Consider the following 230,686-nt stretch of genomic DNA (forward strand, 5'->3'; position numbering starts at 1 on the left):
GCCTTTTTGTCGCTGGCCTCTATTTTGCTTTGGCTCAATTAGGTTTGAAGACACGCTCTAACCCAAAAACGATAAATCTTTTATAAACCAAGCATCCGTAGCATTATGCTCTGAACCATTTAGTGGTCTTTCAAGTTGTTGGAAACCTAATTTGATGTAAAGGAAATTTGCTGCTTGAAGTTTCTTTAGCGTTTCTAAGTAACAGTGTGAATAGTGTTCCTTGGCGAAGTCGAGTGCTACTTTCATAAGATCCTTCGACAAACCCATACCTTGAGCTTCGGGTGTAATGTATAGCTTTTGCAACTCGCAAATTCCCGGTTCCTGCCCAAATGGTGCAATCCCCACACCGCCCACCACTTCATCTTGTTCATTCACTGCAACCCAATACTTTGCATTTGATTGTTCCTTGTAATATTGTGCCAGACTGCTCAGTTGAGGGTCAAAATATGCTGTTCCCGGAATGTTTAGGTTAAATGATTCCAATGAGCGTTTAATAATTCGCTCTATTGTTTGATTGTCCTTTTCTTCAATTTCACGAATTTGCATTGTATCACTCCCCCATTTTTTAATAATTATAATTTATCAACTCTAATAATCTAATACTATTGACCAAATAATTCAACCTGTTCAAGTATCCCGCCAGTTAGCTTAATGAAGCAATGAAGCATCGTCAGTCTAAATCATTATTTTCTTCAGACAGGATCCAGATGCGACGCTCTCGGCCGGCTCCCCTTCAGCTGCTGCTACTCGATCGATCTCAGGGTGCCTGGCAACGCGCGACATGTCCCCTCCTGCGCCCCAGACACAGAACGTTTGACCTGCGGAACAGGATGGCCGCGCTCTCGGGGGACAAAAGAAATTTCAAAGTTTTAATATCATTGGAGCACCATCTAATAATATAATTTTAGTATCCGAATCTCGTCGGAAAATATCGACATTGGAGGAAATACCATGAAAAAGTTGCGACGTAGGGTTGCTTTATTATCTATGCTTGGGTTGCTCGCCTTCTCGCCATTGACCGCTTTGGCAGCAGAACCGATTATTAGGCCGATTCTCCCGTCTATCCCGTCTGTACCGATCATATTGATCGATCCCGATGACGATTTCCCTTCGGGGTCCTTGGCGAATGCCGCGTTGATCGAGCGCCGTTGGGGGTATTCCCAGCTCAAGGGAGCGTATTATGCTCCGAGCCTGGCGGCGGACGGCACCTTATACGTCGGAAGCTGGAACAAATACTCCGACGGTGACGGGCTGGCCGCCATTGCGCCTAACGGTAAGCCGTTGTGGAGCATCCTCTCCGACAACGGCTACTACGACACGACTATCGGACCGGATGGCACTTTGTACGCTGCAAGAGGGGGAGGCGGGCTGCAGCAAATATTCAAAGACGGACGGACCGGATGGACATACTCAGGTTCTATCACAGGGAAAATTTCCTTTTTGCCGGACGGAACGATTGTGCTCGCAGACTCTGATAAAATCGTATTTATCGCCCCCAATGATGGTTCGATTATCCGGTCGGTCGATGCGCCTTCGGTGCTCGCGCATTCGCTCAGCGTCGCCGCCGACGGCACAGTGTACGCCGTATCCGGCAAGTCGAGTCTCTATTCGATCAAGCCGGACGGCAGCTTGAAATGGTCGCGCGACATGAGCGGCGGCAGCGGCTCCGCCAATTTCTTCGGCACCGCGCTCGGCTCCGACGGCACCGTGTACGCCGTTGCCAACAAAAACACCGTTGCAGCCTACAAGCCGGACGGGAGCGTCAAAGGTAAATATACGGCAACCGCGGACATTTCGACGACACCGGTCGTTGACAAATCCGGCGAGTTGTACGTCGGACTCGTCAATGGCAAGCTGATCGGATTGAACAATGCCATGGGCGTGAAATGGATCACCAAATTTACCAATTCCATCACGCGAATCGTCACCGGTCCGGGAGAGCTTGTATACGTCTACAGCAGCGATGGTCAATATTTGTACGCGATTGCCGCCGTCAACGGCAATGCCAAGTGGAAAGCCGAAGTACCTCATAACAGCGGCGGCGGCCACGGGAATATCGTTTTCTCCTCCGACGGCACTCTGTTTGCCAGCGGCTTCGGGCTGTTCGCACTCGGAACGCCGCCAGTTGCCAGCGTAACGCTGGATAAGTCGACGATCGAACTGCAAGCCGGACAGAGCGCCGCGCTAACTGCCACCGTCGCACCGTCCGAAGCGGTCAATCGCAAAGTCAATTGGAAGAGCGATAATCCGAATGTCGCCAAGGTCGACGGCGCGGGCATCGTAACGGCCGTGTCGGCGGGCAAAACCAAGTTGATCGCAACGACGGACGAGGGCGGCTACATGGCGATTAGCGAGGTGAACGTCAGCGCCTCGCCGTCCCCCCGCATCGTGTTGACGGATATCGACGGCCATTGGGCCAAACCCGAGATTGCGAAAGCGGTGGAACTGGAAATCGTCTTCGGATACGAAGACGGGACGTTTATGCCGGCAAAGAGTGTGACAAGGGCGGAGTTCGCGGTGATGCTTATGCGGGCTTTGAAGCCGGATGTCGAAGGCATCGCTCTGCCGTTCACGGACCAAAACGATATACCTTCATGGGCGGCCAAAGCCGTCGCTCAAGCAGCTCAGCTCAATATTGTGAGGGGCAATTCCGACGGAACGTTTCTTCCGTCGAACAACATCACGCACGAGGAAATGCTGGCGATGGTCGTGCGCGCCTCGGGCAAAACGGTTCCGGATCCCGCGCCGAACAGCGGTTACGCCGACGACGCCGATCTTTCGGACTGGTCCAGGGGGTCGGCATACGTCGCTAATCGGCATTCGCTTCTCGGCGGCATGAACGATAACAAGGTTCGGCCGAAAGCCTCGACCACTCGCGCGGAATCGGCCGCCGCCATCGTCCGCATGCTGGACATATAGTCAACTTGGAAGTAAGATGGGATGTCTTTTTGATTATTATCGGCATCATCGTTGACGACGGCATACACATAGTGACGCTGTGGCGAGACGATCTGCCGACCAAAGGGAATTTTACAAAAAGCGACGAGCTTCGCTTGGAGGCGGGCTCGTCTTTTTTGGCGCGTTATTTCCATATTTTTTTCTTCTGATTTTCATTAAAATGAAAGAAATGTGTTGAGAACATTGCAGCGATTGGCATCTGACTTATCGAGGGCAGGCGGAGACACGGAGGGCGGGCATGTGAGCAGTCGTGAAATTAGCAGCAGCGTCAGCGCTGTAACCGATCGCGGGGAAGCGGCTGAAGCCGACCGCAGCCAAATGTTAGCGGAAAGAGCGCAACTAGGTGATACGGAAGCGTTCGGTGAACTGATCGGGCAGCATCGAAGCAAGGCGAAAATGTGGGCTGAACGGATGACCGGGGATCCGCACATGGCCGACGACATCGTTCAGGACGCGCTCATTCGCGCGTTTCTGCAAATCGGTTCCCTGCACGATACGAGCCGTTTTCTGCCTTGGCTGCACAAAATCGTGCGCAATCAAGCGAACATGCGCCTACGGCGGGGCGGTCCATACAAGCGGGAGAAACCGTTCGCGGCGTTCGGTTTGCCGGAAAGCGAAGCGGGCTCGGTGGAATGGGACGACTTGGACAGCGTGCTTTTCCATTTGACGCGCACGGCCGCTAACGAGGCGAACAACGTCCATAATCCTGAAGAGTCTCTTATGCGCAAAGAGCTGTACGAGACGATTCATTCGGTGTTGCATTGCTTGAACCGCAAAGAGCGCGATATTTTCGAGGCGTGTTTTTTCAAGCAGCTGAGTCCGGACGAAATCGCAGCCATGTACCAAATGACAACCGGCTCCATCTACACCTATATCCACCGCTCTCGCCAGAAGCTCCGACAAGAGCACATTCGCGTCTCTCTTGGCCTACTACCCGACAAGGGAGGAAAGACTTTGGTCAAGAGCAAGCTGCTCCAATTGCCAGAATGGCCGGCTTCGGATGCCGTCATGCTGTCCTTCGTCGATCGGATCGGACATCTGCTCGCCGCAATCGGCGACAGGCGGGAATCCGCTGAACTGTTGGGCTTATCGGGCTTCGCTTTCCGCATGCTCATTTCTGATAAAACGACGTTTGCGGATTGCATTTACATGTTCGATTGGCGGCAAAAGCTGAGAACGTTCATGAAAGAGCTCGGATATGAAGTCTCCCTACTATGCGGGCAACTAGCGGATTCGCCGGTACCGTTGCTGGGCGCCGTCGAGAGGTTTCCCGTCGTGCTGCCGATCGAGGAAGCCGTTATCCCTTTTATCCGAAAAGCGATCGATGCAGGCAAGCCCGTGTTCTATTTCGACACGACGGCTTCTAGGCCATACGTGCACGAATGGTCGTTGATTTACGGCTACGACGATGAAAAGCAATCCGTACGACTGACCGACGTCATGAAGCCGGACGGCAAAACGTTGGCTTATGAGGATATCGCCAACAACCCGGTTCGTTTTTTGGCGTCGATCAACCGGATTGAAGAGCATGAGAAGCCACCTGCTTCTCGATCTGCAAGAGATGCAGCGAGGCGGCATATGGCGGAGGGCAGCATTCGCCAGGCCATCGAACATGCGAAAAACCCGCGTGCCTATCGCCCGATGACTGTATACTTATTGTATACATCAGGCTTGTCCGCTTACGAACGTTGGATTCGACATATGCGCAGCGATCCCGCCATTCCGCCGAACCGATACGGGGCCGGCCAACTGGCAGCCTCCTATGCGCAGGCAAGAACTTATGCCGCCCGGTATCTGAGGAACGTTCCCTTTCAAGGCGAAGCGATGCGGTTTGCGCTGCTCGCTTCGGAAGCGTACGAGCAAGCCGGCGAAGCTTTAGGCGAGTTTAGCGCGGCGGTGCCGTTCATGCGATCGGCAGAGGTGCTATCGCCCGAGCAATGCGAGAAATGCGCGGTTTGGCTGGAGCAAGCCAAAGCTTTCGAAGCAGCCGCGATCGGTTACCTGGAAAAAGCAGTCGACCAACTGGAGAAGGAGAAATCACTTTGAGCGAAAAGACAATGATTCGATTTATGACCGATTTTCACCACTTGCACAACCTCATGGACGCGAAAGCTTCCTTCGAGCGCGATCATCCCGAAGTACAAATCGTCCTGGAGCAGGCGACCGACCATTATGAATTAATGCAAGCCTATAAATCGGACGAAGCTCCGGATATTATCGAATCCGGTGGTTGGGCTCTATTCAACTACAAAGGCATGTTCGTCGATCTGCTCTCTTACGTAGAAGAGGTGCCGGGATTAATGGAGGATTTAAACCCGGGACTCATGCGCGTAGCTTGCAAAGACGGTCATTTGCCCGGGTTGCCCGTGGATGTAGCGCTTCCGCTTATCCTCTATCGGAAGGATATGTTCGATTCCGCGGACCTCCCCTATCCGACGGACGATTGGACATGGGACGAGATGATCGCATTGGCGGAAAAGCTAACGATCCGGGGCGACAACGGGGTGGCACGCCAATTCGGCTTCGGCTTTGGCGTCGATATCGAGGAGTTCGAGCCCTTCGTTATGCGGAACGGAGGCCGATATTTGTCCGCAGACGGCACTACCGCGCGAGGTTACGTGGATCAGCCCGCCGTTATTGAATCGTTCCGGAAGCTAATGGACGCTTACCGCGTGCATCGTGTCATCCGCAATCCAGGTGAGCCTTCGGAAGCGGGCGAGCTGCACCAAGGCTTTGCGATGATTTTCGGCTTTACCTGGTTCGCAGGCGGTATCGTCATCAACGGGCTATCCGACCAATTTGGCGTCGTCGGCTTGCCGAATATGCCGGGTGGCGAGCAGTCCAACATGATTTATATGGGTGCCGCAGGTATAACGTCGAAGTCGCAACATCCGCGACTCGCTTGGGAGTTTCTGCGACACTACGTGCTGGACCGCCACGAGCCTTTCCGCTCGAAGTCGGCGCGCACGCTCCCCGTCACTAGCTCTCTGGCGGAGCAAAGCGGCATGAAGCAGCATCCGATTTGGTCGCGTTACGTTCAGGAGCTGGATCGCGTGCAAGCGAGCGGTTTTTACATCAGCGAAAAATGGAACTCCTCCCGCCAATTGATCAACGAAGACATTCACCGGATGATCGCGGAAGGCGCCGACGTCGCTCAAGTGTTGAAATCTTGGACTCGATTTGCATGATTTGCGTAGCCCCTTTGGGAAGGACGAAATAGCGGTAGTCTAAGGCTGCCGCTATTTCATGGAGCTAACTAATCTCTTCGCCATCCACAAAGCTTGCTTGATACCGATTTCAATTTGATAATCGTTGTTGGGGTCACATGTGTTGCATCGTTCATCCGCAAAACTATACAGATAGTTCATTCAGAATAGGCGCACATATGTCGGCTACGGCACCGACAGAAAACGGATTCACTAATCTTCCAGCAGCCAAAAGATTCAGATAGTTTGTACTCCCTCCCTTGCTGCAAAATGCGAAGTAGTCTTTCCAGGTTTCTTGATAGTTGAGTTTTGACCTTCCATGAAATTCAAATGCACTTATTTGCGCTAAGTTATAGTCCATATAAGAAAAAGGATAGTTGAAGAGATGCGGTTGATTGTGCCAGGAAGTTCCGCGCTTAACAGACTCATGACTACTCCTGGCACGCCAGGGCATATATTTCTGTTCAATTTCTCGCCACAATTCACAACGCTTCCATTTGTTATATGCGGCATAAAACTACTAAATTGTTGGGTCATCCTTTTCATAACCGAAAAACGTCATTTTGCCATTTTTGTTTTTAGCCATACTGTACGGATGGATCTGGTCAGAATATCTCCGAGCGAATCTCCCTTCGCCTACGGGGTAGATCTCAATATGAAGATTTCCTGAAAATCTCGTAAAGTATAATTTCCCATTAATAAATTCTACTTGGATCTTATCTTTCAAATAGGTTCCGCAATACTCTTTAAGCTTGTTTTCGTTGATTGGAATCTCTTCATGTTTTAACGGATAATCCACATCAACTTGATGCAAAATATCTGAAATTGCATTGCCCAGTCTGTACTGATGGATTGATTCGTTATTTGAAAGTATGATTACACAAATATCTTCATCGAAATAATCCTGCATATAGGTGCTTACCCCAAGATGATCTCCCCCATGGGAATATCTAGCAGTGCCGTAAATATGGTGATGTTCCAGACCATAGCAGTAATTGTTTTTGTTCTCTTTGAAAAATCTAATGTACGTTTTTGGAGATAGGAGTTTACGATCCCGCAAACAGGTGTACCATTTGAACAAATCATCGCAGTTTGAAATGATGGCACCTGCACCGATGCTAAATTTCTCATTATAATATGGACTTCTGATGATGGAGTCAAAATCTTTTGAATAATTACTTGACCTGTTTTTTATTGGTTTACATCCGTCATCGACATCGCTGTTCATCATATTCAAAGGTAGAAAGATATTGTTTCGAATATAATCTTCATATTTCTCTCCTGAAACATTTTCAATAATCCAAGCGAGTAAATTATAGTTTGAGTTATTGTAATCATATTTCATACCTGGCGGATTTGTAGGTTTTTTATTGATACACTGCCGGAAGAATTCATTTCGTGAATAGTTCATTCTGTTGTACCCAGCAAAAAAATCATTATCAAAATTATGGAAATTATATAATCCAGAAGTATGCGATAGTAAATGATGAATAGTGATCGACTCGTCAATCTTCATATCGGCAGAGAGATACAATTGTGCGGATTTATCAATATCCAACATGTTCTTGTCATAAAGAAGCATGATCGCAAAGGCAGTAAACTGTTTTGAAATGGAAGCGATGGAGAAGCATGAATTGGTATTGTTTTTAATTCCGAACTCGATACTTGCAATGCCGTATGCGTTTTCAAAAAGAACTTCACCTTTACGGGTAACTTGAATAACGCCGTAAAAGTCCCACAAGTCCAAGTATTTGTTAATATATGTTTCTAGCTTCAATCGTATGGATTGCATCAAGTCCAACTCCTCTCAAACAATTCGCAACCGTAGTGACGGCTCCTGTACCATATCGATTTTTCCATTTTACTATGCTGCCCAGTTAGTGGAACGGTGCCTGTAGCAATGAAAGTCAGCGATGGATCGGTTCCATCGCTGCGCTAACATCTTCCGATAGGTGAGTCCCTAATGAATTCAGAGTGGCAAGACGGTGATTAGCTCGTCTCCTAAGATTTCGCCGTTGTCACGGAATCCGCAGCTTTCATAAAGCTTTTTGGCGGGCAAGTTATCTGCCTTATAAGAAATCCAGCAATAATGTGCAGGCCCGGCCGGAAAGGTACGGATAAATTCCAAGACTTTTTTCATAGTTTCCCGACCGTAGCCCCGGTTCTGGTGATGCTTGTCAATCATCAGTCGCAAGATGCAATAGCTGTCGTGTGCAATTGACGGGAGGTCGTATCCGGTAATTCCATAAGTCAACATAACAAAACCGACCGGCTGCCCATCCGAATAAATGGCAAACGGAAGTGGATGTCCCCCATTGGTTGCAAGGACATAGCACGAAGCCACGCTTGACAGATTTGACGCAACGAAGCGCCGTTGTTCTTCTGTTACTTCCAAGTTAAATATGGCGCGTCGGTTTTCCAGCGTTATTTTTCTGAGCGTAATCATGCAGGTCTTCCCCCTTCATCCCTTATTGTTGTGCGCCGCGGTCGCATAAATAACATTACAGTTTTCACCAAAAAATGAATAGACTTATGTTGAATTTTTTTATATACTATTATGTATCCATGACTTTTTTAGGTGTACCCTTTTTGGCATATTGGCAATTGGTCAACCGGCACAATGATGTGTCGGTTTTATTTTTTTGTTAACGTAATCTGCCCGTTGCTTCAATGAGGCCAGCTAACAGATTCAGCGAGGTCTGATGAAATAAAAAAAGACCAGCATGACGGCTAGTCCCTTCCTTATGTCCAACCCCAGAAAAAACCGTCCCGATCCCAAGCGACTTTTCCACTGTGGAGCTTTTTGAAAACTTTCTTTACATTCTTATCAATAGACGCATTCCCGTTCTCATTCACGTAAATAAACTGCTCTCCGAAATTTGTACGAATGTAGTTCACGGCCTCCTCTTGGTACAGAATTCCCGCGAACCTCACCTTCTCCAGCATCCATTCGGCCACCTGCTCGGCTGTTGCTTCCATGGTCATCTCATCAACCTACCCATCGAAAAAGTTGGTCTATCTTGATCTGCTTCATCTTTAATTATATCAACAAATACTACCAAAGCCATAACGGCAGTCTCTCACTGTTTCACTATAACAATATCCGATAGAGTGTGATGAAAGTTTACAGTTGGTATATTGATATTTACGCCATACTTTCGACCAACAGGGGTAGCTTCAAAAATATAATAATCTGGTGTTCTGTCATAATAATTCTTTGAGACGGTCGCTGGATATAAACCAACGTACAACAAACGTCCACCAGGCTTTAATACGCGAAACCAATTCTTAAACCCCATCTCTATGTCTTGATACCAACCAATATATGTAGCATAAACAATATCATATTCATTATCATTTATTGGTTCTAGTGTCCGAGCATCTGCCACTTGAAAGTTTACATTTAATCCAATTTTTTTCGCATTATCTTTGGCTATGTTAATTGCCACAGGGCTAATATCACATGCCGTTACATTTGCCCCTAAATTCGTCCAAGAAAATGCTTGCCTAGCGTCACATGCACAGCATGTATCTAGAAGTTTTAATCCTTGTATATCCCCTAATAATTCAAACTCAAAGTCAGTTTCGACTCCTCCATCCGCAAAAAAACCGTGAAAATCTGGACGATCCCTTAGTATACATTCCATGTAAATTGGATGATATTTGTCCCATGTTTCTATAACCATTTCAATGTCTTTATTATTCGACATAATAAAACATCCCCTTCCATTATCAGTACATCCCCTACAACATAAGAGTATAATTGGTGACCAGCCAAAGAAAGATTAATAATAATTAAACTTCAATTATCCTGCCCGTTACTTTCATGAACGAAGAGGAGCTTGCCGCGCGGCAAGCTCCCCACTATCGTCAGTCTCCGTTAGTTCCTATATGCGCTCCTATTGGTCAGCAAGAAGGTATTGATCTGACGGAACAACTACTGATTTCGGCATACTTAAGGCCTCATCACCTTATCCCTCTTATCCCGAGGGTCGATCTCTAACGTGAAATCAAGACAGGCAGATTTATTGGAATCGACCTGCTTAGGAATGTGAACATCCGCCTTCACATCCCTCTCCGGATCCAGATTGACCAAGTAGTACAGGGATGCTCCCTTCAGATCATTTTGCTGCACAGCAGCAGGGTTACCCCCACTGCTTCGTCTTTACTCGATTACTGCACTCTTCGGATATTTGACTGACTTCGGACCGTTCGCCCAAGGCGGGGGACCCGGCTCGGTAGAACGATTGCTTGGTACGACTAATGTCATCAGCCTTGAGGTTTCCGAATGCGGCTGAAATCGTTGCGGTTCCAGGATGCCCCGCCGTAACAATCCGTTAGAATCTACCTCGGCCTCCTCAGGGTTGGAGGATGTCAGGCTCAGACTTCCGGAAACAACCCTTTCCAAACCATCGCTGTACATGGCTGTAACTGTGATCCTTCGTTGTTTGTGGGGCTGCATCTCGGACGGTACACCGTTGAATTGAAGCGATATCGGCACGGGCACCACTTCTACCGTTACTCGGTTGCTTTCCTTCGTTACACCCGCTATCGTCATGACCGCTTTGATTTCCGCCGTACCGGGTGAGCGGGCAATGACCCGGCCGTATACGGCTGTTCCCACCGTAGGCCCATATACAAATTCGGCAACGGAAGGACTACTGCTAACATAGGTGATTTGTGCTCCGCTCAAATCGGCAGGCCGGTCATATTCAAGCATCCCGGAGATCTGCAGCATGGTTTCCGAATACTGAGGTAACGCCTGCTCCGGTGACTCCAGCAGGGCTGTGCTCAGTTGCAGCGGTTCAAAAGCTACCGCGTCCGTCCTCAGTGCGGTCGCCGTCTGGCTCGTTAGGCGGGACAACCGGACATACTCGCTTGTTCCGCCGGAAAATTCGTAAACACCTAAATCGGTCCATCCGGATGCTCCGGCTGTGTAATCAACGGTACGTATTTTGGATCCGCCTTGATGTACGATCTCGATTTGGCTGTTCGGATCACTGTTCGAATGGACGACGCGATATAGAAGCACGCGATAATGGCCTGACTGCAGCGCAGGCGTCCATCGAGCGGCAGCATTCGCCGAGAAGCTGTAACGCGTAGCTCCCCCGTTGTATCCCTTTAGACCGCTTAAATCCCATGTCCCTGCTTCCTCGGTATAACCGGAGCTTGTTGTGTTAATGACGACCGCTTGCGGTGTCAATACGATGCTGGATTGATCCAGTACCGAAGGCACTCCGGGATTCAGCATGGCGTTCACTTGACCCGCACTGTTATGCGAAGAGGTCCCTGCGATCCGGATACCTGCCGTAAGCTCCGGCCTCGGATCTACGATGGTCGTCTGATTGACGTTGATGTAGCGGCTGCTTTCGATGGTCATACCTGTCATGACCCCGGTGTATACCGGATCGCTTCCTGTGGCTTCGATCTGATTGCCTATCAACGTCGCGTCCTTCACTCCGCCAATATAAATCCCGTGACGCGGCGGATGGAGGATTCGATTGTTTTCGACCGAGATATTGCCGATATTAGGTTCATTGGAAAGCGCGCTGCCGAGCTTTTGCGAGCGAATCAGTATGGCTGCATTATAAGCGTTATTATTGTGCATCTTCAGGTAAGCAACACGGTCGGCTTCATTATCCGCAATGCGGATGTTGCCGGGAATCGGTCCCTCCGGATAGTCGGGATCGTTGTTTATGGCAATTGCCGAACCGCCCAAATCATAAAACCGGTTGCCTTCTATAACGCCGTCTCCAGACTTAATAAACGCTCCGTAACGGCGCGAATCGCGAAAGATGTTGTTCTTGATCGCAAAACCCGAGCCTGAATTATTTAAATTATATAAAGTGTCCGCCGTCTTATGATCCGTCCCTGCTTTCAAATTCGGTACGGGCCGGTCCCATACGATCGTGGCGCGGTTTGCCAATCCGGATACCGGCTGGACGGACAGGATGGCTGCGGTGCCTTTGATCACGCCGTTGACGGGATCGAAAGCCTGCATAAGATCGCCTGTCCTCGGCAATCTACCAACGGTTACCTCCACCTCCGTGTCGGAAATGACCCTACTGATGACGATCGGCAAGCTGTAAATGTTAATCGCATCGTCGAGCATGCCTTCGAATACGGAGTTTTCAATAACGGGGCCTGTTCGTGACGCTTGGACATGAATCCCGTCCGCGTTCGTTGTTATCATTCGGTCGCTGCCGGGCTTACGTATCACCTGCAGTTGGTTGATGGCAATTTCGTCGGAATAATAAGCGAGCACTGTGGTCCCGGGGGAGGTGTAAACCGTGCTATCCTGTACGGCAAAGTCTTGGGAGTCCTCCACTCGGAAAATGTTATTTCCATGGTCCCTTGTAATCAGAACGAACGTATCTCCAGCTTCCAGCTCACCGGGACCAAGACGGGAGATCATGTTGGAAGGAACAGTGAGTCGATAGGTTTGAGGATCCAACCGGTTCCAGGACTGCACCACCGTATAATCCCGAGCGGTAGGTTTCATCCAATAGGGATTGTCCGGATCACGGACAGTACCCCATAGTCTCGGCACATGGACAAAGCGCGGGTCGTCCAGCAGCGAATATCCCGAATCGGGCACGTAATCGAACGTACCATTGACCCGATCGATTGCAGTGACCTTTCCTTGTACGAACGGAGCTTGAAGATAGTCGAAGGTAATTCCGGTGAAGCTGATATCGTTACACTTCCTGCAGCGGAACACTCCGCCGATCGGATCCGTGGAGAGCAGCGTGGTTCCATTACCGACCACATCTACACCGCTTAGATTGTCGAACAGCAAGCTGTAATAATACATGAGCCGGTCCTTCGGCGTTGCCGCTTGCAATTGAATGCGCTCAAGCATAAAGTCACCCGGTGCACTGCCTTCTCCCAGTTGAAACCGGAGCTGCCGGATGACGCCTTTCCAGGAACCATTGTCACCTGTGTCAAGCAGATAATCCGTAAAGTGCGCGTCCCCCGGTGTCATGGTAAAAGATATGCTCTTCGTATTGTCCCACACGGGATCGGCATCGGTAATCCAATACAGCTTTCCTGCCGTTGCCGCTGTAAGGTTTTGCATTCGAATGACGGCCTTCTTGTACTTACCTGCGTCAAGTCCGAGATGTTGAAGTGAATCGATATGCACCGCCTGCTGGCCTGCGGTTAGCTGTCGTACCTCTCCACTGACGGCGTCGGCCACGGCACCGGAGGCTGGCCACGCCGACAAATCGGCCTCTTCCTCGAAGGTCCAGACATCATCGGGAGGAGAGATCTCATAAGTCCCTGGAGAGAAGAGCACCCGCGCTCCGCCGGGAATTGCGGATGCATTCAGCATCGCTTCGCGTATTGCCCTAGTATCATCTATCCCATCATCCGGCACTGCTCCGAAATCCTCAACCCGCAAGTCCTGAGCGTACGTTCGAGTGTGGCCCATGACCTCTGCCATCCCATTTACCCAGCCCTCTCCAGCAGCTTCTGCTTCATAACCGCTCCAGGCCACTATGAGCAACAGCAACACAGCTATATGGATAAAACGTGCTCTCATATTCGGCACCCTTTCTACAGCAATATACTTTTTATCATCATTGATCGATGATATCATTAAGAAAAAATGAAGATCTTTTCTAATCGCATATACATAATATTACAAAAAAAGCGAGGGAACGCCCTTGTCGAGCCTATCCACTTATGTCCCGCATGATATGTATTATATGTATTGGGAACGAAAGGAAAAATTTTTGCTGTATGAAGATATCGATGAGAACTGGACGATGTATGCTGTGGAGAACGGGTCGTTTTACTATGAAATCGGGGAAGAGCAGGGAACGGCTTCTTTGGGCGACATTGTGATTTGTCCTCCCCGAACCCCTTTTAAACGTGTCGTGATTTCCCCTCTGTCCTTTCATAATATAAAAGTCGAATTGCGTCGTCCCGATCAGGAGACACAGCTGGAACAGCACGAAGATCCATTGTTTCCGGGACGGAAAGTCAGCATCGTCGATTTGGAACGTCTGCGGTTCAATTTTGACCGTTTGAAATTTCCCAAGTTAAGAGCGACACCATCCGGCCGCCGAAAAATAAGTCACCATATTCTGGATATCTGGTACTTGATCTGTGACGAATGGGACGATGCAAATCAGACATTAGCGCATGCAATGCCACATACAGCGGATGATCCCGATATGACCTGGGCAGCGCAAGAATTGAAACGGCAGGCTTTCGAAGAACTGCAAATCAAACATCTTGCCACAGCGCTTGGATTGACGCACACCCAATTTACAATTCGATTCAAAAAGGTCTACTGTACCACACCCCATAAATACATGACGTCATTAAGGGTGGAGAAAGCCTGCACCCTGCTGCTGGAAACACAGATGAATTTGAATCAGATATCAGAGTGCTGCGGCTACCAGAACGGGTATTATCTGAATCGGGTGTTCACCAAAGAAATGGGTATGACTCCAGGAAAATACAGGAAAATGCATCAGATTTGATTCTGGAAAGGAGAACCACTTCTAACCTAAAGTGTGGTGAAAACTCCGCAGCAGGAGCAGAAGGGGCCACCAATCGCTGTTGTTCTCGAAAATCCGGGAACAAAGGCGAACGCTGAAGCGGCCCCCTCCCTCTGCCATCGTTGTTCACCGCGCATTTTGTATATCCGCGGTTACGTATTGTCCCTATGTTTCTTGCTCCGTCCATTCGAGAGCATGACTACCTGCGGGACAAAGCCGTCCTCTGACGATCGCTTCGCAGCCTTCGGGCACAACTAGCTCCAAGCTGATCCGCTCCTCCTTCCTGCGCACATCGATATGAAATTCCCCGGCAGGAGTGGCGACCGTTCCCTTGGCATGCGCCATGCCGAATAACCGGGGAGCTACATGCACCCGCTTGAAGCCCGGGGCCGCAGGACTTACTCCAAGAATCTGCTCCGCCATAAATACGATCGGCATTGCTGCCCAAGCGTGGCTCGCGCTTTGATACCGCACGTCCCCTTGTGCAGTTCGGTAAAATACTTCCCAGTTTTCCCATGTCGTCGTAGCCCCTGCCTCCACCATGGCGCCGTACCTTTCGCGAATCATCTGCAGGACGAGACCAGATTGCCCATGCATGGAAAGCGCCTGATATACGCTCAGCATAAAGTAGGGACTGGCTTTAAGAACCGGATAGCCGCCTTCCCGGAAAAATACGTTCCGGACGATGCAGTCCGCCCGTCCCTCTCCCGGGCGGTGCAGATGAAGCAACGCGAGACTGTTCGTAATCTCACTGACCTTTTCGCTCTTTTTGCCGTTCACGACGCAATCGGCGTAACCTCCAGCAGCTTCATTCCATAAAAGCCGTTTGATGCCGTTTTCCATCCGATCAGCCAAACCTCCGAAGACGGCAGCAGCTTCCGCATCGTTTTCTTGATCGGCGAAATGGACGGCGACACGCAATGCTTCCAAATATTGCAGGTTGAGCGCACCGATTATACCGCCCCTCGCTACATCTGGGGCCGATCCCGCTGGCAGTTCCCCCCAATCGATAAACGACCAGTATGGAACATCCTCAAGCACGCCTTCCTCGTTTATATACGCAGTAAACCAGCGCAGCGCCAGGACGATGTTCGGCCACCATTCTGCGATCGGGCTGTTGTCGGCCGTGTAGAACTCGTAGTCGCTGAATGAACAAATCCACTGCAGGCAAAAAGACGGGATCGGGGGAAAGTTATGATGGCCGTCCGGATATCGAGATTTCGTCATCCCTGACTCATCCTGAGATTGTCCGACCTGCATGAGCAGCTTCGCGTGCAACCGGCTGTCACCAGTAAAGTAATAGTTGTAAATAGACTGTACGCGTCCATCCCCCATCCACTGCTGTTGTTCGCGACTGGACGAGTCCAGAAAACCGTCCTGCATGCAGCAGCGCAGCGTATGGGCCGATATCGTCCATATGCGCTCCAGCTCGCGATCCGGACACGCAAAACCCGAGGTTCGGGATACGGGGTAATACTTCGTCCGGATACCGACACGATGGAACGTGAGCGGCCCCTTATGGTTCCGCACGCGAATCTGCACGTAACGGAACGCCTTCCAGCCAAAGGCAATCTCCAATTCGTTGCGTCCACTGGCTAGAACGAACCGGTCGAAGGAGCGGTTGTTGTTCACATTCAGCAGTGCTTTACCTTCCCATAATTCTTCGGCATAGACCACATCGAGAATATCCCCTTCCGTTCCGGTCACGTCCAACTGCAGGAAGCCAACTTCCATACGGCCGAAATCAAAGGTGACAACGGATGCCTTTCCATGCTCTGTTCGCTGTACGGTATCATCGGCCGTCCTTACACGGTCCAAAGGAGAAACGGTCAGGCCGGCCTCCTCTTCAATAATCTGCTTATGCAGCCGTACCACAGCCTCCAGCCGTTCGACCAGCTCGCCGATCCCCACGATACGGCAAGCTGTAACCTCTCCTTCTTCAAGCAGCGGAATGTCCCGCGGGACGAGGTTCCAGAACGGCGATAATTGGCGGTTCCGCGCTTTGGCCTGCACCCAATCCCCATCGTCGTATCCAGGCTTCTGCCACTGCCCATCCTCGAGCCGAGCATCGTAAACTTCCACCGGTCCTTGACAGCCGTTAATACGCGGTGCATTCCTTTCATAGGCGGGATGCAGGCTGCATTTCCAGCTTGCGTCGCTTGCGATCCGCATACAGCCCCCGTCCCCGTTATCGACAGTACATTCCACCAACAGCGCCGGAATCCGGTGAACGGATTGTCCCGTGCCATAACCGTAGTGGAGAGCGAGAACGGCAATCGTATTTCGACCCGGTATAAGCAAGGCGCTGATCTCCCATACGTCGTAATATTGCCATCGCGGATCACTCCGGCACGGCCCCCTGCCCACGTAATGGCCGTTGATGTACAGCATGTACCGGGAGTCCGCAAAAATCCGAAGCTCGCTTCGTTTGGCGGACTCGGGCAGTTCGAATTCGTGGCGGAACCGACAAAACGAATTTCTAGGCTGCTCGTAATGCGTCTCGACCTCGGACGGATGCCAGATGATCGACGTCCGACGATCCCACAGGATTTTTTCATGTACCGGACGCTTACGGAAAAAACGATGCATCCGACTTCCCGCGGCATGACCCTCCTTAGCGGGTTGCAATTCTTCGACAATCATCGAATAAACCATCCTTTCACTTGTTATCGGGCTGATTGTTCTTGCACTTCGTTATATTTTTTCTGAATCGCTTCCTGTGCATTGCGATTCGCGGTATTGATGTCCAGTTGATTGGTGTTCATTCCCTTGATCTGGGCGGCAAACACGGCGTCCCCTTGCTCTGTAATTTTGTCTGCGACGTAAATCGATGCCTTGCGGTTCTTAACCGCATCCACATGCTTGCCGAGCTTCTCTCCTTTCTCGAAGATAGCCACCGTATCCTCTTGCAGTTCTCCGCTGAGCAAATAAGAGAGCACCTCAAACGCCGCTTCCTTCTTCTTGCTGGTCGATGTGAGAACGAATACGCCTCCTTCAGGCGGCACTATACCCGGAGCATCTTGAAATGAAGGAAAGGTCACAATATCCCAGCGAAATTCCTTGTCGTATTTCTCTGCGTTCAAGAACAGCTCCCGCACCGATCCCGCCCACATGGCAAAATTTTTGTCGTTCGTGAACGTCGCGATTCCGTTCGGCGGCGCCACTCTGTTTTGTTCGTCATAGAGCCGTTTATTTACGCGAAATAGTTCCACCCATTTCTGCCCGGATAAATCGACCTTTCCCTGCTGGTTGACGTAATTGAGTCCCTGCTGCCAAGTCAGGACGCTAGACGGATTGTTCACATGCAGCCCGTAATAGGATTGGCCTCCATCCATCCGCGTCAGTTTTTTGCCAAGATCGATCGCTTCATCCCATGTCATCCCGTCCTTCGGGTACGATGCACCGAATTTATCGAATAGATCTTTATTGTAGGCGAGCGCATAGGTCGAGTATGTTTTGTTCGTGGAATCGGGCATAGCAATCAGTTGTCCGTTGCCGCTGTAGCGTCGGATCGATTCCAAGTTTTCTGGGCGAAACGTATTCAGATTGAATTGGTTTGCCGAGACCATCGGACTTAAGTCGGTGCCCAGCTTCAACTCCTGCACTTCGGGAAGCTTTCTGTACACCACATTAATCAAATCCGGCATATCGTTGGAAGACAGCAGCTTCTCCAGTCCCACGTTCACGCTTCTGTATTCGAACGTGACATACGGGAATTTCGCTTTCACCTGCGGATTTTCCGATATTTTCAGCTTAAACTGCTCTTCCGTTCCCGTCATTCCGAAAACGAGCGTGACAGGCTCATTGCTTTTCGGTTTTGCCTCACCCGGAACAGGTGCTCCTGTTGCTGACGGATCACTTGGCTTGCCGCATGCGGCCAACGAAAACACAGCGAAAGCGCTTACTAAAGAAAACTTCCAGATTCTCTTCATCTTTTCCATCGACTCCCTCTTCTTCGCAACTTTTTGGACAGCATCATAGCTGCAAAGCCATTCGCAACATTCGCTATCATTTTCTTTTGAGCAAATTCCGCGTTTCACTATCCATCGTCCGCATCCACGAAAAATCGGCATTTAGGGGCGCCTCCTCAAACCTATTCTTCATTTGCATTATAGAATTAAACAATACCAATAAAAATGCATTTTCTATTTTGAAATCATATACAAACTGTCGACGGCAATTCGGGGAGGGGATAAAGTTCTTGTCATGAAGAAGAACTTACGCAAAGCTTTGGCGGGGAGGATACGGCCGCTCCGGATCGCCATTCACGTCAACCAGCTTCATCATCTGCTCGGTTTTCAAGCGCTGCCTCGGAAAAATATCCTCGCCGTCCATATTGGCCGAAGGAATGGCAAATTGTACTAGCAATCTATCGGGTTAGCACTGGCAAGAGTCTGTGCTGCGGCCGCTCTTTCTTCTTAAAAACGGTGTGAGCTTTATCCCTATTTTACTTAATATAGGAACTTTCGGTTTCAGGCTGCGTCCATTAAAGTATGGAACTCTAGAGTAAGGGAGCTGTCAACCGATGAAATTACGCCGACAAACCGATTACCTCTTACAACATTGACGGACAGACCGCCATTTTGCTGAAAGATTTGCAGGATCAAGGCAGCGTCACGTGGGACGAACAAGCCAGGAAGGTCACCTTTACCGCCGCAGACAATCCATCGCCCGGTACTCCGGCTGTGGAGAACGTCCCGCTCGTCATCCATACAGGTCAAGAAATCGAGCTGAAAGACATCGCCATCGGCAGCGAAACAATCACCTATAGCGGGCAAACGATCGGAACGATCGCTAACGGCCGGCCGATGATCTCGCTCGCTTTTATGGCGCAAGCGCTCGTGTACCGGTCCGTGACGGTGCAGCCAAGAGCGATTTGTTTCGAGAATGGTTCTTACGGCGTGGAGCTTTTCCCCTACCAGGCCAGTGCAGAAATGCGGGTAGCCCTCCGATGGATCGGCGGCGGAATTGGGTACGTGGAAGTGAACGCGGCTCCTGCCGATTCGGCCGACGATGTGCTCATCGACGAACTGGACCTGAAACAGATGTTCGGCTATGAATCAGAGTGGAATCCCGAGACGGGCAAGCTCCAAATCCGCTATATCGACTATATCGTCGACGACTACGGCTTGTCGGACGAGTACCGCAACTATTATTACGACCTCGGCGCGGTCGGCTATTTGCCACCTCAAGTCCGTGAGATGCCGAAGCTATTCTTGAGAAACAGTGGAAATTACAGCGCCGCTACAACGTCCGCAAGCTTGGAAGGGCAGTCGGGCACTTATGAAGACGGCGGGCGAAGCGGGTTGTCCAAAATATCGGTTTCGGACTGGCCTCGAGCCTTTGCCGCTCACCTTTTACGATGTTTATCTGAAAGTGGGCGAACGAATCTTGTACAAGGGGCCACTGGAGTTTCGCTGGTCGATACAAACGGTAGAACCGGTCATCAACTATCCGGAACCGTTCAGCTCCGGGAAATTGAGCCGCCTCCACTTCGAAGAACCGGTACAAGGATACATCGAAACGAACGAGTCGGAAGTCCAATTCAGCGGAAAAGCAAGCGTTCGCGTCGGCTCATCGCTGACCGTCATCGTCGAGAAGCAAATATACGGTGGCGGCTATGAAACGGTAGAAAACCGCGAGGTTCCTTTCGATGGCGATCGCTTCGCCTTCCAGGTTGCCCCTCTGGACGACCCGAGGTATTTGACACGCATTACCATCAGGAGCGTCCTCTCCAACCCGAGAGGCCAGTCCTTGATCGACGCGGCCCGGTTTTATATCAAGAAACCGTTCAAGCCGATAACTAGTCCGTTATAGGCTTTCGGTAACATGAAGATACATCTGTTTGCAGTCCATATTTCGTTTTAATGTTTCTATCGTTATGGGACTGGGACGGGTGTAGATTACGGGATAATCCACTTCGTCGTGTGGTTCACTCTCACCTTCTTTCATTTGACGCCCCCCGAATCGCCGCTTATAATCGATATGTCAGAAATGGAAGCATGTTTGGGGGATACTTGATGACCTTTAAGAAAACGATTCAATTGACATTGGCCGCGTTCTTGTTGATCGGGGTGTTAGGCGCATGTTCGGACGAGGAACAAGAGGCGGCAGCTCCCCTTCAGGAAGCGAGCGCCCTGGAAGAATCGGCAGACAACACAACTCAGCGCAAAGAAGCGGAAGAGGCGTTCAAACGGACGGTCCATACCAATTGGGATTGGAACGACCTGCGCATGGTTCGAACGGATTACGGCGAATACATAGCATGTCCGAGCGCTATCGGACCGATGATCGTTTACGATGCAGACGAGCGCAAAGTATACGCGCTGAACGGACAGGCCCGCGGCCGGCTGAAGCTGGATATTCGGGACAATTTTAATTTGATCGATGCGGACTACATTAAAGTATGTACTCGAATCGTGGAAAAACAAGAAGCCGCCCCGGCTGCGGCGAAAGACCGTGCGGCGCTTATCGCGGCGATAGAAAGCGGCAATCCGGCGAGGGTCCGGCAAACGCTCGACAAAGCTTACATCAATGAAATGGACAAGGCCGGCAAAACGCCGCTCCACCGGGCTCTAGTCATTCCGCCGTATAAACGTCACGAGATTGTCGACATGCTGCTAGCTACAGGGGCAGACACGAACATGAATGGGCCGGAAACGACTCCGGCCATTTCCCTAGCCGCTATGAAGCAAGATTTCGTAATGTTTCGAAAGCTGATGGACGCCGGCGCCGATATCCGCAAGGGCGATTGGGAGGATGCGCGGCCCTTCATCTATGCCGCGGCCAACGATGCCCGCGACATTATCGATTTCTTGCTCCAGCAAGGAGAAGACGTAAATCGGCCCGATTCCGTCGGACTATATCCGGTCGATCACGCACTTGTCACCGGCCAAGAGAACATGGCGAATTACTTGAGAAGCCTGGGCGGCAAGAGCATGCTGGATCTTGCCAAAACCAAAGCTGACGCACAAAAGCTTTTGAAGCAGGCCAAGATTGAAGAGACGCAAAATTTCCTGGAGCTGCAGGTCTTACTCCATAATAATATTTTTGTCACCAAAATGATGTTAAAAGCCGGCTATCCGGTAAACAAAGTAATGAACGAAGCGCTCCCGAACATCGCCGGTCTCGGACGTTATGAAATGGTCGAAGCTTTATTGGAAGGAGGCGCCGACCCGACAATCAAGGTTGACGGAAAAACCGCTTTGGTGGAAGCGAGGACGGCTGGGCACGAGGAAATAGTCAAGCTTCTGCAAAGCTTCGGTGCCGATCCGAACGTCAAAGCGACAAGAAAACCCGGAATGTGGCTAACCGCAACGCGATCCGTTCCCGGCTCGCCGGTCGCAGCCGCTGAAACTGCCGCACCACCGGCCAAAGCGCAGGAAACGGCGGGAACAGCCCGGCAAGCAGATAAACCGCCGCAACCGAACTCGCCTGTGCCGACCGTGAAACCGGGAGATCCGGTGGCCGAACAATCCACGGCGCCAGATGAACTGCCAGACGGAGTTCTGAAGCCCGGTACAAAAGGTCCCGGAGTCAAGGCGGTGCAGGAAACGCTTCTCAAGCTCGGCGAATCGATGTCTAGCGGGGCGGACGGCAGCTACGGAAAGGAAACGACGGAGGCGCTGAAGTCATTTCAAAAGAAAAATGAGCTTACCGCAGATGGCATCTATGGGCCGTCGACCAAAAAAGTAATGCTGGAACAACTCAAACAAAGCCGATCCGGTTCCCCGTAAATAGGTACGCAAACTAAAAGGTCATCAATCGATGACCTCTTGTTCGGCTATGAAGCTGGTGAGAAGCTTGTTCAACTTGGAGATCGTATCGAGCAGCTCGTTGACTTCTTCCGGCAAAAAGCGTAAGGTTTTGTGTTAATCAGTGTCCCGCTCCTTTCGCCTCAGGCGAGGGGAGCTTTTCTTTTATGTATGAATTGACAAGTGCAGGCGAGGGCGTATTCCTGTTCGTTAATGGTTATCCTATAAGCGAAGTCTTCCCGACGGAAGGAGGAAGCAGAGGGGCTATGGACGATACGAAAGCGTACTTGAACAAGCTTCACGAGACGCAAGCGAAGGATGAGAAAAACCGGAGAACGCACGGCAAGGGCGATCCCGACCGGAAGCTGCCCGGCAAGCAGAAGGAACGATAAGCTTAGACCTCACTTTGTGGGGTTATTATATCGGGAGGTGGCAGGAGATGCCCCGTCATCGGCGCAAAGCGTTCAAGGAGCAGCAAAATATGTCCAGCATGAAGGAAGAAGCGCGCACGCTGCACCCGGAAAAGGCGAAAGCTTTTCCACCTTCGGCCAACAACATCGGCAAGCAAAGCTGAGTCTTTCGGTTTGATATAAAACGAAACCCCGTTCGAAATGAGCCGAATCGACGTCATTTTGAATTGGGGTTTCGTTTTTTTACTCGAGAGGCCGGGGTTATCCTTGATCGTGACGATCGGACAATTCCTTGAGATCGCGCTTCTTACCAGCATAAGAAAACATCCTATTTCTATTTTGAAAATCAATCAAGTACCTCTTGAAAGCTCCAAATTGGATCTTCATTAGGTCTAAATAAGCCACCTGTCATTTCAATAACTCGATTTCTTGCAATTTTCCTTTTTTCTTCATTTAACCAAGTAAAATCATCGTCTAACTCTGCAAACTCTGCTTCCAGTATATACTTTAATGTTTTATCCACATGCTCCCTTATTAATTCATCAAGATAAGCAAAACTTATAAATCCACATCATGAACCCTATTTACTGTCGTCAGACAACTGCTTCGGTAATAGCCATATTGAGTAGTTACGTACGCCATTCTTGGCTGAAATAAGCCGGTCTCTCGCGATAATTTCATCGCACGGACTGCTGACGAACAAAAAGCCGGCGATCGCAAACGCCGGGCGGATTGCCCGTGCTGGTTGCGTTTCGCCGGCTAAGCGGATTCGGAATAACTAATCTGTCCGGTAGTTCAGCGTCGCCATGTCGAATGTGAGTTCATACTCTCCCGCCTCTCCTTTTTGAAAAGGATAATAAAAAATAGACGGCCTGGTAAAAAGTTGGCGGTCTATTTTCCCTTTCTATATTCTATTCCCTTTTAATCAAGGACACGTGGACTCATTGCCAGAGCGAAGGAACAGCGGCGAGGTGATCCATTTGAAGAGATTTGCCATCCTGCCGCACCTAATTTTGCGCGAAGGAATAATGTAACACTGGGCAATTCATTTACCGGGGAGTGGGCGCTATGAGATGGGCAGACTGTGTCGGCCGCTACAAGAGCTATATAAGTTTGGGTTCCACCTGCCAAGTGGCCTATCAGTTGAACAGGCTGGGTCTGCGTCAATCTGCGGGTCCGCTCGACTGGTTCGTGTCTGAATCTGTGCCCGGAGTTGTGAATCTGCTGCATCGTCAATTCCGAGGGTTGATGGATTTCAACAATCTCGAACTGCTCGATAGAACCCGGGAATGTTTTGTCGTCCGAGATAAAATGTACGATATTATTTCTTTCCATGATTTTCCAGTACATGCGGCCCGTTGGTGGGATTCCTACCCTTCCTTTAAGGAGAAGCTTGACCGACGCATCGACCGATTCTGGTACACGACTCAGAACAAGCCTATCCTTTTCATTCGAACCAACACGAGCGAACAGGAAGCCCGGTTATTAAAAGCAGCCCTGGATAAGCTGCTGCACGGGAACTTCGGACTGCTGATCGTAAATTTCGACACGTCCCCGATCCCCAGAGTACTGGAAGAAAACTGGCGGCTTGAAGGCGTTTGCTGTGTAACCATTCCACCGGGATATGATTGGAGAGGAGCCAACGATGCCTGGAACCATATCATGAGCGGCTTCACGCTGCAGGTCTAATCAGCCTTCCAGCGTACGACACCCATATGGTACCGGTGGTGGGGGGGCGCTTTATGGCAGAGTAAGCCGTGACAATCGTTCAATCTTCCAACTGGGCAACTCGTTATTTTTCCCAAATCTCGACCAGCCGACCTTCAGGATCTTCAATCCAAATAAACTTTCCAAATTCACTCTTCACTGTACCATTTTTTTACAAACTCCTGTCCGTCATCAAATTTTTAACTATCCGATTACATTAGTTATTCGAGATTTAAATATAATTTCCTTTTTCAACTATCCTGCTGACAGGGGGCGGGAGACAGGCGTACGGAATCTTCGCCGCCAATGCTGTATCCTTGCTTCCGGCAGCGCCTGTTGCAGTCGAAAGCGTATATGACCCTTATCGAACGCTGCCGCTTGCTCTGGTCGCACCCTATCGGGAACCAGAGGTTCACGAATCGGTTATTACCCTGGTGACGGAGCAGGTTTCGGCTCAGTCCGGCGGAGAGATTCAACTGACGGAAAAGCCCGGTGCCCAGCCCGCGGGAAGTCTTAACTCGTTCAGTCATTGGGATGCCGTCGGGCATACGCTGTCCTGGTACCTGTCGCTGGAAGCGCCGGGGCAATACGCGGTTATGTTTCGTTATGCGGCAGCACTGGATCAATCCCGGCGAACGTTTCGAATGGACGGATTGGAAGCCGTGAAAGTCGTGTTTCCCAAAACGGACGGCTGGAACGAATGGAAGGAAGGCTGGATTCGGCTGGTCCGTGTAGGAGCACAGTAGCCTAGCTGCGGCCTAAACCGTTTAGGCTAGTAAAAAAGCCTCTTGGTCGGCCTAAAAAGGGCCGCCAGGAGGCTTTTCCGTACTGTTATGTAAGTTGAACGAAATCACTTCCTGGAAACGGCCAAGTGAAATGGAGAAAGGGATCTGCCTTGCAGCGAGTTTTGGCTTTCAACCCCATTCCGCTGCGTCTTTTTTTCAATCCAGGAGTTGAAAACAACATGTCTGAGCAGCAAGGCAGTCCTTTTCGGAAATGGGCTTCCCAAACATTCGTTCAACTTATATCATACTCATGATCTAAAGCCACCAACCAAAACGGGCTCCCTGCCGCCTTACCGTAGAACTCCTAAAACTGAATCCTTGAACTTTCTTTTACATCCGCAAACCAACATAGAAGACTATTGTGATGCTCGATAATGTTCTCAGCGCTTAACTCGCCCCTCTTCCAAGTGCTATGAGCGTCTTTTGCGAGAACCACATCATACCCTAGACTACGAGCTCGACGACAAGTCGTATCTATACAAAGTTCGGTTTGGATCCCTGTCAGAATGAGTTTTTTTATTCCTCTATTTAATAGTTCGCTTTGTAAATGGGTTTCATGAAAAGAGTCTGGAGTTGTTTTTTGAATAACTGCATCCCCCTCATTGGGACGAATTGCAGGATGGAATTCCCATTCTGGAGCTCCTGGTTCGAGAAGTTCTCCAGGTCCATCGTTATGCTGAACATAGATAATCGGGGTTCCAGCGAAACGCGACTTTTCAATTAGTGTTTTTATATTTTCTATCAAACCATCAGCGTTATGTACGGGATCACTTTCAGGAAACATCCCAACTTGTACATCAATCACCAATAGAGCCACGTTATTATCCATACTAGCCTCCCATTTAGCATTTGCGCCTCATTTGATTGTAACTGGAACTTGCAGATCACAAACTCACGACCCGGATCGTACTCCTATTATATCTTATCTCTTAACCAAGCGGTCGCGGAATAAATGCAAAGGCTTCCTGCGGGACATCGAGTCCGTGACTTCTTACTTGCTGCGCTCTTGTAAGAACGGCCGCACCTTCCAGTAAATTGAGTGCAATTTGCACGACCGTTCGCCTGTCGGGAGGCTCCAAGAAGTCCCTTTGACCCAGGCGTTAAATGCCCCCATAGCCGGACCGCACCAAATCTGATAATCGAGTCTGCGATGCTCGGTCCCCTCGATCGCCCAGCGGCTGGCCTTGCCGAGATACCAGCGAAAAATTAGCGCCATCTTATGCTTGGGATCCTTCAAGGCCTTGGCAAGTTGTCCGGGGTCACGATTTTGGAAAAACTGCTGCGTATCCTGCCAAATATGTTCCAGCTTTTCTTGGAACACTTCCTTTTCCAACTTCAGGATTTCTTCACGCGGTATGTCTTCGAGCGAGCGGTAAGCTCGGTACAATTCCTGCAATTTGAAGCCTCTGGAACTGAATAACGTTCCCCGCTTAAGAACCTGTACCTTCACTCCCTGCTCGAACATATCTCCTGCGGGAGCCATGATGACATCGGCCAAATCCGCTGCCGCCAGCATCTTCTTTCCTTCCGCTGACAATCCGGACTCGATCGCCGATTGATTGACAGAACCCGTCATCATGTACGCAGCTCCGAGGGCAAAGGCGGCGGCGGCTGCAGTAGGAGTTCCGATACCTCCGGAAGCACCGACCCGGATCGGCCTCGTGTAGGCAAAGCTGCGCATCAATTCATTCCGAAGCCCCAAGATCGTCGGAAACAAAGCCGCCAATGGACGATTATCGGTATGCCCGCCGGAATCGGACTCGACCGTAATATCCTCCGCAAGCGGCAGATGGGCGGCAAGTCTGACTTCTTCCTCGCTGAGCAGCCCTTTGGCCAGCAGCGCCTCCAGCATGCGAGCAGGCGGCGGCGACATGAAATGCTTCGCTACCTCCGGGCGGGACACTTTGGCAAACAAATAATGCTTGCGGCGAATGGTTCCGGCGGCATCCAGATGAAGCCCGCTGCAGGCGTATCGGACGACTGCGGGTGTTAAACCCATAAAAGCGGAAGCCGACACTCTGACAACGCCCCGTCGGAGAAAGAGATCCACGGTCTTCTCTTCCATCAGCGGTTCGTTCGGACTGTGGATCAGATTGATCCCCCAAGACAGCCCTTCCGGATCCAGGGCAGATTGGATTTCGATTATCGCTTGTTCGATACGTGCAGGAGAAAGCCCGCCCGCCCCGAAGAAACCTAGCATTCCGCTTCTGGCCATAGCAATGACCATTTGCGTTGTCGCAATTCCATTCGCCATCTCCCCGGCAATGTAAGCAAACCGAACGCGATGAACGTTTAGAAAGGAGCGATCGCCCAGCCACTCGGGATACATAGCCGGAAGTACCGCTACCGTCGGATATACGCTTACGCTAACCGAGGCAGAGGACGAATTCAGGCTTCCCCCGACGCCAAGTCCTAGAGCTCCGTCCTCTCCCACCCATATAAACGATACAAGTAAAAATCATTAACATCGTCAGGTGTTAGAAATAATCCAGACGCTTTATTGTAGTAGTGTAAATAAGATGAAGTGGCATCAAGAACTGTATTGTCTAAATCTACACCAATATGCATACTTACAACTCCCTAACCTAGCTAATTTTCAAAGCAAGTGAACCCCTTAATATATTCTTTCTAAACAATTGCCACTCCGTCATTATCTTTACATCACTATACCATATGTTGGAATAAGAAAATTGCCATAAAAAGAAGCATCCAGACTAATCCCTGAATGCTTCTTCATGCCTAACACTTCGCTTTTTTGTTCACCACAGCCTCAGCCTGGAAGCATTGACAGTAAGAAAGGTTTCTTCATTCCCCACCGACGACTTGCAGCGCATCAAAATTAATGTTGGAACTGGAGGAAGCCGGATTTTTCTCGCCGATTCGCTCATAACGAATCATATGCACGCCTTTCGTTAGCACGCCGGTATAGTAAATCTCCTGCTGGGCCTTCCAGGCCGAACTATAATTGTCCACCGTCGTTTGGTACACGCCATCTACATAAATTTTTGCTTTTCCTTGAGCGTTCGAGCGTACCCCAAGGATTTTAGCCCCTGTACCATAGAACGGAATGTCCACATAGGAACCATCGGCCGTTGCGGTTCGGGAACTCCCTCCGATTTGTCTTTCATCATTCCCCAAATACCATGTTCCCGAATACGATACGACCGAACTCAAGCTATCGATCCACTCATCCTCCGGACGGAGAATGGTAATAGTCTCGGAACCTTTTGAAATATTATTGTATGCGTCTATCGTATACACTTTATAGTTGCCCGTCACGAAACCCGTCGTATCCAACAGGCCGTATACCCCTTCCGTAACCGTCGCCGTAGTGCCATTTATAGCCGCTCCCGCCGCTTTGACAGCCACTTGTGTCGCTGCCGTTGCACTTGGCACCAGATATAACATACCGCTTTTGGAGCTTGTCGCCGCGATCGGCGTCCCCGCAACCAATAGACCGGCGGTCACATGGGAGAGTTCCGGTTGGATCTGATCTTCACCGATGACTTGCAGCGCATCAAAATTAATGTTGGAACTAGAAGAAGCCGGGTTTTTCTCACCGATTCGCTCATAACGAATCATATGCACGCCTTTCGGTAGCACGCCGGTATAGTAAATCTCCTGCTGGGCCTTCCAGGCCGCACTGTAATTGTCCACGGTCGTTTGGTACACGCCATCTACGTAAATTTTTGCTTTTCCTTGAGCATTGGAGCGTACCCCAAGAAGTTTAGCCCCTATACCATAAAACGGAATGTCCACATAAGAACCATCGGCCGTTGCGGTTCGGGAACTCCCTCCGATTTGTCTTTCATCATTTCCCAAATACCATGTTCCCGAATAACTCACGAAAGGATGTGTACTATCTACCAACGTCAGATCGACAGGCATAATCTGAACAGCCGAGCCGCTCGAAATTCTCTTATCCATGTCCACCGCGTACAGCATATACTTTCCTGCAGCCAGGCCATAAGTAGCGAGTGTAACCGATACTCCCTCCGCAGCTTGCACCCTAATGCCGTAGACCGTATCTCCAACCGTCATCACAGCAGTTTCCAGCGCCGGCAAAAAGGGAGGCGTCGTACTTGGAACAAGGTATAGGAAGGCGTCTTTGGAACTAGTTGCCCGCACGGGTAACCCTGTCCCAACACCGATCGGTGTCACATCGGTTAATACCGGCGGTTGCAGATCCGCCATCGTAAAAGTAACACTAGCGGTTTGGTTTGTGGATATATAGACAGCATCGGATACGGCCATCCCATACCCCGACTTGACGCCGGTTACTCTCTGCCAACCAATCGGTACAAGCGGTAGCGTAAACTCGCCAGCAACGTCGGTTGTTGCGGTGATCGTGCTGTATCCGGTCAAATGAACGGCCGCGCCTTCGAGCGGAATACCATCCGAATCATAGATGGTGCCCCTTATCGTACCTGTTGCCGTTTCGTTAGACGGCCATGAGCCTTCTGCCGCTTCCACATTGGCGATGCGGAAGTGGTGCGTACCGCTCCAGCTCGTCATCGGATAGTACTTCAACTCCGAACGGCCATCCTCGTAAACAGTAAAGCCCGGATCCTGATGGTCCAGGACAAGCAAGGTTTTCCCCTGATCGGCCCGAACCTCCATAATCTTATAGCCTGTCGTCGATTGGTCCGGATGAGTCACGACCACATAACCGCCCGCCGCCGCTTGGGGAACTTCCGCCGCAGTCACAAGAGCATCGTAAGGATCGCCATTTACCTTACGTTGTGTGCCAATGATCGAACCGGTGGCGGCGCTATTCCCAGTCAAGATCTTGTCGCCCTTCTGCAGCAGCGCGCCATCCGCCAGGCGCATCTCCGTAATCTCTCCGTTGACCAAGCGGATAAAACCCCTTTTGCCCTCCATACGGAGATCCCCGACGATCAAGGCCTGATCCGTGTAGTTCGGCGCACTGAGTACGATATCCCGGGTATTCCCATAGGTAATCGATACCGCTACTTCGCCGGTGGTTAGGTCGGATTTCAACATATCCACCACCTCGATTTGAGGTGCTGCTGCCGCGTCCAACGGCTCCATCACCGTGACAAAGTTACTTTTCAGATCGGTGCCTTCTCTGCGCAGCACCAGCTTCGGCATGGTATACTTCTCTGCATCTACATTATTGTCAAAGCTCAGTCCTCCGGTCCGTGCTGCCCGCAGAGAAGGCGACTCGCCGATAAACAATTCATTATCGCCCGCATCGACAAATCCTGTAATCCTTAGCCCCGCATTTTCACCGGTTTCACCCTGGGTCTTCAGGGTTACTTCATACTTGCCGTCCGGCACAGGTGCAGAACGAACATCTCGCACGTACATATACCCATAATATTGGTTATCGCTTATCGTACCCGTATCCGTCTGGCTCACAGGCGGAGTAACCACTGGATTTCCGGAGAGCAAATAGGGGCCGTAATCCGTTAAGGGCAAATCGGTTTCAAACGTTGCCGTTCGATTCGCATCCCCTCCTAATGTATACTCATGTCTGGCTCCGCCGGCTACGCGGAATAAATCGACCACATACCCCTCACTGCCTGATGCTCCGTTAAACCCGATAAACCACGGTTCTCGGCCATACGCCGTCGTTTCGGGATATGCATTTTCCTGATGCGCACTCACGACTTGAACCCCATCGGACATTGCAGTAAATGCTTCAAGATTTCCCCCGCTCTTCCCGCCAAGTCCCGTTAACGCATCCTTGCCATTCACAACTACCGTATTATGCGCCAATGTAGAAGCCGTCCATTGTCTATAATTCGTATGCGTGTACCCGATATCCGGCAGCAGCTCTTGTTCTTTCGCAAATAGGCTCATATTTAACGGATCTTTATGGTCATGACCGTTGTAGGGAGAGAACTTCATGTATAACTGATTCTGACTTAACCCGGTACCGCGGGTTAACTTGGCGATCCCAGCCGCAGGTTTAAGCAGAGAAGGCGTGCTGAGCGAGACCGTCGCCTTCTCAAAAGCCCATGTATCATTAACCGGGAAAAAACCGCGGTTCGGATACGCCAGTATGTTCCGAATGTTTACCATTTCGTCGATCTGCGGCAAGTACTCCCCTGGATTTAACTGGACATACCGTTCACCGGAACGCGGCGATTCATACTGTTCCGGATCCGTCCAACCCGCTGCCAGGGCGGCCCCCTTCTGGATGCCCAACACGGAATCCTTATGATAGCCAATCGATACTTCCTTCCAGAATCCGTCGAGCATGTACTGACTACTGGCATACTGCGCCATTAGTTCAACGGCTTCATGCATATATTTGGGCTCATTCAATGCCCGGGCGAGGCTCATTAAGCCATTCCAGTTGGAATACTCGATATTGCTCTTGATGACTGGATATGTATGGAAGAATGCAATGGAAGGCAAGAACATATCGTTAACGATCGTCTGATCGACATCATCGCCGATTTCCAGACTTAACAGTTGCAGCGCATTTGTCTTTTTGATTTCGGCATAGGCATCCGCAAGCGGAGCTAACGCGTTCAGTTCAGTCTGGCTCCACCTGGACCACATCCCGCCGTAGTAATTATATGGAGGACCATTAACCGTGGAAATAGGATACTGCGCCCCTCCGTCAATATCATTCACCGGTACCCATCCCTGATAGACTTGGGCAAAGCGATAAAGCAATCTGGCCGCTCCCAAAGGGTCGGTAGTCGAAAGTTCTTTCGTCCGTTTGATTAAATATTCCCGTTGTAAATGCCAGAGGTGCGCGGACAAAAAGTAACGACGGCCTTGCGAATCTTCATAGTACGGGTAGTCTACGGTCTCCCCTTTCCTATTGACCACCGTTAAGTGGTTATCCTCGGGATAAAGCGGGTTCGGATATTCGATTTTCTCGCTGTCGGTGGAAACGATTTTCCACGGATTGGCAGGGCTCCAGCTAAAGTTAACCGATCGTTCCGATAACTCGGGTTTGTGTGGAACCCAGACAAAGTTGAAACCCACCCTTTCCGGAACCAAAGCAAGCAGATTGGCGACTTCGGCAGAAGCGGGCTGCGCCGTAATCGCTCTCGGCGTTCCTTCGGCCTGCTGCGTCGGGTACAATTGATCCCCGGCTTCGATAAGGCTATATCTGTCAAAAGAAAGATGCAGGTCTTTGATCACCGAATGGCCTGGTTCATCGATACGAATCTGCAGTTGATACCACCCATTTTCTTTCGGTGCCGGATGAGTAAAAGAAAGCAACCGTTTGTCTCCAGCCTCTGCAATCGTTGCATCATTCAAAACGGTCTTTTCCCCGTAAGGTGAGGTCCAGATAAGCTGAACGGTTGAATCCCCGCTTAGTTCTGCGGCATCCAGCTCCAATATCTTTTCCGTATAATGCCGATAAAGCAACCGGGCATTCTCAGGCGTCCATTCGACAGTCGGCTTCCCGATACCCGGCATTTCCGGGATTTGGTTAAAAAAGAGACTTCCCAACCGCCCTTCATTGCTTACATAGGCATCAAGAATAGCGCGTCTGTTTTCCCTTCCGTTGTAGTCCCCATCAATCACTTCAGAAACACGGATCGGAACCCATGAATTAAGCAACAGGGGGGAATCCGGACCGAAATAACGCAATACATTCATATGCCACTCATCGCCAGACTGAACAGAAGTCACGCCAAGAGCAGCGAAGGGGATCGCCATTTCAGCTGTCCAGCTGCCGTCCGGCCGCTTGGTTATCACAGGGGAAACGGCTTTGTTCGCGATCAGATCAATAATGTCTTGTTTATTATCGCGGATATCCCCGTTAGTGAAGTTTTTATAACGGATTCCAATCGGATAAGGACCTTGGGTCACAATAAGCGGAATTTGGTAAAATTTGTGATTGGTATTATCCGTACTGAGGAGAATGAACAAGCGTTCGGCTTCTGCTGGACTGCCTCCATCGGAATCGCCCTGTACGGAAATATACAAGTGATTCTGATCATAAAGCGTTTTCACGGTTGTGTCCGGCGATGCTGGCTGGTTATGAAAAACGGTCTGGAAATGAGCTAACCCGTAGACCTCGCTCCAGACGCTTTCGGAGAGCACCCCGTCTACCACAATAGGTTCGTTTGCCTGAGAAATCACACCCCTGCGGTTCGCTAGAGAGGTGACTTCCGGATAAGCATCATTTATTTGATTCACTTCCATATTTGCCTTTTTCACTCCCAGCATAGTGTTGTATCCCTGATCGGGCTGCAGGAATACGGATTCCCCGGATGCGACATCGAATAGCGTACCAAAGGTTAGCAGTATAATAAGCGAATGAACCAAACCCGCTTTTAAACACTTTTTCATGACTAAACCTCCTCATTTCATCGCTATTTTTGTTAAAAAAATAAGGAGATCTATCATCTCCTCATTTTGTTTCATTACTTGTTTTTTACATTTTCGATTTCCTTACCGATCTTTTCCTGCGCAGTGCTTAAGACCGTATTGATATCGCTCTTCCCTGTTGCTACATCAATAAAGGCATCGGAAATTATTTTTTGTGTCACCCCAGCTTCAATGGGAATCAGTCCCTCTTTTCGCGCAGGCATTGCTTCGGTATTTTTGTGATAAAAAATCGCCGAAATATTTTTTGTCTTCAGAACCTCGCTATTCTGTCCGAAAGCTTGTTGAACCTCAGGGTCGATTAATGAAGTCCCTCTTCCTTCTTTCGAATGCTCCAGCTGCACCTCCTTAGATAGTAAATATTGAATGACTTCAAACGCCGCTTCCTTGTGCTTGCTTTGTTGAGTAATCGAGAAATAAGCCGGAGGCGGTATCGAACCCGCGTTAGGTTTTTCCTTAAACACGAGAAGGGAAACCATATCCCAGTTCAAATCGGCCGGAAACGAACGGACACTTGTATTTAACTGTGCCAGCAGCATGCTAGCGGTGCGTTCCTTAATAAACTTACTTTGGTCGGCAGCGGAGTTTGCGCCTATAGGATTGCCGACCGTTGGATAGAAGCGCAGTAAATTGTCGAACAGAGGCTTCCATTTTTCGGTGTCATTCATCTTATTGGCACCGGGATCCAGGGCAGGAACAGCAAGCTGATTATCGCGCAAATACTCCGTATAAACCGCGCTGAAACCCTGATAATTCACACCGCCCTCAACCCGGTTCAGCTTATTGGCGATTTCATACGTTTCATCCCACGTCATGCCATTCTTCGGAAAAGGAATCCCGAATCGATTAAATAAGTCTTTGTTGTAGTAAAGGACATAAGGACTTATGAGATTGATCGGTAAACCGTACACCTCACCCTTAGTCGCTCCGGCATTATTAGCCAGTTGTTTAAAATATAACGGATTGAAAATGCTGGTATCGTACTTATTCTTTTTAATAAGCTCATTTAAATCATAGCCGAGCCCCAGATCCAGATACTCTGATTGAATCAACGTACCCGCTACGCGGACGATATCCAAAATTGATTGACCTCTTCATCCGTCAGATTGGTGTACAAAACCAGCGTAACCGGTTCGGCGGGCTTGCTTGTCGCCGTTGAAGGCTCGTTGGGCGGAAGTGTCACCTCCTTACTGCTGCAGGCTGTCATCGTGTAAAGCATAGTCATTGAAACCATAAAACAGGCTGTCTTTTTCGTTTGCTTGCCCCCATTTATTTGTACAAGACTATAGAAACCGCTTACATAACGCAAAGCACTTTATCCATAAAATCGATTCCTTCTAGATCAACCCTGTACCAGCATAATAAAATAAGCGATTTGAAACCATTTCAATGAGGCGTAGTTATAGATACAAGCGTTTTATGTAGTCGTATTCGCGCCTTCATTCACAATTCAACATCACATCTACACGATATCTTATTGCCATTATATATGGATTGAAAGAAAAGTGTCAATGAATTTAAATTTTTAAGAACTTTGTTCCAGGAGTTTGGGCTGACGGAACCCTACCTTGTATAGCTCAGCCAAAACGCGAAAAAATCGGACAATAGCAAAGAGGCCGGAAGACGGTCCCGACCTTTACTCCGAACGATCCAAAGACTATAACCACGCTTTAAGCTTCTCGCGAACTTCTTCTTCACCGGCAATTCCGGAGGAAAAAAGCTGCAGTAACTGGTGAATCGCTTCGATTGCCTTGATGCTTAATTGGCTTTCCGAAATCGTACGATACGTAGGGATAATCTCCCGGTAAAGCTGGTAACGTGATGGCGCATTCAAACCGGCTCCAAGAGGTAGATCAGCCACTGTACCCGATCCTGGAATGCTTAATGTATTTCGCTGAATAATTTCCTGTCCTTTGTGCGATGAGAGAAAGTCAACAAAGACTTGTGCGGCCTCAGGCACGCTTGTCTTGCTATAAATGGCCACCCCCTGCCAAATCAACAGGGTGCGGGGGTCGGTAAAATGAGGAAGCGGGGCAATATCATAAGGAATAGAAGCCTCTTTAAACTCATTCAAAAGAAAGTAAGTAGACATAAACATCGATATTTTTCCTTCGGCAAAAAGGGTTAGAGCCGTTCCCGAACTCAATAACCCGGGCATGACGCTGGCTGTTTCCAGCAAAGTGCGGCTAAATTTCAAAACTTCCATCACATCATCTGCCGACAGTCGATCTTTTCTCTCCTTCCCCTTCTCCTTATGCAAAATTTTCTGCAAAAGAATAATAGGCCATCTATTGAATGAATTTTGAAAATCAAAATAAAAGCCGTACCGTTCGGCTCCTTTAGAGAGTACATCGCTATGGTGCAGTAAGTCCTTCCACGTCCAACCGCTATGGGGTTCAAGTAACCCGGCCTCTTGAAAATGCTCCTTGTTGTAACAAAGGATTACCGGAGAATAAGCAAGAAGTCTGACATAGCTGGTTCCGTCCTCCAATAGCTTGTCTTGTATGGATGGATAAACTCCACTCTGAAGTGGAAGCGGCTGCAGCATATCTAGCCGATCATTCTCTCGCATGTTCTGGTAGTAAATTTGATTCATCAGGATCATATCGAAGCGACCGGTTGACAACAAATCATCCGTCATATTGGATGCTCGATAGTCATCCGTAATTGCAATCGGATTTATTTGGATGTGCGGATAATCCTTATGAAATTCAGACAAAAGCGTTGCGAGATCGAGATCCCGATTCATTTTGGTATGAACACCGAAATGCACCGTTTCCTTCTTGATGACCTTACTGCCAACCCGGCGCGTTTTGACGATAAGCCCTTCTTCGGCAAGAATATCAAGCGCTTTCGATACTGAATTCGTCCCCACGTCAAACCGGTCAGCCAGTACTTTTTCAGCTGGCAAAAACGTATCCGGCGCATATTTACCCGAGAAGATTTCTTCGCGAAGGGAATGTACCATTTTCTGCATCCGATCTCTATGTGTTCGTCGGCTTGGCTTTTGCATCCTATCAAACTCCTTATTACCTATAATTCCTCTCCCCCATAATAACAATACCAAGATTTGATTGCAAGCCTTCACCACAACTACACGATATCCAAAACATCCCTTTTCTGTACAATATTTTCTGAAACCAGTTATAAAAAAGCTGAGACTCTCCACCGCGGCGAACCCACTTTTCGAGAAACTGGATCTTAAAACGATCTATACGCCGGCCGGAGATCCGACCGGCATCGTTTTATTTCACGACGTGAACGATCAGCTTCTCACTGGATATCGCCCCCGTCGCTTTCACCAGCTCCGCCCGGTATTCGTACGCGCCTGGCGGCTTGCCTTGCATCGTCGTTACGGCCCGCTGCGCTCGAGGCGTCCGGACGGCCAGCGTCTGCGTATCGATCAAAGCTCCGTTCTCGTATAGGAGGTACGTCGAACCGTTCGTCACCGTCTCGCGAGTCGGGACCCTGCTGCTGTAGGCGATCGTTGCCGTCGGAGGTGATTTGTCAATTCCGATCAGAAGCTGCTTCGCCGTCTCCACATTGCCCGCCCGGTCCACGGAGCGGTAATCCAGCGCATAGACGCCGTCCGTCTGCAAATAGACCGAACCGGTTACCGTCGTCCAGGCTCCCCCGTTCAACCGGTACTCCGTCCGGTCGACGCCGGAGAGCAGGTCATACACGTCGAACGTAACGGTTACGGCGTGGTTGTTGAACGTCCCCGGCCCGGTCACGCCCCCAACGGTCGCCTTCGTAACCGGCGGCACGAGGTCGACAGCCCCCATGAAAGTCAACGTGTAGGTGCCCGTAGGCCCGGTAAAGTACAGAACGCCCCCGGCCTCGCTTACTTCTCCATAGGACTCCCCGCTAACGCCGGAGATTTTCCACGTGCCGGTCGCAAGGTCCGTCACGACATATTGCCGCTCTCCTCCCCCGTACACGGAGAAGGACACGGTCCCTTGCTCGCGTACGCCAGCCTTGCTGAACAATACGGCGTAATCGGCGATCGCAGCGCCGACCATCTTCTCCGAGTCGATCACTCCTGCCTGCAGCGGAGCCGTGCCGTCATTGTCCATCACCTGCAGCACGTTCAGGAAACGGTCCGTCTCGCTTGCCGCCGCCGGCGACACTTGTACCCGCCAAGCTCCCGCCTCAACCGTATGTTTGCCCGGCGCGCTCCGCGTTGCCTGCGGATAATTCATGCCGAATACGTCGAACTCGTGTCCCGGCCCTCCGACTTTCTCAATCACAGCGCCCCCCGGACCTGGCAGCAGCGTCTCGTTGACCAGTTTTCCTTCGTAGCCGTCCCCGCTGCGCATGATCGTCGTCGTGTTGCCGTCCACCTGCGGCTCTTCCATACTGTGCAGGAGCCAGTATTTTTTGAAATTCGGGTCGGACGCCTTCACTTTATCGTAGACGAGCATCGCGGCAGGGTGATCGGCATCCTTCAGGTTCAGGAATACGAAGGAACGCTCGTACTGCTGCACTTTGTCGGTATAGGCGGCAGTCAGATCCCCTTTGATGTAGCTGAAATTCGGCGAATGCAAGTCCGGGCCGAACTGGTGTCCGACGACCGGACTGACGTAATTATTTTTGCCGAGCAAATCCTCGATCCCGGTCGCTCCGGGGGTATAGCGCTGCCCGCCGTCGTTCGCCCAGTCGCCAAACTGCGGTTCGGCCGGGTCGTAGACGAGCATCGCATTATGCGCGATCGTCCGTTTGTAGTAGTGCCTGTCGTGCTCGCTGCCATACTGACCGTTCGTTCCCCCGTACATGCCGGAGTCGATCGCCAGGCCACCCTTGTAATAGAGCTGGAAGCTGCCCGAATCGAGATGCTGGTGGTTGCCGAACTGGTAGCTGCCGATCTTCATCTCGGCGACGACGTCGGAAGAACGTCCTTCCGTACCGTCGGCGTCCCAGCCGGTTCGCGCGATCATCGTGCCGTAAGGGAAACCGAAGTAACGGGTAAGCGGCAGCTCGCCGATCGGCTTCGCCGGCAGATCCGGCTCGACGAACAAAATTTCCGACAGCAGATCCGAACCCGGCGTATACTGCCTCTTAAATTCATCCAGCAAGTAAGGATCTTTATAATACGAAGCCGCGAGCATAAGAGCCGGCATATATTTCCAATATACCCCAGGAGCGTTGTTGTGCCCAGTCCCCGTATCGCCGTCTATGAGCATTTGTCCGTCCGGACGGCGAGAATAGATGCCGCGCAAGATGACGTCTCCCTGTTCGGGAACGAAGACGCTGCCGTGCCCCATCCGGTCGAACAGCCACTGCGCCCACAATTCCGGGGTGTAACGGACGCCGAAGCCGTAAGCCATGCCTTGATGGTGCATACCGGACAAATACCAGAAGTTGCGAGCCGGCACGTATTCTTCGAAAAACCGTTTGGCGGACAAATCGTACATTTCCGGGTCCTCGTCATAGATCGCCGCGCCTGAGATCAGAAGATCCTTCATCAGCTGATTTTCCGAATAATGCCCGCTTATCGCGCCGTACCGGATATTCGGATACCCGATCGACATTTGACCAGCCAGACGTTTCAAGCCCGCTATTATTGCCGTCTTTTCGTCTTCCTCCAGAAGCGGATAACACCAGTCGTAGACGAGCGCCGCCGCGAACATCGTATCGCCGATCGGCCGGAACGTATCCGGTCCGCCGTAGACGACGGTATCCATGAAGTTTTGGATCGCTTCGATGGCAAGACGTCCGCTTGCAGCATCTCCTAGCAGCAAATATTTCATCGCATTAAATTCGATCGCCTGCTTCGTGCTGGCGGAGTAGTTGATTCCCCCGGGCGGCGGCGGATCGAGCCAACCCGGCGGCTTGCCCAAGCCGATATTAATGAGCTTCCAGTTTTGTCCGTCTGCAGAGACATAGATATCGAAATACGAAAAGCGCGTATTGCCGCTGTGCCAGGCGATATCCACCTCGTTGACCGATTGGACGGAGCCGAGATCGTAGACGATCCATTCCTCGGGTCCTTCCGCCGACCAGCGGGACTCGGCGTCCAGGTTGCCGTCGATCGTATTGTTGCCGTCATACTGACGGTCCTGGCTGCTCCAGGTCACGCTCTGTACCGGAAGCTTCACTTTCCCGCCGGCCGTGTCTTGCGAATAAATCTCCGTCTCGGTGATCGAGTTCCATTGGTTGACCGAGTTGCCTCTGCCGAACAGCTTCACATAACGGGCCTGCTCGGCGGACGGGAACGGATACGGCTCGAATCCGAGCGTTGCGCCGCTGCTTTTCCCGGTATATACCGGTATGTAGCTGCCTTGGAGAAGCTTCGTCCAGATCGGCTGGAAGTGCGGCGTCGCGATTTTGTCCTGCAGCTGCGTCACCAGCTCCGGCGTTACGTACAGCCTCGGGTGTGCCGCCGGCGGCTTCGGCATGCTTTCCGTCGTGACATTGTCCTTCACGGGCATTTGCAGGTCGACCGAGGCGTAATTGCCGCCGTTCACCGCTACAGGAAACGTCGTCGTGTAGTAGCCCGGCTTCACGGCACGAGCCAGATACCGTCCGTTCACGACCTGTCGGTCGAGCGTAAAGGTGCCGTTCGCCGCCGATACCGCTGCGCCGAGCGAAGCCGTGAAGCCGGCGTCGTTGTCGTCGTACAGCGATACCGACGCTCCGGCCAACGGCGTCGACGTTCCGGGCACGCGAACTGTGCCGCCCACCGTGTAGCGCTGTGCGGCGGTGTCTTTCGCGATCGCCAGATCGGCGCTCACCGGGCTTGTGCCAACCTGCGCGCCGACCGTGCCAGCCAAGTATCCGTCCTTGGACACTCTCACGACATAGCTGCCGTCCTGGACTCCTTTGCCGAACGTATACTTGCCTGCGGCGTTAGTTACCGCTTTATCGATCGGCTCCAGAAAGCCCGAATCCGTCGCCTTATACAGATACGCGTTCGCCCAAGGAATGTGAGCTGCATAGGTCGCATCCGTCACCGTGCCCTGAAGCATCGTCTTGTCCGTTAAGCTGACATCATCGAAATACATAACCCCGACGTTGGCCCCGGAGGAATATAAGATAATGCTCGCTTTCGCGGCGCCCGGCGGCGCGACCATCGAGACGGTCACCGTCTGCCACAACCCTTGGGTGACGCCCTGCCCTTTGCTCACCTGATCGAGCTGAACGCCCGCCGCATTGTAGAAACGCAAATAAAGAGCTGCTGAGCCGCTGTCCACCCTCACCCGCGCCTCAGTTGTGTAGCTTTTGCCGGGAACAACGGGGAACTTGTCGCTCTCCATGCCCAGCGAGCTCTGGGTGCTATTGTCGTCGAGCTTCAGGCTGTAGGAGCCGGAAAATTTCGGATCGGTCACAACCGTCATCCGCTGAGCGCTGCCAAAGGCGGCGTTCCAATTTTGAAGTCCCGACTCGAAACCTCCGTTCGCGATCAGGCTGACGGCGCTAAGGCTGACCGTGTCGAAATAAACCCGGCCGACGTTCGCCATACCGGTAGCCAACACGACGGCGACCTCCGTCGCCCCTGCTGGAGGCTCCGCGGATATCATCACGTCGGTCCAGGAACCCAGTGGAGACGACTTCACCGCCGACACGCTTTTGATCACCGTTCCGGCCGCATCGTAGAAATATAAATAGATCATGCCATGTCCGCTGATCATATTCATTTTGGCGGACGCCATATACTGCTTGCCCGGCACGACCGGATGACGGCCGCTGCTGATGGCGTACCCGGAGGTGCTCTCCTTGTCATCGATGCGCAGACTGAAGCCTCCGGAATGGTAATGCTCGCTCGTGACGACTATATTGGCGGCATTGCCGAACAGACGGCTCCAGCCTACAAGTCCGGACTCGAATCCCCCGTTCGTTAAAGCAAGCGCTTCGGCCTTCACTTGCGCCGAAAACGGCGGGAGCATTCCGAGGCACAGCAGCAGCACAAGCAGCCATATCGTAGCTTTCTTTTTCAACACTCGATCCCCTCTCGATCTCGATTAGAACAAGGCGGGCCAACACCTCGCTTGCTCTCGCGCACCTTTCCCGTTGTGGAGCACGAAAACAGCATCGGTCATAACGGCGTAAGCAAAGGAACTGTACCAGTCCCTCGCCTGCGCCAATGCCGTATCGTGCTGTCATCGTCGTATCCGTTCCCGGCGTTACGGCTACTTCTGGCTTTTGAGCTTCGCAAGCTCCGCTTTCAGCCGCTCGTCGAGCTCGCGCAGCGCCGTATTCATATCAGCCCCGCTGCCCGCCACTTTCACGAACGTCTCGGCCATCCAATCTTGCTGCGTAATCCCTGGTATGTCGATCAGATCGGCTTTCCGTTTCGGCGTAAACGTTACCGGAGGATACAAGTTGATTGCATTCATATTTTTCTTGCTGTAGACCGGATGCCCTTTGCCGAGCTCATCCATAACTTCCTTCTTGGTTAGCGTCGTCGGCAACCCTTTCCTAGAGTCCGACATCTGCATCTCGTCCGACAGCATCGCCGTAATAATCTCGAACGCTTCGTCCTTATGCTGGCTCGTATTCGTAATCGACCAATAGGCCGAGCCGCGCTGCGGCATCAGCTTCGGCGCCCCCGTCTGCAGCGGGTAGGATACGATATCCCAGTTCACTTCCGGCGGGATCGTCAAGTAGACGCTGTGCTGGTTGACCATCATCGCCACCTTGCCTTTGCTGAACGCCGTATTTTCCGCCGCGGCCGTCTTCTCGATCGCATTGTTCGGAATCTCATAGAACCGCTTGAAATTCGTAAACAGCGTCTTCCACTTCTCCATATCCGAGAGCTGATCGGCATTCGGATCGAGAATCGGGTGGGAGAACGGATTGTCCCTCAGCATCGCGGTCGTATTGGCGCTGAATCCCCGGTATACAGTGCTTCCCTCGGTCCGCGACAACTTTTTGGCGAGCTCGTACACTTCATCCCAAGTCATGCCGTCCTTCGGATAAGGCACGCCAAACTTGTCGAACAGATCCTTGTTGTAATAAAGCACTTGCGGAAAATAAGGCGGAACCGGCAATCCGTATATCGCTCCCGTACGGCCGACCGTCACGATCTCGTCCATAAACACTTTATTGAACCGGTTCAAATCGTACTTGTTCTTCTTGATCAATTCGCTCAGATCGTATCCGATCTTGTAATCGAGATAACCGTTGTACAACGTGGGAATGTCGGTCCGGATAATATCCGGTATTTTGTTCTGGGCGACCAGATCAACGATGGTCGAGCCTTTCGCGGCTTGGATATATTCGATCGTGACGTGAGGGAATTTCTCCTGCAGCATCCCCCGGAACCGGTCGTCGAACTCGGCGGCCGTCACACCGTTTGTGAATATCGTTAACGTGATCGGCTTTTTCGGTTTTACTTCGGCCGGCTCCCCGGCTTTGCCGTCCGTCCCCGTACCGCTCCCCTGATTGCTGCACGCCGAGACCAGCACAGCCCCGATCAGCGCAAGCGCGACCCCTGCATTTTTTATGTTCTTCTTCATGTTCGCGTCGTACCTCCATCGTTTTTCATTCATTAAATTTCCGAATATTCAGATAATATTTGCCATAGATACTCCTGTTTACCTCAATAAACGGGCTCTCATCCCAGAGTCGAACACGATTGCCAGAAAGATAGCGCTTTCATTATGACGCGATTCAGCATCTCTCCCGCTTCGTCCTGATCCCCCGTGCCGGAGGAGGAGGCATGCCATCGGCTCAGCTCTCCTCATACTCGCTTAAATTACCTCGTCCGCTTACACCCACTGTTCCTCAAGACGGGAGCAAAACTGCTCCTCTTCATCAAAACCGGCCATATGCATCCGTACTTCCCAGACGAGCTTCCTCATCTCCGCCTCACTGATCCGCAAGTCCGAGCAAGTACGTATCGTCGGTAAAATTTCCCGGAACATCGAGAAACGGGATGGTCTCCGCAGCGTTTCCTCTCCGACCCATTCCGCGGCTGGCTTCAAAGCAGGCAGCGAATAGGTATGGCGGCGAATCGCAAGCTGGGTGTCGTAGGACGTCAGAAACTCGACCAGCGTTCGTGCAGCTTCGCGCACCTCCGTTTTCCGGTTGATGCAGAGACCGATATTTACGAGCAGCGTCTTCGGATCTCCCGCATGCGGAATTGGGGATAGATCGAACGAAACCTCCGAATCCTTAAACGCATTGAGCCGAAAATAAGTGGTCAGGATCATGGAAGACTTATTGTTCATAAACAGCTGATCCGCCTCGTTATCGGACGTGACGCTGCCGTCGAACAGAATCGGGAACTTCTCCTTCATCGTTCGTGCGAGCCGCAACACCTCGCTCATTTTGCTTCTGTCGATGCGAGGCTTTCCGTCTTTCCCTTTGGCAAATGTGATGCCGTGCTGCAAAAACAACAACGGAAAACGATTGACCGAATAAAACAAGTACGCCAGACTAACCCGCTCCTTCGGCACATCCAGATCGCCCGCATGCTCGATCAGCTTCCGCCAAGTCCACATGCTGTCTGGCTCCAGAACCTTCTTCTCCATAAAATGATCGCGGTTGTAACACAGAACGACCGGAGAGAATAGAAAAGGCTGCACGAGCAGTTCGCCGTCGACTTGGAACGCTTCGGTCAAGAACGGATACATCTCCGGGTTCGGCTCCAGCCGCTGCAGACGGTCCAGATTGCCCGTTTCCCCGAGTTCGCGAAATAGAGTTTGGTTAATCGTCACTATATCGAGCATCCCGTTATCCATATATTGCGTTATGTTGTCCACCGTATTGGCCGGAAGCACCACCTCCTGCACGTTGATATGCGGATAGAGCGTCCGGAATCTCGTCAGCAGCTCCGGGAGGCCGGTCTCGCCGGGAATCGTGTTCTGGTAGCACAGCTTCACCGTCACGTTCTCGGTGAGTGCAGGGGCGGTCACTTTATTACCGACCCGCGGTATTTTCTCGATCAAGCCTTCGGTTACTAGAACCTCCAAACCTTTGCGCACCGACTGGTTGCTTAGCCGGTATTGGGCGGCCATATCTTTCTCGGGGGGCAAGAACTCCCCGTCGGCTCTTTTGCCGCTTCGGATCTCACTTCGTAAAATGCCGACCATTTCATCCAACCGCGATTGAAACGTTAATCGGCTGGGACGTTTCCTCATGTATTTCCCCACCATTCCGACTAGCCGGCTGTCGTCCCTCCATACAGGCATTCGGACGCAGCTCGACCTATTACCTAGATCGTAATGTACGCGTAATTTGCTGTCAATCAGCAGTCGGACGGTCGGCTTGCTTCGTTGCTGCTGTTCTCCTGGTACAGTGCCGATTTTACGTGATCGTAAGCTTTAATCTGGGACGATAGGTTCTGTGAGATTTATGATCTTGATGTAGAAGGAGCCGGAGTACGCTTGTTAGGTGCTGGGCGGGCTGAAGACCGAGGTGTCGCTATACAAACCAGATATTCATCATGTAATGTGTTATAAGAACCTTCTAATCCAGAAAATCCTCGCCGCACACCAATTGTAATTTATAAGAGGTTTGTTAATTCGAATCATACAGCCAATTTCACGACCAGTCAATATGTTTTTAACGAAATTTACCTGCCTTTTATTTAAAAGCTTGGTTTCACTCCTTTACTATCTAAAACATACAAATCACATAAACATCAATTTATTGGAAACGTAGATTTCAAAACTAAATAAATGGCTACTTACAAATCACAACAAATCCACTCGGGCATCTGAAAGCAGGAACCTGTGGACTTGCAATCAAAAACGTGTATACGTATCTTTTGGAAGGCATTACAGGAACGGACGGCAGGCGATCTGGAGACACGGCATCGACCGCAAGCTCGTCGAGCAGCCAAGCTCTGGGCGGGGAGCAGCAGGCGGCGAGGGTTAAGGAGACGCTCCAAGCGGAGCTGTCCGATCGGGAAGCGATCGAGTATTACGAGTGTTATCTGCGGCCAATTTCACTTTACAGAAGGGACAAAACGCTAAGCATTTTGGCTGTCTTCCGTAATTTTCTCCAATACTACATTCACTCTTTCACCCCCAACATTTTCGCACCTGTTTATCATGATCCATTTACAGGAGAATAAAACAAAGTACAAGGTCAGCCGCTGTTCTATTTTGGCAATCGTTCTGTTTCATTGATACTAGCACAACCACGACATTTTTCGACCATATCGAGACCGTATTGTTATATTCTTTTCCTGATAGGTTTGATATGATTAAATAACAATTATTCTTGCGGAGAGCGGGCGACAACATGAGTCGAATTTTAATAGTCGATGATGAGTCTGACATTCGCTCGCTGATTCGCCTTCACCTGGAGCGTGCGGGCTTGGAAATCATCGAAGCCGAGTCGGGACGACAAGCGATTGAGCGGATTCAGGAGCATCCTATTGAATTAATGATTTTGGACTTAATGATGGACGAGGGGAATGGCTTTGAGGTACTTCACTATTTGCGAGAAACCAGTTCAAAAATACTCGTTATCGCGCTTAGCGCCAGACGAGAGGTGCAGGATAAGGTGGACACGCTCGACTTGGGGGCAGACGATTATATCACGAAGCCATTTAGCCCTATAGAGTTGATTGCCCGTGTTCAAGCTCAATTAAGGAGGCATACTTCTCATACGTCGCATCAGTCCGTGATTATCAGATTGAACAACCTAGTTCTCGATATAGATAATTTAATTCTGCACAATGGCGGGATACGGCACCCATTAACCGAGATTGAGTGTCAGCTTCTACACTTATTTATGACAAATCCCGATCGCATCCTGACCAGGAGAGACATCTACCAGCATATCTGGAAGCATGAGAATTATGACAAAAATAACTTGAGTGTTTTTATCAACCGACTCCGCACGATACTCGAAGACACTGCCAATTCCCCGCTTCACCTTCATACCGTGCGTGGTATTGGATATCGTTTTTCGGGAGATAGACGATGAACAATCGCACAAAGCTATGGCTCGTCATGCTGATCAGTGCCGTAAGCAGTTTGATTCTATTTATTTTGCTTTCTATATTTGTAGGTACGATTTGGGTCAAGGGTTACAATTTGGAGAAGTTGAACTCCATTTCGCATGAGACACTGAATTTAATTGAGCAACAAAGCGCATTCGACGAGGATAACCTTCAGTTGCTGTTGGATTCGGTTCATAGCCAGAATCCGGATCTGCGCTTGGAATGGATCGCTCCTGACGGAACAGTAATCTATGATACTTCAGGAGAAACGGGACATTACGACTTCAAGCAATTAGTGGATCGTATGGTGAATATGCCGAACAACCTATGGGGCACCAACGAACCGATAACCCTCGTTTATTCCCTTAACCATAATGAGCAGTCCTATTATTTGCTTTTAAGTTTGCCCAGTGAAGCGATGCAAGCAGGGCAGTACTTCTTCTATACGCGTACGAACGAGGTCGTTTATACGCTAATCTTGCCCATCCTATTATCTGCCTTGGTGCCGTATTTTCTATCTCTATGGTTTTTCTCCTCTATCAATCGGCGCATCGACAAGCTGAATAAGGCACTCAATCAAGTCAATTTCCGAAGTGATATTATCGTGCTAGGGGACAAGTCGAAGGATGAGATCGGCCAGCTTACCCGGCATTACAATGAGATGGTTTATAGAATACAAAGTCAGGCTAGTCAAATCGAGCAATTCGAAAACCGGCGCAAGCTACTGCTGTCCAACATTTCCCATGATTTGCGAACACCACTAACCATGATTTTGGGCTATGCCGAAACGATTCGCACAGGTGCCTACAAAGATGAGGACGAGCTTCAGGCCGGTGCGAAAATCATACTACAGCGATCCCGCTACATGGACAATCTACTGGATCAACTGCTGGACATCTCGCGGCAAAATGAGGATTTACTCGAACTCCATTTTGCTCCGCATAACTTGTCCGAAATGTTGCGGAAGATCATAGTGGATTACCTGTTGATTTTAGATGGTCAGGGATTCACAATCGAAGTAGTCATACCCGAGAGTGACGTGGTAATTGATATCAATGAATCTCTTATCGAAAGAGCCTTTCGCAACTTGCTGGATAATGCCATTCAATACGGGAAAGATGGGTATTTCCTCGGAATCGAATTAACGGAAGAAGATGAGGAAGTGTACGTTACCGTCAAAGATCGAGGCAAAGGAATCTCGCCTGAGGATCGCGAGCAGATCTTTGAACGGTTCTATCGGGCTAACGGAGGAAGAAGAAGCCTTGGCCTTGGACTCGGCTTAGGCTTGTCAATCGTCCATGATGTTATAGAATCCCATCAAGGAAGTGTACGTTTGAGCAGCACTCCTTATTCGGAAACCTTGTTCCAAGTAAGGCTTCCGAAAAGGCAGCTGGGCTACCGGAATGATGATTAAAATGGCAGGGATTCAGATTAAATAATCGATTCAAATGTAATAGGGCACCCTTTGGGTGCCCTATTATCAGTTATTCATATATAAATCTCCAAAGACGCTTGTGCTTCTTTTCAATGTCTTCCCTTAAAACTGGAGTCATGTTTCTGATAACGGTGATCGCTTGCTTTAACCCTGCTTACTCTTTTGAGCGATCATCTTCAACAGAATCGTGACTGCCTCCGCTCTAGTTGCCTTATCATGAGGAGCGAATTTGTTCGAACCTTTGCCTGATATAAGGCCAAGATTCTTCAACACTGCTACCTGCGCCTTCGCCCAGCTTGGAATGTCTGCGTCATCCACGAAGTCGGTTACTGTATTCGTTTCCACCTTCAGTACTAGCGCTTTAGCGATCATCACAGCCATCTCTGTGCGTGTAATTTCTGCATCTGGATGGAAACTGCCATCCGAGTAGCCGTTAACGATGCCCGCTTGAACAGCTTGCTCTATCGATTTCTGCGCCCATGTTCCAATCTTCACCGAATCGGTGAACGCAACCTTCGCAGCTTCCTCTTGCGACTTCAACACCTTCATCAGCATCACCACAAATTCAGCCCGAGTGACGATGTTATTTGGCTTAAACGTGCCATCCCCATACCCGTTCACAATTCCGCTCTGTACTGCCTTATTAATGTCGGATACTGCCCAGTGCCCGGCTATGTCACTAAAGTTAACTTCCTTCGACTCGTCTATCGAGGGTGCTCCAATGGGCAACCCCGACGCCCGATCTACCACCAGCACAGCAAATTTCATGAAGTTGTCCACCTCTACGCTGATGCGATTGCCTTCGATTTTGCCGTTCTCGATTTTCACCCATGTTTTCGTAGCTTCATTATAGTAGAAAATCGCTACCGTTTGGTTGCTATTCACTTGGATTTGGTTAAATACCATAGCCAACGTAGCTGGCTTGTTGAGATTTTCAGGCGTATTCTTCTGGACGTCGAACACCGGGCTTACCGAAATTTCATGATGTGCAAAAAGATTTTGCGTATTCAATACCTTCTCAATGTTAATTTCCAACGGTTTGCTGGTAGCATTAGCCGGAATACGAATGAAGATCGCTTGATCCAAGCTCACTTCACCGGCGCTTCCTAACGGAAGCGTTAGTTTCCCATTCGTTGAGTAAATGGGGCTGCTGATTGAACCATGGTTACTGCTTGAACTTCCGCTTGAACTGTTTCTTGGCGAAACGGGGTTGGATGGGGAGGAAGCTGGACTTGATCCCACGCCATTCGTTGCAACCACCGTGAACGTGTATTCTGTTCCGTTCGTCAATCCCGTAACCGTAACCGGACTCGCGGTTGTGCTCGTTCCTGTGAATCCTCCTGGACTAGACGTAACCGTATAGCCCGTGATCGCACTTCCCCCATTGCTCGCTGGGGCGTCGAAGCTGACCGTCGCTTGTCCATTGCCTGCTGTAGCTGTCACATTCCTTGGTTCGCTCGGCACACCGATTGGTGCGACAGGCGTCACACTCCTTGATGCCACGGATGCTGCGGAGTTACCTGCGCTATTCTTGGCAACTACTGTGAACGTATACGCTGTTCCGTACGTCAATCCCGTGACCGTGACCGGACTCGCGGTTGTGCTCGTTCCTGTGATTCCTCCTGGACTGGACGTAACCGTATACAGTGTGATCGCACTTCCCCCATCACTCGCTGGGGCGTCGAAGCTAACCGTCACCGTTCCGTTGCCTGCGATCGCCGTTACATTCGTCGGTGCGCTCGGCACACCGATCAGTGCGACGGGCGTCACACTCCCTGATGCCGCGGATGCCGCGGAGTTGCCTGCACTATTCTTGGCAACTACTGTGAACGTATACGCCGTTCCGTTCGTCAATCCCGTGACCGTGACCGGACTCGGGGTTGTGCTCGTTCCTGTGATTCCTCCTGGACTGGATGTAACTGTATAGCCCGTGATCGCACTTCCCCCATTGCTCGCTGGGGCGTCGAAGCTGACCGTGACTTGTCCATTGCCTGCGGTCGCCGTTACATTCGTCGGTGCGCTCGGCACACCGATCGGTGCGACGGGCGTCACACTCCCTGATGTCGCGGATGCCGCGGAGTTGCCTGCGCTATTCTTGGCAACTACTGTGAACGTATACGCCGTTCCGTTCGTCAATCCCGTGACCGTGACCGGACTCGGGGTTGTGCTCGTTCCTGTGAATCCTCCTGGACTAGACGTAACCGTATAGCCCGTGATCGCACTTCCCCCATTGCTCGCTGGGGCGTCGAAGCTGACCGTGACTTGTCCATTGCCTGCTGTAGCTGTCACATTCCTTGGTTCGCTCGCCACACCGATTGGTGCGACGGACGTCACACTCCCTGATGGCACGGATGCTGTGGAATTGCCTACGCTATTCTTGGCAACTACTGTGAACGTATACGCTGTTCCGTTCGTCAATCCCGTGACCGTGACCGGACTCGCGGTTGTGCTCGTTCCCATGATTCCTCCTGGACTGGACGTAACCGTATACAGCGTGATCGCACTTCCCCCATCACTCGCTGGGGCGTCGAAGCTAACCGTTGCCGTTCCGTTACCTGCGGTCGCCGTTACATTCGTCGGTGCGCTCGGCACACTGATCGGTGCGACGGGCGTCACACTCCCTGATGCCGCGGATGCCGCGGAATTGCCTGCGCTATTCTTGGCAACTACTGTGAACGTATACGCCGTTCCGTTCGTCAATCCCGTAACCGTGACCGGACTCGCGGTTGTGCTCGTTCCTGTGATTCCTCCTGGACTGGATGTAACTGTATAGCCCGTGATCGCACTTCCCCCATCACTCGCTGGGGCGTCGAAGCTAACCGTCGCCGTTCCGTTACCTGCTGTCGCCTTGACATTTGTCGGAGAGCTCGGCTCACTGATCGGCGTCACACTCCCTGATGTCACTGATGCCTCAGAGTTGCCTACGCTATTCTTTGCAACTACTGTGAACGTATACGCCGTTCCGTACGTCAATCCCGTGACCGTGACCGGACTCGCGGTTGTGCTCGTTCCTGTGATTCCTCCTGGACTGGACGTAACCGTATACAGCGTGATCGCACTTCCCCCATCACTCGCTGGGGCGTCGAAGCTAACCGTCGCTTGTCTATTGCCTGCGGTCGCCGTCACATTCGTCGGTGCGCCCGGTACAGCAACAACTTTAAACGCATTTGAATAAGAATATCCTGCTACATGACTTACATTCAGATCGTCGTCAACACGAACGTGCAAATACCACGTACCTGCAGCAGGAGGCGTAGAAATGGAATCTTCGCTCGTGAACTCTGCCCACTCCACGTTCGGCCAATCGGGTGCCGTTTCCCCTGTTGACCATTGGTAATACGTTTTGGCTGATCCTATAAAATTAGGAACATCTACCGTTACCTTTGTTGAATTAGCTTGCTTTCCTACTGGTTCACCGTTTGGAGAATAGCTGACTTCCGCAGACAAAATATTGAGGAACTTGTGCCCATTCGTAGAAGCATAAGTCTTCGCTGGAGAAGGATCAAAAGCTGCCATCGAAAAACTCGGATTTCCAGAAAACGCACTAGCTCCAATTGTAGTTAAATCCCCTTCAACAATAACACTCGTTAATTGGTTATTAGCAAATGCAAATCCCCCTATGCTCGTTACACTGTTCGGGATCGTCACACTCGTTAATTGGTTATTAGAAAATGCACTTTCCCCTATGCTCGTTACACTGTTCGGGATCGTCACACTCGTTAATTGGTTATCAAAAAATGCACCATCCCCTATGCTCGTTACACTGTTCGGGATCGTCACACTCGTTATTTGGTTTTTAGAAAATGCCTCTCCCCCTATGTTCGTTACACTGTTCGGGATCGTCACACTCGTTAATTGGTTAAGATAAAATGCACTTGCCCCTATGCTCGTTACACTGTCCGGGATCGTTACAGTCGTTATTTGGTTCCAACTAAATGCACCATTGCCTATGCTCTTTACACCGTTCTGGATCATCACACTCGTTAATTGATTTCCATAAAATGCCAACTCCCCTATGCTCGTTACACTGTTCGGGATCGTTACACTCGTTAATTGGTTTTGCCTAAATGCACTATCCTGTATGCTCGTTACACTGTTCGGGATCGTCACACTCGTTAAGTTCTTAGAAATAAATGCAGCAGTCCTTATGCTAGTTACAGGATTTCCATCTATTGTAGCAGGAATATCAACCTCTTTGTTCGTTCCAGTATATCCCGTAATGGTTACTTCTAAGTTACTTGTAAAGTATAGAAAATCTCCTGCTGCCTTCGCCTCCTGAATACTACCTCCTGTCCATGAGCCTAGCGTAATCACAGCCAGCGTGAGTAGACAAATCATCAACTTCCTTATTTCCAACAAACTCCATCTCATCATGTGACTGTTGCACCCTCTTCTATTATTATTCGATTGAACCACTCCGTATTTTACTAGAGAAATCTTGCTTGAATCTTAATGGAATCTTAATAGGTAATGTAAATTAATGGAAATAAACAAACGCGATATAGACAAGTTCCTGATGAAGTATTAACTCAGTTGTTGGAAGAAGCATCTGGATGAACTGGTTACAATAAACCCAGCATATTTTCTTGGGCTATCCTAGCAATTATGCTTTAATCCTCGTATTCACTCATATTCGCCGCGCAGTGAATGGTTTCTTGGTATGGGAGTACAAAGGTATACCTGCCCTAATAAGGTGCGTTTTAAAGCAAATCAGGCAAAAATTTCGCCGTCATTTGTGGTAAGGTTCACCGCACATGATCTTAAACTATCCTACACTTTAGTTCAATGAAAAAGCAGTCGGTCTATGGCCGGCTGCCATCATTTCTTTATTATGCTATCTTACTCTGTTGAATGATATTGTTCATTTGTATTTAGATAACTCCCGAAGTCAATGACCACCTGATTGGTCTGAAAACAATTCTGCTCGTTTTGTTTTTCCCATTGGATAAAATTGATTTTTTGAAACTGGTTGAAATCTAATTTTTGTTTGAGATTCTCCAGTCAGTTTATCAAGTGTTTTTTGCAATAAGTGAAGAGTACCTGTGATATAACCACTCAGTTGAAAAACGATTTGGACAACTTGGTGGGAGAACGCCGCTTGGGGGCCATCGTCTTTGCGCAAACCCTAGCAACAGAAAACCAAACTCCCTAATTTCTTATTATGGTTAATGGCATTAAGCAGTTTGCTCTTTGATGCTACCGTAAGTCCCAACGATTCCAGTCGTTTGATTGAGCTTTTGATGATGTTGATTAGTTTTGGGGATTGCTTTAGGATCGCCGATTGAGTTCGGCAATGGATAATCTCATCTTCAGTCGGGAATATCACAATGTTCTTGGCATCGCGCGATGACAAGAACATTGTGACATAACAAATAAAAGCCGTGATTTACACGACTGTGAATGTAATTATGATTGTGACACCCGACAGCTTGTTAGTTGCCTGACATATTTATTTATATAGGCAGCAAGTTCTTTATTGGACTGTGATGGATCTTCGAATACTTTCATTGCTACCTCAATACTTATTTTGCGCTTTTCCTGCCATAGCTGCGGGCGTAACGCATCATCCGGTCGTATGCTGCTCGGTCTAACTTTTTGAACGGATGGAAATGAGGATGGTTGCTGTTCACTTCCAGCACCCAAAGCCGCCCGCTTCGGTCGTAGGCGAAATCGACGCCCATCTCGCGCATGCCCGATCGTTTGGCGCTTAGCGTCCGTACGACGTCCAGCGCTTTGCGGGTTAAATGGCGGATTCGCGCCTTGCCTTGTTCTTCCGGCAATCCTTTTCGATTATGCAGCGACTCCATCAAAATTAGTTCTCCGCCCTGATAATAATTGGTTACAATCTTACCCTCCCGTCCGACTTTGGCCGCCATCCCGGTACATGTCCAGCTTCCTCCCGGCTTGCGCTGCACCATAACGCGAATGTCGTACGGTCTTTCGCCCGCCAGGTCAAGTCGCACCGTCTTCTGAATAATCATTCGCCCCTGGCGTTTCGCCAGTATATGCCGGTAAATGGAAGACGCTGAATTGAACCGGTTGCTCCGTTTGCCCCGCTGTGAGGATTGCAGCTTGAACCCGCTTCGCGTCCGCGTCAGCTTGAAGATGCCGATTCCGAGCGAACCGATATCCGGCTTGATATAAAGCGAGGAATGGCTAGCCGTCATCTTTTTCATATTGGGGAGCGTGAACAGCCTTGTATGGGGGATGTTTTTTTTCAGCGAATGATTCGCGGACAAATATCGGCAGACCCGCAGCTTGCCTCTGATAGTGCCGCTGCGGTAGTTCTTTTTGAACACAACGAATCACCTCCCCGATACTATATGACCGGCTTGGCTGAAGTTAGTGTGCACTTGTTCAAATTCAGCGAATGCCCCCCTACGTCGGCACGGGGAACGGGAAAACTGCATTAATTAATTGCGGCTTATACTATGATGCGAAGAGGATGAAGGCCTGCTAAACGATCAAGATGCTCCCGATCCAAACGGCGATTAAGATCCAAATCAAAATGAATAATGCAGCATGTCACCCAATATTTCGGCTTTCCCTGCTTTCTTATCTCCTCCGCTCCACGATAACAGGTTGAGGAGTCATTTTAAGTGCGAGCGTAATTCCTAATGGCACGATAATCAAATAATCGAGATAACCTAATATGGGGATAAAATCTGGTATAGCTTCCAGCGGCCGAATTTTTCGGCGCTTTGCGTCCGAGCACGACGTGATTACTATTTCTGCCTTCTTCGGGAATGTCACAATGTTCTTGTCATCCCCCAATGTCAAGAACATTGTGACACTAAACAAAAAAGTCGCGATTTACGCGACTTATAATGTGAAGGTATTTTTTGCCCTTTACATCGCGAGGCTGCGGATTCATACCAGCAGCCTCGTTCAACATGAATATTAAGCTATCCTACCCGTCAAGAGCAATGAATTACAACTCGTTATTTCTCCCAAAGCTCGATCAGTCGACCTTCAGGATCTTCAATCCAAATAAACTTTCCAAATTCACTAATCTCTTTTTTCTTTGCAAGAGGTACACCAATGTGTTCAAGATGCTGAATAGTCTCGTCTAGATCATGTACTTGGAAATTTAACATCACTTGTTGTTCTGTTGGAAAATAACTGTCATTCTCGGTAAAGAAAGAAAAGATAGTCTCATTTCCTAATTGGGGTTTTATCACAGTCCCATTCCAATTTTCTATTTCAATCTTCAATACTTCGCTGTACCATTTTTTTATAGCTTCAAGATTCTTAGTTCTCCAAAATATTCCTCCAAAACCTTTTATCATCGTATCTAACTCCTGTCTGTCATCAAATTTTTAGCTATAAGAATACATTAGATATTCGAGATTTAAATTTAAGTTCCTTTTCAACTATACTGCCCGTTCAACAAAGACGTTTATTCCTCACGATCAAAGATTTGAACCAAAAATACATTCCCATGGCGAATAATGTCCCCAGGCCTCCGATTAACTGAAACAATGAAATGGTTTCCCCTAAAAATAAGAAAGCAAGGATAATAGCGAGAACAGGTTCTCCGATAATGCCAACCGAGACGGTAGTCGCCCCCATCGATTTCAATAAAAGATTAAAAATATATTGCCCAAAGATAGTAGGGATGATTGCAAGCAACAAAAAATAAGTCCAATCGGAGGAGTCATATTCCGTTAAAGAGTAACGATTCAACAAATTATAGATGAGCATAACGGTGCCGCCGATAAAAAAAACAATGATGCTGTATACATTTGCATCGATTTTGCGGCTGACTCTCTGCCCTGCCAGCAGGTAGGCTGAAATGAAGAGTGTGCCTATTAACGATAAGCCATCTCCAAGTAGCGCTTCTTTCGAAATTCCAATGTCTCCCCATGCAATCAGAAGCGAACAAAGAAAAGCAGTTATCAGACAAGAAAAACTCAGCAAATGAGCCTTCTCCTTAAACAAAAAGTAGGACCCGATCATCACGAATAAGGGCTGCAACGACAAGATGACCATGGAGCTAGCCACCGAAGTATAGACCAAGGATTCCATCCAGAATAAAAAGTGCAGCCCCAGTAAAAGACCGGCAATCACAACGATGCCCCAGTCTTTTTTGTTCATTTCTATGGTGCGAAACGTACTCCAAGGGACAAATACGAGCATAATGGCAACGGAAATAAACAATCTATACATCCCTGCCACGGAAGTGGGCGTATCGGATAGCTTGATCAGGATCGAAGAGATAGATATAGACAAGATGCTGATAAACAACAATATAAACGGGTGATGAAGCATAGAAGCTTTATTTAACTTAACCACGGTTCCTCCCAGTTGTTCGACGGTTACCTGTGCACAGATTTGTAATGAGATGTCGAAGCTGGATATAATAATATCATCACCGTAGCTTAAATTGTGTAACTATATCTCTTTTTAATATCGAAATATCGTCAAATAAAGGGGTGGCCTTCTTGAAAAAACAACTGCATGAAGCTATCCAGTATCCTGACGAGGCCTTCCCATCCATCATGTACATTCATACGAATCGGGGTTCCATTCCGAAAGGCAGGGGAGTTAACGATCTCCATTGGCATGAAGAATTGCAAATGACCTTAGTGACCAAAGGGAATCTTACGATACGAATCAACGGTGTAGATTACGGTTTAGGAACGGGTCAAGCCATTTTTATCAATAAGAGCGTTCTGCACACGGTTACGCAACTAAGTCCTGACGGTGAATATGTGAGCTTTAATTTTCCGGAAAAGCTGCTTGCCTTTTATTCGGATAGCGTGATGGAAAGGAACCACGTCCTCCCTTACACCAATTCCTACTTGCTATCATTGGTAATCAAAGGAGACGCGGAGTGGCAAGAGCAAATCCTGCAAATTCTATGGGAGATGAAGAAGAAATTTGAACGGAAAGAATCATGGGGATGGCAGTATGAGATTTCCATCCATACGGTTCAGCTATGGCTAATTCTAATCTCCAACATTTCGTTATCTTCGGAGCAATCCTCTAAACACAGTAGACTCCAACAAGAGAGATTGCAATTGATGCTTAGCTTTATCCACCAAAACTATATGAACCCTATTACCTTAAAGGAAATTGCTGACGTAGCCCATTTGAGCGTTTCGGAATGCGCTCGCAGCTTCAAAAAAAGCATCCGTATGACTCCTTACGATTACTTGGTTAAGTATCGGATTAAAAAGAGCTGCGAGTTGTTGGAAACGACGGAGTATACCGTAACCGAAATAGCCCGAATCGTGGGTTTCAATCATGTCAATCACTTTATCCAGTCCTTTAAAAAGCAGCGCGATATTACACCAAAGGAGTACCGAAAAATTCGGAATGAACAGACACCTTCATAAAACACAGACTTAACCGCTTTGCTACACTAGACTTTCCCGATCCGCTTCTTTCTTAGTCGGGTTAGCTCTCTAAGCTCTTCAAGCCGCAATTGCACATCAAGAACCCGGCTCGGCATCCAAGACGCTGATTTGCAGCGCTTTTGTTTGCGGAGGATCGGACAGAAAGACGATCTCGCCGTCGTACCATACCCGAATGCGCTCGCCCGCTCGCAGCGCTTCGAGAGATAGCGGCGATCCGTCCGCGGCCCGCCTTATGATTCCATCCTTGTTCATCGACAGCCAGACGGATTCGTCATAGCGCCCATTAGGCAGCCGGGTATCCGGGTCGGCGACTAAAATGCGCCCCGCCTCCTCGTCCTTCTTAATAATCACGCCAGTAATATCCGCTTTCCTCGAAAAAGGAAACGGCTCGAGCTTCAAAGGAACGGGAAGCGTCTTCTTCAGTCCCGCCGCCTTCTCGATCGTCCTGCGCAGCGACTCCAATTCCTCCGCGCTTAGTCCACGCTCGAAATCGTCCCGCTTGCGGAACGTCACCACCAGCTCGTTGTCCCTCACGTTCTCGCCCATCCAGCGGATGCCGTGCTCGGTCTCGATCGCCTCGCGCGCGGCAACCAGCCGGCTGCGGATCGTCTCCAGTTGTTCGTGGCCGATATCGTACACCGTATTTCCTGTTTTTCCGGCATAGGCCATATAATACCGGTCTACTTTCCCTTCCTTCCAGGTGACGAGCAGCTGCCAGGCGATCAGACCGTCGCGGAGCCCGTCAGGATCGGCCCACGTCTCGATAAGCTGGCGAACGGCGGACACCTTGTACGAGTCGTTCACGCCGAAATCATACCGCCAGGCTGGCTCCTGCCCCATATCGGGAGTGCGTATCTCCTGATAGCGGTCGCCGAGCCATGCCATAACCTCGGCTTTCGTCTGGCCGACCGCGATATGCCCGGACATCTCTCCAGGACTGATCACGTAGACTGTCCGCTTGTCTTCATCGTAGGCGACCGCTCCGCCCATGCGATCGGCCATGAAACGCAGCGGCACATAAGCCTGCCCGTCCACGTTAAGCAGCGCATAACCGTTTTCCGGCTGCTGCGCCTTTCCATTAATGACCAAGGCGGCCGGGAACACATAAGCTTGGATCGCATCGGCGGCATATACGACGGCGCTTCCAGCCAAGGCCGCACCGAACACCGCGCCAAGCAGAAACTTTTTCAACGTCAAGACCTCCCCACTTCATCCTTATTACACCAGCGTTAAATCTGCTATTCATGACTATAAACGCATCCAATAGGAAGAAGTTGTATATTTATGGAAATAAAATGGCCTGGGACTATGAAAATTAGAACTCCCCCGCTGTCAGCAAAGCCTATACAATAAGAAAAACGTCAAAAGCGATAGAGCAAGGAAAAGGAGAGGAGCACGGGAGGAGTTCATACATGAGTAAAACAAGAAGGAGATGGCCGAAGTTCGCTTACGCGGCGGCTGCGTTCGCTGCAGCCGGCTTGCTTTTTATGGGGATGACGGTTTCGCGTTACCCGCTGCATGTCTATATCGTTCCGGAGGGGTTCGTCGGGGAAGTCGTCGTTACCTTCGATCAGCCGGACTCGCCACCGCTCCCCTACCGCAAACGGACGTACACGTACAACATTCCCGCAACCGGCGAGCTAGGAACGTCCAGTCCGATGAAGAGCGGGACGGTTGAGCTTTATTCCAGAGACGCTACCGGCAATCTCACGCGGGTCGGGGTATACGAGCCGATGCTTCATGGCATGGTCACCTCCAGCTCGGAAAGCGTCGCTTCGGACGGAAGCCGTGTCGTATCGCCGACCGTCGTCCGTTTTTTCGCGGGCACGGCTGAGCAGTATGAGCAGTTTTTGACCGAAAAAGAGGCCGGAAAATCATCGCATTTTTCTGCAATTTCATTTTGTAAATTTAAGCGTAAAAAATAAGCAGACCGCGCGTCACTTCGCACGGTCTGCTTATTCATGTTGTTCAAACGGATAAGCCTACGATTTCTTATGCCTGAACAGCAAATACATAAAGAACGGAGCGCCGACTCCGGCCGTAAATACGCCCGCCGGGATATCGAGCGGCTGGAACAGCATTCTTCCCGCCAGATCGGCCAGCACCAGTACGATCGCGCCCAGAACGGCGGAAACCGGGATCAGAATGCGATACGAGTTACCCACGAGCTTACGCGCCATATGCGGCGCCAGCAAGCCGATAAACGACAACGTGCCCGCAATCCCGACCGCAGCGCCGGCCAGCGCCACGCTGCAGAACAGCACGACCACCCGGCTCATCTGCAGCCTGCTGCCAAGCCCGACTGCAGCCGCTTCGCCTAACGACTGCACATTCAATTCTTTGGCGTACAGCAGGGAAAAAGGAATAAAGATCAGGACCCAAGGCCATAAAGCCGCGACATGCTTCCAGTTCGTCCCGTAAACGCTGCCCGTCATCCAATTCAATACTTGAGCGGCCAAATAGGAAGGTCCGCTTATCAGCAAAAACATCGTCAGCGCGCTCATCGCCGTCGAGATGCCGATGCCGATCAGGACGAGCCGGAACGGCGACACCCCTCTTTTCCAGGCAAGCAGGTAATTGATCATAGCCGCCAGAAAAGCGCCGACGATGGCAATGACCGGCACCCAGTGTATGCTGAATTTGTTGGCAGTCAGCGTCATAAAGCCGACGACCGCCACCGACGCTCCCCCCGTTACCCCGAGCAGATCCGGCGAAGCAAGCGGGTTGCGGATCACGCCTTGCAGCAGCGCCCCGGATACCGCCAGCGCCGCTCCGACCAATAAAGCGGCTGTTATCCGCGGCAGCCGCAGCTGCATGACGATCAAGTCACTGCTCTCCGTATTGCGGCCAACGAGAGAAAGCAGCACCTCCTGTACCGGAATGCGCACACTTCCGATCGACAGGCACAGGACCGCCAGCGCCACCATGCACAAGACGAGCACGACAAAAACAGATATGGATTTTCCCGTTCGACCTCTAGACATGTTTGCTCCTTCTCGCCACATGAATCAGAAACGGAACGCCGATAAGCGCCGTGGCGACACCGACAGGGATTTCCTTCGGCATGAGAATGAACCGCGAGGCGATGTCCGCCGTCACTAGCAGCATAGCGCCCAGCAGAGCGCAATAAGGCAGCAGCCAGCGGTGATCGTGGCCTACTATGTAACGACACAGATGCGGAACGATCAGGCCGATGAACGCGATCGGCCCCGCTACCGAAACGGCGCCGCCTGCCAGCAGTACAACCGCGATCGCAGACAGGACGCGGATGAGCATGATCCGCTGCCCGAGCCCCTTCGTCACATCTTCCCCAAGCGCCATCACGTTAAGCGAACCCGACAGCAGCATGGCCAGAACAAGACCCGCGATCATATAAGGCAGCACGATCATCAGATGATCCAGCTGCCTGCCCGCCACGGAACCTACCATCCAGAACAGGGCCGAATCTAGCGACTGCTTGTTGATCAGCAAAATGCCGGACGTAACGGAGGAAGCAAATGCGGCGACCGCTGCTCCCGCCAGCGTCAGCTTGATCGGCTCGAAGCCGCCTCTTCCCTGCAAACCTAACGTATAGACGAGCAGCGTGGACACCGCGGCTCCGGCAAATGCGATCCAGATCATGCTGCTCATCGTCAAGGACGAGCCAAACGCTGCCAGCCCGATCACGATGAACAGCACCGCGCCCGAATTAATGCCGAAAACCGACGGCGAAGCGAGCGGGTTTTTGGTCAACACTTGCATGACTGCTCCCGCAACCGCCAGGGCGGCCCCTACCAGGGCTGCTATGAAAGCCCGCGGCACGCGCGTGTTTTTAAGAATCAGATGTTCGTTGGAGCCGTCGAACTGGCTGTATGCGAGCCATAAATCGTGAATAGTGAATTGATGAATGCCGTATAAAATGCTGGCGAGCATACACAGAAGCAGCGCTATCGCGCCGGCTGCCAGAACGACCAGCTTTCCTGTGCGGCTTCGCATCCATAGGGTCATATCCGCCCGTTCCCCTTTCAATCGCGATTGACCGAATCGCCCCCCTAATTGTATGAGCGAGCCTTTCTTTTGTCAATGAATATGATTCTCATTCCTATTTAATGATTGACACGATATCGGACTATAGAATATTATTCTTATTGATAATGATTCCCATTATCGAATATTTGATTGGAAGATTATAAACTAAGGGGAGAGAACCGTTCATGTCGTCTTTATTCAAATTTTCCCGTACTCCGCTGCTGCTTCTGCTGACAGCGATCGTTATGGCCGTGGTCTCGGCTTGTGGAAGCGCCAAAACGGAAACCACACCTTCCGCTGCCCAGCCGCCGGCGGCCAAAGAAGAGCCGAAAACCGAAGCGCCGCGCGTCATCAAGCACGCGATGGGCGAGGAAACGCTCACCGGTACGCCGAAGCGCGTCGTCATATTGACCAACGAAGGAACCGAAGCGCTGCTTGCGGTCGGCATCAAGCCGGTAGGCGCGGTTCAGTCCTGGATCGGCGATCCATGGTACGATCATATTAAAGCGGACATGAAAGACGTGACCGTCGTCGGCGATGAATTGCAGCCGAACATCGAGCTGATTGCCAGTCTGAAGCCGGATCTGATTATCGGTAATAAAGTCAGACAAGAGAAAATTTACGAGCAGCTGAAGAAAATCGCGCCTACCGTGTTCGCCGCCGATCTGGGCGGGGACTGGAAGATTAACTTCCAGCTGTATACGGAGGCCGTCAATAAGAAAGAAGAAGGCCAGAAAGCGATGGCCGCATTCGATAAGCGCGTCGCCGACGTGAAAGCAAAGCTCGGCAGCAAGGCGGCTACGAAGGTTTCGATCGTGCGCTTCTCCGCTTCGCAAGTGCGGATTTACCAAAAACAGACGTTCGCCGGCGTTCTTCTGAGCCAGCTCGGAATCGCCCGTCCTGAATCGCAGGACAAAGATTCGTTCATTGAAGTGATGACGAAGGAAAAAATTCCGAGCATGGACGGCGACGTCATGTTCTACTTCGTATCGGAGACCGCAGGCAAGACGGATGGCGCGAAAGCATCGGAGGAATGGCTGAAGGACCCTCTGTTCCAAAATTTGAACGTAGCGAAAACGAACAAGGTGTTCAAGGTGGACGAAGGAATCTGGAATTCCGCAGGCGGATACAAAGCCGCCAACCTGCTTCTGGACGAACTGGCCAAATATTTCGAAGTGAAGTAACGCACCATAAAATGCGTAGCAATCAAAGCTGAAGCGGGCAAATCGCCCGCTTTCAGCTTTTTTTTGTTCCGGTATCCTCTATAATAGAAATAACATTTTCCAGCCGGACCCGATTCCAGCTGGACCAAAGGGGACATGACCATGGACGATCACGTGGAACGGATGCTTCGCGTCGTTATATCGAATTGGAATGCGATGGCGATGGCGGACGGAGAGGAATCGGAGCCGGCGGCGGACGCCTTTCAGGCCTCCTTTTACCGGTTCATCGATGCGGTTCGCGACTGGTTCGACGCAATTGAGCCGCGCCCGCCGAACTTTGAGGCGATGATGGCGTTGCCTGCCATGCTTTCGATTGCCGAGCGGCTTCCCGCCCCCCTTCTGCTCAATTTCGAGACCGAGGCCGAGCTTATTTTCGAGCGGAAGGAACGGATCGAAGACGACAAATACGATTGAGCTGCCGCTTGCTTCATCCCGTCCGGCCCTTACGCTTCCGCCGCCTCCCGACAAGCTCGCGCATGTCCATTAACCGTTTCTATGGATGTTCCTTCCAATACAAAAGCCGGGAGACAGCTCCCGGCTTTCGGTGTTCAAGTTCCAACGCTTGTTCTTCCTTATTAGGCCGCGCCTAGCGTTTTCGCTTCCATCGCTTCCTTCGGTACGACAATTTCTTTAATTCCGTTGTAGTTGCTGTACGTGCCGTCCATTTGCTGGGACATGCGCACTTTTTGCCCCTGAACGTCCATTTCCAAATCCATGTTCATAAGGATCGCTTTCGGATTGTACGTTTTCTTATCTACGGTAAACGTATATTCCATCTTGGTCACCTTCATACCCGCCATACTGTCGCCCACGGCGCCGCCGAGCGCTCCCTGGTCGCCCAGACCTTTCAGCTCACTCTTGATGAAATCGTTGAACTTGTCTCCATTAGCCAACAAGGTCACTTTGTAGTCGCCGCCGCTTTCGGTCATCGTGAAATCGTTCGCGAACTGCTTCAGCTTTTCCATCTGCTTCGCCGGGTCGAGCTGCTCTTCGGACATTTGGCTCAACACCAGATCCATCTGCTCCTTGGGCAATTTCATCCATTGACCGGAGGTTGGGTCTTTCATGACGAAACCGTCTTTGGTGAAATACGATTCCATCTTCATATCCTGACCCGCCGAATTCATCGACATCACTTGCTTGAACGACATTTGCGGTTTCATGACGATGTCCATATCGATTTTGGACACAATGTCCATTTTGGTGCCGTTCTGATCGATATTTTGTTTCGAATTCATGCTGACCGCATAGCTTTCCAGCTTGGCGCTCGCTTCGAGCGTCTTCGCGAATACGTCCGACGCCCCGGTTGTTTTCGGCGCTTCGGGCTTACTCGTCGAGGTTTCGGTCTTGGCCCCCGCTTCCTTCTCATTCGCCGTGACTGGCGGCGCCGCCGAAGTAGGCTCCTCCGGCTTCTGTCCACAGGCTCCGAGCAAGGCGATGCTTGCTGCGAGCAAGGTCGTGGTGGCCGTTTTGGTCCACTTTTTGTACATTTTTTTCATTTTTTTCTCTCCTCCCTATCCGCAGTGGATTTTACCATATGATGACAATGAAGCATAAGGTACTATTGACCTAAAGTGGTAAAACTCTGGTAAAGCTCTTCTCGCCCCCGATTACACATCCCCCATGAATACCCGTTTTTCCCCTCCTTGAAACAAAACGGACCGCCGCCCTTTTCCCATGAAGGAGGGCTGCGGTCCAACATTTATACGGAATCCAAATAAAAATGTCGAATCATGTCATTCTTGGCCAATGACGGGCATCCGGACGATCGCCGGATCGGTAAACACATCGAGCTCATCCCGGCTCGTGCTGGAAAATTCGGACACCACGGCGCCGTCCGGACCGCCTTGAAACCAGTGCAGCGTATCCGGAGCGATCGTATATTGCTCGCCGGGCAAAAGCACGATTTCGTGAAACACAGTGTACGCGGCTTCGCTTCCGTCGGGGAGCCGGGCTTGAATCGCGGCGGCAGGCTCGCCCTCCACGTAAAGAAACACTTTGCCCCAGCGGCAGCGAAACGTCTCCATCTTGCCGGCTTCGCCCCCAACAGGCGGGTGCTTGTGCTCCGGACAAGTCTGCTGCGGGAACAGGGCCAGCTCCTTGGCGCAGTACCGTTCGGTATTCACATAGGTAACCAGCTCCAACCCCTGTCTCTCCAGCTGGCCGAGCCCGAAGTCGGCCACCTCGATCTGCTCCGCCTCTTCCGGAATCAGCACGATCCCGGCTTTTTGAAATAAAACGGCAGCACGATCTTGAGCAAGCTTCTCGGCTTGTTTAGTGAGCAAGCGTATTCCCCTCTCCCTCTTGCATGTATAAAATGTTAAAAACGAACATTATTATGTTCATTTCAATCAAATCCATCATATATCAGCTTGTGGCCGGATTGCAACGGTTTTGTGCCGCGATAGTCTGCCGACCTGCTGCTGCCTGCCGCCACGTTCACGGCTGTGACGCCGTATACCGCATCCCCGCGCTGCCTACACTAGGGAAAGTACCCCGCTGTAAACGGCGCGGGAGCCCTCTTTGCCGCCTTCCGAATTTCGCCGGGCCAACTTTTTTGCGTCCCGCGCATTGTTTTGATAAAGCCAAACAGTGTTAGCGTCCGCTTATTTTTCGGGGGCTCTACAACACTGTTTCTCTAGACCCACACGGTGTTGGTCGGGTATGATAGCCTTCGTAACGAAACGCGAGCGGGAGGACTTATGGATAACGCCTATCACAACATCAAGCAAGGGGAAAAAGGAGCTTGGCTCAGCATATCCGCCTACTTGTTTTTATCCGCGCTAAAGCTTTTCATGGGATACCGATCCGGCTCGGAGGCGCTGCTCGCCGACGGCCTGAATAATTTTACCGACATTCTGGCTTCCCTTGCCGTATTGATCGGACTGAAAATATCCCGCAAGCCGCCGGACGCCGACCATCGCTATGGTCATTACCGTGCCGAAACGGTAGCCGCGATGATCGCCTCGTTCATTATGTTCGCGGTCGGACTGCAGGTGCTGTTTCAAGCGTTTATGAAATTCCGCGCTCCGGTTCTCGAGTCGCCGGACATGCTTGCCGCGTGGACCGCACTCTTCTGCGCAGCCGTCGTCTACGCCGTCTACTCCTACAACATTCGCCTTGCCAGGAAAATCAACAGTCACGCCATAATGGCCGCCGCCCAAGATAATCGCTCCGACGCCATCGTCAGCATCGGTGCTTTTATAGGCATCATCGGCTCGCAATTCGGCTGGCCTTGGCTGGACCCGCTGACCGCCGTCGCCGTAGGCGCGATCATATGCCGGACGGCCTGGACGATCTTCCGCGACTGCTCCCATTCGCTTACGGACGGCTTCGACGGCGACGAGCTGCAAGCGATCGAGCAGAACATCCGCGAGACTCCGGGCGTCGAATCGATCATCGACATCAAAGCGCGTATTCACGGCAACATCAAGCTTGTCGATGTCACGATCGGGGTGGACCAGTCGCTTAACGTGGCGGAGAGCCACGACATTACCGAGCATATCGAGAAGCGGATGCTCGAGCTGCATCAAATCTCCCATGTGCACATTCATATCGAGCCTTTCGAGGAAGAACGGACGCCCACGTGATGCTGCGGGGATAGCTTCGGTTATCCCTTTGTCCCGGACCTACGACAAAGAGGAGCTCCTGAGAGCTCCCCGAATTTGACTATTCATCGCGGCCGGAACTTACTTGGACAAGCTTGCCGTGAGGTCATCCATCACCTTTGACCCGGCGATCAAGCCGTTGTACAGCCAGCTGCCGTCCCGGTCGAACTCGTAAATGCGCCCCGTCTTGACGGCCGGAATATTTCTCCACAACGGTTCTTCCAGATTGCCCGCCTGACCCTTATCGCTGTTGACCAGAAAAATAAAGTCGGCATCCAGAACGGCCAGCTTCTCCAGCGAGATCGGCACCCAGTTCGCCTTTGCTTCCGGCAGAACGGCCAAAATGTTCGGCGCCTTCATGCCCAGATCGCCGTACAGTACGGCCCCGCTCGCCACCTTGCCGTTGACGACGTAAAAGTTTTTCTTGGTCAGCCACAAAATAGCTGCCGACTTGTCGCCAATCGTGCCCTTGATCTTCTCCCGGGTCGCCTTCGCTTTTTCTTCGTAATCGGCCAGTGCCTTCTCCGCTACATCGGTTTTATTCAGCAGCTCGGCTATTTTCCGCAACGTTTGACGCCAGTCGTTCGTGATTTCGCTTCCAAGCACGTAGGTCGGCGCTATTTTGGAATACTGCTCGTACAGCCCTTTCTCCACCGACGATTCGTTGCTGATCAGCAGCAGATCGGGATTGAAGCCGAGTACCGTTTCCGGCGGCAGCGTCGATGGAATGGGGGGAACCCCGCTGAGCTCCTTCTCCAAATATTTTTGCGTTCCGTTCGGCACCATCCACTGGGCGACCGGCTTCTCTCCCAGCACCAGCAGCGGATCTTCCAAATACGAGGCGATAATTCGCTTGGGCTGAGCCGGAATGGTCACTTCGTGACCCATGGCGTCCTTGACCGTTTTGGGTGCCGCCGGCTTCGTCCCCGATGCCGGACTTGGCGAAGCGGAATTCGCGGGAGCGCCTCCCTCGGGCTTGTTGCTTTCCTTCGCTCCGCATGCCGACACAGCCACGGCCATAGCGATGACCGCCGTTAACAGCGTCATTCGTTTGCTTGTCTTGCTTTCTTTCATGATTCATTTCCTCCGTCTGATGGGTTGACCTGTACAGCTCACTTTATTCATGATATTGAAAATCATTATCATAGTCAAGACGAAAAAGCCCCCGCCGGAATCCGTGCGGGAGCAACTAGCGTTTCTATCGCGAATGATGCGGCTTTTCTGGTTGCTGGGCGATGCGTCGTGTACCGGCTGCTTCTCCTAAGTCCTCGCCCAGTCCGTTGCGGCAGCCGGGGGTATGCCGCTCGCCGCTTCTGCCTCACCGGCCATGCCAAGCCAAGCGCGAGGTTAACCGTTTTTGCGGGCTTACATGTGCGCCTGGCTCACGCGAAGAATACGGGTCCGTCTGTTTTTCTTGCGTCGGGGGATAGCGCTTCCCCGGACCGCTCGTTCAGCCGCTTTGCGCGAGTACGCTCTACTTGCCGGCTTCGGCCGCAACCGCCTTATTGATTTCCTCGTCCGCCTGGGCAAGAGCTGTATTGACATCAATGGCGCCCGTTACATATTCGCTGAATTTCGTCCGTACGATTAATTCGGCTTTACCCCGGTATTGGGACGCAATCGGATATTTGACCGGCTTGCTCTTGAATATGCTCTGCACGCTTTTCCCCCGAAACACCTCTTTGTTCATGCCGAACGCTTGCTTGATCTCGGCCTTCTGGAGCGGCGAAACCCTCCCCGACTTCGAGTTTTCGAGCTGCACCTCGTCCGATATGGCCGCCTCCACGACCTGCATCGCCCGTTCCTTGTGCTTGCTTGCCTTCGTAATCATAATTACGCTGACGCTGGCGTTGCCGTATACGTTCGGTTTTTCCGGATAGCTCGGGTATTGCACGACATCCCAATCGAGTCCGGACTTGGAGGCGACTTCCAGATCGCTGGCGATACTGAGATCGGCGTACATCGCCAAGGTTTTCTCCTTTAAAAAATCGTCCTTCGCTTTGCCCGTCATCGTATTTCCCGGAATCGTGTAGAACGCTTTCATAAGTTCGAAGACCCGCTTCCATTCATCCGTGCGCATCGTCGCTTTATCGGTGCTGTAATCGATCGCCGCGATGCCGAGCGGCTGCGAAGCCCACACCATATTGCCGATATCGAAGCCGCGGTATTGCGTTCCGCTCTCATTGCGGGTCAGTTTTCGGGCAAGCTCCAGCGTTTGTTCCCAAGTCATGCCATCCTTCGGATAAGGAACGCCGAATTTGTCGAACAAGCTTTTGTTGTAGTAGAGCGCATGATAGGCAAGACTGACCGGGAGTCCGAATAGTTCGTTCTTCGTGGAAGCGATTTTCACATCGTCTATGTAACCCGGTTCGAATCTGCCCAGATCCACATGGCGCGACCCGATAAGCGGTGTCATGTCGTACAGCAAATCTTTGTCCCGATACGAAGCCAGTTTGCCGTTGAAGGAAAGGATCAGATCCGGCGTCTCGCCTGCCAAAATCAGCTCGTCCAGCGTAGAGCCTTTCTCGCTTTTATAGATTTTCAGCTCGATGCTCGGATGCTTTTTCTTGACCTCCGCGACCACTTGATCGACATATTCCTGCTCGGTGCCGGAATCGTTTAACAGAACGAGACTTACGGGCTGCTCATTCACCTGAGAAGCGTCCGCTTCTTTCGGACCGCCGGACGTTTTGCCGCACCCGGAAGCGGCTACGGAGATAAGGAGCATGGGGATTACCCATTTTAAGTGGATTTTGTTCATAACATGTCCCTCGCTTGTTAGTTTGATGAATATTTATACGTATAGATATTGCGCGTGAATCACCCTTCTGCGGATGATTCACGAGGACTTGCGTTCCACGAGCGTAGCCTGCAAAATACGGTCGGCTGCGGGGCGCTTTTGCATTTTGGCCAGCATCACTTCCATCGCAATCTCCCCGACCTTCTCCCGCGGATAATGAATGACCGTCATTGGCGGAGCCGTCTGGGAAGACATCAATATATCTTCCGAGCCCGCTACGGCAAGCTCGTTCGGAATATGGACGGCCCGATCGCGGCACGCCGCAACGATCCCTGCAGCCATCAGATCGTTCGCGCTGACAATGGCCGTATACCGGTCCGGCGAAGAAAGCGAAGGCTTGATCTTATCGTATGCCGACTGCAAGCCTCCCTCATCCGCGTAAAAGACGTCGTTCTCCTCCAGCTGCAGACGCTCGGTTTCCATAGCTCGCCGGAACGCCCCGAGCCGGTGCTGCAGCGGATGCTCGGGATCGCGGATCGCCATGAAGGCTATTCTCTTGTGTCCTTTCGCCTTAAGCAGACGTATAAGACGCGCGTATTCGAACGTCCAATCCAAATCGATGCATGTCACGTCCTCGGTACGTGTCACCGGCGTCGTAACCGAGACGATCGGTATGTTCTGTTTGCGGAAATGGTGCAGCGTATCCTCCTGCAGAGACTGGCCGAGCAGGAATATTCCGTCCACTCTGCCGTTCAGCAAAGCTTTCAGCTTGCTTTCCTTCTCCTTCTGGAACGTTTGGAAAAACAGCATGTAATTATGCTTGGCCGCATGCTCCTCGATGCGCAGCAGCAAACCGGCCTCATGCGGGTTCCCCATATGATTGATCAGGACGGCAAGCTGCTCCGTCTTGCGCATCTTGAGCGCGCGTGCCGCCATATTCGTCTCGTACCCCAGCTCCTCGATAGCCTGAAGCACTTTGCGGCGCGTCTCCTCTTTCACGTAATTGCTGTCATTGAGAACGTACGACACGACCGCTATCGATACGCCCGCCCGATCCGCGACCTCTTTCCGTGTAGTCATAAATTCCTCCGCCGTTGCAGTCCGATAGGACTCGGATCTTCTTTACCGACAAACCCCTTGCACACTGTTCATTCCATCGAAACTTTTTCACAGGATGATGATAGCGCTTTCTCGCAGTAAAGCACTCTTCTCCAGCCTGTCAAGGAAAACGCTTATCCGTCCAACCTTGGATAAAAACGAAAGCACCTCCCTATCGCATATTTACACGTATAGATAGTGATGGCATTAAAGAACGTTCTCTACACGTAACCCTATTGTATGTCTTGAATTTCCAGCAGTCAATACCCAATTAAAAAAGAACTGCCGTCCAGGACTGCCGCTTCGCGCCGGCAGTCTCGGACGGTTCCTAGATCGCTTTACGCGCGCTCGAAGCGCGTCAACGGGATGCGAAGTGCCGCCCCTGCTTCAATATCGTACAAATACCCTTTGGCGAAATCGCGTTCGTCGGCAAAGGCGCGAATCAACGTCGAATCGCCGATATCGAGCCGGAAGCGGCCGTCTCCAAGCGCCGCCGCGCCGACGATCCGGTAAACGGCATTGCGTTGGCCGTCATTCTCCACAAATACCGTCTTGCCGGTCAACTCCGCCGGATCGAAGCTCTCTCCAGCCGTTTGAACGAGCAGCTCGTTATGCGACGTCAGCGTTCTGGTGAAATCTACAACGGTACCTTCGACCGCCCCGGCGGCTTCATGCGGGACAGAGTCGGTAAGCGGAGCAAACAGACGGCCGTCGTGCACGTAGACGAAATCCCGTGTCCCCTCCCGCTCCGCATAGACGCCGAAACAGCCCTGGAAATGCAGTCTGTCGTCCACCGTATACGCAATATCCGGGTCGAGCGCGGAGACGACATAGTCCGTCCGGCCGCTTTTCAGCGTAACTTTGACCGCCGCGGCCTCGCTGCCGGTTACAAGCACCCCGTCTCTCCGTACCGCGGCAGCCGTTATGGAGGTCACGAACCGGCTGCCCTTGTACGGCTCGATTACGGAAGCGAATAAGCTGTCAAGCCCTTCCCCGTGCCGATGGACGATCAGGTAGCGCAGCTTCTGCGGATTGCCGGGTTTGTTTTGCGGCGGGATGCCGTCGGCCAAGGCCGCTTCGGCCGCATCCGTCAGCATCGTCAGCCGGACATGGACATCCGTCTCCACCGCCGCTCCACCGCCGAATACGTTCCATGTATCGCAAGCCTGCCAATCGACGCTAAAGCCGCTAGGCGGGCTGCCGTCCCGCTCCACGCGGGTCAAGTAATGAAAACCGCTCCCGTTGTAATCCGAACCGTCCTTGTCGTCCGCCCGCTGTCCGTAGGCCACGTCCGCCCCCGCATAAGTGCCGGACGGCTGCGCGGAGAGACTCAGTCCTTCCGTCGTTGCCGGGCCTTCCGGACCGTGGAAGCTGAAATGATGGTCGCGGCCGCCTTTTACGCGAAAAAAGTCGACAGCGTACGAGTTGTCGCCGTCCGCCCGAATCATCGCAGTCGTCCGCCGGTACAGCTCCGTCTGCGGATATACCTTCGGCGCTTCCACATCGATCAGCTGCACTTGACCGGTCGGGTCGAAATGGCGGGGCTCCGCGACCCACTGTCCCTGCTGCTTGCTTTTGTCCACCACGACGGCATTATGACTGATCGTGTTAATGACCCATTGAGCCCGGTGCATATCGAAAAAATCGGCGAATTCGGGATAGCCGAGATCCGGAGTTAAATCCAGTCCGAAGGCGTGAACGCCGATATTGAGCGTGTCCCGGTGGCCGTGCCCGGTATTGCGGCCGTAATAGAGCCACAAATTTCGGAGCGTACGGCGCGAAGCGTCGCCGTCGCGAAGGGCGGTAAAGCCGTAGCCGCTCAAATGGGTGCTCTCCAGCTGCAACGGACCAAGTTCCCCGATGACTTGTCCGACTCGCTCGGCAATGTGCTCCGGGTTCGCCGTAAAGACGTCGAGGTGCAGTCCTTCCGTGCGATTGCCGTTCAGCCTATAGGCGACCTGCGCAAATAGCGGGTCCCCGAACCGGTCGAACGCCTTGAGCATATCGTCCAGCCTTACCTGGATATACGGATTTCCGGTTGCGGCCGTGTCTCCGGCGTTCAGCGTGTACCGCTCGCCGAGCAGGAGCGGAGGGAAAGCGGAAAACATTTTGCGCAGCTTGGCGTTCTTGTACAAATCGGCCTCCGGGTACAAGTCGTAGCCGTCCAAAATATCCGCCGTCAGCTGATGCATCGCAAGCCATAAGCCGTTATAGCCGGGAGAAGCCTCATTGCCGTGGCCGTCCCGATCCACATTGGAGATCAGCGAATTCAGAATGTTGCCTCCGGTCACCTGATACGGATCGTAGGCCAGGCCGCCCGTCCGGAAGGTGAAGTCGAGCCACTCCTTCGTCTCCGGCAGCGTATCGTATACGACGGCCGCCAGCGCCAGCGCGCTTTGGTGCATGCCGTCGTTGCCGCATATTTGCGCCGCCTTCACGGCCGGATAAATCTGAAGCAGGATGCCCTCCTCCACATTCCGCCGTATATCGGCTCCGCTGCTTTTCGGGTTGCTCAATCCGCATTGGCGGGCCTTTGCCGATAAATACGCCACAACCTCCGCATCGTCCATAACGGGAAAGAAGGCGTCGTATGCCTGGATAAATATTTTGACAAGGAAGGTTTCCCAGATCGAGCCGATCGCTTTCCCTTTGTTTTTGCGTCCGTCCGAATTCAGGAAGATGGCGCGGTCATAAGCCGCAATGTCCAGCTCCGGGTATACGTCGGCCACCCGGTCCAGCAAGACGATTCCCGCCCTGGCGTAGCGCAAGTCCCCGGTGTAGAGGAAGGCGTCGCGGCAGGCGGTCAACGCCCCTTCGATCAGACTGTCGCGGCCGTGCCAAACGAACCAGTGCGCGTAATAGGCGACAAACGTATAGACGTTTCCGCTGTCGTCGATCCAGCCGAGCCCGTCGTCCACTCCCCAGCCGGGACCTTTGTCGGGATAGAGCGAATTGACGAGCAGGCTCCGGTCGGCACGCTCCCGCCTGAACATGCCGCCTTCGTCCAGCCCGCTCCGGTAAAAGGCGTCGAAGTCGTTGCTCGGGAACTTTAGTCCGCTGCTCGGATCGAGAATCTTCCACGGCTCCTGAATAATATCCGCCATGTACGGGTAATTGCCGAACTTGTCGATCTCCCGTCCGGTTATCGGACTGCCCAGCACTTGGTTGACCCCGTAGCTGCGCGGGACGGTTTGCGGCGGCACCGCTTCCCACAAAAAGTCCAGCCCCAAGGCGACGAAGGCTTCCGCCTTGCTTACCGCCGCGTCGCGCAGCGCGGCCGCCCATGCGTAATTCCGCACATTGTCCCGGGCGGCGGAAACCTTCCCCGGCGTGTAGTAGGTCGCTCTTGTTTTCCGATTCGTCATCGTCAACGCTCCTCATGGCAGAAGCCGCTATTCCTATCGGACAGGCCTTCTCCGCCAGCTTTCCTCTTCTCTTAATTATATAGAATACATTTCCAGCGAATACAACGATATTTGATTTATAGACAACATATAGACCAAAAATATACTTGTTGTATACTTGTAAATTTTTACCGGTTACCTATAATTAAATCAATACGTCATCGCTTCCTGCATCCCATTTCGGACACCTGCGACCATCTCGGGATTCGAACAAGCCGATATATCCGCAAAGGTGGTGAATAATCAGTCAAAAGAATGTAAGCGCTTTTAATCAAACTTCTTGATACTGGCTATATACCCCTATCCTATTCACTAAGCGCATGGGGATGCATACCGGCCTTGTTCGGCAGGGCTGCCTGTTCCGAGGCAAGGCGTTTGACCCGAGAAAATGATAGCGATTGCAACACCCCATGAACCGAAGGAGGCATGTATGTGAAACTGCACAAAAAATACGGCCGGATTTTTACCCTCACGGCCCTCGCCGCCGTCGTCGTTTCGGCTTGCGGCACGAGTCCCGCAGGGACTCCCTCTACCGTCGACGGCAAACCGGGCGATGAAGCTCAGCAGAAAAAAACGCAGGAGCCCGTCGAACTGCATCTGTACAGCCTGAGCGGACAAAACATCGACTGGTTCGACAATACGTACGGCAAATATTTGTACCCGAAGTTCCCTCATATTACGTTCAAGCTGCATTTCCCTGCCGAATCCAGCATTACCGACTACATCGGCAGCAAAGGCCCCCTCGATATCGCCTTCGGGGCCTATACCGCCTTCCATACTTCGATGCTGAACCTGAACCTGCAGAACGACATTACGGATCTGATCAAAAAAGACAAGTTCGATCTCAATCGGATCGAGCCAACCGTCGTGGAATTGCAGCGCCAGCTGGCGAACGGCGGCATTTACGGCCTGCCTGCTTTCGTCGGCACGTCCGGCCTGTACTACAACAAGGACCTGTTCGACAAGTTCGCCGTACCGTACCCGAAGGACGGCATCACTTGGGACGAAGTGTACGATTTGGCGACCAGGCTCACCCGCAGCGACGGCGGTGTCCAATATTACGGCTTCGCCAACGATAATTTAAGCTATTTGCAAGTCAACCAGTATTCCCTCGATCTCGTCGATCCGAAAACGTTCAAAGCCAGCTTCGAAACCGATCCGTGGAAAAAAATCGTTCAAACGATGACCAAGTTTATGACCATTCCGAACGTCGATGTCGCCCAGGCGACGGTGGCCAACTTCAACACCAAAGGAACGGTGGCGATGGCCACAAACTATACCGGCTGCTGCGGGTTTACCCCGGGCGAGGGCGTCAAAAACTGGGGTGTGGTGCGCATCCCCGATTTCCCGGATATTCCGAACGTCGGACCGCAAGTATTTCCGAACTATTGGTACATGAGCTCGACGAGCAAGCATCGCGATGCTGCCTTCGAGGTGATGAAGTTTATTATTTCCGACGAGTTCCAGACTTCGCTCAACTCAAGAGGCTTGGCAACCGCGCTGAACGATCCGAAGATGTACTTGAACTACGGCAAAGATTTCCCGAAATACAACGGTCAAAATGTGACCGCGCTGTTCCCGAAGCATGCCAAAATGTCCAACATTACCGAATTCCAGGTCGTAGCCGCCCAACAATTGAACGCCGCGCTGACGAACATCGCCACGAAGGGCGTCGATCTCAATACCGCCCTGCGCGAAGCGGCAGAGGCCACGAACAAGAAAATCGAGGAAACGAAAGGCTTGAAGAAGTAATGCAGCATAGCCGTAGGAGCACGCTTCTCGGCAGTCAAAAATCAACCTCCAGCAGCCATCGGATGGCGCTGGAGGTTTTGTATTACCCGACGAAGGGAATCCGTCGAACGCTTCGTCGGCCCTTATGGAGCGTCTGTCAGCGGCTGATGTGCCGCGCGAGCGGAATGCGGAATGTCGCACCCTGGGCAATATCGTACATGTAGCCTTGACCGAAATTATTCGGATTGACGAACGAGCGGATCAGCGTACTGTCTCCGATATCCAGCTTGTATAGTCCACTGCCGAGGTCGAGCGCCCCGGCGATCCGGTACGCTGCGTTGCGCACCCCGTCGTTCTCTACGTAAATCGTACTGCCGATCCAATCCTCCGCGCTTGTTCCGGACGTATCCATAGCGACCACAATCTCATTGTGCACGGAAGGCTCATACGTAAAGCTTACGACCGTTCCTTGCAGCGCACCGGCCGCATCGGCAACCGTTTCCGCGATCGGGGCGATATACGAGCCGTCGTTCACATAGCGATACACTTCCTCGCCGTTCAGCTCGGAAAACACGCCCAGAAATCCTTTGAATTGCAGCTTGTCGTCAATCGTATACGCGATATTCCGCTGCAGCGCATTTACGATATAGTCGATTCTTCCGTTGGCAAGCGTAACCTTCACGGCCTTCGCTTCATTGCCGGTGACGGCAACGCCGCCGAGCTTCACCGTTGCCGGTACGATGGACGCAATCGTCGGATTGTCCCGGTAAGGCTCGATGACCGAGGTAAACACGCTGTCCAGATCGGTGCCGTTGCGGTGCGCCACGAAGTAACGCAGCGTCCCCGGATTGCCCGGCTTGTTCTGTGGGGGCACACCGTCGGCGAGCGCCACGTCGTCCACCTGACCTAGCATCGTCAGCCTCAGGTGGATGTTCGCCGGCGTTGGCAGCACCTTCCACGTATCGACCGCTTTCCAGTCAATGCTGAATTGGGCGGGCGGGCTGCTGTCCCGCGATACGTTCTTCAGATAATGAAAACCGCTTCCCATATAGCCGGACCCTGCCACATCGTCTACGCGCTGGCCGTATGCGACGTCGGGCCCTGCATAGGTCCCCGTCGGCTGCGCCACCATATTGAGACCGGTCGCCGTGGCCGTTCCTTCGGCGCCGTGAAAGCTGAAATGGTGATCGCTTCCGCCCTTGACGCGGAAGAAATCGACGGCGTAGGAGTTGGCCTCATCGATTTTGACCATGGCGGTCGTCCGTTTGTACAGCTCGGTTTGCGGGTATACCTTGGGCGCCTCCACGTCGATTAGCTTCACCATGCCGCTGTCGTCGAAATGCTTCGGATCGGCGACCCATTGGGCGCCCTGCTTCTTTTTATCCACCACGACGGTATTATGGCTGATCGTATTGACGACCCATTGCGCCCGGTGCATATCCACGCTGTCGGCAAATTCCGGATAGCCGAGGTCCGGCGACAGATCGAGACCGAACGCGTGGATGCCCAGATTCAGCGTATCGCGATGGCCGTGCCCCGTATTGCGCCCGTAATACATCCACATGTCGCGCAGCGTATTGCCCTGCGGTCCCGCTTCGTCCCGCGCCTGCCTCGCCTGTGCATCGAGCAGATTCAAGCTGCGCACGCCCATCTTGTAGTTGCTGGATGCGGCGTTTTTGCCGATACCCTCGAAGCTGATCTGGTGCGTGCCCGCCGTGAGCACCTTCTGTCCGAGCACCTCGAACGTATTCGAATTGGAGCCGCCGTAGAAGTCCAGCACCGCGATCGGCTGTCCGTCGATCGAAATGCGGTAAATGCCGTACGAAGGCGCGATAAACGGCAGCAGATCGATTTCATAGTCGTCGGTCTCGGCAACATGGAAATCGAAGGTTACCGCTGAGCCCGGAGCGCCGGCCTCCAGCTGCATCGTCCCCGACGCCTCGAACAGCTTCACGTCGGTATTGTTGGAAGAAATGCTCATCCCCGGAAACCCGTACGACAAGCCAAAGCTATTGAACACGTTGGCCCCGTCGCGCAGAGCGGTAAAGCCGTACCCGGTCAAATTGCTGCTGTCCAAATGTAACGGACCGTGCGTAGCGACGGCGCTGCGGATGCGTTCCGCGATATCGCCCGGATTCGCCGTAAAGATGTCCGAATGAATGCCGTCTGCGCGGTTGTTGTTCAAGAAATACGCCAGCTGCGCATAGACCGGATCGCCGAATTTATCGAACGCCTTGACCATATCCGCGATTTTGAGCACCGATATGCCCGGATTGCCTGTCGAGCCCGTATCCCCGATGTTCGCCGTATATTTCTCGCTCAACAGCAGCGGGTAGAATGCGGAAAACATTTTGCGGAACTTGACGTTGTCGTACAAATCCGCGTTCGGATATAAATCGTAGCCTTCCAAAATATCGGCCGTCAGCTGGTCGGAAGAAAGCCACAGCGCATTGTAGCCCGGCGACGCCTCGTTGCCGTTACCGTCGCGGTCGACCACGCTGATCAGCGTATTCAAAATATTGCCGCCCGTCACCCCGGGCGGGTTCGAGGTATTGCCCCCCGTTTGGAACGTAAAATCCAGCCATTGCTTCGTCTCGGGAAGCGTATCGTAGACGACAGCCGCCATCGCCAGGGCGCTCTGATGCATCCCGTCGTTGCCGCGGATACGCGCCGCCTTGACGGCCGGAAACACTTGCCGGATGATGCCGTCCTCGATATTGCGGCGGATTGCCCCCGCCGTTCCTTTGCCGTAGATCAGTCGGTATTCCGACGCCTTTCCGTCCAGAAATGAGATCAGCTGCGCATCGTCCATCGCCGGGTAGAAAGCGTCGTAAGCCGAAATAAAATCTTTCACGAGCCCCGTCTCCCAGATCGATCCGACCGCTTTCCCCAAGCCGGTGCCGCCGTGCGAGTTCAAATAAACGGTCTTGTCGTGCAGCATCGTGTCCATATCCGGATACACGTCGGCCACCCGGTCGAGCAGCGCCGCCCCCGCGCGGGCATACTTCACGTCTCCGGTATACAGGTACGCGTCGCGGAACGCTTGCAGCGCATCCTGAATCATACCTGTTCCGTACCAAAGGAACCAGTGCGTGTAATAAGCGATGAACGTGTACCGGTTGCCGTTATCGTCCACCCAGCCGAAGCCGTCGTCTACGCCCCATGTTGGACCTTTCTCCGGATAGAGCGTGTTGACAAGCAAGCTGCGGTCCGCAAGCGCAGGTTGGAATAGGCCGTGATCGTCCAGACCGCTTCGGTAGTAAGCGCCGAAATCGTTCGTCGGAAATTTGTAGCCGCTGCTCGGGTCGACGATTTTCCACGGATCGTTCAGCGCATCGGCCTTGTACGGATAATTGCCGTAGACATCGATACCCCTTCCGGTAATCGGACTGCCAAGCACCTGGTTGACGCCGTAGCTGCGCGGCAAGTTCGGTCCGGGTACCGAATCCCACAAGAAATCCAGTCCTTTGGCCAAATATTTGTTCGCCCGCACGAGCACGCCGTCGCGGACGCTTTGGGCCCAGCTGTACTGCCCCACGTTATCTCTGGCCGCCGCCACCTTCGCCGGCGTGTAGTAGGTCGCGCGCGTCTTATTGCCCGTCGTCGCGCTTGTCCGCTGGAGCCGTACATCATCGAAGTACGCCGCCCCCGGGCGAGCCGGGTCCATGGCCAGCTTTACCGTAGCGGTAGCCGTACCGGCAGGCGCACTGCCGCTCGCAACCAGTTGCTGCCATACGCCGTACACGCTGCCTGTCACCCCGGCTGCCGAGTCGATCAGCACGCCGTCGCTATCGCGAAATTCCAGCCGCAAGGCGGGAATGCCGTCTGGCGCATACGTCTGGGCGTACACGGAAGCGTAAACCGACGCCACATAACGATCCCCCGCACTGACAGTTACCGGCTGGCTGCGCAAGCCGGGCGACGCTCCCGTTCCGGAATAAGCGATTTTAACGCTGTTCGCCCCGTCCACTGCTTGCGCTTGCGTCAATTGGGCGGCTCCGTCCGTCTCGCTCCAGCCGAACGGCTTGCCTTGCTTGAGCCATTCGAAGCTTCCGTTCGTCAGACTGGAAGAAGGCGCGGGCGGAGCCTCGCGAAAGGTGGCGGCATCAAAGTAGGCGGTGCCTACATTGGCAGCATGCAAATAAAACCTTACCGTGGCATACGCCGAATTTTCCGGCGCCACGCCTTGAATGCGCATTTGCCGCCATACGTTCAACGCATCGTTCGTAGCCGTCAGGATCGTCGTGTAGTTGTTGTTTGCATCCCAAAACTCCACGTACAGCTGCGAGACTCCTTGCAAATTGTACGACCAGACGGATGCGTCGTATTTCTGGCCCGGCGTAACCGCGATCTGGTTACTGCGCACCGTCACGCCCGCCGTGCTGCTCGGGTCGTCGATCTTTACGCTGTACGAGCCGGAGTACACCTGCTCGGTCGTCGTCTGGGTGGTAGCGGCCATATTCCAGTATTTCGGGCGGCCGTTCTCCAATTCCTCCAAATCGCCGTTTAGTAAAGCAGGTTGGGGACCGGTTACTACCCGGGAAAACGAAGCGTCATCGAAGTAAGCGGTTCCAACGTTCGCCACATGCAAATATAAACGCAGATTGGCTCGTACCGTCCCCTCCGGAGCGACTCCGCTTACTTGAATGGGGCTCCACTGATTGAGCGTCGAATTGCTGCCCGTATAAATTTTGGTGTAGTTGTTGCTGGCGTCCCAAAACTCCAAATACAGTTGGGACACACCTTGCGTATTGTAGGAGTACACGTTGGCGCTGTACGTTTGGCCGGCCGTCACCGGAATCGAGACGCTGCGCAATGCCGTGGATGCCGTTGCGCTAAGATCGGTCAGCTTGACGCTAAGCGCTCCGCTTCTTTTCTGTTCCGCTGACGATTCCACGGTTCCGCTGACATACGTCCAGTCCTTCGGTCTTCCCGACGCAATCTGCTCGAAGCCTCCGTTGAGCAGCGCCGGCAGCTCCTCGGCCCCGGCGCGGACGGGCTGGAGCACGAAGCCCGGTATAGCGCCCAGGCAAAGCAGAATCGTCATCAGTACGGCAATGCCGCGTATCGTTTGTTTCGAACCCAGTAGATTCATTGTACCACCAGTCCTTTATTATTGTTCCGATGGTTTCTTCTCCGTCCCGTCCTTATCTGGTCTAATGACTCCGGTTAAATAAGTTGAACGAATGTTTGGGAAGCCCATTTCATTCCGAAAAGGACTGCCTTGCTGCTCAGACATGTTGTTTTCAACTCCTGGATTGAAAAAGACTAAGCGGAATGGAGTTGAAGCCAGAACTCGCTGCAAGGCAGATCCCTTTCTCCATTTCACTTGGCCATTTCCAGGAAGTGATTTCGTTCAACTTGTATAGTCCGGAGCGGGTGTGTCTTTTGTCAATTTCCTCCCTTCCCCGATTGTGTTCCACGGTTCGCGTCGCACCGAAGATCCGCATCATTCGAATCTCTTCGGCGCTGTTCGCCTGGCTTGCGGGCGCTGCGCTGCGCGGCAGTCCTCGGGTTGCAAAATCGCGCCTGTTTCACCTACCGGATTCAACCTGTAAAGAACCGGTATTAAATAATCCGTGATTAGGCCGCTTTTCTGAACCCGTCGCGATCGCAGTTCTATACTAGGTGTTTTCTGGAGGCATCTGGAGGCATCTGGAGGTATCTGGAGGTATCTGGAGGCATCTTGAAGAATCTGGAGGCATCTGGCTGCGGGATCGTTCGCTTCCGGCTTGAGGCGAATCGCTCGCCCGAGGAAAGGAAATATATGGAGGCGAATACTATTATTCTGGCAGACCGCCCGCTTTATGGGAAGGACTTTATTTCGTCTTTTAATACACGGTAGGCACCCGCCCGAACCGGCACCTTGGCAGGTTTGCCTGTTCCATCCGGATGCCGGCCGCGTCCTTCTTTACCGGCTTACGCCTGTCCCCCTGCGGGACCGCTTTCCCAACCGGCCAGCGAGCTGGCGATTACACGGTCCGGTACCCGATCAAACAGCGGGGATACCGAATCGCGCGTATGAATCCGGCCGATCGCTTCTCCGAATAGCGGAGCCGCGGATACGAGGCGGATTTTGGAGCTGTGCGCAAGATGCGGGTTGAGTACGGAATCGGTGCCGACGATCAACTCGATCGCGCTCTCCTCCAGCTTGCGGACAGCCGTTTCATTGATCAGCAGATGCGACAGGCAAGCCACGATACGTTTCGCTCCCCGCTGCAGCAGCCCTTTCGACAGTTCGATCAGACTTCCGCCGGATATCGTAAAATCGTCGACGATGACCGCGGTTTTGCCGTGAACATCACCGATAATATCGAGCATCTCGGCCCGCTCGTGATGGTCTTTGCGCGTTTTGATGCCGATGGCCAGAGGATACCCGAGGTAATCGGCGAATTTCCGCGCCTGCTTGGCAAAGCCAGCATCCGGCGAGACGATGACGGGATCGGTTAACCCCATCCGCAAGATCGCTTCCGTCAGAACGGGGAGAGCGAATATGTGATCGACCGGCTTTTTGAAAAAGCCCTGAATCTGGTGACTGTGCAAATCCATCGCCACCACGCGATCCGCCCCGGCCAGCTCGATCGACTCCGCACAGACTCGCGCCCGGATGGACACGCGGGGCTCGTCCTTTTTGTCGCCTTTGGCATAGCTGAAGTACGGCATGATGACCGTCACCGTGTTGGCGCTGGCCCGTTTGAACGCATCGATCCAGAACAAGATTTCCACGAACTCGTCATTCGGCTTCAATCCGATGGACTGAACGAGATAGATGTCCTTGTCGCGGACCGTTTCACCGATGCGAACGAACGTATTGCCTTCGGAAAACGTAATCGTCTCCGACCGTCCCAGCTCGACGTTCAAATACCGGCATATGCTCGAGGCAAAAGCGGCTCCCGAGCTTCCTGCAAAAATCTTGATTTCGCTATCGCGGTTCATCCTCTCGCCTCCTCTTTCACTATTCAATTCTCTACATACTATCATTATACCGCCCTCATCTAGGGCTTGAACATCGAATATTGAGAATTGTTTTACATTTCCTTCAAACACGGTGCTATACAAACGTCGATATTTCCTGCACGTATGAGTTTGTACCTGTCAATCCGGCGCGGTTTACATATAATGCTCGTATCGACTATAGCAACCGAATCTTGCAGCTATCCGTTTCATTCCGGAAGGAATGAGCTGGATGGACAAATATTCAGTTCGTTCCGCTTCTGGCTCCGGCTTTGTACTTGGGCCGAAATCCGCAAGTAAAGGAGAATACGTATGAAGGTAGTCATCCTGGCAGGGGGACTCGGCACGAGAATCAGCGAGGAAACGCACCTCAAGCCGAAGCCCATGATTGAAATCGGCGATCGTCCTATCCTGTGGCATATTATGAAAATCTATTCCTTCTACGGTTTTAACGAGTTTATCATATGCCTCGGATACAAGGGCCGCATCGTCAAAGAATATTTCGCCAATTATTTGCTCAATGAAGCCGACGTGACGTTCGATTTCCGCAAGAAAAACGGCATGAGTTCCCATTCGGCTCCCGCCGAGCCGTGGCGCATTACGCTGGCCGATACGGGAAGCGACACGATGACCGGCGGACGGATTAGACGCATCCGTCGCTACGTCGGAAGCGAGCCGTTCCTGCTCACCTACGGCGACGGCGTAACCGACGCGGATATCGGCGAGCTGGTGCGCTTTCACCAGTCGCACGGCGGTCTGGCTACCGTTACGGCCGTACAGCCGACTGGCCGTTTCGGTTCCTTGACGATTGCGGGGGATGGACATGTAGCGCGCTTTAACGAGAAGCCGCAGGGCGACGGCGGCTGGGTCAACGGCGGTTTCTTCGTCCTTCAACCCGAGGTGTTTGACCTGCTGGAGGCGGACGCCACCGTCTTCGAGAAGGAGCCGCTGGAAACATTGGCTGCGACCGGGCAATTGCAGGCTTACCGCCATAACGGGTTTTGGTATGCAATGGATACGCTCCGCGATAAAAATCATCTGGAACAGCTGTGGAGCACGGGAGCGGCTCCCTGGAAATTATGGTAGTTCCCGCAGCCGCTCCGGAGAGGAGGATTTGGCATGAAGCCGCTTGTCAGCGTTTTGATTCCGACCTACAACCGCCCCGAATATTTCGAACTGGCCCTAACGAGCGTATTGCAGCAAACGTACAATTCGATTGAAATCATCGTCTGCGACAATAGCGACAACGACCTGACCGGGCAAGTGGTGCAGAAGTACTTGTCAGCACCCAATGGCGCGCAAATCCGCTACGTGAAAAATGCGTCCAACATCGGGCCGATCGCCAACCAGCAGCAATGCCTCGATCTGGCGACCGGGGAATACATCAACTATTTGATGGACGACGACTGGTTTCACCCGGACAAAATCGAAACGATGCTCCCCTACTTGCTGCATAATCGAAGCGTATCGCTGGTCACCGCCCGCAGGCAACTCGTTGACCAGGAAGGCAGGCCTGGTGATGCCGTCCCGAGGGGCCAGGAATTTCGCGGCCGGTTCGTGCGCAACAACGCAATCAGCGGCAGGAAGCTCGGCCGCGAGCTGCTGCTGAAACGCAACAACTACATTGGCGAGCCGTCCTGCGTCCTGTTCCGCAGATCCGCCCTGACGGGGCCCTTCGGCACCTACGCGGGCGTTCCGGCAAGCATCAACGTGGACGTCGCCACTTGGCTGAACCTGTTGGCCAGGCACGATGCCGTCTTTTTAGCCAAGCCCCTCAGCTATTTGCGCATTCATGCCGGGCAGCTCTCGCAGAGCCCGCCTTCCCGCTTGGCGCGGCTGTGCGATTGGATCGATCATTCGATCGCCTGGCGCAAAGACGGATTGCTGAAGGATAAACCGTTCGTGAGCATTATGAAAAGCTGCGAGCAGCCGGTCCTGCACGATATTCCGAAATGGGACAGGCGGACCGACGGCCTTTACGCCCCCGAGGTGATACGCAAATTGCGGGTGTGGATAGAAGCCGTCGAGGGCTGCCCGGAGTTGGACGGCTTAGCGGGAGCGTTTATGGCCACCCTGGCAAGGCTCCAGCGGCGGCGAGGGCAAGAACGCTCGTAATGCGGCATGCTCCTTGCGCCGGACCTGGCGGAATTTCAGCCTAACGGCGCCATCCGGCAGACCGGCAGCAGCGCCGGAGCTTCCTGCAACAAGCAAAGAACCTTCACCCTCCGCGATATGCGGAAGCTGAAGGTTCTTTTTCAACGCTATCGGCAAGCCCTTCTCTTAGCCGTCCGTACCGAACGATTGAATGGCGGCTACTACATAATCGGTTTCCTCGTCGGTCAGATCGGCGAACAGCGGCAGCGTGACGAGCTGCGTCCATACGCGATCGGCGACCGGCGTGTCGGACCGGTAAGGCACGAACAGCGGATGCTTCGTCAGCGGCAAGTAATGAACGCCTGTGGCGATCCCTTGCTTCTTCAGGTGAAGGATGAATTTCTCCCGCTCCGCGACCCGCACCATGTAGGCCCAATAGGAGGAGTCCTGCGTCTCGTAAGGAAGCGCGGAACGCACCGAGCCGTCCTGCGGCAGGCCGGCCTCGTAACGGCGAATGATCTCCTCCCGGCGGCGGTTCATCGCATCGAGCTTGGTCAGCTGAGCGAGACCGATGGAAGCCATCAGGTCGTTCATATTGTATTTGTAGCCGATATCGGAAATTTCATAATACCAGCTGTTTGCGTCGCGGTCGTTCAAAGCGTTGGCCTCGTACCGCTGCCACGTATCTTTGTTGATGCCGACCCAGCGCGAATGACGCAGCGGCTTCAGCAGTTCGGCATCGTCGGAGCAGATCATGCCCCCGTCGCCGGTCGTCATGCACTTCTTCTCCTCGAAGCTGAAGCACCCGATATCTCCCCAAGTGCCGATCGTTTTCCCTTTGTATTTGCCGCCGGCCGAATGGGCGGAGTCCTCGATGACCTTCAAGTTGTGCGCTTTCGCCCAGGCGACCAGCCGGTCCATCGGCACGGGATGTCCGGCGAAGTGAACCGGCATGACCGCCACGCAGTCCGGGTCGTATTTGCGTTCGAGATCGTCGAGGCTGATGCTTAAGGTGTCCTCGTCGATATCGACAAACACCGGCTCGAGCCCGTTGTACAAGGGAGCCATAGCCGTCGCCGCAAAGGTGAGCGCCGGGACCAGCACCTTTTTGCCGCGAGGAAACCGAAAAGCCGATAAAGCCAGGTGCAGCGCCGCCGTACAGGAGTTTACCCCGACGGATTCCTTGCAGCCGGCATACGCGCTCCATTTCTGCTCGAACTCGCCGACCTTCGGGCCAAGGCCGAGCCAGGCGCTGTTGAAGCTGTCCTCGATGCGTTCCAGCTCCTCCTTGCCGACCGAAGGTTTAAACAACCTGATATTCATAGTTGCCGCCCCTTATCTGTTCATTGAAATTGCTTAATAATTTCGTAATAAGCGTCGGTGGCGACGCTCATCGTGACGAGCTCGCGCTCGGCTTCGCCCCCTGACAACTCGGGCGCCGTCACCCAGCGCGTGACATCCCCTTCGGTCACTTTGCGCAGCGGCACCCGGCGCACCTCGCGAAAGCCGAGCTTCCGGTAAATGTGCATAGCCCGGTGATTGTCCCCGAGCACGTTCAAATACCCGGTCTGCAAGCCCAGCTGCCGGATGCCCCATTCGCCGAGAGCCAACAGGGCGTACAGGATAATATTGCCGAACCGTCCTTTGCGGCCCCGGAGCAAATTATCGAACTCGCACTCCTTCTTGTCCTCGTCGTAATGAAGCAGACCTACCTGCCCGATCGGTGTCATATCCTCGTCCTCGACGAGAAACAAGATGCGGTCGTCCGCCTGCAAGATCTGCTCGTCGACCCACTGCCTCGTTCCCTCCACCGTAACCGGAAACTGGCTGGTGAACCATTCGGCGCTGGCGCCGCGCCATTCCGTCAGCAGCCGCATCTCCTCCTCGCGATGCAAGCTGTCGATCGTCAGCGGCCGCAACCGGCCGCAGCTTTTGCCGTCCACGAATATCGGAATGCAATAGGAGGAAAGATGCGCCTCCGGCGCATGCTTGTAGGCTCGCAGGATAGACTTCATTTACCGTTTTCCTTTCCGCTTCTTCTTTCCTTTATCGAAGCCTTCCAAGTCGTACCCTTTCGCCTTCGCGAAGTTGATAAACGTCTGTTGGTCCAGCTTGGCGATGTCCTTGGCCATCTCGTGCTGGGACAGCTGTTTGTCGTGATAGCGCAAATAGCTGAGCGGCTTCGTCAGGTAGACGCCCTTGCCCACGTGGAGCAGCTTGGCCCATGCCGCCAAATCGACCGCGAAATAGACTTGCTGGCCGAGCAGCACGCCGAACGGTTCGTCCAGAGCTTTCCGTCTGAACATCGCCGTTGTTGGCTCCCCGATGTAGTTGGTTTTGTCGCGCAGCATGATCTGGTTGAGCCTCTTGCCGTCGATAACGGTATCCTGCTCGAACAGCTTGCGGAACGTCCAGAGCGGCGGGACGTACAGCCGTTTGCCGTCCTTGTCGATTACCCTCCGCACGGACGTGACCAGCGTTACGTCGCTGTTCTTCACGAAGTACGGCACCATCTTCTCCACCTTCTCCGGGTGGAACATATCGTCGTCCATCAAGTAATTGATATATTCGCCGGTCGCCAGGTTAAGGCATTGCTGCTGGTTGGCGATCGGTCCGATGTTGGTCGCATTTTTCACATAACGGATTTTCGAGCCGTTGTGCGCGGACAAGTACTTCTGCACCACTTGCCCGGTCAGATCGTTGTCGCTGTTGTCGCAGACGATAATTTCAATATTATCGTACGTTTGATTCAACGCGCTTTTCAGCGCCTCCTCGAAATAATCGGGGCGGTTGTAAGTCGGGATCAGTATGCTGACGAGCGGATTCATGCCGAATCATCCTTTCAGATCGCGATGTTGGTGCATCCGGGTAAACATTTGAAGCGACGGCAGGAGACTGTCCTTGCTGGAAATAACCGGTTCGCCCTCAAGCGGCCAGGCGATACCCAGCGTCCCGTCGTTCCAAATCACCCCGCCTTCATAGGCAGGTGTATAGAAGTTGTCCACTTTATAGGCGACTGCACAATCGTCGGCTAGCGTACAAAACCCGTGCGCGAAGCCGCTGGGGATATAGACCATCTTGCGGTTGTCCGCCGTCAGCTCAATGGAGCCCCACTGCCCGAAAGTTGCGGAGTCCGCCCGCAGATCGACGAACACGTCGAATATGGCTCCCTTCGTCACCCGCACCAGCTTCGTCTCGGCGTAAGGCGGCAATTGCAGATGCAAGCCGCGGATCGTTCCTTTGCGCTGCGAGAACGATTCGTTCTCCTGCACCCATTGGCGATCGAGCCCGTGGTCGGCCCATATTTTCCGGTCGTACGTGCGCATGAAATAGCCGCGGTGATCCGAGCGGGGCGTCGGCGTAATCTCGTATACGCCCGGAAGCGCGCATGGCTGTATTCTCATCCCAACTCCCCGCCTTTCCTTGCTGAAGTGGCGGCGCGCCGGCGAACAGCCGGCCAACCGCCTCGCGCGGCCCGGCAGACAGCGCGGCTGTCCGTTCCGGCGCTCGTGCCGTGAAGGTTGTGCCGGGAATCAGCCCGTATAGTCGCGGATCTGGCGCAAGCATACGTCGCGCATCGGCTCCTGCCGCTCGTAAGCTTTGGCCCATTCGACGATACGCGTCAAGGACTCGTCGAGGTTCCAGCGCGGCGCCCAGCCGAGCGTTCGCCTTGCCTTCGAGCAATCGAGCATCAGATAACCGGCCTCGCGCGGATGAACGCCCGGCTCCGTCCGGTAGGAGGCGCCTGGTCCCCAGAGCCGGCACAACCGGGAAACGAGCTGCTCGACCGGCACCATATCGGCTTCGGACGGACCGAAATTCCACGCTTCCGCGTAGGACGCGCCGTGCTCGGCCAGCCTCTGCGCCAGCAGCAAATAGCCGTGCAGCGGAGCGAGCACGTGCTGCCACGGGCGGATCGCATGCGGATAGCGCACGGCTACCGGGTCGCCCTGCGAGAGCGCCTTTATGGCGTCGGGCACCAGCCGGTCCGCTGCCCAATCCCCGCCCCCGATCACGTTGCCCGCTCTGGCCGTACCCACTGCGACCGGATGGCTGGAGCCTGGGGAGAAGAACGATTCGCGGTAAGTGGCCGTAATCAGCTCGGAGCATGCTTTGCTGCCTGAATACGGGTCGCTCCCGCCCAGCGGATCGGTCTCCCGGTAGCCCCATACCCATTCCCTGTTTTCGTAGCACTTGTCCGTCGTCACATTGACGACAGCCCGGATCGGGACGCCTTGCTGCACCGCTCTTCGAACCGCCTCCAGCACGTGGACGGTCCCCATCAGATTGACCCCGTACGTTTCAGCAGGAGCCGCATACGAGGTCCGGACTAGCGGCTGCGCCGCCATATGGATCACGATATCCGGAGCCGCTGCGGAGAGGGCGGCCGACAGCTTCTCCAGGTCGCGAACATCCGCGATATGCGAATCGACCCATTCGTCCAACCGGCACAGCTCGAATACATTCGGTTCGGTGGGAGGCTTCAAGGAGTATCCGGTGACAGAAGCTCCCCAAGCGTGCAGCCATAAACAGAGCCACGCACCTTTAAAGCCGGTATGGCCGGTCACGAATACTTTTTTGTTTTTCCAAAATGCCGGGTCCATGCTTTTCATTTCCTGAACGTCCCCATTGCTCATTCCCGCCGTCACCCTTCGGTTTTTTCGTTTGCCTGCCTTTTGTGCTCCTTCTGTTCGTTTCCCTAGTACCCTCTTAAAACTCCCACCGCCATATCATATGGCAGCTGCATGTCCGCCGAAACTGGCATCTATCCATAAACGCCGCTCATATTCTAAACCTTCTGCTATAATAGCGAACCGCTGCGCGCCGAGCGGCCTCCTTAATGGCCTCGTCGCCTTCGTCTATCTCGCCGAGTGCCTGCTATTCTTCGAAAGGTGACTGAAAAAAATAGGGATACGTACAAACACTCGTCCAATCATCTCGTACGAACCGCACATAGTATAGAGCGAAGAAGGGAGGGTTGTAGCATGGATCAAATTTTGGCGGAACTGCAGAAGATCGTTACCCGCGTACTGAGCAACGTTGGCTTGAACGAGGAAGTCGTGTTGAAAATATCGCAAAAGCTCGGCGAGCTCCAAGCTCTGCTGGACTCTGTAGACGATGAGCAAACGATCGCGACCGTTCAGGAAAAATGGAAGGAAGTCCAATCGAAGATTGGCACGCTCCAGTTGGACGACAGCAAAATTGCGGATGCTTTGAAGTCTGTCGGCTCGTTGAACGACAAAGCCGGCTCTTCCATTCAATCGCTGCTGAACTCTCTGAAGCTGGATGAGCAAGCAATCATGGACTTTTTGCAAAAAATCAAGAAATCCTGATTCCGGTGATTTCCGCCGCAGGACACGCCAAAGAGGCGGTTCGTAATGAACCGCCTCTTTGGTATGACCGTATTGGATAGCGAACGGACGGCCTTATACCGTCAGCTCCCGTTCGACCGGAGCCGCTTGGAGAAGCCGTTCCCGCACGTGCAGGGCGTTCAGCGTCTTCTCGCGCAAATCCTGTATCGTATAGAAGTAATGATTGCTCGCTTCATAGCCGATACGCGAATCGCGCCGGACGAGCCCGCGAAGCGTCCGGGCCAGCTCGATCTCCTCGTCGACCACGGCCAGCATCTTGAGCCGCTCCGCTTCCTTCACCCCGGTGCTGGCCGTCTTCAGCCAGCGGTCCCGGCTTCGCACGAAGGCAATCTGCAAATACGTGCTGCGAAAATGGCAGTACGCCCCATAAGCGGCGTTCAGCAAATCGGCGAAATCTTGCTCCGACCCGGGCTGCAGATGGCTGCGGGCTTTGTTCAGCAGTCCGAGCCCCCGCTTCCAACCGAGCGATAGCTTCCGGAACTGGGCGGCGAATTTGTCCTCCGGATAGATCGACCGCCATCGCTTCAAATCGTCGTACGGGTAACCGATCATCGTCGCCTGATAACCGCTCGGCTCGAGAAGCAGCAGGTTCGAAGGACCGAAGTTTTGCGGCGCCGTATAGGCAACGGCAATTTGGAACGGAAATTCGCGGAAAGCGTCGCTGAACTGCCGCGAAGCGTCGGCGATCGCCTTGCCGGCCCGCGCTCCGAACTTGCCGATGAGCCGGTCTCGCTTCCTATCCGCGGAACCGCCGGTCTGCACGTCCTGTTGTCCGGTCGTTGCGGAAGTCCAGTAATAGTCGGATGCAAGCTCCAGACTAAGCGACGGATAACCCCCGAGCGTCCAGCTGAGCATAAGGCCGGTTACGCCGGAACGTTCCAGATTGGTCAAGTGCTCCTCGACCAGATCGAAGACGGGCAGGAACGGAACGGCTGCGCATTCCCACGTATTGTTCAGCTGCACCTTCGCCACCGTCGCCAGACCGTTGTCCGCAGCGGCCCTCCAGCTGCTCAACGAGCTTTGGCCCGGCCCGACGTTGGATATCGAGTAATCCCGCACGATGCCTTCTACGCCCGCGACACGGGTAGGCATCCGGTCCTCGCTTACGCTCATCAGCCTCACGCCCGGAGGCAACTGCTCGATGCAACGCCGGATGACGTCTTCCGGCCAAGTCCACGACCAGGTCCAGCAAATAATGCGGGCTTCCGGCTTCGCACGGAAAGCGCCTTCGGCAATAATCCGGTTTACCTCGGCGACGACATCCTCGGGCGAGCGCTGGCTGCAGCGGGGACAGTCGGGCTTTTTGCCGTACGCCCGCGAATAGCAGTTCGTCAAATTTTCCGACATCGTAATCGTAAACAGTCCTGCGAGTCCGGGCGCTGCCTCGAATAGACGAGCCGTCTGCTCGCGCAAATACTGCTGCACCTCGGGATGCGACGTACACATCGACGCGTCGATGCCGTCCTCGGAATGCCCTTTCCAATCCGGCCTGCTGTCGAAAAACGCGAGCGGCATGGCGCGGGGCTCGTTGTAATAGAGATAGACGCCGATGCCGTAATCCGCCGCCCTGTCGATCAGCCGCCGCAAGCCGTCAAGCCTCTTCTCCCAGCCGATCGAAAGCTCCGGCGCTTCGTCCCAGGGGATGATGTTATACAGGACGCTTTGCAGCCAAACTCCATTCACGCCCAGCTCGGACAGCCTCTCAAGCAGCTCGTCCGGATACGGGTCCAGCTCGTCGTCGATCAACGGGTCTCCGTATACGGCAAAATAAGAGTAGATGAAGCGCAGATCGAATACCGTTCGCCGCTCGGTGCGACCCGGCTTGACGACCGGACCGCCGTGCCGGTCCATCTCTCGGCTCAGCCATTGTAGGCCGCGCAGCAACCCCGGCTCGTCGACGGCCGTAACCGTAATGCCTCGCTCCGAAGCTTCGATCGTATGGCTTTCCGCCAGAAGGGCCGAATCCGGCACAATCTGCAATCGCAGCGCCAGCTCCCCATCAGCCGGGGCGTCGCCGTCCGTGCGGGAGGCCAGACGGACGCCCCACTTGCGGCCGACCGATTCGGCGAACCGCCTCGCGAACGACGGGGCATGCCGCAGTCCAGCCGGATAGACGACCGACCAACGCCCGTCCAGAGCGATATCGCCATCCACGAGAGCAGCGGCCTGCATCAGAACGATGTCCCGGCGCAGCCGGTCGAGGAAGCCGAACGGCTTATCGTCTGCATCCGGCATTCCGTTCTCAGCCGTTTCCCTGCTGATGGCCTCCGTGCGAAAATGCTCGTCGACACTGTTCCTCAGACGCTTCGTCTGCTCGCGTTCCCGGTCGGATAACGGTCGGTAGCGCACCGGCTCGACTTCGGGCTTCAGACTGCCCAGCTTGATCCACAGAAAATCGTCCTCCTTCAGAGCGAAGGCAAGCTGCGCTTCCGTCCATCCGAGCAGTTCGAGCAGCTGCTCGTAAGGAAGCAGATGCCAGTTGATGCGAATAATCGTAATATAGCCGCGAGTCAGCCACAGCGGATCGGCCTCCTGCGGAACGAGTCCCATATCCCGGGCGAGCTCGCCCACCTGCTCCTCGGTCGCCTGAAGCACGGAGGCGAGTCGTCCGATCGGAACAAGCCCCCAATTGCGCCAGACGACCGCCTGCAGGCGGGTCGGAAAATGCGGGAATTCCAACGCCGTCTTGCCTTTGCTGTCTCTGTACGAGTCTAACATCGATACCCTCTCCCTTTTCGATCCGGTACATGATTCCACCTTCATCGTTTCACATTATATATAATACATAATATAAAAGGAGTTTGGAAGAAAAAAATTCGTGCCTTACTGCCGTACCCCGGGGTAGAACGGTTCAATGGTTTGGTATAAGATAGAGGTTACTTTTACCGGACCGACAATCCGGCGAGTAACAGCGTCAATGGGGTAATGCAAGAGTGTGCAAAGTTGCTCACCTAATCTTTGGAGGGAGGCGGACAAGAAACGATGCTCGTCAAATTTGCCGCCACGTGGCTGCTGCTGATCGTGTCCTGCATATCGGCATGGTGGATGTACGCGAAGGAAAAAGGAATCGAATACAGCTGGCTGGCGTTTCTGATTCCGGCTCTGTTCCAGTTGGCGATGGGGTATTGGCTGGACCCGGGGCACAGTCTCTCGTATCAAGTGTTCGGCTGGCTCAACTTCGCGCTGTTCTTGCTGTCTGCCGCTGCCGTCTGGTATTTGATTCAGCTGGCCAAATCCTACAAAAACTGACCCTGCCCCGGTGCGGCGGCCCCGGAGAACGCCGGTTCCGGACGTTTCTCCAGCACGACCGTATCGTACATGCCGGAGCCGCAATTGACCTCAGTACGACGCCAGTCGCGCGTCAACTCCGGCTCCAGCGGATAATTGAACACCGCTTTCAATCCGTTTCCGTAACGGACGACGACTTTCGCTGCTGGAGCGAGTCCGGGCTTCAGCCGATCCAGCACATCCCTTTTGTTCTCCACAAGGGAGGCGATCACGACGTGCGTCGCTTCGCGGGCGAACGCATAGGCTTCGTCGGTCGTCTCCGCATAGCGGATTCGAGCGCCCGGCGCACATGTTCGTACGACGCGTGCGCCCCATGCTACCGCTTCCGGATCGATATCGCTGCATACCACCTCCGCCCGAGCCTCGCATGCGATCGTCATCGCCGACAAGGGGAATGCCCCTGCCCCGATAAAAAGCACCCGGGAAGACGAGTCGATCCGGCAGTCGTCCAGCTCGGCCTTGACCGATTCGGACAACAGAAAGTCGTATTCGCGCCGCCCGAGGGAGTCTCCGTTCAGGTTGAACGCCTGATGTTTCTCGACATCACAAAGCGCCTGCACCGCTCCTTCGCGCAAACGGCCGCAGCATGCCCAGATCTCCTTGTCGCTCCCCCACAGGTCCCAGTCGCGCTCGCCGCTTGCGGACACGATCAAGCGGCAAAGCTCATCCAGCTTCTCCGAGAGCCGTCCGTAGCGGTCGGGGCGGATTTTTGCGCTTGCGTGCAGCATGCGAATATCGCGGTCCAACGTGCTCAATTCATGCAAAAACATGCATTTTGCGCTCAAGCGGACTCCTCCGTCCCTTATGTATCGCCACACTCCCCATCAGTATATGAATACCGTCCCGGAGGCGATGCCACCGATCGGCAAATCGAATAAGCTCGAGCCGGAGGCTCGGGCTTATGTCGATTCCTTCTATATCCGCACCAGGAGTTGGATCAAGGGTTCTCGCGCAGCTGCTTATCCAGCTGCGCCGAAAGGTCGGACAAAGCCGCCTGCACCTCCGTCTCGCTCTGTGCGGACAGCAGCCGCTTCGTCGTCTCCGCCCCCACCGCTCCGCTTAGCTTCGGATTGCGGTACACCGCCGGCTGGATCGCTGCGTTCAATTCATCGAACAACACGCCGAGGCCATAATCCGCATGCTGCGCCGTTTTCCGTATCGCGGCTTTGGAGGTCAGCAAATCCTGCTGGGCCCAGTCTTTTTGAAAAGCGCTGTCGCCGTTCAGAACGACATCCTTCGTGAACGTCCAAGCCAGCTCCTTCCGGGTGGAAGACGCGACGATCGACCATACGCTGAAATAAAGAGCGTTGGCCCTCACTCCATCATCCAGGCGGGGCAGCGGCGCAATGCCGATTTTACCCTTGGTCGCCGCATTTCCGTCGAAGAACGAATGCAGTACCGATTGACCGATCGCCATCCCCGTATGGTTGGCCATCATTTCGTTATAGACGGCATTGGCTGAATTGGACGTTCCTTTGCTCGCCCGGCTTACGTTCATATGCTGGAGCAACAGCGCCAGCGCCCCGCATACCGGACGGCTGTCGAGATAGCCGCTTACCCGGGCGTTATCGGGCGACAGCACGCTTTGTCCGCTGCTTCGGGCCAGCGATTCGAACAGCTGCAGATCCATCGGAACGGCGCTGCCGTACACCTCTTTGCCCTGCATCAGATTGGCCGCCTTCAGTTTGCCCGACAATTGCAAAAACTGCTCCCACGTCCAATCCCCGCGCGGATAAGGCGTCTCCGCTTTGTCAAACCATTCCTTGTTGTAAAAGACGGCCAGCGGCTCCGGCGACATCGGGAGGCCGATCAGCCGGCCCCGGGTCGTGGCCATATCCAGCAGCGGCTTATACAGATCGTCCGTCGTCATCTTGTCGGCTTGGAACAAAGGCAGCAAATCCGCGAACGTATCCTGCGCCGCGAGGACGGCGTCGAAAGGTCCGAACACAAGATCCGCGGGCTTTCCGCTGTTCAGCCGGTCCAGCAGCGCTTTCGTATAGCTTTTTGAATTTGGTAGCGCTTCCACGCTTACCGTGACACCTGCATTCTCGCGCTCGAACAGCCTGGCGCTTTTCTGGAATGCCTCCACTCTCGCCTTGACAGAAGCGCTCGTACCGTCGGGCACTACAATCGTCAAATGCCTCGGGTCCGCGGGAAGCGTAACCGAATCCGGCCGTCTGTCCGAAATAGGCGAGCAGACTCCCAGCACCGCCCCCAGGCACACGAGCGCCAAGCCTGCGCGCAACGCTTGCTTCAACCCGCAATCACTCCCCCTAACGGTAATGGGCTGTTGCGCCTCTACTATTCATACTCGAGCGCAGCGCATTGTATCCCGCTTTCTCTTATTCTTTGCGTTACCAGTAAATTCCTTCTTATCCAACAAAATAAAATAAACAACAAAAAACCTGCTCTCCGTTAAGAGAACAGGCTGGAAAGAGTGGTGTGAGATGAGCCAAGCTGCCCGATCCGCTCCGGACGGCCGGATGACGGAGGGGGCCCAAGCTCGGGCGAGGATGGATGCGTTAGTCGGAAACGACAAAATATTTTTTTCCGTATAAATTCGATACTTCTTCACTTTCTATGGTTCTCCCGCTCCGATGAGCAAGAGATTGCATGAACTCAAAAGCCTTCTTCTGATCGTGCTCGTTCAGCTTGTCGAACAAGTGATACAGTTTGTCTTTCTGAACCATGGTAAATCTCCTCCTCTCAATTGGACAAATGGAGTGGCCGTTTGCACTAAGAGATACAGGTCGACTAAACGTCAGGGTCCGTTTGGAAAAAGCACAAAAAACACAAGGCTAGACCTTGTGTTAACGAAACACATGCGCATCTATCCTCCCCACTTCCGCTTACGAGGTTAGCTGACGGATTCGGACGGTGAGAATACGCCCTACGACAAGCAGCATGGCTGCCCGCCGATTCACCCCATAAAAATCTGGTTCCCCCGCTTTTCTTCAAGAACAAATTTCAAGAAGAAAATTCAGCGACAATAGATATTCAATTAAGTAACCTTAATTATACTCTGCATCCCGCTCGTTGTAAAGCCCTTACCCGATGTGCCATCGACTTTTTTTCAATGGCTCATCCGTCAATCCGGATCCGTATCGTCGCCCTCCGCATAATGCTCGCGGCAAAAAGCCTCGATCACGGCAAGCTCGTCGTCCTCCAACTCGAAATCAACAAGTCGGCCGGTCGTTCTTTCCAAAATATCGTGCTTAACGACGGCGGTCCGCTCTTCCTCCGCCTTGTAGACGACGCGGACGACAAGTCCGTTGTCGGTATAAAGCTCGTCATCTTCCTCGACGTCGATCTCGATCATAAATTCGAAGCGGTCTCCGGACAAAATACCGAAAGGGTCTTTAATGCCCTCTACCGTGTAGCTCGTAATTGTAAACATGCAATCATCCTTTTATATGGCGTTCACCCTTCCATTATACAAGATTTGCGTTTAACCTCAAATGGAATACAATAGTCTGGTAACACTTTATGCGAAATTTGACGAATTTGTGTTTGTCCCGTATTCCTTTCATCGTTTTTGCCCCGAAAATACCGGACGTTTCCGAATGTTATGGGGAAAAAAGCAAAATCTTGTTGCTTGGAGCAAGTACAAAGTCAGACTTTGAACGGTATCCATGGAACGGACCGCATCCTTGCACCGCAAGGGACACAACCTTCACGGATACTAAAAATGCGCAACGGAAGGTGAGAACATGAGCAATTTGCAAAATCAATTTAAAAAATGGAAGCATGCGGCTACTCAGCTGATCGCCAATGAAAACGACGGAAGCCCGTCCGACGAATCGCCCGTCGTCGAGCTCGAGCCCGAATATTACGAACGGTGCCGGCAGCTGGCGGAAGCCCGCAATACGACGGTTTCCGGTGTCGTTCATTATATGTTGAAGCAGCAGTTCGCGCTGAGGGGGCAGGAACGCATCGTCAAGCCCGATCCCGCGCTGCTTGAAAGCAATCCGCTGCTTTCCCTGGACGGTTTGACCGGACGCCGGAGAAGCTGGGAAGAGGAGGTCGAAGAGGATGAATATGCGTGAACAATCGTTTCAGGCTTTGCCTGCCAAGTCCGTCTTTGTGGAGCAATCCGCCTGGATGGCGTTTATGAATCCGGAGGACCCTTTTTATTTGCAGGCGCGCTCGATGTTTTTCGAGCTTCACGATCTGGAGCGTCCGCTCTCGACGACCAACTCCGTCCTGTTCGAGACGCATCAATGGCTGCGCGATGAATTCGACTATGCCGACGCGCAAATGTTTCTCAACACGGTGGACAAGGCCGTTCAGCAAAGCGCGCTGACGCTTATTCCCGGCAGCCCCGAGCTGGAGCAGGAAGCGCGGCGGCTTCTTCTGGAATACCCGGACTGCCGGTTTTCCCTGAACGAGGCCCTGAACGCCGTCGTCGTGCTTCATCACGGGATGAAGCGCGTATTCACCTTCAACTCGAACTATGCGTTCCTGTCGCGCATCGATCGCGATATTAAAGTGCTGCCGAGCCTGTAGGCGGCGCGCTGCATGAATAAAGGCTCCTTCCGACCCGGTCGGCGAGGAGCCTTTTACATTTTTAACATTGCCCATACATTCCGTTAACGTGGCGATAATAAGGCCACGGTATACTTGGATCAGTTCTTCAGGAAAGGAGGATGTTCGCCCATGTACTACGAAGAAGACCGGATTCCGTTCGATGAGCCGGATCACAAGCCGACCACCAAGGAAACCGAACACGACAATGCCGCCCCCTCAACCCCCGATTCCGCCAAGCTCCCGACCTCCCGACCGTCCCATCAAGCGACTGACGCCCGCTGACCTAATCTGCGGGATGCTAACAACTTAGCCCCCTTCTGCCAGGCTCCCCCGTCCAAGTCGCCTTCCGCCGTTTTGCTGCGAACCGCCCGGGTATCCCGGCGCCTTCCTGCGTCGGTACGGAATAAGCGAGCTTGCCGGCAACCTTCCCCTTATTCCGCTGCTCCCGTCGACTCCGACTGTTTGGCGAATCTCGCTTCGATTTTACGGCTGACGATGAGTGACGCCACGATAAAAAGGACGACGTACACCAAACGCAGCGGGTCCTCGATATAGCGATTCACGTCGTATCCGATATAGGACACGGCAAAAATCATGATCGCCTTGCCTGCGGAGACGGCCAGCGCGAACGAGCGGAGCCGCATCCCGGCCAACCCGGCGGCGATATTGATGACCACGAACGGACCTACCGGAAACAAGCTGAGCAGGAATACGTAGCTGAACGCATTGCGGCGCACCCACTGCATCGCCTTTTTTACTTTCGGCTTATCGGCCCAGCGCTGCAAATAACGGTGGCCGGCTACTTTGCGTACCAGCAAAAACGTGACGATACAGCCGCTGGCCATGCCAATCCACGAATACAAAAAACCGAGCCACAATCCGTATACGATCGCGTTGCCGCCTACGATCAGAAGCGTCGGCAGCGGCGGAACGAACGATTTCAAAAAAGCTAACGCGATGCCCGGAAGCGGCCCGAACGAGCGGTATTTGTCCAGCCACTCCAACAACTGCTCCTCGGTCAATGACGACAATATTTCGGCAATTCCCATAACCTGCATTCACCCGATTTCCGCTATTGCTTGTACCCTCATCTTATCCATAGTACCGGATGCGGATCACGGTGACAAGCGAAAGCGACTCGAAGGACCAGGCAGTCGCATGGGATTTCCTGATTCGGGGAAAATTGGTTGGCATGCAGCCGCGCTATATCGCATTAACGGGAATGCACCGTACTCCCGGCCTTCGCTCCTTTCCGGCCGAACACCGTTCCGGCCAAAAACAAAACGATCAACACTGCGCAAACGGCGTACGGTATGGCGATATGCAGCGAATACAATATCGTGCCAGCCAGCGGGCCGATAAAGGAGCCTACTCCCTGGGCGGCAGCGGTAAACGCCGCCAGCGCCCCCTGTTCCCCGTCGTCCACGGCGAGCGACGCTCCCGTCATATAACCAGGCATCGTAAAGCCGATGCCTATTCCGAACAGCACGAATACAACGATGTACCAGGACGGAGAGGCCAAAAACAGCGTAAAGGCGCTACACAGCGCCAGCAAGCCGATCGTCAGCAAAATCGGCGGCTTCAAGCGCCGAAAACGGCCGATCAGAAGCTGCGAAGCGACCACAATCACCCCCGCCGTAGTCAAGCCGATGCCGATGAGCCGGGCGGCCTTTACCGCGTCGATGTCAAGGCGGTCCTGCATGTAGATGCCGCATGTGACCTGCAGCACGATCATAACGGTCGATAAGGCGAGACCGATTCCGAGATAAAGCCGGATTCGCGGGTCCAGTGCCGACAGCTTTCCGGCGGCCGCAACGGTCCCGGACGTTTCCCCTGACGGAATCGAGACGGCGATTACGATTAGCATGACCGCCAGCAGCGCAGCCGATACGTACATCGGCGCCGTCAGGCCGATCGGGGTCAAAGCCGCGCCCATGGCCGGCCCCAGAACGAAGCCGAGGCCGTTCGCCGCCCCGAACAGCGCCATGCCGGCCGCCCTGTTGTCTGCTCTCGTCCATTCCATCAAGTACCCTTGCGCCGTCGCCGGAATGGCGCCGAAGAAAAAACCGCCGATCGCCCGCACGGCGAACAATTGCAGATACAGCCCCGTTTTATCGGTTGAATCTAGCCCCGCAGAGTCGGCCAGATAGGCAAATGCGGTAAGCGTGAGTACATAGCCGGTCATGGCGATCAGCATCACCGTCTTTCTCCGGCCTTTCCCCCACCGGGACCATAGGAAGCTGCCCAATATCCAGCAAATTCCCGTCACCGTGACCAGGCTGCCGGATTGAACTTCGCTCAGCCCGAGGCTGCGGGCCAGAAGTCCGATAATCGGGTTGAACGTAGCAATCGATATCATCGACGCAAGAACCGCCGCGAAGATGACGATAAAGCGCTTGTTCACGATCTTTCTCTCCTCTCGACGGCTTGGGCTTGGCGGCCCGCCGCTTTCTGTACGATGTCGCCCGTCGGTCGGCACGAACCGAAAGCGGCCTCCGGTTTGCGAATCGTAGTCCCATTATCCCTCGCGGATAGACGGAAGGACTACCTGTAGAAGCAGTATGATTCCCTGCAAAAGGAGCGTCCTGCAGCAGATTCATTTTGTCGTTCGGCCCGGTACCAGCACGATCGACTCTTGTCGGCGGAAGTTTTCGGAGTGTCGCATGCCTTTTTTTGCTCCGGTCAGCTTCGGCGAAATAGGTCGAGCCACGCCCAAAAAGCCCTCCGCGCCTTTCGGCAGGAAGAGCTTTTGGGGGTGATTTCGGTTGTTTTAGGAACGGTTCATCTGACGTATATATTGCCCAGGATTGACGCCGTACTGTTTGCGGAACGCGGACGTGAAATTGCTCATGTTGCTGTAGCCGAGCTCGCTTGCCGTCTCTCCGACATTGCGCCCCTCCTTCTCCATCAATTGCAGCGCCATCTCCATTCGCCGTTTGCGGACAAGCTCGAAGATGGTGACCCCGAACCGGTCGCGAAAGCCCTTTTTCAGCTTGTATTCGTTCATTCCCGCCTGTCGCGCCAGCTCGCGGATCGACAGCGGCTGCTCCACGTGAAGCAGGACCAGCTCCCGCGCAGCGTCCAGTCTGGCTTGATCGTCGGCATTCATCGATAATGTCTTTTCGCGTTCGGCGGGCCTTTCGGACTCTCCGTCCCCCGCGATCAGGGCGATCAGCTCCATCGCCTTGCTTTCGGCATACAACCGCCTCATCGCGCTCCGCCGGGTGCAGTGAAACAGATCGTGAACGCACTGCTGGATTTGCGGAGAATTGGCATAGCGGCCAAGACCTTGATGGCGGCTCAGCAACGACTGCATCGCCGGAAAGTCGGACGTGCCGTCCACATAGCGCAGCAGCTTCGCCGGCGACCAGCGTACTTCCAGCGTCCTCGTGCGCACGCCGCCCTTCTTTTCCATATACAGCTTCGTCCGGTCCATATGAAATACGTTGCCGCTGCGGCTGCCCGTCGTATGCTCCTTGCCGCCCCAGGCGCAATAAATTTCCCCGTCGAGACAATAATTCAATTCGAACAGGCTGTACGCCGCTTCGATATGCAGCTTGAGGTCGCGCTCCAGCACCAGGTCCGAGATGACGATCTCCATGCCGTCGCGAATAGGCAGACGGACGATCGTTCCCGCTCCGAGCCGGGGCGGCAGCTCGATGCGCCGCTCGTCTTCGTCCGTGTGCGAGCGGCCCTTCATCAGCCCGGAGAACCGGTCGAAATAATCGTGGATATGCTCGATTCGTATCGTTTCCGCCACAGTATCGCCCCCTTCTTGTAGCCGAGCCCCTTCCCGGAGCATTCCCAACGTTTGAACAGGCTCCGTCACGCTTCCGGGTCGCCGTAGCCTCCCGGATCATCGGACAGCCCTGCGTCGAAGGCGCTGTACGCCTCCTCGTCGGCAATGCTCTGCACGTCCTCCGCCTGAATGCCGATGTAACGGTACCCTTCCTTTGCCTGCTTCTTCAATGCCCGTTCCTTGTAAAATCGCGGACTCGCCTCTCCCCGATCCTCATCATAGAACAGCAGAATGCCGTCCGTCTTGCGGAACAGCAGCTCGTCCCTGGCTTTCAATTGCCAGACACCCTCGTACGGCTTGTTGCTTACGGAAGCGTAATAATCGACGCCCTTCAAAATATCTTGAAAATATCGCTGCCGGCCTTCCTTCCATTTCTCGTCCGGATTCAGATAAGCCGAAATAATCGAGCACCTCAAGTGCGAATAGTTGCGCTTCAGCCGGATGACCGCTTCGCACGCCCACAGGTCCACGCCGTATTGCCCCGGCGTGATGACCCATTCCAGCCCTTCCTCGATCAGCGGGACGAGCTTGCTCTCGATCGCTTTTTGAATAAACCCGATACCCGGGTTTTTCTCGTCGAATATGTTCAGCTCATGCGCACGGTAGCCTGTAACGAGCAAATTTTTCATCTTTCAGTCTGTAATTCCTTTCGTAACTTCGTAACTTCATATCCTCTTATCCTCGTATCCTCGTTTCTTCGTATCCGTTACCGCCTCAAGGCGATGTCAATCACCTGCTCTGCGGCAGCCAGCACCACCAGATGAGCGGGGTAAAAGCTCCTCCACACCCAACGTTTGATCTCGATCCGGTCCAGCAGCCTGTAAAGCGAGGGCCTGTAAACGAGAAACATCGTGGAGACGACGCTGTAAAGCTGTAGGTCCGCCCCCCTGTACAGCAGGTATGCCGCATTAAGCGCCAGATGGGCCATCACGAGACGGTGCGACTCTAGATAGCGGAACGCCAGTACGAGCAGCAGCGCATAAGCTCCGTAATCGAACGGAATCAGCTCCAATACGGCCACCCCTGCCAGGGCGACCGCCCAAGCCCCCGCCTTCGGCTTGATCCGGTCCATTGCGGCCATCACGAGCAGGCAGACGACGAAGGTGCCGATAATGTTGATATTCCCCATATCGAGAGCGGCGAGGTAAGGAACCTGCGATATCGCCGCAAGCAGCACCAGCCTTCGTATATAGCGCATCAAGCTGCCGGTATGGCGATAGCCCTCTACCAGGCAATACGCGTAGATCGGCATCGCCAGACGGCCGACGATCCGCCAGATCGATTGCCCCGGCGCGAAAATATGACCCGCATGATCGATAACCATCGTCAGCATCGCGATCAGGTGCATGCGTCCCTCCGAAACTGTCCGCCGACCTTCGAAATGGTCTGCGGCGCATTTTCCCTATATTGTACATCATGAAGACGGACCCGGGTCAACCCGTCTTCGAACAACGCGCCGTTTTCTGGTATGATGGAGAATAGGAACCGGAACGTATGTTTGACGATTTGCACAAGAAAGGATGGCGGGCTATGAGTTTTTCGCTGACCCCCCGTGTCATTAAGCTGCTGTGCGGCCCTCTATCCTATGAAAAAGGAGAAACGCTCTATCGGGACGGCTGCGTCTCTTTCCATACCTTCGACACGGATGCGAATGCGTTTGAAGCGTTCGTTGAGGGCAGCCGTCCTTTCCAGATCGGTATCGATATCGACGGTTACGGCGACGTGGCCGCCCGTTGCACTTGCCCCGCTCCCCGGCCGGACGGCCGCTACTGCGGCCATATTGCGGCCGTACTGCTGAACCTGCATCATATACGCCAAGACGGCCGCTCGCCTGACCGTTCGGTGGCCTCCCTTCTGCATAAACCGCACGAAGCTGGGCATGCGCGCGACTTTATGCCCGCTCCGACCGGCACAGACGGCATATCGGCCGAAGAGATGCAGCTGACCACCGGCCTGCTCGGCCTGTTCTCGTCCCGCCCGAATACGGCGGGCGTAGCCTCGCCCCGCTTCGACAGCCGGACGCCGCTCGATATGGAGCTGACGTGCAGTCCAGTCGCCTACAGCTTCCGCAGCCGCATGTTCGGGATTTCGATCAAGATCGGACCGGGGCGGCTGTATATCGTGCAGAAGATCCGGGATTTTCTGGAGGCGGCGGAACGGAGCGAGCCATTTGCGTTTTCGCGCCATTTTACGTACGACCCGAAGCGGCATCGTTTTCACCGGGAGCATGGAGCGATCATGCAGGAGCTGATTCGCATCAGCCGCAACGAACGGATGGTACACGAGGCGTCGAAAGCTCCCGTCGCTCCGCGCCACGCCGGCGGAGAACGGACGCTGCTCGTTCCCCCGGCCTCCTGGGATTCGCTTCTGCCGCTGCTGGAAGTGGCGCCGTCCGTGCAGCTTCAGTCCGGCGCCGATCGGTTCGACCGCCTCCGGGTAATCGAAGAGCCGCTGCCGCTCCGGTTTTTCTTCGATCGGGCCGATTCCGGCGAGTTTCTGATGAAGGTGGACGGGCTTGACCCGATCGTGACCATGGAAGACTACGGGCTCGTCCTCCATGACGGCAAGCTGCTGCCGCTCGCACCCGAGGCGGGCCGTCGGCTGGCAACGCTACAGCGGATGATGGAGCCGCTGCTCCTGCAGCAGGTCCGCATCCCCGCCGGACAGATGGAAGCTTTTCTCGACAGGACGTCGGCGGGGCTGATGAAGCTGGGCCGCGTCGAGCTTGCCGAAGCTGTGGCGAACCGGATGGTGAAAGCGCCGCTGAAAGCCCGGCTTTATTTGGACCGCGTGAAGGACCGACTGCTGGCCGGTCTGGAATTCCGCTATGGGGAGAAGGTCATCAATCCGCTGGAGACGAAGTCCGCCCATCCGGCCGGCGAGCGCATTCTGGTGCGCGACCACGAAGGCGAGCGGCGCATACTCGAGCTGATGGAGCTGGCCGGCTTCGCCACGACGGAGAGCGGTTATTTCCTCGACGACGAGGAAGCGGAGTACGAATTTTTGTACCGAATCATGCCGGAGCTGGAGAAGCTGCTTCACGTCTACGCCACTTCCGCGGTCAAGGTCCGGTTGTTCGCCGGCCCTGTCGCTCCGGTGCTGAACATCCGCGCGGATGAGCGGACGGAATGGCTGGAAGTCGGCTTTGACCTCGCCGGCATACCCGAAGCGGACATTCGCCATCTGTTGAAAACCGTCGAGGAAAAACGCAGCTATTACCGGCTGCCGAACGGGGCGCTGCTGCCGCTGGAAAGCGCCGAGTTTCAAGAAATCGTGCGCGCGCTGAACGAGCTCGGCATCCGTCAGGAGGAGCTGAAGAACGGCCGGATGCGTTTGCCCGTCGCGCGGGGTCTGCTCTTGTCCGATTCGTCGGCAGGCGATTCCCGGGCTGTGAAGCTAAGCAAGCCGCTGCGCGTCTTTCTCGACGATATGCGCCACCCGGACAGCCGCGATTTTCCGGTCCCGGACATGCTCCAGCCCGTGCTGAGAGACTACCAGAAATACGGCTACCAGTGGATGAAGACGCTCGCCCACTACCGGTTCGGGGGGATTTTGGCGGACGATATGGGGCTTGGCAAGACGGTGCAAAGCATCGCTTACTTGGCTTCCATCCTGCCGGAGCTGCGCGAACGGAGCGAGCGGGCGCTGATCGTCGCCCCTGCCTCGCTCGTCTACAATTGGCGCAACGAGCTGGCCAAGTTCGCTCCGCACATTCGGGCCGTCATCGCGGACGGCGACAGGCGCGACCGCGCCTCGGCGCTTCGCGGGAGCGACGCCGACGTCATCATTACGTCGTACCCTTTGCTGCGGCAAGATATCTCGCTGTATGCCGGACAGACGTTCCATACGCTGCTGCTGGACGAGGCCCAGGCGTTCAAGAACGCCGTCACGCAAACCGCCCAGGCGGTCAAAGCGGTCCGCGCCCCCTATCGCTTCGCTTTGACGGGGACGCCCATCGAGAACTCGATGGAGGAGCTGTGGTCGATATTCGAAGCGGTATTCCCCGGGCTGCTTCCGGACCGTAAGACGTTCAACGAGCTATCGCGCGAAGACGTAGCCCGGCTGATTCGTCCGTTTGTGCTGCGCCGCTTGAAGAGCGACGTACTGAAGGAGCTGCCGGATAAAATCGAGTCGCTGCAAGCGTGCGAGCTGCTGCCCGATCAGAAAAAGCTGTACGCCGCCTATTTGGCCAAACTGCGCCACGAGACGCTGAAGCATCTGGACGAGGACGGCTTCGGGAAAAGCCGGATCCGGATATTGGCCGGCCTGACCCGACTTCGCCAGATTTGCTGCCACCCTGCCCTGTTCGTAGAGGGCTACGAGGGGCGTTCCGCAAAGTTCGAGCTGCTGCTGGAAATGGTCGACGAATGCCGCAGAGCCGGGAGGAGGACGCTTGTCTTCTCGCAGTTTACCGGCATGCTCGATCTGATCGGCCGGGAGCTCGGTCAGCGCGACGTTCCGTACTTCTACCTGGATGGACAAACCCCCGGGGAGGAGCGCGTCGAGCTGAGCCGGCGGTTTAACGAGGGAGAGCGGGACCTTTTCCTCGTCTCGCTGAAAGCCGGCGGCACCGGGCTGAATTTGACCGGCGCGGATACCGTCATCCTGTACGATCTGTGGTGGAACCCGGCGGTCGAGCAGCAGGCGGCGGACCGCGCGCACCGGATCGGCCAGACGAGCGTCGTGCAGGTTATACGGCTTGTCGCCCAAGGCACGGTGGAAGATAAAATGGTCGAGCTTCAGCAAAGGAAGCGGGGCATGATCGATGACGTTCTGGGTCCGAACGGCGAGGCGCTGTCGTCCTTGACGGAGCAGGATATCCGAGAGCTGCTGTCGATTGGCTGAAGAAGCGTTGAGAGCGGAAGACGGACACTGTCGGCGCGTCGGCGACGGAGAGCCTTTACTTCCAAACGACTCCTGCCGTCAAGAAGCTTCGTGAACTTAACGGTTAGAACGAGAACAACGGTCCTCTCGCGATGAAAGGACCGTTGCAGGCCGTTGACTAACCATGCGGTCCGATCGCCGCTTGACTCCGCTTCCGCTCCTTATTTTTGCGGTACAGCATGATGCACAGAGGGATAAGGCCGCCTGCGAGGAAGGCCGCGATCAGAAAGGGCGTTTTCCACGGCATATGGCCGTAGTACAGATTTTCGCGAGCCAGCTCCAGCTGCCTGGGCATCGTGACCAGCACGATAGCCATATAGACGGAGGCGATCGCTACCCGGCCTTTGGGCGCCAGAACGCAGCTGACATAGATGGCGAATGCGACGCTAAGCACTTGATCGTAGAGATGGAACAACACGAATTGAAGCTGAAGGTTGTCGTACGCGATCGGCGAGATGACGATCTGGAAGAAAGCAAACCGGAAAAATACGCGCATAAAAACGTACGCCAGAAGGAACATCGGTAGTACGCCTACCCATTTGAGCACCGTAATCCAGTTGGTCGGCGATGGTTGTTGCATGGCTCCTCTCCCCCTCTTCATCCATCTACTTCGGATTATGCAGGAATATTCTGGGAAGAGCAAGCGCGAATATGGCTTATTTACGTCATCGCCGGCAAGGAATCGATGATCTGATTGCGGCCGTTCGGCGTCCAGCTCATGACGAACCAGTTGGGGATCCAGCGCACCTTATTGTTTCTGACCGCATCGTTCGTATTCCACGATACCGTCTTCTGCAGCCGGTCGGCTATGCGCTCACTCCCCGCGAGCAAATGGTGCTTCTGAATAAAAATATGATCGGTTTCAAAATGGGGCAAAAGCTCCGGCTCGATTTCCATTCTCCAGCTATCCGCAGGGGCGAGCGTTCCGTTGCGCAGACCGAGTTCCGTGAACAGCAGCTCGTTCAGCGGATGATTGCCGGAGCCCTGTATGCCGACTAGCCGATGATTGACCTGCATAACCGTAACCCGATCGTCCCCGTATAGACGCCGGAGCTTACCGCGCATCTCGTGAGCGCGCACCTCCAGACGAGCTATCTCGTGCTCCGCCTCCCGCTCGCGGCTGGCCAGCTCGGCGATTTTGAGATGAATGAGCCGCCAGTTCCAATCCGATCGATCAAGGATGACAGTCGGGCCAATCCTCTTCAAATCGTCGCGGTACTCCTGATGATAGTGGTCTCCGATAATCAGATCGGGGCGCTCTTCCGCGAGCCGCTGCAGCTGCTGGCGGCAAAGCAGCCGGTGCGCCTCGTCGTCCATCCAAGGATATTGGTACAAATCGGCCGCCGCTACCGGTTCGACGCCCATTGAATTCAGGTTGTCGCGAAAATTCATCGAGGAGGCGACGGCGATCCGCAGCCTTCCCCGCTTCATGTAAAGCGTAGGAGACACTCCCGTAATGCGCTGAAACGTCCGGCTGAAATAAAACTCATTGCAGAAGCCGACGGATGCGGATACTTCCTTGACGCGGCTATCCGGCTGCATCAGCAGCTTCTTCGCTTCCTCGATCCGAAGATCGGTTAAATATTCGATCGGCAGCATGCCGGTATTTTTCTTGAACAACCTCGAATAAGCGCTCGGGGCAAGGCGGGATGCGGCAGCCAACTGGCCGAGCGACAGCTTGGAGGCCATGTGCTTCGTCATATGGCCGATGCTGGCTTCGATTCGCTCGTCGAGCGTCCGGTCTCCTGCGGGCGATTGCCGGGTCAAGGCATCGATCAGCCGCTCCAGCTCCAATCTTGACGCGAAGGGTTCGGACTGCGCCGCCGCTTCCAGATTTCGAAACGCATGCAGCATCTGCACGGCGCTGCGGATCGGGATGCGGCCTTGCGGCAATGGATGCGGCAGCGTCGAGGCGGCCTCTATGGACAACTTGCCGCCCGCCTGTTTCACGATCATCGGCGCGAACAGAACGACGTAATACTCGATCGGCTCATGTGGCGAGCAAACGGTCACGTTCATGCCCGGGCTGAAGTAGAACAGTTCGAAGGGAGCAAGCTTATAAACCTCTCCATCGATCAGCAAAGTTCCTTCGCCTTTAATGGGGAAGCACAACGCATGGAAAGGAATGTTCCGGGATTTGGCGGCCGGCGCAAACGGAAGCTTGCGCAGCCGAATGGAAGAGAGAAGATATAGCGGATGTTCGGAATGATGACGCGACATGGTAGCCCTCCTGCTTCTTCTCTCCATTATATTATAAATGTCTCGGCCGATACAGCAGATAGATCATATAGGGCGCCCCGAGCAAGGCCGTTACGATGCCGACCGGAATCTCGAACGGAGCGAAAACCGTCCTGCCGACCAAGTCCGACAGCTGCATGACCAATCCGCCCATCAAGGCAGCCGCAGGAAGCAGTCTAGCGCTCATATTGCCAACCAAATGTCTGGATAGGTGGGGAGCCATCAAGCCGATAAATCCGACCGTACCGACCATCGAGACGGCGGCTCCGGCCAAGCCGACACTGACCAGAACGAGCAAACCGCGGGACCGTTCCAGCGGCAAGCCGACGCCTGTAGCCATTTCATCCCCAAGCTGGATCGCATCGAGATGCCGTGCGAGCAGCATGCAGACGGGAAACCATGCGACCAGCCAGGGCAGCAGCGGCCACACATGCTCCCAGCCTCTGCCGTATAGGCTCCCGGCCAACCAAACGGACGCTTGCGAAACGCGAAAGATGCCGCCTACGGACAGCAAATAAGAAATGACAGCCCCCGCGATCGCGGATATCCCGATGCCGACCAGCAGCATCCGAATAGGAGAACTCCCCCTGCGCCACGAAAAAGCGTAAATCATCGCAGCGGTCAGCAGCGCTCCGCCAAACGCCACGAAAGGAAGACCGGCTGTCGGGAAGGTAGGAGCCATGACGATGACCGCAACCGCGGCCGCTCCCGCCCCGGCGTTCAGACCCATAACGCCCGGCGATGCCAGCGGATTGCGGGTTATGGCCTGGAGAATGACCCCCGACAGCGCCAGCGCCGCCCCGGCCAACAATCCGACCAAGGCGCGCGGCATTCGCAGCGTCCGGATCGTAAATTCATAAGTATCGCTTCCGAAGCCTGCGGCCGTACGGATCGCCTCCAGCAGCGGAACCGCCCGTTCGCCGGAGACGATATTTCCGGTGAAAGCCAGAACGTTCGCTGCCAGCAGCAGCCCCAGAATCGTCATATAACGGGTCGCGCTTCCGGTCTTGTTCACAGCGTCTTCCCCTTTCTCTGCGCCAAATAAATCAAAAAGGGCGCCCCGAAAAACGCGGTAACGACGCCGACCGGAATTTCTTGGCCCGGCAGCACGAAGCGCGCCCCGATATCGGCCAATAGCAGCAGCAGAGCGCCCAGTACGGCCGAATAGGGCAATATCCAACGATAGTCGGCGCCCGCCAAAAATCGCGCGATATGGGGAACCGCCAAACCGATAAAGCCGATCGGGCCTGCAATCGCCACTGCGCTGCCGGCCAAAAGCATAATGAGTCCGATCAAACAAGCTTTGATCCATCCGATCCGCTGACCGAGCCCCTGAGCGGCCTCGTCGCCGAGACTGAGCAGATTGATCGATTTGCTCATGACAAGCGTCAAAAACAAGCCGATCAGCATGTACGGAACGACCTGCATGAACAAGCCTACATCCCTTCCCGTCAGCGAACCCGCCAGCCAAAACCGCATCGTGTCGAGCGTTTGCTGGTTGAGAATGAGAATACCCTGAGTCAGCGAAGCCAGCAGCAGATTGATGGTCGCTCCCGCCAGCACGAGTTTCATGGACGATAGCCGCTCTCGCCCGAGCGAACCGAGCAGAAAGACGGCCGCCCCGGCCAAGCCGGCACCGACGAAGGACGACCAGGCGAACAATCCCAATGTTGTATAGCCGAACAAAAAGGAGGCGACGACCGCCGCCAACGCCGCACCGTAATTGATTCCGAGAATCTCCGGACCCGCAAGGGGGTTGCGGCTGAGCGCTTGCATGATTCCGCCGGCCAACGCCAAACAGCAGCCTACCGCTACGGCGACCAGCGCCCGCGGCAGACGAACCGTGCGAATAATCAGCTGCTCTCTCGAACCATCGAAAGCGATAAATGACCGGACCACGGTCGAAAAATCGATATGGACGATGCCTAGCGCCATGCTGGCTACAAAGCCGATTGCAACGAACAAAAGCAGAAGCGACAGTCCGGCTATTTTGTTTTTCAACCTTTGTTCCCTCCACGTCCATGCCCGTTGCCCGGGCATAAAGATTGGGCTGCCGCTCCGGGCAACCCAATACTGCTTTGCAGACTATGATTTTGCCAAGTAGGCGAACAAATCGTCCACGACTTTATTGACCGCCTTGATGCCGAGACCGCTCATCCACGTCTCCCATTCGACCTGGTAGACCCGCTTCTCCTTAACCGCCTTCAAGGTGTCCCACAGCGGGCTTTTTTGCAGCTTTTCGAACGAGCCGTTCTCGCGGGTGAACCAGAATATGACATCTCCGTCTAAATCGGCAACTTGTTCCAGCGTCACATCTTTGCTGAAGCCGGTTCCCCTCTGCGCTTCGGGTCTGACGATCCCGGCGTCGGCCAGAATGACGCCGCTGAACGTCTCGGTCAAATAGATTTGCGCCTTGTCCGCGCGCGTTCGAATGACGGACACCTTCGGGCCCGCAGTGCCGATTTTTTTCTTGAGCTCGTCAGTCCGTTTCTGATAATCGTCAAGCAGCTTCTTTCCTTCTTCCCCCTTGCCCACCGCCTCGGCATGAGTTTGAAGATTTTTTTTCCAAGTGACGCCGAGCGTTTCCACAAAAACAGTCGGGGCGATTTTCGCCAGCTTATCGTGAATTTGACTATGCGTATCTTTATTCCCGATAATCAGATCCGGGCGAAGCGAGTCGATCTTTTCCATATTCGGCTCGTTGACCGATCCGATATTGGCGATTCCTTCGGCCTCTCCTAAATATTTCGGGTACGGATCCCCCGGCGTTAATATCGATGGAGCTCCCACAGGCTTTATGCCAAGAGCGAGCAGATTGTCCAGCGCTCCGATATCCAGCACAACGACTCGAGCCGGCTTAGCCGGAACCTGTACGCTTCCGTAAGCGTCGCTTATCGTGCGCAGCTCGGCCTGTTTCCCCGAATCCTTGACTTCAGCCGGTCCTCCGTTCTTATTGGCACCGCACCCAGCCATGAGCAACAAACAAGCCAGCAGTATAATCGCTGCTCCAGACCGCTTACCGATAACCTTCGCAAACATAAAAAAACGTCCTCCCCTGTCTATCTAATAATGAGAATCATTATTAATAGAATACCGTTAGCGGAGGACGCATGTCCATGCATAAATATTACGTTTTCATACAGCTTTTCGCCATCAGTCCCCGGACGACAACGAGAAGCCTTCCTCTTGCATGTATTCCTCCACCTCGGCATACGTCTCGAAGGCGGCCTCCAGATTAAGACCGGCATACACATACCATAGCTCGTCTTCGTATGTGACGGTCAGCGTCTGCTTATCCGGCCCCTCCCACCGCTGACGCTTGGCCGGGGTTTTCGCCGAACGGGCACCCTTCGCTCCAACCGACAGCGAACGGATCGATTCGCCTACAATCGTCCGCAGCTCGTCGGAAGTGAAGTCGCGAACATTGACCATTCCTTTGTCGTCCGACGAATAGTTCGGCAGCAGTCCTCCATATACATAGCCGTTGCCGTTCGGATGCAGATGGTAGGCTACCGTCTGCTTTTCGTGCACGCTTTGTTCATAGTGAAAGTTGACCCGGCCGAGCGACACGTTTTTGCGCCGGAGCTCGGGAAAGGATTCCAAAATGGCAAGCTTTTGTTCAAAACTGAGCATATGCGCCTCCATAAACAAAAAGTTCGATCCGTCGTCCCTATAGCCAACAACGGATGGTAACGTATTCGCCGACGGAAGGCCTTTCTCCTCTTCTGCATCCCATAGGCCATTAGCCGTTTCCGCTTCGCCCTCCGTTCATACAATGGGTGTGGGAGGAGGTGAAGCTCATGAATATCGATATCGGAAGCGGCAACTGCAAGCATCCGGGCTTTTTCGGCATCGACCGCAAGCCGTCCTCCGAGACAGATTTGGTCTGGAATCTGAACGACCCGCTTCCGCTGCCGGACGATTCGGTCGAATTCGTTATGGCCAGCCGCTGCCTGCCCTACGTCAACGACCTGTTCGCGGTCATGAAAGAGCTGCACCGCGTCTGCGTCCATAAGGCGGTCGTCTGCGTGCTGGCCCCGTATGCCCACAGCTTCGTGCACATGTCGAACCCGCTTTTCAAGCAAAAATTCGACGAGCATACGCCACGCTACTTGACCCCGCATTTTTTCCAGCCTTCCCACGGTCCGCTCTGTCCCGTAAACGCCCAATACCCCGAAGAGCCGCCGGCGTTCGATTTCCGCTTGCTGCGCATGGAGCTGTTCTACGACCCCGCCTACGCTCCGCCGCTCTACGAACGGGAGGAGCTGGAGGTTCTGCGACGCGTACAGCCCAATGTCGTGCGGGAGATTATGTACCATTTCGTTGCCGTCAAGGAGCCGGTCGGTTTTGAGGAACTGGAGCGGATGAGCCGTCAGCGATATCCGGAGCCCGCCGCCGTCGTCGGGTTGCGCAAGGCATTAGCCGATTAGTTTCTCCGCAGCCATTTTTTTCGCAGCAAGACAAACAATATTTTGTCAAAGCTTCGTATACTGGGTAATGGCAAATTTTACCCGAACGCGACGTTTCGGCTGCCGCATTTTCCAACAAGGTGGTGAGACGAATTCCTCTCATCGTTCGTGCTACGTTCAATGCAACCGGAGCCGTCACGTTCACCGGCAATACCTTGGGCTTAAGCCGCTCGGACACGGCCGGGGTGCCGGGAACCCAGGACAGCATCGGCGCGTTTGTCACGACCAATACGGCTTCCGCATACGGAACTTACCCCAGTGGTACGACCAGCTTGTACACCTCCAACAGCTCCTCCGCGATCTTAAACCTGCCCGTGGGCAGCACAGTGCTGTATGCCGAGCTGATCTGGGGCGGCACCTATATAAACGGTACCGTCAATTTGAGCGCCGCCATTAACAATCCGGTCGCCTTCACGACGCCGGCCGGGAGCTCAAGCGTAACGCCCGATTCCGCTACGGCCAACCAGGTCGACCTGGGTAACGGCGCCTCCGCCTACGTGCGCTCGGCCAACGTAACCTCGCTCGTTCAGGCCGGCATGGGGGGCACGTATACGGCCGCGGGCGTGGTGGGCACGATCGTCATTCCCGGCGATTCGACAGCCAACCATGCAGGCTGGACGTTGGGCGTCATCTACCAAAACCCAGCGCTGCCGTTCCGCAACATGTCGATCCGCGCCGGGGCGGTTTTGGTACAGGCGACCTCATCCGCCGTCAATACGACGCTGACCGGCTTCGCCACGCCGATATCCGGCACGCTAGGCGGCCGGGCGCTGTTCAGCGCCCAGGAAGGCGACGCGAACCGGACGGGGGATCAGGCGCTGTTCGGACCGACTGCCTCGTCCCTGGTCGCTTTGTCCGGACCGAACAACTTCGCTAACAACTTTTTTGCCTCGCAGATCAATAACGACGCCGGACAGCTCGATACGACCGGAACGTTCGGCAACCGCAACCAGACGAACGGAGCGCCAGGCACGAACATCATCGGAGGCCGGCAGGGCTGGGACATCACGAATGTCGATATTTCCGCCAGATTGACGAACAACCAATCGTCGGCCGTACTCAGTCTGACCACCTCGGGAGACGCCTACGTCGTGAACGGCAATGCGATTCAGGTCGATATTAACGCTCCGAAAATCAGTGTGGTCAAAAGCGCCAACGCAAGCGGAGTCGTGCTCGGCGATACGATCACCTACACCGTGACCGTCAGCAACAGCGGCACCGCCAATGCGGCCAGCATCGTCGTGTCCGACGCGCTGCCGACCGGTCTGACCTTTGTCTCCGGAAGCGTCGCCGTAGCCGGCGCAGCCAAGCCGACCTTCGACATTACCGCAGGAGCCTCGCTAGGCTCGCTCAATCTGGGAAGCTCCATCACGCTTACATATCGCGCAACGGTTACCTCCGTCCCTTCGCCGCAGCAGGTCACCAATGTGGCCAACGCCGCCTTCACGTTCCAAAGCGTGGCGGGAGGCAGCATCATTTCCGGCGTCATTCCTTCGAACGGCGTCACGCTTCCGGTGTACGCTCCATTGCTCAGCATTGTCAAAAGCGCCAGCACGGCTAACGCCACCGTCGGCAATCTGGTGACGTACACGCTGCTCGTCGGCAACTCCGGCAATATCGCGGCTCTGACGACGATAACGGACAACATTCCGACCGGCAGTTCATTTGTTACGGGCAGCTTTCGGGTGAACGGAGTCGTCGTCGCGAATGCGAATCCCGCTGCCGGAGTTCCCATCGGCTCGGTCGCTGCCGGCGCCACCTCTACGGTGACGTTCCAGGTTCGCGTCGATACGTTGCCCTCTCCGCCGCAACTCGTCGATCAGGCGTCGGCCGCCTATACGTTCCAGCCGCCGGACGGCCGCACCGTATCGGGCTCCGCCGTCTCCAACACAGTCAGGCTGCCGGTCAGCCTGCCCGCCATCACCGTTGTGAAAAGCGCATCGTTGGCCGAAGCCGCCGTCGGGGAAACGCTCACGTACACGGCCGTCGTCACCAACAACGGCACAGAAGCGGTCAGCAGCGTCGTCTTGTCCGACACGCTGCCTTCCGGGGCTGCATTCGTCAGCGGCTCCGTGACGGTGGCAGGGCAATCCCGGCCGACCGCTATCCCCGGCAGCGGGATTTCGATCGGCACGATTGCCGCAGGCAGCTCCGTATCGGTTGCGTTTCAGGCCCTGATCGGTTCCTTGCCATCGTCGCCACAGCTGATCAATCAGGCATCGGTATCGTACAGCTCCGGCACGTTTACCGGCGTTTCGTTATCCAATACGGTGTCGACCAGCGTGTATCAGGCGGTTATCGAAATCGTCAAAAGCGCGGACCGGACCAGTGCGACGGTCGGCAGCACGATTACCTATACCCTTGTTGTCCGCAGCACTGGCAACATCGCCGCGCAGCCGGCCATTACGGACAATATCCCTGCCGGATCGTCCTTCGTGCCCGGCAGCGTCACCGTCAACGGAGCCGTCCAGCCCGCAGCATCGCCGGTGACGGGCATACCGCTCGGCTCCTTGGCCCCCGGCGCGAGCGCGACGGTGACATTTCAGACGGTGCTGAACTCCCTCCCGTCGCCGCCGTTTCTGTTGGATCAAGGGACGGCGGCTTATACGTATCAGCTTCCCGGAGGTCGCGCGTTAAGCGGCTCCAGTCAGTCCAATACGCTGTCGATTCCGGCTTCCTCTCCGAATGTCTCCTTGATCAAAGGCGCAGATCGGACAGCCGCGACCGTCAACGATATCGTAACCTACACGCTCGTGGCTACAAATAACGGCGTCGATCCGGTTACGAGCGTCAACGTGGCCGATCCCATCCCGTCCGGAGCCTCGTTCGTAACCGGAAGCGTTACGATCAGGGGGGCGCCCGTTCCTTCGGCTACCCCCGATGCGGGCATTCCGGTCGGCACGATCGGCCCGCAAGCTTCGGTGACGATACAGTTCCAGATTCGGGTTACCGCGTTGCCGGCATCGGCTCAGCTTAGCAACCGAGCCAGCGCCGCTTATCAATCCGGCACTTTCAACGGCTCTGCTTTATCCAATACGGTCGTCACCCCGGTCTATGTGCCGGCCGTCTCGCTCGTCAAAAGCGCCAGCGTGGCGAACGCCACCGTCGGAGACACGTTCAACTATACGATCATCGTAACGAACTCCGGCAATATCGACGCCGATGTCACCGTCACCGACCCGATTCCGCCGGGAGCATCCTTTAATGCCAACAGCGTCCTTATAGGCGGAACTCCGACTCCCGGCGTCAGTCCGTCGACAGGCATTCCGGTCGGCACTGTGTCGCCCGGCGCGTCCGTTGCCGTCAGCTTCGTCGTGACGATCAACACGCTGCCGGCGTCCCAACGGCTGGTTAATGCCGCAACCGCCTCGTACGGCTACCGGCTGCCGGACGGACGTACCTTTACCGGCACCGCAGCCTCCGACGCCGTTACCGTTAACGTCTCGGCGCCCAACGTCAGCGTCGTCAAGACAGCCAGCCCCGCATCGGCGGTAACCGGCGATACGGTAACCTATACCGTAACCGTAAAGAACAACGGCATCGGAAACGTCAATAACGTTGTCGTCAGTGACATTTTGTCGAGCAATGTGTCCTTCATAACCGGAAGCGTGCAGGTGAACGGCTCTTCCAGGCCGAACTCCGATCCGTCCGCCGGCATCCCAATCGGTACCCTGCCCCCGGGGGGCATGGCTGCCGTGACATTCGAGGTGAGCGTTACGATGCCGATTCCTTCATCAATCACGAACCAATCAACCGTCAGCTTTACGTCCGGTACGTTCTCCAGCTCTTCGTCCTCCAATACGACGACGACGCCGGTCATTCAGCCGCAGATCAATCTGGTCAAAAGCGCCTCTACCAGCAACGCCACGCTCGGGGACGCCATCATCTACACCGTCGTCGTCAGCAACACCGGCAATCTGGCCGGGGACGTCACGCTGTTCGACACGATTCCCGCAGGCACACTATTTTCGCCGAACAGCGTCAATGTAGGCGGCTCTCCCCTTGCGGGCGCATCGCCGACAACCGGTATCCATGTCGGCCCGGTCGCACCCGGTGCCAGCGTAACGGTCACTTTCGAGGTCGTCGTCGTGTCGCTGCCTTCGCCGCCCCAGCTCAGCAATCAGGCATCGGCCACCTATACGTTTACGCCGCCGGACGGACGGCCGCTCTCCGGCACAGCCGTGTCCAATACCGTGACCTTCCCCGTGTCGGCTCCGAATGTATCGGTCAGTAAATCCACTCTTTCCACCGCCGTATCGGTGGGAGACACCGTTACGTATTCGACAGTCATCGGCAATGCCGGTATCGAGCCCATCAACAATGTATTGTTCATCGACCCCGTGCCGCAAGGAGCGTCGTTCGTCCCGGGCACGGTGACCATTAACGGCATTGCGGCACCATCCGCTGTGCCCGCATCCGGGATCGCGATCGGCACCATTGCTCCCTCCGGCACAGTGACCGTCGCGTTCAATGTGGCCGTCAATTCTGTTCCCGCTTCGGCCATTCTGAACAACCAGGCATCCGTCAGCTTCACGTCAGGCGCCTTCTCCGGCACCACGTATTCCAATGCGGTGCAAACGCCCGTCTATCAGCCTTCGCTTGCCGTAGCCAAGACTGCCAGCTCCGGCAACGCAACCGTCGGCGACACGATCAGCTACACGCTGACCATAACGAATTCGGGCAACTATCCGGCCGATGCGACGTTGACCGACCCTCTGCCGGGCGGAACGGTGCTGGTTCCGAACAGCGTCATGGTGAACAACTTCCCGCAACCCGGAGCTGATCCTTCGACAGGCATACATGTCGGAACGATCGGGGCTGGAGCTTCGGCTACGGTGATGTTCTCGGTCGTCATCAACACGGTGCCGACGCCTCAGCAGTTGAGCAACCAAGGTACGGCTGCCTATACGTTCACGCTGCCGGACGGACGCACAAAAACCGGTTCCGCCGCTTCCAATACGGTCGTCATCCCGGTATCCGCGCCGAATGTCAACGTGGTCAAAAGCTCGCCGTCCACTGCAGCGACGGTAGGCGATACGATTACTTATACGACCGCCGTTACCAATAGCGGTATCGAGAGTATCAATAACGTCGTCTTCAACGATGCACTGCCTGCCGGCGTCACTTTCGTGGCAGGATCGGTTTCAGTCGACGGGACGCTGCGGCCTACGGCCAACCCGGCCAGCGGGGTATCGCTCGGCTCGATCTCCCCCGGATCCACAGTTAATGTATCGTTCAACGTGAGGGTAACGACCTTCCCTCCGGCTCCAAGCATTCTCAACAACCAGTCGACTGTAAGCTTCACGTCCGGCAGTTTCTCCGGCGTCGCTATTTCCAATATGGTGGCCATCCCTGTCTACCAGCCGATACTGTCAGCCGTCAAAAGCTCCAATGCGGCCAACGCCACCGTCGGGGATACGATCGTCTACACCGTCGTCCTGACCAACAGCGGCAATTACGGGGCCAACGTCACGTTGACGGATACAATTCCGGACGGCACGACGCTGGTGCCAAACAGCGTGCTGATCAACGGCTTCCCGGCGGCAGGCGCCGATCCCGCTACGGGGATCCCGATAGGCACCGTCACCGGTACGACGACGGTGGCATTCTCGGTCGTCATCAATACGCTTCCTGCGAATCAGCAGATCGTCAATCAGGCGTCGGCCGCCTATACGTTCACGCTGCCCGACGGACGTACGCTCAATGGCTCCGTAGTGTCCAATATCGTAACGATCCCCGTCTCCTCGCCGAACATTGCGGTGATCAAATCGACCGCGACGCAAGTCGTCGCCGTCGGAGAAACGGTGACTTATAGTATTAATATAACGAATAACGGCTTGACGACCCTTACGAACGTACTGTTCAGCGACCCGATTCCGGACGGCTCGACATTCAATGCCGGAAGCGTGACGGTTGGCGTCGTGCCAAGACCGTCGGCGAACCCGGCTAACGGAATTCCGATCGGCACGCTCGCTCCGGGAGAATCGGTTACAGTGACATTCAGCGTTACCGTCACTTCGCTGCCAAGCACTGGCCAACTAAGCAACCGTTCCCAGGTCAGCTTCACGTCGGGCGCCTTCTCGAGCGCATCCTTCTCCAACACCCTCGTGACACCGGTCTACCAGCCGATTATCGGTGTCGTTAAAAGCGCCAATACGGCCAATGCGACAGTCGGAGATACGATCATATATGCGCTTAATGTGACTAATACCGGCAACTGGGCGGCCGACGTCATCCTGTTCGACAACATTCCGACCGGCGCCGTCTTCGTGCCGAACAGCGTTATCGTCAACGGCACGCCTCAGCCCGGCACCGACCCGGCGAGCGGCATCGATATCGGGATCGTACAGCCGGGAATTACGGTCAACGTCAAGGTGACGCTGCAGGTGACGGTCGATGCGCTGCCGTCGCCGCAGCAGCTCGTCAATCAGGCGACCGCCAACTTTACGTACACGTTGTCCGACGGCTTCGTCCGCTCCGGCAGCGTACAATCCAATTCGTTGGTCATTCCGGTGTCCGCTCCGAACGTTTCGGTCGTAAAGAGCACCAATGCGGTGGATGCGGTCGTAGGCGATATCATCACGTATACGATCGTGGTGACGAATAGCGGCATCGAAACGGTCAATAGCGTCGTGCTCGTCGATCCCGTTCCGGCAGGCACCCGTTTTGTCGCGGGAAGCGTAACGGTCGACGGCTCGTCGAGGCCGTCTGCCAATCCGAACAACGGCATTCCGATCGGCTCGATTGCAGCGGGCGGCTTCTCGTCCGTAACGTTCCAGGTCCAGGTCGTTGCGATATGACCCATGCTTCCCGTTCGGACCCGCTGCTGCGCAACCAGTCGCTCGTGACGTTCCAATTCGCCGGAACGGAACAGGTGGCTTACTCCAACACGGTGTCGACACCGCTCGTCGGTCCGAAGCTTTCGCTGTGCAAGAGCGCAGGGACGGAATGCGCCGCCCTGGGGCAGACGATCGGGTACCGTCTGGAATTGGAGAACACAGGAAATAAATCGGCCGAGGTCACCCTCTACGACATCCTTCCCGAAGGCGTATCGTTCATTGCCAACAGTCTGCTTCGCGACGGGGTTCCGCTACCCGGCGCGAAGCCCTCGGCAGGCGTGTCTATGGGACGGATAGAGGCCGGCTCCTCCGCCTGCATCCAATTTCAAGCGATTGTTACCGCTCTTCCACAGGACTTGAAGCTGGTCAATCAGGCTTATGGAGACTATACGTTCCATACCCAGGACGGCCGGAGCATATCGGGGTCGGTCCGCTCCAATGTCCTGATCTTGCGGGCGGAGGGGATAGCCGCTGCGGCCAGCCTGAAAGCAAGCACGACGCAAACGTTCGTCGGTGATGTCGTCCGTTACGAGACAACGGTCGTCAATCAAGGAAATGTGCCGTTCCGGGATACGGTCGTTCTGGCTCCCGTCCCCGACGGGGGGTTGTTCGTGCCCGGCAGCGTCACCATCGGGGACATTCATGCGCCCGCGTCCGACCCTGTCGCCGGGATCATCCTCGGAGCGCTGGCCCCCGGAGCGTCCGTCCGCGTCGCTTTCCGGGTACGCATCGAGAAGGTGCCTGCGGCAAACCCGCTTATTAGCCGGGCATACGTCAAGTATGTCGCCTACGGTCACCCCGGAGAGACGGAGACGAACACAGTGGCCGTTATGGTCGTGCAGGCGGCTGTTGCGGTGTCCAAAAGCGTCGACAAGCGGCTGGCGACACGGGGAGAGCCGCTGCGCTACGAGGTCACCGTGGACAACGAAAGCGCCTTCGCGATCGATGGGGTGCTCGTCGACAGCTTCCCGGACAATGCTCTGTTCGTCTGGGACAGCGTCACCCTGAACGACGTTCCGCTCAAGGGCGTCCTTCCAGCGGACGGAATCAGGCTAGGCTCCGTAAAGGCGCACTCCCGCGCCGTGGCGGCCTTCCAGGCAACCGTGCCGATTTCCGCCTTCGACCGCTCCTCTCCCGTTGTCAACGAATCGAGCCTGAACTTCACGTTCAGACTCGGGGACGGCCGTCTCATTCAAGAGACGCTACCGTCCAACGCCGTCCGTACCGAGCTCGTTCTGCCGGTTTTCGACGTGCATGTGACGGTAATGCCGCCGGTTGTGGAAGCCGGTGATATGATGGAATACACCGTCAAATTGACGAATCGGGGCAACTGGCCAGCGGACGTGCTGCTGACCGGACTTACGGCGGACGGAGCTTTTTTGATGAAAGATACGCTGCGCGTGAATGGTGGCGATGCCGGATCGCGATTGACCGCCGAAGGGCTGCCGCTCGGAGCGGTTGCTCCCCGGCAGTCAGTGCGGATCGACTACGCCGCTGCGACAAGCCCGCTATGGGAATTGCCGACGATTGGGGGATACGTGGGGGCTCGCTATCGGTTTGAAGTAGAAGGACGCTTTCATGACGATGAGGTTCGCTCCAACGGCTATACCGTGGCGATCGAAGATCCTTACGAATAACGGTCATGGTGCTCTGACTTCGCTAAAGTTTATACTTTTCCAGCAAGGGCACTCCGACGCCGTTCAACAACTTCTCGAGCAGCTTCCACCCTGCACGGCGGCCGGGAGGGAGGTGGCGGTCGTACACCGCGCTGTACTCGATCTCCGCGACGGCTCCGCGATTGCGCTTGAACTGGGCGGCTCCGGAGCTTTCGTGCAGCAGCAGCCCTCTCTCCCCGGCAATGCCGACGAGCGCGGCGGACAGCATGCGGTAAAGCCCCGCCTGCTGAGGCAAGGACGTGTCGTATCCGAACACCGGCGTCGTCATCACGTCCCCGCGGCTATAAAAACCGAGCACCGCATCGAGCCGGCCGCTCTCCCGATGACGGATCGCATACAGCTCCAGCAGGTTCTCCCGGTGGACCAGCTCCAGAAACGGAGCGCCAAACTGCGGGTTGAACCGCGAGTATTTATCCAAGTACAGCATCCGGTACAACTCGGCCAGCCGGGGCATGTCGGCGGCGGTCAGCCGGTCCGGCCCGACCGTTTCGTACCCGTGCTTGTCGATCAGTCCCGCATCGCGCTTCAGCAGCCAGCGGGCTTTGGCGTTCGGGACAAGCTCCCCCTTCTGCCGAAGCAAGTACACTTGGCGGCTCGGCACAAGCCGGAAGCCGCAGCGCTTCAGATGGTCCATCAGCGCGCCGTTCGTCGTCCGGCACAGCGAGCGGAAGATGACGGTATGGTTCGGAAACCGCTCCAGCAGCAGCCGTACGGCCGCATCGATCTCCTCCCCCGTCAGCTCCGGATACAGGTTCGTGGACAGCAGCCAGTTGTTGATGTGAACGGCCCGGTTGAACCGGCAAGCCTTGAGCAGCAGACCGAGCCCATGCAGCAGACCGCCCAGGGCGGCTCGGGCCGCAGCCGATTCGAGCAAATACAGCTCCTGCCGGGCATAGCTGACATAATGCGTATAGGGAGAGCATACGTAGGAGTTGCCGTATTCCGCATCGTTGACCGTTACCGGCATGACGGCATTTCCGAGAGCCAGCGCGTACAGCGACGTGCGGATGTTCGGAACGAATGTCTCCGTGGGCCCGGCTTGCAGCGCGAGCAGAAACCGTCTGGCATAATCCCCGTCCTTATGCGACGGCCAGCGGATTTGTCCGAACGCATCGCTAGAAAACAAGACCGGTGTCGGGGTCAAAGCGGAATCTCCTTTCCACCCTCCGCAGCTTTCTGCTGCCCGGGACGAACGTATAGTCGGTAAACTCCATTGACGGCGTCCGGCAGCCCATTGTTCCGCAAAGCTCCCCGATCGTTTCTGCTACGCGTCGGCAGGCTTCCGCCCGCAAAGCCTCGGAGACGCGCAGCCGGACGTTCAGCCGGTCCGGAGCGTGAAGCACGAGCTGGTACTCCTCGATGTCGGGGGAAGCGGCCATCACGGCTCTGGCCAAATAGTCGGGAAACACGGGCACCCAACCGCTGCCGTCGAGCGCCGGCAAATAATACAGGTCGTCGCATCGGCCTTCGATCGCTTCGAGCGCCATAAACGGGGAACCGCACGGACAGATCCCTTCCAACTCGGTCAGCAAATCGTTAAGCCGGTAGCGGACGATCGGCTGTGTTGTTCTGGAAAAATCGGTAATAATCGGCACAAACTTGCGTCGCTCGCGGTCGACGTAATCCTTCTGCACGCACACGACATCCTCGTTGAGATGCAGCGTGCCGTGCCGGCAAGTCGCTCCCAGAAAGCCCTCCGTGCACTGGTACACCTGATGGAGCGGTTGGCCGAATACCTCCTCGACGACACCCCGGTCAAGCGGATCGAGCGTCTCGGCGACGGATACGACGCGTTCGGGACGGATTGCCAGCTTTCCTTCCTTTTGCTTCTCCGCCAGAAGGCGCAGCATCGAGGGAGGCGCCACGAGCAGCGTCGGCTGTTGCTTGCCAAGCCGGGCCAATTGCAGCGCCAGAGGGTCCATCAGATCGTAGAACGCGAACTGCAGACTCCCGCCCCCGACCGTGCCGTACAAGTTGCTGTCCGCCCGCAGGAAGAAGGCGATCCGGTGCCCGTCGGAGAGCGGCCCGGGCAGCACCTTGGCCAGCACCGTTCCCGCCCACGTCCGGCGCTCCCGTCGGCCTACGAGAAACAACCCCCGGTTGCCCGACGTGCCTGACGATAAGCCTATGGTGACTCCGTCTATCATGGGGGTGAAGTCCCGCGTTCGCTCCGCCTGAAGCGCCAGAGCGAACGCCTCTTCCTTGCGGATGCCGACCGTATTCAGCCGGTCGAACTTCTCCATCATGACGCTTTTATCGATAATGGGAAACTCCCGCCATTCGGCTGAAGGCCGGTCGCCCCAAAGCTCGCGGTAAAAAGCGGATTCCCGGCGCACTCTTCGCACATGCTCCCGCACCCGGGCCTCCTGCCACCGTTCGAGCTCCTCTCTCCCGCTCCATCGCCGCTTCCGGCGTGCCATTCCGTAATGGTACAGCACTGAAATACGGTCCGCGATATTCATAGGGGCTCCCCCCCTTCAACCCATTGACGCCAAACGTCCGGACAATGGGAGGCCGCTATGCGCAGCTGTGGCAAGCTCCGTTGAAGCCGGACAAGCCGGGCGAAGCTATCCGCATATTGGCGGCGGCTCGGCATAACCAGACCCGCCAGCGGATGCGGCGCACGGTTCTCGCGGATCGCCCGGCCCGACCAGGCGGCGTCGGCGCATAGCAAATAGTCGTGGCGCTCGGTCGACAGCAGCAGCCCGATCTGGCCGTCGGCATGTCCGGGCAGCCGGACGGCCAGCACGCTGCCGTCCCCTAGCACATCGTACGCGCCGTAGAACGGGTATTCATCCGGCAGTTCTACCCGCCGGTCGGCCGCAATCGGCCGCGAGCGCTCTTCGAATCCGGCCGGAAGCAAGCCCGGCAGGAACGCCCGGCGAAGAGCCGCCAACCCGCGCAGATGCTTCACGGCTTCGTAAGCTTCCTTCATATAGATAAACGCCGCCTGCGGGAAATCGTGCAGACCGGCAATGTGATCGGCATGAAAATGCGTAATGATGACGGCGTTTACCCGCTCCGGGGAAATACCGCAAGCCTCGAGCTGACGCAACGCGCTATCCGACTCGCGGAAAAACACGGGCGTGATCGCCCGATACACCCTTGCGGGAAGCCGTTCCGTTTCGTCGAGAAAACGCTGGGCATAACCGGTGTCCACCAGCATCGTGCCGAACTTCGGATGCTCGATGCAGGCAAACAGCGCCGGAATGCGGCAGGAGCGCCATGAACCGCCGCGAATCGTTACCCATTCCGGATGGGTGCAGTAGCCGGCCGCGAACAGCCGCAGCTTGACTTTGAGGGACGGCCGCAGGATGTCTGGCATGTTGTCGTCTTGCCTTGCGTTGTGCATATCCCGTTAGTTGCCCCTCCTTTGCAATCTTGTCTTCTATTCCCCGGAACTATTCTCCCGTCCTCTAGGCGGACGTCGTATCCTCCATTCGCCTCTGTTCATCTTTCCCGCGCGGATACACTGCTGCCTTGCCGCCAGTCGGCGTACACCTGCATGCCCGCCTCGACGCCGACCGTCGGGCTGTATCCGAGCTCGCGGCGGGCCGCCCCGATATCCAGCGTCTGGCTCCGTCCGAGCATCCCGGCCATCGCCCGGGTCAGCATCGGTTCCTTGCGAAGCAGATGGGCCGACATCTCCATGAGCCAGGCCGCCGCATAAGCCGCGGTATACGGCAGCGGCTTGTACCGCACCGGAATGCCGAGCAGGCGAAACAGCATGTCCACCGCCTCGCGAAAGGGCAGCGGCTCGCCGTTCGTCACATGATAAATGCGGCCGCAAACCGCTTCCGGAGCCGACTGGCACAGCAGCAGCGCCTGTACGGCGTTATCGACAAAGGTCAAGTCGATCAGCGCCCGGCCACCGTCGATCAGCGGAATGCCGCGTGTCATGTTCGCTGCCAGAAGCTTGGGCAGAATGGAAGCATCCCCGGGACCGAACAGCGCGCGGGGCCGAACGATCACCGCAGGCAGCCCTTCCGAGCAAGCCGCCAGCACCGCCCGCTCGGCAAGCCGCTTCGTCTCTGCGTAAGGGCTCGCCTGCTTGGCGGGCAGCGGGTCCGTCTCGCGGACGTTCAGCCTTTCGGCTCCCCCGAAGCAGACGCTCGGCGTGGAGACGTGGATGAGCCGGGCCGCGCCATGGCGGCGGCAGCCTGCGAGAACATGCTCCGTCCCCAGGACGTTATGCGCATGAAAGTCGGCATAGGCCCCCCAGGAAGAGGAAAGAGCCCCGCAGTGGAACACCGCGTCCTGACCGGCGCAAGCGGCTAGGACGCGGTCCCCGTCGCGCAAATCGGCTTGTTCGAAACGGATGTCCCGGCGCCGCAGCTCCTTGCCCTTCTGCGGATTTCGGCCCAGCGCAGTCACGTCCCAGCCCCGGTCGCGCAGCGACAATGCAAGCCGCCCACCCAAAAATCCGGTGCCGCCGGTAACCAGCGCCTTCATCGCGTCCCTCCGTTCCATTCGATGTCGCACGTCGACGCCTCCAGCAGCGTCCGGCCGCTGCGGGCGGCGATGCGGCGCAGCTCGTTGAGCAGCAGGAGCTGCTCCCAGAATGGCCGCGGGTCGTCTCGCCTGTAGACGGCATCGTTTGCCGTGGCGAACTTCCTCAGCCAAGCTCCCAAACCGCCCGCCGTAGCGCTCCCCTTCCGGCTTGCCGCAAGCATCGGCAAAGCGAGCATGCGGCGCGCGCCGGGATGCGGTTCGGCAATCGTATCCCCGAGCGATTGCGGATCGAGCAGAGCGGCGGCGAGGCCGTCCTGCGAACCGAACAAATGAATTCCGCTGGTCGCCCTCGGATTGCATTCGATCGGATACAGCTCACCGCCGGCCGTTTCGATAAAATCGAAGGCAAGCTGCCCGGTAAACTTCTCCAGGGCGGCAAACCGCTCCACCCAATGCTTCAAGGCCGGATGGTTCAAGGATTCGAAGTAGACGCACGCTCCGCTGGGGAGCGAATACTCGACGGCGTAAGCGGCATAGGCCGTCAGCTTGCCTTCGTGCACGATGCTGTACGTGCACAATCCGCGGCCGGCGATATATTGCTGCGCCACCCAAGGGTACCGGTCTTCGTCCAAGACCGGCAGCCCGGTGTGGGTGCGCTCCGTACGCTGTCCAGGCGGCCCGCCCGCTTTCCGTGCCCGGCCGGCGGCAGAAGGCCGGCCGACGAAGCGCACCTTGGAGCCGGAGCGAGAAAATTCAGGCTTCAACACGCATCCTTCCGGCCAGAGATCCGCGGCTTTTTCGGCCCCGGAGCCGGAGGCGGTCCATAGATGCGTCAGCTGTCTCCATTCCGAAGGAGAGGCTAACAGACGGGTTCGCGGCACCGGGAATCCCAGCTCTTCGACCCGCCGGATGAACGCATGCTTGCTGTGCAGCCGGACCAGCTGCTCGATCGGTGCGGCCAAAACGCGGCATACTTGGCTCAACCTCGGCAAGCCGGAAGCCACATAAAACAGTTCCTCGCAGGTCGGGATCAGCCAATCGATCTGTTCCCGCCTGACGATCCGCTCCAAAGCGGCGACAAAGCCTTCGGCATCCGCAGCCGGGCTCGGTACCGCATGGCTGCGCGTCACGGCTTTGGAAACGCGGCATAGGTGATAGTGCAAGCTTTCCGCCACGTGCACCTCGCAGCCGGCTGCCGCCAGCAGGCGAGCCAGCTCCAAAGCCACTGGCGCGCGGCCGCCGGTCAGCAGCACCTTCAGCCCGACCGTACGGCCGGCTAGCGGCAGCGCCGACCCTTCGGCCGCCTCAATAATCAAGCACGACGCCTCCCAACGTTAACCCGGCCGACGTGCCAAGCAGTAGAACCCGGTCTCCGCGGCGAATCCGCTCCAGGCGGATCGCTTCGTGAATCCCCATCGGAATCGATGCGGCGATCGTGTTTCCGTGCTCCTCCGTAATGCAGAGCATACGCTCGTCGGGAATTCCCAGCTTGCGGGCGAGCAGCCTCATTGCCATCACGCTCCCCTGGTGCGGGATAACCAGCCGAATCTCGTCGAGGCCGCAGCCCGCTCCGGCCAGCAGCCTGCTCAGAAATGGCGGCAATTTTTGGGAAGCCATCCGGTACAGTGCATCCCCCTGCATATCGAACAAATAATGGTCCCTGGACTCGGCGGTGTAAGCCGAGGCGTGCCGGGCGCTGCCTCCTCCGCGAATTTCCGACATATGGGCGCCGGCGCTGAATGTCTCCATGCCGGCGTAGACGATTTGCGACAGTTCCTTCTCTCCGGAAGGGCCGATGATAACGGCGGCGGCTCCATCGCCGAACAAGGCCGCGCTCTCTTTTTGGCCCCAATTGAGCCCCTTGGAGGCCACCTCGGTGGACACCAGCAGCACGTGGCGGTAGCGCCCCGCGTGCACCAGATAGGACATGACATCGAGACCGGCGATGAAGCTCAGGCAGGTCGAGTTGACGTCGAAAGCCGGCACACCGGAGTGCTGCTGGCCCATCGCTTCCTGAATAAGTACGGCCGTGCATGGGATCGGCTGCTCCATGGTACCGCTCGCGCAGACGAGGCAATCGATATCGGCGAATTCGAGTCCAGCTGCCTCCAGCGCGGCATAGGCGGCTTTGGCACCCATCTCCGAAGCGGTTTCATCCTCTATAAAATAGCGTTGGACAACGTTCGTCTTCCGGCGGACCCAGCCTTCCGGAACGCCGAGTACCGCGTCCATCTCCACATCCGAAACACAGCGTTTAGGCATATATTTGCCGGTGCCGATTATTTTCACTTTGCGGTTTTGCATTCCGCACCTCCGCTTTCTATGGCCCGCTCCGCCGTTTGCGGTCTTCCGCTCATTTCGGCTCGTCCGAGCTGCAGGAAGCTTCATAGGCGTTCAGGATCGAAGCCAGCAGACCGGGAAACCGCCCCTCCACATCATCGATGCGGAGCGACAAAAAACGCTGCGTCCCTTGGACGCGGACGCGAACGACCCCCGCTTCCCGCAACGTGCGCGAATGGTGCGATAATGTGGACTTGACGACAGGCACCGTAATGTCCCCGCACGTCCGCTCCCCGGCTTTATACAGCTCGGCCACGATAGACAGTCGGATCGGGTCGCTCAACGCATACAGAACGGAAGACAAGTGGATATCGTCGCGGTCCGGGTGATATAACAGCTTCACGCTGCGCCCTCCTTTACCCGCTATATCGTTCTACTTCTATAGCGGTTATGACAGCATCGTACCATAGGACAGGATAGATTTCTATTTCAAAAGAGGTTCTGGGCGAGCCTGGAGAGCTTGCACGGACCGTTCTGCTTCAAGCTCGCGAGCCGGGCCATGCAACAAAGCGCCCGGCGGACATTCGCCGCGGGCGCTTCGTTACGAGCCGCTCGCGCGGCGCTTTTACAGTTCGATATCGACTACGATGCTGTCCAGCCGTCCGACCTCGCGGATGTAGGCGGCCACCGCCTGGTGCTGCGGGTTCGGTCCATACGCCTCCAGAGCGGCGCGGTTCTCGAAACGAGCCGAAAGCACAACCTGGTACCCTTGGTTTTTGTCGGAGAAGTTGAGGCCGGCTTGCAGATCGACGACTCCGTTCAGGTGAGCGCGCAGTGCCTTGTAACGCGATACGACTTCGGCCAACTGCTCCGGGGTCGTCGATTCGGCGAATTTGACTAGTACGATATGATCGATCATGACGGAATCCTCTTTTCTGTGCGGAAGATATATTTCACTATATCATCTGACGACCCGGAAGCCAACCCGCACGCCCTCCGCAAGCAGGGCAATCGCATGATTCGAAAAACGGCGGCAAATCGAGACTGCGAACGACCCATATTATTCCTTCAATCGCGCTTGTGATCGGTTGACCGTTCGATTAAAGCGGTGGAACCCGCTTTCAAAGTCACTCAGTTGGACACCAGGGGGTGGGTTTCCGTCAGGAGCTTAGGGGGAGACTCGCGTCCGCCTGCCGAGGCTTCCCGTGAAGCGCCTCCGGCTTAATCGCCTCGGCCTTGTCCGGGACAGGGACAGGGGCAAGCTGTTCCGCCCGGGTGCTTCCTCCGCTCGCTCCGCCGCTTACGACAGCCGGCTCGTTCTCTCCTCTGGTCGGAGGGGCCAATACGGGCCGCTTGTCCGTGCTGGAGCCGTTCGCGTCCGGCTGCGAGCCGTTTGTCGACCCGGCCTTCCGCTCTCCTTGCGCTGCCGCTTGGTCCGTTCCGGTCTTTTGCTCTTGTCCGGCCTGCGGCCCGTCGGAGCCGCTCTTCCCGATGCCCGTCGCAGGCGTCCCGCCCGTTTCGGCATTGCCGGAGTCGGCTGTTTCTCCCGATTGATCTGCGGCTTTATCCGCCGGAGGCGTTTGCACGCTGCCGGAAGTTTGCCCGGCGTTCGTATTCGCCGGCTCCTTCGCCGCATTGACGTTGCCATTGGCATCCGTCGAGGTCGAGGGAGTGCCGTTGCACGCGGCCAAACCGAGCGCAAGGGTCAGGCTGGCCAAAGTAACAAGTCGTTTTCTCATATCGTATCTGCTCCTTATCCGGTTTCCTCCATCCTAACAGGGCGATGTTGCCAAACCGTATCCGACTTGTAAACAAGTTGTAAAGCTTTCCGCTGCAGGTGGAGCCAAGGACGGCAAGGAATGGCAAAAAGCCCCGGACCGCCGCACATGCGGAGATCCGGAAGCTTCCTTGCAAATGGCATCGCGGCGTTCAGCGCGCGGCGGCGGGTATGGCGACACGCGCGCCGGCGGCAACTTCGTTCGCCGGAAACGTCCGAAACAGCCATAAGTCGGGCGTATCGCGTACGGGCGGCACAGTCAGTTCGAAGGAGTCCGCGGGAAAGCCTTCAGCCCGAATGTACAGCCGGTTGCCGTCCACCCGCAGCAAGTCGGGATCGATAAACCGATGGCCGTCCCGGTCCAAGATTCCGAAGCGGCTGGCCAGCGACCGGCAGCTCTCCGGATCGATCCGTTTCGTAAACGATACCATCAGCTCCCGCTCCCCGCTTCGGATGCCGCGGAACGGAAACGGCGGCATCTCGTACATCGTCCCGCCGATATGGAACTCGTACGCCGTCCAGGAGGCATAGCCGAGCCGCTTCGCGGTACGATGAAAACCGCTCAGCCATTCCCTGCCCTTAATCATCGTCTTCGACGAGCCTATATCCGCCTGAACCGCCAGCGGCAGACTGGCATGCTCGCCGCGAATATGGCGCACGAACGGCTCGTAACGGCGCACGTAATCGGACGGCAGCGAAGGCTTCGTCCAGTCCGGCCAATGGGTTTGCAGCACGTGCATATCCGGCTTCACCCGGGCGATCATCGACGGGGCGTCCAGCCCCTGCATTTCACGCAGCAGCCCGATCGATTCCGATCCGTCGTCCACGGCCAGCGACCAGGTGGCGACGGCGATATCCGGCTCTACGGCCCGCGCCCCTCCAGTTCCGTTAATAACCCGGTCGACAAATTCGTTGACCGCCTCCACCCGGAGCTGTACCCACTTCTCGTAGACGTCTTTGTTTTTCTTATAATACTGCGGCGAGCGCGGATGGACGAAGTCCGGCATATCGCTGCCACACCGTCTGCGGAAGGCATCGCGGGCGTACGGCCCCACATCCCCATACACGCCCCGGCGAATTCCGTCCCACTCGGGAAAATACGGCTCGGCAATCTCAATGCCGTCGAACGGGTAACGGGACAGCATATCGCCGATGGCTTTCGTTTTCCATTGCACATAAGGCTCGCAAAAATAGGAGAACCGTTCATAGCCGTCGTCGCACGGCTTCAGCAGCCCCATCCGCCAATCGGTCCAGCCCTCCGGGTAATTTTCGGTGGAAAAGGTGCCGTTGCCGAGCGCCATCGCCCAGACGAACATTCCCCTGTCGCGAAACGCCCGCAGCAGCTCGCCGTTTATATTCATCTCGTTGACGACGAAATAATGCACGATGGCGTAGCCGGCTGCGGCGATTTCCTCCGCGACGCTCTCCGGCGACCGGTTTTTGTAATAAGGAAACAGCGGATCGACCTGTATGCTCGGCCCGTAAAGGCCCCGTCTCGCCTTGCCGCCGCTGTTTGTCGTCTCCACGGCGCGTCACCTGCCCCGTCTATTTGAATTCGATCATGAAAGGGGTCCGATCCGGCGCGGGCTATATGCAAGGCAAAACTTCCAGCTCGCTTCGCGGCGCGTCCAGCAGCTTCTTCCCGTCCCGGCTCCACATCTGATTGACGGCTCACCCACCCATCAATACCGTTGTATTCGCCGAAAGTCGATCGTATGCCAGCAACGTCCCCCAGGGCCGATATCGTCTTCGACTACATCCCGTCCGAGCAGCCCGATGTAGCGACAGCTGCCGCAGTAAACGCAAGAACAAGCTTCCATGCCTGAAACCTGCTTCTCATCCCGGCTGCCTCCTCTCCGGCTGCAGACAAGGCAGCGTAACCGTCACCCGCGTCTCCCCGTTCGCGCTCACAATTCCGATCGTTCCCCCATGCTCGTCGGCGATCGATTTGCAGATACTCAAGCCCAGCCCCCGACTGCCGCGCACACGGATATCGGACGGCTCGGCCTGCGGGGAATGCTCGAATACCGTTCCCAGCATATCCGTCGACATCGGCTCGCCTTCGTTCGCCACCGACATGCGCAGATGACTGCCAGCAATACGGGCGGTAACGATAATCTCCGAATGGGGGTATCCATAGTTGATCGCATTGTCGATGAGATTGATCAACAGCTGGCGCAGCCGATGGGCGCTGCCCTTGACAAGCAGAGAGGTTTCGATGCGACAGCGGATTTTTTTCTTGTAACGGGCCGCCTTGAACGTCATGCCTTCGCACACGTCGCGCAGCACCGGCGACAGATCTAGGGGATCGAACGATTCGCGATCGCCCCCTTCCCCGGATTGCTCGAGCAGCTTGACGACCATGTCGTGCAGCCGGCGGCTTTCCTCCTCGATATGGGTCATGCCCTTCTCGAAAAAAACCTCGTCGTCCCGCCCGTTCCGCCGGATCATTTGAGCATAGCCGAGAATGGACGTTATTGGTGTCTTCAACTCGTGGGTTACATTGTCGTAAAAGCGTTTACGGTGCCGGTTCAGCTCGGCCAGCCGGTCGCGGTCCTGCTCCATCTGTTCGATCTGTCCACGGATTTTGCCGTTCATCCGGTTGAAATTATCGGCCAGCTTGCCCAACTCGTCCTTCCGCCGGAACGATACGCGAACGTCGAGATTGCCGTTCGTCACCGCCGTGGACGCCTCCGTCAGCTTCTCGATCGGGACCGAGATGTTGCGGGACAGCCAATACGAGAATAGAAAAGCCGCTCCCAAAATCGACATAGCCGCCATATTGATCACGTCCTTCAGCCGCTTGCCCTGCTCGTACAAATACGAGAAATCTTTGACGAACCGCAAAATGCCGACCGTGTTGCCGTCCACGACGACCGGATAAGCATAGTAGGCGAGTGCGGCGCGGTCCGAATATGAGAGGGTGTAGGCGGTTTCACCGTCCAGGGCGCGCTTTAGATCGTCTTTGCCGGCAGCTTCGAACTTTTTGCGGTCGGATGCCTCCAGCAGCTCCCCCGCAAGCGTATAGGCGGCAATGTCGCTGGCCGTGACCCGCTGCAGCTCGTCGACCAGTTGGGGCGCCATTTCCCGGTAATACGTTTCGTCCTGGCTGAAGTGATGGATCATAAACGTCTGTTTGACGTAAACGCCGGCGTTCTCATTCAGGCTCAGCAAATCTGCGGCTATCGTCCGTTCGTTGCTCGTATCGATAAAATGGCCGGTAAACGTGTTCAGCAGCAAAAGCGATAGGGAGAAAACAAGCAGGAGGCCGATAAAAAATTGCATGCGAATCGTCAGACGCATCGCCTCACTTCACCTGCTTCTCGATTTTATACAATCCCGCGGATCCGGAAAGCGCCGTCGTGGTCTCGAAGCTTTCCTTCTCCAGCGAGTAAGCGAGCAGATCGGCAATCGCCGTCTCGTCTTCTATAATAAGCACTTTGCTTTTTCCCATCCGAGTCCCTCCTCCGCGCTACCAAGATCGTATCACAAAGAACCGGGCTATGCGATACGCCCGGCTCCTCGTCTCGGCCCGAAGCCGCTACATCCCGCTGTTTAAATTGTGCAAAAACAAAGTGGCGTTCAAGTACCTGCGCGCCAGTGACTGAAAATAAGAGGTTTGCACCGAAACCATCGCGACAAAGACGGTATTGCCGACCGCCTCCTTCTGATCGCGGTTCAAGGCTTGCAGTGTATTGGCAAATTGGCCGGATATTTCCTTGAGCATATGCTCGAGCATATGGTCGTGATTGCGCCGCCCCGTCTCGTGCCCGGACAGGTCGAGCACCTGGTCGTTATTCTCGTCAAGCTCCTCGAAGAGGGTCGAATACGCCGAATAGAGCTGCAGCGGGCCGATCAGATCGTCCGAATCGTCGTGAGCATTGTTGAAGACGAGCGTCAGCAGCTTGCGGATCGATTCGAAATCGAGCGTAGCTTTCAGGTCATCGATGATGAATAGCACCGCGGTCTGGTCGATCGAATATTTTTTGCCGTTGCGCGGCGAGCCGATCAGCTCCTTGAAATCGCGCTTCACCCAATTCTGCATCGACGTCACCGAATATTGACTGTATTCAATCTGATTGCCGAGAGCGACAATATCCGTCAGAGAAAACCCTTCCCCGGTCTGCTTCATCTTGATGATTTTCTCGAATATCGGCGGGAGCGACGTGGAGACGAAGGCGCCCAGCGTCTTTCCGTGCTCCATATCGGTCTTGTGCGATTTGGCCCAAGCTTCCTGTAGGACGGCGACCGGAGATTTGCCGGTCAGCCCTTTGAGCGACATCAGCAAGCCGGCCATCTGCTTGCGCGTCAAGTAGAACGTCTCCATCGTCCTTCCCCTTCCACTACAAGTTCATATGAACTTATGATAAGACTTCGTATCATGATTGTCAAAGGACGCAATAATAAAAGAATGCACCCCTTACACCTTTTACCTGAAACGGATTTCGCCGTTTTTCCGCCAAAACGGACCGATTCGGGCTTTGCAATTCCATATTAGATTGCATAATATAAGTTCATAAGAACTTATTAATATAAAGTTCTATAAATCCACTAAATGAACCGGAGGAAAGAATGATTACTCTGAATTTATTGTTGGTCGCCCTGCTCATCGCGGCCACCGCGTTTTTTGTCGCTACCGAATTCGCCATCGTCAAGCTTCGCCCGAGCCGCGTCGATCAGATGGTGCAGGAGAACCGCAAAAACGCGGGCGCGGTCAAAAAAGTGACGGCCAATCTGGATGGGTACTTGTCCGCCTGCCAGCTCGGCATCACGATTACCGCGCTGGGCCTAGGCTGGCTGGGGGAACCGACTGTGGAGAAGATGCTCCATCCGCTGCTCGAACCTCTGCATATGCCCGAAGAAGTCGTATCGTTCCTGTCTTTCTTCGTCGCCTTCGTGCTAATGACATACGTACACGTCGTGCTCGGGGAGCTTGCCCCGAAAACCGCGGCGATCCATAAAGCGGAAGCCATCGCCCTGCTCACCGCCAAGCCGATTATGTTTTTCTACAAGATGATGTATCCGTTTATTTGGGTGTTGAACGGCTCCGCCAATTCGCTTATCCGCCTATTCGGCATGAAGCCGGCCAAAGAACACGAAGAAGCCCATTCCGAGGAAGAATTGCGCATCATCCTGACGGAAAGCTACGAAAGCGGCAAAATCAACAACACCGAATATGGCTATGTCAACCGGATTTTCGCCTTCGACGATATGCTCGCCCGCGAGATTATGGTGCCCCGTACCGATATGGTCTGCTTGTATGCCGATCAAACGACGGAACAAAACCTGAAAGTCATCAAAGAGGAGCAATATACCCGTTTCCCGGTCGCAGGCGGCAGCAAGGACGAAATTGTCGGCATGATCAATACGAAACAGTTTTTTCTGAGGCACGACGACAACCCGGATATCGAGCTGTCCGAGCTTATCCTTCCGGTCGTCCGGGTACCCGACACGCTGCCGATCAAAGCTTTGCTGCTCCGCATGCAGCAGGAACGCGTCCATATGGTTGTGCTGATGGATGAATACGGCGGCACATCGGGCATGATTACGATCGAAGATATTTTGGAGGAAATCGTCGGAGAAATCCGCGACGAGTTCGACGGCGAGGAAAAACAGGAGATCGAGAAGCTGGACGACAACCGGTTCGTCGTTGACGGCAAGCTGAGCGTGATGCGGATCAACGAGTTGTTCGATACCCATATCGAAAGCGAAGGAGCCGAAACCATCGGGGGCTGGCTATACGGACAGCGCGCCGAGCTGAAAAAGGACGACGAGTGGCATATCGGAAACCTCACGTTCATCGTCCGCGACAAAGAGCGGCACCGCATCCGCAAAGTGGAGATTATCCACGATGAGCAGTCCGGGGATGCAACGGCTGAGAATAGCACCGGCTTGAAGGAACGGACCGACGGGAACGATTCGGCAGACGTATAAAGCAAGCGCAAGCTGCGCCCGGCAACACGGACGCAGCTTGTTTCTTTTTCTAGCCGATGTGGTCCGTTCGCTCCATGTACAACAGCCCTGTACCGGGCTGAACAAAAGCAAGTGGTTAGCGTGGGGGACAGGACTGCGACAGGCCCGACGAGCCTTGGCATCGCTGGAGATTTTGCGGCTACAATTATTTAATGACATTAAATATAAGCTTAATGTCATTCATTATAAGGCGATAAGCTGCCTGCTATTTCCCGTAAGTCTTGCCTGCGGTATACTAAAACCTAGTAAGCTTGCCGAACGAACGGAGGAACCCTTTTGCCGGAACAAAAACGAATCGATTGCCTGAAGTGCATCCACTTTTATGTGACATGGGACCCGAAGCTGCCCAAAGGCTGCAAAGCGTTCGGCTTCAAAAGCCAAGGACTGCCGAGCCAGGTCGTCTTCTCTTCTTCGGGCAAGCCATGCATGCATTTCGCTGCAAAGCCCTCACGCTGAAGCATTTAGCCGGGAAGCCGGCAGCATTGCGGCCAGGCTGGTAAACCGTTGAAGGTGTTGCGCGGAACTTATTTCCGGTCGGCGGGCAGCAGATCCTGATAACGCTCCGATACGAACCGCAAATACTTGCGCAAATACTTGCGGCTGATATAAGCAATCCCTCCGACGATCCCTCCGACCACCAAGGAGAAGGCCATGCTCCATTCCGTAGGGACGGTATAGTAAGGACCCAAATCCATATTGATCCAGGTCGCCCCGAACGAACGGATGATGCCCGCCAACAAAATTAAAACAGTGCAGAAACCGAACCCATAGGCGATGGTAGCCAACACCGGAACGATCATGACGCTGAGCAGTCCGGTGGTGCAGTAAAAGCCGATCATGGCAAACGTCTCTCCCCACGTACGCTTCCGGCCCGGGTGGCTAAAATGCTCACTGCGGAACGCTTTGGCCAATTTGCTCGGATCGCCTAGCTTAGCCAAAATATCCGCCTCCCGCTGACCGTGGCTGATGCCCTCCTCGATATGGCTCTCGATTTCGCGTACGGCATCGAGCCGCTCCTGCTCCGGCATTTTGCTCAACGCTGCGTAAAGCTTCTCTATATAAGCTTTCCCCAACGGACTCACAAACGTTCCACTCCTCTGCTCTTTTTAATTTCCCCTACCGAACCCTCCAGCTTCTCCCATTCCTTGGACATCAGCTCCAGCATTTGCCGGCCGGACGCCGTCAGCGAATAATATTTGCGCGGAGGACCCGATTCGGATTCTTTCCAGAAAGATTCGATATAATTGTCCTTTTGCAGACGCCGCAGCAGCGGGTACAGCGTTCCTTCCGTGATGGCCAAGGGTTCCCATTCGCCGAGTTTTGTGACAAGATCGTAGCCGTAACGCGGCTCCTGGCTCACGAGCAGCAGAATGCAGTATTCCAAGATGCCTCTGCGCACCTGCGATGTCCATTCCGTTAAGTCCATAGGAAACGCCCCTTCCGGTACCATGTTACCACAAGATACTGTGCACTACAAGGTACTGTGTCAAATAAAGCCGTCCGGCTTTAACCGGACGGCCTTATTTGATTTCTGCGCCGCTTATTGCTATTTTACGACAGTCTTGTCGGCAATCTTTTCAGCGGTCTTTTCTTTCGGCAGTCTTTCCCCCGCCCGCTTTGGCATCAGGTCCGACGAACCCTTCCTGCCTTACGCAGCCCCGGAACGTCCGCCCACCGAAGCGGAACGACCGCGTATGATCAGGATCAACGAGAATGCGCCGATCATGAACAACGCTCCACTGAGCGTATAGACGCCTGATAAAGAGAGCGCCTCTTTCAACAATCCTGCAAACGACATCCCTACAACCATCGTCCCCGTAAAAATCGGGCTCAGCGCTCCGCCGACTCGGCCGACGAACGACGATTCGGTGTTTTTCAACATCATCGTATTGATTCCCGCATGGACGGTCGGGTAGAACAGGCCGGTTAGCACCTGAAGCAGCAGCGTGAGCGCAAGGCTGGACGACCAGCCGATGCCGGCCGTGCCGACACTGCTGACGATCAGACCGGTGGCAAGCAGCGCCTGCGGGCTAACTTTTTTGGCCAGTCCCACAATAAAGGCACCCCCTACCAGCATCGCCGCTCCGTTTACGGTCAGCAGCCATTGCAAAAACGTTTTGTCCCTACTCAGTTTCTCGATCGCCACATACAAACCGAGCGGCTGGATCATGCCGACGGCTATCCCCATAATGGCGAAAATCGCTCCCAACGTAGTGAGCACCCGACTTTCCCGTACGTAGCGCAAGCCGGCCAACATCTCCCGCTTGAAGCTGCGGTCGGCCGCCGCCCGCTCCGGTTCGGCGTCGCGGGGCAGCCGCGACAGCACAAAGCCGGACCCGACAAACATGACAACCATCAGCGCAATCGACAGCTCGATTCCATAGCGCTGGTACAGAAACGTGCCGAGAATCGGGCCGATCACCGTGAATACCGCGACCAGCGTTTGAAACATCGCCATAACCCCTTGCAGCTGTTCGGCAGGTACATGCTGCTTGAACAGCTTCATCCCCGAGGGCTGCGAAAACTGCGACAATATCGAGGAAACGAGGGTGGCGAACAATAACGCGTGCCACGACCCTGACAGGACGACTAACAGCACAACCAGAACGGACAAGGCCGACAGCATATCGCACCATACCATTGTCCGCTTCGGCGGCCACCGGTCGGCAAACGTTCCTCCGATAATCGCAAACACGAAGATCGGAGCGAATTCCGCCACCGAAATCAACGAGACATAAAGCGGGTCATTGTTCGTCAGATCGGTCACATACAGCAAAATAGCAAAATTCCGGACCCAGACGCCCAGTTGAAGCAGCATCCGGGACATCATGATCGTACGAACGTAACGATTGCGAAACAACACTTTCCTCTCCTTTACCAAATGAATGCGGGCAAACAAGCTGCAGCTTTAAACCCCTCTCGCCGAACGGGCGACAAATTCTCGCGACATCTACTTAATAATAGACAAAAGTGAATATCGTTTGAATTATATTGGATATAATACAATGACATCTAGTATATAGTCAACACTTTTCATTTTTGTCTAGGCGTACGCCAAAGAGGCTTGCCCGCCCCTTTGCGGGGCAGCAAGCCTCTTTCCCTTTCTTCCATCTCGTCAGGCAGCGGCGGCGCATTTCTTGCGCATTAAAAAGCCAGCTGCCCTCCATCGACCACGATCGTTTCCCCGGTTATGAACGCGGCATCGGCCGAAGCGAGGAAAGCAAACACGCCGGCGACATCCTCCGGTTTGCCGATGCGGCCGAGCGGGATCTTCGCACGGACGTATTCCCGGATAAACTCGGGGCTGTCGATCGCCTCCGACATCGGCGTCTGGATGTAGCCGGGACAGACGGCGTTTACCCGAATTCCTTTGGCACCCAGCTCGATGGCCATCGTCTTCGTGAGCAGCACGACCCCGCCCTTGGAGGCGTTATAATGCGCGTAGTTCGCTTCCCCGACCAGCCCGTTCGTCGACGCCATATTGATGATCGCGCCTCCGCCTTGCATCGCCATCCGTTTGGCCACCGCTTGGGCGGTCCAAAACATGCCGTTCAAATTGACATCGATGATTTTTCGCCAATGGTCGGGCTTGATGTCGAGCACCGGCTCTTCCCAGGCGATTCCGGCATTGTTGACCAGCACATCGATACGCCCGAATGCGGCTGCGGCGGCTTCGACCGTCTTCTCGACCTGCTGCTGATCGGACACGTCGACGACGTACGTCATCACCTCGGCTCCGGCTTGGGCCAACTCTCCGGCCGTCTCCAGCAGATCGGCCTCGCCGTCGGAAAGAAGCGCCAGCCGCGCCCCTTCCCCGGCGAACCGGCAGGAGATCGCTTTGCCTATGCCGCGCCCGGCCCCCGTAATCATAACCGTTTGTCCGGCAAATCGGTTCATGCTTTGCATCTCCTTCTCCTTCTTATTTTCGGGTTTTGGCGATCGCGTCAATCTCCACCAATAGGCCGCCCAAACGCCCTTCGAAGCAAGTACGAGCAGGCATCGGCTCGGTAAACCGGGTGCGGTATACGTTATTAAACCGCTCGAAGTCGTCGATATCGGCCAAAATGACTTGGACCTTCACCACATCGTCCAGCGTGCAGCCGGCTGCGCGCAAAATCCGTTCAATGTTATCGAGAGTCCGCTCGCTCTGCTCCTCGATCGTTCCCTCTACGGAACGACCCTCGGCATCCAGCGAGCCTTGTCCGGATACGAAAACAAACCCTCCGGAAAGAATCGCCTGCGAGTACGGACCGTCTCCCGTCGACGCCTCCGATGTGCGGATCGCATGTCTCATCGGTTCATTTCTCCTTCCGGCCGGCCGGTCGTCCCGCACCAGCCTACGATTGTTCGGGCATACATTTCCGTCAACAGCACTAAAGATTCCACCTCTACATATTCTTCGCCAGCGTGAGCATTCGCACCGGACGGTCCCCAGACGACAGCGGGCGTCGGGCTGTGCAGATTGAACATGAAAGCGTCGCAAGCGAACGGCGCGCCCTTCATCGTCGCCTCCGTACCGCATACGTCGCGCACCTCCTGTGCAAGCAGCGGCAGCAGCGGAAAATCCGGGGACACTTCGCAGCCGGGCAAAAACCGGATCAGCTTGACGAACTCCGGAAGCGGCGCCCCGGGGAACATTGAGGCAAATTCTTCCGTCAGCTCGCGCTCAAGCTCCCGCTCGCTCGTTCCCGGGTAGCACTCCACCCAGACGTCCACATCGCAGCGCTCCGGACCGACGTCGCACAACGCCGCGGCTATATCTCCCGCCACCGCCCTTGTGACGATAACCGGAAGGGCGGCAGCTTCGTCGTACCACGGAGCCGGCCCCGGCGAGTCGCTTCTCCGCCGCTCGAATTGCTCCAGAAAAACGAGGAACTTGCCGGCGTCGTAAAGCGGGTTGATCAGCGTCTCTCCGCTGAACGACAGGCCGGTCTTGCCGCGAAACGTGACGCGCCACAGCGCTCCGCCGCGCGTAGCCGGACAGACGGCCAAATTCGTCGGCTCGGGAATAATCGCCGCATCGGCGTTATACCCCATCAGCCGGCCGGCCAGCGTGCCGTTCGCGCCGCCGAACTCTTCGTCGACTACCGACTCGATCGTCACGTCGCCGTCCGGCTGCACCCCCAGCTCGATCAAACAGCGGACGGCCATCATCGATGCGGCGAGCCCTCCCTTCATATCGAAGGCGCCCAGCCCGTACAGCCTGCCGTCGATTTCCCGGGGCTCCCATGGCGAAGCCGACCAGCCCGGAGCGACGACCGCCGTATCCGCGTGACTGGAGAAGAGCAGCGATTTCCCTGAGCCGGTTCCCCGTCCTTTCCACCTTCCCGCCACATTGGGCCGATGCGTATAATCTTTGCCGGGGAAATAAGCCGGATGCTCGCGGAAGCCCGGCGCTTCCTCAGGCGAATAAAGCGCCGTTTCCAGCCCCATCGATGTTAAAGCGGCGGCGACGAACGTTTGACAATCGCGCTCCGTCCCGTCCGTAATCCGGTTCACCGTATCGTAACGAATGAGCTCGGACACCAGTCCGACGATTTCGCCGCGCTTTTCACGCACCCATTGTCCAATGCGCCGTTCCAATTGCTTGTCGACCATCCTCGTCCTCCTCTCCTCGCAGCGCCTGCTCTCTTCACGGTTGGGCGATGCGGCTCGCGGTCGAAATGAACTGGTACCATTGACAGTCCAAATACCCTTCCCTGCCCTGAAACGGCAGCCGCGGCTCCTCCAGCTCTTCCAGATACAGCGCAGCCCCGGACGAGTAATCCGTTATTCGCTTGATCGAGCTTTCGAGCGCTGCGATCAGGCTGCCGTACCGGTAGTCGATCACTTCCCAGCCAAACGGCTTGTTTACCTCGAACCACCGGTTTCGATGGGCGGCCTGCAAATCGCGCACTTGGCCGATCAGGCCGGGCATAACCGAATCGGCATAGGCCGCCAGGCCGTCCTGGTCCCGCTCGCGGTACAGCTTCGTAAGGTTGACGCCAAGCTCCGCCTTGACCGTCAAGATCGAGCACAGTTTGCTCAGCACCTCGAAGACGAAGCCGAATTCGCCGTTGCGTCCGGCCGCCGCCGCCAACCGCGGCCCCAATTGGCCGTAGTAGTCCGCCAGCCCGCGTCCGGTCAGATTGGCGTCGAACAGCCCCATCATCGGATGCTGCCACAGCATGACCCTTGAGGGATTGGCGTTGTTCGGGTTGCCTTCGGGAATGCCGGGAATTTCGTCGACGAGACGGATATCCATGAAGTCGTCGTACTGCCCGCCGGTGCAAAACGCGAACCGCTTGCGCAGCTTCTCCTCGGACAGCTCGGCGGCGTATCCGTGCTCGGCGAACAGCTGCAGCCCGAGCGTCGCCGAAAACCAATCGCATTCGGTCCCGTCATCCCCCCACAACGTGGCGATAATGTCGCGGACGCCTTCCCGCTTGCACACCTGCAAAGCGGCGTTTGTCGTTTGCAGCGTCAATCCATAATTCAGTACGAATCCTTTCCAGTTCCAGATGCCTCCGGCGAATACGGGCGTTGAGCCGAACGCTTTGTGCCGGCGTATCCAGTCCTCGTAGAACGCCTCGTCGCCATGGTAGTAGTCCCAATACACAAACTGTACATCCTTGGGCATGTCGGCCATAACACGTTCCGGAATGACGCAATCCTTATCGTAATAATCGCCGGTTCTGGAGCCTGCCCGGAAATACATGTCGCTCCACATCATCGGCTCCAGCCCGTGCTTGCGGGTAATCTCCAGAACGCGGTGCAAATGCTCGTTCATGATATCGAACTTGGTGCGGTAGCCGTTGCGGGCCAAATATTCGCCTTGACCGAGCTTCCACGCCTCGTCCATGCCGATATGGAACCGCTTCGTGCGGACGGGCTCCATCGCAGCCACAATCATCTGCTCGATGAAGGCGTACGTCCGGGGCTCGCCGACCAGCATCGTTTCCTCATCGTCGCGGATGTCGGCGAAGGCGCTCCATTTCAGGACATCTTTCAGATGGCTGAGTGTCTGGATGCACGGAATCAGCTCGATGCCGAACAAGTAAGCGTAATCGTCCAGCTCGCGGATCTCGTCCCGGCTGTAGCGTCCCCGCATATAGCCGAAGTAAGGCTGTTCCTTCACATCGTAGCTGTCTTCCGTATACAGCATGAACATATCCAGCCCCATTACCGCCATGTAGCGAATAAACCGTTTGACCGTCTCCGTCTTCATCACGGCATTGCCTTGCGATACGTCGAACATCGGTCCGTTCATGGCGAACTGCGGCGTCTCGCGAATGTCGAACGACTCCAGGCCGCCGCGCAACGCTTCGATCATCAGGCCGAGCCCGCGGTAAAAATGGATGGTGCGCGAAAAGCTTATCGTCGCCTCGCCGGCCGGATCTCCCTCCGTCCCTTGTTCCAGGACGGCAGCCCTGCGGACGCGCAGCTCCGGCTGTCCATGGCGCACCAGACGCACCGGTACCCCGTCCGCAGCCAGCTCAAAGCCCAGCTCTAGCGATAGTTCTCGAATTCCTTCCTGCAAACCGTCCATATCCCCATATAAATGCAACCGCATATAGTCCTCCATTCTCGCGTCCGTGCTTCGACAGGCGGAGCGAGCTTTGTTATAATGAAGCCGTCGATACCTTATACGATACCAGCGGAAGCGCATGGAGGGTAGGTATGCCATGACCAAGTTGTTGGACTATATGATCAGCCCTTTGCCAATTCGCATCATTGACCTGAAGGTCGATCCGGCGAAGCTGCGAATCAAGGGGCTGACCCCTTGCCAGTTCGGCCATTTGCCCGGAAGAATCCCGATCCGCCGCGACTCCACGACCGAAACGTGGGCGTTTACGTACATCGTGCGCGGCAGCGGAACATATCAGGTCGGGAATGGTCCCGTTCAAAGGCTGGAAGCCGGAAGCGTGTTTTGGGAATATCCGGGCGAACGGTTTCATTTTGGGCCGGACCCGGGCAAGGACTGGGACGAATACTATGTCAACTTCGAAGGACCTCGCGTGCTGGAATGGCTGGACGGGTTGATCGCGGAGCCTAACAAGGCGCTCAAGGTCGGCTTGGACGGCACTTGGATCCGCAAGCTGGAGACGATCGGCGATTATATGGATAGCGGCCTTGCCGACAATATCGACCGGGCCTCGCTCTTGCTGGAATCGCTCATTTTCGAATTTTGCAGCGCAGGGGACAGCCGCAAGCCCGGCCTTCATCCGGAACGAAGGCCCGAACTCGCGCTGCGCATTCTGGAGGATATCGGGGGAAGCTTGTACAAGCCGTGGGCCGAGCGCGATATATGGGAGCGCAACCATATCTCCCGCTCCACGCTGCGCCGCATTGTCCACGAGCATACCGGTTACGCCCTGAACGAATACGTCAGCCGGTTGAAAATATCCGAGGCGAAAAAGCTGCTGCGCATGACCAACCTGCAAATCAAACAGATTGCGCACATGCTCGGCTTCGAGGATATCGCTTATTTCGCCCGGCTGTTCAAAAAGTTCTCCGGCTCGTCGGCCATGGCCTTCCGGGCAAAGCATCGCGATGGAGTCAGGGATGCCTAATCCCGCCTCCTGTGCAATCCCGTTCGCCGCGGCTTCGCCCTGCAAGGTCCGCTGCAAAAACTTTGCCATCCGGCGCAACGACCGTCTTCATCCCCCTCTGCATAAGCAGAAAAAAGAGCTTGTGTCGGCCCCCTTCGCAAGGGACGCGATCACAAGCTCTTGTCTTCGTCTGCTACGATGGCTACGGCCCGCACGGGCGATCCGTCGCCATCCTTGATTTTTAACGGAAACCCGTAAAACCAAAAATCTCGATCAACCGGCAGCAGCTCCAGATTGACCAGATCGGTGTACGTCACGATGCCGCAGCCGAGAAGCGCCCGTTGGAGCGGCTCGGTCAATGCCCCGCCGACAAAACCGGGCTTGCAAGCGATCAGCTTGTCGGCCGCCTCGATCCCCGTTTCCCGGGCAAAAAACAGCCCGGTCTCGCTCGGCCAATCGGCGGAATCGGTCCAAACAAGACGGGCTTTGCCGAAAAAACGGCTAAGGGGCATTTGGTCCAGCGTTCCCCCGCCGTCATGCATGTGCGAGAACGCGTCGACATGCGTACCCGTATGCGACCCCAGCTCAAGCCGCCTCAGCTCCCAACCGTTCGCATCGCGCGTATGCACGATGTCCACCCGCACTTTCGGATCGCCGGGAAAAACCGGCATGCCGGTATACAACGGCTGCGACAAATCGATAATTCTCATCGGACTCCCTCCATCCACAAGCTTGTCCGTTCCCGTTCTCCGCCAGCCGTCAAGACGTTCGGCCGCCCTTGCGCTTGCGCAGTACAAGCACCGTACTGGCGAAGACCGCGGCCAGAAGCACGACCAGAACGACGATCGGCGTCGTCCTGCCGCCGCTCTCCTCTGGAGCCGTTGCCGGGCTTGTCGGCACGTTTTGCCCGGCGCTTCCGCCTGCTTGAGCCGCGTCCGCTGACGACTGGGCAAGCTTCACCGAAAACGAAAACGTATTCTCGACAGGGTGTCCGTCTCTTCCGACGATTTTACAGGTTACGGTGTAATCGCCGTCCGGAAGCGTCTGCTCCAACTTGCCGCTCAGCTTGCTTTTGTCGGCTTTGATGCCGGTTACCTTCCACTGTTCATTGCGGGCATTGCGCACTTCAAACGTGCTGAGCGATTCAACGTCGGTATTGAATTCCATGGTGATTTCATGTAAGGGGGCTTCGATTGAGGCTCCGCCAGCCGGAACCGACGACTTCAACGCGGTATGCGCCGATACGGTGAACGGCGCTGCCAGCAGCAGCATAATGGTCATGAGCCCGATCCGCCATTGATTTTTCATAGGTCAGCAGCCTTTCGCTTCAGATAACGGGCTGCGGTTGCAGTCCCTCACTCATTATAGCAAACCGGCCTCGCGGCTTCGCGGGAAATAAGGACAACTTTTCGAACAATTGTCATACGATCGGCGGCTTGCGGACAGGCTGTATGCTATGATGAAGAGGTGCGAACGACGTGTCAGGATGGAACAACCACTTATACCCGGAACGAGGTGCATGATGAAAAAAACAATGCGCATGGTCGGAACGCTGGCCCTGGCTTTCACGTTTACGATTACGGCGGCCTGCGGCAAAGCCGACGAACACGATAGTCACGGCCCCCATGGCGATATTCAGGAGAAAACCGCTTCGATTCAAACACTGCCCTCTTTCCTGGACTCGCAGCGCGAGGAAATCCGCACCGCCTACCGGCTGGCCGCCCAATCGGCCGAGCTGCTGCAATGGATTCCTTGCTATTGCGGCTGCGGCGAAAGCTCCGGGCACAGGAGCAACGAAAACTGCTTTATTCAAAAGATCGAAGCCGACGGCTCCGTCGTCTGGGACGATCACGGTACGCGCTGCGGCGTCTGCATGCAAATTGCCGTTACGACCTACCAATTGAAGGAGCAAGGCAAATCGGCAAAAGACATTCGCCAGACGATCGACGCCACTTACAAGACCGGTTACGCCAAGCCGACTCCGACTCCGATGCCGAACTGATCGGATGCCCCATATCCCCCAGGCGGGAGGGCTGTCCGTAAAGTCTCTGCCGATTATGCCACAGAAAGGTTTGCGATCATGTACGCCTATTTCTCGGAAACGCTGCTGTATCTTTGCTTCGCCTTCGTCTGCGGAGCTCTTCTGCTGAATGCGGTTCCGGCGGCGAACAAGCCGGATATCCGTCTGCCGGGCTTGCTGCTGTTCAATGCGGTGATCGGCATCGCACTTCTCTCGCTTGTTCCGGTCATCAAGAACACGATCTTTTTGACCCAATTCGCCGGCCCGTTCTGGGACATTATCGACGATGTGCTGCTGGATCTGGAATTCGGCAAAGCATGGCTGTGGATGTTCGGACTGTGCACGATTTTCCTGGCGTTGACCGCTTACCGCGATCCGGCCAAGCACCCTGCGGTGAACGCCGTCGCCGGGCTGCTCGCGCTAGGTCTGCTGTTTGCCTACGGCTGGGCTAGTCATGCCGCCGGATTGTCCGAATCGTGGGGGTTCCTCGCCCAAACGATCCATATCGCGGCCGCAAGCGTATGGATCGGCATTCTGCTGATTGCCGGGTGGTTCGCCCGCCCTTCGGATAACTGGCTGCGATTTCTGCGCTGGTTTCACCCGCTCGCGATCGGCTCCGTACTGCTGATCGTCGCAGCCGGTCTCGTGCTGATGGCCTACATCGTGCCGAGCTATCCGAACAGCTGGATCGTCTCGTACGGACAAGCTTTGCTGATCAAGCATTTGCTGCTGGCGGCGGCTCTCGTGTTCGGCCTGCTGAACGGATTTCTGCTGAAAAGCAAATTGCGCCGTCAGCCGGGCTTCGATCCGCGTCCCTGGTTTCGAGCAGAAAGCGTCGTGCTGACGTTGGTCTTTGCCGCAACCGCTTTTATGGGCATGCAACGACCGCCTCACGACGATCCAGAAAACCCCGAGCCGCTCGTATCGTCGGAGCTGTTCCGCCTTCTACACAAGGGCGAGTCCGGCGAGAGCCTGCGCGCGGTGTTCGGCTTCAGTCCGGCGGCAGCCGCATTCGGTCTGATCGCACTCGTCTTTCTGTTCCTTATGCTGCTGTGCTGGAAACGCAACGCCCCGTGGAAGGCTGCCTCGCTCGGCGTCGGCTTCGCAGCGGCTGGCTTTCTGTCAGCCATGCTGTTTCTGCGGTAGCCGAGCGGCTCTGCGGGTATCCGTACTTCCCAACCTCCCCTGTAGTATGAAAGGGCTGTCTTTAAGCGGAATTCCCGCTAAAAGACAGCCCTCTGCCGTTTCAGTAGCGGCAGGCCGCTCGCATAGAATATGCCAGGACGAGCCAAAACTTCATATAAACCGAACCGGGTTACTTTCTCAATTCTGTTACTTTCTATTCTGCACTGTATATCGGCCGCCATCCGCTTGTTCCATGCATCCTGTATGGTAAAGTACTAGTCCGTCTGACACTCCTCGCAAATGCCGTACACTTCGAACCGGTGGTTCACGATTTTGAATTTGCCGGGAAGCTCGAGCGATTGGTCCATCGGACAATATTCGAAGGACAGCGTCTTCTCGCAGTTAATACAGATCAGATGATGGTGGTGATGGCTCATGCAGCTTCCGCGGAATTTCAGACCGCCGTCCATAAAATAAAACTGCTCCAAGGCCCCCATTTCACTTAGCAACCGCAAATTGCGGTACACCGTGTCGAAGCTGACGCTTGGATAGTCGACCGTCATCCGGTCATAAACGTCCTTCGGGGACAAGTAGCCTTCGTTTTTGACGAAAATCTCCGCTAGCGTCCGGCGCTGTTCCGTAATTCTCCAGCCGTTTTTAGCCATAATATCGATCATTTGCTGAACCTTGTTCGTCTCCGTCATGAAGCAAAATTCCTTTCCGAGTCAACTCATTTTCAACGGATCGATACCCGAAGCGGCGATCGCGGGTTGCCCTGTGTCCGGCATGCTGCCGCCCGACAGCAACCGGTAATTCGCCTCAGCGCTCCGTTAACGTTATGGCTCTTATTGTAGCACAATTTGGTTGAAGTTGAAAAAAGAACGGCTTCCGTGTCGAATGACGGAAGCCGATTTGCTGACGGGACGGTCGAGCGCACTCCATTCCTCTGAAAGACGGCCGAGCGCGTCTGCCGGAGACGATACGAATAGATCGATTCGAGGCTGATCAGGCCGCCATCCTGACGGCAGTCCCTCCACTTGTCCGGTTCGCGCTGCCGGGCTGGCGGAGCAGACGGGGCGCGACAAGCACAGTTGCAAGTGCCGACTCCTCCGCCCCGCGCCGGAACAGCGCGATCAATGCGGCTGCATCTCCCTTCGCATAAGCGGCAGCCAAGGAGCGGACCAGCCGCTGCATGCCGTCGGCGACGGAGGGCGGGGACAGCTCGCCGTTCAGCTCCTTCCGGACATGTTCGAGCGACACGCGCGCACGATGGAGCGCCGCTTTGACCGCGCCCTCTGTCGTCGCAAGCAGTTCGGCAGCTTCCGCTGCGGAGTAGCCCAACACGTCGCGCAGCAAAAATACGGTTGCTTGCAAAGCCGGCATATGGGTCGTCAGCGCCCGAAATACCTCCTCGAGCTCCGTGCGACCGGTATCGGCTTGTTCGGCCCGGGGAGAGCGCTCCCGCTGTACGATGCGGTTCAGCGCAGACTGCCGCCGTGCCTGATCGATTCGAATATTTTTGGCGATCCGCAGCAGCCAAGCTTCGGGATTCGCATGAGCCGCCGAGCCCCGCGCGCTGAACGCCTTCGCCCACGTTTCCTGGACCAGATCCTCGGCATCCCACGTCGAGCCGGTAATGGACAAACAATAACGATGCAGAACGGCGTGCAGCCGCTCCATGCCGGCAACCTCCGTAACTACCGCTTTGTTCAATCGTTCGGCTGCGATCATTCCGCATCCTCCTTTGCATCATTCAGACTATATCCAGTAAACGAATAAAACCCGACAAAAGATACGCTCTCTTTATTTTATGGCTCCGCACGCCAAAAATCCACCTTCGTATCTTTTCGCGGGGCCGGTTCGTTTACAGGGAGAAGACGATTGAAACCACGAATGGAGGGATTCAACATGAGCTTGCATATTCCTTACGTCATCGAGCAGACCGCCCGCGGCGAACGCTCGTACGACATTTATTCCCGGCTGCTGAAGGACCGTATCATCTTCGTCGGAGCGGCGATCGACGACGCTTTGGCCAATACCGTCGTCGCTCAGCTGCTGTTCCTGGCGGCGGAAAATCCGGAGAAGGAAATTTCGATGTACATCAACAGCCCGGGCGGCTCCACTTCGGCGGGTTTTGCCATCTACGATACGATGCAGTTCGTCAAGCCGCCGGTGCATACGATCTGCACCGGGTTCGCCGCTTCGTTTGCCGCGCTGCTGCTGCTGGCCGGGGAGAAGGGCAAGCGGTTCGCGCTGCCCAACAGCGAGATTATGATCCACCAGCCGCACGGAGGGGTGCAGGGCCAGGCGAGCGATATCGCAATCAGCGCCAAGCGCATCCTCGACATCCGCGCCAAGACGAACGCGATCACCGCCGAGCGTACCGGGCAGCCGCTGGAAAAGATCGAGCGGGATATGGACCGCGACTACTTCATGACAGCCGCGGAAGCGATGGATTACGGCATTATCGACCGGGTCATTACTTCGCTCTAAGCTGCGCGCGGTCGAAGAGCAGCCGATGGCCGCGCCGCGTGAATCCCCCGGCGCCGGCGCCTAGCGCTGTCTGCATAAGTCGCGCTCTATGCGCACGGCATTCGAAAGCCTCCGTCTTCCGGCAAGCGGAAGCGGAGGCAATTCGGCTGTCTACGCAGCCCGATTTTCGACTGCATACCGGCCTATATCATATTTTTGCCGTAAAAAATTTCGTCCATCTCGCTTTTCAGCCGCTCCGTAATTTCTTCCTCTTCGCCGGGCTCCAGCTTGTCCTTCGTATAGCCGAACAAGTAATTGTTCAGGTCGAACCGCTTCAGCTTGCACTTCGTATGAAAAATATGTTCCTGGTACACGTTCACGTCGATAAAATCGTACTGCTCGATAATCTCGTCGGGAATGTAGTTCTGAATCGAACTGATTTCATGGTCGATGAACAGCTTCTGGCCGTGAATGTCGCGCGTAAAGCCGCGGACGCGGTAATCAATCGTCATGATGTCGGTGTCGAACGAATGGATCAAATAGTTCAACGCCTTGAGCGGCGATATTTCGCCGCAAGTGGACACGTCGATGTCGGCCCGAAACGTGCTGATGCCCTCGTCCGGATGGTATTCGGGATATGTATGCACCGTAATGTGGCTTTTGTCCAGCTGCATCACGACCGACTTCGGCAGCGGGCCGGGCGATTCGTCGTACGATTCGTGCGGCACCTCGACGATCGGTCCTTCGGAAATGAGAAACGTCACGCTCGCGCCCTGGGGCACGTAATCCTGCTTGGCCACGTTCAGCACATGAGCCCCGATAATGTCGGTCACCGCGTCGAGAATCCGTTTCAGCCGATCGGAATTGTACTGCTCGTCGATATAGGCCAAATACGCCTCCCGTTCCTTCCTCGTCTTCGTATAGCAAATGTCGTACATGTTGAAGCTGAGCGACTTGGTCAAATTATTGAAGCCATGCAGCGTAATGCGCTGTTCCGGAGTCAATTTCATCGTTGCATTCCTCACTTTCCTCGTGGTGGGCGCCTCTCTATTTCTTACCCTTCCGGCCTGCAACAAAAACGGCTTTGTCCGAATCATCAGACAAACCCGTTTTTATCTTGGACCAAAAGAGTCCGATATAATCGGCAAAGCGCAATCTGGGGCAAATTCCCAACTACTAAACCCGAAAACTCAGGCCGTATGCCCCTTCGCTTCCGCTTTGCGCGCCGACTGGATAAACAGACACGACAGGAAAGCGGCAAACGACATCCAGAAGCCGTATACGAGCAGATGGTGAATGCCTGTCATCGTATCCGCCGCTCGCGTCAGAAAAGCCCCCATCAGCGTCGTGCCCACGGCCGTGCCGATATTCCGCGAGAAATATTGCATCGACGTGGAAACGCCTTTCCGATGCGGTTCGACCAGTTCCTGAGCGCCGATTGTCGTCACCGTGAAGATGAGGCCGTACGCCAGCCCCTGGACAACCATCATACCGAACACGTAGGCAAAGCTGCTGCCCGCATGAAGCAGCGCAGCGGCCACACCACATACAATAAGCAGCGCATTGCCGCACAGCAGCAATCTCCGGTAGCCGTACCGGATCACCCATTTTCCCGCCGGGACGGAGACGAGCATCCATCCGACCGCCTGGCCGAGCAAAGGAAGGCCGCTGACGAACAGCCCGTGGCCGCGCACGTCCTGCATATATAACGGGATGTAGCTGGACGTCCCGAACAACGAGGCGCAGGCGAGGAACGTATTGCCGATCATCCAGGCTACGTTGCGTTGGCGGAACAAAGAAAGCGGAATAAGCGGCGACTGGTGCTTCCGCTCGTAGAAGATGAACGCCGTCAGCAGCACGATGCCGCCCGCCGCATACAGGACGAAGCGGCTCTCCACGACCGTAAGCATCAGCAGCAAACTGATGCTAGACGTGAACAGGACGGCCCCCCATACGTCGACCTTGGCGCGCTTAGGTTCGTACGTCTCCTTGTAAGGAATAAGCAAAATAATGGCAAGCAGGCAGACCGGAACGTTGACGTAAAAAATCCAGCGCCAGCTGGCATATTCCACAAACAGCGAACCGAGCATCGGAGCGACGACCGCCGAAATTCCCCACATGCTGGAGAACAGCGCCTGAATTTTCCCGCGCTTCTCGACCGAGAACAAATCCCCGGCGATAATGGCCGGGAACGGATTCATAATGCCCGCTCCGATGCCCTGCACCGCGCGGAACAATACGAGCATCAGCATCGTCTGGGCGCTGCCGCACAATAGCGATCCGATCAGGAACACGATCATGCCGACCGCAAACACCTGCTTGCGCCCGAACATATCGGACAGCCGGCCGGCGATTGGCGTCATGACCGTCGACGTAATCATATAAGCGACGAAGCTCCAGGCGTAAAGCTCGAAGCCGCCGAGTTCCTTGACGATATGGGGTACTGTCGTATTCGTAATCGTAGAGTCGAGTGAAGAAATAAGGATGGCCAGCACGATGCTCGTCATGACGAGCCATTTGCTTTTGGAATTTCGTTCCATCGCGCGGTTCATGTAGGCTTTGCCTCTGCTCCGTTCTCCCGGCGTCCGAGCAGCCGATTGATCAGTTCCCAGCCCTCCGCGCACGCCGGTTCCCGGTACACCGGTTCGAAGCCATAGTTCAAATACATGCCGACTGCTTTGTAGCTCGTCGTCTGCGTCGTCAAGTACGCCTCGTCATGGTAACGGGCCATGACTTCCAGCGCAGCGGACAGCAGCGGTTTCGCCAGCTTGTTTCCTTGATGCTCGGGAACGACCGCCACCCAGTGTATGCGTCCGAGCGCCGCCCCGTCCAATTCGCCGTACCAGGCGGTCGTCGTACCGATCGGCGTGCCCTGTCCGTCGCAGACGAACAGGCATCGCTTCTCCATGTCGGCCGTATGCGGGCCGAACTCTTCTTCGAATCTCCGCAAAGCCGCTTCCGGCGTTGCAAATTCTCCGACCGCATGTTCGATGCGCGCCCAATGCGCTTCGTCACCGGCGCGATAGGCGCGAATCGAATAAGGTGCCGGCAAGGAAGCATGCGGAATGCGGTGCAGATGGGGCCGGCGCATCGTCAAATCGACATAAGGAATGTTTGCCTCAAGAGTCATATTGGGTTCCTCCGCTATATTTTTATGGTTCATAGATCATTTTGCGGGTCATTCCGCCGTCGATAACCAGGTGAGAGCCTGTCAGGAAATCGTTGCGCGCGTCGGCCAAATACAGGCAGGCGCGGGCGATATCATCCGGCTTGCCGACGCGTCCCGCAGGATGCTGAGCATGATCTGCCTCTCTCAGCGCTTCGTACGGACCGTTCTCGATCCAGCCCGGACTGATGCAGTTGACCCGGATGCGGTCCGGTCCAAGCGAGACGGCCAAAGCATGCGTCAAAGCGACCAGCCCTCCCTTGGAGGCGGCGTACGCTTCCGAGTTCGGCTCAGACATGATCGAGCGGGTAGATGCAATATTGACGATAGCGCCTCCGTTCGGGTTGCTTCGCATCCGCTTGGCCGCTTCCCGCGCGCACAGAAACGCCCCGCGCAAATTCGTAAACAGCACGTCGTCCCACTCGTCGGCGGACAGCTCGTAGACCGTCTTCCAGCGCGAGACGCCGGCGTTGTTGATCAGCACGTCGACGGTACCGAACGCCGCCTCTGCTTTTTCCATCAGAGCGACGATATCGGCTTCGCGGCGTACATCCGTCCGGATAAATAAAGCCTTCCCGCCCGCTTGACGCAGCGCCTCGGCTTGACGTTCCCCCGCCTCCCCGTCCATGTCTGCGACGATTACGCAAGCTTCTTCGGCGGCAAAGCCTTGAGATACCGCTTTCCCGATGCCGTTGCCGGCCCCGGTCACGACCACGACCCGATTTGCCGTTTTCATTAGGCAATCCCAACCTTTCTGCCCGTACGGACACGCTTGTCTGGTATACTATAGAAGCTGAAGAAGAGCTTGCCTTACTTTTACCTTGTTAAGGAGTTGGTCTGCATGAGAGTTTCCTTCGAAGAGATGTACGAACGGTTCCGTTCCGTTCTGGAGCGGGAGGGCTTCGCGCCGGAAAGAGCCCGGGAATGCGCCCGGTTGTTCGCCGAGACGAGCCGGGACGGCGTCTATTCCCACGGCTTGAACCGCTTCCCGGTATTTATCGACTTTATCCGCAAAGGGTATGTACACGTCAACGCCGAGCCCGTCGTCGTCGAACGTCTTGGCGTTCTCGAGCGATGGGACGGGCAGTCCGGCCCGGGCAACCTGAACGCTCAGTTCTCCATGAACCGCGCCATCGAGCTGGCCAAAGAGCACGGCATCGGCTGCGTGGCGATTCGCCGCACGAACCATTGGATGCGCGCGGGCAGCTACGGCTGGCAGGCGGCGGAGGCAGGCTGCATCGGCATATGCTGGACGAACACGATCCCGAACATGCCACCATGGGGCGCCAAAGAGAATAAACTCGGCAACAATCCGATCGTGTTCGCCGTTCCCCGCGAAGAAGGACCGATCGTCCTAGATATCGCCATGTCGCAGTTTTCATACGGCAAAATGGGCATTCATGCCCAAAGCGGCGAGCCGCTGCCGGTCGACGGCGGCTTTGACGGAGAGGGCAACGCAACCCGCGACGCCGCTGCCGTCCTGGCGACGAGAAGGGCGATGCCGATCGGCTTCTGGAAAGGCTCCGGCTTATCGTTTATGCTCGATTTGATCGTCACGATGCTATCCGGAGGCAATGCTTCCATGGATATGGGCAAAATCGGCACAGAGCGGGATTTGTCGCAAGTATTCATCGCCATCGATGCGAGCCGTCTGCCGGACGGCGAAGAGACGAACGGGAAAATTCGCGAAATGATCGCCGACCTCCACGCTTCCGCTCCGGACGAGAAGGGCGGGCGGGCCCGCTATCCCGGCGAGGAGACGGTGCGCGTTCGCGAGCGCAACTTGCGCGAGGGCATTCCGGTCGACGAAACGCTGTGGAAGCGGGTTCTTGAGCTGGACGCCTGAAACGCCAGCGGCCCTATTGGTACCGTCGACGCTTTCGGTAAACAGTTTGCCGGAAGCGCGACGGCAACCCGGCAAGGACATGTCCGGGCAAGCCCTACCCGTCCAATGCTACATCCCACCGGCCGAGGCGGCCGATCGCCTTCATCATCTCACGGTGAATCGGAATGACAAAGCGCATCGAGCTGTGCTGAAACAAGCCGCTCCGGTTGTGAACCGTTACCGCCTTGACATAGACGCTGTAATAGGGCGTTCCGTCTCCGGCTTGCACGAACTCGTGACTCGTGCCGCTACGGTTGATGAGCCGGACCTGCGAGAAGCTTTCCGTCTCGAACGGAGTAATGCTCACGATATCCTGCAGGTTCATGTAATAGTTCACGTGCGGCTTATGCAGCACCACTTCCTTGGTAGACACGGTGATGCCGAAATTCATTTTTTTGTGCGATAGCTTCAGGTCGCCTTCCAGCGGCTTCAGTTTGATGAAATCGGGATTCACGCCATCGACCTCCTCTGCCGTTTCGTTAGCGGGATGCGCGAGGCCGGAACCCTGCTATATCCGTGAATGGACGAGCTCGGAACGCCTCAAAGAAAGGAGAGCGTCGATTCGGGCACAGCGTTCAAGGTTCGACCTAGCGCAAGCTGATAGGGTTCATGGTTTCCAATTACCAAGAAAGCAGTATGGCGGACCGGTCGTCCGGATTCATCCGCCTTTCACGTTCGGCCGTCTCCACTCGTTCTACATAACGCTCGAAGCCTTCCTTCAGGACAAGCTCCATCGTCTGCTCAAGCGGCAGACCAGGATGGAACATGCCGTCGGACACCAGCAGCAGATGGGAAAGCCCCGCCAGCGGCACAACACCGGATTGGATATGATCGCCGGCCTCTTCCGTCCCGTTGGCGACCCCGTAGCCTTCTGCCGTATTGGCCATTTGCGACCGGTTATAGACGAGCACCTTGTACAGCTCGGCGAATGCGGCTTCATCCTCAATAGGCTTGCCCGCCTGCCGGTCGCGCTCCCGCTTGAGCTTCGCTCTGGCGCTTACGCCGGTCACCCGGTTGTTCGTCAGGACGGCAAAGCGGCCGTCCGTATAACGCGCCACGGCCATACAGTCGCCAAGCTGCGCATACCGGACGTTATCCTCGCTTACGACAGCAACGGCCAGGCAGGATGCCCACAGCTCGTGCTTAGCCGCTACGTCGATGCCGCCGGCGACCATCGCCTGCCGCAGCTCCCGGTTCGCTTCCTTGACCGCTTCGACCAGATCGCCGCTCCCATCCAGACGTGCAAAATACGCTCTAAGCAAATTAGAGGCCAAGTTCGCTCCGTTGTGTCCCTCGGCATCCCGGTAGTCGCTGATCGGGGTAACACCATCCATCACTCCGTACAAACGGCCGGCATCGTTCAAGACGATGGCGTCCTCGCCCTCTTTTTTTTGCGGACTCGGCTTCGAATAATGTTGAATGTGCAACTGGACCGTGCTCCTCTCCCGATGACGTAAATTAAACTTCTTTATCGAAAAAAACGTGTTCGGCCTCGAACGTGCCACTCCCGGTCGTGACGATGCCGAACGAATAGCGGGGCTGCCGCCTTTTATCGGTCGGCGAGCCCGGATTGAACAGCAGCAAGCCGCCGTCCTTTTCCGAAAACGGAATATGCGAATGCCCGAACACGACCACATCGCAAGCCTGTTCGCGAAAGGCAAGCCTGGCCCGTTCCGGAGTGGACCGGCCTGGACCCTCGTGGCCGTGCACGACTCCGAAACGAACCCCGTCGAATTCGACCGTTGTCTTTTTCCCGAAACGGCGCACCAGTTCTTCCCCGTCTCCGTTGCCGGCTACCCCGTATACGGGTGCGATGGCCGACAGCTCCTCGTAGACGTCCAGCGTCACCCAATCGCCGGCATGAATGATGGCGTCGACGCCTTGCAGGCCGTCGAGCAGCGGAACCGGCAGCCTGCGGCCGCCGGACAAGTGCGTATCGGATACGATTCCGATTCTCATCGTATGTTCCCCTCCGTTTCGCTTGCGCTTAGCAGCGGCTTGGCGACCTTTTAATTGGAGCGTGCGGCCGCCTCATCGTGCGTCATTCCGGGCACATATACGTTCAAACCGCGAAAAATATCGGTCATCTCTTCCACGCTCATGCGTACGAGACCGCTTGACGAAGGAGCGACGAATTCGATTACGCCGGGCACGAGCGAATGCGGCTGAGCGCCCCAAGCGGCGGTTTTGCCGCCGACGTACTGTTCATACACCCCTTTGCCGACAAAGCAGGCGACCTTCGGCTTGTATTCGCCGATCGTACGCATAAGCCGCAAGCGGCCGGCTTTGTACTCTTCCTTCGTAATTTCCGCAGCGGTCCTCGTCGGTCTTGCTACGATATTCGTAAAGCCGTAGCCGAGCTTGAGCAGTTCTCCGTCCTCTTCCGGCTTGTACCGCCTTGGCGTCAAACCGGCCTCATGAATAATTTTCCAGAAGCGGTTGTGCGGATTCGCATAATGATGCCCGGTTTCACCGGAACGGACGCTCGGGTTGTAGCCGATGAACAAGATGTTAAGGCCAACATCGAGATGATCGGGAATCGGTTCCATGGCGCCTGTCCTCCTGATCTGGACGAAGCCGTCCGTTGAATGTCATTCCATTATAGCACAATGGTCCTTTCAAAAGGCACTCTTCGCTACGAGGAGAATAGCCTTGTTTTCAATAAATACAAACATACGTTCGCTTGACGATCGAGCCATAATCCCGTAATATGTGGGCTACTGAAAAAAGTTTTCTAGGGTTCCGCGATTGCCGGCAATCGGTCTGGTCCGAGAGAAAACGCGCAGAGGGATACCGCTGCGGACACGGAGGGATAAAAGCCCGGGAGGATGTCATTTCGATGATATCAGCCCAGGGCTTTTTCTGTGCGCTTTTTCCGCCTGCCGGGCTTGCCCGCTCTCATTCGCGGCAGGCGGCAAGGTTGAATGCGGGACGCTCTTTATGCACAAAACATAGAAGAAAGAGGTGTTGACGATGAATCGCAACTGGATGCTGGTATTCACTGCCGGTTTGTTCGAAATCGCTTGGGTCAGCGGCTTGAAGCATGCTGATACGATCCTCGCCTGGATCGGCACTATTGCGGCTATCCTGATCAGTATGGACTTATTGATCCGCGCATCGAAGCGGCTGCCGGTCGGAACTACCTATGCCGTATTTACGGGCATCGGCACAGCAGGCACCGTTCTGCTGGAAATGCTCGTATTCGGAGAGCCGTTCCGGCTGGCCAAGCTGCTGCTCATTTTGCTGCTCTTGGCCGGGGTTGTCGGTCTGAAGACGATAACGAAGGAACACGACGTCAAGGAGGTGGGCAACTGATGGACTGGCTCGCACTCGTTCTCGCCGGATGTTTCGAAATTGTCGGCGTTTCCGGCATCAACTTGATCAATAAATCCAAGAGCAGCATGAGAGGCTATATTACGCTCGCCGTCGGCTTCATCCTCAGCTTGTCGTGCCTCTCTTACGCAATGAGTACGATCTCGATGGGTACCGCCTATGCCATATGGACCGGCATCGGCACCGTCGGCAGCACGCTGCTCGGTATGTTCGTCTATGGGGAATCGAAAGAATGGCGGCGCATTTTGTTCATCGCCATGGTGCTTTGCGCCGCTGTGGGCTTGAAGCTGATCGCCTAAACGCGGATCAAAAAGTCCGGCACAGATAGCTCTGCCGGACGCACGCGTTGGGGACTGAACGGAATCGGAAAAAGCCCGGTTAATATCGGAATACGATATGTGCCGGGCTTTGGTCAGACTGCCGATCTGCCGCCGCTCTATCCATTGTTCACCGGTACCTCATGGTGCGCCTGTAGCAGCTGTCGGCCTGAAGCGAAAATATCGCACAAATGCGCATGTGGCAAAGGGTCTGCTCGCTTAGGCGTACAGCTGGGAAGCGGCAATTTTGCGTATCTTCAGTCTCGCCAAGCATATGCCGTCCTCCGCTTCGCCGGCACAATACGCCAGCAGCACAGCGCGACCGGTAAAATGGATGGCGACGTAGCAGCAGCCGTTGCGATCCTCTTCGCGTTCCACTGCGAAATGCCGGCCCCACGTCCTCCCGTCGTCCTTGCTGATCGCCCCGATAAGCGGCGTACGGCCCCAGCTGTGCTTGTCGACCGGACGTGTATTGTACGTCGGAATCGGGTTCCACACCGCAAGCAAATCGCCGCTGTCCGGATCCCGCTTCATCGATAACGGGGAGCATGGCGACGTGAATTGCGACGGAACCGGATTGCTCCACGATTCGCCTCCGTCGTGGGAAAACATCTCGTATTGGCGGCCCAGATCGGTACGCGCCCATCCCCACAGCGTTCCGTTCGCAAGCTCGATAAGGCCGGGCTCCTGTAAACCGCTTCCCGTATTGGGCATCCCGATCGCGCAAAAGTTCCTTGCCTCTCGCCAAGTACGGCCGTCGTCGTCGGATAAAAAGAAATAAGCGATCGATCTGCCGTCGAACGAGCCCCATTCCGTTTCGCTGCTCGTCTTCATCCGGTGGAAGCCGCACGGTACGACGAGTCTGCCCGTCGACAGACGGACGACCCGGTCGTTATTCGTTACGTAATACCCTTTGCCCGGCACGCAGCAAACCGGCTCGCCCCATGTCGAGCCTTCGTCGGACGATCTGCGCACGTGCAGACGCGTGTCGTGCCAGCCGTAACGCAGCACGTAAAACAGGCCGATATCGCCATTACCGAGCCGCAGCAGCGACACGCTCATGATATTGAGGGCATCGTGCTCCTCGGGCGTGGCGATAATCTCTTCGCCGGTCCACGTGTCGCCGCCGTCGGCCGAATAGCGGGCCGCTATGTACGCCTTCGCGTCGTCATTGGCCGATTTCCCGGTAAAACGGCTGTACACGAACAGCAGCCTTCCGTCGTTCAGATCGATGAATGCGCCTTCGCTGTTGCGCGGATTGCCTTCAAGCGGACGCAAGTCCAGCACAACATTCCCCTTTTGTTCCAAGCTTACCACTCCTCTGGTATCATGATCTTTCAATGAACCGGTTCAAACGCCTTTGACGAACGAAACCAATTCAATCATCTAGGTATCGCTCCATTAGATGTGTTGTAAGCGATTACCAAAATCACATGTGTAATGGTTTGACCATATTCATGTTGCTCTATTCAGATTAGCCGATCGGCGATAAAATTTCAACCTTAATTTTCCAGCGAAAATTCCAAAAAAACGAAACCGGCTGACGTCGGTTGAATACGACGCCAGCCAGCAAGAACGACTGTTTATTCCATTTTCAACGAAGAAGGCTTGGCCCTACTCGTGCTTGCTCGGTCGGTACAGCTTAAAGCTATCATCGCCGGACCAGATATCGATAGTGCTTCCCAATGACGGTAGATGCGGCATTACGGAAGCACGAGCTTCCCTGCATTGAACTGGGCAATCTGTTCGTCGGTCAAGTCGGCGATTTTGTTCTTACCCTTCACCCCGGTCACCTTGATGCCATACTGCTTGTCGATCGCCTGCTGCAGCTTCTGCAGCTCTTTCTCCGGCAACTCGGACAGCAGCCGCCCAACGCCCGCCTTGGCCATCATGATGCCGATCACCTCGGCGGCCAATGCCGTATTCGGCTGAATGCGCGCGCTGCCGTAAGCGACAGCCGAAGAGCCTACGTTTTTGCCGGCGACGAATACGTTGGAATAGCCTTTCGGAATGAATGAACGCAGCGGCATGCCGTACTTGTCGGGTATCCCTTTCCGCTCGCCCCACGTATGCTCGATCGTTCCTTGCAGGTCTATCGGATATCCGGCTATGCTTACGTTATCCGCGAACATTTTGCCGCTCATCAGATCCGAGCCTTGCAGCACGTATTCGGTCTCGTACCGGTCGTAATCGCGTATATACAAATAGTTCGGAAACCCGTTCAGCTCGGCGTTCTCCCAGCCTGGCAGCTCCCCGCGAAGATGCGCCAAAACCCGCTCGGTCTCCCGCTTGCCGTTCTCCATCGCCTTGCGCACGCTCTCCGGATTCGCCGGATCGATATTGTACAGCAGCAGAGCGTTGATCAGCGCTTCGCCGTCAAGCTGATTGATAATATTCAGCCCGCGCAGAAACACTTCGGGGCTGCTCGGCTGGAACCGGCTCCCGACTTTGCCGAAGCCCCATGTGAACGTATCGGTCACGGTCGTCGTCTCGCCGAACTTCTCCTCGCGCTCCTTCTTGCTGAGCTTGCCGATCTCCTTGCGGAACTTGTCCCAATCGACATTGCGGAACTTCATCATCAGCGAGGACGCCATATGGTCCTTCGGCTTCGAGCCGGGGAATACCGTCTCTATGCCGGGAATGCGCTGCAGTCCAAGCTTGCTCGTCAAAGCCGCGAAGTCGGTATTGTCCACCCAGTAGCGGGCCGTGACCGTCTTCGTCTGGCCGTCCTTCGTCCGGTAGGAAATGGAGCCGATCTTCCGCTTGCCTGTAGCGCTGTCTTGCTCGATAGCTATGTCGGTGAGGACAACGCCCGAATCGATCGGAATGTCGGCAGCGAGCCTATTGTAATAGTCGCGGAACTCCCCGCTTTTGCGGATCGATCCTTGCTTGTAAATGTCGAACAGCTCCTTGACCCGGCCTTGCAGCAGCGACTTGCCGCCTTCGGCGGACGGCTCGTCCAAAAACTGCATTTCTCCTTGAATGAGCTGACCGCCCGGCTGCTCGCGCGGGTCGAGCACGACGACGTTCAATCCTTCGTCCTTGGCCGCTTTCGCCAGGTACATCCCTTCGATCTCCGAGCCGATTACGACAACATCGGGCTTGTCCGGATCGCCATAGGCCACTTTCGGGGCCGGTGTCTGCTTCGCATCCTTGCAGCCGGTCAGCACCCCGGTCAATAGGAGCAGCAATGCCGCTCCGCTAATGATCTTTTTCATAGTTCCCCCTCTAATCATAATATTTCCTTATATTAGACGAAACAAAAGCGGATTCGTTTCATCCCGCAAAGAAAGCAAGTCAAAAAGAAAAGCCCCGATGCTTGATCGGGACTTGATTTAATCGGCGGGCTCCTTGTTGTAGCCCCGTTCCCCAAACGGCTGCAGTTCCTCCAACCGACGCCGTTCCAGCCGCTTCAACTGCTCGCGCTTTTCCTTCAAAGTCGGCGGTGTGTCAGTCTCAGGCTGCCAGACGTCCAGCACCTCGAATGCAAAAGCTTCCTCGCCGTGCTCCGTCCAATCGCTTTGCAGAACACGATTGTCGTAAACGCCGGTTTGCAAGCCGAAGCGAATCCGATTCATGGTACCGCGCATATTGGACGACGATTCCACAAACATTTTGCCGTTCCGCCTGTTGACTAGCATGAAGACACCGGCCTGCTGCACGTCGGCCGCTCCCCCCGCTTTGCCGCGCCCCGGCCCCATCGGCATATTGCCCGGCTCCTGCTCCTTCAACCAATATTCGCTGCCGTCGTCCCGGCGCTCCATAAAGCCGAAATCGATCAAATACCGGCGCAGCGTCACATAATCGGGATAAGCCGCTTGGAGAATTTCGTTCAATTGTTTCTCCGAGTACGTTCTGCCCCGCTCGAACCGCTCGATCAGATGGGCCAGTATGACGATCTTGCGTTTATCCTTGCGCGGAAACTCCGTCAGCCGGCCCGACGGGCCTTCCGGAAAATATTTGCTTATAATGTCGCTGCGGTCTTTATCGGTGATGGCATATTGCTCGTCCAGATGGGACCCGGCGCGCGGCGTTCGCGACAGCGGCTTTGGCCTGACGGTCTTCCGGTCGTTCAGCAGCTCCATCATGACGAGAAACAGCTTGGCCTGCTTCTCCTTCTCCCGCAGCATAAAGCGGTGATTGCGAATCGTCGAGGCGCTGCCGCCATTGAGCTCGGTCACGATATCGCGATCGCTTACGCCGGCGTAGAACAGCCGGAGCAGCTGCTTTTGCAAATCGGATAGGCCGGTCAGCTTCTTGTCGAGCTGCAGCAAATAGTCGAACATCGAGCCGTGCGCTTCAGCCACGTGATGGGCGGCCGCCTTGCCGGCCTCGTACAGCTTCTGTTCCACCGGATAGACGACACCCTTCTCGAACTGTTCCCCGCAGACGAGACAATGGTAATGATCTGTCTCTTCCTCGTAAACGTACCCCTGCTTGATCTCCTCTATGGTTGCATCCCAGAGCTTGTCCTGCACATCAGACATAAACGACACCTCTTATTGTCTACTTATTAACAAACATATTATCACTCCGACTTGATTCAGTCAATTTGGGCATCTGCCGCTCCGCAAACACACATTGCCGGTCCGCGCATACACTGAAGCACAGCCCGCTTTATGAAACCCCTTACTTATGTGGAGGTGTACCTATATGGACGTCTCGCTTTTATCGCTGCACTGGGTGTATCTCGCCTTCGTCATGCTCATCATCGGCTTTATGGTGATGAGGCGCGATACGACGGTCGTATGCGTAGTCGGCATCATCGCTCTCGGCCTGCTGGCCACCCATTCGATCAGCCAATCGGTCGGCGGAGTCTTCTCCGGATTCATCTATGCGATCAAAGAGCTGGTCGGCACGATCCTGGTCATTTCCCTGATCGTGGCGCTGAGCAAGCTGCTGATCCGCACCGGTATTAATGAAGTGATGATTTCCCCGGTTACTCGGCTGATCCGCACCCCTGCGCTCGCCTTCTGGGTTATCGGGATCGTCATGATGATCATCTCGTGGTTTTTCTGGCCGTCGCCGGCCGTCGCTCTCGTCGGGGCGGTGCTGCTGCCCGTTGCGATCCGTGTCGGCTTGCCCGCGCTTGGCGTGGCGGTCTCGATGAACCTGTTCGGCCACGGGATTGCTTTGTCCGGGGACTTCGTCATTCAGGGAGCCCCGAAGCTGACGGCGGACGCCGCAGGTATTCCGGTATCCGACGTTATCAGTGCCAGCGTACCGCTCGTTCTCGTGATGGGCGCGGTCACGACCGTTATCGCTTACTGGTATATGCGCAAAGATATGAAGAACGGGACATTAACGGCCTCAACCGGACTGGCCGCAGCCGCGCCGGGAGCGGACGTCCCGCCGGAGTCGTCCGCCGACAGCCCGCTCTCGCCTGCGGTAAGGCTTGGCGCCGCCATCGTCATCCCGATCCTGTTCGCGTTGGACATCGTAGCCATGTTCCAGCTTCATCTGCAGGGCGGCGACGCGACAGCGCTGATCGGCGGAACCGCCCTGCTGATCATGATCGTCTTGTCGATACTGACTCATCGCAGCGCGGGTCTGGAGAAGACGACATCCTATTTGATCGAAGGCTTTCTGTTCGGCTTCAAAGTGTTCGGCCCGGTTATCCCAATCGCCGCCTTCTTCTATTTGGGCGACTCCGCGTTCACGGATATTTTCGGCAAGGTGCTGCCCGAAGGCTCGCACGGCATCGTCAACGATCTCGGTCTGGCGCTGGCGCAAACGGTGCCGATCAATACCGCCATCAGTTCGGTAACGCTGACCGCGGTGGGCGCCATTACGGGGCTGGACGGCTCCGGCTTCTCCGGCATCTCGCTGGCCGGCTCGATCGCGCACCTGTTCGCGGCGGCGATCGGTTCCGGCATCGCCACGCTGACAGCGCTTGGCCAGATCGCCGCGATTTGGGTCGGGGGCGGCACGCTCGTACCGTGGGCGCTCATCCCGGCCGCGGCCATTTGCGGCGTCGACCCGTTCGAGCTGGCGCGCCGCAACTTAAAGCCGGTCGTGATCGGCTTGGCGGTGACGACCGTCGTCGCTATGTTTCTGATTTAATTCAAACTCGGAACCGAGCGTGTGTATCCGGAATGGTTCCGAAGCTGTGCAACAGTTCGGCGCTTTCGCCCGATACCGATTAAGGTCTGAGTTGTACTTTCGCGGAGCTTGTATCCGCGCTTTGCCCCGAGAGGCTCCGGGTGGTGCACCCGCTTCTCGGGGCTTTTCATTATGCGAAATGAAGGGTAATGATAATAAACCGGGCTTTGACATGCACCTGTAGGCATGTATTTACGTCACAATGTACTACAATCAGCCTGACAAGCATACGAGTAGGTAGCGGAGCTTAAGCGGACGGGCAATCCGGCACGGGCACGCTCCGAACGAAAGAGACGGTTTGCCGTCTCTGCCAAGGAGGGGTTCGCATGTGGTGGGATTCGCTTATTATCTTTGTCGTTACATTCGGACTGTTTACGTTGTCGGCCATCCTCTGGCCGACGGACCGGCAATGGTACGCCAGTCTGAACAAGCCTTCGTGGACGCCGCCGGCGAAATGGTTCGGCATCGTCTGGACGGTGCTGTACGCGCTGATCGCCGCAGCGGTGACGATCGTATACGACCGGACGGATTCGTTTCAGGACGTATCGGCACATTGGCTGATCGCACTCGCGGTCAATTACGCCTTCAACCAAGCTTTCAACTATGTGGAGTTTAAAGCGAAAAACTTGTTCGCCGGGTTCGTTGATACCTTGCTCGTGGCCGTCACTGCCTGCTGGCTGCTGATCGAGACCGCCGCCTATTCCCGGCTTGCCGCTTGGCTGCTCGTCCCTTATTTGCTCTGGGCCAGCTTCGCCACGCTGTTGGCTTGGATGATTTTTCTCTTGAACCGGGACGAAGCGGAGGCCTACTAAAGGTAGAACTGCCGTCCCGGGAAGGGGCCGGGTACTGTACCATACAGCTAGGCCGGCATCGACGATCGCCCTTGCGGCAGCGCCATCGTCGATGCCAAACAGGAAAGCGTCGAGTCGGGTACATGCTGGTCGGCAAGCGGCGCTCTGGAACGCCAAACAGCCCTGCTCAGCTTGTCGCTTCCTGCAGGGCTGTTCGTTTTGTCGGCCAGGCCATTCCGCTCAGTCTGCATCCGTACGGGCCAGTCGTTCGCTCCCGATCTTGTCCAGCAGCGCCGCGCAGCCTGTTTCGACCAAACGGTACACCTCTTCGAAATTGCCGGTATAATATGGATCGGGCACGTTGTCCTGAGACTCGTCCGGCAGCAGATCGAGCAGCCGGAACAGCTTGCTCTCCCACCCCGCCCCTTCTTCCTCCGTCTTGCCCGGCAAGCCGGACTCTTCGGCCAACACGCGCAGGTTGTGCATGTTGCTCTCGTCCATCGCCACGATGTAATCGAACCGACGAAAATCGTCCCCGGTCACCTGACGCGCTTTCATGCCATCCCACGCGATGCGCTTGCTGTCCAACAGCTTGCGCGTTCCTTCATGGGGCGGGTGCCCGATATGCCAATCTCCGGTTCCCGCTGAATCGACGCTGATCTGTCCTTCCCATCCCCGTTCCTTCACTTGCTTACGCAACACGGCCTCGGCCATCGGCGAGCGGCAAATGTTGCCCAAGCAGACGAACAGTACGCGAATCATCCGTATTCCCCCTCTATTGTCGTCCCCTTAGCGTTCGCTTACAAGACGAGCAAGCGCCGGGGCCTAATTCCGATCGCGGCAGGCGTTTCCCCGCCATATTCTCCGTCTGCATGAATGGTCATCGGCATCGTCGCGCGTACCGAAATGCGGCTGCCCGCCAGCATCCTGACCGTGGGAAGCTTCACATGCGTTCCCCGGAATACGCGCGGAAAAAAGCGCAGGAAATCCAGCCGGCCGATGTTTTCCACCAGGCATAAGTGCAAGATGCCGTCGTCCTGACGCGCATCCGGACATATGATCATGCCGCCCCCGTAATAAGGCATATTGGCTACGGCCAGCAGCCATACGTTCCGCCCCGTTACAAGCGTGCCGTCAATCTCCAGCTCGACGTCGCAGGGCCGGTAAGAAACGAGCAGACGCAGCACGGTCACGGCATAAGACAAGTTTCCGATGCCCAGACGGTTCAGCCAGCGCTTGTACCACGACCGATTCGTCCACTTAGCGACATCGCCGTCAAACCCGATCCCGGCGGATATGACGAACAGCTCTCCGTTGATTTCGCCGACATCGATCGCTTCGCTGCGCAAAGCCAGCACCCGCTCCAATGCCGCTTCCCACCGGGACGGGATGCCCAAGCTGCGGGCAAAATCATTGCCCGAGCCGGCCGGCACCAACCCGAGCGGCACCGCCGTTCCGGCTAATCCGTTCGCCGCCTCGTGCACCGTTCCGTCGCCTCCCACGGCCACGACCGCAACCATATCGCGATGCTCCGCCCATTGCGCCGCCAGTTCGCGCGCATGGCCCTGCCGTTCGGTGAAGCGGCAGCCGTAATTCACTCCTCTGGCCTTAAGCGCCTGCTCCACCTGCTGCCAAATGCGCCCGCCTCTCCCGTTTCCCGATAACCGGTTCACGACGAACCCGATCATCCGAAGCCCCCCTTTTTTGCGGCAAAAAAAAGTACAACGCTTTACGCGGTTCCCGCCGTAAAACATTGTACGCTGGTGCTTCATCCGAATCTAAGCGAACGGCACGCGCATCCGGTCCGCGAACGGCGGAACAAAGCGGATTCGACGATTCCGGCGGCTGCCGCCGAAAGCCGGCATTGTCGGGGAGCAGCTCCCCCCGGCTTACCAGCTTCCGGAAACGATCAGTCGCTGCAGTTGCTCTCTTCTTCCTCTGCCGCCTGCTCTACCTGGATTTTCTCCGACACGGTGTCGCGAATGACGCCGACGACCAGCTGCAGCAAATAATTGATATCTTCCTGCGACTGCTTGAACTGGGAGACGATCGGGTAATGATCCAGCTTGTCTTGCAGCTCAGTCAGCTCTCCATTGATTTTATCGACCATCTTCTTGTTCTGGAACGTTTCGAATGCGACGACTTCCTTTTGCCGCTTTTTGATCAGCTTGATCAGATCCTGAATTTCTTCGTTGGCCTGCACTTGCTTTTCCGCTTTTTGATAGAAGGATACCTCGTCGGAGGTCGAAATAAGCGAGGCGAGTTCTTTCGCCTTCTCCATAATATCTGCGCGCACGATCAGTTCCGTGGCCGTAAATTTCTCCATATCGCGATGCATATCGCAATCGTGACCATGCTCGTGGTCATGGGCATGCGCCCCATGCTGAATTGCCATTGCCGATTCACTCCTACAGGTAGCTCATATTGGGATCATGCTGCAATCTTATACGACTCGGGCCGGCTGCGCCTGAACAAGCTCGCCCTTCAGCAGCCAAGTCTGCGGTTCGGTAACTTTCACATGCACGAAACGGCCGGACAGCTCCTTCGAGCCGTAAAAATGAACAAGCTTGTTCGTCCGCGTACGACCGGACAATACGTCCGGATTCGTCTTGCTCTCGCCTTCCACCAGCACTTCCACAATCTCGCCGCGCAGCAGCTCGTTGCGTTCCCGGGCGATAACCGTCATCAGATCGTTCAGCCGCTTCAGCCGCTCTTTCTTGACGTCTTCCGGCACGTTATCTTCCATGCCCGCCGCCGGAGTGCCGTCGCGCGGGGAATAAATGAAGGTGAAGGCCGAATCGTACCGGACTTCCCTCACAAGGGACAGAGTCTCCTCGAATTGCTCGTCCGTTTCGCCCGGAAAGCCGACAATAATGTCCGTAGTCAACATCACGTCGGGAATGGCCTGCTTGATTTTGGCGACAAGCTGCAAATAATGCTCGCGCGAATATTTACGGCTCATCCGCTTCAGCACCTCGGTGCTGCCGGACTGGACCGGCAAATGGATATGCTCGACCAGATTGCCCTTCTTCGCCAGCACTTCGATCAGCCGGTCGTCAAAATCCCGCGGATGGGACGTCGTAAACCGGATGCGCGGAATGTCGATCTTGCGGACATCGTCCATCAAATCGCCGAACGTATAGGTTAGATCGGTAAAATCTTTACCGTACGCGTTGACGTTTTGCCCGAGCAGCGTAATTTCTTGAAACCCTTTGCGGGCAAGGTCGCGAATTTCCGCCAACACATCCTCCGGACGCCGGCTCCGCTCCTTGCCGCGCGTATACGGCACGATGCAGTACGTACAAAACTTGTCGCAGCCGTACATAATATTGACCCAGGCTTTCATGCCCTCGCGCTTCTTCGGCAAGTTCTCGATAATGTCGCCTTCCTTGGACCATACCTCGACGACCATTTCCTTGCCGTAATAAGCTTCCTTCAGCAGTGCCGGCAGCCGGTGAATGTTATGCGTCCCGAAGATGATGTCCACGAACGCATGCTTCTGCATAATCCGGTTGACGACCGATTCCTCCTGCGACATGCATCCGCATACGCCGAGAATGAGACCCGGACGCTCCTGCTTGAGCGTCTTCAGGTGGCCCAACTCGCCGAACACCTTGTCCTCAGCATTTTCCCGGATCGCGCACGTATTCAGCAAAATAATATCGGCGTCCAGCTTATCCTCCGTCGGCTCGTACCCCATGTCCTCCAGCATGCCCTTCATAACCTCGGTGTCATGCTCGTTCATCTGGCAGCCGTACGTCCGGATCAAATACCGCTTGCCCACGCCGATCGTCTTCATATCGTCGGCAATGCCCGCTTCGTAATGGACGGATACGTCTTCCTTGCCGCGCTTTTTTGCCTCCTTCAGCGAAGGAGGCTGGAAATATATCGAATAGTCCTTGTCGGACTTCGGTATGGTTTTATCCAATAGGTGGGTCTCCTTGCTCACCGCCACACTTCCTTTCCGCTTTCGGTCATTTTATCATTATACCATCGAACGTGCCCTTCTGACAAAATGTTTGCTGTCCGAAGCGTCAATTCAGCAGGCAACGATGAACCTTTTTCGAATCTATTCGTCAGTCCGTCAAAATAACCGCCGTATCGCCGGTTGAAACGCCCGCCGCGTTGGCTTCATCGGTGTCGATATGCATATCGAGGGCAAACTGGTCGGATACTCGGGCAATGACCCGTTCGAACACGACAGCACGCTCGCCCTCCACCTTCACCCGCAGCAGCTGCTTGTCCTCGATCCCCCACTCGGCGGCTTCCTTCGTATGAAAATGGATGTGACGCGCCGCCACGATGACGCCGCGCTCCAGTTCGACCTGACCGGCCGGCCCCCGCACCGTAATGCCCGGCGTTCCTTCGATATGACCGGATTCCCGCACCGGCGGACGAACGCCCAGCGCGAAGGCGTCCGTCCTCGATATTTCGAGCTGCGAAGCGGCACGGGCCGGACCGAGAATACGCACCTTCTCGAACGAGCCTTTCGGGCCGATGACCGTGACGGTCTCTTCCGCCGCAAACTGTCCGGGCTGGGACAGCGGCTTCAAGGAAGTTAAGGTATAGTTGTTGCCGAACAAGACGGCAATATGCTCGCTAGTCAAGTGAATATGGCGGGCCGATACGCCAACCGGAACTTTATGTACGCTCATGCTGATTCGCTCCTTCCGTATATGACCCCATTATACCTGATTGGGCGAGCAAAGAAAAAAGACGTGTGAGTTTGACCGCACACGCCTTTGATCGATAAGCGGAAACCGCCTATTATTTGAATTCCGCGACCAGCTTCTCGAAGTCGGCCTCGGATATTTGCAGATTTTGCTTGGCAAGCGCTTCTTCCTTGAAGCCCGGAACGAGCTGCTCGTAGCTTTGCTTTTCTTTGTTTTGGTAGATGATGCCGGTCAGCATCCCGTTCGTTTCCATGATCTTCGTCATCGCCATCACCCGGTCGTTCGGGTTGTAGTCCGGGAACTCGTCGAGATCGACGATGTTTTCCTTGAACCATTCGTACGTATTCGTTTTGTTGAACGTTACGCATGGGCTAAAAATATTGATGAACGAAAATCCTTTATGCTTCATACCTTCTTCAATGACCATCGTCAGCTGCTTCAGGTTGCTCGAGAACGATTGAGCTACGAACGTAGCTCCGGCGGCCAGCGCCATTTCAAGCGGAGCCAGCTCGGACTCGATCGACCCTTGCGGGGTATACTTGGCATTGATGAACCCTTTCGCGCTGCGCGGGGAGTTTTGCCCTTTGGTCAGCCCGTAAATCTGGTTGTCCATGACGATGTAGGACAAATCGATGTTGCGGCGGATCGCATGCATCGTATGCCCGAGCCCGATGGCGAAGCCGTCGCCGTCGCCGCCGGAAGCGACGACCGTCAGTTCGCGGTTGGCCATCTTCAAGCCTTGTGCGATCGGCAGCGAACGTCCGTGAATGCCGTGGAAACCATAGCAGTTAATATAGCCGGAAATACGTCCGGAGCAGCCGATGCCGGACACGATCGCGAGGTTTTCCGGTTCCAGCCCCACGTTCGCAGCCGCTCTTTGGATAGCCGCTTGTACCGCAAAGTCCCCGCAGCCCGGACACCAGTTCGGCTTTACATTATTTCTGAAATCTTTTAATGTAGCCATCTTATTTCAGCCCCTTGCAGTGAGAGTAAACTTCGGAAGGCAGGAACGGCGTACCGTCGTACTTCAGCATGCTCGTAATCTTGTCATGCCCGACATGAAGCTTGATCTGATCGGTCAATTGTCCGGTGGCGTTGTTCTCGACAACGACGACCTTCTTCGCCTTGGCGATCTGACCGGCTACTTCTTCTGCAGGAAACGGATGAATCAGACGAACGGTAACGTGATTGGTCTTCAGACCGCCCTGCTCCAGACGTCCTCTCGCCTCGTCGATCGTTCCGCCCGTGGAGCCCATGCCGATGATCAGCAGGTCGGCTTCCTCGTGCCGCGAGTCCGCGACGATCGCATTCGGCAGCTTCAGGTTTTTCAGCTTCGCCAGACGCTTATCCATCATCTTCTGACGGTTGATCGGGCTTTCCGACGGACGGCCGGTTTCATCGTGCTCGACGCCGGTTACGTGGTGAAGTCCGCCCAGTTCGCCCGGCAATACGCGCGGGGAAACGCCGTTCTCGGTAAACTCGTAGCGCTTGAACAGCTTGCCGTCCTCGAGCTTCTCCGTTCCGGTTACGAGATTGCCGCGATCGATTACGATCTTCTCGTAGTCCAGCAGCTCAGAGGACTGCTTGCCCAACGACAGCTGAAGGTCGGTCATCAGAATAACCGGGCATTGGTATTGGTCGGCCAAGTTAAACGCCTGAATCGTGTCGTAGAAGCAATCTTCGACGGTGCTCGGAGCGATGACGATCTTCGGAATCTCGCCGTGCGTGCCGTATATGAGCGCGTTCAGGTCGGATTGCTCCTGCTTCGTCGGCAAACCGGTGCTCGGGCCGCCGCGCTGAGTATCGACGATAACGACAGGCGTTTCCGTCATACCGGCGAGACCGATCGCTTCCATCATGAGCGACAAGCCGGGACCCGCGGATGCGGTGAGGGCGCGTACGCCGCCGTAGTTGGCTCCGATCGCCATCGTGACGGCAGCGATTTCGTCCTCCGTCTGGATAACGGTGCCGCCGAACTTCGGCAAGCGCTTGATCAAATATTCCATAATCTCGGAAGCCGGCGTAATCGGGTAGGCGGGCATAAACCGACAGCCTGCGGCTACTGCGCCAAGACCGATCGCATCGTTGCCGATAATGAACAGCTTTTGTTTTCCGTCCGCTTCGGCGAGCTTGAACTCCTCCAAAGGTCCGCCGGCCAGTTCGATGACGAAGTCTGCAGCGCGCCTGACGGCTTCGACGTTCTTCTCGACCACGGCGGCGCCTTTGCGGCCAAACTCTTCTTCGACGGCTTTGTTGAATACTTCGAGCGGCAGCCCGAGCAGTGCCCAGGATGCGCCGGATGCAGCCATATTTTTAAACAGCGCCGTTCCCAGCTCTTCGGCGATCGCCGTAATCGGCACAGGGAACAAGCGTGCGTCGGTTCCTTCCGGCAACTTCGGATTGAACTTCGCGTCCGCGACGACAACGCCGCCCGGGCGAAGCTCATGCGCGTTCAAATCGATGGTTTCCTGATCGAAAGCGACCAGGATGTCCAGATCGTCGGATATCGCTCTCTTCGGCTTTGTGCTGATACGGATTTTGTTATTCGTATGTCCTCCCTTGATCCGGGAAGAAAAGTGTCTATAGCCGTACAGATAATAGCCAAGACGATTCAGGGCCGTAGAGAAAATGCGGTCCGTACTTTCGACCCCTTCCCCTTGCTGCCCTCCGACTTTCCATGACAATTGCTCGATCACAATGTCCACTCCTTTGAACTGTGTCCTAACGTCTTGCAGCGTTGCCGATTTTAAACGTGCATCTTCACATTTTGCGTTACGTTTTCATTCTTTAAAGCGTTAAAGAGAACAGTCTCTTGACTGCATCAAAAATAACGCAGCCCTGGATACTTTGAGCCGACGTCTAGCATTTGCCTTAAACGATAGGCCGTATCCATAGAACGCTTACGTTAACATTTCCTTATCATTCGTTAAGATTTTATGCTTTCACACATGAAAAAGCAAGCGAATTCATGGATTTTAAACATAGTTTTTTTAGATCGAACCAATCTCGATAATAGATTGATCTGCCGCACAGCATTCTCATTTCGGCAGTCATGTCACAAAACGTTCGTTTTTATCCATAGGGTTGTCCGCTCCGCTACCGTCCATTATTCCCAACTTGCCTATGAATGTAACAAGTGATCGTCTATTTGAATGCGTTTTCATTTAATTGATTACAAAAAAAAGAGCTTGCGCAACAAAATAGCCCCACGGTTGTGGAGCTTTGGCTTTCGAAACGAATGCGAAGGAGAGACCGCCTCGCTCCGTGGAACGAATGCCCATGAGGAGAGACGGGGCCGATAGGGCTGTCATGGAATCCGTCCGTCGGTTACCGAGGTTCTACAATCAATTTGATCGCGGTCCGGTCTTCCCCGTCTATGACGATGTCGGTGAAAGCCGGAATGCAGATCAAATCGACGCCGCTGGGTGCTACGAATCCTCTTGCGATCGCTACTGCTTTGATAGCCTGATTCAGTGCACCTGCGCCGATGGCTTGCAGCTCGGCCGCCCCGCGTTCGCGCAAAACGCCGGCCAATGCACCAGCTACGGAGTTTGGATTGGACTTTGCTGAAACTTTTAATACTTCCATGGCAAGACCTCCTCGGGAATGTTGGATGAATTCCACTATTACACTATTCGTGCACGTCTGGAATAATTCCTTCTTCCCCGGAGCCTTGACCAAGATTAATTTCGCAAATTTCAGTCAATTCCAACAATTTCCGGCGCGACCTGTCGTCACAAGGGAACATACATTCCCACTAATTGCAATTTGTGCTTATTCGAATATCATTTCCGTCTCGAACCGGCGGATCAGCTCGATCTTCTTCGCCAAACCGGTGTCGTTGTCCAGCGTGACGACGACGGCGTGAAACTGCCATTTGCCTTCGTCCGCCGTGAAGCGGACCGGGAGCTGGGTCTTGAACTTTTGCAGCACCGCTTCCCGCTCCATGCCCAGCACGCCGTCCCGCGGTCCGGTCATGCCTACGTCGGTCAAATACGCGGTCCCTTTCGGCAATATGCGCTCGTCATTCGTCTGCACATGGGTATGCGTGCCTACGACGGCGGACACCTTGCCGTCCAGATGCCAGCCCATGGCAATTTTCTCCGAGGTCGCCTCGGCGTGGAAATCGACGAAAATGTATTTATGCTTTTTCTTCAGCTTGTCCAGTATCCCGTCCACCGTTTGAAACGGGCAATCGATCGGCGGCAGAAACGTCCGCCCCATCACATTGACGAGCGCAAGTTCCTTGCCGGAGGCGTTGCGCAGTACGGTGAAGCCTTTGCCTGGCGTGCCCGGTGGATAGTTGGCCGGCCGGATCATGCGCTCGTCGTCGTCGATAAAATTGAAAATATCTTTGTTGTCCCACGTATGGTTGCCGAGCGTAATGCCGTGCACGCCCTGTTCATACAGCTCTTTGGCGATGGCTGCGGTAATGCCCCGGCCTCCCGCCGCGTTCTCGCCGTTCACCAGAATAAACGTCGGATCGAACTTCTTCTTCAGGTCGGGCAGCAGCGTCTTGACGGCCTTGCGTCCGACGCCCCCGAATATATCGCCTATGAACAAAATACGAATGAAACTCTCCTCCTCAGAGCTTTGCTTTAGCAAAGCTTGCATCGTAAGCATAAGCTTAGCTTTGCTTATGTCCGGCTCCCGAAAAGAGCCGCATCAAATAAAGGAGAAGTGGCCGGATGGCCACTTCTCGCTTCATACGGTATGTTGCATCTGACTCCAAAGCAGGCAACGCCTACTTGGCATACTCGACAGCGCGGGTTTCCCGAATGACGGTCACTTTGATATGACCCGGGTAGTCCAACTCGCTCTCGATCTTCTTCGTAATATCGCGGGCCAACCGGAATGCCTCGGTATCGTCGATCTTCTCCGGCTGTACCATGACGCGCACCTCTCGCCCTGCTTGAATCGCGTACGATTTTTCGACTCCATCGAACGACTCCGTAATCTCTTCGAGCTTCTCGAGCCGCTTGATGTAAGTCTCCAGCGTTTCGCGACGCGCTCCCGGACGGGCTGCGGACAAAGCATCCGCGGCTCCGACGAGCATGGCGATAACGGAAGTCGCTTCGCAGTCGCCGTGATGGGAGGCGATACTGTTGACGACAACCGGGTGCTCCTTGTATTTCTTGCCGATTTCGACGCCAATCTCGACATGAGAGCCTTCCACTTCATGGTCGAGCGCTTTGCCGATATCGTGAAGCAAGCCGGCCCGCTTGGCCAGCGTAATGTCTTCGCCCAGCTCCCCGGCCATCAGACCGGTCAAATAAGCGACCTCCATCGAATGCTTCAACACGTTCTGACCGTAGCTGGTACGGAATTTCAACCGGCCCAAAATCTTGATAAGATCCGGATGCAATCCGTGTACGCCCGTCTCGAACGTCGCTTGCTCGCCATATTCGCGAATACGCTCGTCCACTTCCTTGCGCGACTTCTCGACCATTTCCTCGATGCGCGCCGGGTGGATGCGGCCGTCGGCCACCAGCTTCTCCAGCGATGTCCGGGCAATTTCCCTACGAATCGGATCGAAGCCGGACAAGATGACCGCTTCCGGCGTATCGTCGATGATAAGATCGATACCGGTCAAAGTTTCAAGCGCACGAATATTGCGTCCTTCGCGACCGATAATCCGACCCTTCATTTCCTCGTTCGGCAAAGCAACGACCGAAACAGTCGTCTCCGCAACGTGGTCCGCCGCGCAACGTTGGATCGCCAGCGTAATGACTTCGCGGGCGCGTTTCTCGGCTTCTTCCTTCGCTTGACCTTCGATATCCTTGATCAATTGCGCCGTCTCGTAACGCACTTCCTGTTCGACGGAGGACAAAATAATATGCTTCGCCTCTTCCATCGTCATACCGGAAATACGCTCCAGCTCGGCCACCTGACTTTTGTACAACTGATCGATCTGCGCTTGCGTTTCGTCGATCCGTTTCTCTTTGTTGGCGATCTGCTCTTCTTTACGCTCCAGAGATTCTAGCTTTTTATCCAGCGTTTCCTCTTTTTGCAACAATCGTCTTTCTTGCCGTTGAGTTTCATTCCGACGTTCACGAATGTCTTTTTCAGCTTCGGCGCGAAGTTTGTGAATCTCATCCTTCGCTTCCAGCACCGCTTCTTTCTTCTGCGCTTCCGCCTCTTTCTTCGCCGCCTCGATCAGCTGACGGGCCGCTTCTTCGGCGCTGGAAATCTTCGCCTCGGCGAGGGACTTGCGGATAAAATAACCAATCCCAAAGCATATTGCGCCAACAACGAGTACGATCACGATCCAGGTGACTATCTGCACCACCATCTTGTTCACCTCCTCGTTGAAGCCTCCAAGGGGTTAGCTTGGGATATTCGGTTTTTTATTCCGGTTACCTTCCACATTACCATTTTACATCCAAGTTCCGGTTGTACGAGCCGGAAAAAACAGGATTCGCTGGATTTCCGCCGCTGTACGGCAGGAAAATCGGCTATGAGGAATAATGGTGCGAAATCCGGCGAAAAACGGAACGTACACACCCATTCTATCGTTTGCAAAAGTGGCTTGTCAAGCAACAAGAAAGCGCTTCGTCTCCGATCACGACGTGAGCCGGTCCACCACCATTGCGGCGGCTCCTACGGCGAGTGCCTCGTCGGACAATTTGCCCCGGGTGAACGTCACCGGGTAGGTCGGATAATACAGCGTATTTTTCAGCGCCACCTGGGTGCTGATCTGGTAAAACAGCTCGTTCGTCGTAATAAGCGGACCGCCTAATATCACTTTCTCCGGATGCAAAATATTCAGCAGATTGGACAGGCCGATGCCGAAATAAGTCGCCGCCTGCGTAAACAGCTCCGTCACCAGCCGATCGTCGGCCGACAAGGCGCGGAGCAAATGCCGGTATTCGATCTCCTCGGGCCGCTCCACCCACTCGGCCAGCACGCTGCGCCGGCCTTGCTTCAACCGGGCCGCTGCCTGCTTTTCCAGCACCGGAATGGAGACGAACGATTCCAGGCAGCCATATACATGCGGGCGCTCCGGATGCGGCGGGCCGTCTGTCTGGATGATCATATGGCCAACGGAGCCTTCCATATCAACAGCGCCGTATACGAGCTGGCCGTTCGACATCATGGCCGACCGCAGCCCGATCCCCGCTCTCACATACAACAAATGGCGGTACTGCTGCGAGCCTGCCCAATATTCCGCGAGAAGCGCCGTATTCGCCCCGTTGTCCAGCAGCACCGGCACGCCGAGTTCGCGTTCGAGCTGCGGCCCGAGCGGCACCTCGTTCCATCCCTCCGCCCGGAAATAAAGCGGGTTCAGCATCACGCCTTTCGTCCGGTCCACCGGACCGACCGCGCCGATACCGACGCCCAGAAGCCGGTCGGGCTGGAGACGGTGCTTGTCCGTCATGCGGCGAATCGCTTGCACCACTTCCTGCAGCAAGTGCGCCGGGGTCATCTTCTCCGTCATTTGCCATGATGCGGAATCAAGCTTCTCCAGCTGCAGGTCGCACAAGACCAGACGCGTCGTCGCCCGGGATACGTCCAGGCCGAACACATAGCCCCGGTTCTGTTTGAGTCGGTACAGCAGCGGCCTGCGCCCTCCGGACGATTCGCCGAAGCCGCTTTCCTCGATCCAGCCCGAAGCCGCCAATTCTTCCAGCATTCGGGTCAGCGTACTTGAAGTGAGCCCGCTCAAATCGAGCAGGTCGAATTTCGATACGGTCCCGCTGCGCCGGATTTCCGCGAAAATTTGTTTCGCCTTCCGGTTCGGGATCCATTCTTCCAAATTAGGCATACAGCGCTGCACCCACCAGGCCGGAAACGGCTATCACCGCCAACGGATGCACCCGGAAGCGCATCATGGCGATCAAAGCGCCGGCAAATATGGCGAGGAACCCAGCCGTCTTCCAATCGATCGCGAATACCGCCCCGCCCGTCCGCAGCAGCCGATACGCCGCATAAAAGACTAAAACGGCAACGATCGGCCGCAATCCGTAAAAAGCCGAATCGACCAGCGGATGATGCTGATACTTGGCAAACAGCATTCCGGCTGCGATCACGAGCAGCAACGACGGCAGCGTCATTCCGATCGCGGAGACGGCAGCGCCGGGCCAACCGCTCGCATGAAATCCGACCATAATGGCCGTATTCGTCGCAATCGGACCCGGCGATGCTCCCGCTACTGCAATCATATCAGAAAATGTCTGTTCATTCATCCACCCGCGCGAAATCGCCTCGTGCTCGATGACCGGGACCATCGAATAACCGCCGCCCACCGATACGAAGCCAATCAGCATGAACGTGACAAACATTTCCCACAGCATGGTGCGCCGCCTCCCGCAAGATCGTCATAGAAGTGAAAGAACAAGCCGGTAAAGTTTTAATTTAAATACCGTCTCCGATAAAATAATCCGGGTCGGAGTAGTAGCGTCTCGTGCGCGGTTCGATGCCGCGCTTTTGCTTCCAGGAGCCGACGGCAATCCCCGCCGCCGCCCCCAGCACGATAACGAGGATCGGCGAAAGCGTCGTCTGGAGCAGCAGCAGCGCGCCGGTTACAGCGATGGCGGCCGTCCATTTATCGACCAGCGCCGTCCGGGCCACCCGATAGCCGGCGAAAACGATCATCGCGACAACCGCGGGTTTCATCCCAAGCAGCGCGGCCGCCACCTTAGGGTTATCGCGAAACGACAGCAGCAGCGCCGCCAAGCCGATCACGATCAGAAAGGTCGGCAACAGCATCCCCAAAACCGCCGCAATGGCGCCCGCCGCTCCGGCTACGCGGAAGCCGACGAACGAGGCTGCGTTCAAGGCGACGGCTCCCGGAATCGTCTGCGAGACGGCAAGCACGTCCGCCACGTCCTCCTGGGCGATCCACTTTCGCTTATGCACCGCCTCCCGCTCCAGCACCGGAACCATCGCATACCCGCCGCCGAACGTAATCGGTGCCATCCGGAAAAAGGTCCAAAATATCGGCCACAGCCGTCCCCATTGTTTGTTGATACCGTTCATGCCGCTCATCTCCATCCGTCCGTTTGTCCTTATGCTTTTATTATAGCTGACTTTTTACCGTTTTGGAATAAAGATATTGGCCTTTTTCTTATTTTGTTTTGTCCTGCAGAAAATTAAGGGCCAAATAATCAATTATTTCTGAATCTTTCGTCCATAATGGATTTATTTCATATAATCCATATCCGCAAACTCGGGAAATCGGAGCAACGCGATCCGCTTCGCCCGCTCTGGCAACCACAGGGCAAGCCCCGTCTTCCGATCATGCGCAAAGACGCCTCCAACCCCACTTGGAACGTGGGATGGAAGCGTCTTATGGAGGCCAACCTGTATCGATGCCGGGTCGCGAAAATCCTGCATTCTGGCCCGATACAAGAGAGGCTTCTGATCGAGCTTTTCCATGGCACAAATATCGTTTAAAGCGACCGTAGTTTGACCAGTTCGTCCATCACGACCGCCGTCCGCAAAGCGGATGCTCCGGTGCTCGGGCACGACCCTCGTCCGAGCAGCTCGTTCACGATCGTCTGGATCAGGGGCTGCTGAATATGCGCTGGCTGCTCCAACGAATAGTCCCCTATGCCGTCGGACGTCGTCAGCCGGATCGGCTCGCTGCCGAAGGTGGAGAACGTCAGCTTCCCGCGGGATCCGACGATTTCATTGATCTCGCCGCCCTGATACGCCGTAAAACACCATATGCCGATTCCTTGAACGCCCGATTCGAACACATAGGTGCCGCTGACCACATCCTCGGCCGGATACGCCTTTCCTTGATTGCCGGCGCGCCCCGCCGCATCGCGGATCGGACCGAGCAGGAAGTCAAGCAGATCGAGCGTATGGCTGGCTAGGTCGAAAAAGTGCCCGCCGCCCGACAGTTCCGGTAGGACGCGCCACGGCAAATTCGCGGGGTCCTCGGTCAACTTTTTCGTATGTACGGTCGTGACGAACCGGATCTCTCCGATGGCACCCATCTCCAGCAGCTGTTTGACCTTCAAAAAGCGCGGCAGCGCCCGGCGGTAATACGCAACGAACAAAGGAACCCCCGCCGCTTCGCACGCCTCGATCATCTCCCGGCACTCCCCGGCGTGGAGCGCCATCGGCTTCTCCACATAGACCGGCTTGCCCGCCTTGGCGGCAGCCAACGCATAGGCTTTGTGCGTGGAGGGCGGAGTGGCGACATACACCGCATCGACATCCGCATCCCCGATCAGCGCATCTGCATCGTCGTACCATTTGCCTACGCCGTGACGGCGCGCGTAGTCAGCCGCCAGCTCTCCGTTGCGCCGCATGACGGCAACAAGCTCCGAGCCTTCGGCTTGCTGAAAACCCGGCCCGCTTTTCACTTCGGTCACATTGCCGCAGCCGACGATTCCCCATCGAATAACACTCATTTGCACTCATCTCCCGCTTTGCGAATAAAATCGGTCGTTATGCGTCCGACAAGTCCCACAGCTCTTCATCGTCGTCGCCGTCGCTCTCTTCCCGGAACGTTTCCTGAAGCCGGCGGATCACATTTCCGACGATCTGCCCGGAATAGCCGCGCCGCAGCAAGTAGGCGGCCGTCTTCCGTTTTTTGTCCATAAGCGCTCCCGACGTCTGCTTCCATTTCTTCTGCCCGAGCCCGTAGGCCAACTGTTCTTCTTCCTCGGCCGGCACCTGATTGAGCGTGTCCTGGATCGTGGCCGGGGCCACGCCTTTATGCTGAAGCTCCTGTTTGATCAGGGCGCGTCCTTTTTTCTGCGAATAAATGCGCTGTTCCGTCCATTGCGCCGCGAAGTCGGCATCGTCCAGATAGCGCTGCTCCTTCAGCTTGACGACGATTAGATCGACCAGCGAGGGCAGCACCTGTCTGCGCTTCAAATATTGGCGAACTTCCTTCTCCGAGCGCGGGCGGCGGCCTACATGCTTCAAAGCGTCGGACCAAGCGCGCTGCTTCTCTTCGTCCTCCAGCACGAGCTGCAATTTCTCCGCATCGACTTGCTCGCCTTTCATCAGCCGATGCTTCACCAGGACATCCTCGTGGACCGTGAAAGCGTACTGCCCGTCGATAAAAATAAGATACCGGCCTGCGGCCTTCCGTTGCCGCTCGACAGCGGTAATGACGGAGTCGGTAGTAGTCATAGCCCCTCCTTGACGCGTAAAAACCGAAAACGCACCCCGTTTATGCTAAGGTGCGCAATCGCTCTTTCAATTGATGTTGTTCTTGATGTTCCGAATATGCCTCACGCCCTTATTCCAGTGCGGCCAGTTCGTCCTCATCCTCGTCCTCGTCGTGAACTGCGACGGACACGGAGCCTTGCGTCAGGTTGCTCGCTTCACGAATCTTGGATTCGATCACGGAAGCAATCTGCGGATTGTCCTTCAAAAACTGCTTCGCGTTCTCACGGCCTTGGCCCAGACGGTCGCCTTCGTACGAATACCAAGCGCCGCTTTTATTCACGATATCCAGTTCCGTACCGATATCGATAATGCTTCCTTCGCGGGAAATGCCTTCCCCGTACATAATGTCCAGTTCCGCTTGCTTGAACGGAGGCGCGACCTTGTTCTTGACGACCTTGATCCGCGTCCGGTTCCCGACCATGTCGTTGCCTTGCTTCAGCGTCTCTATACGGCGTACGTCGAGACGGATCGTCGAGTAAAATTTGAGCGCCCGGCCGCCGGGAGTCGTTTCGGGGTTGCCGAACATGACGCCGACTTTCTCGCGCAACTGGTTGATGAAGATGGCGATAACTTTGGACTTGTTGATCGCTCCGGACAGCTTGCGCAGCGCTTGCGACATCAGTCGCGCTTGCAGGCCGACGTGGGAGTCTCCCATTTCGCCTTCGATTTCCGCTTTCGGAACGAGAGCGGCTACGGAGTCTATGACAAGGATGTCGACAGCGCCGCTGCGAACGAGCGCTTCCGCGATCTCCAATGCTTGCTCGCCCGTATCTGGCTGAGACAGGAGCAGCTCGTCGATATTAATGCCCAGCTTGCTGGCGTACAACGGATCCAGAGCGTGCTCGGCATCGATGAAGGCAGCTTGTCCGCCGGTTCGTTGAACTTCGGCAATCGCATGCAGCGCTACCGTCGTCTTACCAGACGATTCCGGGCCGTAAATCTCGATAATTCTTCCCCGGGGATATCCGCCTACTCCAAGAGCGAGGTCGAGCGCAAGCGCTCCGCTCGGAATAGTCTCCACTTGCATGTGAGTGGACTCACCGAGTTTCATAATCGATCCTTTGCCAAATTGCTTCTCGATTTGACGCAGGGCATTTTCTAACGCAGCGCGGCGATCTGACAACATACTCACTTCCTTTTATCGTTTCTATTAGTAATGATACATGCTTTTCCGTCGTTTGCCAAGTGTTTTTTCGAACATACATTCGCATTTTTTTGACGGATGGCGGGAAACAAAACAAAAACCGCAACAAAAGGCGTTGCAGGCCTATTGTTACGGTTCTTCCGTTCCTTACCATAGAGTATATAGCATAGAACCGCCGACGGCAACCGCTTCTTTATATCGCGATCAAGGCGATCGTTTCGCTTCGGCGAATGCAAAAAGGCCTCTGCCGCCCTCTTTCCCCGCCAGACCGAGTCCAACGATTGCCCCTTTGCGGTTGCATTCAAGCTTTGAGCTGCTGCCACAGCAAGTAAAAAGCTTGCTTGGCGGCCTTCAGACGTACCGACTCACGATTGCCCGACAGCTGCAGCTTCGCCGACTGCGCAGATTTCCCGCGAACGGCGATGCCGACATAGACGAGCCCGACCGGCTTGCCTTCCGATTCTCCCGGTCCGGCCACCCCGGTAACGGACAGCGCATAGTCCGCTCCAAGCCGTTCCAGCGCCTGCTCGGCCAGCAGCACCGCTGTCTGCGCGCTAATCGCGCCGGGGGCATCTTCGCCCTCCAGAAGCTCGGCAGGGACGCCCAGCAGTTCGCGCTTCGCTTCGTTCGTGTAGCATACGATGCCGCCGCGATAGGCAGCCGAGCTGCCCTGCACCGCAGTCACCATCTCGCTGACCATGCCGCCCGTGCAGCTTTCCGCCAGCGCCAAGGTTTTGCCCGACGCCGTCAAAATCGCCACCAGTTCGTGCTCGATTGGCACATCCCGGTCGGCGTACACGTACTCCCCGACGCGAGCGCGGATTTCTCGCTCCGTAGCGGCCAGCTTCCGCTCGGCCTCCTCTTCGGATGTCGCCCTCGTCGTTAGCCGGATGCTCACTTCGCCTTCCTTGGCATACGGCGCAATCGTCGGGTCTTCCTGGACTTCGATCAGATCGATCAGCCGATGCTCCAGGCTCGACTCGCCGATGCCGGCAAACTTGAGCATTTTGGAGTACAGCGGGGACGCGTCCTCCCCCATCGCCGCGCGAATCCACGGAATCGCCTGTTTGTCGAACATCGGCTTCATTTCCTTTGGCGGTCCCGGCAGCAGCACGTAATGGGTTCCATCCTTCGTCAGGCCGATTCCGACGGCAAGTCCGTTGTCATTGGGCAGCGGGTCGCTTCCTTCGAGCACGTTCGCCTGTCGTTCGTTGCTCTTGACCATTTCCAATCCGCGGTCGCGAAAAACCGCCTCGATCTTCTCCATCGAAGGCCCGTGAATCGAGATGGGCAGTCCGAGCAGCTCGGAGAGCGCATCCTTCGTCAAATCGTCCTGGGTCGGCCCGAGACCGCCCGTCACGATAACGACGTCGGCGCGTTCCGCCGCCAGCGTGAAAGCCTGCCGAATCCGTTCCCGGTTGTCGCCTACAACGGTTTGATAGTAAACGTTAAGCCCAATACCCGCGCAGCCCTGCGCGATGTATTGGGCATTGGTGTTGACGATTTGGCCAAGCAGCAGTTCGGTTCCGACCGCAATGATTTCCGCTTTCATTCGTATCACTCCGCCTTCTGCCACGCGGGAAGCGTCCCGCGCGAGCCGTCAATTGTCAAACTGAATGACATGCCAGTTTTTGGCAAAATAATCGATTCCCGAATAAATGGTAATGATCGCGGCTACCCAGCTGGCGATCAGATCGAACGGAATATCCAGAAACGCAAACGGAAAATTGTTGATCAGCAAAGCGATGATCGCCGTAATTTGCGCTCCGGTCTTCCATTTGCCGAGCTTGCTTGCGGCCAGTACGATACCTTCGGCCGCGCAAATCGAGCGGAGTCCGGTTACCGCAAACTCGCGGCTGATGATGACGATCGCGATCCAGGCGTCCAGCTTTCCCATATCGACGAGCGAGACGAGCACGGCCGATACAAGGAGCTTGTCCGCCAGCGGGTCGAGCAGCTTGCCCAAATTCGTAATCAGCTTGTGCTTGCGGGCGATATACCCGTCGAGACTGTCTGTGCTGGCGGCAATAATGAAAATCAGCACGGCGATGATCTGATTATAGGTAATGCTGAATTGCTCGATCCGGATCGGTGGCAGATTGAGATTGACCAGCAAAAAAAACATAATGACGGGGACGAGGAAAATTCTCGCCACCGTTATGCGATTGGCCAAATTCATGCGATTCCCTCCCCGGAGAGATCGAACTCGAAGGAGTGGGTGATGCGTACCTTTTGCATTTCGCCGATGCCGGCGGTGCAGCGGGATACGAATACTTCGCCGTCCACGTCCGGAGCGTCGTACTCGGAACGTCCGATATAAACGTCATTGCGTCCGTCGTACCGCTCGATCAGCACATCCAGCTCCTGGCCGATTCGCTTGCCATTTTCCTGACGGGAAATTTCCCGTTGAATTTCCATTAGCGTGGTAGCGCGGAATTCCTTCACGTCTTCCGGCACTTGATTCGGAAGCCGCGCGGCGGGCGTGTCGTCTTCCTTCGAATAAGCGAACACGCCGAGGCGGTCGAACCGCATATCTTTGACGAATTCGCACAGGTTGGCGAAATCTTCCTCGGTCTCACCGGGAAAGCCGACGATCAGCGAAGTGCGCAGAGCGACGTCCGGAATGCGCGCACGGATTTTGCCGACAAGCTCGCGCGTATCCCGCTGGCGACCCGGACGGCGCATCCGCTTCAGAATCGTATCCTCGCTATGCTGCAAAGGCATGTCGATATATTTGCACACTTTCGGGTTGGTCGCGATCGTCTCGATCAGCTCGTCCGTGAAAAATCCCGGATACGCATAGTGCAGCCGCACCCATTCGATGCCTGGCACCTCGGTCACCCGGTTCAGCAAAGCCGGGAGCATAAATCCGTCGTACAGATCGGTCCCGTAGTTCGTGGAATCCTGGGCGATCAGGCTGATCTCGCGCACGCCCTGGGCGGCGAGTTGCTCCGCCTCGGCGACGACCGATTCGATCGAGCGGCTGCGGAACTTGCCGCGCATGATCGGGATGCTGCAGAACGTGCAGGCATTGTCGCAGCCCTCGGCGATTTTCACATAAGCCGTATACCGCGGAGTGCTCATCCGTCTAGGCAGCTGCTTCTCGTAGTTGAAGGCCGGGTTGCCGACCAGCACCGGTTTTCTTCCGGCGAGCGCCTCGTCGATAATGTCGTTGATTTTGTCGAAGTCGCCGGTTCCGACGATTCCGTCGATCTCCGGCATCTCGTTCATCAGCTCTTTTTTGTACCGCTGCGTCAGGCAGCCGGACACGATAAGCGCCTTCAAGTTCGCGGTTTCCTTCAGATCGGCCAAGTCCAGAATCGTGTTGACCGACTCTTCCTTCGCCGCGTCTATAAATCCGCATGTGTTGACGATGATAACGGTTGCCTCGTCCTTGTCGTCAACAAGCGAGTAGCCCCGTTGATGGATCAGTCCGGACATAATCTCCGAATCGACCAGATTTTTCTCGCATCCGAGCGTGACCACTTTTACCTTTTCAGTCATATACGTCTATCCCCCACATCCGATTCCCGGCCTTTGTATCCACACAAGTATAAACCAATCGACTTTGGGGTGTCAAAAAAACGAACATCGCCTTTAGCGAAAATTGACGAATTGCAAATCGAGCTCGATATCCGCGCGCTTGAGCAGTTGGATCGCCTGCTGCAAATCATCCCGGCTTTTGCCCGTTACGCGAAGCTGGTCGCCTTGAATTTGGCTTTTGATTTTCAGCTTAGAATCGCGGATCAGAATATTGATCTTTTTTGCGTTTTCCTGATCGATACCCTGCTTCAGCCCGATCCGCTGGCGCACCGTCGACGACGCGGCTGGTTCGATTTTGCCGTACTGCAGGTTCTTGAGCGAGATGCCCCGCTTGACCATCTTCGCATGCAGCACGTCCAGCACGCTGTTCAGCTTGTATTCGTCGTCGGAGGCGACGACCAGTTCGTTTTTCTCCAGCTTGATGCTGCTCTTGGAGCCTTTAAAATCGAAGCGGTTGTCGATTTCCTTCTCCGCCTGCTGGATCGCGTTGTTCAGCTCCTGCATGTCGATCGCGGAAACGATATCGAACGAATTTTCCGTGCTCATCCTTATGGGCCCCACCTTTCACGGTATAAAGTTCTTCTTCATTATAACAATCGCGTACGCAGAAAAAAAGACATCCGCCCATTCGCGAATGCCTTGCCACCCCGTAAGCTTGCTGCAATGCCCTGTCTTCAACGGACGCGACCCGGTGTCCGGAACATGTCCAGAACGCCGAGCACGATATGGGCCAGACCGAAGCCCAAAATCCCGTAGCCCCAAGCATTCGGAGCCAAATACCAGCCGATCAGTGCAACGATAACGCCGAGCACCGTAACGACCCAGCTTGTAGTCATGCGGTTCGCCTCGCTTTAGCGGATAAGTAACTGCGTAGCCGTAGCTTACCCGGAAGCGAAGAAATTATGCGTCATGTGGACTTTTGCAGATCGATCTGGACTTGCTTGACGCTTTTGCCGGAACCAAGCTGGATGGCGGTGCCGTTGACGACGATTTGAGCGGCCGGCGGGAAGCCGACTCTGATGAAAAACCCGGCATCGGTTGTCCAGTCCCGGGTATCGCCCTTCTTGTACAGCTTCTGCTCGATCTCCTGCCGCTCCGCCTTGCGGTCGGCTGTAGCCGGAACGATCCGATCGATTTTCAGCCAGCACTCGTCCCCCCCGATGGTGAGCTGCACGTTCAAGGTGTCCGCATTGGTTACCGTATAATAGTCGATATTATTTTCCGTACGGGCCAGCGTTACGACAGGCGTTTTGGGTGGCGGCGTTACCGCCTGGCCGTTCTGCTGAGGGTTTACGGTATCCGTCTTGATGCCCGGGGCATTGGTTCCCGCCGCGCTTTGCTGGTCAGACCGCTTTTCGGTTATTTTATCGTTCGGATCGATTTGCTTGCCCTGATCCCCGGAATAAGAGTTTCCGATAAAATAATAAAGAATGCCGAGAATGAGCAGGATGAACGACAGCATCAAAATATTGGACGCCCACTTGCTGAGTTTCTCCGTGCTTCGCGAATCCCGCTTGCGCCGCCGGATCGGTTCCGCTACCGTTTCCGCCACGGGCGCAGGAATGGCGTTGCCGTACAAGCCCAGCACTTCATTCGGATCGAGCCCCACCGCTTCCGAATAGCTTTTAATAAAGGCGCGAACGTAAAAGCTGCCAGGTAAAATTTTGTAATCTCCGTCTTCAATCGCTTCCAAATACCGCTTCCGTATTTTCGTCATCTCCTCGAGCTGATCCAAGGAAATGGATTGATCCAATCGCGCTTTTTTCAGCAACTGCCCCAAATCCGACACTGTTCCATCACCTCCCGCAGACGGGATTGATTCGTCCATCGTCCGCCTGCTTTAAAATTTGTCGTTCTCGAAATTCGTAAACGTTTCGTATGTGATTTCTTCATCCGGCGAATTGCGCAGCTCGATAATCACATTGAACGTATCGTATGTGTATTCCGACTCGCGGATAAAAATATCCGGATGCTCGATCACTTTCGTAGAAGGCATCGCCATGATCTCCCGCAGCAGCATGTGGTGACGTTCGTTGGAACGGATCGTGGAGACGATCCCGTCGATGATGAACACGTTGTTGGGGCTCATTTCGTCTTCGGACATCGTACTCCGCACCGTCTGCCTCAGCAGCGTCGAAGAGACGAACGTCCAGCGCTTCTTGGCACATACGCTTCCCGCTATGATCGATTCGGTTTTGCCGACGCGCGGCATCCCCCGCAAGCCAATGACTTGGTTGCCTTCCTTCTTGCAAATTTCGCCCAGAAAATCGACCAAAAGTCCCAGTTCGTCCCGAGTAAAGCGGAACGTTTTGCGGTCGTCCGAGTCGCGTTCGATGTACCGGCCGTGACGGACGGCCAAAATATCCACGAGCCGCGGCGCGCGCAATGCCGATACTGTAATATTATCCACTTTTTTCAACATTTTACCCATCAACTCTATTTTTTCGTCGTCGTTTGTTTGCAGCAGCATGCCGCGGGTACGGTCCTCGACGCCGTTGATCGTCAATATGTTGATTTCCAGCATCCCCATCAGGGACGCAATATCGCCCAAAAGCCCCGGGCGGTTCTTATGTATTTTGTACTCCATGTACCACTGCTTCGTTTCCATCCGATTCTCACCTTTCCGGGGTTGTACGCCCTTACCAGTAATTCTACAATATTCGCCAATATCCTCCTGGCTTCGCGTAAAAAAAGTTATCATGACAGGGTTAAAAGCCTCCCGCTAGAGGAGGCTTTCCTTAATCCAATCCAATCAGCCGTTGTTTACCAGTTTTACCATGCAACGGGCCAGCACTTTTTGCTCTTGCTCGTCAGCCACATCCCACAATTCCTTCAAAATGCGTTCTTCCTTATTCTCGGGATCGATCTTGTCCGCCAGAAAATCGCCGACCTGAGCGGCTATTTTAGCGATCGTTTCGTCGCTCATCCCGGCTTGATGGGCCTGCTGCACACGATCGGACAAAAATTCCTTCCAGCGCTCAAAGCTTTTCAGTACAGTTGCCATGGGTAGGCTCCTCCTTGAAGTGGGATCAACAACACCTGTAGCATGCGCCGTTGGCAGTCCCGCTATGCCGGCGGAGGAGCGCCAATTTCAGGGACAATCCGTGCGGAACGCGTTCAAGTCAGCCATCCGCCATTCGGACTAATAATTTGACCGGTAATGTACCCGGATTCCGGCAAGGCGATAAAATAGACGAGCGAAGCAATTTCATCGGGATGCGCAAATCGCCCGGCCGGAATATCGTTCTGCAGCGCTTCCTTCTCCGCCGTGTTCAGATTGGCATTCATCGCGGTTTCCACGACGCCCGGCGCGACCGCATTAACGGTCACGCCCGAAGGCGCCAGCTCCTTGGCCAACGCCTTCGTGAAGGCGTTGACTCCGCCCTTTGCCGTCGAATACACGACTTCGCAGGACGCACCGGAAATGCCCCAGACCGAGGATACATTGATGATTCGTCCGTACTTTTGCTTAACCATGGCGTCCATGAACAGCTGGGTACACAGAAACATGCCTTTCAAATTCACGTCCATGACGCGATCCCACTCGGGATCGGAGACGTCCTGCAGCATGCCGTAGTGGGCGACGCCTGCGTTGTTGACGACGATGTCGGGCACCATATCGTGCTTCTCCATCTTCTCTTTCATCCGCTGCAGCTGCTCTCTGGATCGCACGTCCGCGGTAACGGTCAATACCTTGGCCCCGCGATTCGCCAGACAAGCTCTGGCTGTCTCGTTGGCTTCTTCATGCGAGTTCAAATAATGGATCACGACCTTCATCCCCACCGAGGCGAACCGCTTCGCGATGGCGGCCCCGATGCCGCGGCTCGCGCCGGTGACGAGGACGGTCGTATCGGATAACGCTTTGCTCATGCTTGGGGGCTTTGCACGATCGAGACCGCGAACCGCGAGAAGTCGGCATGCTCGCGAAGCCTGCGGTTTGCGTCCTCAAGCGTTACCGATTCATAGGCGTTCAGCACCTCGAACAAGCTCGCGTCCTTGAATTCGTATTTCGTAAATTCGTTCGCCATCGCCTCCGGCGAGTTCATCATCCGCATAAATCCGCCGATTTTCTTCCTTTTGCTGCGTTCGAACGACACCTGGTCGATCCCCTCCGCCTTGGCTTGCTCCAGACCGGCCTTGACCCGTTCCACCAGCTCGTCGGGATTGCGGGTGTCGCCGCCGATGACCGAGAATGCGTAATTGACGCTGGCATTGTATTCATGACCGAATTGGTCCGAAATCAGGCCGTCGTCATACATTTCCTGGTACAGCCGGGAGCTTGGGCTAAGCAGCGCGTCCAGCACGAGCTTGCTCGTCATTTCCCGCTTCAATGCCGCGCTTCCGCCTTCCTTGCCGGCCGGCTCCTTGAATCCGAACAAGCATTTGGGCAGCGACACTGGCAGCTCGATCACCTTTTTGCGCTCCTGCACCTGTTCCGGCTCCTCTTCGAAATAACGGCGAATTTCGCCCTGAGGCGGGAACGTCTTGGCCGCCTGATTGTCGCGCACCAGCGACAGGATGCTCTCCGGCTCGACGCCGCCGACTACGAACAGGCTCATGTTGCTCGGGTGATAGAACGTATGGTAGCACTCGTACAACGTATCCTTCGTAATCTGCGCGATCGAATCGATCGTGCCGGCGATATCGATGCGAACCGGATGTTTGCGGTACAGCGCCTCAATCAAGCCGAAGTAGACGCGCCAATCCGGATTGTCCCGGTACATGTTGATTTCCTGACCGATGATGCCTTTTTCCTTCTCCACGTTTTGCTCCGTGAAGTACGGATTTTGCACAAAATTAATCAATGTCGTCAAGTTTTCGGTTACCTGCTCCGTCGCCGAGAACAAATACACGGTTCGGTCAAAGCTCGTGAACGCATTGGCTGAAGCGCCTTGCGAGGCGAAGGTGGCGAAGATATCGCCGGTCGGCTCCTCGAACATCTTATGCTCGAGAAAATGCGCGATGCCGTCCGGCACCGTCGTTTCCGCTTTGCCCTCCACCCGGAAGTGATTGTCGATCGAGCCGTATTTCGTAGAAAACGTGGCGTAAATTTTATGAAAGCCCGGCTTCGGAAGAACGTAGACGTCCAGCCCGTTAGGAAGCTTCTCATGATAAAGCGTTTCTTTCAATCGGGTAAAAGGTATCGTCTGCATCCGTTATTCCCCCTTCCGGTCGCGTAGGAAATAAATCGTATCGAGCTTTACTCGTTCGGCCACCCGGCGGATTGCCGCAATGTCCACCTGCTCTACCTGAGCGATCAGTTCGTCGGCCGTACGCGACTTGCCTGACAGTTGGTTATTGAAGTCAAGTGCGATCGTTTCGAAAGCAGAGTCCTGGCTTTCCCGCAACTGGTTGGCGATCATGGCCCGGGTCTGGGACATTTCCAGCTCGCTGATTTGACCTTCCGCCATCAAACCGATCTGCTGCTTGATAATATCGACGGCTTTCTCGTAGTTGGCGAATTCGATGCCGGACTGAATCGTCAAAATCCCTTTATGTCCGTCCAGACGGGATGAGGCGTAATAGGCCAAGCTTTCTTTTTCCCGCACGTTCAGGAACAGCTTGGAGTGCGGATAGCCGCCCAGTATGCCATTGTACATCAGCATCGCCGGGTATTCGTCGTCAGCATACGTCACATACGTGCGCAAGCCCATGTTGAGCTTGCCCTGCGTCACATCGAGCCGCTCGACGACCGTGTTCGTCTGTTCAACGGTTTGATGGGCGATCTTGCGGTCGTAAGAGGCAAGGGTCGAACGATCCCAGCGGAAGGCGGATTCGACCAGTGGCTCTACCTGCTCCAACGTCGTATTGCCGACGACATATACATCGATCGGCGACTCTTTCAGCCATTGGCGGTAGGCGGCCAGAAGAGACTGCGGCGTAATCGCGTCCAGATCGGCCGTTTTGCCGAGCGGCGGCAGCCGGTATGGCTCGTTTTTGCACATTTCTTCGATGCTTCGCTCCGCCGCGTAACGGATTTTGTCGTTGATGACCGCAGCGATCCGCTTGCGGAGCGTATCTTTTTCCGCCTCCACGTACTTGGCGCGGAAAGAGCCGCCCTCGAGCGCCGGATCGGTAATCGCTTCTCCGACGAATCGCAAAGCCTCCTCCAGCATCGATTGCTTGTCGGAAACGAAATCGTCGTGAATCATGTCCATGCGGAATTGAACGATCTGGTAATCGCCGCGTTTGTACACGTCGAAGCCGAAGCCGGCTCCGTACAGATCGTCTTGGCGCTCCCGGAACTGTTTTGTTTCCGGCAGCTTGGCCGTTCCTCTGCGCAGTACGAAAGGTGTCAGCGCAACCGACGTTACTGTCGATTCGGTCAAGGGGGTCCCTATGTATACCGAGATGGCGTATGTCTTAAATTGGTCGGTGGGCAAGACGTGCAGCCTCACGTTCCCTACCGTTTTCCTCTCGAATGCGGATTTGTTCAACGGCAATTTGCTCCCCTCCTCGAATAATGGTTGCCTTGTTTCTACTGCCATTGTATCGACCTCTTTTCCATTATATTCTTCCAGAAACAGAAGAAGCAACCGAACGGTTACTTCTTTTTGGACTGTCTATTCAGTTTGGTTTTTACTTGCAAAAGATATGCTTGCCGATCTGCTTCACCTGAGTCCGCGACCAGATCCATTTGGAGGTGGCCGTCTCCGGATTGAAGTAATAGAGGCAGCCCCCCGACGGGTCGTAACCGGCCAGGGCGTCCTGCACCGCTTTCTTCGCCACATCGTTCGGGGTCAAATATATTTGTCCGTCCGCTACGGCGGTAAAAGCTCCCGGCTGGAAAATAACGCCGGATACCGTATTCGGGAAGCTGGACGAGCGTACGCGGTTTATAATGACGGCGGCGACGGCGATCTGGCCGACGTACGGCTCGCCTCTGGACTCTCCATACACCGCATTGGCCATCAAATTCAAGTCCGCCTCCGACAAGCCCAAATCATTCGAACCGGCGTACATATTGCCGGCCGGCGCCTCGGCTGCCGGCGCTTGCGGCTGCGGGGCGGTCGGAGCCGACGCTTGTCCTTCCCCTTTGCGGGGGGTACGGTCGGGCGACCAGTCCTTGGTCGCTTCCCATAGCTTCACCTTCGTTTTGCCGCCGACGATTCCGTCTACCTTCATGCCGAACTGGGACTGAAAGTTTTTCAGCGATTGCAGTGTCTGGTACCCGAAATCCCCGTCAACGTCTCCGTTGTAAAAGCCGAGCATCTTCAAACGCCCCTGGAGCTCATATACGTCCCCGCCTTTGAGTCCATACCGAAGCTCCGCGTTTCCGAACGTTTGTTCGTAACGCCAATGCTGTTTAACCTGCATGCCGGCCAGCAAAAAAAGTACGGTGCATATTGTTATGACAACTAATCGCTTGTTCATTCGCGTCTCAACCATCCCTCGTTGCTGAATATTTGGGCTTTGGGAACGAACGTCCCTTATTCACGCCTTATTATGACAAAGCGCCTGCCTTCTTATTCAAAGAAAGGAATCGAAGTCGGCAAGAAGAAACGGAACAAAAAAATGCGCCCCGCCGTAAAGGCGGAACGCATGCATTTCCTGCTCAGGATAAAACCCGGTTGTTATGCTGCTCCATTGTCAACAGCACTTCGCGCGGCTTGCTGCCCTCGTACGGGCCGACGACCCCTTTCGCTTCGAGGGAGTCGATCAGCCGGGCCGCTCGCGCATAGCCGACGCGCATGCGCCGCTGCAGCAGCGAGACGGATGCCTGCTTCGCCTCGACGACAATCTGAACCGCTTGATCGTACAGCTCATCCTCGTACTCGTCCTCCGCTTCGGACTGCTCTTCCACCTCAGGCACCATTTCCTCCTGATAGATGGCTTCTTCCTGGTTTTTGCAGAAGTCGACGATCGCTTCGACCTCCTGGTCGGACAGAAACGCGCCCTGGACCCGGATCGGCTTCGATGCTCCGACAGGCAGGAACAGCATGTCCCCGCGTCCAAGCAGCTTCTCGGCGCCAACCATATCGAGAATGGTCCGGGAATCGACCTGGGACGATACGCCGAAGGCGATCCGCGACGGTACGTTCGCTTTGATCAACCCGGTAATGACGTCAACCGAAGGACGCTGGGTGGCGATGATCAGATGGATACCGGCCGCTCTGGCTTTCTGGGCGAGACGGCAGATGGAATCCTCCACATCGTTGGCTGCAACCATCATCAAGTCGGCCAGCTCGTCGAGAATGACGACGATATACGGCAGCGCTTCGCCGCCCTCCTGCTTCTCCGCGATCATGTTGTTGTAACCTTCGATATTACGCGTAGCGTACTTCGAGAACAGCTCGTACCGCTTCTCCATCTCGCCGACGATCTTCTTGAGCGCCAAGGACGCTCTCCGCGGATCGGTGACGACCGGAGCGAGCAAGTGCGGAATGCCGTTATACATATTCAACTCGACCATCTTCGGGTCGATCATGAGAAACTTGACTTCGTCCGGCTTCGCCTTGTACAAAATGCTCGTAATGATACCGTTGATGCATACCGACTTGCCTGAACCGGTAGCGCCGGCGACGAGCAGATGGGGCATTTTGGCCAGATTACCCACGATGGCTTGTCCGGAAATGTCGCGCCCGAAGGCGATCGACAGCTTCGAGCTGGATTCCTGGAAAACGGAGCTTTCCATCACCTCGCGCATCGTGACCATCGCGACCTCCGCGTTCGGCACCTCGATGCCGATGGCCGACTTGCCGGGAATCGGGGCTTCCATGCGGATATCTTTGGCCGCCAAAGCCAGTGCGATATCGTCGGTAAGCCCGACGACCTTGCTCACCTTCACGCCGACGTCCGGCATAATTTCGTACCGGGTTACAGCCGGTCCTCTGACGACATCGAGCACCTTCGTCCGGACGCCAAAGCTTTCGAGCGTCGTCTCCAGCTTGCGGGCGATCGATTTATAGTCGACCGCATCGCCGCCTTTGCCGGAATTGCCGGGTTTGGCCAGCAGCGAGAAGGAAGGGAGCACGTAAGGCTTGGCCGGAGGACGTTCGGGAGGAGCGGCAAACGTCACGTCGATCTCTCCCTGCCCCTCTACCGGAAGCTTGATCTTCATTTGATTCGAAGGCTGTTGATACGCACCGGGAGCCGGAAGCGCCTGTACGGCGGCAGGAATAGCCGGAATAACCGCCGGGAGCGTTTCTCCGGGGCCTTCGTCCTCCACGTCCTCGACATGCTCCTGAAAATCGCGGATACGGGGAAACTCGGATTCCGCCTGCTCCTCATCCTCCTCGTCTTGGTCAAGCACGGGAGCGGGCTTCCGTTTATGCTCGTCCGCCGAATAGACGACTTCCTCGAGCGGCTCGTCGTCCTCTGTATCTGCGGCAGGCTTCTGCTTCTTTTGCAGCAGCTGGAAAAAGACCGGTTTCTTCTTCTCGCGCATCACGACCGGTCCGGTCAGCTCGTCCTCGTAGTCGTCCTCCAGCTGCACCTGCGGCTGCGTCGCCTTGCGCGTGCGCACCGGCTTAGGCCCTTCTGGAGCTTTCATCAACTGAAACATTTGCGAGAACGTATCCTTCAGACGCAGCCCGCTTCCACGGAACAGCCGTCTTACTTTGCTTCCCATATCGACATAAGAAAGACCGGTCACCAGGATAAAGCCGATGGCGAACAGCGAATATTCGATCAGCCGCGCCCCCAGATTGTCGAACAGGAAGTACAGGCACGCATACAGCACCGCCCCGATCATCCCGCCTCCCACCTGGTGGGAAAGCACCTGGTTGTTTTGCGGACTCAGCCCGTCGATCAGGCTGGACCACGTCTGGCCGACGATCCATCGTGCCGACATCATCTCGCCGTTCGGATCGAGCAGTTGAAACATCGTTATATGGTTCATGATCAGGAAGCCCAGCACGATTAGCAATACGCCGGATCGTCTTGCCGTCCATCCGTGCGGCCAGCCTCGGCGAATCATCACGTACAAGCCTATGCAGATGAAGATGATCGGAACGACCCAATCGAACACCCCGAGAAAGAAACGAAACAAATACATGAGCGAACGAGCGACGGAGCCTTCGTGAGACAAAGCGATGACGGAGAAAATAAGGATGAGGATGCCGTACAGTTCGAATTTCAGCTGAGTCGTGAGCGATCCGCTTTTTTTCCGTCTTTTGGCCAAAACGGCACACCTCCCATATCCAAACGGATTCCTATGTATTCGGGCAAGGACATTCTTCGAAAGAGCGTATTTATTATATCATACTTTCCATAATTCGGCTCAAATAAAAAACGTATGTTCGCTTTTTTTCGACAAAGCAAAGAGCCCCACGCGGACGTGGAGCTTCAGCATACGACAAACGTTTCTTATTAATCCGGCCTAAAGTCGATCAGTTTGCCGGGGGCGTAGTCCGGATTCAAATAATGCGCCGGCTCGGGAGTAAGCAATCGGACGATTTTACCCTGGTAAGGGGAGATTTGCTCGATTTGCATCAACACGCCATGAATCGTCATTTCCGTCGTCTCGGGAAGCTCCCGATCGGCCCCCTCCAGCACTTGCTCCAGCGGAACTACGGTGTATAAAATCATTGCACCAGCGCCCCTTTGGTCCCGCCACGGTACTGATCGATCCGCGTATTCAGCTGTTTGATCGCTTCGCCTACCCCGCCCACCGCATCGATAAGGCCATGCTTAACCGCATCGGCTCCGATGACGGTCGTCCCGATATCCCGGGTCAGCTCCCCGGTCTTGAACATCAGCTCTTTCAGCTTCGCCTCCGGCACTTTCGAATGGCTGGTAATGAAGCGCAGCACCCGCTCCTGCATTTTATCCAAATATTCGAACGTCTGCGGCACCCCGATGACCAGTCCGTTCAGACGGATCGGGTGAATGGTCATCGTCGCCGTTTCGGCGATCAGCGAGTAGTCGGCCGATACCGCGATCGGCACCCCGATGCTATGGCCGCCCCCCAGGACGAGCGTGACTTTGGGCTTCGATAGCGAAGCGATCATCTCGGCAATCGCCAGCCCGGCTTCCACGTCGCCTCCGACGGTATTGAGAATAATTAGAATACCCTCGATTTTCGGGTTCTGCTCGGCGGCGACCAGTTGGGGGATCAAATGTTCGTATTTGGTCGTTTTATTTTGCGGCGGCAGCACCATATGCCCTTCTACCTGACCGATAATCGTCATGCAGTAAATGTTCGATTCCGCTGCCGGAGTCATCGTCTGACCCAACTGCTGGATCGCTTCTATCGCTACGTTCTTTTTGTCGGCCACTTCCGGTTGAGGCTGCGGTTGCTCCGCTTCGTTGGTTAGTTTCGTCGGCATGCCTGAATCCTCCTCCTGTTGTCTCCCATAGTATGAATTGACTGCCGGTTTTTATCCGATTTGTCCGGTTGGTAAAGGTTTGCTCCGCCATCATGCGGGCTCGCTTCGTCGGATTATAACAAATAACCTCCCCGTCTGGACGGGGAGGGTTGGTTCAAACGTGTTCGGGTATCAATGGGTTCAGTGACTAGCGTTCTGCCTCATTACACTTCCATAATGATCGGCAAAATCATTGGTCTTCTTCGGGTTTGTTCATATAAAAATCGTCCGAGTGCATCTTTTACATGGGTTTTGAGCGAAGCCCACTCATTCACGTTCTCGACCATAAGCCGGTTCAACGTGCTGCTTACGATCCGGTTTGCCTCGTCCAGCAAGCCTTCCGATTCGCGTACGTACACGAACCCGCGGGAGATGATGTCCGGTCCGGACATGATCGTACCGTCTTGCTTGCTCAGCGTGACGACGACGACGAGAATGCCGTCTTGGGACAACAGCTTGCGGTCGCGCAATACGATGTTGCCCACGTCGCCGACGCCCAGCCCGTCAATCAGCACATTGCCGCAGGAGACGCGCGGTCCTCTGCGGGCAATGCCGCCTTGAATTTCCACCGTATCGCCAATGTCCACGATGAAAATATCTTCGCGGTCGATGCCGACCGCCTCGGCCAGCAAAGCGTGCTGGCGGAGCATCCGGTACTCGCCGTGAATCGGAATGAAATATTTGGGCTTCATGATGTTCAGCATCAGCTTCAATTCTTCCTGGCTACCGTGACCGGATACGTGTACACCCGTCACCGAGCCCGATCCGTAAATGACGTTCGCTCCGATGCGGAACAATTCGTCTACGGTTCTTCCGACGAACCGTTCGTTGCCCGGAATCGGCGTAGCCGCAATCACGACCGTATCGCCAGGCAGGATGTCCACTTTGCGGTGATTCGAACGTGCCATCCGCGTCAGAGCGGACATCGGCTCGCCTTGGCTACCCGTGGACAGAATGACGACGCGGTCGGCCGCCAGCTTGTTCACTTCTTCCGGCTCGATCAGCATGCCGTCCGGAATATGCAAGTAGCCGAGCTCGCTTGCGATATTTACGACGTTGACCATGCTTCTCCCGATTACGGCCATCTTCCGGCGCGTAGTTTCCGCCGCATTGATCACCTGTTGAATCCGGTGAACGTTGGAAGCGAACGTGGCAACGATTACGCGCTGCTTGGCTTTGCGGAACACTTCCTCCAGCTCCACCCCGACCGTACGCTCCGAGCCGGTGTAACCCGCACGCTCGGCGTTGGTACTGTCGGACAGCAGGGCAAGAACGCCACGGCTGCCGATGTCGGCCATTTTATGCAAATCGGCGTATTGATCGTTGACCGGTGTCTGATCGAATTTGAAGTCCCCCGTATGAACGACGAGTCCTTCCGGAGTATCGAGGCAGACGCCGACCGAATCGGGAATGCTGTGATTCGTTTTGAAGAACGTAGCCTTCATCGTACCGAGCTGCACTTCCGAATCTGCGTTGATCAAAATTCGTTTCGTTTCGCCGAGCAAGTTCGCTTCCTTCAGCTTGCCCTCGATCAGGCCAAGCGTCAGCTTGGTACCGTAAACCGGAACGTTCAGGGAGCGCAAAATGTATGGCAAACCGCCGATGTGATCCTCATGGCCGTGCGTAATCAAAATCCCTCTGACTTTATCGCGGTTCTCCGTTAAATACGAGATATCGGGGATAACGATATCAATGCCGAGCATGTCCTCCTCCGGGAACTTCAATCCGGAATCGATAACGACAATGTCGTTGGCATACTGCACGACATACATGTTTTTTCCGATTTCGCCCACGCCGCCCAGAGCGAAAATGGATACTTTATCTATATTTTTTTTTGACAAGTCTAACCCTCCTAGGTTTTTTTGACGACGATCTTTATATATTCCCAGACCAAAGATAACCCGAACCAGTCACTTGTGATCCATTATACATGAATCGGATAGGCGAATACAAGTCGCGTCGTTTAACCGTTTTCTTGCCGTGCTCTTAGCGTAACCGAAAAACAAAAAACCGATGCTTGTCGGCATCGGCTTTGGGTTCGATTGTTTACTTCCGGAAAAGCTCCTCGATAAAACGTCCCTCTTCCTCCGTAGCTTGCAGGAGCGGCAGGCGGACGCCGCCTACGGGCAATCCGTGCAAGCCGAGCGCGTACTTGACCGGAACCGGGTTCGGCACGCGGTGAGGGCAGTTGAACAGCCCGTGGAATACGGGGCGAAGCTTGGCATGCCACTGGATCGCCTGCTGCACGTCTCCGTTCACGAACGAATTCACCATTTGCTTCATTTCCTTGCCAATCACATGCCCGGCTACGCTGACGATCCCGTATGCCCCGACGGAAAGCATCGGAAGCGTCAAAATATCATCGCCGCTGTATACCTTGAAGCCGTCAGGCGCATGGGCGGTCAGCTCCGACAGCAGATCAAAGTCGCCATGGGCTTCCTTCGAAGCGACGACATTCGGCAGTTGAGCGAGTTTCAGCGTCGTGGCGGCGGATACGTTGATGCCCGTACGCGAAGGGATGTTGTACAGCATGACCGGCAGCTTCGTCGCTTGCGCAGCCGCCTTGAAATGCTCGTAGATGCCTTCTTGCGAAGGTCTATTGTAATAAGGAGCGACAAGCAGCACGCCGTCGACTCCCGCAGCCTCGGCTTCTTTCGTCAGATGAATCGTATGCGCCGTATCGTAGCTGCCTGTGCCGGCAATGATGCGGCAGCGGCCTCTCGCCTGCTCGACCGCCAGCTTAAACAGGCCGATTTTCTCCTCGTCGGTAAGCGTCGGAGATTCCCCCGTAGTCCCGCAGACGACTAGACTGTCTGCTTGCTGCTCCTCGATCAGAAAATCAATCAGCTTTCTCGTTTGAGCCCAGTCGACCTGAAGCTGCGAATCGAACGGGGTGACCATGGCGGTAATGACTCTTCCGAAATCCACTACAAGTTCCTCCTAAAAGCTTCTATGGTTTATCCAGCTGAAACGAATGATGCAGCGCGCGGATCGCTTCCTCCATGTCCGTCTCCTTCACCAGCACCCAGATCGTGGCATTCGAATCGGCCGACTGCAGGATCGGAATGTCGATCATAGTAAGCGCTTCGACGATACGAGCCATAATGCCCGGAACCCCATTCATTCCCCCGCCGATGATCGACACTTTAGCGCAGCCGGTAACGTATTCGGGCGTATAGCCTAAGCCATTCAGCACGGATGCGGCCCGCTCCGTTTCATGATGAAACACCGTATACGAGACGCCGGATACATTGACATTGATAAAATCAACGCTGATCTGCCGTTGGGCCATCGCCTTGAACACGTTCAAAGACAGGTCGTACTGCCCTTCCTGCGCCGCTACCTTAATCTGCGTAATCGGCGACACGTGAGCGATTCCCGTCACGAAGCGGTCCTTCAACCGGGCGTCGGGCAACCTGACGTCATCGGCGCGTGTGACCAGCGTGCCTTCATCGTCGGAGAATGTGGAGCGTACCCGTATGGGGATGCCGGCTTCCATGGCGACCTCCACCGCGCGCGGATGGATCACTTTGGCGCCTTGATAAGCCATATTGCATATCTCCGCATACGTCACCCGTTCAATCGGCTTAGCTTTGCTGACGATACGCGGATCTGCGGTAAAAATACCGCTGACGTCCGTGAAGATGTCCACAAACTCCGCGCGTAGAGCGGAGCCGAGCGCCGTAGCGGTCGTATCGCTTCCGCCCCGCCCCAGCGTTGTGATGTCGCCTTGCGCGGTTTCTCCCTGAAAGCCGGGAACGATCACAACCTTCCCCTCGGACAAAGCCTGCACGATACGGGAAGGTTGGATCGATTCGATGCGGGCGTCGCCGTACCGGTCGTTCGTGCGGATTCCCGCCTGCGCTCCGGTCAGGACGGTGGCCGGAATCTGCTCGGCTTCCAGCAGACTGCACATAAGCGCTGCGGAAATCACTTCTCCGCAGTGCAGCAATAAATCTTTTTCTCTTGCGGGAATGCGGTTGCCGTTCAAACGAACAAGCTCCAGCAATGAATCGGTGGCGTACGGCTCCCCTTTTCTGCCCATTGCGGAAACGACTACGACAAGGTGGTACGAATCGGCCAAGGCACGCTTGATATGACCGATGGCATAAGATCTGGCCCGGGCGTCGGAGAGGGAAGTTCCGCCGAACTTCTGTACCAAGGTACGCATCAGCTTCCCTCCAGGCCGGTTGTCGGAACCGCTCCCGCGGTTCCCTTCATCCGGATTACACTTCTTTTTGCTCGATGGCGATATACTCGGCAATCTGCACGGCGTTCCAAGCGGCGCCCTTCAGCAAATTATCCGACACGATCCACATGTTGAGCGCGCGCGGATTGGACAAGTCGCGACGTACCCGTCCGACAAACGTTTCCAGCTTGCCGGCGGCATCGGTCGCAAGCGGATACAGCTGTTCTTCCGGGCTGTCCACGAGCTCGATGCCCGGCGCTTCGGCCAGCAGCGACTTGACGTCGGCCACCTCGAAATCTTCCTTCAACTCGACATAGACGGATTCGGAATGTCCGTACACGACAGGGATCCGCACACAAGTGGCCGTTACTTCGAGCGTAGCGTCGCTCATGATTTTTTTCGTTTCGTCTATCATTTTCATTTCTTCATAAGTAAAGCCGTTTTCCGTAAACTTGTCGATTTGCGGAATGGCGTTGAATGCGATTTGGTGTTTGACCGGCAACGAGGACACGGGCAAAATATCCGGATTGGCCTCTCGGCCTTCCAGCACTTCCTTCGACTGGCGCTCCATTTCCTGAATCGCCTTTGCTCCGGCTCCCGATACCGCCTGATAAGTGGATACGATAATGCGGGATATGCCGTAACGGTCGTACAACGGCTTCAGAGCGGCAACCATCTGGATGGTGGAGCAATTCGGGTTGGCAATGACGCCTTTATGCTCGCTGATCTTGTCGATGTTGACCTCCGGCACGACAAGCGGCGTTTCCGGGTCCATCCGGAAAGCGCTTGTATTGTCGATGCAGACAGCGCCTTGCTCTACCGCATGGGGCACGAGCTTGCGACTGATGTCGCCGCCCGCGCTGAACAAAGCGATATCGATCCCTTTAAAACTTTCGGGTGTCGCTTCCTCGATCGTTATTTCGCGGTCTTTGAACTTCTTTTTCGTGCCGGCGGAACGCGCGGACGAAAGCAGCTTCAGCTCGTTCACCGGAAAATCCCGTTCGGCCAGCAGGCGGATGATTTGCTCTCCGACCGCGCCGGTTGCACCGACTACAGCGACATTAAAAAGTTTTTGGTTCGACATGACTTGGTTCTCCCCTTATAAGTTTTAGAATAATGACTATGAGATAATATCCTGGAACCTCTCGATTAAAAGCGGTTGAAGCTGTTTGCCCTCCAAGGCCGCTGCACACGTGTCCACGATCAAGTCCATCCGCGCCACGAGCGAATTCGGCTTCTGCGCCGGATTGTCTTGACCGAACGGGACGAAATAAATGTTTTTTGCTACGAGAAGCTTGGCGATATTAGCGGCGTTCAGACCGAGACCGTCGTTCGTGGAAATAGCCAATACGAGCGGACGCTGGTTACGCATCTGCGCTTTGGCCGCCATGAGCACGGCGCTATCCGTCATCGCGTTAGCCAAACGGCTCGTCGTATTGCCGGTACACGGCGCGATCAGCATCACATCAAGCAATTTGGAGGGACCGAGCGGCTCGGCGTCCACAATGGAGGAGATGATATCATTTCCGGTAATTTCTTTCAACTGCTTCTGCCAGTTTTCCGATGTGCCAAAACGGGTATCCGTCGACATTAACGTCTGCGACGCGATCGGGATGACTCTCGCCCCGGCATCGACAAAACGCTGAATATGCGGCATCGTCTCGGCAAACGTGCAATGAGAACCGGTCAAGGCGAAGCCGACCGTTTTCCCTGTCCAATTCATTGGGCATTCCTCCCGGTTGTTACGTCATCCATAATCAGCTGGGCTACGGTATTCGCAATAATCCGTCCAGCTGTCTTCGGTGCGACGATTCCGGGAAGTCCTGGTGCGAGCATGGCCTTCACGCCCCGTTTTTCCGCGAAGCGGAAATCGGTTCCGCCGGGCTTCGACGCAAGGTCGATAATAACCGCCCGGTGCGGCATGTTGGCAATAATTTGCGCTGTGACTATCATAGTCGGAATCGTATTAAAAAGCAAGTCGATATTGGTCACCTGATTCGACAATTCGCCCAAATAAAAAGGCGAAAAACCCATCTCCCAAGCACGTGCGAAATGCTCCGGTTTACGGATGCCGACCTTCACATGGGCACCCAGTCCCTGAAGCGTGCGGGCCATGGTCAGACCGGTACGCCCCAGACCGAGCACCATGCAGCTCGAGCCGTGAATCGTGATGTCCGTGTTCTGGATCGCCATCATGAGCGCGCCTTCCGCGGTCGGAATGGAATTGTAAATGGCGACATCGTCGCGGTCCAGCAGCTCGATCAGCTCGATGTTATGCTCCGAACACAGCTTCTTCAAATATGGCTTTGCCATCCCGGTGTACAGCTTCGCATGCGAGGGAAGCGCGAGCAGATGTTCGTCCCTGATTGCTATATCGGAAGTGGAGAAGATGGACTCGACGGCGCCGGTGTCGTCGGTCCCGACCACGGGCAGAATGACCGCATCCGACTTTTCCAACGCTTGCGGAGACAACGCCACCTTCGTAACCCCGCTGAACACATGTTGCAGATTGTCGAACCCGATCAGAGTGACGGACGCGTCCAGCTCGGAAAACTTCTGAATGACTTCCAACTGGCGTGCGTCTCCCCCGATCAGGGCAACTTGAATCCCGGTCAGCATGTTTGCACCCCTTTCGCGCTTCGAATATACGACATCCTATGCGCGGACAAGACGATGGGTTACAGCCCAACCCGGCCTTTCGCCACGGAGTGCACGTACCGGAATAGACGCAAAAAAAACGCCTTCCTTCCATTATAAGGAAAGGCGTTTTTGAAGAAGCCCGTTACTGCTTGCCCGTATGGCCGAAGCCGCCGGCACCGCGGACGGTATCGTCCAACTCGGCCACTACTTCAAGCCGTACGGACGGAACGACCTGGAACACCATCTGGGCGATCCGTTCTTTGCGCTCGATCGTAAAGGCGGACTGGCCCAAATTGACCAGCAGCACTTTGATTTCCCCCCGGTAATCGGCATCGATCGTTCCCGGCGAGTTCAAGCATGTAATGCCGTGCTTCAGAGCCAAGCCGCTGCGCGGCCGGATTTGGGCTTCCAGTTCTGCCGGCATGGCGATAGCGATACCGGTCGGGACCAGCGTGCGTTCCCCCGGCTGTAAAGTAATCGGCTCCGCCGCTGCGGCGTACAGATCGAAGCCGCTGGCCAGATCGGACATTTTTTGCGGAATTGGCACGTCCTCGTTGCCTGGCAGCCGTTTCAGCCTAACTTCATATGACAAGCGAATCCCTCCTGAACGACTGTATTGCTTTATCCGACTTCCCGACCATGGCCAGCGCGAACGGCTTGGCGAACAACCGGTCCACCAGCTGACGGATTTCTTCCCGGGAAACGGAATCGATCATATTCAATATTTCATCGAGCGTATGGTGCCTGCCGAGCATCAGCTCGTTTTTGCCGAGACGGTTCATCCGGCTGCTTGTGCTTTCCAGACTCAAGATGAAGCTTCCCTTCAGCTGTTCCTTGCCCTTGCGCAGCTCCTCCTCGGACAGACCGTTCTGTGCCACGCCCTGCAGGACGTCCATCGTCACTTTGAGCACCTCGTCCGTCTGCTTCGGCGCCGTGCCCATATAGATCGTAAACGCACCGCTGTCGATATGCGCCGTATGGTAGGAATACACCGAATAGGCCAACCCGCGTTTCTCGCGGATTTCCTGGAACAAATACGAACTCATTCCGCCGCCGATCAGGTTATTGAGCAAAATCATCGGATACAGCATCGGATCTTGCATGGAGCATCCCGGCAATGACAGGCAAATATGGTTTTGCTCGGTTTTTTTCGCATGGAACAACGACTCTCCGGTAAATTCGGGAGCGATCAGCGAGCTTGCCGTCCCCTTGTTGCGGAACGCCCCGAAGTGGCGCTCCATCAGATCGATGACACTTTCATCGATATTGCCGGCCAAGGAAATGACGGTATTGGGTATGGAATAATGGTCATTCATATATTGGCGCAGCGTATCCGGCTGCATGGCCCGCAGGTTTTGCTCCGTGCCGAGAATCGAATACGCCAGAGCGTGATCTTGGTACGAGGCCCGCGCGATCAAATCGTGCACGAGGTCGTCCGGCGTATCGTCATACATCGATATTTCTTCCAGAATGACGTTGCGTTCCTTGTCCAGCTCGGCTTGATCGAACTTGGAATTGAAAAACATGTCGGACAGCACGTCGACGGCCAGCGGCAAATGCGTGTCGAGCACTTTGGCGTAATAGCACGTGTACTCCTTGGCGGTAAAAGCGTTCACGTTGCCGCCGATGCCGTCGAAAATTTCGGCAATATCTTTGGCCGAGTACCGGTCCGTGCCTTTAAACAACATGTGTTCGATGAAATGCGAAATACCGCTGTTCGCCGCGGTCTCGTGGCGAGAACCGGTCTTGATCCATATTCCGAACGAAACGGAACGGTACGTCGGTATGGGCTCGGCGACGATTCGCAATCCGTTGCTCAACGTCTTTTTAATCAAAATGGGGCTCCCCCTTATTATGGAAACGTAAATGTTCCGAATACTTCGACATGGGATGAATACGTTATCGCATAGGACGACGACGGTTCGGATCAGGTACTTCCATGATAGTAACAAAAATATCAGTCGGGCTCAACCTTTGGAACGCGGTCGGAGGAGATTAATTCGGAAACGGTCCCGAGAGCGAGCCCTTTTTGCTTGATCGTTCGGATCATTCCCTGCAGCGCCCCGGAGGACGAAGCGGTCGGATGCATCAGGATCAGCGAGCCCGGCTCGACCCTTGCCGCTATTTTGCGCACGATCGAGTCCGAGGTGGGCTTCATCCAGTCGACCGTATCGAGCGTCCATAGAATCGTTTTCAAATTCAATTCATGGGCTACCTTGACCGTCAAATCGCTGAAATCCCCGGATGGAGGAGCGAACAGGACGTTGTCGACGCCAAGCTGCTCCTTGAGCAGCTTCTGGGTCTGCTCGATTTCCTTGCGGTTGTCCTCCCGCCCGAGCTTGCTCATATTTTTGTGCGTATAGGCGTGATTGGACATCTCGTGGCCTTTCGCCTGAATCGTTTTGGCGGTATCTATGTTTTTGGACAGCCAGGAGCCGTCGAAAAAAAACGTTGCCCGCACCTGCTCTTTCTCCAAAATGTCCAGCATTGGTCCGATAAATTCGTTGCCCCAGGCTACGTTAATCATGAGCGAGGCCATCCGCTTCTGCGGATTGCCCTTGTAGATCGGCTGGGCCCCGAGGTCCTCCAGCCGGACTTGCGGCGGTATTTCCTTATATACATAAGGAATGCCTTTCTCGATCCCTTCCTGGTGCGCCCGCTTCCACGTCGCTTCGACATCGATTTCCAGACCGTTGTAGCCTGGAATCGCTTTCCAGACGCGGTCCAGCTTGGCGTCGATCGGAGCTTCCCTGCGCTTCTGCGCTTCTTCCTCAATCGAGGAGCGGAGCTGCTCGGCATTCGGCATATTGGTCATGGTCGCGGGAGCGGACGCGCCGAAGTTGTCCGGTACCGGCTGCACGACGCGGTATGCCGTTCCGGAACGGCCGTCAAGGGAGCGAATAAAAGCGTCCATGTGGCTGGAACTGAGCAATCCCCAAGTGACAAGGGCGAACGTTCCCCCGACGAAAAACCATTGATTTCTCTTCTTTTTCATTAGGCATACCCCGATCCGTAAGTTTGTACCATATGTATGACGGACTGGCCGGGGATATGTCCAAGCTGGACGGAAACAGAAGAAAAACGAGCCGTCAGGCTCCTTTTGGCACCAATAGGACGAGGTTCTGGCCGAAGCCTGTCCGGAAAGTCGCCATGAAAAAAAGAGACAGACTGCTCTGGCTCTTTGGGATAAAACGTCGTATTCGGTTATACGCCGCAAAACGGTTGGCCCAAAACCTAGCTTTGGGCCGGAACTTGCGGTGCGGCAAGCGTTGCTTTACGGGACAGGTTAACGCGCCCCTGATTGTCAATCTCCGTTACTTTGACCGTAATCTGGTCGCCGATTTTCAGGACATCCTCAACCTTAGCTACACGCTCGTTGGAAATTTGCGAGATGTGAACCAAACCGTCTTTACCCGGCAAAATTTCCACAAATGCGCCGAACTTCTCGATCCGACGAACTGTTCCCAGGTATACTTCCCCGATAACGACTTCGCGAACGATGCCTTCGATGATCGACTTCGCCTTCTCGTTCATTTCCGCATTGGAAGAAGCGATGAACACGGTACCGTCTTGCTCGATATCGATCTTGACGCCCGTTTCCTCGATGATTTTGTTGATGATTTTGCCGCCGGCTCCGATGACTTCGCGGATTTTGTCCGGATTGATGTGCATGATAATGATCTTCGGAGCATACGGGGATAGCGCTTTGCGCGGAGCATCGATCGCTTCCGTCATTTTGCTCAGAATGAACATCCGGCCTTCCTTCGCTTGTCCCAACGACTCGGTCAGGATCGCCCGGTCGATGCCGTCGATTTTAATATCCATCTGGATGGCCGTAACCCCGGCTGCCGTTCCCGCCACCTTGAAGTCCATATCGCCGAGATGATCTTCCATCCCTTGAATGTCGGTCAGGATCGAGAAATGGTCGCCGTCCTTGATCAAGCCCATCGCAACGCCTGCAACCGGCGCTTTGATCGGTACGCCCGCATCCATCATGGCCATCGTGCTGGCGCAGATGCTCGCTTGCGAGGTTGAACCGTTCGATTCCAGCACCTCGGATACGAGACGGATCGTATACGGGAATTCCGACTCCGGCGGAATGACTTTGGACAATGCGCGTTCGCCCAATGCGCCATGCCCGATTTCCCGGCGTCCCGGCGCACGCAGCGGTCTCGCTTCGCCTACGCTGAACGGAGGAAAGTTGTAGTGATGCATGAACCGTTTCGTTTCTTCCAGATCGAGTCCATCCAAAATTTGCACGTCGCCCAATGCGCCAAGCGTACAAATGCTGAGCGCCTGCGTTTGACCGCGCGTGAACAAGCCGGAGCCGTGCGTACGCGGCAAAATGGAGGTATCGCATTCGATCGGGCGGATTTCCGCCAAAGCGCGGCCGTCCGGACGAACCTTATCGTGCGTAATGAGGCGGCGCACTTCTTCTTTGACGATGTCGTACAGCACTTCCTTGACGTCCTTCAAACGTTCCGGCGCTTCCGAATATGCTTGGACGAAATGCTCGACCGTTTCCGCATTGATCGCGTCGATCGCGTTTTGGCGGGCATGCTTCTCCTGGATGCGGACCGCTTCTACCAGACGAGCGCTCGCGAAGCCGCGCACATCGGCATTAACCTGCTCGTCGACGGCGTGCAGCTTGACTTCCATCTTCGGCTTGCCGGCTTCCGCGACGAACTGCTCCTGAACGGCAACCGTCTTCTTGATTTCCTCGTGACCGAACATAATCGCCTCGAGAATATCTTCCTCCGGCACTTCGTTCGCTTCGGCCTCGACCATCATGATGGCGTCTTTCGTACCGGCGACGACGACGTACATGTCGCTCTTCTGTTCTTGCTCATGGTTCGGGTTAATAATAAACTTCCCGTCGATTCGACCGACGATAACGCCTCCGATCGGTCCGTTGAACGGCACATCGGAAACGGCCAATGCGGCGGAAGTGCCGATCATGGCAGCAATTTCCGGCGGGCAGTCCTGATCCACGCTCATCACCATGGCGACGATTTGCACGTCATTGCGGAACCCTTCGGGGAACAGCGGACGGATCGTGCGGTCGGTCAGACGGCCGGCCAGAATCGCTTTCTCGCTCGGACGGCCTTCGCGCTTAATAAAGCCTCCGGGAATTTTCCCGACGGCGTACAAACGCTCCTCATAATTGACCGTCAGCGGAAAAAAATCCAAATCTTTCGGCTCGCTCGAAGCCGTGACCGTGCAGAGCACGACGGTTTCTCCATAACGAACGAGCACAGCGCCATTCGCCTGCTTGGCCAAACGTCCCGTTTCAAATTCGAACGGCCGTCCGCCAAGGTCCATGCGCACCTTCTTTTCCATAGAATCCCTCCTGCTCGTATGTAGTGTTGCTGGCGACTCTGCATTACTTCTTCATAACAACCAGTATTTCCTTCTTGCACAAGAAAATTCCCCCGAAAGCAACGGCTGCGGCAAGTACAAAGTCAATCCGGGCGAAGCGCCTCTGCGTTACGGCCTTCCGGCCGCAAAGGACGGTGGAGCGTTGACTTTGTACCGGCTCCAGCCGGTTTCTTTCGGGGGAGCCATTGAATGCATGCTCAGAAAAAAACAACCGTACGGCAACAAGCCGATAAGGTTGTTTTTTGTCCCTGAAACATTATCTGCGAAGTCCCAGACGTTCGATCAAAGCGCTGTAGCGGCTGACATCGTTGTTTTTCAAGTATGCCAACAGCTTACGGCGTTGACCTACCATTTTCAACAATCCGCGGCGCGAGTGATGATCCTTCTTGTGCACGCGAAGATGGTTAGTCAGGTTCACGATGTTTTCCGTAAGGATAGCGACTTGCACTTCCGGAGATCCCGTATCGGATTCATGTTTCTTGTAATCCTGGATCAGTTGGGTTTTGCGTTCTTGAGTCAATGCCATGCTGTTCACCTCCCTATTCGTCAAATAATCGCCGTTAGCCCAGAAGAAGACGGTGAGATCTAGCTACCGAGCCAAGGTTCCGTTGCATCCGTCTGCCGGGCAACGAAAATTAGTATAGCACATATGCTAGGGCAAAGTAAACGTTGGAAACAACTGCCCGCCGATTTTGCAACAAAAACGCGGCGGCCCGTCGATTACGCCGAACCGTTGACGGCGCCGTCGTGCAGAAGCAGTTCCCTGGCTTGCTGCGAGTCGCGTCCGATCTGGTCGACAAGCTCGTCGACCGAAGCGAATTTTCGTTCCGGCCGAATGTACGCGACTAGTTCCAAACCGACCTTTTCGCCGTAAATCGATTCATTGAAGTCGAACAGGTGGGTTTCCAGCGTCCTTCTCGTCGTATCCTCGAAAGTAGGCTTCGTGCCGATGTTCATGACGCCCGCGTAAATGCGCCCCGCCCGCTCGAAACGGACGGCGTACACGCCGTTGGCCGGTACAATGTACGGCTCGTCCAGCTCGACGTTGGCTGTCGGAAAGCCGAGCAGCCTGCCGCGCTCGGCCCCGTGCACCACTTCTCCGGTCAGCGTATAGCCGCGTCCGAGCAATTTGCCGGCACGGATTACGTCGCCTTGCTCCAAATAGTCGCGGACCAGCGTGCTGCTGATCTTGACGCCGTCCATATGGAACGGTCTCACGACCTCCACGGCAAACCGCCCGGCCGCAAGGTCGCACAACGTGTCCGCATGCCCCTCGCTTTTATGTCCGAAACGGAAATCGAAGCCGACGACAACGGTATTGACCCGCAGGCCCATCAGCATATGGTCGACAAACTCGGCCGGGCTGATCCGCGAAAAGGCCGGATCGAAACGGACGATATAGGCGACGTCGATGCCGGCCTCGGCCAGCAGCTCCAGCTTTTTGGGAACCGGGGTAATGTGCCTCACGTACTTGTCTTGCCCCAGCACTTCCCTCGGATGAGGATCGAACGTCATGATGGCGGCGGGAAGCCCCAGCTTCCCCGCCGTCTCCACTGCTCTGCGCACCACCTCGCGATGGCCGAGATGCAGCCCGTCAAACTCTCCGATCGCCAGCACTTGCCCGCCTTCGGGCATGCCCTCGACCGGAAACGATATAGGATATTGCAGCGTTATTGATCGCATGTCCATTGTCACCTGCTACTCGGCCTCAGGCCGGGATGGGCTTAACGCGAACACTTTCTCCGGACGCAGCGTCCGGCTATCGGCATCCAGACGGAACAGGCCGACAAACCCGCCCTTCGGGTCGTACGTCCGGACCAATCCCGGCTGTTCCGGCAGCGGCGCCCCGTCCGGAAAAGGAACGGTTTTTCCTTGCGCCGCGTGCGCCGCGTCCAACTCCGATACGGTGCACGCCGGCAAATGCGTCGCCAAACGGTCGCCGGGGATGATGCGGGCATCCAGCGCGCCAGCCAGATGAAGCTCTCCAATCTGCTCCAGGCTGAGGCAATCGGCAAGCCCGAGCGAGCCCGAGCGGCTGCGCACGAGCCCGGTCATCACCGCCGGATAGCCGAGCGCTTTGCCGATATCGACGCATAACGTACGAATATAAGTTCCTTTGGAACATAGCACGCGAAAGCGGATTGTGGGATAATCGGACGTCAGCTCCAGTCCGGTCGTCTCCAACTCGTAGATCTCGACCGTTCTCGCCTTGCGCTCGATCTCCTTGCCTTCGCGCGCCAGTTCATACAGCTTCTTGCCGCCAACCTTGACGGCGGAGTACATCGGAGGTACCTGCTCGATCGTGCCGATGAACGCCGATAACGCTGCGGCCACATTCTGTTCCGTGAGAACCGCCTCGCCCGGATTCAGACGCTCGACCGTTTCCCCCGTCCAGTCTTCGGTGTCGGTGCTGTAGCCGATGGTCAGTTCTGCCTCATACTCCTTGGGCAGTTCCTGAATATATTCCACAAACCGGGTAGCCCGGCCCAGGCAAAGAGGCAGAACGCCTGTCACCTGGGGGTCGAGCGTACCCGTATGACCGATCCGTTTCATGCCTAGCAACCGCCGGACTTTGGCCACGACGTCGTGAGACGTGAAGCCGGCCGGCTTGTTTACCGGCAATACCCCTTCATAGTTCATGGCAACGACTGCCCTACTTCCTTTATAACCTGTTGAACGACGTCCGGCATAGCCCCGATCAGCGTGCAGCCGGAAGCGCGGGCATGTCCCCCGCCGCCGAACGATTGGGCGATGCGAGCCACGTCGACGCGGCCATTGGAACGGAAGCTGACTTTCACCGTTTGTTCGTCCGTCTGCTTGAACAACAGTCCGACTTCCACCCCTTCGATATTGCGGGGATACAGGATCAGTCCGTCCATATCTTCCGATGTAGCGCCCGACTCGCGCATTTGCTCGGGGGACACCGTCATCCAGCTGACTTTCCGATCGTAAGCGAACGTCAGCGTGCCAAGCGCCAGCTTGAGTATCGAGACGTGCGAGAGCGTAATCCTCTCTAGCGCCATCTCGGCAAGCCGATGGCCGCTCACGCCCAGAGCCAGCAGTTCGGAGGCCATGCCCATCACTTTCGGACTCGTATTCGAGTAGCGGAAGCCGCCCGTATCGGTCAGCAGCCCGGTATAAATCGCCGTAGCCAGCTCGAGCGGCATCGGGCAGCTTAGCTCGGAGGCCAAGTCGTACAAAATTTCTACCGTTGCCGCTGCGCTGGACTGGATCAAAGCTACGTCGCCGAAGCCGTCGTTCGTCGGATGATGATCGATGTTCAGCAGCTTGAAGCCGTCCGCGAACCATTCCCTTACTTTGCCGATCCGCTGGAAGTCCGCGCAATCGACGCTGATGATGCAGCTCCAGGGTTGCTTCGGCTGTCCGTCCTCATAACGAAGCAGCCGGTCAAAGCCGGTTATATAACCGAACTTGTCCGGCAGCTTGTCCTGATTGGCCATCGTATACCGTTTGCCGAGACGATCCAGCAGCATGCCGACCGCCAGCGTCGAGCTGGCGGCATCGCCGTCGGGGTTCACGTGAGCGACGACGAGAAAATCGTCGTGCTCCTCGATGAACGTCCGTGCTGCTGCCAGCTGCTTCCGGTACTGTACAGCATCGAGAGGAGCCCTCATGCGTCCGGCTTTCCGCCGTTGATCTGATTGAGCAGTTGATCGATCCGGCTGCCGTATTCAATGGAAGCGTCGAATTGGAACTGCAGCTCCGGCGTAATCCGCAGGCGAATTCGTTTGCCGAGCTCGGACCGGATAAACCCGGTCGCCTTGGCTATCGCCTTAAGCGAATCTTCCTTCTGCTGCTCCGTTCCGAGAACGCTAAGAAACACTTTGGCCTGCGATAAATCGTTCGTGACGTCGACCCCGGTCACGGTAATGAAACCGACGCGAGGGTCTTTCAGCTCCGACTGCAAAATTTGACTCAGTTCTTTTTTAATTTGCTCGCCGACGCGGCCTACTCGTACTTTTGCCATCGGTCATCACCTTTCTACGGTTTCCATCACGAACGCCTCGATAATGTCGCCTTCGCGGATATCATTGAACTTCTCGATGGAAATCCCGCACTCGTACCCTTGGGACACTTCACGCACATCGTCCTTGAACCGCTTGAGCGAATCGACTTTGCCCGTAAAGACAACGATGCCTCCGCGAATGAGACGAAGCTCCGCCGCACGGGTAATTTTGCCCGACGTGATCATGCAGCCGGCGATCGTGCCGATTTTGCTGACTTTGAACAGGTTGCGCACCTCGGCCTGGCCGATAACGGCTTCTTTGTATACCGGGTCCAGCATGCCCTTCATCGCCTGCTCGATTTCCTCGATTACTTTGTAAATGATGCTGTGAAGACGGATATCGACTTTTTCCTGATCGGCCGTCGCCATTGCCGCCGGCTCCGGACGGACGTTGAAGCCGATAATAATCGCATTGGAGGCGGAAGCGAGAATAATATCCGATTCCGTAATCGCTCCGACGCCGTTGTGAATAATTTTTACGCGGACGCCTTCCACTTCGATTTTCTCGAGCGATCCTTTCAGCGCTTCGACAGAACCTTGCACGTCGCCCTTGATGATAACGAACAAGTCTTTAATCTCGCCATCCTTGATATGTTTGTACAGATCGTCCAAGGTTACGCGCGTATTGGCGCCTATCGTCGATTGACGGTGAGTCGTCATCCGTCTTTCGGCTATCGCTCTTGCCTTGCGCTCGTCCTCGAATGCCAGCAGCGGGTCCCCGGCTTGCGGCACTTCGGTAAGACCGGTAATTTCCACCGGCGTCGAAGGCCCGGCTTCCTTGAGACGGCGTCCCTTGTCGTTGACCATCGCCCGGACGCGTCCGAAGCAGACACCGGCAACGAAAGCATCGCCAATCTTCAATGTTCCGTGCTGTATGAGGACGCGAGCCACTGGGCCCTTGCCTTTATCGAGCTCGGCTTCAATTACGGTACCTCTCGCGCGCTTATTCGGATTGGCTTTGAACTCCTGAACTTCGGCCACGAGCAGAATCATTTCCAATAAATCTTCGAGGCCTTGACGCTGCTTCGCCGAAATGTTGACGAAAATCGTATCCCCGCCCCATTCTTCCGGCACGAGGTTGTACTCGGTCAATTCCTGCTTGATTTTATCCGGATTGGCATCCGGCTTGTCGATTTTGTTCACCGCTACGATAATCGGCACGTTCGCCGCTTTCGCATGGCTGATCGCTTCCACCGTCTGCGGCATAACGCCGTCGTCGGCGGCCACGACGATAATCGTGATGTCGGTCACTTGCGCGCCGCGCGCCCGCATGGACGTGAACGCTTCGTGGCCCGGAGTATCCAGGAACGTAATTTTCTTGTTCTTGATCTCGACTTGGTACGCCCCGATATGCTGGGTAATGCCCCCGGCTTCGCCTTCGGTCACATTCGTCTGGCGGATCGCATCGAGGAGCGTCGTCTTGCCGTGGTCGACGTGACCCATAATCGTGACGACCGGCGGACGCTCGATCAGATCTTCGGCATCGTCCTTCTCTTCGATCGTCTCGAAATTGTCTTCCTCGACAGGCAGCTTCACTTCCACGTCAACCTTAAATTCCCCGGCAACGAGCAAAATCGTGTCGAGATCGAGCTCCTGATTGATCGTAGCCATCGTTCCGAGGAACAACAGCTTCTTGATGACTTCGGAGGCATCCTTATGCAGCAGCTTGCAAAGCTCGCCTACCGTCATCGTGCCGCGCACGATAATTTTTTTCGGCGTGTTGTCGATCTTTTCCTTACGGACGACTTCAACCTGATGGCGGCCTCTGCCTTTGCCACCGCGGTTGCCCGCTCCCCCGGAACGGTTGTTTTGTCCCGGTCTCGGCTTCTTGGGACGGCCTTGCGTTACATTAATATCATCCAAATTCTCAACCGTTGTACGAATCACTTCGGCTTTATTAAAGCGCGGATCGGCGTTCTTAACCGCTCCGGCGCGGTCACGGTCCTGATAGCCGCGGTCGCGGTCCGTGCGAGGCGCAGGCGGACGGGACGTTGCGACAGGAGCGGCAGCAGCAGGAGGTCTAGACGCCCCGCCTTGCTGCGGACGACCTCCCTGGCCCCCGCCTTGACCGAACGGACGGCCTCCTTGGCCGCCCCCGCCTTGCGGACGGTCGCCGAACGGACGGCCTCCTCCTTGGCCACCTTGGCCTCCGCCCTGCGGACGGTTGCCTTGATACGGCGGACGGCTTCCGCCTTGGCCTTGGCCTTGCGGACGGTCGCCTTGCGGGCGATCGCCGTACGGACGGCCTCCGCCTTGACCACCTTGGCCTCCGCCCTGCGGACGGTTGCCTTGATACGGCGGACGGCTTCCGCCTTGGCCTTGGCCTTGCGGACGGTCGCCTTGCGGGCGATCGCCGTAGGGACGGCCTCCGCCTTGACCGCCTTGGCCTCCGCCCTGCGGACGGTTGCCTTGATACGGCGGACGGTTGTTGTCGTAGCGGCGCTCTCCGCCTTGGCCTTGGCCTTGCGGACGGTCGCCTTGCGGGCGGTCGCCGTATGGACGGCCTCCGCCTTGACCACCTTGGCCTCCGCCCTGTGGACGGTTGCCTTGATACGGCGGACGGTTGTTGTCGTAGCGGCGCTCTCCGCCTTGGCCTTGGCCTTGCGGACGATCATTGCGTTCGCCCTGCGGACGATCATTGCGTTCGCCCTGCGGACGATCGTTGCGCTCCCCCTGTGGACGATCATTGCGCTCCCCTTGCGGACGATCGTTGCGTTCGCCTTGCGGGCGATCTCCTCCTTGCGGACGGTCGCCTCCATTCGGTCTTGGTGTTGGTCTGCCGCCTTGCGTCACTGCGCCTCCCCCTTCATTGCCGGCCCGCTTAGCGGCCGCATTCGCTTTAACATCACGGAAAAACTTTTCGACCTTGTCGACCGCGTCATTTTCCATTACGCTCATATGGTTGTTTACGGGTACACTCAATCTTTTTAAAATCGTAATAATTTCTTTGCTGCTCATATTTAACGACTTCGCATATTCGTATACCCGTAACTTATCTTTGTCTTGATTGCTCAATAGGTTCCACCTCCGAGGGTTTTACGAGAAACGACTTGATTTTTTGCGCGAACCCTGCATCCACTACGGCGACGAGCACCCTGGCTTCTTTGCCGATCGCGGCTCCCAGCTCATACCGGTCGAAGCATTCCACCAAATCGACGTTGTAATGGGCGCATTTGTCCTGAAATTTCTTGCGCGTATTGTCAGAAGCGTCCTCGGCCAAGACGACGAGACGAGCCTGTCCCGAGCGGACCGCCTTTAACGCGCCTTCGTCGCCGATCGCCAGCTTGCCTGCCCTCATGGCAAGCCCCAGAAACGACAACGCCTTATGATTCGGCTTGTTCATTGTCGGGCTTTCCGCAGCTGACCGATTTGAATTTGCCCTGCACGGCCAGGAAAGACTGCTCCAGGTTGTCGTATTGCTCAGGGCTTAGTGTTACTTTGAGAGCGCGCTCGAACGCTTTCGTTTTTCTCGCTTTTTTGAACGCTTCCGCATCTCCGCATATATAAGCGCCGCGTCCGTTTTTCTTGCCCGTCAGGTCGAGTTCGACTTCGCCTTCCGGGGTCCGGACGATGCGCAGCATTTCGCGCTTGGACAACGTCTTTTGGCAAATGGTGCATTTGCGCTGCGGTACTTTTCTTACTTTCACGGCGATCCCACCTGAACAAATAGTTTGTCGCCCCGGCATAAGAGCCCGCTTGAGCGGAATCAGTCGATGCTGACGGAATCCTGGGGCATTTCTTCTCCCGACGTGCGCGGCCGGCCCAGCTCCTGTTCGGCTTGCGTTTCGCTCTTGATATCGATTTTCCAGCCGGTCAGCTTGGCGGCCAGACGGGCGTTCTGCCCCTTGATGCCGATGGCGAGCGACAACTGGTGATCCGGCACGATGACGCGGGCCATCTTCTCCGCCTCGAACACGTTGACCTCAAGCACTTTGGAAGGGCTAAGCGCATTAGCCACGTATTCCTCGACGCTCTCCGACCAGCGCACGATGTCGATCTTCTCGCCGCGCAGCTCGCCGACGATCGTCTGTACGCGGGTTCCTTTCGGACCGACGCAGGAGCCGACCGGGTCGACCTCCGCATTGCGCGAGTAAACGGCGATTTTCGAACGGAAGCCGGCTTCGCGGGCGACGGAGCGAATTTCCACGACACCGTCGTAAATTTCCGGAACCTCCAGCTCGAACAGCCGCTTCAGCAGCCCCGGGTGCGTACGGGACAATATGATTTGCGGACCCTTGGTCGTATTCTCCACTTTCGTGATGAACGCCTTGATCCGGTCCTGATGTTTGAATTTCTCGCCTTGCATCAGCTCGCTAAGCGGAAGCACCGCTTCCACCTTGCCGAGATCCAAATAAATGTTGCGCAGGTCCTGGCGCTGTACGGTACCGGTCACGATATCTTCCTCGCGATCGATAAACGCGTTGTAGATCAGTCCGCGCTCAGCTTCGCGAATGCGCTGGGTAACGACCTGTTTCGCCGTCTGGGCCGCAATCCGCCCGAAATCGCGGGGCGTTACTTCGATCTCCACAATATCGTTCAGCTGGAAATTCGGATTGATTTCTCTCGACGCATGCTGGGAGATTTCCAGACGCGGATCGAGCACGTCGTCGACGACGGTCTTGCGGGCATATACTTTAATCAGTCCGGTGTGACGGTTAATGTCGACCCGCACGTTTTGCGCCGTGTTGAAATTTCGTTTATAGCTTGAAATCAAGGCCGCTTCGATCGCATCGATCAAAACTTCCTTGGCTATTCCTTTTTCCCGCTCGATATCCGACAACGCTTCGATAAACTCCATATTCATGGTTTGGGAACTCCCCCTTTCAATGCTTCCAATGCTGCGCAAGCGCCCTGACCCGAAAAGGGGCGCCGCCTCTTCTTGCTCGCCATGGGACCAGCTCCTGGCGGCAAGCGACAGAACTTACCCGAATACGCTCGGTCAGCCGGCTTCGTAACGTACAAAGCCAAAGCAACCCTCTATATTCGAAAAGGTCGAATCTCTTGCCGGGCAAGGGATTCGTCCATTTCATGAATACGGCATAAGGTTTGGGCTATGTACTAGAATAAGATAGCCAGCCGCGCGCTTGCGATTTTGCTTGCCGGAATTTCCGTCTTGCGGTTTGCGCTTTGCACGACGACAAACGCTTCATTATAATCGAGCAGCTTTCCCTCGAATTCTTTCACACCGTCTATCGGCTCGTACGTCGTTACAAATACCTGCTTGCCAACCGCCTTGACGTAGTCCTGAGGCTTTTTGAGCGGTCGCTCGGCGCCTGGGGAAGACACCTCCAGGAAATAGGCGGTCGGGATCGGGTCCTTCTCGTCCAGCTTCTCGCTCAAAAACTCGCTGATCCGTCCACAATCCTCGATGTCGATGCCGCCCTCTTTATCTACAAAGACGCGAAGGAACCAATTGCTGCCCTCCTTCACGTACTCGATGTCTACCAGCTCGAACCCTTCCCGCTCCAGAAAGGAAGCAAGCATCTCTTCCACGGCTGCTTTAATCTGTTGTTGAGCCATGGCTCGACCTCCTTACGCTACGCCGGGTAGCCTCCGAAATGTGCAGTAAAACGTAAAGAGTGGGTTTCCCCACTCTCCTGTCGACACGATCTATCCACTCTCATTATTACCAAAAATGATTATACCATAACAGTTGTTTCCTTACAACCGGAATCGAGCGATATCCCTTAGAACAAGGAGAGCTGATTCGATTCCGGGAGCCCGCGGAAGCAGCCCATATTACCGAGCAGCTCGACGATCGTTTTGGTCGCCTTCGCTTTCGATTGGAAGTCTTCGATCGATAGGAACGAACCTTCCTCGCAGGCCGCCGCGATATTGCGCGCCGCATTCTCGCCAACGCCCTGGATAGCCGAGAACGGAGGAATCAGCGCATTCTCGTCGATCCGGAAACGGGTCGCGTCCGAGCGGTACAGATCGATGCTCTTGAACGAGAAGCCGCGCGCCGTCATTTCCAGCGCCATCTCCAGCACCGATACCATCGCTTTTTCCTTTGGCGCCGCCTGAAAGCCTTTGGCCTCGATCTCGATCAGCTTCGCTTTGATCGCCTCGTATCCTTGGCAGCACAGCTCGATATCGAAATCCTCCGAGGCACGTACCGAAAAATATGTCGCATAAAACGCGATCGGATGATACAGCTTGAAATACGCGGTGCGGACCGCGGAAATAACGTAAGCGGCGGCATGCGCCTTCGGGAACATGTACTCGATTTTCAGGCACGAGTCGATGTACCATTTCGGTACTTTGTGGTTTTTCATTTCTTCGATCCACTCGTCCGTCAGCCCCCGGCCTTTCCGCACGCTTTCGGTAATTTTGAAGGCGAGTCCGGCGTCAAGCCCGGCTTTGTAAATCAAGTACAGCATGATGTCGTCTCGGCAGCCGATAACCGTTTTGATGTTGCACGTATTGTTGCGGATCAGCTCCTGGGCGTTGCCCAGCCAGACGCCGGTACCGTGGGATAGCCCGGATATTTGCAGCAAGTCGGCAAACGTCGACGGCTGGGTTTCCTGAAGCATTTGGCGGACGAATTTCGTACCCATCTCCGGGACGCCGTAAGTGGCGACAGGGGACCGAATTTGTTCCGGCGATACGCCGATCGCCGTCGTGGAGTTGAACATGCTCATGACTTTCGGATCGTTCATCGGAAGCGTCGTCGGATCGATGCCGGTCAAGTCCTGCAGCATGCGCATCATCGTCGGATCGTCGTGTCCGAGTATGTCAAGCTTGAGCAGATTTTCCTCGAAGGCGTGATAGTCGAAATGGGTCGTCTTCCATTCCGCCTTCGTATCGTCCGCCGGGTACTGCACCGGCGTGACGTCCTCGACCTCGATGTAGTCTGGAACGACGACGATGCCGCCGGGATGCTGGCCGGTGCTGCGCTTGACTCCGGTGCACCCTTGGGCAAGACGGAGCACCTCGGCGGTGCGCCATTTGTGCCCATACTCTTCTTCGTACTTCTTTACGTAGCCGAATGCCGTCTTTTCCGCTACCGTACCGATCGTACCGGCCCGGAATACGCATTTCTCGCTGAACAACACCTTCGTATAGTTGTGCGCTTCCGGCTGGTATTCCCCGGAAAAGTTCAAGTCGATATCGGGCACTTTGTCGCCTTTGAAGCCGAGGAACGTTTCGAACGGAATGTCCTGTCCCTCGCCCTTCATCTTGACGCCGCATTGCGGGCAGTCTTTGTTAGGCAGGTCGAAGCCGCTCGGCACGCTGCCGTCGAGGAACCATTCGCTGTTTTTGCAGGACGGGCACATGTAATGCGGCGGGAGCGGGTTAACCTCGGATATGCCCAGAAACGTAGCGACGACCGACGAGCCGACGGAGCCCCGCGAGCCGACGAGATAGCCGTCCTCGTTGGACTTTTTCACCAGCCGCGCAGATATGAGATAGTTCGCCGAGAAGCCGTAATTGATAATCGGCTTCAGCTCTTTTTCCAGCCTCTGGACGACAACCTCGGGGAGCGTCTCGCCATACAGCTCCGTCGCCGTCTTGTAGCAGGTCGTGCGAATTTCCTCTTCGGCCCCTTCGATAACCGGCGTAAACAACTCTTTGGGAAACAGGTCGTACTGCTCGATCAAATCGGCAACGCGGTTCGTATTCGTAACGACCGCTTCATAGGCCTTCTCTTCGCCCAAATGGGCGAATTCGTCCAGCATTTCGCGGGTCGTGCGAAAATGAACGTCCGGTTTCTTCATATCCTTTAGCGGGCTGAAGCCGGTAATGCCATGAATCGCGATATCGCGATGGATTTTTTCCCGTGGATTCAAGTAATGGACGTTGCCGGTGGCGATTACCCACTTGCCCTGCTTCTCGGCGATCTGCACGATACGGCGGTTCGCCTCCTCCAGCTCCAGCCGGCTGCCTACCAGACCTTTGTCGACAAGATGCATGTTGACGCCGATCGGCTGTACTTCCAGCACGTCGTAAAACTCGGCGACCTGCTCGGCCTCCTCGACGGATTTGTTCTGCACGGCCTCGTAAAACTCGCCCTTCTCGCAGCCGGAGGAAATAAGCAAGCCTTCCCGCAGCTCGATCAGCTTGCTCCGCGGGATGCAGGGGACTCTTTTGAAATATTCGGTATGGGATAAGGATACGAGCTTGAATAAGTTCTTTTTGCCGATCAAGTTTTTGGCATACAGACAACAATGGAACGGCCGGACGTTGGACAAGTCTTTGCCGACCTCGTCGTTCAGCTCGAGCAGCGTCGTCTTGCCGCGCTCTGCGGCATCCTTCAACATGTGGAACAGCACCTGACCGAGCGCCGCCGAGTCGTCGACTGCGCGGTGATGGTTTTCCAGCCCGACCTTGAACTTGTCGGATAGCGTGTTGAGACGGTGATTTTTGAGCGTCGGGTACTGGATGCGGGCCAGCTCCAGCGTATCGAGCACCGGATTCGGAACAGCCGGCAAGCCGAGCCGCTTGCAAAACTCCTGTATAAAGCCGACGTCGAAGCGGGCATTGTGCGCTACCAGCACCCCGTCGCCGACAAATTCGATAAATTTCGGCAGCACCTCTTCCAACTCCGGCGCACCGGCAACCATATCGTCGGTAATATGCGTCAATTGACTAATATGATATGGGATTTTCTCGTGCGGGTCGACGAACGATTCGAACTTGTCGATCACTTTGCCGTCCTTCATCTTGACGCCGGCCAGCTCGATGATTTTATTATTGATAACCGAAAGCCCCGTCGTCTCGATGTCGAACACGATATAAGTCGCTTCCTGAAGCGGCACGTCCGTTCCATTCATGACTACCGGGATCGAATCGTTTACGACGTTTGCTTCCATCCCGTAAATCATCTTGATCCCGTGCTTCTTGGCGGCCTTGTTCGCCTCCGGAAAAGCCTGGACGTTGCCGTGATCGGTAATCGCAATCGCTTTGTGTCCCCACTTAGCCGCCGTCTTGATATACTCGTCGATGGACGTAACGGCATCCATCGTGCTGAGCGTGGTGTGCAGATGCAACTCGACCCGTTTTTCCTCAGCGTCGTCCTTCCTTGCGGGCGGAGCGACTACCTCGGTCAAGTCGCCGGGAATCATGACCAGCTCGGGCACCATCATGAAGCGGTCGTATTCGACCTTGCCTCTGGCGCGAATCCATTTGCCGTCGGCAAGCAGGTTCAATATTTTCAAATCTTCCTTGTTGCGGGCGAAAGCTTTCATCATGAGCGAGTCGGAGAAATCCGTCAGCTTGAACTCGAACAGCGTGTTGCCGTTTTTCAGTTCCTTCTTGTCCAGACCGAAGATGAGCCCCTGAACCGTCACTTTCTTTTCTTCTTCCAATATATTTTTCAACGGCACGGGCGGATCCTTGATCTCGTAGCCGATCATCAGCTTCAGCTCGCCCTCGGGCACATCCGGCGTCTCCGCCTCGGTGTCCACGGACGTCATAATTTCCTGAATGACGGAGCGTTCTTCCTCGACAACCCGCTGAGCGAACTTCTCGAACTCTTGCGTTCGCGCTTCGCTAACCGCGAGCTTGACGATATAACGGCGACCGAAGTTTTCCTCGAAAAAGCGCTGCACCCAATTGTCCACATTGCGCTTCCGAGCCATCTCCAGCCCGACCGTATCGAGCATGCTTAGCGTAATGACGCCGGAGGAGAACGCGTACGACGCTTTCGACATCCAGCCGTTGACGGATACGGCTTCGCGCTGCACCCATTCCAGAAACATGCTCCAATAATGACCGATGAGCGCTTCGTCGCCGACTTCAATATCGAAATGGACGATCATGCGGATTTTGGCGATATGCGCAAACTTGTCCTGAATCATCTTGTGTACCGACCGATGAATATCGAGAGGCACCAGAGTCGATTTTACGATGATGAATGTCCATTCCCGGTTGCTTCTGCTGCACTCGACCCGCTCGATATACCCGTCGGCAAAATACGTTTGGACGACGTTGTTCGGAACAGCCGACTGCTCCAGCAGAAGCTCGAACCGTTTCCTTTTGTCCGTCGCGTTGCTCATCCGTTCCCCCCCAATCGATGTTCAAAAAAAGCAACCCCAAAAAGCGAAGTTAAGCGCGGCGGCTTATCCCGATCCCTTCTTGGGGTTTCCTGGCTGGCAATTAATACGACTTCCCGAATACGACCGTATGCTGAGCCTTTTCGCCGCAGACGAGGCAAACTGTCTTGCGCTCGGCCGGCTCGAACGGAATATTCCGGCTCGTAGCGCCGGACTCTTCCTTGACCTGTCGTTCGCACGCTTCCGAGCCGCACCAGCCGGTCAGAACGAAGCCCCGCTGTGCGTCCAGATAGCTTTTCATCTCGTCAAGCGTATCGAGCGTCTTCATGTTGTTTTCCAGGAATGCCTTCGCGTTGTCGTACATCGCTTGATGCACTTCTTCCAGCAGCTTCTGCACTTCTTCCACGATATCGTCCAGCTTGACCTGGCGCTTCTCGCCGGTTGCGCGCGAGACGAGCACCGCTTGTCCGTTCTCCATGTCGCGCGGACCGAACTCGATGCGGATCGGAACGCCGCGCATCTCGTATTCGTTGAACTTCCAGCCCGGGCTTTGATCCGGATTGTCATCCAGCTTGACGCGGATGCCCGCCCGCTTCAGATCGAAGAACATCTGCTCGGCGCGCGGAACGACCTGATCCCGCGTCTTCGGAGGACCGATCGGAATGACGACCGCCTGCATCGGGGCGACCTTCGGCGGCAGAACAAGTCCGCGGTCGTCGCCGTGCACCATAATAAGCGCGCCGATCAGACGCGTACTGACGCCCCATGAAGTCGTATGCACGAATTGCTGGGTATTGTCCCGGTCCAAATATTTAATATCGAACGCCTGTGCGAAATTGGTTCCCAAATAGTGCGACGTTCCGGCTTGAACCGCTTTTCCGTCCTTCATCATCGCTTCGATCGAATACGTATCGACCGCGCCGGCGAATTTCTCGGAAGGCGTCTTCTGCCCCTTGATGACCGGAATCGCCAGGAAGTTCTCGACGAATTCGCGGTAAACTTCCAGCATCTGCATCGTTTCCTTGCGGGCGTCTTCCTCGTCTTCGTGCGCCGTATGGCCTTCCTGCCATAAAAACTCGGTCGTCCGCAAAAACGGCAGCGTACGTTTTTCCCAACGGACCACATTCGCCCATTGGTTGATCAGCACCGGCAAGTCGCGGTACGAGTTGATCCAATTGGCATACATATGACCGATCATCGTTTCCGACGTCGGACGGATAGCCAAGCGCTCTTCCAGCTTCTCGCCGCCGGCTTCCGTTACCCAAGGCAGCTCGGGATTGAACCCTTCGACGTGCTCTTTCTCTTTCTGAAAAAAGCTTTCCGGTATAAACAGCGGGAAGTAGGCGTTGCGATGGCCCGTTTCCTTGAACATCCGGTCCAGCTCGCGCTGGATATTTTCCCAAATCTCATAGCCGTCCGGCCGGAATACGATACAGCCGCGTACGGGCGAGTAGCTCATAAGCTCCGCTTTGCTGATGACGTCCAAGTACCAGCGGGAAAAATCTTCGCCTTGGGGAGTAATTTCTTTGACAAACTGCTTTTCTTTAGCCATATGTAGCGTTTCTCCTATTCATACGAGTTCAAAAAACAGACTCTTTGAACCTACTCTATTCAATTCCGCGTGGAATAACAGACTGCAAACCGCAGGCAGGACACAAGTGGCTTGTGTCCTGCCGGGTGGCGCGTGTTCAGCCTTTGATCAAGCGCAATATATCGTTGTACGTGACGGCGATCATCAACAGCATCAGCATGGCGAAGCCGACAAAGTGAACCATGCTTTCCCTGCCCGGATCGACCGGACGCCCCCGCACCGCCTCGTAGGCGAGGAAGACGAGCCTGCTGCCATCCAAAGCCGGAAATGGCAGCAGGTTGAAGATGCCGAGGTACAAGCTCATGATAGCCGCCCAAAACGTATATTGCGGCAAGCCGGCGCTGGCATGCTCGCCGGTCACTTCGACGATGCGGACCGGTCCGCCCAGGTCGTCCAGCGTAAACTGGCCGAGCACCAGCGTTTTGAAGCCGGTCATAATCTGCTTGGTCGCTTCCACCATGTTCGTCCAGCCGCCGGTGAACGCCTCGCCGAACTTCGTATTGCGTTTATCCGAAGTTAACCGGACGCCAACGAGCGCGGTGTTGTCTTCCCGAATTTCCGGCGTAACCTGAATCTGCTGCTCCTTGCCGGCGCGCAGCACGGTCCAGTCCATCTTCTTGTTCGCCGACCCCCGGATCAGACCGGTTAGATCGCTCGGGTTCTCGCCAATCGTCTGCCCGTTCACCCGGGTAATGACGTCGCCGCCCTGGAGGCCGGCACGCTGGGCCGGAGAGTCAGGCTCGACGCGGTCGATTTTGACATTCACCGGCATGCCCGCCAAAAACAGCACGGTCACGAACAAAACGAACGCCAATATGAAGTTCATGAAAGGTCCGGCAAAAATCGACAATGCCCGCTGTCCGACGGTTTTACTGCCGAACTGACGGTCCCACGGAGCGATTTGCGTTTCCTTGCCTTTGGAGACCATAAACGATTGCGGATGAACCGCATAGATCAGCCGCTCTCCGTCGACGTCAAGGGAAACCGACAGCTCCCGCTCCAGATCGATCTTCTCGACGGTTCCTTGCACGACGTTCGTGCGCTGATCGAGCTGGTCCAGATAAATGCGCGTTACGCGGCCTTGTTCCAGACCGACCGCAATCGTCTGACCGGGTTGGATTTGTACGATTTCCGGATCTTCCCCGGCCATCCGTACGAAGCCCCCGATTGGCAAAAGACGCAGTGTATAACGAGTTTCCCCGCGAATAAAAGACAGCAGCTTCGGTCCAAAGCCGATCGCGAATTCGCGAACGAGAATGCCGGCCCGCTTGGCAAAGTAAAAATGACCCCATTCGTGAATGGTTACGAGCACGAAGAACAGGAGCACGATTTGAAATATAACCTGAGGTGACAAACGCATCTTCCTCCCGCGGCATTGGCCCGTAGACTGGAAAGCATCGTATGGGGCATAAGCCCATAGCTTTGGCTTGTACTAAGATTAACATTATTCTCTATTATAATACAAGCTTGCTCCAAGGATCAGAACCATCGCTCGCCGAAGCGATTATTTTCCGTAATCCCCGGCCATTTGTCTTGCCCAGGCGTCGGCTTCGCCGATCTGCTCTAGCGTGGGCGACGCTATCGTCGTATGAAGGTCCAGTACGGATTCAATCGTATTTTCGATATCGAGAAATTCGATCTCGCCGGCAACGAACCGCGAAACGGCGATCTCGTTGGCCGCATTGAAGACGGCCGGCGTCGAGCCGCCTGCGCGGCCGGACTCGTACGCCATGCGCAGACACGGGAACCGCTCAAAGTCCATTTTGCTGAAATGCAGCTTGCCGAGCTCGGTCAGGTCAAGCGATGCCGCCGGGGAAACGAACCGTTCCGGGTATGTAAGCGCATACTGGATCGGAACCCTCATATCAGGCATGCCCATCTGGGCGATCACGCTGCGGTCTACAAACTCCACAAACGAATGAATAATGCTTTCCTGATGAATGACGACCTCGATCTGATCGAACGGCAGACCGAACAGCCAGTGCGCTTCGATGACTTCCAGCCCTTTGTTGACCATCGTCGCCGAATCGATCGTCACCTTCGCCCCCATCGACCAGTTCGGGTGAGCGAGCGCCTCCTGCACCGACACGCCGCGAAGCTGGTCGCGCGTACGGTCGCGGAAGGAGCCGCCTGATGCGGTCAGTACGATTTTGCGGATCGCGGAGGCCGGCTCTCCGTTCAAGCATTGGAAAATCGCCGAATGCTCGCTATCGACCGGCAGCAGCTTTACGCCTTTGCGGGCGGCCGCCTCGGTAACGAGATGCCCTCCGCTGACCAACGTTTCTTTATTGGCCAAGCCGATATGCTTGCCCGCCTCTATAGCTGCAAGCGTTGGTTTCAAGCCTTGGCTGCCGACAATGGCCGTTACGACGATGTCCGCCTCATTGCCCGCCGCGGTCTCGATCAGCCCTTCTTCTCCGTACAGCAGCGCAGTGCCTGCCGGCAAATGGGCCGAAACTTGCATCGCCAGCTCCTTGGTAGCGACGGAAACCAGCTTCGGCCGAAACCGTTCGGCTTGCTCGATGAGCAGCTGCGTATTGTGTCCGGCAGCCAATGCAACGACCTCGTACTTGTCAGGATAGCGGGAGATGACGTCCAGCGTTTGCGTGCCGACGGAGCCAGTACTGCCCAATAAGGAAACTCGTTTCAACTCGTTCACCTCTCTCGCGATTGAAAAAAAGAAACCGGCTATTGCGGAAGGAGCGACAGCAGCTGCACGAACGGAAACACGATCAGCCAGCTATCGCAGCGATCCAGCACGCCGCCGTGTCCCGGCAATATCGAACCGGTATCTTTAATGTTGCGAATGCGTTTGTAGGCTGACTGGATCAAGTCGCCGATTTGTCCGACAACCGCAATTACAAGACCGAGACCGATCGCCTTGCCCCATGACAGCAGATCCGGAGCGTACCAGGAGAAGCACAGCGCTGCCACAATCGAGACAGCCACGCCTCCGAGCGAGCCTTCCACCGTCTTGTTCGGGCTGATCGCCGGCCATAGCGGCCGCTTGCCGAAAGCCCGGCCGCAGAAGTAGGCTCCCGAATCTGATGCCCAAATGCAGACGAACGTAAGCAGAGTCCAATACAGCCCGTCCGTACCCAAACGCGTCGAGATCATAAAATGGAACCCGGTGCCTATGTATACGATGCCGAGCAGCACCAGGGCAGCCTGGTCGATCGTTACCTTGTTCTTGGAAAGAACCGTTACCGCGAGCAATAAAAACATTGCCAGCCATACCGACGCTTCCCGTGACAACGCGCCGAGTTCGGGGTAAAGCTCCCAAGGGAAAGCGATGTAAAGCGTAAACAGAAAACCGAGAAAAGCGGTCAACCGCACAGGCGGATGACCGTTCATCCGGGAATATTCGTAATAACCGACAGCCGCGAGCAGCATAATCAGAGCAGCGAAATAAAGCTTGCCCAGCACCAAAATGGCAATAAACCCGGCTCCGGCCACGATGCCGGTCACAAGTCGTTGCTTCAAAACGTTTTCCTCCGTCCGCGTAATGCGTACTTCACATGTTACAAGCCGCCGTAACGTCTCGCGCGGCGCTGGTATTCGCATACCGCCTGCACGAGATGCCGTTCGGTGAACTCGGGCCAATAAATGTCCGTAAACCATAGCTCGGAATATGCCATTTGCCAGAGCAAAAAATTGCTGATGCGAATTTCACCGCTTGTGCGGATAATCAGATCGGGATCGGGCAGCGACTGCGTCAGCAGCCGGTTGGAAATAAGCGATTCGGTAATGTCCTTTTCAGCCAGTTCGCCCCGCTGCACTTGGCCAGCGATGGCGCGGACCGCTTCCACGATTTCGTGGCGGCTTCCGTAATTCAAAGCAAAATTAAGAATGAGGCCGTCATTGTGCTTCGTGCGCTCGATTGCCGCCTCCACCGCATCCAGCGTATGGGCGGGCAACCCTTCCTTCCAGCCTGTCATACGGACCTGAACGTTTTTCTCGATCAGTTCGTCCAGCTCTATGGCCAGAAACTCCTGGGGCAGCTTCATCAGGAAATCGACCTCGTCCCGCGGGCGCTTCCAGTTTTCCGTGGAAAACGCGTATAAGGTCAAGACCTCAACGCCGATATCGTCTGCCGCGATTGTAGCGCGCTTGACGGCCTTCATGCCGGCATGGTGCCCGGCGAGGCGAGGCAGCCCGCGGCGCTTCGCCCATCGGCCGTTGCCGTCCATAATGATGGCGATATGCTTCGGTACGTTGTCCGGCATAAGCTCGCCCGGTTGTTCCGATTCGGCCATACGCTCGGAGCGAGTCCGTTTGAAAAGATGGAACATGTCTGATTCCCCACCCTCATTCGAAGCGAACACAAAAATCCCCCTTCTGATACGGGGGGCCGATTTGCCGCTGTCACACTTCCATAATCTCTTTTTCTTTGACGACCAATACTTTATCGATCTCGGCGATATATTTGTCGGTCGACTTCTGAATATCTTCTTGATGGCGACGGGATTCGTCCTCCGAGATCGTCGACTTCTCAAGCTTCTTGATATCGTCGTTCGCATCGCGGCGAATGTTTCGGATCGCTACCTTGGCTTCCTCGCCCGATTTTTTGGTCAGCTTCACCAGCTCGCCACGGCGCTCTTCGGTGAGCGGCGGAATCGAGAGGCGGATGGAGCTGCCATCGTTGGAAGGGGTCAAACCCAGCTCGGATTTCAAAATCGCTTTCTCGATTGCGCCCATGGAGGACTTGTCCCACGGCTGGATCATCAACGTCCGGGAGTCCGGCGTGTTGATGTTGGCAAGCTGGTTGACCGGCGTCATCGAGCCGTAGTATTCAACCTGAATACGGTCCAGCAGCGCAGGCGTAGCGCGTCCGGCACGCAAGCTGGCCAGTTCCTTTTTCAACGAAGTGATCGCTTTCTCCATACGCTCTTCGGCGTTTTTCTTAATGGATTGCGGCATTTAAACTACACTTCCTTTCACAATCGTTCCGATTTTCTCGCCCAGAACGGCACGCTTGATGTTGCCGCGTTCCGTAATGGAAAATACGAGCAGCGGGATGTTGTTATCCATGCACAGGGACGAAGCGGTCGAATCCATGACGCCCAAGTTTTTGTTCAGCATTTCCATGTAAGTCAGCGTCTCGAATTTCTCCGCATTCGGATCTTTGAACGGATCGGCGCTGTAAACCCCGTCCACCTTATTCTTGGCCATCAGGATGACTTCGGCCTCGATCTCGGCTGCCCGCAGTGCTGCCGTCGTATCGGTCGAGAAATAAGGGTTGCCGGTGCCGGCGGCGAATATGACGACGCGGCCTTTCTCCAGATGCCGGATAGCCCGGCGGCGAATGTACGGCTCGGCGACCTGCTGCATCGTAATGGACGTCTGCACGCGAGTCGGAACCTCGATCTGCTCCAGCGCATCCTGCAAAGCCAGGGAGTTCATAACCGTTGCCAGCATACCCATATAATCGGCTGTCGCACGGTCGATGCCTTTGGCGCTGCCCGCGATGCCTCTCCATATGTTGCCGCCTCCGACAACGATCGCCGTTTCCACCTGCAAATCGTGGATATCTTTCA

Annotated in this window: 191 protein-coding genes, 1 pseudogene and 2 riboswitches (1 of these 194 cut by a window edge); of the genes and pseudogenes, 43 read left to right on the forward strand and 149 right to left on the reverse strand. The window is 55.3% G+C overall.

The window, feature by feature from the left end; all coding sequences use genetic code 11:
* Nucleotides 1-57 precede the first annotated feature (57 nt).
* Nucleotides 58-546 carry a GNAT family N-acetyltransferase gene (locus ABD796_RS15855; RefSeq protein WP_344909126.1) on the reverse strand — a complete coding sequence of 163 codons (489 nt, stop codon included), beginning with the start codon at nucleotides 544-546 and terminating at the stop codon, nucleotides 58-60.
* Between the two features lie 405 nt (nucleotides 547-951).
* Here ABD796_RS15855 and ABD796_RS15860 point away from each other — a divergent pair, with 405 nt between their 5' ends.
* From ABD796_RS15860 to ABD796_RS15875, 4 genes are all read left to right on the forward strand, one after another.
* Nucleotides 952-2,919 carry an S-layer homology domain-containing protein gene (locus tag ABD796_RS15860; protein ID WP_344909127.1) on the forward strand — a complete coding sequence of 656 codons (1,968 nt, stop codon included), beginning with the start codon at nucleotides 952-954 and terminating at the stop codon, nucleotides 2,917-2,919.
* Nucleotides 2,920-2,924: 5 nt separating this feature from the next.
* Entirely contained in the window at nucleotides 2,925-3,107 is a 183-nt protein-coding gene (locus ABD796_RS15865; RefSeq protein ID WP_344909128.1) for a hypothetical protein, read from the forward strand.
* Between the two features lie 91 nt (nucleotides 3,108-3,198).
* Nucleotides 3,199-5,004 (forward strand): RNA polymerase sigma factor, encoded by a 1,806-nt coding sequence (locus ABD796_RS15870; protein WP_344909129.1) that lies wholly within the window; start codon nucleotides 3,199-3,201, stop codon nucleotides 5,002-5,004.
* On the forward strand, nucleotides 5,001-6,146 hold the full coding sequence (locus ABD796_RS15875) for an extracellular solute-binding protein (protein WP_344909130.1): 1,146 nt from the start codon (nucleotides 5,001-5,003) through the stop codon (nucleotides 6,144-6,146). Before ABD796_RS15870 ends, ABD796_RS15875 begins: the two co-directional genes overlap by 4 nt.
* A 538-nt stretch (nucleotides 6,147-6,684) precedes the next feature.
* Here ABD796_RS15875 and ABD796_RS15880 read toward each other — a convergent pair.
* From ABD796_RS15880 to ABD796_RS15900, 5 genes are all read right to left on the reverse strand, one after another.
* A complete protein-coding gene (locus ABD796_RS15880) occupies nucleotides 6,685-7,956 on the reverse strand; it encodes a serine hydrolase domain-containing protein (protein WP_344909131.1) in 1,272 nt (423 codons plus the stop codon).
* 177 nt (nucleotides 7,957-8,133) lie between these two features.
* Nucleotides 8,134-8,610 carry a GNAT family N-acetyltransferase gene (locus ABD796_RS15885; protein WP_344909132.1) on the reverse strand — a complete coding sequence of 159 codons (477 nt, stop codon included), beginning with the start codon at nucleotides 8,608-8,610 and terminating at the stop codon, nucleotides 8,134-8,136.
* Nucleotides 8,611-8,906: 296 nt separating this feature from the next.
* On the reverse strand, nucleotides 8,907-9,143 hold the full coding sequence (locus ABD796_RS15890) for a DUF6953 family protein (RefSeq protein ID WP_344910277.1): 237 nt from the start codon (nucleotides 9,141-9,143) through the stop codon (nucleotides 8,907-8,909).
* A 101-nt stretch (nucleotides 9,144-9,244) separates the two neighbouring features.
* Nucleotides 9,245-9,874, reverse strand: coding sequence for a class I SAM-dependent methyltransferase (locus tag ABD796_RS15895; RefSeq protein WP_344909133.1), 630 nt, complete (start codon nucleotides 9,872-9,874; stop codon nucleotides 9,245-9,247).
* A gap of 455 nt (nucleotides 9,875-10,329) precedes the next feature.
* The gene (locus ABD796_RS15900) at nucleotides 10,330-13,764 is read right to left on the reverse strand and encodes a golvesin C-terminal-like domain-containing protein (protein ID WP_344909134.1); all 3,435 of its coding nucleotides are present in this window, start codon (nucleotides 13,762-13,764) and stop codon (nucleotides 10,330-10,332) included.
* Between the two features lie 109 nt (nucleotides 13,765-13,873).
* Between ABD796_RS15900 and ABD796_RS15905 the strand changes: the two genes are divergently transcribed.
* Nucleotides 13,874-14,656: a helix-turn-helix domain-containing protein gene (locus ABD796_RS15905; protein WP_344909135.1), complete on the forward strand. Its 783-nt coding sequence runs from the start codon at nucleotides 13,874-13,876 to the stop codon at nucleotides 14,654-14,656.
* A gap of 183 nt (nucleotides 14,657-14,839) precedes the next feature.
* On the opposite strand, the gene ABD796_RS15910 is transcribed toward ABD796_RS15905, so the two are convergent.
* Both ABD796_RS15910 and ABD796_RS15915 read right to left on the reverse strand, forming a co-directional pair.
* Complete coding sequence (locus ABD796_RS15910) at nucleotides 14,840-17,317, reverse strand: family 78 glycoside hydrolase catalytic domain (RefSeq protein ID WP_344909136.1); 2,478 nt, start codon at nucleotides 17,315-17,317, stop codon at nucleotides 14,840-14,842.
* 23 nt (nucleotides 17,318-17,340) lie between these two features.
* Nucleotides 17,341-18,606 carry an ABC transporter substrate-binding protein gene (locus tag ABD796_RS15915; RefSeq protein ID WP_344909137.1) on the reverse strand — a complete coding sequence of 422 codons (1,266 nt, stop codon included), beginning with the start codon at nucleotides 18,604-18,606 and terminating at the stop codon, nucleotides 17,341-17,343.
* 274 nt (nucleotides 18,607-18,880) lie between these two features.
* Between ABD796_RS15915 and ABD796_RS15920 the strand changes: the two genes are divergently transcribed.
* From ABD796_RS15920 to ABD796_RS15940, 5 genes are all read left to right on the forward strand, one after another.
* Nucleotides 18,881-19,039 (forward strand): hypothetical protein, encoded by a 159-nt coding sequence (locus ABD796_RS15920; protein ID WP_344909138.1) that lies wholly within the window; start codon nucleotides 18,881-18,883, stop codon nucleotides 19,037-19,039.
* A gap of 218 nt (nucleotides 19,040-19,257) precedes the next feature.
* Complete coding sequence (locus ABD796_RS15925; protein WP_344909139.1) at nucleotides 19,258-20,298, forward strand: stalk domain-containing protein; 1,041 nt, start codon at nucleotides 19,258-19,260, stop codon at nucleotides 20,296-20,298.
* A gap of 396 nt (nucleotides 20,299-20,694) precedes the next feature.
* Complete coding sequence (locus tag ABD796_RS15930) at nucleotides 20,695-22,410, forward strand: ankyrin repeat domain-containing protein (protein ID WP_344909140.1); 1,716 nt, start codon at nucleotides 20,695-20,697, stop codon at nucleotides 22,408-22,410.
* A 284-nt stretch (nucleotides 22,411-22,694) separates the two neighbouring features.
* Nucleotides 22,695-22,820: a DUF4023 domain-containing protein gene (locus ABD796_RS35655; protein WP_120747935.1), complete on the forward strand. Its 126-nt coding sequence runs from the start codon at nucleotides 22,695-22,697 to the stop codon at nucleotides 22,818-22,820.
* A gap of 47 nt (nucleotides 22,821-22,867) precedes the next feature.
* Nucleotides 22,868-23,002: a hypothetical protein gene (locus ABD796_RS15940; RefSeq protein WP_344909142.1), complete on the forward strand. Its 135-nt coding sequence runs from the start codon at nucleotides 22,868-22,870 to the stop codon at nucleotides 23,000-23,002.
* 182 nt (nucleotides 23,003-23,184) lie between these two features.
* Here ABD796_RS15940 and ABD796_RS15945 read toward each other — a convergent pair whose 3' ends face one another.
* Nucleotides 23,185-23,361 (reverse strand): hypothetical protein, encoded by a 177-nt coding sequence (locus ABD796_RS15945; protein WP_344909143.1) that lies wholly within the window; start codon nucleotides 23,359-23,361, stop codon nucleotides 23,185-23,187.
* Between the two features lie 545 nt (nucleotides 23,362-23,906).
* Between ABD796_RS15945 and ABD796_RS15950 the strand changes: the two genes are divergently transcribed.
* Together ABD796_RS15950 and ABD796_RS15955 are read left to right on the forward strand one after the other, a co-directional pair.
* Nucleotides 23,907-24,527, forward strand: coding sequence for a DUF1796 family putative cysteine peptidase (locus ABD796_RS15950; protein ID WP_344909144.1), 621 nt, complete (start codon nucleotides 23,907-23,909; stop codon nucleotides 24,525-24,527).
* Between the two features lie 452 nt (nucleotides 24,528-24,979).
* Complete coding sequence (locus tag ABD796_RS15955) at nucleotides 24,980-25,291, forward strand: carbohydrate-binding protein (protein WP_344909145.1); 312 nt, start codon at nucleotides 24,980-24,982, stop codon at nucleotides 25,289-25,291.
* 343 nt (nucleotides 25,292-25,634) lie between these two features.
* Here ABD796_RS15955 and ABD796_RS15960 read toward each other — a convergent pair whose 3' ends face one another.
* The 8 genes from ABD796_RS15960 to ABD796_RS15995 form a co-directional block, all read right to left on the reverse strand.
* On the reverse strand, nucleotides 25,635-26,159 hold the full coding sequence (locus ABD796_RS15960; protein WP_344909146.1) for a cysteine hydrolase family protein: 525 nt from the start codon (nucleotides 26,157-26,159) through the stop codon (nucleotides 25,635-25,637).
* A gap of 162 nt (nucleotides 26,160-26,321) precedes the next feature.
* A complete protein-coding gene (locus ABD796_RS15965) occupies nucleotides 26,322-27,659 on the reverse strand; it encodes a PfaD family polyunsaturated fatty acid/polyketide biosynthesis protein (protein WP_344909147.1) in 1,338 nt (445 codons plus the stop codon).
* A gap of 476 nt (nucleotides 27,660-28,135) precedes the next feature.
* Nucleotides 28,136-33,619 carry a heparinase II/III domain-containing protein gene (locus ABD796_RS15970; RefSeq protein ID WP_344909148.1) on the reverse strand — a complete coding sequence of 1,828 codons (5,484 nt, stop codon included), beginning with the start codon at nucleotides 33,617-33,619 and terminating at the stop codon, nucleotides 28,136-28,138.
* 74 nt (nucleotides 33,620-33,693) lie between these two features.
* Nucleotides 33,694-34,734 carry an extracellular solute-binding protein gene (locus ABD796_RS15975; RefSeq protein ID WP_344909149.1) on the reverse strand — a complete coding sequence of 347 codons (1,041 nt, stop codon included), beginning with the start codon at nucleotides 34,732-34,734 and terminating at the stop codon, nucleotides 33,694-33,696.
* 578 nt (nucleotides 34,735-35,312) lie between these two features.
* Entirely contained in the window at nucleotides 35,313-36,668 is a 1,356-nt protein-coding gene (locus tag ABD796_RS15980; RefSeq protein WP_344909150.1) for an extracellular solute-binding protein, read from the reverse strand.
* A gap of 232 nt (nucleotides 36,669-36,900) precedes the next feature.
* Nucleotides 36,901-41,592 (reverse strand): heparin/heparin-sulfate lyase HepB, encoded by a 4,692-nt coding sequence (hepB, locus tag ABD796_RS15985; protein WP_344909151.1) that lies wholly within the window; start codon nucleotides 41,590-41,592, stop codon nucleotides 36,901-36,903.
* Between the two features lie 192 nt (nucleotides 41,593-41,784).
* A complete protein-coding gene (locus ABD796_RS15990; protein WP_344909152.1) occupies nucleotides 41,785-43,113 on the reverse strand; it encodes an ABC transporter substrate-binding protein in 1,329 nt (442 codons plus the stop codon).
* Between the two features lie 252 nt (nucleotides 43,114-43,365).
* A complete protein-coding gene (locus ABD796_RS15995; RefSeq protein WP_344909153.1) occupies nucleotides 43,366-44,739 on the reverse strand; it encodes an extracellular solute-binding protein in 1,374 nt (457 codons plus the stop codon).
* Between the two features lie 1,108 nt (nucleotides 44,740-45,847).
* Here ABD796_RS15995 and ABD796_RS16000 point away from each other — a divergent pair.
* Both ABD796_RS16000 and ABD796_RS16005 read left to right on the forward strand, forming a co-directional pair.
* Complete coding sequence (locus ABD796_RS16000) at nucleotides 45,848-46,537, forward strand: response regulator transcription factor (RefSeq protein ID WP_344909154.1); 690 nt, start codon at nucleotides 45,848-45,850, stop codon at nucleotides 46,535-46,537.
* Nucleotides 46,534-47,967 carry a sensor histidine kinase gene (locus ABD796_RS16005; protein ID WP_344909155.1) on the forward strand — a complete coding sequence of 478 codons (1,434 nt, stop codon included), beginning with the start codon at nucleotides 46,534-46,536 and terminating at the stop codon, nucleotides 47,965-47,967. The genes ABD796_RS16000 and ABD796_RS16005 overlap by 4 nt, the downstream gene beginning before the upstream one ends.
* 165 nt (nucleotides 47,968-48,132) lie before the next feature.
* On the opposite strand, the gene ABD796_RS16010 is transcribed toward ABD796_RS16005, so the two are convergent.
* The 6 genes and pseudogenes from ABD796_RS16010 to ABD796_RS16040 all read right to left on the reverse strand — a co-directional run bounded on the left by ABD796_RS16010 (nucleotide 48,133) and on the right by ABD796_RS16040 (nucleotide 56,283).
* Nucleotides 48,133-49,080 carry an S-layer homology domain-containing protein gene (locus ABD796_RS16010; protein WP_344909156.1) on the reverse strand — a complete coding sequence of 316 codons (948 nt, stop codon included), beginning with the start codon at nucleotides 49,078-49,080 and terminating at the stop codon, nucleotides 48,133-48,135.
* A gap of 177 nt (nucleotides 49,081-49,257) precedes the next feature.
* Nucleotides 49,258-52,362, reverse strand: a pseudogene (locus ABD796_RS35660) (fibronectin type III domain-containing protein); the annotation flags it as partial.
* A gap of 1,148 nt (nucleotides 52,363-53,510) precedes the next feature.
* Complete coding sequence (locus ABD796_RS16030; protein WP_344909160.1) at nucleotides 53,511-54,287, reverse strand: YheC/YheD family protein; 777 nt, start codon at nucleotides 54,285-54,287, stop codon at nucleotides 53,511-53,513.
* Between the two features lie 256 nt (nucleotides 54,288-54,543).
* The gene (locus tag ABD796_RS35665; protein ID WP_379119389.1) at nucleotides 54,544-54,774 is read right to left on the reverse strand and encodes a YkvA family protein; all 231 of its coding nucleotides are present in this window, start codon (nucleotides 54,772-54,774) and stop codon (nucleotides 54,544-54,546) included.
* Nucleotides 54,775-54,929: 155 nt separating this feature from the next.
* Nucleotides 54,930-55,277, reverse strand: coding sequence for a VOC family protein (locus tag ABD796_RS16035; protein ID WP_344909161.1), 348 nt, complete (start codon nucleotides 55,275-55,277; stop codon nucleotides 54,930-54,932).
* Between the two features lie 97 nt (nucleotides 55,278-55,374).
* Nucleotides 55,375-56,283 (reverse strand): DMT family transporter, encoded by a 909-nt coding sequence (locus tag ABD796_RS16040; RefSeq protein ID WP_344909163.1) that lies wholly within the window; start codon nucleotides 56,281-56,283, stop codon nucleotides 55,375-55,377.
* Nucleotides 56,284-56,432: 149 nt separating this feature from the next.
* Here ABD796_RS16040 and ABD796_RS16045 point away from each other — a divergent pair, with 149 nt between their 5' ends.
* Complete coding sequence (locus ABD796_RS16045) at nucleotides 56,433-57,329, forward strand: AraC family transcriptional regulator (RefSeq protein ID WP_344909165.1); 897 nt, start codon at nucleotides 56,433-56,435, stop codon at nucleotides 57,327-57,329.
* A 96-nt stretch (nucleotides 57,330-57,425) separates the two neighbouring features.
* Here ABD796_RS16045 and ABD796_RS16050 read toward each other — a convergent pair whose 3' ends face one another.
* Nucleotides 57,426-58,541 (reverse strand): stalk domain-containing protein, encoded by a 1,116-nt coding sequence (locus tag ABD796_RS16050; RefSeq protein WP_344909167.1) that lies wholly within the window; start codon nucleotides 58,539-58,541, stop codon nucleotides 57,426-57,428.
* 221 nt (nucleotides 58,542-58,762) lie between these two features.
* Here ABD796_RS16050 and ABD796_RS16055 point away from each other — a divergent pair, with 221 nt between their 5' ends.
* Nucleotides 58,763-59,275 carry a DUF6843 domain-containing protein gene (locus ABD796_RS16055; protein WP_344909169.1) on the forward strand — a complete coding sequence of 171 codons (513 nt, stop codon included), beginning with the start codon at nucleotides 58,763-58,765 and terminating at the stop codon, nucleotides 59,273-59,275.
* Between the two features lie 57 nt (nucleotides 59,276-59,332).
* On the opposite strand, the gene ABD796_RS16060 is transcribed toward ABD796_RS16055, so the two are convergent.
* Nucleotides 59,333-60,334: a FecCD family ABC transporter permease gene (locus ABD796_RS16060; RefSeq protein ID WP_344909171.1), complete on the reverse strand. Its 1,002-nt coding sequence runs from the start codon at nucleotides 60,332-60,334 to the stop codon at nucleotides 59,333-59,335.
* Complete coding sequence (locus ABD796_RS16065; RefSeq protein ID WP_344909173.1) at nucleotides 60,327-61,337, reverse strand: FecCD family ABC transporter permease; 1,011 nt, start codon at nucleotides 61,335-61,337, stop codon at nucleotides 60,327-60,329. Before ABD796_RS16065 ends, ABD796_RS16060 begins: the two co-directional genes overlap by 8 nt.
* Before the next feature lie 206 nt (nucleotides 61,338-61,543).
* Here ABD796_RS16065 and ABD796_RS16070 point away from each other — a divergent pair, with 206 nt between their 5' ends.
* Together ABD796_RS16070 and ABD796_RS16075 are read left to right on the forward strand one after the other, a co-directional pair.
* Nucleotides 61,544-62,542 (forward strand): ABC transporter substrate-binding protein, encoded by a 999-nt coding sequence (locus tag ABD796_RS16070; RefSeq protein ID WP_344909175.1) that lies wholly within the window; start codon nucleotides 61,544-61,546, stop codon nucleotides 62,540-62,542.
* Nucleotides 62,543-62,683: 141 nt separating this feature from the next.
* Nucleotides 62,684-62,995: a hypothetical protein gene (locus ABD796_RS16075; protein ID WP_344909177.1), complete on the forward strand. Its 312-nt coding sequence runs from the start codon at nucleotides 62,684-62,686 to the stop codon at nucleotides 62,993-62,995.
* Nucleotides 62,996-63,156: 161 nt separating this feature from the next.
* Here ABD796_RS16075 and ABD796_RS16080 read toward each other — a convergent pair whose 3' ends face one another.
* Both ABD796_RS16080 and ABD796_RS16085 read right to left on the reverse strand, forming a co-directional pair.
* The gene (locus ABD796_RS16080; protein ID WP_344909179.1) at nucleotides 63,157-64,080 is read right to left on the reverse strand and encodes a DUF6612 family protein; all 924 of its coding nucleotides are present in this window, start codon (nucleotides 64,078-64,080) and stop codon (nucleotides 63,157-63,159) included.
* A 237-nt stretch (nucleotides 64,081-64,317) separates the two neighbouring features.
* Nucleotides 64,318-64,866 (reverse strand): D-lyxose/D-mannose family sugar isomerase, encoded by a 549-nt coding sequence (locus ABD796_RS16085; RefSeq protein WP_344909181.1) that lies wholly within the window; start codon nucleotides 64,864-64,866, stop codon nucleotides 64,318-64,320.
* Nucleotides 64,867-65,283: 417 nt separating this feature from the next.
* Between ABD796_RS16085 and ABD796_RS16090 the strand changes: the two genes are divergently transcribed.
* Nucleotides 65,284-66,171 carry a cation diffusion facilitator family transporter gene (locus ABD796_RS16090; protein ID WP_344909183.1) on the forward strand — a complete coding sequence of 296 codons (888 nt, stop codon included), beginning with the start codon at nucleotides 65,284-65,286 and terminating at the stop codon, nucleotides 66,169-66,171.
* Nucleotides 66,172-66,270: 99 nt separating this feature from the next.
* On the opposite strand, the gene ABD796_RS16095 is transcribed toward ABD796_RS16090, so the two are convergent.
* From ABD796_RS16095 to ABD796_RS16110, 4 genes are all read right to left on the reverse strand, one after another.
* The gene (locus tag ABD796_RS16095) at nucleotides 66,271-67,263 is read right to left on the reverse strand and encodes an iron-hydroxamate ABC transporter substrate-binding protein (RefSeq protein ID WP_344909185.1); all 993 of its coding nucleotides are present in this window, start codon (nucleotides 67,261-67,263) and stop codon (nucleotides 66,271-66,273) included.
* Nucleotides 67,264-67,663: 400 nt separating this feature from the next.
* A complete protein-coding gene (locus tag ABD796_RS16100) occupies nucleotides 67,664-68,950 on the reverse strand; it encodes an ABC transporter substrate-binding protein (protein ID WP_344909187.1) in 1,287 nt (428 codons plus the stop codon).
* A gap of 78 nt (nucleotides 68,951-69,028) precedes the next feature.
* A complete protein-coding gene (locus ABD796_RS16105; protein WP_344909189.1) occupies nucleotides 69,029-70,009 on the reverse strand; it encodes a LacI family DNA-binding transcriptional regulator in 981 nt (326 codons plus the stop codon).
* A 356-nt stretch (nucleotides 70,010-70,365) separates the two neighbouring features.
* Complete coding sequence (locus tag ABD796_RS16110) at nucleotides 70,366-73,392, reverse strand: heparinase II/III domain-containing protein (protein WP_344909191.1); 3,027 nt, start codon at nucleotides 73,390-73,392, stop codon at nucleotides 70,366-70,368.
* A 471-nt stretch (nucleotides 73,393-73,863) separates the two neighbouring features.
* On the opposite strand from ABD796_RS16110, the gene ABD796_RS16115 reads away from it, so the two are divergent.
* Complete coding sequence (locus ABD796_RS16115; protein WP_344909193.1) at nucleotides 73,864-75,183, forward strand: extracellular solute-binding protein; 1,320 nt, start codon at nucleotides 73,864-73,866, stop codon at nucleotides 75,181-75,183.
* A gap of 136 nt (nucleotides 75,184-75,319) precedes the next feature.
* Here the strand turns inward: ABD796_RS16115 and ABD796_RS16120 are convergent, their stop codons facing one another.
* On the reverse strand, nucleotides 75,320-80,257 hold the full coding sequence (locus ABD796_RS16120; RefSeq protein ID WP_344909195.1) for a carbohydrate binding domain-containing protein: 4,938 nt from the start codon (nucleotides 80,255-80,257) through the stop codon (nucleotides 75,320-75,322).
* A 182-nt stretch (nucleotides 80,258-80,439) separates the two neighbouring features.
* On the opposite strand from ABD796_RS16120, the gene ABD796_RS16125 reads away from it, so the two are divergent.
* A complete protein-coding gene (locus tag ABD796_RS16125) occupies nucleotides 80,440-80,745 on the forward strand; it encodes a hypothetical protein (protein ID WP_344909197.1) in 306 nt (101 codons plus the stop codon).
* Nucleotides 80,746-81,081: 336 nt separating this feature from the next.
* On the opposite strand, the gene ABD796_RS16130 is transcribed toward ABD796_RS16125, so the two are convergent.
* Nucleotides 81,082-82,098, reverse strand: a complete 1,017-nt coding sequence (locus tag ABD796_RS16130; RefSeq protein ID WP_344909200.1) for a ribose-phosphate diphosphokinase — start codon at nucleotides 82,096-82,098, stop codon at nucleotides 81,082-81,084.
* Nucleotides 82,099-82,428: 330 nt separating this feature from the next.
* Between ABD796_RS16130 and rfbF the strand changes: the two genes are divergently transcribed.
* On the forward strand, nucleotides 82,429-83,202 hold the full coding sequence (gene rfbF / locus ABD796_RS16135) for a glucose-1-phosphate cytidylyltransferase (protein ID WP_344909202.1): 774 nt from the start codon (nucleotides 82,429-82,431) through the stop codon (nucleotides 83,200-83,202).
* A gap of 33 nt (nucleotides 83,203-83,235) precedes the next feature.
* The gene (locus tag ABD796_RS16140) at nucleotides 83,236-84,231 is read left to right on the forward strand and encodes a glycosyltransferase family 2 protein (RefSeq protein ID WP_344909204.1); all 996 of its coding nucleotides are present in this window, start codon (nucleotides 83,236-83,238) and stop codon (nucleotides 84,229-84,231) included.
* A 165-nt stretch (nucleotides 84,232-84,396) separates the two neighbouring features.
* Here the strand turns inward: ABD796_RS16140 and ABD796_RS16145 are convergent, their stop codons facing one another.
* The 5 genes from ABD796_RS16145 to rfbG form a co-directional block, all read right to left on the reverse strand.
* Nucleotides 84,397-85,533, reverse strand: coding sequence for a DegT/DnrJ/EryC1/StrS family aminotransferase (locus ABD796_RS16145; RefSeq protein ID WP_344909206.1), 1,137 nt, complete (start codon nucleotides 85,531-85,533; stop codon nucleotides 84,397-84,399).
* Nucleotides 85,534-85,553: 20 nt separating this feature from the next.
* Nucleotides 85,554-86,225: a GNAT family N-acetyltransferase gene (locus ABD796_RS16150; RefSeq protein WP_344909208.1), complete on the reverse strand. Its 672-nt coding sequence runs from the start codon at nucleotides 86,223-86,225 to the stop codon at nucleotides 85,554-85,556.
* Nucleotides 86,226-87,038, reverse strand: a complete 813-nt coding sequence (locus tag ABD796_RS16155; RefSeq protein ID WP_344909210.1) for a glycosyltransferase family 2 protein — start codon at nucleotides 87,036-87,038, stop codon at nucleotides 86,226-86,228. It lies immediately after the preceding gene.
* Nucleotides 87,039-87,044: 6 nt separating this feature from the next.
* Nucleotides 87,045-87,614: a dTDP-4-dehydrorhamnose 3,5-epimerase gene (rfbC, locus tag ABD796_RS16160; protein WP_344909212.1), complete on the reverse strand. Its 570-nt coding sequence runs from the start codon at nucleotides 87,612-87,614 to the stop codon at nucleotides 87,045-87,047.
* Nucleotides 87,615-87,743: 129 nt separating this feature from the next.
* The gene (rfbG, locus tag ABD796_RS16165; RefSeq protein WP_344909214.1) at nucleotides 87,744-88,847 is read right to left on the reverse strand and encodes a CDP-glucose 4,6-dehydratase; all 1,104 of its coding nucleotides are present in this window, start codon (nucleotides 88,845-88,847) and stop codon (nucleotides 87,744-87,746) included.
* 348 nt (nucleotides 88,848-89,195) lie between these two features.
* Between rfbG and ABD796_RS16170 the strand changes: the two genes are divergently transcribed.
* Nucleotides 89,196-89,543 (forward strand): hypothetical protein, encoded by a 348-nt coding sequence (locus ABD796_RS16170; RefSeq protein ID WP_344909216.1) that lies wholly within the window; start codon nucleotides 89,196-89,198, stop codon nucleotides 89,541-89,543.
* A 93-nt stretch (nucleotides 89,544-89,636) separates the two neighbouring features.
* Here the strand turns inward: ABD796_RS16170 and ABD796_RS16175 are convergent, their stop codons facing one another.
* Nucleotides 89,637-92,300, reverse strand: a complete 2,664-nt coding sequence (locus ABD796_RS16175; protein ID WP_344909218.1) for a glycoside hydrolase family 20 zincin-like fold domain-containing protein — start codon at nucleotides 92,298-92,300, stop codon at nucleotides 89,637-89,639.
* Between the two features lie 264 nt (nucleotides 92,301-92,564).
* Between ABD796_RS16175 and ABD796_RS16180 the strand changes: the two genes are divergently transcribed.
* Nucleotides 92,565-92,831 carry a hypothetical protein gene (locus ABD796_RS16180; RefSeq protein WP_344909220.1) on the forward strand — a complete coding sequence of 89 codons (267 nt, stop codon included), beginning with the start codon at nucleotides 92,565-92,567 and terminating at the stop codon, nucleotides 92,829-92,831.
* Here the strand turns inward: ABD796_RS16180 and ABD796_RS16185 are convergent.
* The 4 genes from ABD796_RS16185 to ABD796_RS16200 all read right to left on the reverse strand — a co-directional run bounded on the left by ABD796_RS16185 (nucleotide 92,819) and on the right by ABD796_RS16200 (nucleotide 96,267).
* The gene (locus ABD796_RS16185) at nucleotides 92,819-93,655 is read right to left on the reverse strand and encodes a nicotianamine synthase family protein (protein ID WP_344909222.1); all 837 of its coding nucleotides are present in this window, start codon (nucleotides 93,653-93,655) and stop codon (nucleotides 92,819-92,821) included. The genes ABD796_RS16180 and ABD796_RS16185 overlap by 13 nt on opposite strands.
* A 152-nt stretch (nucleotides 93,656-93,807) precedes the next feature.
* Complete coding sequence (locus ABD796_RS16190; protein ID WP_344909224.1) at nucleotides 93,808-95,127, reverse strand: extracellular solute-binding protein; 1,320 nt, start codon at nucleotides 95,125-95,127, stop codon at nucleotides 93,808-93,810.
* A 265-nt stretch (nucleotides 95,128-95,392) separates the two neighbouring features.
* The gene (locus tag ABD796_RS16195; protein WP_344909226.1) at nucleotides 95,393-95,560 is read right to left on the reverse strand and encodes a hypothetical protein; all 168 of its coding nucleotides are present in this window, start codon (nucleotides 95,558-95,560) and stop codon (nucleotides 95,393-95,395) included.
* A gap of 140 nt (nucleotides 95,561-95,700) precedes the next feature.
* Nucleotides 95,701-95,866, reverse strand: a riboswitch (cyclic di-AMP (ydaO/yuaA leader).
* Between the two features lie 92 nt (nucleotides 95,867-95,958).
* Nucleotides 95,959-96,267: a DUF6509 family protein gene (locus ABD796_RS16200; RefSeq protein ID WP_344909228.1), complete on the reverse strand. Its 309-nt coding sequence runs from the start codon at nucleotides 96,265-96,267 to the stop codon at nucleotides 95,959-95,961.
* A gap of 313 nt (nucleotides 96,268-96,580) precedes the next feature.
* On the opposite strand from ABD796_RS16200, the gene ABD796_RS16205 reads away from it, so the two are divergent.
* The 3 genes from ABD796_RS16205 to ABD796_RS16215 all read left to right on the forward strand — a co-directional run bounded on the left by ABD796_RS16205 (nucleotide 96,581) and on the right by ABD796_RS16215 (nucleotide 97,679).
* Nucleotides 96,581-96,916, forward strand: coding sequence for a hypothetical protein (locus ABD796_RS16205; RefSeq protein ID WP_344909230.1), 336 nt, complete (start codon nucleotides 96,581-96,583; stop codon nucleotides 96,914-96,916).
* A complete protein-coding gene (locus tag ABD796_RS16210; RefSeq protein ID WP_344909232.1) occupies nucleotides 96,903-97,376 on the forward strand; it encodes a type II toxin-antitoxin system VapC family toxin in 474 nt (157 codons plus the stop codon). Before ABD796_RS16205 ends, ABD796_RS16210 begins: the two co-directional genes overlap by 14 nt.
* Before the next feature lie 150 nt (nucleotides 97,377-97,526).
* Nucleotides 97,527-97,679, forward strand: a complete 153-nt coding sequence (locus ABD796_RS16215; protein WP_344909234.1) for a hypothetical protein — start codon at nucleotides 97,527-97,529, stop codon at nucleotides 97,677-97,679.
* 149 nt (nucleotides 97,680-97,828) lie between these two features.
* On the opposite strand, the gene ABD796_RS16220 is transcribed toward ABD796_RS16215, so the two are convergent.
* The 5 genes from ABD796_RS16220 to ABD796_RS16240 all read right to left on the reverse strand — a co-directional run bounded on the left by ABD796_RS16220 (nucleotide 97,829) and on the right by ABD796_RS16240 (nucleotide 102,544).
* Nucleotides 97,829-98,446 (reverse strand): TVP38/TMEM64 family protein, encoded by a 618-nt coding sequence (locus ABD796_RS16220; RefSeq protein WP_344909236.1) that lies wholly within the window; start codon nucleotides 98,444-98,446, stop codon nucleotides 97,829-97,831.
* 164 nt (nucleotides 98,447-98,610) lie between these two features.
* Complete coding sequence (locus ABD796_RS16225) at nucleotides 98,611-99,801, reverse strand: MFS transporter (protein WP_344909238.1); 1,191 nt, start codon at nucleotides 99,799-99,801, stop codon at nucleotides 98,611-98,613.
* A 366-nt stretch (nucleotides 99,802-100,167) separates the two neighbouring features.
* Nucleotides 100,168-101,157 (reverse strand): helix-turn-helix transcriptional regulator, encoded by a 990-nt coding sequence (locus ABD796_RS16230; RefSeq protein WP_344909240.1) that lies wholly within the window; start codon nucleotides 101,155-101,157, stop codon nucleotides 100,168-100,170.
* 65 nt (nucleotides 101,158-101,222) lie between these two features.
* A complete protein-coding gene (locus ABD796_RS16235; protein WP_344909243.1) occupies nucleotides 101,223-101,825 on the reverse strand; it encodes an SLOG family protein in 603 nt (200 codons plus the stop codon).
* Between the two features lie 77 nt (nucleotides 101,826-101,902).
* A complete protein-coding gene (locus tag ABD796_RS16240; RefSeq protein WP_344909245.1) occupies nucleotides 101,903-102,544 on the reverse strand; it encodes a TraX family protein in 642 nt (213 codons plus the stop codon).
* Nucleotides 102,545-102,726: 182 nt separating this feature from the next.
* Here ABD796_RS16240 and ABD796_RS16245 point away from each other — a divergent pair, with 182 nt between their 5' ends.
* Nucleotides 102,727-106,041 (forward strand): DEAD/DEAH box helicase, encoded by a 3,315-nt coding sequence (locus tag ABD796_RS16245; RefSeq protein ID WP_344909247.1) that lies wholly within the window; start codon nucleotides 102,727-102,729, stop codon nucleotides 106,039-106,041.
* A gap of 157 nt (nucleotides 106,042-106,198) precedes the next feature.
* On the opposite strand, the gene ABD796_RS16250 is transcribed toward ABD796_RS16245, so the two are convergent.
* From ABD796_RS16250 to ABD796_RS16275, 6 genes are all read right to left on the reverse strand, one after another.
* A complete protein-coding gene (locus ABD796_RS16250) occupies nucleotides 106,199-106,660 on the reverse strand; it encodes a hypothetical protein (protein WP_344909249.1) in 462 nt (153 codons plus the stop codon).
* 80 nt (nucleotides 106,661-106,740) lie between these two features.
* Nucleotides 106,741-108,300 (reverse strand): helix-turn-helix domain-containing protein, encoded by a 1,560-nt coding sequence (locus ABD796_RS16255; protein ID WP_344909251.1) that lies wholly within the window; start codon nucleotides 108,298-108,300, stop codon nucleotides 106,741-106,743.
* Nucleotides 108,301-108,331: 31 nt separating this feature from the next.
* Nucleotides 108,332-109,333 carry a FecCD family ABC transporter permease gene (locus tag ABD796_RS16260; protein ID WP_344909253.1) on the reverse strand — a complete coding sequence of 334 codons (1,002 nt, stop codon included), beginning with the start codon at nucleotides 109,331-109,333 and terminating at the stop codon, nucleotides 108,332-108,334.
* Nucleotides 109,330-110,319: a FecCD family ABC transporter permease gene (locus ABD796_RS16265; RefSeq protein WP_344909255.1), complete on the reverse strand. Its 990-nt coding sequence runs from the start codon at nucleotides 110,317-110,319 to the stop codon at nucleotides 109,330-109,332. The genes ABD796_RS16260 and ABD796_RS16265 overlap by 4 nt, the downstream gene beginning before the upstream one ends.
* An 84-nt stretch (nucleotides 110,320-110,403) precedes the next feature.
* Complete coding sequence (locus tag ABD796_RS16270; protein WP_344909257.1) at nucleotides 110,404-111,357, reverse strand: ABC transporter substrate-binding protein; 954 nt, start codon at nucleotides 111,355-111,357, stop codon at nucleotides 110,404-110,406.
* 114 nt (nucleotides 111,358-111,471) lie between these two features.
* Nucleotides 111,472-111,951 carry a hypothetical protein gene (locus ABD796_RS16275; protein WP_344909259.1) on the reverse strand — a complete coding sequence of 160 codons (480 nt, stop codon included), beginning with the start codon at nucleotides 111,949-111,951 and terminating at the stop codon, nucleotides 111,472-111,474.
* Nucleotides 111,952-112,118: 167 nt separating this feature from the next.
* Between ABD796_RS16275 and ABD796_RS16280 the strand changes: the two genes are divergently transcribed.
* The 3 genes from ABD796_RS16280 to ABD796_RS16290 all read left to right on the forward strand — a co-directional run bounded on the left by ABD796_RS16280 (nucleotide 112,119) and on the right by ABD796_RS16290 (nucleotide 121,263).
* Nucleotides 112,119-112,748, forward strand: a complete 630-nt coding sequence (locus tag ABD796_RS16280) for a class I SAM-dependent methyltransferase (RefSeq protein WP_344909261.1) — start codon at nucleotides 112,119-112,121, stop codon at nucleotides 112,746-112,748.
* A 122-nt stretch (nucleotides 112,749-112,870) separates the two neighbouring features.
* Entirely contained in the window at nucleotides 112,871-119,587 is a 6,717-nt protein-coding gene (locus tag ABD796_RS16285) for a DUF7507 domain-containing protein (protein WP_344909264.1), read from the forward strand.
* The gene (locus ABD796_RS16290) at nucleotides 119,584-121,263 is read left to right on the forward strand and encodes a DUF11 domain-containing protein (protein ID WP_344909266.1); all 1,680 of its coding nucleotides are present in this window, start codon (nucleotides 119,584-119,586) and stop codon (nucleotides 121,261-121,263) included. The genes ABD796_RS16285 and ABD796_RS16290 overlap by 4 nt, the downstream gene beginning before the upstream one ends.
* A gap of 22 nt (nucleotides 121,264-121,285) precedes the next feature.
* Here ABD796_RS16290 and ABD796_RS16295 read toward each other — a convergent pair whose 3' ends face one another.
* The 13 genes from ABD796_RS16295 to ABD796_RS16355 all read right to left on the reverse strand — a co-directional run bounded on the left by ABD796_RS16295 (nucleotide 121,286) and on the right by ABD796_RS16355 (nucleotide 134,138).
* On the reverse strand, nucleotides 121,286-122,446 hold the full coding sequence (locus ABD796_RS16295) for a GNAT family N-acetyltransferase (protein WP_344909268.1): 1,161 nt from the start codon (nucleotides 122,444-122,446) through the stop codon (nucleotides 121,286-121,288).
* Nucleotides 122,418-123,764 carry a F390 synthetase-related protein gene (locus ABD796_RS16300; protein WP_344909270.1) on the reverse strand — a complete coding sequence of 449 codons (1,347 nt, stop codon included), beginning with the start codon at nucleotides 123,762-123,764 and terminating at the stop codon, nucleotides 122,418-122,420. Before ABD796_RS16300 ends, ABD796_RS16295 begins: the two co-directional genes overlap by 29 nt.
* Nucleotides 123,761-124,654: an MBL fold metallo-hydrolase gene (locus ABD796_RS16305; protein ID WP_344909272.1), complete on the reverse strand. Its 894-nt coding sequence runs from the start codon at nucleotides 124,652-124,654 to the stop codon at nucleotides 123,761-123,763. The genes ABD796_RS16300 and ABD796_RS16305 overlap by 4 nt, the downstream gene beginning before the upstream one ends.
* A gap of 98 nt (nucleotides 124,655-124,752) precedes the next feature.
* Nucleotides 124,753-125,784: an NAD-dependent epimerase/dehydratase family protein gene (locus ABD796_RS16310; RefSeq protein WP_344909274.1), complete on the reverse strand. Its 1,032-nt coding sequence runs from the start codon at nucleotides 125,782-125,784 to the stop codon at nucleotides 124,753-124,755.
* Nucleotides 125,751-127,070, reverse strand: a complete 1,320-nt coding sequence (locus tag ABD796_RS16315; protein ID WP_344909277.1) for an ATP-grasp domain-containing protein — start codon at nucleotides 127,068-127,070, stop codon at nucleotides 125,751-125,753. The genes ABD796_RS16310 and ABD796_RS16315 overlap by 34 nt, the downstream gene beginning before the upstream one ends.
* Nucleotides 127,060-128,058, reverse strand: a complete 999-nt coding sequence (locus ABD796_RS16320) for a beta-ketoacyl-ACP synthase III (RefSeq protein ID WP_344909279.1) — start codon at nucleotides 128,056-128,058, stop codon at nucleotides 127,060-127,062. The genes ABD796_RS16315 and ABD796_RS16320 overlap by 11 nt, the downstream gene beginning before the upstream one ends.
* Before the next feature lie 49 nt (nucleotides 128,059-128,107).
* Nucleotides 128,108-128,437: an ArsR/SmtB family transcription factor gene (locus tag ABD796_RS16325; protein ID WP_344909281.1), complete on the reverse strand. Its 330-nt coding sequence runs from the start codon at nucleotides 128,435-128,437 to the stop codon at nucleotides 128,108-128,110.
* Between the two features lie 222 nt (nucleotides 128,438-128,659).
* On the reverse strand, nucleotides 128,660-128,953 hold the full coding sequence (locus ABD796_RS16330; protein ID WP_344909282.1) for a Dabb family protein: 294 nt from the start codon (nucleotides 128,951-128,953) through the stop codon (nucleotides 128,660-128,662).
* A 241-nt stretch (nucleotides 128,954-129,194) separates the two neighbouring features.
* Nucleotides 129,195-129,773 (reverse strand): hypothetical protein, encoded by a 579-nt coding sequence (locus ABD796_RS16335; RefSeq protein WP_344909284.1) that lies wholly within the window; start codon nucleotides 129,771-129,773, stop codon nucleotides 129,195-129,197.
* 190 nt (nucleotides 129,774-129,963) lie between these two features.
* Nucleotides 129,964-131,337 (reverse strand): N-acyl-D-glucosamine 2-epimerase, encoded by a 1,374-nt coding sequence (locus tag ABD796_RS16340; RefSeq protein ID WP_344909286.1) that lies wholly within the window; start codon nucleotides 131,335-131,337, stop codon nucleotides 129,964-129,966.
* 310 nt (nucleotides 131,338-131,647) lie between these two features.
* Nucleotides 131,648-133,114, reverse strand: a complete 1,467-nt coding sequence (locus ABD796_RS16345; RefSeq protein ID WP_344909288.1) for a sensor histidine kinase — start codon at nucleotides 133,112-133,114, stop codon at nucleotides 131,648-131,650.
* Between the two features lie 4 nt (nucleotides 133,115-133,118).
* A complete protein-coding gene (locus tag ABD796_RS16350; protein ID WP_344909290.1) occupies nucleotides 133,119-133,265 on the reverse strand; it encodes a response regulator in 147 nt (48 codons plus the stop codon).
* 87 nt (nucleotides 133,266-133,352) lie between these two features.
* Entirely contained in the window at nucleotides 133,353-134,138 is a 786-nt protein-coding gene (locus tag ABD796_RS16355; RefSeq protein ID WP_344909292.1) for a DUF1836 domain-containing protein, read from the reverse strand.
* Nucleotides 134,139-134,383: 245 nt separating this feature from the next.
* On the opposite strand from ABD796_RS16355, the gene ABD796_RS16360 reads away from it, so the two are divergent.
* Nucleotides 134,384-135,745 carry a hemolysin family protein gene (locus tag ABD796_RS16360; protein WP_344909294.1) on the forward strand — a complete coding sequence of 454 codons (1,362 nt, stop codon included), beginning with the start codon at nucleotides 134,384-134,386 and terminating at the stop codon, nucleotides 135,743-135,745.
* 315 nt (nucleotides 135,746-136,060) lie between these two features.
* On the forward strand, nucleotides 136,061-136,240 hold the full coding sequence (locus ABD796_RS16365) for a uracil-DNA glycosylase (RefSeq protein ID WP_344909296.1): 180 nt from the start codon (nucleotides 136,061-136,063) through the stop codon (nucleotides 136,238-136,240).
* A 68-nt stretch (nucleotides 136,241-136,308) separates the two neighbouring features.
* On the opposite strand, the gene ABD796_RS16370 is transcribed toward ABD796_RS16365, so the two are convergent.
* The 7 genes from ABD796_RS16370 to ABD796_RS16400 form a co-directional block, all read right to left on the reverse strand.
* Nucleotides 136,309-136,866, reverse strand: a complete 558-nt coding sequence (locus ABD796_RS16370; RefSeq protein WP_344909298.1) for a DUF1700 domain-containing protein — start codon at nucleotides 136,864-136,866, stop codon at nucleotides 136,309-136,311.
* Nucleotides 136,863-137,210: a PadR family transcriptional regulator gene (locus ABD796_RS16375; RefSeq protein ID WP_344909300.1), complete on the reverse strand. Its 348-nt coding sequence runs from the start codon at nucleotides 137,208-137,210 to the stop codon at nucleotides 136,863-136,865. Before ABD796_RS16375 ends, ABD796_RS16370 begins: the two co-directional genes overlap by 4 nt.
* Before the next feature lie 222 nt (nucleotides 137,211-137,432).
* Nucleotides 137,433-138,644: an MFS transporter gene (locus tag ABD796_RS16380; RefSeq protein ID WP_344909302.1), complete on the reverse strand. Its 1,212-nt coding sequence runs from the start codon at nucleotides 138,642-138,644 to the stop codon at nucleotides 137,433-137,435.
* Nucleotides 138,645-138,928: 284 nt separating this feature from the next.
* The gene (locus ABD796_RS16385) at nucleotides 138,929-139,681 is read right to left on the reverse strand and encodes an SDR family NAD(P)-dependent oxidoreductase (RefSeq protein ID WP_344909304.1); all 753 of its coding nucleotides are present in this window, start codon (nucleotides 139,679-139,681) and stop codon (nucleotides 138,929-138,931) included.
* A 22-nt stretch (nucleotides 139,682-139,703) separates the two neighbouring features.
* A complete protein-coding gene (locus ABD796_RS16390) occupies nucleotides 139,704-140,078 on the reverse strand; it encodes a RidA family protein (protein WP_344909306.1) in 375 nt (124 codons plus the stop codon).
* The gene (locus ABD796_RS16395; RefSeq protein ID WP_344909308.1) at nucleotides 140,075-141,382 is read right to left on the reverse strand and encodes a M20/M25/M40 family metallo-hydrolase; all 1,308 of its coding nucleotides are present in this window, start codon (nucleotides 141,380-141,382) and stop codon (nucleotides 140,075-140,077) included. Before ABD796_RS16395 ends, ABD796_RS16390 begins: the two co-directional genes overlap by 4 nt.
* Nucleotides 141,383-141,416: 34 nt before the next feature.
* Nucleotides 141,417-143,336: a beta-N-acetylhexosaminidase gene (locus tag ABD796_RS16400; RefSeq protein ID WP_344909310.1), complete on the reverse strand. Its 1,920-nt coding sequence runs from the start codon at nucleotides 143,334-143,336 to the stop codon at nucleotides 141,417-141,419.
* Nucleotides 143,337-143,448: 112 nt separating this feature from the next.
* On the opposite strand from ABD796_RS16400, the gene ABD796_RS16405 reads away from it, so the two are divergent.
* A complete protein-coding gene (locus ABD796_RS16405; protein ID WP_344909312.1) occupies nucleotides 143,449-144,336 on the forward strand; it encodes an AraC family transcriptional regulator in 888 nt (295 codons plus the stop codon).
* A 149-nt stretch (nucleotides 144,337-144,485) separates the two neighbouring features.
* Here ABD796_RS16405 and ABD796_RS16410 read toward each other — a convergent pair whose 3' ends face one another.
* Nucleotides 144,486-145,025, reverse strand: coding sequence for a cyclase family protein (locus tag ABD796_RS16410; protein WP_344909314.1), 540 nt, complete (start codon nucleotides 145,023-145,025; stop codon nucleotides 144,486-144,488).
* A gap of 49 nt (nucleotides 145,026-145,074) precedes the next feature.
* The gene (locus ABD796_RS16415) at nucleotides 145,075-145,623 is read right to left on the reverse strand and encodes a copper resistance CopC family protein (protein ID WP_344909316.1); all 549 of its coding nucleotides are present in this window, start codon (nucleotides 145,621-145,623) and stop codon (nucleotides 145,075-145,077) included.
* Between the two features lie 214 nt (nucleotides 145,624-145,837).
* On the opposite strand from ABD796_RS16415, the gene ABD796_RS16420 reads away from it, so the two are divergent.
* Complete coding sequence (locus tag ABD796_RS16420; protein WP_344910279.1) at nucleotides 145,838-146,317, forward strand: PCYCGC motif-containing (lipo)protein; 480 nt, start codon at nucleotides 145,838-145,840, stop codon at nucleotides 146,315-146,317.
* Between the two features lie 78 nt (nucleotides 146,318-146,395).
* Nucleotides 146,396-147,481, forward strand: coding sequence for a copper resistance D family protein (locus ABD796_RS16425; RefSeq protein WP_344909318.1), 1,086 nt, complete (start codon nucleotides 146,396-146,398; stop codon nucleotides 147,479-147,481).
* Between the two features lie 254 nt (nucleotides 147,482-147,735).
* Here the strand turns inward: ABD796_RS16425 and ABD796_RS16430 are convergent, their stop codons facing one another.
* Nucleotides 147,736-148,164 carry a Fur family transcriptional regulator gene (locus tag ABD796_RS16430; protein ID WP_344909320.1) on the reverse strand — a complete coding sequence of 143 codons (429 nt, stop codon included), beginning with the start codon at nucleotides 148,162-148,164 and terminating at the stop codon, nucleotides 147,736-147,738.
* Nucleotides 148,165-148,465: 301 nt separating this feature from the next.
* Complete coding sequence (locus ABD796_RS16435; RefSeq protein ID WP_344909322.1) at nucleotides 148,466-149,191, reverse strand: RNA polymerase sigma factor; 726 nt, start codon at nucleotides 149,189-149,191, stop codon at nucleotides 148,466-148,468.
* Between the two features lie 177 nt (nucleotides 149,192-149,368).
* Here ABD796_RS16435 and clpP point away from each other — a divergent pair, with 177 nt between their 5' ends.
* A complete protein-coding gene (clpP, locus tag ABD796_RS16440; protein ID WP_344909324.1) occupies nucleotides 149,369-149,953 on the forward strand; it encodes an ATP-dependent Clp endopeptidase proteolytic subunit ClpP in 585 nt (194 codons plus the stop codon).
* A 182-nt stretch (nucleotides 149,954-150,135) separates the two neighbouring features.
* On the opposite strand, the gene speD is transcribed toward clpP, so the two are convergent.
* The 4 genes from speD to ABD796_RS16460 all read right to left on the reverse strand — a co-directional run bounded on the left by speD (nucleotide 150,136) and on the right by ABD796_RS16460 (nucleotide 153,834).
* On the reverse strand, nucleotides 150,136-150,942 hold the full coding sequence (speD, locus tag ABD796_RS16445; protein ID WP_344909326.1) for an adenosylmethionine decarboxylase: 807 nt from the start codon (nucleotides 150,940-150,942) through the stop codon (nucleotides 150,136-150,138).
* Nucleotides 150,943-151,122: 180 nt separating this feature from the next.
* Entirely contained in the window at nucleotides 151,123-152,484 is a 1,362-nt protein-coding gene (locus ABD796_RS16450; protein ID WP_344909328.1) for an MDR family MFS transporter, read from the reverse strand.
* A complete protein-coding gene (locus ABD796_RS16455; RefSeq protein WP_344909330.1) occupies nucleotides 152,481-153,062 on the reverse strand; it encodes a GNAT family N-acetyltransferase in 582 nt (193 codons plus the stop codon). Before ABD796_RS16455 ends, ABD796_RS16450 begins: the two co-directional genes overlap by 4 nt.
* A gap of 22 nt (nucleotides 153,063-153,084) precedes the next feature.
* A complete protein-coding gene (locus tag ABD796_RS16460; protein WP_344909332.1) occupies nucleotides 153,085-153,834 on the reverse strand; it encodes an SDR family NAD(P)-dependent oxidoreductase in 750 nt (249 codons plus the stop codon).
* Between the two features lie 105 nt (nucleotides 153,835-153,939).
* Between ABD796_RS16460 and yiaK the strand changes: the two genes are divergently transcribed.
* Complete coding sequence (gene yiaK / locus ABD796_RS16465; protein ID WP_344909334.1) at nucleotides 153,940-154,944, forward strand: 3-dehydro-L-gulonate 2-dehydrogenase; 1,005 nt, start codon at nucleotides 153,940-153,942, stop codon at nucleotides 154,942-154,944.
* Between the two features lie 94 nt (nucleotides 154,945-155,038).
* Here yiaK and ABD796_RS16470 read toward each other — a convergent pair whose 3' ends face one another.
* From ABD796_RS16470 to ABD796_RS16485, 4 genes are all read right to left on the reverse strand, one after another.
* The gene (locus ABD796_RS16470; protein ID WP_344909336.1) at nucleotides 155,039-155,437 is read right to left on the reverse strand and encodes a hypothetical protein; all 399 of its coding nucleotides are present in this window, start codon (nucleotides 155,435-155,437) and stop codon (nucleotides 155,039-155,041) included.
* 166 nt (nucleotides 155,438-155,603) lie between these two features.
* Complete coding sequence (locus tag ABD796_RS16475; protein ID WP_344909338.1) at nucleotides 155,604-156,410, reverse strand: PP2C family serine/threonine-protein phosphatase; 807 nt, start codon at nucleotides 156,408-156,410, stop codon at nucleotides 155,604-155,606.
* Nucleotides 156,411-156,441: 31 nt separating this feature from the next.
* Nucleotides 156,442-156,942: a metallophosphoesterase family protein gene (locus ABD796_RS16480; protein WP_344909339.1), complete on the reverse strand. Its 501-nt coding sequence runs from the start codon at nucleotides 156,940-156,942 to the stop codon at nucleotides 156,442-156,444.
* Between the two features lie 50 nt (nucleotides 156,943-156,992).
* Complete coding sequence (locus tag ABD796_RS16485; protein ID WP_344909341.1) at nucleotides 156,993-157,532, reverse strand: mismatch-specific DNA-glycosylase; 540 nt, start codon at nucleotides 157,530-157,532, stop codon at nucleotides 156,993-156,995.
* A 174-nt stretch (nucleotides 157,533-157,706) separates the two neighbouring features.
* Nucleotides 157,707-157,812: riboswitch (guanidine-I (ykkC/yxkD leader) on the forward strand.
* 144 nt (nucleotides 157,813-157,956) lie between these two features.
* On the opposite strand from ABD796_RS16485, the gene ABD796_RS16490 reads away from it, so the two are divergent.
* Nucleotides 157,957-158,298 carry a DMT family transporter gene (locus ABD796_RS16490; RefSeq protein WP_344909343.1) on the forward strand — a complete coding sequence of 114 codons (342 nt, stop codon included), beginning with the start codon at nucleotides 157,957-157,959 and terminating at the stop codon, nucleotides 158,296-158,298.
* A complete protein-coding gene (locus ABD796_RS16495) occupies nucleotides 158,298-158,615 on the forward strand; it encodes a DMT family transporter (RefSeq protein ID WP_344909345.1) in 318 nt (105 codons plus the stop codon). The genes ABD796_RS16490 and ABD796_RS16495 overlap by 1 nt, the downstream gene beginning before the upstream one ends.
* Nucleotides 158,616-158,852: 237 nt before the next feature.
* Here ABD796_RS16495 and ABD796_RS16500 read toward each other — a convergent pair whose 3' ends face one another.
* The 3 genes from ABD796_RS16500 to ABD796_RS16510 form a co-directional block, all read right to left on the reverse strand.
* Complete coding sequence (locus ABD796_RS16500; RefSeq protein WP_379119460.1) at nucleotides 158,853-159,941, reverse strand: sialidase family protein; 1,089 nt, start codon at nucleotides 159,939-159,941, stop codon at nucleotides 158,853-158,855.
* Nucleotides 159,942-160,336: 395 nt separating this feature from the next.
* Nucleotides 160,337-161,851, reverse strand: a complete 1,515-nt coding sequence (locus tag ABD796_RS16505; protein ID WP_344909347.1) for an FAD-dependent oxidoreductase — start codon at nucleotides 161,849-161,851, stop codon at nucleotides 160,337-160,339.
* Between the two features lie 117 nt (nucleotides 161,852-161,968).
* Nucleotides 161,969-163,120 carry a DUF2087 domain-containing protein gene (locus ABD796_RS16510; protein ID WP_344909349.1) on the reverse strand — a complete coding sequence of 384 codons (1,152 nt, stop codon included), beginning with the start codon at nucleotides 163,118-163,120 and terminating at the stop codon, nucleotides 161,969-161,971.
* A 166-nt stretch (nucleotides 163,121-163,286) separates the two neighbouring features.
* On the opposite strand from ABD796_RS16510, the gene ABD796_RS16515 reads away from it, so the two are divergent.
* Nucleotides 163,287-164,696 (forward strand): hypothetical protein, encoded by a 1,410-nt coding sequence (locus tag ABD796_RS16515; RefSeq protein ID WP_344909351.1) that lies wholly within the window; start codon nucleotides 163,287-163,289, stop codon nucleotides 164,694-164,696.
* 365 nt (nucleotides 164,697-165,061) lie between these two features.
* Nucleotides 165,062-165,547 carry a TspO/MBR family protein gene (locus tag ABD796_RS16520; RefSeq protein ID WP_344909353.1) on the forward strand — a complete coding sequence of 162 codons (486 nt, stop codon included), beginning with the start codon at nucleotides 165,062-165,064 and terminating at the stop codon, nucleotides 165,545-165,547.
* A gap of 219 nt (nucleotides 165,548-165,766) precedes the next feature.
* On the opposite strand, the gene ABD796_RS16525 is transcribed toward ABD796_RS16520, so the two are convergent.
* The 59 genes from ABD796_RS16525 to pyrH all read right to left on the reverse strand — a co-directional run.
* Nucleotides 165,767-166,288, reverse strand: a complete 522-nt coding sequence (locus tag ABD796_RS16525; protein WP_344909355.1) for a low molecular weight protein-tyrosine-phosphatase — start codon at nucleotides 166,286-166,288, stop codon at nucleotides 165,767-165,769.
* A 38-nt stretch (nucleotides 166,289-166,326) separates the two neighbouring features.
* Nucleotides 166,327-167,214, reverse strand: a complete 888-nt coding sequence (locus tag ABD796_RS16530) for a diacylglycerol/lipid kinase family protein (protein ID WP_344909357.1) — start codon at nucleotides 167,212-167,214, stop codon at nucleotides 166,327-166,329.
* 221 nt (nucleotides 167,215-167,435) lie between these two features.
* A complete protein-coding gene (locus ABD796_RS16535) occupies nucleotides 167,436-167,852 on the reverse strand; it encodes a YlbF/YmcA family competence regulator (RefSeq protein ID WP_344910284.1) in 417 nt (138 codons plus the stop codon).
* Between the two features lie 117 nt (nucleotides 167,853-167,969).
* Nucleotides 167,970-169,454: a tRNA (N6-isopentenyl adenosine(37)-C2)-methylthiotransferase MiaB gene (miaB, locus tag ABD796_RS16540; protein ID WP_344909359.1), complete on the reverse strand. Its 1,485-nt coding sequence runs from the start codon at nucleotides 169,452-169,454 to the stop codon at nucleotides 167,970-167,972.
* Nucleotides 169,455-169,602: 148 nt separating this feature from the next.
* Nucleotides 169,603-170,181 (reverse strand): phosphate propanoyltransferase, encoded by a 579-nt coding sequence (gene pduL / locus ABD796_RS16545; protein ID WP_344909361.1) that lies wholly within the window; start codon nucleotides 170,179-170,181, stop codon nucleotides 169,603-169,605.
* Between the two features lie 112 nt (nucleotides 170,182-170,293).
* Entirely contained in the window at nucleotides 170,294-171,163 is an 870-nt protein-coding gene (locus ABD796_RS16550; protein WP_344909363.1) for a 2-oxoacid:ferredoxin oxidoreductase subunit beta, read from the reverse strand.
* A 1-nt stretch (nucleotide 171,164) separates the two neighbouring features.
* Entirely contained in the window at nucleotides 171,165-172,895 is a 1,731-nt protein-coding gene (locus ABD796_RS16555; RefSeq protein ID WP_344909365.1) for a 2-oxoacid:acceptor oxidoreductase subunit alpha, read from the reverse strand.
* A 631-nt stretch (nucleotides 172,896-173,526) separates the two neighbouring features.
* Entirely contained in the window at nucleotides 173,527-173,787 is a 261-nt protein-coding gene (locus ABD796_RS16560; RefSeq protein ID WP_006286829.1) for a stage V sporulation protein S, read from the reverse strand.
* A 186-nt stretch (nucleotides 173,788-173,973) separates the two neighbouring features.
* The gene (locus ABD796_RS16565) at nucleotides 173,974-174,771 is read right to left on the reverse strand and encodes a TIGR00282 family metallophosphoesterase (protein ID WP_344910286.1); all 798 of its coding nucleotides are present in this window, start codon (nucleotides 174,769-174,771) and stop codon (nucleotides 173,974-173,976) included.
* A gap of 172 nt (nucleotides 174,772-174,943) precedes the next feature.
* The gene (gene rny / locus ABD796_RS16570) at nucleotides 174,944-176,491 is read right to left on the reverse strand and encodes a ribonuclease Y (RefSeq protein WP_344909368.1); all 1,548 of its coding nucleotides are present in this window, start codon (nucleotides 176,489-176,491) and stop codon (nucleotides 174,944-174,946) included.
* A 270-nt stretch (nucleotides 176,492-176,761) separates the two neighbouring features.
* Nucleotides 176,762-177,964: an ROK family protein gene (locus ABD796_RS16575; protein ID WP_344909370.1), complete on the reverse strand. Its 1,203-nt coding sequence runs from the start codon at nucleotides 177,962-177,964 to the stop codon at nucleotides 176,762-176,764.
* A complete protein-coding gene (locus ABD796_RS16580; RefSeq protein ID WP_344909372.1) occupies nucleotides 177,957-178,493 on the reverse strand; it encodes a chromate transporter in 537 nt (178 codons plus the stop codon). The genes ABD796_RS16575 and ABD796_RS16580 overlap by 8 nt, the downstream gene beginning before the upstream one ends.
* Before the next feature lie 61 nt (nucleotides 178,494-178,554).
* A complete protein-coding gene (locus ABD796_RS16585) occupies nucleotides 178,555-179,178 on the reverse strand; it encodes a chromate transporter (protein WP_344909374.1) in 624 nt (207 codons plus the stop codon).
* A 413-nt stretch (nucleotides 179,179-179,591) separates the two neighbouring features.
* Complete coding sequence (locus ABD796_RS16590) at nucleotides 179,592-180,563, reverse strand: Gfo/Idh/MocA family protein (protein WP_344909376.1); 972 nt, start codon at nucleotides 180,561-180,563, stop codon at nucleotides 179,592-179,594.
* A gap of 37 nt (nucleotides 180,564-180,600) precedes the next feature.
* A complete protein-coding gene (locus ABD796_RS16595) occupies nucleotides 180,601-181,293 on the reverse strand; it encodes a RecX family transcriptional regulator (RefSeq protein WP_344909378.1) in 693 nt (230 codons plus the stop codon).
* Nucleotides 181,294-181,402: 109 nt separating this feature from the next.
* Nucleotides 181,403-182,455 (reverse strand): recombinase RecA, encoded by a 1,053-nt coding sequence (recA, locus tag ABD796_RS16600; RefSeq protein ID WP_344910288.1) that lies wholly within the window; start codon nucleotides 182,453-182,455, stop codon nucleotides 181,403-181,405.
* A 322-nt stretch (nucleotides 182,456-182,777) separates the two neighbouring features.
* Nucleotides 182,778-184,028: a competence/damage-inducible protein A gene (locus ABD796_RS16605; RefSeq protein ID WP_344909380.1), complete on the reverse strand. Its 1,251-nt coding sequence runs from the start codon at nucleotides 184,026-184,028 to the stop codon at nucleotides 182,778-182,780.
* A 48-nt stretch (nucleotides 184,029-184,076) separates the two neighbouring features.
* Nucleotides 184,077-184,655 carry a CDP-diacylglycerol--glycerol-3-phosphate 3-phosphatidyltransferase gene (gene pgsA, locus ABD796_RS16610; protein ID WP_344909382.1) on the reverse strand — a complete coding sequence of 193 codons (579 nt, stop codon included), beginning with the start codon at nucleotides 184,653-184,655 and terminating at the stop codon, nucleotides 184,077-184,079.
* Nucleotides 184,652-185,980: a 30S ribosomal protein S12 methylthiotransferase RimO gene (rimO, locus tag ABD796_RS16615; RefSeq protein ID WP_344909384.1), complete on the reverse strand. Its 1,329-nt coding sequence runs from the start codon at nucleotides 185,978-185,980 to the stop codon at nucleotides 184,652-184,654. The genes pgsA and rimO overlap by 4 nt, the downstream gene beginning before the upstream one ends.
* Before the next feature lie 93 nt (nucleotides 185,981-186,073).
* On the reverse strand, nucleotides 186,074-186,565 hold the full coding sequence (locus tag ABD796_RS16620) for a YajQ family cyclic di-GMP-binding protein (protein WP_344909386.1): 492 nt from the start codon (nucleotides 186,563-186,565) through the stop codon (nucleotides 186,074-186,076).
* A gap of 128 nt (nucleotides 186,566-186,693) precedes the next feature.
* Nucleotides 186,694-186,855, reverse strand: a complete 162-nt coding sequence (locus tag ABD796_RS16625) for a hypothetical protein (protein ID WP_344909388.1) — start codon at nucleotides 186,853-186,855, stop codon at nucleotides 186,694-186,696.
* Between the two features lie 71 nt (nucleotides 186,856-186,926).
* Nucleotides 186,927-187,808, reverse strand: a complete 882-nt coding sequence (locus ABD796_RS16630; protein ID WP_344909390.1) for a helix-turn-helix domain-containing protein — start codon at nucleotides 187,806-187,808, stop codon at nucleotides 186,927-186,929.
* 51 nt (nucleotides 187,809-187,859) lie between these two features.
* Entirely contained in the window at nucleotides 187,860-188,627 is a 768-nt protein-coding gene (locus tag ABD796_RS16635) for a DUF3388 domain-containing protein (RefSeq protein WP_344909392.1), read from the reverse strand.
* Between the two features lie 144 nt (nucleotides 188,628-188,771).
* Entirely contained in the window at nucleotides 188,772-189,023 is a 252-nt protein-coding gene (locus tag ABD796_RS16640) for a DUF3243 domain-containing protein (protein WP_344909394.1), read from the reverse strand.
* Between the two features lie 113 nt (nucleotides 189,024-189,136).
* Nucleotides 189,137-189,889, reverse strand: a complete 753-nt coding sequence (ymfI, locus tag ABD796_RS16645) for an elongation factor P 5-aminopentanone reductase (RefSeq protein ID WP_344909396.1) — start codon at nucleotides 189,887-189,889, stop codon at nucleotides 189,137-189,139.
* Nucleotides 189,886-191,172, reverse strand: coding sequence for an EF-P 5-aminopentanol modification-associated protein YfmH (yfmH, locus tag ABD796_RS16650; RefSeq protein ID WP_344909398.1), 1,287 nt, complete (start codon nucleotides 191,170-191,172; stop codon nucleotides 189,886-189,888). Before yfmH ends, ymfI begins: the two co-directional genes overlap by 4 nt.
* A 3-nt stretch (nucleotides 191,173-191,175) precedes the next feature.
* Complete coding sequence (yfmF, locus tag ABD796_RS16655; RefSeq protein WP_344910290.1) at nucleotides 191,176-192,456, reverse strand: EF-P 5-aminopentanol modification-associated protein YfmF; 1,281 nt, start codon at nucleotides 192,454-192,456, stop codon at nucleotides 191,176-191,178.
* Between the two features lie 142 nt (nucleotides 192,457-192,598).
* Entirely contained in the window at nucleotides 192,599-193,393 is a 795-nt protein-coding gene (sleB, locus tag ABD796_RS16660; protein ID WP_344909400.1) for a spore cortex-lytic enzyme, read from the reverse strand.
* Nucleotides 193,394-193,574: 181 nt separating this feature from the next.
* Nucleotides 193,575-196,142: an FtsK/SpoIIIE family DNA translocase gene (locus ABD796_RS16665; protein ID WP_344909402.1), complete on the reverse strand. Its 2,568-nt coding sequence runs from the start codon at nucleotides 196,140-196,142 to the stop codon at nucleotides 193,575-193,577.
* Nucleotides 196,143-196,330: 188 nt separating this feature from the next.
* Complete coding sequence (locus ABD796_RS16670) at nucleotides 196,331-196,549, reverse strand: YlzJ-like family protein (protein WP_344909404.1); 219 nt, start codon at nucleotides 196,547-196,549, stop codon at nucleotides 196,331-196,333.
* Entirely contained in the window at nucleotides 196,546-197,289 is a 744-nt protein-coding gene (locus ABD796_RS16675) for a ClpP family protease (RefSeq protein WP_344909406.1), read from the reverse strand. The genes ABD796_RS16670 and ABD796_RS16675 overlap by 4 nt, the downstream gene beginning before the upstream one ends.
* Nucleotides 197,290-197,492: 203 nt before the next feature.
* On the reverse strand, nucleotides 197,493-199,169 hold the full coding sequence (locus tag ABD796_RS16680) for a ribonuclease J (RefSeq protein WP_344909408.1): 1,677 nt from the start codon (nucleotides 199,167-199,169) through the stop codon (nucleotides 197,493-197,495).
* 205 nt (nucleotides 199,170-199,374) lie between these two features.
* Nucleotides 199,375-200,256: a 4-hydroxy-tetrahydrodipicolinate synthase gene (gene dapA / locus ABD796_RS16685; RefSeq protein WP_344909410.1), complete on the reverse strand. Its 882-nt coding sequence runs from the start codon at nucleotides 200,254-200,256 to the stop codon at nucleotides 199,375-199,377.
* 22 nt (nucleotides 200,257-200,278) lie between these two features.
* On the reverse strand, nucleotides 200,279-201,499 hold the full coding sequence (gene dapG / locus ABD796_RS16690; protein WP_344909412.1) for an aspartate kinase: 1,221 nt from the start codon (nucleotides 201,497-201,499) through the stop codon (nucleotides 200,279-200,281).
* A 55-nt stretch (nucleotides 201,500-201,554) separates the two neighbouring features.
* Nucleotides 201,555-202,601, reverse strand: coding sequence for an aspartate-semialdehyde dehydrogenase (locus tag ABD796_RS16695; RefSeq protein WP_344909414.1), 1,047 nt, complete (start codon nucleotides 202,599-202,601; stop codon nucleotides 201,555-201,557).
* Nucleotides 202,602-202,637: 36 nt separating this feature from the next.
* Complete coding sequence (locus tag ABD796_RS16700) at nucleotides 202,638-203,240, reverse strand: dipicolinate synthase subunit B (RefSeq protein WP_344909416.1); 603 nt, start codon at nucleotides 203,238-203,240, stop codon at nucleotides 202,638-202,640.
* Nucleotides 203,237-204,136, reverse strand: coding sequence for a dipicolinate synthase subunit DpsA (gene dpsA / locus ABD796_RS16705; RefSeq protein ID WP_344909418.1), 900 nt, complete (start codon nucleotides 204,134-204,136; stop codon nucleotides 203,237-203,239). The genes ABD796_RS16700 and dpsA overlap by 4 nt, the downstream gene beginning before the upstream one ends.
* Nucleotides 204,137-204,299: 163 nt before the next feature.
* Entirely contained in the window at nucleotides 204,300-204,749 is a 450-nt protein-coding gene (gene dut, locus ABD796_RS16710; RefSeq protein ID WP_344909420.1) for a dUTP diphosphatase, read from the reverse strand.
* Nucleotides 204,739-205,992: a M16 family metallopeptidase gene (locus ABD796_RS16715; protein ID WP_344909422.1), complete on the reverse strand. Its 1,254-nt coding sequence runs from the start codon at nucleotides 205,990-205,992 to the stop codon at nucleotides 204,739-204,741. The genes dut and ABD796_RS16715 overlap by 11 nt, the downstream gene beginning before the upstream one ends.
* Nucleotides 205,993-206,114: 122 nt before the next feature.
* Nucleotides 206,115-207,152, reverse strand: a complete 1,038-nt coding sequence (locus ABD796_RS16720; protein WP_344909424.1) for a polysaccharide deacetylase family protein — start codon at nucleotides 207,150-207,152, stop codon at nucleotides 206,115-206,117.
* 239 nt (nucleotides 207,153-207,391) lie between these two features.
* Nucleotides 207,392-209,497 (reverse strand): polyribonucleotide nucleotidyltransferase, encoded by a 2,106-nt coding sequence (gene pnp, locus ABD796_RS16725; protein ID WP_344909426.1) that lies wholly within the window; start codon nucleotides 209,495-209,497, stop codon nucleotides 207,392-207,394.
* Nucleotides 209,498-209,792: 295 nt separating this feature from the next.
* Entirely contained in the window at nucleotides 209,793-210,062 is a 270-nt protein-coding gene (rpsO, locus tag ABD796_RS16730; protein ID WP_344909429.1) for a 30S ribosomal protein S15, read from the reverse strand.
* 194 nt (nucleotides 210,063-210,256) lie between these two features.
* On the reverse strand, nucleotides 210,257-211,219 hold the full coding sequence (locus tag ABD796_RS16735; RefSeq protein WP_344909431.1) for a bifunctional riboflavin kinase/FAD synthetase: 963 nt from the start codon (nucleotides 211,217-211,219) through the stop codon (nucleotides 210,257-210,259).
* Between the two features lie 15 nt (nucleotides 211,220-211,234).
* On the reverse strand, nucleotides 211,235-212,176 hold the full coding sequence (gene truB / locus ABD796_RS16740) for a tRNA pseudouridine(55) synthase TruB (RefSeq protein ID WP_344909433.1): 942 nt from the start codon (nucleotides 212,174-212,176) through the stop codon (nucleotides 211,235-211,237).
* Nucleotides 212,173-213,171, reverse strand: coding sequence for a DHH family phosphoesterase (locus tag ABD796_RS16745; protein WP_344909435.1), 999 nt, complete (start codon nucleotides 213,169-213,171; stop codon nucleotides 212,173-212,175). Before ABD796_RS16745 ends, truB begins: the two co-directional genes overlap by 4 nt.
* Nucleotides 213,168-213,524 (reverse strand): 30S ribosome-binding factor RbfA, encoded by a 357-nt coding sequence (rbfA, locus tag ABD796_RS16750; RefSeq protein ID WP_344909437.1) that lies wholly within the window; start codon nucleotides 213,522-213,524, stop codon nucleotides 213,168-213,170. The genes ABD796_RS16745 and rbfA overlap by 4 nt, the downstream gene beginning before the upstream one ends.
* A 6-nt stretch (nucleotides 213,525-213,530) precedes the next feature.
* Nucleotides 213,531-216,521 (reverse strand): translation initiation factor IF-2, encoded by a 2,991-nt coding sequence (gene infB, locus ABD796_RS16755; protein WP_344910292.1) that lies wholly within the window; start codon nucleotides 216,519-216,521, stop codon nucleotides 213,531-213,533.
* Nucleotides 216,522-216,555: 34 nt separating this feature from the next.
* Nucleotides 216,556-216,906, reverse strand: a complete 351-nt coding sequence (locus ABD796_RS16760) for a YlxQ family RNA-binding protein (protein ID WP_344909440.1) — start codon at nucleotides 216,904-216,906, stop codon at nucleotides 216,556-216,558.
* Nucleotides 216,887-217,210, reverse strand: a complete 324-nt coding sequence (gene rnpM, locus ABD796_RS16765; protein ID WP_344909442.1) for an RNase P modulator RnpM — start codon at nucleotides 217,208-217,210, stop codon at nucleotides 216,887-216,889. The genes ABD796_RS16760 and rnpM overlap by 20 nt, the downstream gene beginning before the upstream one ends.
* A gap of 59 nt (nucleotides 217,211-217,269) precedes the next feature.
* Nucleotides 217,270-218,367, reverse strand: a complete 1,098-nt coding sequence (gene nusA / locus ABD796_RS16770) for a transcription termination factor NusA (protein ID WP_344909444.1) — start codon at nucleotides 218,365-218,367, stop codon at nucleotides 217,270-217,272.
* Nucleotides 218,368-218,621: 254 nt separating this feature from the next.
* On the reverse strand, nucleotides 218,622-219,083 hold the full coding sequence (gene rimP / locus ABD796_RS16775; RefSeq protein WP_344909445.1) for a ribosome maturation factor RimP: 462 nt from the start codon (nucleotides 219,081-219,083) through the stop codon (nucleotides 218,622-218,624).
* A 167-nt stretch (nucleotides 219,084-219,250) separates the two neighbouring features.
* Entirely contained in the window at nucleotides 219,251-223,561 is a 4,311-nt protein-coding gene (locus ABD796_RS16780; protein WP_344909447.1) for a PolC-type DNA polymerase III, read from the reverse strand.
* Nucleotides 223,562-223,661: 100 nt separating this feature from the next.
* Nucleotides 223,662-225,110: a proline--tRNA ligase gene (proS, locus tag ABD796_RS16785; protein WP_344909449.1), complete on the reverse strand. Its 1,449-nt coding sequence runs from the start codon at nucleotides 225,108-225,110 to the stop codon at nucleotides 223,662-223,664.
* 136 nt (nucleotides 225,111-225,246) lie between these two features.
* Nucleotides 225,247-226,503: an RIP metalloprotease RseP gene (gene rseP, locus ABD796_RS16790; protein WP_379119504.1), complete on the reverse strand. Its 1,257-nt coding sequence runs from the start codon at nucleotides 226,501-226,503 to the stop codon at nucleotides 225,247-225,249.
* 150 nt (nucleotides 226,504-226,653) lie between these two features.
* Entirely contained in the window at nucleotides 226,654-227,799 is a 1,146-nt protein-coding gene (locus ABD796_RS16795) for a 1-deoxy-D-xylulose-5-phosphate reductoisomerase (RefSeq protein WP_344909453.1), read from the reverse strand.
* A 38-nt stretch (nucleotides 227,800-227,837) separates the two neighbouring features.
* Nucleotides 227,838-228,632, reverse strand: a complete 795-nt coding sequence (locus tag ABD796_RS16800; RefSeq protein ID WP_344909455.1) for a phosphatidate cytidylyltransferase — start codon at nucleotides 228,630-228,632, stop codon at nucleotides 227,838-227,840.
* Between the two features lie 38 nt (nucleotides 228,633-228,670).
* Nucleotides 228,671-229,441 (reverse strand): undecaprenyl pyrophosphate synthase, encoded by a 771-nt coding sequence (gene uppS / locus ABD796_RS16805; protein WP_344909457.1) that lies wholly within the window; start codon nucleotides 229,439-229,441, stop codon nucleotides 228,671-228,673.
* Between the two features lie 73 nt (nucleotides 229,442-229,514).
* Complete coding sequence (frr, locus tag ABD796_RS16810; RefSeq protein WP_344909459.1) at nucleotides 229,515-230,069, reverse strand: ribosome recycling factor; 555 nt, start codon at nucleotides 230,067-230,069, stop codon at nucleotides 229,515-229,517.
* Nucleotides 230,070-230,686: the 3' portion of a UMP kinase gene (gene pyrH / locus ABD796_RS16815; protein WP_344909461.1), read on the reverse strand. The gene runs 112 nt beyond the window's last position; only the last 617 of its 729 coding nucleotides appear in the window; its start codon lies off the right edge, out of view; the stop codon is at nucleotides 230,070-230,072.

The organism is Paenibacillus hodogayensis (assembly GCF_039536325.1).
GTDB lineage: Bacteria > Bacillota > Bacilli > Paenibacillales > NBRC-103111 > Paenibacillus_AB > Paenibacillus_AB hodogayensis.

What these genes read in the sequence shown, in the direction of transcription:
- ABD796_RS15855 (WP_344909126.1), bottom strand. Translation starts at nt 546, where the DNA reads ATGCAAATTCGTGAAATTGAAGAAAAGGACAATCAAACAATAGAGCGA.
- ABD796_RS15860 (WP_344909127.1), top strand. Translation starts at nt 952, where the DNA reads ATGAAAAAGTTGCGACGTAGGGTTGCTTTATTATCTATGCTTGGGTTG.
- ABD796_RS15880 (WP_344909131.1), bottom strand. Translation starts at nt 7,956, where the DNA reads ATGCAATCCATACGATTGAAGCTAGAAACATATATTAACAAATACTTG.
- ABD796_RS15885 (WP_344909132.1), bottom strand. Translation starts at nt 8,610, where the DNA reads ATGATTACGCTCAGAAAAATAACGCTGGAAAACCGACGCGCCATATTT.
- ABD796_RS15890 (WP_344910277.1), bottom strand. Translation starts at nt 9,143, where the DNA reads ATGGAAGCAACAGCCGAGCAGGTGGCCGAATGGATGCTGGAGAAGGTG.
- ABD796_RS15895 (WP_344909133.1), bottom strand. Translation starts at nt 9,874, where the DNA reads ATGTCGAATAATAAAGACATTGAAATGGTTATAGAAACATGGGACAAA.
- ABD796_RS15900 (WP_344909134.1), bottom strand. Translation starts at nt 13,764, where the DNA reads ATGATATCATCGATCAATGATGATAAAAAGTATATTGCTGTAGAAAGG.
- ABD796_RS15905 (WP_344909135.1), top strand. Translation starts at nt 13,874, where the DNA reads ATGTATTGGGAACGAAAGGAAAAATTTTTGCTGTATGAAGATATCGAT.
- ABD796_RS15910 (WP_344909136.1), bottom strand. Translation starts at nt 17,317, where the DNA reads ATGATTGTCGAAGAATTGCAACCCGCTAAGGAGGGTCATGCCGCGGGA.
- ABD796_RS15915 (WP_344909137.1), bottom strand. Translation starts at nt 18,606, where the DNA reads ATGAAGAGAATCTGGAAGTTTTCTTTAGTAAGCGCTTTCGCTGTGTTT.
- ABD796_RS15920 (WP_344909138.1), top strand. Translation starts at nt 18,881, where the DNA reads ATGAAGAAGAACTTACGCAAAGCTTTGGCGGGGAGGATACGGCCGCTC.
- ABD796_RS15930 (WP_344909140.1), top strand. Translation starts at nt 20,695, where the DNA reads ATGACCTTTAAGAAAACGATTCAATTGACATTGGCCGCGTTCTTGTTG.
- ABD796_RS35655 (WP_120747935.1), top strand. Translation starts at nt 22,695, where the DNA reads ATGGACGATACGAAAGCGTACTTGAACAAGCTTCACGAGACGCAAGCG.
- ABD796_RS15940 (WP_344909142.1), top strand. Translation starts at nt 22,868, where the DNA reads ATGCCCCGTCATCGGCGCAAAGCGTTCAAGGAGCAGCAAAATATGTCC.
- ABD796_RS15950 (WP_344909144.1), top strand. Translation starts at nt 23,907, where the DNA reads ATGAGATGGGCAGACTGTGTCGGCCGCTACAAGAGCTATATAAGTTTG.
- ABD796_RS15960 (WP_344909146.1), bottom strand. Translation starts at nt 26,159, where the DNA reads ATGGATAATAACGTGGCTCTATTGGTGATTGATGTACAAGTTGGGATG.
- ABD796_RS15965 (WP_344909147.1), bottom strand. Translation starts at nt 27,659, where the DNA reads ATGTATCCCGAGTGGCTGGGCGATCGCTCCTTTCTAAACGTTCATCGC.
- ABD796_RS15970 (WP_344909148.1), bottom strand. Translation starts at nt 33,619, where the DNA reads ATGAAAAAGTGTTTAAAAGCGGGTTTGGTTCATTCGCTTATTATACTG.
- ABD796_RS15980 (WP_344909150.1), bottom strand. Translation starts at nt 36,668, where the DNA reads ATGCAAAAGCCAAGCCGACGAACACATAGAGATCGGATGCAGAAAATG.
- ABD796_RS15990 (WP_344909152.1), bottom strand. Translation starts at nt 43,113, where the DNA reads ATGAAGAAGAACATAAAAAATGCAGGGGTCGCGCTTGCGCTGATCGGG.
- ABD796_RS15995 (WP_344909153.1), bottom strand. Translation starts at nt 44,739, where the DNA reads ATGAGGAAACGTCCCAGCCGATTAACGTTTCAATCGCGGTTGGATGAA.
- ABD796_RS16000 (WP_344909154.1), top strand. Translation starts at nt 45,848, where the DNA reads ATGAGTCGAATTTTAATAGTCGATGATGAGTCTGACATTCGCTCGCTG.
- ABD796_RS16005 (WP_344909155.1), top strand. Translation starts at nt 46,534, where the DNA reads ATGAACAATCGCACAAAGCTATGGCTCGTCATGCTGATCAGTGCCGTA.
- ABD796_RS35665 (WP_379119389.1), bottom strand. Translation starts at nt 54,774, where the DNA reads ATGTTCTTGACATTGGGGGATGACAAGAACATTGTGACATTCCCGAAG.
- ABD796_RS16035 (WP_344909161.1), bottom strand. Translation starts at nt 55,277, where the DNA reads ATGATAAAAGGTTTTGGAGGAATATTTTGGAGAACTAAGAATCTTGAA.
- ABD796_RS16055 (WP_344909169.1), top strand. Translation starts at nt 58,763, where the DNA reads ATGAGTAAAACAAGAAGGAGATGGCCGAAGTTCGCTTACGCGGCGGCT.
- ABD796_RS16060 (WP_344909171.1), bottom strand. Translation starts at nt 60,334, where the DNA reads ATGTCTAGAGGTCGAACGGGAAAATCCATATCTGTTTTTGTCGTGCTC.
- ABD796_RS16065 (WP_344909173.1), bottom strand. Translation starts at nt 61,337, where the DNA reads ATGACCCTATGGATGCGAAGCCGCACAGGAAAGCTGGTCGTTCTGGCA.
- ABD796_RS16070 (WP_344909175.1), top strand. Translation starts at nt 61,544, where the DNA reads ATGTCGTCTTTATTCAAATTTTCCCGTACTCCGCTGCTGCTTCTGCTG.
- ABD796_RS16075 (WP_344909177.1), top strand. Translation starts at nt 62,684, where the DNA reads ATGGACGATCACGTGGAACGGATGCTTCGCGTCGTTATATCGAATTGG.
- ABD796_RS16080 (WP_344909179.1), bottom strand. Translation starts at nt 64,080, where the DNA reads ATGAAAAAAATGTACAAAAAGTGGACCAAAACGGCCACCACGACCTTG.
- ABD796_RS16090 (WP_344909183.1), top strand. Translation starts at nt 65,284, where the DNA reads ATGGATAACGCCTATCACAACATCAAGCAAGGGGAAAAAGGAGCTTGG.
- ABD796_RS16095 (WP_344909185.1), bottom strand. Translation starts at nt 67,263, where the DNA reads ATGAAAGAAAGCAAGACAAGCAAACGAATGACGCTGTTAACGGCGGTC.
- ABD796_RS16100 (WP_344909187.1), bottom strand. Translation starts at nt 68,950, where the DNA reads ATGAACAAAATCCACTTAAAATGGGTAATCCCCATGCTCCTTATCTCC.
- ABD796_RS16105 (WP_344909189.1), bottom strand. Translation starts at nt 70,009, where the DNA reads ATGACTACACGGAAAGAGGTCGCGGATCGGGCGGGCGTATCGATAGCG.
- ABD796_RS16110 (WP_344909191.1), bottom strand. Translation starts at nt 73,392, where the DNA reads ATGACGAATCGGAAAACAAGAGCGACCTACTACACGCCGGGGAAGGTT.
- ABD796_RS16120 (WP_344909195.1), bottom strand. Translation starts at nt 80,257, where the DNA reads ATGAATCTACTGGGTTCGAAACAAACGATACGCGGCATTGCCGTACTG.
- ABD796_RS16125 (WP_344909197.1), top strand. Translation starts at nt 80,440, where the DNA reads ATGGAGTTGAAGCCAGAACTCGCTGCAAGGCAGATCCCTTTCTCCATT.
- ABD796_RS16130 (WP_344909200.1), bottom strand. Translation starts at nt 82,098, where the DNA reads ATGAACCGCGATAGCGAAATCAAGATTTTTGCAGGAAGCTCGGGAGCC.
- rfbF (WP_344909202.1), top strand. Translation starts at nt 82,429, where the DNA reads ATGAAGGTAGTCATCCTGGCAGGGGGACTCGGCACGAGAATCAGCGAG.
- ABD796_RS16140 (WP_344909204.1), top strand. Translation starts at nt 83,236, where the DNA reads ATGAAGCCGCTTGTCAGCGTTTTGATTCCGACCTACAACCGCCCCGAA.
- ABD796_RS16145 (WP_344909206.1), bottom strand. Translation starts at nt 85,533, where the DNA reads ATGAATATCAGGTTGTTTAAACCTTCGGTCGGCAAGGAGGAGCTGGAA.
- ABD796_RS16150 (WP_344909208.1), bottom strand. Translation starts at nt 86,225, where the DNA reads ATGAAGTCTATCCTGCGAGCCTACAAGCATGCGCCGGAGGCGCATCTT.
- ABD796_RS16155 (WP_344909210.1), bottom strand. Translation starts at nt 87,038, where the DNA reads ATGAATCCGCTCGTCAGCATACTGATCCCGACTTACAACCGCCCCGAT.
- rfbC (WP_344909212.1), bottom strand. Translation starts at nt 87,614, where the DNA reads ATGAGAATACAGCCATGCGCGCTTCCGGGCGTATACGAGATTACGCCG.
- rfbG (WP_344909214.1), bottom strand. Translation starts at nt 88,847, where the DNA reads ATGAGCAATGGGGACGTTCAGGAAATGAAAAGCATGGACCCGGCATTT.
- ABD796_RS16170 (WP_344909216.1), top strand. Translation starts at nt 89,196, where the DNA reads ATGGATCAAATTTTGGCGGAACTGCAGAAGATCGTTACCCGCGTACTG.
- ABD796_RS16175 (WP_344909218.1), bottom strand. Translation starts at nt 92,300, where the DNA reads ATGTTAGACTCGTACAGAGACAGCAAAGGCAAGACGGCGTTGGAATTC.
- ABD796_RS16180 (WP_344909220.1), top strand. Translation starts at nt 92,565, where the DNA reads ATGCTCGTCAAATTTGCCGCCACGTGGCTGCTGCTGATCGTGTCCTGC.
- ABD796_RS16195 (WP_344909226.1), bottom strand. Translation starts at nt 95,560, where the DNA reads ATGGTTCAGAAAGACAAACTGTATCACTTGTTCGACAAGCTGAACGAG.
- ABD796_RS16200 (WP_344909228.1), bottom strand. Translation starts at nt 96,267, where the DNA reads ATGTTTACAATTACGAGCTACACGGTAGAGGGCATTAAAGACCCTTTC.
- ABD796_RS16205 (WP_344909230.1), top strand. Translation starts at nt 96,581, where the DNA reads ATGAGCAATTTGCAAAATCAATTTAAAAAATGGAAGCATGCGGCTACT.
- ABD796_RS16210 (WP_344909232.1), top strand. Translation starts at nt 96,903, where the DNA reads ATGAATATGCGTGAACAATCGTTTCAGGCTTTGCCTGCCAAGTCCGTC.
- ABD796_RS16215 (WP_344909234.1), top strand. Translation starts at nt 97,527, where the DNA reads ATGTACTACGAAGAAGACCGGATTCCGTTCGATGAGCCGGATCACAAG.
- ABD796_RS16220 (WP_344909236.1), bottom strand. Translation starts at nt 98,446, where the DNA reads ATGGGAATTGCCGAAATATTGTCGTCATTGACCGAGGAGCAGTTGTTG.
- ABD796_RS16235 (WP_344909243.1), bottom strand. Translation starts at nt 101,825, where the DNA reads ATGAAAAATTTGCTCGTTACAGGCTACCGTGCGCATGAGCTGAACATA.
- ABD796_RS16240 (WP_344909245.1), bottom strand. Translation starts at nt 102,544, where the DNA reads ATGCACCTGATCGCGATGCTGACGATGGTTATCGATCATGCGGGTCAT.
- ABD796_RS16245 (WP_344909247.1), top strand. Translation starts at nt 102,727, where the DNA reads ATGAGTTTTTCGCTGACCCCCCGTGTCATTAAGCTGCTGTGCGGCCCT.
- ABD796_RS16250 (WP_344909249.1), bottom strand. Translation starts at nt 106,660, where the DNA reads ATGCAACAACCATCGCCGACCAACTGGATTACGGTGCTCAAATGGGTA.
- ABD796_RS16255 (WP_344909251.1), bottom strand. Translation starts at nt 108,300, where the DNA reads ATGTCGCGTCATCATTCCGAACATCCGCTATATCTTCTCTCTTCCATT.
- ABD796_RS16270 (WP_344909257.1), bottom strand. Translation starts at nt 111,357, where the DNA reads ATGTTTGCGAAGGTTATCGGTAAGCGGTCTGGAGCAGCGATTATACTG.
- ABD796_RS16275 (WP_344909259.1), bottom strand. Translation starts at nt 111,951, where the DNA reads ATGCTCAGTTTTGAACAAAAGCTTGCCATTTTGGAATCCTTTCCCGAG.
- ABD796_RS16280 (WP_344909261.1), top strand. Translation starts at nt 112,119, where the DNA reads ATGAATATCGATATCGGAAGCGGCAACTGCAAGCATCCGGGCTTTTTC.
- ABD796_RS16290 (WP_344909266.1), top strand. Translation starts at nt 119,584, where the DNA reads ATGACCCATGCTTCCCGTTCGGACCCGCTGCTGCGCAACCAGTCGCTC.
- ABD796_RS16300 (WP_344909270.1), bottom strand. Translation starts at nt 123,764, where the DNA reads ATGAATATCGCGGACCGTATTTCAGTGCTGTACCATTACGGAATGGCA.
- ABD796_RS16305 (WP_344909272.1), bottom strand. Translation starts at nt 124,654, where the DNA reads ATGCACAACGCAAGGCAAGACGACAACATGCCAGACATCCTGCGGCCG.
- ABD796_RS16320 (WP_344909279.1), bottom strand. Translation starts at nt 128,058, where the DNA reads ATGCAAAACCGCAAAGTGAAAATAATCGGCACCGGCAAATATATGCCT.
- ABD796_RS16330 (WP_344909282.1), bottom strand. Translation starts at nt 128,953, where the DNA reads ATGATCGATCATATCGTACTAGTCAAATTCGCCGAATCGACGACCCCG.
- ABD796_RS16335 (WP_344909284.1), bottom strand. Translation starts at nt 129,773, where the DNA reads ATGAGAAAACGACTTGTTACTTTGGCCAGCCTGACCCTTGCGCTCGGT.
- ABD796_RS16345 (WP_344909288.1), bottom strand. Translation starts at nt 133,114, where the DNA reads ATGCGTCTGACGATTCGCATGCAATTTTTTATCGGCCTCCTGCTTGTT.
- ABD796_RS16350 (WP_344909290.1), bottom strand. Translation starts at nt 133,265, where the DNA reads ATGGGAAAAAGCAAAGTGCTTATTATAGAAGACGAGACGGCGATTGCC.
- ABD796_RS16355 (WP_344909292.1), bottom strand. Translation starts at nt 134,138, where the DNA reads ATGGAGACGTTCTACTTGACGCGCAAGCAGATGGCCGGCTTGCTGATG.
- ABD796_RS16360 (WP_344909294.1), top strand. Translation starts at nt 134,384, where the DNA reads ATGATTACTCTGAATTTATTGTTGGTCGCCCTGCTCATCGCGGCCACC.
- ABD796_RS16375 (WP_344909300.1), bottom strand. Translation starts at nt 137,210, where the DNA reads ATGGACTTAACGGAATGGACATCGCAGGTGCGCAGAGGCATCTTGGAA.
- ABD796_RS16385 (WP_344909304.1), bottom strand. Translation starts at nt 139,681, where the DNA reads ATGAACCGATTTGCCGGACAAACGGTTATGATTACGGGGGCCGGGCGC.
- ABD796_RS16390 (WP_344909306.1), bottom strand. Translation starts at nt 140,078, where the DNA reads ATGAGACATGCGATCCGCACATCGGAGGCGTCGACGGGAGACGGTCCG.
- ABD796_RS16395 (WP_344909308.1), bottom strand. Translation starts at nt 141,382, where the DNA reads ATGGTCGACAAGCAATTGGAACGGCGCATTGGACAATGGGTGCGTGAA.
- ABD796_RS16400 (WP_344909310.1), bottom strand. Translation starts at nt 143,336, where the DNA reads ATGCGGTTGCATTTATATGGGGATATGGACGGTTTGCAGGAAGGAATT.
- ABD796_RS16405 (WP_344909312.1), top strand. Translation starts at nt 143,449, where the DNA reads ATGACCAAGTTGTTGGACTATATGATCAGCCCTTTGCCAATTCGCATC.
- ABD796_RS16410 (WP_344909314.1), bottom strand. Translation starts at nt 145,025, where the DNA reads ATGAGAATTATCGATTTGTCGCAGCCGTTGTATACCGGCATGCCGGTT.
- ABD796_RS16415 (WP_344909316.1), bottom strand. Translation starts at nt 145,623, where the DNA reads ATGAAAAATCAATGGCGGATCGGGCTCATGACCATTATGCTGCTGCTG.
- ABD796_RS16420 (WP_344910279.1), top strand. Translation starts at nt 145,838, where the DNA reads ATGAAAAAAACAATGCGCATGGTCGGAACGCTGGCCCTGGCTTTCACG.
- ABD796_RS16425 (WP_344909318.1), top strand. Translation starts at nt 146,396, where the DNA reads ATGTACGCCTATTTCTCGGAAACGCTGCTGTATCTTTGCTTCGCCTTC.
- ABD796_RS16430 (WP_344909320.1), bottom strand. Translation starts at nt 148,164, where the DNA reads ATGACGGAGACGAACAAGGTTCAGCAAATGATCGATATTATGGCTAAA.
- ABD796_RS16435 (WP_344909322.1), bottom strand. Translation starts at nt 149,191, where the DNA reads ATGATCGCAGCCGAACGATTGAACAAAGCGGTAGTTACGGAGGTTGCC.
- clpP (WP_344909324.1), top strand. Translation starts at nt 149,369, where the DNA reads ATGAGCTTGCATATTCCTTACGTCATCGAGCAGACCGCCCGCGGCGAA.
- speD (WP_344909326.1), bottom strand. Translation starts at nt 150,942, where the DNA reads ATGAAATTGACTCCGGAACAGCGCATTACGCTGCATGGCTTCAATAAT.
- ABD796_RS16450 (WP_344909328.1), bottom strand. Translation starts at nt 152,484, where the DNA reads ATGAACCGCGCGATGGAACGAAATTCCAAAAGCAAATGGCTCGTCATG.
- ABD796_RS16455 (WP_344909330.1), bottom strand. Translation starts at nt 153,062, where the DNA reads ATGACTCTTGAGGCAAACATTCCTTATGTCGATTTGACGATGCGCCGG.
- ABD796_RS16460 (WP_344909332.1), bottom strand. Translation starts at nt 153,834, where the DNA reads ATGAAAACGGCAAATCGGGTCGTGGTCGTGACCGGGGCCGGCAACGGC.
- yiaK (WP_344909334.1), top strand. Translation starts at nt 153,940, where the DNA reads ATGAGAGTTTCCTTCGAAGAGATGTACGAACGGTTCCGTTCCGTTCTG.
- ABD796_RS16480 (WP_344909339.1), bottom strand. Translation starts at nt 156,942, where the DNA reads ATGAGAATCGGAATCGTATCCGATACGCACTTGTCCGGCGGCCGCAGG.
- ABD796_RS16485 (WP_344909341.1), bottom strand. Translation starts at nt 157,532, where the DNA reads ATGGAACCGATTCCCGATCATCTCGATGTTGGCCTTAACATCTTGTTC.
- ABD796_RS16490 (WP_344909343.1), top strand. Translation starts at nt 157,957, where the DNA reads ATGAATCGCAACTGGATGCTGGTATTCACTGCCGGTTTGTTCGAAATC.
- ABD796_RS16495 (WP_344909345.1), top strand. Translation starts at nt 158,298, where the DNA reads ATGGACTGGCTCGCACTCGTTCTCGCCGGATGTTTCGAAATTGTCGGC.
- ABD796_RS16505 (WP_344909347.1), bottom strand. Translation starts at nt 161,851, where the DNA reads ATGAAAAAGATCATTAGCGGAGCGGCATTGCTGCTCCTATTGACCGGG.
- ABD796_RS16510 (WP_344909349.1), bottom strand. Translation starts at nt 163,120, where the DNA reads ATGTCTGATGTGCAGGACAAGCTCTGGGATGCAACCATAGAGGAGATC.
- ABD796_RS16515 (WP_344909351.1), top strand. Translation starts at nt 163,287, where the DNA reads ATGGACGTCTCGCTTTTATCGCTGCACTGGGTGTATCTCGCCTTCGTC.
- ABD796_RS16520 (WP_344909353.1), top strand. Translation starts at nt 165,062, where the DNA reads ATGTGGTGGGATTCGCTTATTATCTTTGTCGTTACATTCGGACTGTTT.
- ABD796_RS16525 (WP_344909355.1), bottom strand. Translation starts at nt 166,288, where the DNA reads ATGATTCGCGTACTGTTCGTCTGCTTGGGCAACATTTGCCGCTCGCCG.
- ABD796_RS16530 (WP_344909357.1), bottom strand. Translation starts at nt 167,214, where the DNA reads ATGATCGGGTTCGTCGTGAACCGGTTATCGGGAAACGGGAGAGGCGGG.
- ABD796_RS16535 (WP_344910284.1), bottom strand. Translation starts at nt 167,852, where the DNA reads ATGGAGAAATTTACGGCCACGGAACTGATCGTGCGCGCAGATATTATG.
- pduL (WP_344909361.1), bottom strand. Translation starts at nt 170,181, where the DNA reads ATGAGCGTACATAAAGTTCCGGTTGGCGTATCGGCCCGCCATATTCAC.
- ABD796_RS16550 (WP_344909363.1), bottom strand. Translation starts at nt 171,163, where the DNA reads ATGGCTACATTAAAAGATTTCAGAAATAATGTAAAGCCGAACTGGTGT.
- ABD796_RS16560 (WP_006286829.1), bottom strand. Translation starts at nt 173,787, where the DNA reads ATGGAAGTATTAAAAGTTTCAGCAAAGTCCAATCCAAACTCCGTAGCT.
- rny (WP_344909368.1), bottom strand. Translation starts at nt 176,491, where the DNA reads ATGGTGGTGCAGATAGTCACCTGGATCGTGATCGTACTCGTTGTTGGC.
- ABD796_RS16575 (WP_344909370.1), bottom strand. Translation starts at nt 177,964, where the DNA reads ATGCCTAATTTGGAAGAATGGATCCCGAACCGGAAGGCGAAACAAATT.
- ABD796_RS16580 (WP_344909372.1), bottom strand. Translation starts at nt 178,493, where the DNA reads ATGCTGTGGGAAATGTTTGTCACGTTCATGCTGATTGGCTTCGTATCG.
- ABD796_RS16585 (WP_344909374.1), bottom strand. Translation starts at nt 179,178, where the DNA reads ATGAACGGTATCAACAAACAATGGGGACGGCTGTGGCCGATATTTTGG.
- ABD796_RS16590 (WP_344909376.1), bottom strand. Translation starts at nt 180,563, where the DNA reads ATGAGTGTTATTCGATGGGGAATCGTCGGCTGCGGCAATGTGACCGAA.
- ABD796_RS16595 (WP_344909378.1), bottom strand. Translation starts at nt 181,293, where the DNA reads ATGACTACTACCGACTCCGTCATTACCGCTGTCGAGCGGCAACGGAAG.
- ABD796_RS16605 (WP_344909380.1), bottom strand. Translation starts at nt 184,028, where the DNA reads ATGAAAGCGGAAATCATTGCGGTCGGAACCGAACTGCTGCTTGGCCAA.
- pgsA (WP_344909382.1), bottom strand. Translation starts at nt 184,655, where the DNA reads ATGAATTTGGCCAATCGCATAACGGTGGCGAGAATTTTCCTCGTCCCC.
- rimO (WP_344909384.1), bottom strand. Translation starts at nt 185,980, where the DNA reads ATGACTGAAAAGGTAAAAGTGGTCACGCTCGGATGCGAGAAAAATCTG.
- ABD796_RS16620 (WP_344909386.1), bottom strand. Translation starts at nt 186,565, where the DNA reads ATGAGCACGGAAAATTCGTTCGATATCGTTTCCGCGATCGACATGCAG.
- ABD796_RS16625 (WP_344909388.1), bottom strand. Translation starts at nt 186,855, where the DNA reads ATGACTACAAGCTGGGTCGTTACGGTGCTCGGCGTTATCGTTGCACTG.
- ABD796_RS16635 (WP_344909392.1), bottom strand. Translation starts at nt 188,627, where the DNA reads ATGGAAACGAAGCAGTGGTACATGGAGTACAAAATACATAAGAACCGC.
- ABD796_RS16640 (WP_344909394.1), bottom strand. Translation starts at nt 189,023, where the DNA reads ATGGCAACTGTACTGAAAAGCTTTGAGCGCTGGAAGGAATTTTTGTCC.
- ymfI (WP_344909396.1), bottom strand. Translation starts at nt 189,889, where the DNA reads ATGAGCAAAGCGTTATCCGATACGACCGTCCTCGTCACCGGCGCGAGC.
- yfmH (WP_344909398.1), bottom strand. Translation starts at nt 191,172, where the DNA reads ATGCAGACGATACCTTTTACCCGATTGAAAGAAACGCTTTATCATGAG.
- sleB (WP_344909400.1), bottom strand. Translation starts at nt 193,393, where the DNA reads ATGAACAAGCGATTAGTTGTCATAACAATATGCACCGTACTTTTTTTG.
- ABD796_RS16670 (WP_344909404.1), bottom strand. Translation starts at nt 196,549, where the DNA reads ATGATTTTATACACCGTAGTTCCGCTGGAGCAAGTGCTGGAGGGGGCC.
- ABD796_RS16675 (WP_344909406.1), bottom strand. Translation starts at nt 197,289, where the DNA reads ATGCCGACGAAACTAACCAACGAAGCGGAGCAACCGCAGCCTCAACCG.
- dapG (WP_344909412.1), bottom strand. Translation starts at nt 201,499, where the DNA reads ATGCGTACCTTGGTACAGAAGTTCGGCGGAACTTCCCTCTCCGACGCC.
- ABD796_RS16695 (WP_344909414.1), bottom strand. Translation starts at nt 202,601, where the DNA reads ATGTCGAACCAAAAACTTTTTAATGTCGCTGTAGTCGGTGCAACCGGC.
- ABD796_RS16700 (WP_344909416.1), bottom strand. Translation starts at nt 203,240, where the DNA reads ATGAATTGGACAGGGAAAACGGTCGGCTTCGCCTTGACCGGTTCTCAT.
- dpsA (WP_344909418.1), bottom strand. Translation starts at nt 204,136, where the DNA reads ATGCTGACCGGGATTCAAGTTGCCCTGATCGGGGGAGACGCACGCCAG.
- ABD796_RS16720 (WP_344909424.1), bottom strand. Translation starts at nt 207,152, where the DNA reads ATGAAAAAGAAGAGAAATCAATGGTTTTTCGTCGGGGGAACGTTCGCC.
- pnp (WP_344909426.1), bottom strand. Translation starts at nt 209,497, where the DNA reads ATGGAAAAGAAGGTGCGCATGGACCTTGGCGGACGGCCGTTCGAATTT.
- rpsO (WP_344909429.1), bottom strand. Translation starts at nt 210,062, where the DNA reads ATGGCATTGACTCAAGAACGCAAAACCCAACTGATCCAGGATTACAAG.
- ABD796_RS16735 (WP_344909431.1), bottom strand. Translation starts at nt 211,219, where the DNA reads ATGCGATCAATAACGCTGCAATATCCTATATCGTTTCCGGTCGAGGGC.
- truB (WP_344909433.1), bottom strand. Translation starts at nt 212,176, where the DNA reads ATGAACTATGAAGGGGTATTGCCGGTAAACAAGCCGGCCGGCTTCACG.
- ABD796_RS16745 (WP_344909435.1), bottom strand. Translation starts at nt 213,171, where the DNA reads ATGAGGGCTCCTCTCGATGCTGTACAGTACCGGAAGCAGCTGGCAGCA.
- rbfA (WP_344909437.1), bottom strand. Translation starts at nt 213,524, where the DNA reads ATGGCAAAAGTACGAGTAGGCCGCGTCGGCGAGCAAATTAAAAAAGAA.
- infB (WP_344910292.1), bottom strand. Translation starts at nt 216,521, where the DNA reads ATGAGCAGCAAAGAAATTATTACGATTTTAAAAAGATTGAGTGTACCC.
- ABD796_RS16760 (WP_344909440.1), bottom strand. Translation starts at nt 216,906, where the DNA reads ATGAACAAGCCGAATCATAAGGCGTTGTCGTTTCTGGGGCTTGCCATG.
- nusA (WP_344909444.1), bottom strand. Translation starts at nt 218,367, where the DNA reads ATGAATATGGAGTTTATCGAAGCGTTGTCGGATATCGAGCGGGAAAAA.
- rimP (WP_344909445.1), bottom strand. Translation starts at nt 219,083, where the DNA reads ATGGCTCAACAACAGATTAAAGCAGCCGTGGAAGAGATGCTTGCTTCC.
- ABD796_RS16780 (WP_344909447.1), bottom strand. Translation starts at nt 223,561, where the DNA reads ATGAGCAACGCGACGGACAAAAGGAAACGGTTCGAGCTTCTGCTGGAG.
- proS (WP_344909449.1), bottom strand. Translation starts at nt 225,110, where the DNA reads ATGGCTAAAGAAAAGCAGTTTGTCAAAGAAATTACTCCCCAAGGCGAA.
- uppS (WP_344909457.1), bottom strand. Translation starts at nt 229,441, where the DNA reads ATGTTCCATCTTTTCAAACGGACTCGCTCCGAGCGTATGGCCGAATCG.
- frr (WP_344909459.1), bottom strand. Translation starts at nt 230,069, where the DNA reads ATGCCGCAATCCATTAAGAAAAACGCCGAAGAGCGTATGGAGAAAGCG.